Origin of the sequence: Streptomyces sp. LMG1-1-1.1, assembly GCF_040815545.1 — a bacterium.
In the GTDB taxonomy this organism is placed as follows: domain Bacteria; phylum Actinomycetota; class Actinomycetes; order Streptomycetales; family Streptomycetaceae; genus Streptomyces.
In genome coordinates, this window is sequence record NZ_JBFPNH010000012.1 from 55,877 (window position 1) to 220,186 (window position 164,310).

The following is a 164,310-nucleotide window of genomic DNA, read 5'->3' on the forward strand; positions in this document are numbered from 1 at the left end:
GGCGGGCGCGGTCGGCTACCTCCTGAAGAACCTGCCCGCGGCCCGACTCGCCGAGGCCGTCCGGCTCGCGCACGCCGGCGTCGCCCAGTTCGACCAGACGGTCCTCGCCGCGCTCACGGCCGGCGCCCCCGGCCCGGACCCGCTGACGCCCCGCGAGACGGAGGTGCTCCGCCTCATCTCCGCCGGCGCCACGAACAAGGAGATCGCCGCCCGGCTCTACCTGAGCGAAGGCACCGTCAAGAACCACATCTCCCGGGTGCTGAGCCGGCTCGGCCTGCGCGACCGCACCCAAGCCGCCCTGTACGCCAGGGACAACGGGCTGATCTGAACCGACCCCTCCGATCTTGCGAAAGATGATGAAAGAAATTACAGAAAGGGGTTGACCGTCTCTTCGCCCGAACGAGAGGGTCGTCCCATGCCCGCACACGTACCGCCGGTCGCCGACGAGCGCGACGGCCTCCTCGCCTACCTCACCCAGCAGCGCCAGGCCCTGCGCGCCACCGCGCACGGCCTGACGGACGAGCAGGCCAGGCTCACCCCCACCGCCGGCGAACTCAGCATCGGCGGGCTGATCAAGCACGCCGCCCGCTGCGAGGCCGGATGGACCGATCTCATCCTCCAGCGGCAGCGGGGTCCGCAGCGCGCGGCGGACGAGAGCGACGCCGACGAGTTCCGACTCGCCCCGCGCGAGACCCTGGCGGGCGTGCTCGACCAGTACGAGGCCGCGACCCGCGAGACCGACGAGGTCATCGCCGGCATCACCGACCTCGGCCGGCCCGTCCCCGTCCCGCAGGGCCTGCCGTGGTTCCCCGCCGACGTGCCCGCCTGGTCGGTCCGCTGGGTACTGCTCCACCTCATCGAGGAGACCGCCCGCCACGGCGGCCACGCCGACATCATCCGCGAGTCCATCGACGGCGCGACCCTCTTCCCGCTGATGGCCGCCGCCGAGCAGTGGCCCGACCCGTGGTTCCAGCCGTGGGAGGCCCCGGCCGGCTGACCGGTCGAGCGGCCGAGCGGTCCGTGGCCGACCGGTTGGCCGGCTGCGTGGCCGACGGGTCGGCCGGCTTCGCGGCGGCGTCAGGGGGCGCGCCGACCACCGGTCGAGCGGCGGCGATCAGCGGGGCGCCGACTGCCGCGCGCGCGGGGGAACTTCGCCGAGTGTCGTCAGGAGTCCGGCGATCAACGGGTTCCCGTCGTCGAGGCGCCAGGCGACGGCGACACGCGTGCGCGGGGTGCCGGGCTCGATCCTTCGGAAGGCCACGCCCTTGAGGCGGATGCGGCGGATGCTCTCCGGAGCCAGGGACACCCCCAGGCCGGTCTCCACCAGGGCGCAGACCGTCTGCCACTCCACGGCGTGCTGGACCACCTCGGGTGAGAAGCCCGCCGCGGTGCACAGGCCGGTGATCCGGTCGTACAGCCGGGGGCCGACGGCCCGGGGCAGGAGGACGAACGGCGAGTCCGCCAACTCCTCGACGCGGACCGACCGCCGGGCGGCGAGGGGGTGCGCGGACGGCAGGACCGCCACGAACGGCTCCGTCAGGACGGTCTCGAAGCCGAGGTCGGGATCGTCGGCGGGCGGCTCGCGGAGCAGTCCGATGTCGATCGTCCCCTCGCGCAGCGCGGCCAGTTGCGGAGTGGTGGTCATCTCGTGGATGTCCAGACGCACGGCGGGGAACCGCTCCCGGTGGGTCCGCAACAGGCCGGGCAGCACGGTCAGGGCCAGCGACGCGGCGAAGCCGATCCGCAGGCGCCCCGCCCTGCCGTCACCCGCCTCGCGGGCCGCCGCCAGACCGTCCGCGAGACCGGCGAGGGCGCCCCGGGCGGCGGGAAGCAGCTCCCGGCCCGCCGGCGTGAGGGTCACGCGCCCCGGCTCGCGCCGGAACAGCGGATGGCCGACCTTGTCCTCCAGGCGCCGGATCTGCTGGCTCAGCGGCGGCTGGGCGATGCCCAGTCGGGCCGCGGCGTGCCCGAAGTGGAGCTCATCGGCGAGGACGACGAAGGCGTGCAGCTGCGCGAGGGGAAGTTCGGGTCGCTCCATACGCCCATGGATATCACGCGGCACCCGAAGCAGTATTAGACGTATCCATGCCGCCCGCCTAGCGTTCGGCGCATGACAGAGCGACGTTCCCTTCTCAGCGGCTCCACGTTCGAGGAACAGATCGGCTACGCGCGCGCCGTCGTCGACGGAGACTGGGTGCACGTGTCGGGCACCACCGGTTTCGACTACTCCACCATGACCATCTCCGACGACGTGGTCGAACAGGCCGAGCAGGTCCTCCGCAACATCGCCACGGCCCTCGCCGAGGCCGAGTGCACCTTCGCCGACGTCGTCCGCGTGCGCTACCTGCTGCCCGACCGGGCCGACTTCGAGCCCTGCTGGCCCGCCCTGCGCCGCGCCTTCGGCGAGGTCAGGCCGGCCGCCACCATGCTCGTGTGCGGCCTCGCCGACCCCCGTATGAAGATCGAGATCGAGGTGTACGCACGACGGGCCGTCGCGCCCTGAGGGAAGGCCGGGCTCCGGGGAAGGTCGACGCTCCCGGAAGAGCCGGGCTCCGGGGGAGGTCGACGCTCCTGGAAGAGCCGGGCTCCGCGGAAGGGCCAAGCTCCCCGAGAACGGCCGTCACCGCCCGGGATTCACCGCGGCCCGGGCTTTACCTCGGCCCCGGGATTCACCGCGGCCCGGAATCCACCTCGGCCCCGGCTTCACCGCGGCCCGGGGCCCCGCGGCGCGCGCCACGACGAGGAGGAACAGGCCGCAGGCCGACACGAGCAGCCAGCCCGGACGGCTCGCGGCGGCCAGATCGGCGGGCCCGGCGCCCGCGACGAGACCGCCCGCCACGGCGATGCCGACCGCCGCGCCGACCTGGCGCGCCGAGGACGTGATCGCGCCCGCCACCCCGGCGCGCGACGACGGCAGACCGCTCACCGCGGTGTTGGTCAGCGGGGCGTTCGCGAAACCGAAGCCGATGCCGATCAGCAGGAGGGCGCAGAGGATCAGCGGCACGGCGGTGTCCTCGTCGAGGCCCACCAGGCACAGACCGCCTGCCGCGATGAACGCGCCCGCGAGGACCAGCGGACGGCGGGGCCCGAGCCGGCCGACCAGACTCCCGGCCCACGGGGCGCACACGGTCGCGCCGAGCGCCATGGGCAGCGTCGCGGCGCCCGTCGCGAGCGGCGTCCACCCGCGCGTGTGCTGGAGGTAGAGGGTGTCGAGCAGCAGGGTCGTGTTCAGCGCGACGAACACCGCCGTCGCGCCGAGCACCGCCGTGGCGAACGACGGCCGCCGGAACAGGCCCAGGTCCATCAGGGGTTCGTCGCACCGCAGTTCGGCCCGAACGAAGCCGGCCGTGGCCGCCGCGGTCAGCACGTAACCGCCGACGGCCAGGGACGACGTCCAGCCGATCCGGGGGCCTTCGATGAGCAGCCCGACGGAGAGGCAGAGCACCGCGGTCAGCAGCGCCTGGCCCGGCAGGTCGAGGCGGCGGGCGCGCTCCGCGCGCGACTCCGGCACGAACACGGTGACCAGGACGAGAGCCGCGACCACCACCGGCGCGTTGATCCAGAACACCGAGCGCCAGCCGAACGAGGCGATCAGGGCCCCGCCGGTGACCGGACCCGCCGCCATGCTCAGCCCGAAGACCGACGCCCACACCCCGATCGCCCGGGCCCGCTCCCGCGGATCGGGCATCGCGTTCACCACGATCGCCAGGGCCACCGGACTCAGCATCGAGGCGCCGACCCCCTGCACCGCCCGGGCCGCGACGAGGACGCCCGGGGACGGGGCAACGGCGCACACGAGGGACGCCAGGCCGAAGACGAGCAGTCCGCACCGGAAGACGCGGCGGCGCCCGTAGCGGTCCGCGAGGGCGCCCGACACGATGAGCAGGCTGGCCATCACGACGGTGTAGACGTCGACGACCCACTCGAGCTCCCGGGTGCCCACGCCGAGGCCCCGCCCGATCTCGGGCAGCCCCACGTTGACGATGGTGGTGTCCACCCCCACCAGGAACATGCTGAGCGCGCAGACCGCCAGCACCGTCCAGCGTCCGCGCGCGCTCAGCGGGGCGGGTGGCGTGGCCAAGGACGTGGTGAGCACGAGAGCTCCCCCTTCGACGGGTCCCTTCGGCGGGACCGGACGCCGCCCAGGTTCGGACCGGGGAAGGGCCGGTGGCCAGCAACTTTGCGAAGACCGCAAGACGGTCGCGCCGATCCCCGGCCCCCGACCGCACAATGCCCCCATGGACGCCGAACTCGCCGCACTCATCGACAGCATCGGACCACGGCTCCGCGCCCTGCGGCGCGACCGCGGCCTCACCCTCGAAACCCTCGCGGCGGACACCGGGATCTCCGTCAGCACCATGTCCCGCCTGGAAGCGGGCCTCCGGCGACCGACCCTCGACCTCCTCATCCCGCTCGCCCGCGCCCACCGCGTCGCCCTCGACCAGCTGGTGGCCGCCCCCGCCACCGGCGACCCCCGCGTCCACCTCACCCCCCGCAGCCGCGCACCCGGCAGCGTCCTCGTCCCCCTCACCCAGTACCCCGGCCGCGTCCAGGTCTTCAAACAGGTCCTCGCCCACCGCGCACCGCGACTCGTCACCCACTCCGGCTACGAATGGCTCTACGTCCTCGCCGGCGACCTCCGCCTCATCCTCGGCGAACGCGACGTCACCCTCCGCCCCGGCGAAGTCGCCGAGTTCGACACGACCGAACCCCACTGGTTCGGCCCCGCGGGCCCCGAAACCGTCGAAATCCTCCACCTCTTCGGACCCCACGGCGACCAGGCCGTCGTCCGCACCGCCCCCGACGACGAGCGCCCGGGCGGGTGATCGCGTCGGTCATCCGGCGCATCCCGGGCGGCCGGGCCCGCGTCCCCCGCGCGCGGACGACCACAGTGAGCGGCGTGGATGTCGACAAGGTCACCGACGAGCTGTACGCACTCAAGCCCGCCGAGTTCGTCCCGGCACGGGACCGGCACGTGGCCCAGGCCCGCGAAGCCGGGGACGCCGCCGCGGCGAAGGCCATCGCCGCCCTCCGCCGCCCGTCCCTCGCGGCCTGGGCGGCCAACCTCCTCGCCCGTAAACGACTCCGGGAGGCACAGGACTTCCTCACGCTCGGCGAAACCCTCCGCGAGGCCCACCGCACCCTCGACGCCGAGCGGCTGCGCGCCGCCGGCAGCCGACAGCACCAGCTCGTGACCATGCTCGCCCGCGAGGCCGCGGACCTGGCCCGCGAAGCCGGACAACCCCTCAGCGACACGGTGTCGTACGAGGTCGAGCAGACCCTCCACGCCGTCCTCGCCGACCCGGACGTCGCGGCGCAGTGGTCGAAGGCCCGGCTCGTGAAACCGCCCTCGGCCGCCGTCGGCTTCCCGGCCGCCGCTCCGGAGGCGGTGGCCGCCCGCTCGTCCGAGGCGCACCCGACGCCACCGCCGGGGAAGGCCGGGCGCGCGTCGCGGGGAACGGCCGGGCGCACGGCTTCGGAGGAGGCCGGTCGTGCGGATTCGGGGAACGCGGGGCATGAGGCCTCCGGGAGGGCCGGACGTACGGCCTCGGGGAAAGCCGGACGTACGGCTCCGGCCGAGGCCCGGACCGCGACGTCGGAGCCGTCGCGCGAGCTCGCACAGGCGCGGGTGACGGCCGAGGAGGCGGTCGCGGCGGCCGGGCTGCGCGAGCGGGACCTCCACGAGGCGCGGGACGCGCGGCGGGCCACCGCCGGGCAGGCCGAGGAGGCGGCCGACCGGGTGCGGCACCTGGAGCAGGAGCTGCGGGCGGCCCGGCGCACCGCCCGCGACGCCGCCGCGGCCGACGCCGAGGCCGGTACGGCGGTGACGGCGGCCGAACTGGCCTTGCGGGACGCGCGCGGGGCCGCCACACGGGCCGCCCGCGAGGTCGAGCGCCTGGAGCGGTAGACGGCCCCCGGGTCCCGGATCCGACGGCCCGGCATGTCACATCCGCGCCGGCTGTCTCGTCCTCCTGCCGAGAGGCCGCCGTCCCCGCAGCCGGGAGCCGGCGAACGGACAGGCCAGAGGGCACGGACCAGAGGAGAGACCCATGTCGGCAGCCGTGGCAGAACGCAACATCGCGACCCTCCACCGGTTCCACACCGCCGTGAACAGCGGCGATCCGGACACCATCGCGAAGGCCTTCGACGAGTACCTCGCACCGGACCTGGTGTTCCACGCCCCCGTGGCCGTCGGTACGACCGGACCCGAGGCGCTCAAGCGCGTGTGGGAGGTCCTCCTGGGAGCGTTCCCCGACCTGCGCGTCGTCGTCGAGGAGACGATCGCCGAGGGCGACAAGGTCGTCTCCAGGAACACGGTCACGGGAACGCACCGGGGCGACTACCAGGGCCTGGCGCCCACCGGGAGGACCGTCACCTACGGCGAGATCTTCATTCTCCGCTTCGTGGACGGCCGCATCGCGGAGATCCGGGGCGTCGTCGACGTCCTCTCCCAGCTGCGCCAGCTCGGCGCCGTCCCGTCCTGACGCCGACGCCGGGGCCGACGCCGGGGCCCAGCGGCCGGGTCCTCACATGTGGGGGTGACCGTAATAGTGGGCGAACTGTTCGAGGTAGCTGGGCTCGTCGGCGTACTTCGCCTCGTCGAACTCGGGGGCTTCCTTGATCCGGTCCTTCGTGCGATCGACGTACACCTTCTCCTCGGCCGCGTCGATCCGCGTGATCGTCCCGGCCGGGAGCAGCACCCGCCGGCCGAAGATCCAGGTGCCGGTGTCGACGACCAGGTACGAGGAGCCCACGTCCGCGGAGTGCTTGTCGACCTTCCCGATCGCCCCGTCCACCGCCTCGACCTTGTAGCCGATGAGATCGATCCCCAGCTCGTATCCGGTCCTCGGATCATGGTTCCAGATGCCGGACTCGCTCATGACGACACCTCTTCTCTGCCTCCATGGTCTCTCTCGCGGGCCGGGGGCGCACGCACATCGTCACCCGCGGTGGCCCGAACGGGTGGGGAGCGCGGCCGGTCGGCCTCGCGGCCCGCGCCGCGGCCGCCGGGACGTGCAGGGTGGGAGCGTGAGAGTATCCCTGCTCCTCGGAGTGACGGCGGCCTTGGCCGCCTTGTCCGCGTGCGGCGCCCCCCAGGCACGTCAGGACGGAGCGACCACGGCGGGCCGGGCCTTCGAGGTGGCACTCGCCGCCGGCGACTTCCGTACGGCGTGCGAATTGCTCGCCCCGGGGAGCCGCGAGCAGCTCGTGGAGGACGAGCGGAAGCCGTGCGAGCGCGCGCTGCCGTCGCAGGGGCTCCCGCGGGGCGGTGGCGTGCGGAGCGTGGACGTGTACGGCAGGCAGGCGCTGCTCAGATTCAGTGGCGAGACCCTCTTCCTGTCGGAGTTCGACGAGGGGTGGCGGGTCACCGCCGCCGGATGCGTGCCGGAACCGGGCGACGAGCCGTACGACTGCGTCCTGAAGGGGGCATAACGTGAGATCCCTGTTCGTGGTGTGCGTGACGACCATCGTGGGCGGCCTCGCCTACTTCACCGCGATCGGGGTGATGCACCGGTGACGGCCGCCCGGCGCCCGGCGCGGGGGTTCTTGCGGTCGAACAGCCTCACCCTCGGTTTCGGACTGGCCTTCCTGGTCGTCCTGGCGGCCCAGGCCGTGGCCGGGCGCGCCGAGTTCAACGAACAGCTCGCCATCGAGGGGCTCCAGCAGGTCGGACTCGGCGACTACCTCATGTCGTCGGACTTCGCCGTCGACGTCACGGAGAACTGGCAGTCCGAGTTCCTGCAGTTCTTCCTCTACATCTTCGGCACCGTCTACCTGCTCCAACGCGGCTCACCGGAGTCCAAGGAGCTGCACAAGGCGGGTACGGAGAGCGAACGCGAGCAGCGCGTGGGCGACCACGCGCGAGCGGACTCGCCCCGCTGGGCCGCCACCAAGGACTGGCGGCAGGCCGTCTACTCCCGTTCGCTCGGTCTCGTCATGGCCGGCTTCTTCGTGCTGTCCTGGCTGGCCCAGTCGATCTCCGGCGCCGCCGCCTTCAACGACCTGCGCCTGCGGCAGCTCCAGGCGCCCGTCACCTGGCTCTCCTACGTCGGTTCCGCCGACTTCTGGAACCGGTCGCTGCAGAACTGGCAGTCGGAACTGCTGGCCGTGGCGGCCATGGCCATCCTCTCCGTCTACCTGCGCCAGCGCGGCTCACCCGAGTCCAAGCCGGTCGGGGCCCCGCACGCGGCCACCGGCGTCGAAGGCTGACGCGTCCTTACCGTGGCCGAAGTCGCCCGGCGTGACGGGTGATCAAAGGCGGCGGGCCTGGGTACGGATGGGAAGCCGCTTCCCGTAGACCACGCCGATCGCAGCAGAGGAAGTTCTCATGGACCTGTCTTCCCACCGTGACTCGGCGGACGTGATCGTCGTCGGCGCGGGACCCGCCGGCTGCGCCGCCGCCTACCACCTGGCGCGGGCGGGGCACGACGTCCTGCTGATCGAGAAGGCGACGTTCCCGCGGGACAAGATCTGTGGGGACGGGCTGACGCCGCGGGCGGTGAAGGAACTGGTCGGCATGGGGGTGGACGTCGACGGGGACGGGTGGGTGAGGACGCGGGGCCTGCGGGCCCACGGGTCGGGCACCACGGTGGAGATGCCGTGGCCCAGTGTGGCGTCGTTCCCGGACTTCGGGCTGGTGCGCAGCCGGATGGACCTCGACGAGCTGCTCGCCCGCAAGGCGGTGGCCGCCGGTGCGCGGCTGCTGGAGGGGACCAAGGTGACGGCGCCGGTCATCGATCCGAGGACCGGGCACGTCAGCGGGGTGACCGCGCAGCGGGACGGAGGTCCGCGGACCTACCGGGCGCCGCTGGTGGTGGCCGCGGACGGGGCGTCGAGCCGACTGGCCGTGGCGCTGGGGCTGCACCAGCGGGCGGACCGGCCGATGGGGGTGGCGGTGCGCCGGTACTACACGGTGCCGCACAGGGACGAGGACCACCTGGAGGCCTGGCTCGACCTGGAGACCCGGGACGGCCGGGGCCGGACGTACATGCCGTTCGGCTACGGATGGGTCTTCCCGGTGGGGAACGGCACGTTCAACGTCGGGCTGGGGACGTTCCACGTCGGGCGCAAGCCCGAGGTGGACCACCGGAAGATGTTCAGGGAGTGGACCGCGCGGCTGTCCCCGGAGCGGGCGTTCGACGACGACCACGCCGCCGGTCCGCTGCGCGGAGCGCCCCTGCCCGCCGGCCTCAACCGTCGGCCCCAGTACACCCGGGGGCTGCTGCTGACCGGTGACGCCGGGGGAATGATCAACCCGTTGAGCGGGGAGGGCATCGACTACGCGCTGGAGTCCGGCCGTCTCGCGGCCGGCACCGTCACCCGCGCGCTCGGGCGGCCCACCGCACACGCGCGGGAGGAGGCGCTGCTCGCCTACCCGGATGCGGTCCGCGCCGCCTACGGCCGCTACTTCACCGTGGGCCGCCTGGTCGTCCAGGCGCTCAACCAGCCCCGCGTCATGAAGCTCGTCGCCACGAGGAGCCTCCGGAAGCCCGTCATGCAGCGCTTCATGTTCAAACTCTGGGCGAACCTCACCGACCCGCACAGCAAGGACGCCCTGGACCGCGTCCTCACCGCCATCCAGCGGGCGGTCCCGGCCGCCTGACCCTCCGTCCGCCGCCCGTCCGCAGCCCTCACACCGGCTGTCCGCCGCTCCTGCGCCGCCCTCCCGACGCCCGTCCACCGGCTGTCCGCCCCTCCGGCGACGTCGGGGCGGGCGTTGTCAGTGACCCTGGATAGTCTCCCCGCATACCGCAGCTCCGGGGCTACGACCCCGTGGTTCGAGCTGCGCGGAAACCGACAGGACAGGCGGAGGGGCGCGGCTGATGGCGTGGCTGACAGCGGGTGAGGGGTACGAGATCACCCTTGAGGACGGGCGCGTGGTGGCACGGCGCGCCGGGGGACGGCAGCTGAAGACGCTGCCGAAGGCGTTGCGCGACGAACCCGAGGTCGACCGGCTGCGGCGGCTCGCAGAGTGGCTCGACCGGCACGCGGCCGCGTGCGTGGCGCAGGTCGACACCTGGATGGTGTCGTCGCTTCCGGTGCCGACCGAGCTGATCGCCCGCGTGTGGCCGGACGAGGCGTGGCAGTCCGCGCTGCGCGACATGGCCCTGGTCGGCGACGACCCGGACGAGGTCGGCTTCCTGCGGGACGTCACGGCCGACGGCGAGCTGAAGGTGGTCGACCTCGACGGCGAGACCGTACGGCTCTCCCCGCGCACCGTCACCCTCCCGCACCCCGTGCTGCTGCCCGACCTGGACGACGTACGGGACTTCGCGGCCGAACTCGGCATCACCCAGCGGGTGGAGCAGATCCACCGCGCCACCTGGGCCGGGCCGGGCACCGGGCATCCGGAGACGGCGACGGAGGTACGGGACTACGCGGGCGGCAAGTACGCCTCGCGCTTCGGCCTCGCGGCCCGGGCCACCGGCCTCGGCTACCGGGTGTCCGGCGGCTACGCCACCTGCAAGGTCCGCGACGGCGGCCGCGGCACCGAGGCCTCGGTGTGGATCGGCGAACCGTACTGGGACGGGGAGTCGGAGACCGGCGCGCTGACCTGGCACGACGACGAGGGCCGCGCGGTACGGCTGAACGAGGTCGGACCGGTCGCCTGGTCCGAGGGGATGCGCATGGCCGCGGCGCTGTACGCCGGCCGCAGGATCGAAGAGGGTGGGGACGCGTGACCAGCACGACCGCTTCCGACAACACGGAGCTGCTCAAGGCCGGAGCGGTGCTCCCGGCCGACGCCGAAGGCGCGGGAGCCTCGGCTGTCGACATGACCGCGCGGGCCTACCGCCACCCGGTGCTCGGGGACGAGCGGGTCGTCGTCCGGCTGACCGCGGCCGAGCTGGGCCCCGCCGAGGACCTCGCCGCCGGCTTCCTCGGACTCGCGCCCCACGGCGAACCGGCCCTGGTGGGCCTCGGCCGGCGCAAGGAACTGGGCTTCCCCGAATGGGTGCTCGTGCACCACCCGGAGGACGGCCACCACGCGCTCGCGGTCGTGCCCGAGCTCGACCGGCTGGCCCGGCAGGCCAAGACCAAGCCCAAGGCCGCCCTCGACGCCTGCCAGGAACTGGCCGGGCGGCTCGCCTCGGCCGTCCCGCACTTCCTCCCCGTCTTCTACGAGCAGTCCGCGCGGGTCTTCCTCGGCGTCGAGAACCCGACGTACGCGGGCCAGCTCTTCGGCCGCGCCCGCACCAGCGAGGCCCAGCACGGCCTCACCGTCGACGAGGACCGGCTCGACGCCGTCTTCCTCGAATTCGCCCTGGCCGGGGCCCTGCCGGTGAAGGTGCTCGCCGGCTACGGCAAGGAACTCGCGACCCGGCTCGCCCCCGCCGAGGCGTACGAACGCTTCCGCCGCCTGTGCGTCCGCCGGACCGCCGGCGGCCTCGCCCCGTCCGCCCAGGCGGCCGCGGAACTGCGGCGCCTCGCCCGCGCCGCGGGACTCTCCGCCGGCGAGGCGGAGCAGGACTACCTCGCCGAACTCCTGCCGCTGCCCGCCACGCTGCGGGCCGCGAGCGGCTGGTGGAAGGCCCACCGCACCGCGCTGATCGCGCTGGCGCGCCGCGTCCCCGACGTGCGGGGCACGCTGCTGTCGATGACACCGCCCGGCGGCGAGGCCGAACTGAGCGACCTGTGGCTGGAGATCCTCGCCGAGTCCGGGGCGGACGCGGGACTCACCGACGCGGACGTGCCGCCGTCGGCGCGCTGCGCCGACGGCGCGGCTGGCTGGCTGGAACGCTTCCACACCGCCCGGCACCGCGGCTGGGGCAACCGGCCGACGCCGCCCGCCCTCCTCGACCTCGTGGAGCGGGCCGAGGGGCGGCTGCGCGCCGACCTGGCGGCGCGGCCCGACGGCGAGGGGTACCTGAGGATCGGCCCCGAGGACGTGAACCTCCTCGACCTGCTGCTCACCCTGGACATCCCGGTGGCCGACCCCCGCGAGGACGGCCCCAACCGGCGCGGCGACACCCTGAACCTGTCGGACTGGGCGCGCGGGGAGCAGCCCCGGGACCTGGCCGCGGTCGCCGCCGACCCGCGCTTCCGCCCCGCCTTCCGGCGCGCCGCGTACACGTACAACAGCGCGTCGACCGGCGAGGACGTGATGCGCCGGCTGGCCGCCTCGGCCGGTGGCCGCCCGATGCTCGCCGAATGGATGCGCGAGGTCGCCCGCACGTCGGTCGCCGCCGGGCTGCCCGGTCTGCCGCAGGCCATCGCACGCCTGTCGTGGCTGCCGGCCGAAGCCCTGGCGCTCGCGCCCGACGAGGTCGCGGCCGCGGCCGGAGTCGACCTCGGCGTGACGCTCGCGCGCACCCTGCGCGGCGGGCTCTGGGAGGAACTCCGCTGGCCGGCGTGGGAGGAGGCGCTCGCGGAGCTGTCGCCGACCCAGGACAAGCGCGACGGCCTCACCGTCGTCGAGGCCTGGCCCCACCTGATCGTGGCGAGCACGGCACAGGTGCGGGTCATCGACGCCGACTCCACCGTGCTCACGCACGACCTGCGCGTGCCCACCGGCCACTCGTACCGGTACGGCTTCCACTACGTGGACGGCGCCCTCCTCGTCTTCTGGAGCACCTACGGCCGCGACAGGGAGATCCAGGGCTACTGGCACACCGCCCCCGACACGGTGTTCACCCTGGAGGGCGACGCCGACCACTGGAACCTCCGCTCGCAGAACCTCAGCCTGCCGCTGCCCGGCGGCGGCCGCACCACCGGCGGCGGAGTCCTGCACCACGGCGACACGAAGCTGCCCCGCGAACGCCCGCTGCTCTCCGACGGCACCTCGCACTGGGTGTGGGCGGAGGCCCGCGAGGGGCACGACGACGCCGGCTGGGCCGAATACGACCCCGCCGAAGGCGCCCTCGGCCGACGCTCCCTGCCCGGCTTCCTCGCCGACGCGCTCCGCGCCCACGCCACGGGCGCCGAACTCGCCGATCGCTCCTCGTGGCTCCGGCCCGCACCCGCGGTCCCGGGCTCCGCCCTGGGCACCCCCGCGGACGGCCTCCTCGGCTGGCGCGTCGTCCGGCTCCCCGGCCACGGCTGGCACGCCGAGGACACCGCCGGGCGCGCCGTCACCCTGCCGGCGGAATCCGACATGCCGCTCGCCGCCGTGTCGTTCCCCGGCGACGACCGGCCCAGGGCCCTCACCCAGCAGTGGCGCAAACTGTCCCTCACCGACCCGGACGGCGTCGTCACCTCGACGACCGACGGCGACCGGAGCGAGCTGTACGGCACCGCGAGCGTCACCCTGCCCCCGCTGTCCCACCTGTACGCGCTCCGCGCCCGGGACGCGGAAGGCTCGGCGGCGCTGCGCACCGCCGACGCGGAGACCGCGGGCACCCTGCTGAAGGCGGCCGCCGCCGCGGAACGCGCCGCGGACCTCCCGGCACTGGTCACCGCCGCGCTGCCGGCCGTCACCGCGCCCGAGCTGGTCGCCGGCGTGGTGCGGGTGCTCCGCTTCGCGCTGCGGCAGCGGAAGGCGCTCGACTCCGTCGCCGCACGGCTCGACCCGGGCGCCGAGCCCGTGCGGGCCCGCGTCGAGGGACCGACCGACCGCCTGCTCGGCGAGGCGCTGAACGGCGTCGCCGGCACCGGCTACTACCGGTCGGGCAGCGACGAGGACGTGGCCCACCGCTTCCTCGCCGACCTCGCGGCGGTACGCGCCGACACCGCCGCCACGGCCAAGCCGGGCCGGCTGCACTTCGACCTGCCGTCGCTGCCGTACTCCTCGCTGCCCTTCACCACCCTCCTCGACGAACCGGCCGCCCTCGCCTACCGGGCCGTCGCACCCGGCAGCGGCGACCGGCACCGGACCGCGCTGCTCGGCCTGCTCGGCCAGGTCGACGCCCTGGGACTCGCCTCGGCGGCGGGCTCGGCCGGCCTCTGGCGCCGGGTCCAGGTCCATCTCGGAACCCCGCACCTGCACACCCCCGACGGCCTGCTGCGCGGCTCCTGGCACCACTGCGTGCTCCCGCTCGGCGGCGGAGCGGCGCTCGGCATCACCGAGCACCACGCGGACGTCGACGGCGGACGGGAGTTCGGGGCGCTGCTCCACGACCCCAGCGGCCGCTTCGGCGTGCCCGGGCCCTACACCGTGCGCGGCGACGCACCGGTGGGCGACCGCACGCGCGGCGCCGACTGGCTGACCGCGTTCCTGCGGGAGGCGGCCGCCCGCGGGGAGGCACCCTTCCACCCGGAGGCGGCCGAGGAGTTCGGCCGGCTCACCGGCGCCTCCGGGGCGCTGGCCCGGCTCGTCCTCGTCGGCATGCCCGACATCGACAGCTGGGAGAACAACTTCCTGCCGGCGGACCTCCGCAAGACCCTCGGCCTGAAGGTGGCCGAGGCGGCGCAGGCCCGCGACGTGCTGCGCGCCCTCCCCATCGAGGTGCGGCGGTCCGTCGTGGCCGCGCTCCTGCCCGCCGACCCGGCACGCCTGTGGACCGAAGGACCCGACGTGGCGGCTGCTGCGGCCGAGTGGAACACGCGGGTGGGACGCCGCACCCAGGTGCCCGACTGGCTCGCCGCGGAGGCCGCACGGGCCGCCCGCAGCGGGTGGCCCGTGCACCAGGCGCTCCCGGCGCTCCTCGACCCGGCGTCGTCACCGGAACTGAGCACCGACGTGCCCTGGCACATCGAGCGCGACCGGCCCGCGACCGTCACCCCCGCCGAGGCGCCCTTCACGACGTCGGTGCTCACGGGCGCGATGAGCCTGACGGCCTGGCTCGCCCACCGGCTGCCCGCCGGCGATCCCCTGCGGGCCCGGCTCCCCGAGGCCCTCGACGCCGTGCGGCAGCGCCTCGCCTCGCCCGAACTGCTCCTTTCCATCGGCCACTTCACCTCCCTGCCGGAGTTCCGCAAGGTGGCCGGCACGCCGACCGAGACCGCACCGGACCACGAGCGGTACGGCGCGGTGCTCATGGCCACGCACGACGACCAGCCCCAGCCGGCGCTGCGGACCGCCCTCCTCGACTCCACCGGCTCCGACCCCTACCTGGCTGCCCTGCGCGGCCCGGACCAGCTGCCCGGCGCCGTCGAGTCGGCCCTGCGGCGCGCGCACGACCCGGCGTTCGCACGGCTCCTCGCCGACCCGGGCGCGCCCGCGGCCGGCGACACCGATCCGGACGGCACCTGGTGGCCGCAGGACCCGTCGCGCTCGGTGCCCGCGCTCGTGGACGAGGTCGCCCGAACCCACGGCCTGGGAGTCGACGCGGCGACGCTCTACCTGATGCTCCTCGCCCTGCCCGACCCCACCGACCGCAACACCGCCCGTTGGACCGGCTGGAAGCCGGCCCGCCTCAAGGCCGCGCGCGCCGAACTCGCCGCGGGCGAACTCGTGGTCTCCGCCGTACGCGCCCGGGCCGGACGCTCCCTCTTCCTGCCCGGCGCCTGGGCCGAGCAGTCGGCACCCGTACCGCCGGTCGAGCAGTGGAAGCTGCCGATGTACGGCCCCGTGGCGGGCACCCGGCCGGTCCTCGGCGCCCTGGTGCCGACCGAGCCCGTCGCGGAGCTCTTCGCCCGGGCGTGGCGGCGCATCCTCGACGGCGACGTCCCGCGATTCGAGGAGCTGAAGGTGCGGCGCACCAGACGCCGCCGCTGAGAGGGGGCGGCGGCAGCGGAGCCCGCTGCCGCCGCCCGGTTCGCCGTTCGGTGCCGCGCACCCCACCCGGGGGCGCCGCACCCCGCCCCGCCATTCCCCGCACCCGTGTTCCCCCGGAGGAATCCCCGCATGACCGTCACCGAGAAGACCGCCCCCGCCCGGCAGGTACAGCCGGCCGAGGAGCGGTACGCCGCCGAACTCGCCTTCCTCGCCGCGCAGGACCCCGGCCCGCGCCCGCCCGGCTGGGCCCTGACGCCGCGCGCGGTGGTCACGTTCGTCTGCGGGAGCGACGGCGTGGAACTGGCACTGCCCGGGCGCCGGGCGGGTCTGCCGTCGAAGCTGGGGATCGCGCCCAAGTTCGTCGGCGAACGCGCACTCGTCGAGCGCTGCGTGGTCACCCTGGCGGGAGAGCGCGGACTGCTGCTCACCGGTGAGCCCGGTACCGCCAAGTCGATGCTGTCGGAGCTGCTCGCGGCCGCCGTGAGCGGGACCAGCGCACTGACCGTGCAGGGCACCGCGGGCACGACCGAGGACGCCTTCCGCTACGGCTGGAACTACGCCCTGCTGCTCGCCCAGGGACCCACCCCGCAGGCCCTGGTCGACTCGCCCGTGCTCGCCGCCATGCGCACCGGACGGGTGGTCAGGGTGGAGGAGATCACCCGCTGCCTACCCGAGGTGCAGGACGCCCTGGTGTCCATCCTGTCCGACCGCCGGATCACCGTGCCGGAGCTGACGTCCACGGAGGACGCGGTGGTCGGCGCGGCACCCGGCTTCACCGTCATCGCCACCGCCAACCTGCGCGACCGGGGCGTCTCCGAGATGTCCGCCGCGCTGAAGCGCCGGTTCAACTTCGAGACGGTGGACCCGATCGCGGACGCCGACGCCGAGGCCGTCCTGATCCGCCGCCAGGCCGTCGCGGCCGTACAGCGGGCGGGTGCGGCCTTCGGCGTCGACGACGCCGTCCTCGACGCCCTCGTCACCGTCTTCCGCGACCTGCGCTCCGGACGTTCCACCGAGGGCTGGGACGTCGAGCGGCCGGGCACGGTCATGTCCACGGCCGAGGCCGTACAGGTGGCCGCGTCACTCGGGGTCGCCGCCGCGTACCTGCCCGGCGGGGACGTGCTCGACCTGCTGCCCGGCCATCTCCTGGGCGTCGTCCGCAAGGACGACCCGGCCGACCACGCGCGCCTCCTCGGCTACTGGGACGGCCCCGTCCGCCGCCGGGCCGAGAACGGCTCCGCGATGTGGCGGCGGCTCTGGGACCTGCGCGGGAGCCTGCGTTGACGACCCTCGACCCCCGGTCGGCCGTCGACGCCCTCGCCGCGTCGCGCGCCCCGTACCTCCTCGGGGTACGCCACCACAGCCCCGCGCTCGCCGCGGTGGTGCCCGCACTCCTCGACGCCGCGCGCGCCCAGGTGGTCTGCGTGGAACTGCCGGCCGACTTCCGGCCCTGGCTGGAACACCTGGCCGACCCCGAGACCGTCGCCCCCGTCGCCCTGGCCGGCGCCGGCGACGGCGGACGCCTCTCCTTCTACCCCTTCGCCGACTTCTCCCCGGAGCTCGCCGCGGTGAGATGGGCCCGGGCCAACGGAGCGGAGGTCGTGTGCTGCGACCTCCCCCTGTCCGACCCCGGGTGGTCCCTGTCCGGCACGGGACCGGACGGGGGACGGGACGCGGGCTCGGAACCGCGCTCTGACGGGGGCCCGGACGCGGGCTCGGAACCGTGCTCTGACGGGGGCCCGGACGGGGGCCTGGACGAGGGACCGTCCAGGCGTTCGGACGGGGGCCTGGAGGCGCGCCCTGACGAGGGTGGTGCGGACGGGGGCTTCGGCGAGCGGGCGGACCACGGGGCGGAGGAACGCGCCGGGAAGGGGCGCCCTTCCTTCGCCGGCGCGCTCGCCGCGGCCGGTACCGGCCGCGCCGGTGACGACCTGTGGGACCGCGCCGTGGAGGTGCTGGCACCCGGCTGCTCGCCGGAGGCCGTGCGCCGCGCGGCCCTGGGCGTCGGCTGGGCCCTGCGTGCCGACGCCGCCGTGCCCGCCACCGACCTCGCGCGCGAGGCCCGGATGCGGCAGGTCGTGGCGGCGGCCGCCGCCGACGGGCGCCGGGTCGCCGCCGTGATCGGCGCCTTCCACGCGCCCGCGCTGCTCGCGGAGGCGGACACGGACACAAGGGCGGACGCGGTCCCGGGGACGGAGGCCGGAGACGCCCGCCCGACCGGGGCACGAGACGACGTGTCCGGCGCGGGCACGGACGGCTCCGGCGCGACGCGCCGCGGCCGGGCACCGGCGGCTCCGGAGGAGGCGGTGACCTCGTTCGTCCCCTACTCCTTCGACCTGCTCGACTCCCGGTCCGGGTATCCCGCCGGAATCCGGGACCCGCTGTGGCAGCAGGCCGTGCTCACGGCGGCCGGCGACCCGGACAGGATCCGGGACGCGGCCGCCGCCGCGGTGACCGGGCTGTGCAGGGAGCTGCGCCGCGCCGGCCACACCGCGGGCACCGGAGAGGCGGCCGAGACGCTGCGGCTGGCGTGCGACCTGGCGGCGCTGCGCGGGCTGCCCGCGCCGGGACGGGGGGAGCTGCTCGAAGCCGTGACCACCGTGATGGGGCAGGGCGAACCCCTGGGCCGGGGCCGGGCGCTGGCCCGCGCCCTGGAGGCCGTGTTCGTCGGCACCGCGCGCGGCCGGATCAGCCCGCACGCGCCCCGCTCGGGACTCGGCCCCTCCGTGGAGGACGAACTCGCCGCGCTGCGGCTGCCGCGCCCGGAGGAGCCGGAACCCCGCGAGGTGCGCCTCGACCCGCTCCGCTCCGCGCTGGACGGCCGTCGCGAAGTGCTGCTGCAACGCCTGCTGGTCATCGGCGCCTCCTACGGGGAACCCGTCGCGGTGGCGAGCACCGGCGACGGCACCGCGCTCGGCACCAAGTGGCGCCTGACGTGGACGCCGTCCGTACCCGCGCGGCTCGACCTCGCGGGCGTACGCGGAGTCACCGCGGCCCAGGCCGCCGCCGGCACGCTCGCCGAGACCGCCCGCCGCGAGGCCGCCGACGGCGGACCCACCCCCGCCCAGATCCTGACCGGGCTGACCGCCGCCGCCCGCTGCGACCTGCCCGAGCTGGTCGACGCGAGGCTGAGGGAGGCGTCCCTCGTCCTGCCCGACACCGCTGACCTGCCCGAACTGCTCGCGGCCCTCGACCTCTTGGAAGGCATCCGCCGCGGCCACTACCCCGGCACCCCGGACGACGCCCGCACCTTCGCCGGCGCACTCGCCGGCGACCTGCTCGAGGCCGCCGTCCGATCCCTCCCCGGGCTGGCCGGCAGCGACACCCCGGCGGACGCCGGGGCCCTCGTCGCCCTCGCGGACCGGACGGCCGCCCGGCACCTGGGCCTCCGGCTCGACCAGGCCCTCGCCGAACTCGCCTCCGACGCCTCGCCGCTGATGCAGGGCGCCGCCCTCGCCGTGCGCGTCATGCTCGACCTCGATCCCGCCGGCGGGCTCGGCGAGCGCACGGCCGGCTGGATCGACGGGGCGACCACCCCCGACACCCGACGCGCCCTGACGAAGCGCCTCGCCGGCGTCCTCACCGCCGCCGGCCCGCTGCTCCAGGCCTCCCCGGAGGCACTCACCCCCCTCCTCGACCGCGTGGACGACCTCGCCGACCAGGACTTCCTCGACCGGCTCCCCGCGCTGCGCGGAGGATTCGACGCCCTCGCCCCCGCCGCCCGCGACCGCCTCCTCACCACGGTCACCGACCGTCTCGACGACCGCCTCGACCTCTCCCTCGACGCCCCACCCGAGCTGCTCGCCCTGTGGACGGCCGCCGACGCCGCCGGTCTCGCGGCCCTGAAGGCCCTGTCCCTGACCGGCCCGGACGCCTTCGGCACACCGGACGGCGCACTCGACGGCGCACTCGACACCCCCGCGTCCACCGCCGGCGAGGCGCCACCCGCCTCGTCCATCGAGATCGCCGCCCCCGCCTCGCACGCCCAGACGGCGGCCCCCGCCGACCGGACGGCCACGGGCGCGGCTCCGGCCGCCCCGGCGGACACGGCGCTGGCCACGGCCCCCGCCGCCCCGGCGGACACCGCCTCGGCCGGGTCACCCGACCGGCGCCTCGGGCCCGCCGACCGGTGGCGGCTGCTCCTGGGCCGGCACAAGGACCGGCTCGGCGCCGACGCGCGCCGGTACGCCCGGGCCTTGGACGAGCTGTACGGGAGCGGGCGCGGCGAGGGTGCCGACGACGCGGACGGCGGCGCACCCGGACAGGGCGGGGGACAGGACGCGTCCTTCCCGACGGCACGGGAGTGGTCGCAGGAGCTGGAGGCCCTCTTCGGGGCGGAGGTGCGCGAGGAGGTGCTCGCGGAGGCGGCCGACGCCGGGCGTTCCGACGTGCTCACGCAGTTGGACCCGGCGGCGGTCCGTCCGTCGGTGGAGCTGCTGCGGTCGGTGCTGTCCCTGGCCGGAGGCATGCCCGAGGCGCGACTGGCCAGGCTGCGGCCGCTGGTGAAGAGGCTCGTCGACGAGCTCGCCAGGGAGCTGGCCACCCGGCTGCGCCCGGCGCTCTCGGGACTGGCCACCCCGCGCCCCACCCGCCGCCCGGGCGGTCGCCTGGACCTCGCCCGTACGCTGCGCGCCAACCTCGTCCACAGCCGGCGCACGGACGACGGCCGGATCGTGGTCGTCCCGGAGCGGCCGGTGTTCAGCACGCGGGCAAGCAGGGAGGCGGACTGGCGGCTGATCCTGGTGGTCGACGTCTCCGGCTCGATGGAGGCGTCGGTGATCTGGTCGGCGCTGACCGCCGCCGTCCTGGGCGGCGTCCCGACGCTGTCCACGCACTTCCTGGCGTTCTCCACACAGGTGGTGGACCTCACCGACCGGGTCGAGGACCCCCTCTCGCTCCTCCTGGAGGTTCGGGTCGGCGGCGGTACGCACATCGCGGCGGGGCTCGCCCACGCCCGGTCCCTGATCACCGTGCCGAGCCGCACGCTCGTCGTCGTGGTCAGCGACTTCGAGGAGGGCGCGCCGCTCGCCGGACTCCTCGGGGAGGTACGGGCGCTCGCCTCCTCCGGTGCCCACCTGCTCGGCTGCGCCGCGCTCGACGACTCCGGCGCGCCCCGCTACTCGGTGCCCGTGGCGCGTCGGCTCGTCGCCGCCGGGATGCCGGTCGCCGCCCTCAGTCCGCTCGCCCTCGCCCGCTGGGTGGGCGACCGCCTCCGTGGAGAACCCCGTTGACCCCCGAAGACCTGCCGCCCGTCGCCCCCGACGTCCTCGCCGATGCGGTGGAGCAACTCACCGCACGCCTGCGGAAGAAGCTCGACGCCGCCATCGCCGCCTGCGCCGAGCGGGCCACCCCCGCCCCGGACGGCTCCGTCACCGTCCCCTTCGGCGAGGACGCGCTCGTCACCCTCCGGCCCGGCCCGGCCGGCGCCGTCACCCGTGCCGAACAGGCCGTCTGCACCTGCCTGCTGGCCCCCCGCTGCCTCCACAGGGCGGCGGCGCTCGGCGCGGCCCCGATCGCGGACCCGGAGCCGCCCGCCATCGCGGAGGCGGCGGACGGCGGCCCGGGGTCGGCCACCCGGGCCGACGGCGGGGTGCCGGAGACCGCGGGCGGCGCCCTGCCCGCCACGCAGCCGGGCCTCGTGCCCGCCCCACGGCCCGAAGCAGTGCCCGCCACGCCGTCGGGTGCTGTCGCGGCGAGGATCGACGGGAGTGCGCCCTCCGACTCGGCCGGCGCCCACCCCGGCGCGGGGACGGAAGCCGAGGCGCCCGCCGTGGCCGCGCTCACCGCCGCACAGGTGCGGGCCGCGACCGGGTTGTGGGAGGCGGCGGCCGAGGCATTGGCGGCCGGCGTCACGGCCGGTGGTGCGGTGGTCCAGGCCGAGCTGCTGCGCGCGGCCCACACCGCGCGGCTGGCCGGGCTGCCCCGTGGCGAGGCCGCCGCGCTGCGGGTCGTACGGGGGCTCCGTGCCGCGCGGCAGCGGGGCGAGGGGCAGCGGCTCGGCGACCTGGCGGCCGCGTTCCGCGAGTTGCTGGCGGGGGCGGCCCTCGCGGCCTCGGGGGCGGCGGGACCCGGGGTGGTCGGCACCACGCGGCGGACGTACGAACAGGGCGGCAGCCTGCGGGTGTCGGGGCTGTGCCGCGAGCCCGTGCTGTCCGCGACGGGGTACGGAGGCGTGGTCACCCACCTCGTGGGTGGGGACGGCTCCTGCTACACGGTGTCCGACGTACGCCCGGGCGGTCTGGCCCGTGCCAGAGGCGCGGGCACCGCCTCCGTGGCGCTCGGCGGGGCGGTGCTCGACCACGCCGGGCTCGCCCGCGGAGGTCTGCGGATCGTCGGCGCCACCGTCTCCCCGGACGGGCGGCTCGGCGCGGGCCGGGGGGTCAGCGCGACGCCGCTGCGGGGGGTGGAGTGGTCGCAGGAGCCCGCGGCGGCGCTGTTCGCCCGCCCGCTCCACGAGGCGGTGTCCGCCGCGCTGGAGGGACTCGCGCAGGAGGAAGGGGATCGCGAGGCGGGGCTGCTCGGCTGCGACGTGGAGGTGCTCGGCGCGGCGGGGGAGTACCTCGTGGCCCGCGTCGCCGGCGGCGGCCCCCTGCTGCGGCTCCACCCGGCCCACCCGCACCCGGAGCTCCCGCATGCCGCGAACCTCCGCAGGATCGCCCGGCACCCGGGGCTCGCCCTGCGGGTCCTCGGCCGTCCCGACCCGGACCGGGCCGCGACGCTCCGCGCCCTGGCGGTCGGCCCGGTGCCGGGTGCCCCGTACACGCTGAGACTGCCCGAGGAGTGGCTGGGTCGGGCCGACCTGGGGTACGACCGGCTCCAGGGCAGCCACTTCCCGCGCGAGGCGCCGGAGTCCGTACGGCTCGGGCCGGTGACCGCCGGCCCGGACCCGCTGGCGGACGCGCCCCTGTGGCGGGTGCGCCGCCTCCTGGAGACCGGCGTCGCCGGAGGGCGCCGCGCACTGGCCGAGGCCGGTCGGGGCGCGGACGCGGCGGGACTCCTCGTACCCCTGCGGCGTGCGGGTCTCGGGGGAGCCGCCCACCTGGCGGCGGCGCTCACCGCGGAAGCGGACCGCCGTCCCCGCGACTCCTTCGGTCGGCTCACGGACGCCTCGCCCGACGGCTATGCCCGTGCCTGGTTGGCCTCGGCCGTCCATCTGGCCGCCGCCGAGCGCGCGTTGGTGCTGGCGTCCTGGTCCTGACACCTCCGACGCGGCGCCCACCGTCCGGCCCGGCGTGCCTCAGGGGGATCCGCCGCCTCCCTTCCGGGCGCGGAACGCGGCCGCCTTCGTGCGGTTCTGGCACGCCGTCGAGCAGAACTGGCGGGCGGCGTTGCGGGAGGTGTCGACGTAGACGCGGTCGCAGCGGTCGGCGTGGCAGACGCCGAGGCGTCCGGCGAGGCTGCCGCCCACGGCGAGGGCGAGGGCGGTGGCGCAGCCGGCGCTGTGTCCGGCGGCGAAGGAGTCGTCGGGGCCGTGGAAGTGCAGCTGCCAGGCGCTGCCGCCGCCGTCCCGGCCCGGGTCCGGGGCGCGGTCGAGGCGGGGGCGGGCGCCGCTGTCGTGGAGGAGGCCGTTGACGGTGGTGGCGGCGTCGTCGAGATCGCCGTCGTGCATGGCCTGGAAGACCCGGCGCATGGCGCGGGCGGCGGTGGCCAGGTACTCGGCCTGGGGGGCGTCGATGATGCGCGGCAGCGAGCCCGCGGTGTCCGACACGGCGTCCTCGACGGCGCGGGGGAGGTCGGCGCCGCGGGGTACGGCGTAGGGGCGGCCGCGCGCCTCCCCGTCGGTCAGGGTGTTCACGAGCGATACGGCGTGTTCCAGCAGTACCGCGACGTGACTGTCGAACATCACTTGACCAGTCACTCCCTCGATGGCTAGCGTTCGTGACTGACATTACTCGATTCGACAGTCACGCGAAGGGGCGGTGGCATGCCGCGGACCGTATGGCTCCTGGTGGCGGCGCGGGCGGTCAACCGGCTTGGGGCCTTCTCGCTGCCCTTCCTGACCGTCCTGATCAGCACGGAGTTCGGGGCCGGCGTCACCACCGCGGGCCTGCTCTCGGCGGGCTTCGGGCTCGCGACGATCCCGTCGCGACTGGCCGGGGCCCGCCTCGCGCGCGGCATCGGGCGACGCCGCACCATCGTGCTCGGCCTCACCGGATGCGCCGTCGCGCAACTCGGGATCGCGGCGTCCGGGTCGCTGGTCGCGGTGGCGGTCTTCGCGGTGCTCCTCGGCCTGGCCTTCGAGCTGTACGAACCGCCGAGCCAGGCACTGATCGCGGACGCGGTCGGCCCCTCCGAACGGGTCCGCGCCTACAGCCTCTTCAACGCCGCCCTCGCGGCGGGCGGCACCGGCGCGGGCCTCATCGCGGCGGCCCTGGGCCGCTGGGACCTGCGCTGGCTCTTCGTCGTGGACGCGGCCACCTGCCTGCTCTCCGCGCTGATCCTGCGCATCGCCCTGCCCGCCGACCACGCCGGGCCCGCGGACCGTACCGACCATCCCGACCGCGCCGACCATGCCGAGCCCGTACGGCCCTGGCGGGACCGGGCGCTCAGGGCCGTGTTCCTGTCGGGGACGCTGTTCGCGCTCGTCACCACGACGATCACGATGGGGCTGCCCCTGACGCTCGCGCGCCGCGGCCTCGAACCCGCGGACGCGGGGCTGCTGTTCACCGCGTCGGCGGTGACGGTGGTCGCCGCGCAGCCGGCCCTGCGGCTGCGCCGCCTCGCGTCGCTGTCGGACTCCGGGGCCATCGCGTTCGGCCACGTGCTGCTCGCGGTCGGCCTGGCGGGGTACGCCGTGGCGTCGACCCTGCCGGCGTTCCTGGCGGCCACGGTGCTGTGGAGCCTCGGTGACGTGCTCGTCCTCGGGCGGGTCCTGACCGTGGTGGCGGACCTGGCGCCGCGCGGCGGCGCTGACGGCTATCTGGCCGCGTACGGCATCAGCTGGGGCATCGCCACGGTCGCGGCGCCGGTCACCTCGACCCAGCTGCTCGCACACGTCGGGGCCGGGGCGCTGTGGACCGGCGCCGCGGTCCTGTGCCTCGCCCTGGCGGCGGCGCAGCGGCTCGTGGTCGGGCCGCTCGTCAGTGCCCCTGGGCGCCGTCCGACGGAGCGGCGTCGAGGTCGAGCGGGCGCAGGAAGCGGCGCTCGTAGCGCTTGATGCAGCGGGTGGTGCGGGCCAGTTCGAAGGCCTCCTGGCACTCCGCGTCGGTGGCGCTGGCCTTCCGGTAGACCTCGTACTCGGCGAGTCCGGGGAAGGAGAACAGGGCGTAGGCGATGTCGCTGTCGCCCTCGCTCGGCAGGAAGTAGCCGTGGTGGGTACCGCCGAAGCGGTTGACGAGGGTGACCCAGCGGCGGCCGTACTCCTCGAAGTCGTCGAGCTTGTCGGGGTCGATCTCGTACTTCAGATGAATGGTGATCATGCCCTCAGTGTCGCCGACCCGCGCCGGGGGACCGCCAGGGGCACCCCTTCACCCGCGGTCGGCCGCTTCGGTCCGCACCGGCCTGCGGAGCAGGTAGGCGGCGGCGGAGGCGACGAGGAGCAGCATGCAGGCGGTGAAGACCAGGCCCGCCCGTTCGAGGCCGAGGGGATCGGAGAGGAGGCCGACGCCGATCACCGGGATGGAGATGCCGGTGTACGCGACGACGAAGAGGGTCGAGATCACCGCCGCGCGGCGGTCCGGCGGCGCGGCGCCCGCGACGGCGGAGAGCGCGGCGCGGAAGGACAGGCCCTGTCCGGCGCCGCCGACGACGGCGGCCAGGACCACGAGCGCCAGGAGCTCGGTGGCGAGGGCGCCGGCGAGGAACGACAGGCCGGCGAAGAGGACGGCGCAGCCCAGCGGGAGGGAGCGGGCCACTCCGACGCGTCCGACGGCGAGTTGTCCCGCCGTGGACGCGAAGAAGGCGAGTGCGACGATCAGGCCGCTCACGGCGTGGTCGTCCACGTGGAGGTAGCGGGCGAGGAACGCCGGGCTGACCGAGGTGAACACTCCGAACAGGGCGAAACCCACGAACGCGGCGATGGCCGCCGGCACGAACACGGGGCGGACGCGTGCGGGAAGCGCCGGCTTCTGCGGCCGTACGGCGGTCAGGGGCCGGAGCTCCCGCACGGTCTCCGGCAGCCGCAGCAGGACGACGGCCGACACGGCGACCAGGGCGAGGTGGACGGCGAACGGCAGCAGCAGGGGCTCGGGCGCGTACTCCGCGAGCACCCCGGCGAGCAGGGGGCCGCAGCCGAGGCCGCCCATGTTGGCGGCCGTCGCGACCAGCGTCGCCCGGGACGCGCCGCCCGGCGGGGCCAGGTCCATGACGTACGCGGTGGCGGCGCCGGTGAACAGTCCGGCCGAAAGACCCGACAGGAGCCGGCCCGCGTACAGCCAGCCGAGGCCTTGCGCGCACAGGAAGCAGACGGCGCTCACCGCCGCGAAACCGAGACCCCACAGCAGCGTCGGCCGCCTGCCGATCGTGTCCGACGCGTTGCCCGCGAGGAGCAGCACGCCGATCACCCCGAAGGCGTACACGGCGTACACCACGGTCACGGTCAGCTCGGAGAACCCGAACTCCTCCTGGTACAGGGGATACAGCGGCGTCGGCAGCGTCGTGCCGGTCATCCCCACCACGAACACGGCCCCGGCGAGCAGACACCGGAGCCACCCCTGACGATCACCGACCATGCCGCCGACCGTAACCCCGCCGACGGCTCCCGTCGTGGTGACGCGACCCCGCGATCGGGTTCATCGCGGGCCGGGGGCCGATCAGTGGCCCAGGGACCGCTTCAGCTCGTCCTTGTTCATGGAGGAGCGGCCGTGCAGGTTGCGGCGCTGGGCCTCGGCGTACAGCTGGTCGTACGTCGGGCCCTGCGAGCCGCTGTGCGAGCGCAGGCCGCCGCGGCGCGAGGAGGACATATCCTCGATCGAGCTCTTGCTGGCCGTCTTCGACTCGCCCGCCCGGGCCCGCTCCTTGTTGACCGTGCGTGCCGCGATCTCCTCGGCGTGCTCCTCGCTCTCGCCGCGGTCCAGGACGCTCTCCTTGATGTGCTCGTACTGGCGCTCGCGCTTGGCGTTCGATCCGCGGGGCATGGCCCTCTCCTCTCCGGCCCGGAAGCCCCCGGGCCGCAAGGGGCGGATGCCCCCTTCCTCCCGTAATAGTCGGAGTGAGGGGACTCGCGCGCGTAGAATCCGGAACGCGGGCGCGGGAACGTCCCTGGCGTCCGCGAGGTGGCGGACGGAGGACGTCGTGACCGGTTCCGCGGGGTACCAGGGGTCGCCGCGTGGCGCCCTGGTCGACCCGGGATTCGCCGGGCTCACCGCCGAGAACCGCTGGCTGCGCACCCGGCACGCCCAGCGCCACCTCCTCGACCTCGCCACCGGGGTGCTCGCGGCCCAGATGCGGCTGCCGCCGACCGAGGCGGCGGAGTACCTGGAGTCGCTGGCCGGGGCGACCGGTCTGTCCGCCGAGGACATCGCCGCGGACGTCGTGAACGCGGTGGCCGCGGACGGCGGACCTTTCGTGACCGCCCTCCCCGGGAGCGGCGGCCACGCCGGGGAGCACCTCGCCGAGCGTCGGTGGGTGCGCCGCACCGCCGCGGCGGCGGAGACCTCCGACACGGCGGGCGAGGCCGCGCGGACCCTGCTGGACGGCGGGCTCTCATCGATCGGCGCGGACAGCCTCTGGCTGTGGCGGCACACGGGCCCCGGCTGCCTGCGCCTCGCCGGGCACGCGGGCGTGGGCGCCGCCGAGGCCGTGGCCTGGCAGTGGATTCCCCCGGCGGCTCCGGAACCCTTCCGGACCGTCCTCGCCGGCAACGCCCCCGTGTGGCTGGAGGAGGGGCCGGCCGACGGCGTGCTGCTGCCGGGTCCCGCCCCCGACGCGGCCCGCGCCCTGCTGCCGCTGAGCCGGCGTGACAGGACCGTCGGGGTCGCGCTGGTCGGCTGGCCGGGCCCCGCGGCCCTCGACGCGGCGGCACGGCGGGCCGTCACGGGACTCCTGGAGGTCGCGGGCACCGTACTGGACGCCGAGGACCCCGGCCCGCCGCTGCCCGTACTCGTCGACGTGCTGGACTCCCTCGCGCATCCGGCGGCGCTCCTCCGCACGCGCGGGACGTCCGGGGCGGCGTCCGTGGAGCACCTCAACGACGACGCGGTCACCGCACTCGGCGGCGCCGCCCCCGCCTCCGGTTCCTCCCTCGCCCGCGCCTTCCCCGTGGTCCACGCCGAACTCGCCCGGCTGACCCGGCGGGCCCTCGCCACCACCCGCGTCCAGCGGGCCGCACGACTGCCCGCGGCGCCCCGCACCGGCGAAGCCCCGCCGATGCTCGACGTGCGCGTCCTGCCCGCCGGCGAGGACCACGCCGTGGTGTTGTGGCACACCACGGGCGCACCCGGCCCCGCCACGGCCCGGGCCGTCGCCAGGCTGCAGGGCGTGGCTCCCTTCCAGGACAGCCTCACCGGTGGCGAGACGGTGTGGGCACCGCAGGCGTACGGCATCCTCGGCATGGACCGCGGCGAGACGCCGATCCCCCTGCCCGGCCTGCGCGAGCGCGTCCACCGGGACGACGGCGACGCCCTGACGGAGCTGCTGACCACGCTGACCGAGCGGCAGACGGGCGCCCAGACGGTCCTGCGGATCGTGCTCCCCGACGGGACCGTGCGCCACGTGCGCGTGGCGGCGGAGCCGCTGATAGACGAGGGGGCGGTCGCCGGGATCGCCGGGGTGTACCAGGACGTCTCGGACAGCCGCCGCACCGAGGCCGCGCTGACGGCGACCTTCGACCACCTCACCGCACTCCACGACCAGGCGGAGCTGCGCCACCAGCTGGCGCTCCAGCTCCAGCAGGCGATCGTGCCCGAGGTCCCCGGCATCCAGGAACTGCCCGGCGACCTCGTGGTGGCCGCCCGCTACCGGCCCGCCGCGGAGGAGTACCGGGTCGGCGGCGACTGGTACGACGTCCTCGCCCTGCCCACCGGCAAGATCCTGGTCGCCGTCGGAGACATCGCGGGACACGGCATCGACTCCGTCACCGGCATGGTCGCGCTCCGCAACGCCCAGCGCGCCCTCGCGTTCACCGGCCACTCGGCCCGCCGGCTCATGGGCTGGCTCAACGAGGTCACCCTGCGCACCGGCGGCGGCACCACGGCGACGGCGGTGTGCGCGCTGTACGACCCCGAGGACCACGGCCTCGTCTGGTCGAGCGCCGGCCACCTGCCCATGCTGCTGCTCCGCGAAGGCCGCGCACGGCTCCTCGACCCACCGCAGGACATCCTGCTCGGCGCGGTCCCCGGGTACGCCTACCGGGAGCAGCGGATCGGGCTGCGCCCGGGCGACACGCTTCTCCTGTACACGGACGGGCTGGTGGAGCGCCGCCACGCCGGTCTCGACGAGGGCCTCGCCCTGCTCGCCGCCGACGCCGAGCGCCTCGCGGACCGCGAGCCCGACGAGCTCGTCGACGAACTGCTCAGCACGGCGACGGGGGACACCGACGACGACACCAGCCTCGTCGCCGTGCACGTGCGGGGCAGGCCGTCCGAGCGGTGAGGACCCGCCGGGAATCACCCCCTCGGGCTCGCCGGGAACCACCCCTGTTAACGGCCGCCAGGAACCCCCATACGCCCGCCAGGACCCCCGTACGTCCGCCGGGAACCAACCCCCCTCGCGTCCGCGTCAGCCCGTGAGCCAGGCGCTGATCTTGGCTGCCAGCTCCTCCCCGTCGACCGGCTTGGACACGTAGTCGTCGGCTCCCGCCGCCAGCGCCTCGGCGCGGTCGCCCGGCATGGCCTTCGCGGTGACCGCGATGACGGGGAGACGCGCGCGGCCCGGCATGCTTCTGATGGCCTGGATCGCGGTGTAGCCGTCCATCCCGGCCATCATGACGTCCATCAGCACGAGCCGGACCTCGTCGTGCGCCGCGAGCAGGTCCAGGCCCGCGTGGCCGCTGTCGGCCGTGAGGACGCGCAGGCCGTGCCCTTCGAGGACCTCGGTGAGGGCGAAGACGTTGCGGGCGTCGTCGTCGACGACGAGCACGGTGGTGTGCCCGGCAGGCCAGGTCGTACCGGCGTCGGCTTCGGGGTGGGACGCGGATCCGGTTGCGGACCCGGCCTCGGATCCGGCTTCGGAGGGGGAGCCGGCGCCGGATCCGGCTGTGGGTTCGGTGTCCGGTCCGGCCGCCGGTCCGGCCGCCGGACCGGTGTCCGGGTGCGGCTCCGAAGTCGGGGCCGTCCCGTCGGGGGATGGCCGTGACGCCGGCAGGGAGTGGGACGTGGGCAGGTAGAACGTGAAGGTGCTGCCGTGGCCGGGGCTGCTCGTCGCCTCGATGGTGCCGCCGAGGAGCCCGGCCACCTCGCGGCTGATGGACAGCCCCAGGCCGGTACCTCCGTAGCGCCGGGCGGCGGTGCCGTCGCCCTGTTGGAACGCCTCGAAGACGTGCCGGATCTGCCCGGCGGGGATGCCGATGCCGGTGTCGGTGATGCGGAAGGCGAGGACGGGCGGGCCGTCGAGGAGCGCGGGCGGCGTCTCGTCGGGGGAGGCGTGCTCGACCGTGAGCGCGACCCGGCCCTCGTCGGTGAACTTCAGAGCGTTGGACAGGAGGTTGCGCAGGATCTGGCGGAGTCTCGCCTCGTCGCTGTTCAGCTCGGCGGGCACGTCGTCGGCGACGGTGACCGTGTACGAGAGCCGCCGCTCGTCGGCGACCGGCCCGAAGGTCGCCTCCAGGTACTCCGTGAGCTGGCGGAGGGGGAAGGACTCGTGCCGGATGTCCATCTTCCCCGCCTCGACCTTCGACAGGTCGAGGATGTCGTTGATGAGCTGGAGCAGGTCGGATCCGGCGGAGTGGATGACCTCGGCGTAGTCGACCTGCTTCTCCGTCAGGTTGCCCGCGCCGTTCTGGGCGAGCAGCCGGGCCAGGATCAGCAGGCTGTTGAGCGGGGTGCGCAGTTCGTGGCTCATGTTGGCGAGGAACTCGGACTTGTACAGGGAGGTGCGGGACAGCTGCTGGGCCCGTTCCTCCAGCTCCTGGCGCGCCTGCTCGATGACGAGGTTCTTGGATTCGATGTCCTTGTTGCGCTCGGCGAGGAGGGCGGCTTGCTCTTTCAACTCGGCGTTGGAGAGCTGGAGTTCCTGCTGCCGCGTCTGCAACTCCTTGGAGCGGGAGCGGAGTTCGTCGGCAAGGCGACGGTACTGGCCGAGGAGTTCGTCGGTGCGGAGGTTGGCGACCAGTGAGCTGAGGACGGCTCCCGCACTGTCCACGAACCGGTCGAGGAACTCGCGCCGCACGCCGGTGAAGGGGCGGAGCGAGGCGAACTCGAGCGCTCCGAGGACCTGTTCCTCGACGACGATCGGCAGGACGATCAGTGTGCTCGGCTCGCCGGAACCCGTCCCCGAGGCGATGGTGGCGTAGCCGGCGGGCACCTGCTCGACGACGAGGGCCCGCCGGTCGCGGGCCGCCTGCCCGACCAGGGACTGGCCGAGGAGGAAGCGGCGCGGTGGCGCGTCCGGGGCGTCGGGGGACCCGTAGGCGGCGGTCATGACGAGCTCGGTGCCCCGCTCGCCTTCGCCGGCGAGGAAGAACGCGCCGTACTGGGCGGCGACCAGCGGCGGCACCTCGGCCATGATCAGTTCGGCGATCTCGGGCAGGCCGCGGGTGCCCTGCAGGAGACCGGTGATCCGGGCGAGGTTGGTCTGGAGCCAGTCCTGCTCCTCGTTGGCCCGGGTGGTCGCCCGCAGCGACTCGACCATCGAGTTGATGTTGTCGCGCAGGTCCCTGACCTCGCCGGGCGCGTCGACCGTGATGGAACGGGTCAGGTCGCCCTCGGCGACGGCACTGGTGACCTCGGCGATGGCGCGGACCTGACGCGTCAGGTTCCCGGCGAGTTCGTTGACGTTCTCGGTGAGCCGTTTCCAGGTGCCGGAGACGCCCTCGACCTCGGCCTGGCCGCCGAGTTTGCCCTCGGTGCCGACCTCGCGGGCGACGCGGGTGACCTCGGCGGCGAACGACGACAGCTGGTCGACCATCGTGTTGATGGTGGTCTTGAGTTCGAGGATCTCGCCACGCGCGGAGACGTCGATGCGGCTGGTCAGGTCGCCCTGGGCGACGGCGGTGGTGACCTGGGCGATGTTCCGCACCTGGTTGGTGAGGTTGTCGGCCATGGAGTTGACGTTGTCGGTGAGGTCCTTCCAGGTGCCGGAGACCCCGTGGACGGTGGCCTGGCCGCCGAGTTTGCCCTCCGTGCCCACCTCCCTGGCCACCCGGGTGACCTCCTCGGCGAACGACGAGAGCCGGTCGACCATGGTGTTGATGGTCTCCTTCAGCTCCAGGATCTCGCCGCGCGCGTCCACCCTGATCTTCCGGGTGAGGTCCCCGAGGGCGACCGCGGTGGCCACCTGGGCGATGGACCGCACCTGGGACGTGAGGTTGTCGGCCATCGTGTTGACGCCGGACGTCAGCTCCCGCCACACCCCCCGCGCCCCGGGCTCCCGGATCCGGCCGCCGAGCAGCCCCTGGCCGCCGACCTCGCCGGCGACCCGGGTGACCTCCGAGGTGACCAGGGAGAGCTGCCCGACCATGTCGTTGTAGACGCCGGCGATCTCGCCGTGGATGCCGCCGCCGGCCTCGGGAAGCCGGACCGACAGGTCCCCGTCCCGTACGGCAGTGAGACCGGCGAGCAGTCGGCGCAGGCCGTCCTCGCCCGGCTCCCCGTGCGGCGGCTCCGCGCCGGGGTGTGGTCTGCGCTGTGTCATGGAGGACCTCGCACAGGGCGACGCGGTACGGGCCGGGTGCCGGGTGCACCGCGGTGTCCCGCGTCACCCCTCCACTGTAGGGCGGTGGTGATCCCCGGGCCCGGGCAGCACCACCACCTCGAACCAGACCGCTTTCCCCCCGCCCCGGGGGAACCAGCCCCAGGCGGCCGAGAGGCGCTCCAGGAGATACAGGCCGTGCCCCGAGGAGCGGCCGGCCCGGTGCGGGCCGTGCGGCCGGGGCCGTAGCGGACTCGTGTCGCTGACCCGGACCCACAGCCTTCCGTCGGTCCGGTCCAGGCACAGTTCGTACGGCACGCCCCCGTGGGTGCATGCGTTCGTGACGACCTCGGAGACCAGCAGCAGGGCGTCGTCGACGGCGACCCGCCCGGGCGCGCCGTCCGGACCGAACCACTCGCTCAGTGCCCGCCGGGTGTGCTCACGGCACGCCCGCACCGCTCCGTCCCCGTCCGCCAGCGCGAAGCGGCGGCTCCGGGAGGTCGTGGGCGGTACCTGCGGATGGGTCATGAGCTGCGCTCTTCCTCGGCCCGCGGGCCGCTATGCGGACGACCGTCGATCACGCAGGGCGATCTCGGCGTCCTCGTACACCCGGAAGATCTGCCGCGCGCCGGTGATCTCGAACATCCGGTCCACCGGAGGGCGCAGGCCGGCGAGGTCCACCCGCCCGCCCTCGGCCAGGTGCCGCAGCCGGGCCCTCAGCAGCAGGTTCAGTCCGGTGGAGTCACAGAACCCCAGGCCGGAGCAGTCGACGACCAAGCGTCCGCGCGCGGAGTTCTCCTCCAGGGCGTTCCGCAGCGGCGCGGCCGTGTCGTGGTCGAGCTCCCCGCTCAGGAGCAGGAGCACGGTGCCGGGGCCCGCGTCGCGACGACGCTCCACGGCCAGCCGCCCCGGCGGCGGGGCGTGGCGTGACGATGCGGAAGGACGGAGGGATGCACTCATGGCTCGTTCCTGACGGCTCCTGACTGTCGGTGGGCCACTGCCCACCCCCGGCGCGTGTATGCCCTGCCCCGGCCCACGCCTCCTGGTACGCCTTCCTTCCCTGTCTGAGCGCACCCCGCGGCGCGCCGTCCAGGTGACCGGAATGCATTGAAACCACCCCCTCCGGGAAGGGGGTAAAAAGGGTGAAAGGCGCGATGAGGGTGGTGAGGTCATGCGGGACGAAGGGCCGGCGGAGCCGGCCACCGGGCCCGGGCCCGATCGCTTCGGTGTCGCCGTCCGGCCGGTGCCGGAGACGGACACCGTCGTCCTGGCCCTCGTGGGGGAGCTCGACCGCGACACCGTCCGGCCGCTGTGGCAGGCGGTGGAGGAGTGCCCGCAGAGCGGGAGGATCCTCGTCGACTGCTCCGGACTCGGGTTTTGCGACTCGTCCGGGCTGAACGCGCTGCTCAGGGCCCGACTCCGGGCCCTGGAGGCCGGTGGGTGTGTGGAACTCGCCGGGCTGCGTGCGCCGGTCGACCGGATGTTCGAGATCACCGGCGCCCGTGGAGTGTTCCGTGTGTACGGAAGCATGGCCGAGGCACTGTCCGAGCGCGGCCACGGAAGCGACGGGGCTCATGGCACAGAACGCTGAGGTCCCCCCGGGTCAGGTCCGCAGGCTGGTGCTGAACGGCACCCGGGGCGTGGTGGCCCGCTGCCGGGACTTCACCGCCGAGGCGCTCGCCGACTGGGGGTGGGTCCCGCCGGAGGACGAGGAGGCCGGGCGACGGGTGGAGGACGTCCTGCTCCTGGTCTCGGAGGTCGTCACGAACGCCTGCCTGCACGCCGGCGGCCCGGAGGAGCTGGTGCTGCGCCACGGGCACGGGCGGCTCCGGGTCGAGGTGGCCGATGCCAGCCCCGAGCATCCGCGCGTCCAGGTGCCCCGGTCGCCGGGGCTTCCCGGCGGGCACGGTCTGATGGTGCTCGACCGGCTCGCCGGCGACTGGGGCACCGAGGACAAGGCGCCGGGGCGCATGGGGAAAGTGGTGTGGCTGGAGGTCAGCCGTCCGTCCCGGCCTCCGTGGCGCCGTCCTGGAGCAGGCCTCTCCTGAGCTCACCGAGGATCCGGGTGAGCAGACGCGAGACGTGCATCTGGGAGAGGCCGACCCGGCGGCCTATCTCCGCCTGGGTGAGTTCCTCCCCGAAACGCAGCTCGAGGATGCGCCGGTCGCGGTCGTCGAGCCGGGCGAGCAGCGGTCGCAGCGAGGTCAGCGACTCGATCAGCTCGTAGGACGGCTCGGAGCTGGCCAGGTGCCGTGCGTGGGTCCTGGACGCCGCGTCCTCGTCGCCCACCGGCGTGTCCAGGGAGCGGGCGGCGTAGCCGTGGGCCGCGAGCTGGCCCTCCGCGACCTCCTCCTCCGTCACGTGCAGCCGTGCCGCCAGTTCCGCCTGGCTGGGACGGCGCCCCAGGCCCTGCTCCAGGCCGTCGGCCGCCTTCGCGAGGTCGATCCGCAGCTCCTGGAGGCGACGGGGCACCCGGACCGCCCAACTGGTGTCCCGGAAGAAGCGCTTCATCTCGCCGACGATCGTCGGCAGCGCGAACGCGGAGAAGTCGACCGCGCGGTCGGGGTCGAACCGGTCGATCGCCTTGATCAGGCCGATCGTGCCCACCTGGACGATGTCCTCGGCCGGCTCGGCGCGGTTCCTGAACCTGCGGGCGGCGAACTTCACCAGACTGAGGTTGAGCTCCACCAGGGTGTTGCGGACGTACGCGTACTCCGGCGTTCCCTCCTCAAGGGCCCGCAGACGTGCGAAGAGGGCGACGGACAGGGTCCGCGCGTCGCCCGTGGAGAAGCTGGTCGGACGGACCGGCTCGGGGAGTCCGCCCAGCGCCGCGTGGCGTGTCGCCGCCCCTGCGCCGCCCACGGGTTCCGGGGTGCGCTCGGGAGAGGTGTCGGAGTGTGTTCCGGCGGTGGACATGAGGGCCCCTTCGACGGTGGCGGTGGGCCTGCGCCGCTGTGTCAGAAGGTGCGGCGGGGTCCGTCGGTCGAGCGTCTGGGGGAATGATGCCCGCTATGGCGCGATTCGACACTGTTTCGCGGGGAATCCGTAGAGGTGCGACGCTTATGGCGTCGGCCGACGATGCCGGGCCCCTCACCGAGGGACCGGGATCGGGAGGAGGTGTCCGCGATGGACGAGGCCCGACTCTCGGCGCGTGAGCAACGCGTTCTGGCGGAGATCGAGGAACAGCTCGACCGCGACGAGCCGCTCGCCCGCCACCTTCGCACGATGCGACGCGGCCCCCGGCTGCGCCTGCCCTCGCGCTCCGGTGACCACCATCGGCTCCCCGCGCTCGGAGCCCTCACCCTCACCCTGCTCGTCCTCGCCGTCGCCACCGAGGCCCCGCTGCTGATCTGGCTGTTCGCGGCCTCCTGGGTGCTGACCCTGGTCGCCCTCCTCAGCCTCGTCATCCGCTGGTCGCGCCGCCGGGCGACGACATCCCACCGGACCGAGTGAGGCACCCCGCGGACCAGGTCAGGCCGCCACCGACCCGCCACCTCGAACACCTTGTGCGCGCCCCGGACCAAGTCCGGGGCGCGCACAAGGTGTTCGTATGCGAGTCCGACTCACCAGCGGTACCAGCGGCCGTTGCCGCTCCGCATCAGGAAGCCGAGCAGCCACAGCACGAGCACGGCTATGGCGACGTACCAGAGCACTTCCACGGCGAATCCCGCGCCGAAGAGCACCAGGATCAGAAGGAGTACGAGAAGAAGGGGAACCATGGCGGCACCTCCGCTGCCTCCGAGGCCTGCCGGTCGTCCTCGGCGCGAGGGCACTCGGTACGTCCGCGCGTGCCCCCTATCTCCAGGAACATGCGCGGCGACCGCAACACACCCGAGGACGTTTGAGCATCGGCTGCGGGGTGAGGCGCAGAGGTGGCGGGGGGATTCGACGCCGGAGAGGAACGCACCGTGTCGACCGCAGGAAAGCCCGAGGGGAAGCCCGAAGGAAAGCCCGAAGGAAAGCCGCCCGACGTCCGGTCCGACGCACAGACCGACCGACAGACAGACGAACAGACCGACGCCCAGTCCGGTGGAACGCTCGCCGGAAAGGCCGTACTCGTCCTCACGACGAACTACGGAACGGAGCAGGACGAGCTGCGGAAACCGGTCGTCGCTCTGCGCGAGGCCGGTGCGCGCGTCACGGTCGCGGCGCAGAAGGACGCGGAGATCCGGACCCTGGTCTCGGACCGCAGGCCCGGTGACGTCGTCCGGCCGGACACCACCCTGGCGAAGGCGGCGGCCGACGACTTCGACGCCGTGATCGTGCCGGGCGGCACGCTGAACGCCGACCGGCTGCGTACCGACGACGAGGCACGACGCCTCCTCTCCGCCTTCGCCGACGCCGGCAAACCGGTCGCCGCCATCTGCCACGGACCCTGGATCCTCGTGGAGGCCGGCCTCGCCCGGGGCCGCGAACTCACGTCGTACCCGTCGCTCCGCACCGACCTCGAGAACGCGGGCGGCACGTGGCTTGACCGCGCCGTCGTCGTCGACACCACCGGACGCCACCCCCTGATCACCTCCCGCACGCCGGGCGACCTCGACGCGTTCGCGTCCGCCATCGTCCGGACCCTCGACGAGGGCGGGACCCCGGTCGACCAGAAAGGAACCCACTGATGCGCAAGAGCGACATGGAAAAGGGCAAGGGCAAGATCAAGGAGACCGTGGGCAAGGCCACGGGCAACGAGCGGATGGAGGCCGAGGGCAAGGGCGACCAGATGAAGGGAAAGGTCCAGGAGGTCGCCGACAAGGCGCGTGAACGCGCCGCGAAGTCCCCCGACGAACTGAAGCGACGCACCTCCTAGGCAGAGCCGTACGGGCCCCCGGCGGACACCGCCGGGGGCCCGTACGGCTTCGGGCGCACCGAGCCGCGACGGACGAGCTCACGTGGCGTCGCCCGGGGCCAGCACGTCCATCAGTTCGAGCAGGTACAGGAAGGCGACGGCCATCGGCGCGTCGGCGGTGTCGCGGCGGACCCGTGCCCAGTCGACCCGCTCGCGCAGGCCGCGCGCCACCGGCAGCAGGGCGCCGAAGTCGCAGTGGTGCTCGGAGAGCGCGAGCAGACGGCAGACCATGAGGTCGGTCGGGGCGAGCACCGGCATGTGGACGGAGTCGACCGGCATGGTCGTGGCACGGGCGAGGAGTTCGGTCGTCACGGGCCGGCCGGCGAGGGCGAAGATCAGATCGATCTCCTCGCCGCCCGCACGTGCCTTGACGAGCCAGTCCTCGGGCGGTTCGACGATGCGGATCCCGCGCTCGCGCAGCGACCGGGTGACGAGTTCGGCGTCCTCCCGGCGCACGGCGAAGTCCGTGTCGTGCTGGAGGCGGACGGGGATGCCGTGCGCGTACGCGGCGACACTGCCGACCAGGGCGAACGGGCAGCCGGACGCCTTGAGTACGGCGCCGACCTCCTTCGTCGCCTCCAGGATCGCCTGGGTGTGGTCGGGGGGCAGTGCCCGCGCGGTGACGCGTTCCCCCGCACTCGCCGCCCCGCCTCCGGGAGCCTCCGACGGCTCCGCCGGAACCGGACTGTCGGCGGGCGCGTGGGCCGCACGCCCGTGCGCGGAGCGTGCCGCTCCGTCCGCCGCGCGGTACGGGGCCGGGCCCTCCGTGAGGTTCATGGCCTGCTCCTGTCCTCGTCGCCGGTCACGTCGCCCCCCTTCGGGACCGCCCTGGTCCACCCCGCACGCCCCTCGTCACCGGGCGCCTCTCCCGACCCGCCGGGCCTCGCCGGTGGGTGTCGGCAGGAGGGCGCGGCCGTCGGACGGGGTGCGCAGCGCGGTCTCGCCCCGGGACCAGGCTTCCGTGACGTGGCGGGCGAGGCTGTCCTCCACGAGGCAGGTCGCGGCGATGCCGAAGGCGACGTCGGGGGCGAGGCCGGGGTCGTCGTCGAGGAGGCCGCCGACGACCTCGCGGCGTACCAGCTGCTCGTGGACGGCGTCGGCCTCCACGTGTTCGTCGTAGTACCGCGCGGCGGCGGGACCCGCGCCGGTCCGGCGCATCGCCTCGGCGAGGCGGGCGGCGGCGGGCGGCGACGTCGTCTCCAGGACGGCGAAGTGCCCGACGAGTGCTCCGCGCAGCCTGCGGTGCAGCCCGAGGAACGACATCAGGTTCGAGGCCGCCAGCGTCTCGGCGCCGGCCGCGTCGACGTACCGTCCGTACGACGGGTCGAGGTCCAGGTCGGTCATCAGGTCCGCGTAGAGCTGGGAGTGCATCCGCTCGGCACGCCCGCAGCCGTACTCGTCGTACTCGATCGCGACCATGGCCGCCTTGGCGCGGCCGTTCAGCCGGGGGACGACCCACAGGTGCGGGTCGGCCTCCCTGAGCTGGTGCACGGAGCGCAGCGCCGCGTACTCGCGCAGCGGCCACGCCTCTCCGCCGGAGAGGAGGAAACGGGACACGCCGGTGCCGTCGACCGGCTCCATGAGCAGTGCGGCCAGTGCCTCGTCCGCGGGAGGCGCGTCCCGGCAGTCGTGCCGCAGGGCGCTCTCGAAGCGGTGTTCCAGGAGGGCCCGGACCCTCAGCAGGTCGGGGTCCCATTCGAGGGTGTCGGGGACGCCGGCGAAGCCCCGGTAGTGCAGCTCGTAGCTGAGGTGCAGGGTGAGGTGCAGATCCTCGCCGTACGGGGAGCAGCGCGCGATCTCCGTTTCCCCGGGCAGCTGTCCCGGGCCGCCGAGCAGCCGGTTCCGCACCGCGTCGGACACGGTGCCGCGGGCTTCGGGGATCTCGGGCGCCGTCGTGACGGGCGGATGGACGAGGGTCATGACGGGTCGACCTCCCCGGCCCGCTGCCCGCCGTCGTCTCCCGGTGCGGCGGGTTCCGGCCGCTTCGCGGGGCCGGCGGCCCGCGAGCGGACGCGTCGCCGCAGGTGCGGGCGGTGGCTCGTGTCGCAGAACGGCGCCCGCAGGGTCCGCCGGCAGGTACAGAGCGCGATCACGGGCCGCTCGCAGTGGATCACCGACCCGTCCGGCATGACGATCTCCACGGGCCCCTCGACGAGCATCGGCCCTTCGGGGAGCGGCTGGATGCGGGGAGGCGCCGCGCGGGGCCCGGAGAGGCGGGGGCCGTCCGCGTCCGCCGGGAGCCCTTGCGGGGTCTCGGGGCCGGCCGACTCGCGCACCCTGGTCCGAGGGGCGTTCCCGCCCGGGGAAGAAGACATCGCACACCACCGATCGCATCCGACTGCGCGGACATCGCGCGTGTGCCCGGCTCGCCGGATCCCAATCACGGGCGGAAGGCCCGGATGACCACCAAGTCCTCGGTACGTGTGCCCGGAGCCACCAGTCCCCGGTCCGCGAACCAGTCCGCCCGGGCCGACATCACCGGCCCGAACGGCTGCGTGACGCGCTCCACGACACGAGCGCGCAGCCCGCCGCGTCCGAGCGCGTCCAGGGTGCCGGCGATGCCGGAGAGCGATGACTGGACGAGGAGCAGGACTCCGGAGCGCGTCAGGAGGCGGGGCACCCGGGCGCAGACACGATCGAGGAGCAGCCGCCCGTCCGGCCCCGCGTCCCAGCTCCTGCGGGGGCCTCCGGACGGCGCCTCGGCGTCCTCGCTCGGCACGTACGGCGGGTTCACGGTGATCAGGTCGAAGCGCTCGTGCCGCACCGGAACGTCCAGGTCGCCGCGGAGCGCGCGGATCCGGCAGCCGTGCAGCAGCGCGTTGAGCCGCGCGCTGGCGACCGCGGCGAGCGACACGTCCACGGCGGTCGCCCGCGCGCCGCGCAGCGCGGCCACGACGGCGAGGACGCCGGTACCCGTGCACAGGTCGAGGGAGCGGACTCCCGGGCCCAGTTCCTCGCGCCGCAGCTGCTCCATCAGGAGCCCGGTGTCGCCCTGGGGCGCGTACACCCCGGGCAGTCGGCACACCCGCGGGGCGTACGGCCTCGGCGGACGGGTCGCTCCGGCGCGGACGGCCGGTCGCTCGAACGGGGCGGTACGCATGTGGCTCAGCGCCCCACCGTCGAACCGCGCGGCACGCATGTGATCAGCGCCCCACCGTGGCCGCGGCCAGCGAGTCCACCACCGCGCTGAGGCGGCCGAGCCGGTGGAAGACGGCACGCTGACGTGCCGCGCCGCCGCCGTCCGTACCGATCCGCTCCCACTGGTCGCGCACCCACGCGAGGTCGCCGGTGGCCTCCAGCCCCTGCCTGGCGAAGTCGATCAGCCCGTCCACGAGGGCCACGGCGGGCCGCTCCCGGCCGTCCGACGGGTCGAGGCCCGTCCCGGCGAGCCCCTGGGCGGCGGCGAGCCGGTGGGCGCGGAGCAGGCTCGCGCGGGGGACCCGGGGCGGCGGAACCGAGGCGTCGACGCGCGGCAGCAGGGTCGCGGCCAGCCCCCGGACCAGAATCGCGAGCAGGACCACCGTGTCGAGGTCCGCGTTGGCGTCCGCGACCCTCACCTCGAGCGTCGGCACGTGTTCCGACGGCCGGGCGTGCCAGTACACCATGCGGTTGTCGAGCAGTGTGCCGTCCTCGACGAGCCGCGACACATGGGCCAGGTACTGCGCCTCGTCGAGAACCGGCGTCGGGCCGACGGTCGGCCACCGCGCGTGTTCCACGGCGCGCCAGCTCTCGTATCCCGTGTCACGGCGGCCGGCGAACGGCGAGTTCCCGGCCAGCGCCTGCAGGACGGGCAGCCATGGCCGCAGGTGCTGTGCCAGGGCCAGGGCGCGCTCCCGGTCCAGCGTCCCGATGTGGACGTGGCATCCGCAGACCAGCCCGTCGTCACGGGCCGTCCCGTCCCCCCTGGTCACCAGCGGAGCGAAGCGCCGGGCCATCAGCCGGTAACGGTCGGTGTCCGTGACCGTCAGCGGAACCTCCGGAGGCAGTACGGGAGTGCCGCACGCGACGGGCATGCAGCGCTCCTGCCGCGCCGCCTTCCCCACCACCGTCCGCAGCCAGGAGAGTTCGTCCCGCAGGTCGCCCCGGCTTGCGGTGGGCTCGGTGCAGATCTCGATCTGCGCGGTGAACAACTCCGCCTGCACCTGTTCACCGAGCTGGCGCGCGGCACGCCGGATCACCGCCGGCGCCCGGTTCGCGGGCGCCCGCGTCATCCGGTCCACCAGCACGAACTCTTCCTCGACGCCCATCGTCAGGATCTTCATCGCGCGCTCCTCGCCTCGGCCCCGCGACTACCCGCCGCCGGTGACCTCATGCCGTTTCGCCCCCGCCTCCGCGGGCAGCCGCCGGCCGGGTGACACCCGGCACCGCGGCACAGCTCGCCGAGTCCGCGGGACCGGGTTCGGGCGCCGCCGCACCGGGTAGTCGCGGGTGCGGACCGCACCGGCCGACCGGCCGCGCGTCGAGGCGAGAAAGGGTTCGTGATGGACGGGATCGTGTTGCTCCGCGAGGACCACAAGAACGTGGAAAAGCTGTTCAAGGAATTCGAACGGGCAGGTGACGACGCGCTGTCGGAGAAGGGCGACATCGCCCGGCAGGTCGTCCGGGAACTCACCACCCACGCCTGGATCGAGGAGAAGGTCTTCTACCCGGCGGCCCGCGAGGCCGCCCCCGAGACCACCGACCACGTCCTCGAAAGCGTGGAGGAGCACCACGCCGTGCTCTGGATGCTCTCCGAACTGGACGGGCTCGACCCCTCGGACGAGCGCTTCGACGCGAAGATGACCGTCCTGATGGAGAACGTGCGCCACCACGTCGAGGAGGAGGAGCAGGACTGGTTCCCCGACGTGCGCAAGGCCATGGGGCGCAACCGCCTCCGCGAACTCGGCGAGCGCATGGAAGCGGCCCGGAAGGACGCGCCGGAGAGCCCGCTGGACGTTCCGAGCGCCGACGCCTGAGGGCGGTGGGAGAACACGCCGCTTCGTCGTCTATTCGGCGCCGCGGCGGGTAGTCGGCCTCGTGAGCACAGGACCGTGAGGAGGCCCCGAGATGAGAGGGAACGCCGACGGAAGGACGGCAGGCGAGCGGCGCGCGCTCAGCGACGAGCAGTTCCTGAGGCTGATGCGGGAGGCACGTGCCGAGGCACGCCGCGGGTTCCTCGGCGAACCTCCCCGGGGGGAAGCGGACTTCGCGCTGCGGACGCAGCACGCCGAGTTCGGTGCCGCCGCCCACTGACCGGGTGGGATGACGAGTCCGCCAGGCGCCCCCGCGAGGGGCGCCTCGCTCCGTCCGGGGCGGGCGGAGCGCCCCGGACGCATCCCTCATGTATGAGCCCGATGACGCCGGGTACGCGCCGAGGGAGCCCGCAGAGTGCGTGACGGCACGAGGAGGCAAGGACATGAGCAAGGTCGAGCAGACCATCGACGTGGACGTTCCGGTGCGGAGCGCGTACGACCAGTGGACGCAGTTCGAGGATTTCCCGCGCTTCATGGAGGGCGTCGAGGAAGTCCGGCAGCTCGACGACCGGCACTGCCACTGGCAGACGAAGGTCGCCGGCGTGCGGCGCGAGTTCGACACCGAGATCGTCGACCAGCTCCCCGACGAGCGGATCGCCTGGCGCAGCACGGGCGAAGGGATACGGCAGAAGGGCGTCGTCAGCTTCCAGTCGCTGGACGCCGACCACACCCGCGTCCGCCTGGCCATGGACGTGGAGCCCGACGGCATGGCGGAGAAGGCCGCGAACGCCCTCGGCATGCTGGACCGGCGTGTGAAGGGCGACCTCAAGCGGTTCAAGGGGTTCATCGAGGACCACGAACAGGCGACCGGCGGCTGGCGCGGCCGCATCCGCCCGCAGGACGCCGACGTGCCCACCTCGACCGGGGTGCCGATGGGCGAGGAACCCGGCCCCATGGGGGACGAGACCGTCGACCCGATGGGTGGTGAGGGACCCGGTCCGATGCGGGAGGAGCCCGGATCGACGGGCGACCCCGACCGGACGCGCCGATCCCCGGGCATGGAGTCATGGCCGCTCCCGCCCGGCCCCGGCGACCCGGGAACGCGCTGACCAGGGAGGGAGCTCCGCGCCCCTGGTTTCCGACTGTCCTCGGGGCGCGGCGCTTCCGGTGCCGACCGCCGGGTCCTTCCTGCCGGCCGCTGACGACCGCCCCGGGCGCACCGCCCGGGGCGGCGCGGCGCGCGAGACGCCGTATCGCGTGCGCGAGGGCCGGGAGGGGCAGGGGCCGGGATCGCGTCCTGCCGTCCGCGCGCTCCGGCGGACGCGCTGGACCGGGGCGGGTGACCGGAAGCTGTCGGCGCGGATCCCCCACCAGCGCGTCGGGGCCCGTTTCAGGACCCCCGGTCGTGGCAAGTCGCCGGGCATGATGCGCATCGGGTACACCATGATGACCGAGCAGGCAGGCCCGCGTGAGCTGGTGGAGCACGTGGTCGAGGCGGAGCGGGTGGGGTTCGACTTCTCCGTGATCTCGGACCACTCGTTTCCGTGGCTGGAGTCGCTGGGGCACGCCCCGTACGCGTGGAGCGTCCTCGGGGCGGCGGCGCAGGCGACGTCCACGATTCCGCTGATGAGCTTCGTGACCTGCCCGACCTTCCGCTACCACCCCGCGGTGATCGCGCAGAAGGCGGCGACCGTCCAGCAGCTGTCCGAGGGCCGCTTCCGGCTCGGCCTGGGGTCGGGCGAGAACCTGAACGAGCACGTCGTGGGCGCGGGCTGGCCCTCGGCACGGGTCCGGCTGGCCATGCTGGACGAGGCTGTCGAGATCATCCGCGCCCTGTTCACCGGCGCGTACGTGACCCGGAACGGCCGGTACTTCCAGGTCGCGGACGCGCGCCTGTGGGACGTGCCCGACGATCCGCCGCCCCTCGGCATCGCGGCGTCGGGCCCGCGCTCGTGCGCGCTCGCCGGACGCCACGGCGACCTGCTGATCGCGACGGAGCCGAAGCGCGAACTGGTGGACGCCTTCGACGCCCAGGGCGGCGCGGGCAAGCCGCGTGTCGGTCAGCTGCCCATCTGCTACGACACCGACCGGGAGGCCGCCGTGGCCCGTGCGCACGAGCAGTTCCGGTGGGCCCTGGGCGGCTGGCGGCTCAACGCGGAACTGCCGCTGCCTGTGGGCTTCGCGCAGGCTTCCGAGCACACCCGCCCGGAGGACGTGGCGAAGAGCATCCCGTGCGGGGACGACGTCGGTGCGGTCGCCGACGCGGTCCGGCCCTTCGCGGAGGCCGGGTTCACCGAGCTCGCCCTCCTCCAGATCGGCGGAGACCGGCAACTGCCGTTCCTGCACTGGGCGGAGACGACCCTGCTGCCCGCCCTCCGTGACCTCTAGGGAGCAGGCCATGACCCGCGCCGCGCTCTTCGACGTCGACGGGACCCTCGTCGACTCCAACCACCTGCACGTCGTGGCCTGGTGGGAGGCCCTGCGGCAGGGCGGCCACCAGGTGTCCACCCACGCCGTACACCGGGCGATCGGACTGCCGGGGGAGCAGCTCCTCGACCACCTGCTCGGCCGGGACCGCGACCGCTCGCACGACGACCGTCTCAGCGGCGCCCACGACACCCTCTACGGAACGTTCTTCGAACGACTCCAGGCCTTCGACCGGGCCGCGGACCTGCTGCGCGCGCTCGCGGACGACGGATGGCGGATCGTCCTGGTGACCTCGGCCAAGGACCGGGAACTGACGGCCCTGCGCCGGGCTCTCGACGCCGACGACGTCGTCACGGCCACCGCCACCGCCGACGACGTCGAGCGGGGCAAGCCGGCCCCCGACCCGATCGAGCACGCCCTCTCACTCGTCGACGTCGACCCCGACCGGGCCGTGTTCGTCGGGGACAGCGTCTGGGACATGAAGGCCGCGCGCCACGCCGGCGTGGTCCGCGCCGGACTGCTCTGCGGCGGTATCCCGCGCGCCGATCTGACCGAGGCCGGCGCGGCCGCCGTCTACGACGACCCCGGCGACCTCCTCGACCACCTGGCCACCAGCCCCTTCGCCGGTGCGCGGGTGCCGGAGGCCGTACGGACGGATGGACGGACGGACGGAGGGACACGATGACCGCCCACGAGAGCGAATACCGGATAGCGCGGTTCAGGGACCGGCTGGCACGCGGGGAGGTGGCCGAGCTCGGGGTGCGGGTCGAGGTGCGGGGCGAGGCCGTACTGCTGACGGGGACGGTGCCGACCGCGGACCGCCGTGACGAGATCGTGCGGATCGCGGTCGTGGAGCTGGACGGCATTCCGGTCCGGCAGGACCTGCTGGTCGCCTGTGCCGACCCTCCCGACCGGCCCGAGGAGCTGCTGTGACCGCGCACGGAGAACCGAGCGGAGCGATGGTGCGGGTGGCGGCGGTGGGGGACATCCATCTCAGTTCGGACTGCCGGGGGTTGCTCCGTCCTTCGTTCGAGACGCTGCCGCTCTGCGCGGACGTCCTGCTGCTCGCCGGTGACCTCACCCGGCACGGCACGGTGCCCGAGGCCGAGGTGGTCGCGGGGGAGGTCCGCGACCTGGGGGTGCCGGTGGTGGCCGTCCTGGGCAACCACGACTACCACGGGGAGCGCGAAGCGGACGTCACGCGGGTCCTCACCGACGCGGGGGTGACCGTCCTGGAGGGCGAGAGCGTGATCCTGCCGGTGGACGGGGGGAAGGTGGGCGTCGCGGGCGTGAAGGGTTTCTGCGGCGGGTTCGCCGGCCGCAGCGCCGGGGAGTTCGGCGAACGCGAGATGAAGGAGTTCGTCCGTACCTCGCGCCGGGGTGCCGAGGGTCTGCACCGGGCCCTGACCGGGCTGTCGGCGGGCGACTGCGGGGCGAGGATCGCCCTCACCCACTTCGCGCCGGTGCCCGACACCCTGGCGGGGGAACCGATCGAGATCTACCCGTTCCTGGGGAGCTACCTCCTCGCGGAGGCCATCGACGAGGCCGGCGCCGATCTCGCGGTGCACGGCCATGCCCACCTGGGCACCGAGCACGGGATGACGGCCGGCGGGATCCGCGTGCGCAACGTCGCCCAGCCCGTCATCGGCGCGGCGTTCGCGCTGTACCACCTTCCGATGGTCCGCCCGGGCGGGCGCCGGGAGGAGTCGCGCGGGACCGTGGTCCGGGCGCCCGCCTGACCTGCTGGGCGATAGGTCAGCTCACCGCCTGCTTCACGAGGGCGCCGATGCGCTCCTCGACCTCGGGGGTGACTTCGGTGAGGGCGAAGCCGGCGGCCCACATGGTGCCGTCGTCGAGCTTGGCCTGGTCGCTGAAGCCGAGGGTGGCGTAGCGGGCCTTGAACTTCTCGGCGCTCTGGAAGAAGCAGACGACCTTGCCGTCGAGGGCGTAGGAGGGCATGCCGTACCAGAGCTTGGGCGCGAGGACGGGGGCGTGGGTGGTGACGACGGCGTGGACGCGCTCGGCGAGGACGCGGTCGGAGTCCTGCATTTCGGCGATCTTGGCGAGTACGTCTCGTTCGGCCTCGGCGGCCTTGTCGGCGCGGGAGCTTCGGCGGGCGGCCGACTTCTGCTCCTTGGCGTGGTCCTTCATCGCGGCCCGCTCCTCGGCCGAGAACCCCTCGTACGTGCCGCTTTCGGTCTTGCCCATGGCGGAGTGCCCCCTTGAGGGTAGTGGCGAACGGGATCTTGAGACGGGACTGTAGCCCGGGGGATCGTCGTTTCACCGTCATAACGCGCTGGTTCCACCATAGTTGTCGTATCTCCTGCCGAATCCTTACGGTTCCGTTCGTCAGGATTCGAGGTGCCCGGCCGTCATCGCCCGCTCTCCGCAAGGCCGTTCAGCGCGGCGGCCTCGCGGAGCAGCGCGGTGCGGTCGATGGCGTCGGTGCCGGTGGCCGGCACGGTGCAGGCGAAGGCGCCGGCGATGGAGCCGTAGAGCGCGCACCGGTCGAGGGGCTCACCGGTGAGGCGGCCGAAGAGGAAGCCGGCGGCGAAGGCGTCGCCCGCGCCGTTGGAGTCGACGACCGGCTCGCGGGGCTCCACGGCGGGCACGTGGACGAGCCCGTCCGCGCTGAGCAGGTACGCGCCTTCGGCGCCCGCCGTGGCGATCACGACCTCGGCCCGGCCCCGCTCCAGGATCCGGTGCATGGTCTTCTCGCGGTCCGCGAGCGCGGTGGTGGATACGAACACGAGGTCGGCGCCGTAGGCGAACGGCTCGTGGTAGGGGTTCTCGCCGTCCCAGTCGTGCAGGTCGGTGGAGATCGTGAGTCCCGCTTCTCTCAGCTGAGGGAGGGCGAAGGCGCACGGGTAGGTGAGGGAGACGTGCGCGTGCCGGCTCACCGCGGCCAGCGAGCCGACGAGCTCCTCGGGCAGCCGGTCCGACTCCTGCGAGCGGCTGTCGTCGTAGAGCGAGAGCCGCCGGCCGTCGGGTCCCACCAGGTTGACCGCCCGCTTGGTGCCGCCGGGCAGCGGCACCTCGGTGAAGGCGATGCCCCGGTCGCGGTGGAAGGCCCGCAGGAGGTCGCCCGGCGGGTCGTCGCCGATCATGTCGAGGTGGTGGGTCCGCAGCCCCAGCGCGCTGAGGCCGAGCGCCACGAAGTCCCCGGTCTGCCCGGCCCGCGTCTCGATTCCCGGCCGGATCATGTAGCTGTCGGCGTAGGGGAGCGGGAGCTCGGGAACGTACACGATCGTGTCGACGCCCGACCCTCCGAGGACGAGGACGTCGTACTCGCTGCTCATCGCTGTTCCTCTCGTACGAGGGAGGAGGCGACCGGCCCCGCGCGCGCGAGGGCGCGTCGGGGACCGGTAACCCCCTCTGATCGCTGGTGAGTCAAGCAGCCGTCGACACCCGTCGGCAAGATCTTGCTGAATGTTTCAGCAAGGGTCGCGACGTGCCGTCCGGCTACGCGTCGACGGCGTCGGTCACGTGCCGCCAGTCGTCCAGGTCCGCGATGCGCGCCTCCAGAGCGGGGCGCATGCCCGCCGTGCTGGAGGTGCCGAGGGCCAGGCGCAGGGGAGGGTTGGGGCTGTCGACCGCGGTCCGGATGCCCGCGGCGATCCGTGCCGCAGCGGAGAACGCGGACGCCGGAAGCTCTCCGATGCCCTTCTGGACCTCGCGGACGGTCCGGTCGTAGTCGCCCAGGCCGGTCGCGACGTCGAGGTTGGCGAGGAAGGGGGTCGCGGTCATCCCGGGCTGGATGATCGTGACCTTGATGCCGAGCGGTGCGACCTCGGCCGCGAGCGCGTCCGAAAGTCCCTCGACCGCGTACTTGGTGGCGGCCAGCAGGCCCACGCCGGGATGGGCGGACTGCCCGTAGACCGACGAACCCTGGAGGACGTGCCCGGACCGCTGGGCGCGGAGCACCGGCAGCGTCGCGCGGAGCACGTTCAGCACGCCGAAGACATTGGTGTCGAACACGGCGCGGGCCTGCGTGTCGGAGGCCTCTTCGACGGCTCCGAACAGTCCGTATCCCGCGTTGTTGGCCACGACGTCGATGCGGCCGAACCGCGCGAGCGTGCCTTCCACCGCGTCCCGGACGGCTCGCTCGTCGCGTACGTCCGCCCGGAGGAGGAGCAGGCGCTCGCGGTGCGCTCGCGCCAGTTCGTCCAGGGAGGAGGTGTCGCGGGCGAGTGCCGAGACGCTGTCGCCGTTCTCCAGTGCCTGGAGCGTCAGTTCGCGGCCGATGCCGGACGTCGCGCCGGTGATCAGCCAGGTGCGGGCAGGGGTCTGGGGGTTCGATGCTTCGTTCATGTTGCGACCGTAAGCCGTTAGCTCGCAACGAGTCAATCGAGATCAACGGCGATGTTGCCCGCTAGTCGGATTAGCACTGCCCGTGCTGATGTACTGTGGAGGGATGATCACTGCGGCATCCGGATCCCCCGAACCCAGCCCACGGACCGTCACGCCGACGGTGGAGACCGTCCTCGCGTTCGTGAACACGCGCGCGGACGGATCGGGGCGCCGAGAGGCGTTCGGAGACGGGGACGCGTTCGCGGAGTGGCTGGCGGAGCACGACGAGTTCGGTGGCGAAACCGTCGCGACCGACGCCGACGCCGCGGTCGCGCGCGAACTGCGTGATGCCCTGGTGACGGTGCTGCTCGCGCACTCGGGCGATGAGGAAAGCCTGGGTGAGCCGCTACTGCGTGCCGAGCGGCACCTGCGACGTGTGGGTTCGCTGTACCCGCTGGCGACGGTGGTCACGGCCGGCGGTGCGGAGCTGGCCTCGCCGCAGGAGGGGGTGCCGCGCGTGTTCGGAACCGTACTGGCCGCGGTGACGACGTTCGCGCAGAGCGGCGACTGGGGGCGCGTCAAGGCGTGCCGGAACCCCCCGTGCCACTTCGGTTTCCTCGACCGCACCCGCAATGGGGGAGGGCTGTACTGCAGCACCGGCTGCGGCTCCCAGGTGTCCATGCGCAAACACCGCCGGCGGCAGCGCGAGGGCGGCGACGGCGGCGGGGGCGCCACCGCCTCCGTTCCTCCGGTTTCTCAGACGCCCGCCACCTCGGGCTCCGGCGTCACGCCGCCGCGGAAGGTCCGGCGGTAGGCGAGCGGGGTGACGCCGATGGCGGCGTGCAGGTGCTGGCGCAGCGAGGTGCCGGTGCCGAACCCCACCTGACCGGCGATGTCGTCGACGGGCAGGTCGGTGGACTCCAGGAGGTCCCGGGCCCGCGCCACCCGCTGCTGGATCAGCCGGCGCCCCGGGCTCATCCCGACCTCCTCGTCGAACCGCCGCGCGAAGGTGCGCAGGCTCATCCGCGCGTGCGCGGCGAGTTCGGTGAGCGTGAGCGGTCCGCGCAGGTTCCCCAGGGCCCACTGCCGGGTCCCCGAGGTGTCGTTCGCCGTGGCCTCGGGCACGGGCTGCTCGATGTACTGCGCCTGTCCGCCGTCGCGCCACGGCGGCACGCACATCCGCGCCACCCGGTTGGCGACGGCGGCGCCGTGGTCCTTGCGGACGAGGTGGAGGCAGACGTCCACCCCCGAGGCCGCGCCCGCCGAGGTCAGCACGGATCCGTCGTCGACGAAGAGGACATCCGGGTCGAGGGCGATCTCCGGGTACCAGGAGCGGAGGTCTCCGCGAGCGCCCAGTGCGTCGTGGCGGGACGGCCGTCGAGCGTGCTTGCGCCGGCGAGGACGAAGGCGCCCGTGCACACCATGCGCGCCATCAGCCAGGACGTCCACGGAGCCCCCGAGGTGCTCAAGGAGACCGTGCTGCCGCGGCCCGAGCCGGGCCTGAACCAGATCCTCGTCGCCGTCCGCGCGGCCGGCGTCAACCCGACCGGCTGGAAGCACCGTTCCGAGGGCCTCTTCCTCGCCGACCGCTTCCCCCTGGTCCTCGGCTGGGACGTCTCCGGCGCCGTCCAGGCCGTCGGCTACGGCGTGACGATGTTCAAGCCCGGCGACGAGGTCTTCGGGATGCTGCCCTACCCGTACGGCGTCGGCTCCCATGCCGAGTACGTGACCGGCCCCGCCCGCGCCTTCGCCCACAAGCCGGCCGGCATCGACCACGTCCAGGCCGCCGCCCTCCCGCTCGCCGCCCTCACCGCCTACCAGGCCTCGTCGACACCGCCCGGGTCGCCCCCGGGCAGCGCGTCCTGATCCACGCCGCCGCCGGCGGAGTCGGCCACCTCGCCGTCCAGATCGCCAAGGAGCGCGGCGCGTACGTCATCGGCACCGCGAGCGCCGCCAAGCACGACTTCGTCCGCTCCCTCGGCGCGGACGAGGTGATCGACTACCGCACCATCGACTTCGCCGAGGCCGTCCGGGACGTCGACATGGTCCTCGACCCCCTCTCCGGCGACACCCGCGTCCGCTCCCTCGACGTCCTGCGCTCCGGCGGCGTCCTCGTCTCGCTACTCCCCGGCACCGACCCGGACGAGCCGGCGAAGGCCGCCGCGCGGGGAGTCCGCGTCGAGACCCTCCTCGTCGAGGCCGACCACGCCGGCATGAACGCCGTCGCCGCCCTCGCGGAGTCCGGCGCCCTGCGCGCCCACGTCGAGGCGTCCTTCCCGCTCGCCGAAGCCGCCAAGGCCCACGCCCTCGGCGAGACGGACCGCACCACCGGCAAGATCGTCCTCGTCGTGTCGGGCGAGGACCGCGGCTGACCCGACGCCGACGCCGCCGCGGCTGCCGGGCCGGGGTGACCCGCCGCCAAGGGGCGCGCTACGTCGCTACGTCGCTAGGTCGTTCGCTGGAGCGCACGCCCGGAGCGCGCCGGGAGGGAGCGCGTCCGGTAGACGCGCAGCTCCGTCACCTCGTACGACATCTCCCGCGTCTCCGGGTCGGGCGCCGGGTGGTAGCGGCCCGCGCAGACCGAAAGGTTCACGATCAGATACGCCCGCCAGGCGCGCCCGACCCCGCGACGGTCGTCGAAGACCCGCACGCCGTTGACCCACCAGACGACCGAGCGGGCGCCGAGCTCCACCCTGAGGTCGACCCACGCACCCGGCCGGACGGCCGGGTCCCGGAAGAAGTGGTAGCGCCCCCTGACCCGGTTCGAGAGTTCGAGGAGGTCCGGGTTGTCGGGGTGGTACTCGAAGACGTCGACCTCCTGTCCGCCGTCGAGCCAGGTCCAGATCGCCGGCCAGGCGCCGGTCTCCACCGGCAGCCGCACCCGCGCCTCCAGGACATCGCCGGCGCGGACGGTGAAGCCCTCCCGGCTGCCCTCCGTCGTGAGCAGCCCGGCGTCCCAGTCGCCGTCCGGGCGGGCGGTCGCCCGGAAGACGCCCGTGCGGCTGTACGCGGGATCCTCCACCAGGTGGTCGAGCTTGTTGTCGCCGTGGTTGGTCGGCCCGCCGTCGGGATAGGCCCACGAGCGGCCGGCGACCCACTGGTCGGTGGAGGAGAAGTCCGCGTCGAGCACGAGGTCCCCCGGGGGCAGGACGGGTGCCGTCCTGTCCGGACCGGAACCGCCGCCGCGTCGCAGGAGCCGGTCGAAGAGGTCGGTCAGCACGGGCCACGCTCCTTTCGCGCGGGCGTCCACAGGCCCGCGGGCGATCCGTCCCACTTTCCGCCGCGCGCACCGTGATTGTCCGCGCTTGGCGAGAAGTCGCCACGGGCACCCTCGAGCTTTTTTCGGATACGCTGTATCCATTAATGACCCGCGTCCCGAGACTCCGGGGACCGACGAGAGGAGCGGAATGAACGAGCACTCCACCACGCACGCCGACACCGAAACCGACACCGAAACCGAAACCGACACCGATTCCCGCACCGGCCCAGGCGCCGGCACCGATTCCCGCACCGACACCGACACCGACACCGACACCGACGTGATCGTCGTCGGCGCCGGACCCGTCGGGCTCGCCCTCACCCTCGACCTGGCCCGCCGCGGCGTCGCGGTCCGGCTCCTGGAGCGCGACGCGACGAGGTTCGAAGGCTCGCGCGCCAAGGGCGTCCAGCCCCGCACCCTCGAAGTGCTCGACGACCTCGGCCTGGTCGGCGCCGCCCTCGCGGCGGGGAGCGCGTACCCCCCGATGGGACTCCACCTCGGCCCCTACACCAAGACATGGCGGATGCACGCCACCGCCCCGGAGGGCGCGGGCACCCCGTACCCGGACGTCCTCCTGCTCCCGCAGTACGCCACGGCCGACCTGCTCCGCGCCGCCGTCGAACGGCTCGGCGTCCGTGTCGAGTTCGGCGCGCGGGCCGTCGGGATCACTCAGGACGACGACGCCTGCGCGGTACGCCTGGCCGACGGCCGACTCGTCACCGCCCGGTACGTCGTCGGCGCCGACGGCGGCGCCAGCGCCGTGCGGAAGGCGGCGGGCATCGCGTTCGAGGGCACCACCGACGAGGCCGACCGGATGATCCTCGTGGACGGCGCCGTCGACGGCCTCACCCGCGACCGCTGGCACGTCTGGCCCCGCGCCCGGGGACGCAGCGTCGCGGCCTGCCCGCTGCCCGGCGGCGACCGCTTCCAGATCATGATCAGGACCCGGCCGGGCGAGGCCGCCGACGCCCGGGACCTCACCGACGGCGCCCTCGCCGCGCTCTTCCGCCGCCGGGTCGGCCGCTCCCTCACCCTGCGCGACATCAGCTGGTCCTCGGTCTTCCGGCCCAACATCCGCCTCGCCGAGGGCTACCGCGAACGCCGGCTCCTGCTGTGCGGCGACGCCGCCCACGTCCACACCCCCGCCGGCGCGCAGGGCCTCAACACCGGCGTCCAGGACGCCCACAACCTCGGCTGGAAACTCCAGCAGGTCCTCGCCGGCGCGGACGACGCGCTCCTCGACACCTACGAGGGCGAGCGCCGTCCCGTCGCCGCCCAGGTCCTCGGCCGCTCCACCGAACTGTACGAAGGCCTGCGCCGCCCCCGCCCGGGCAAGCTCACCCGGGGCCAGGACGAACACCAGCTCGGCATCTCCTACTTCGGCGGCCCGCTCGCCCCCGCCGACGCACCCGGCACCACGACCCTCCGCCCCGGCGACCGCGCCCCCGACGCCCCCCTGCCCCACCCCACGCCCACCGCGCGCACCCTCTTCGACCTCTACCGCGGCCCGCACTTCACCGCCCTCGCCTTCGGCGCCCGCGCGGCCGCGGCCCTGGACCGCCTCCCGTGGCCGACCGTCGGCGCCCCGCTGCGCCGCCACGCCCTGCTCACCCGAACCACCGCCCGAACACCGGACGAAGCGGCCCTGCTCACTCCCTACGGCATCACCGGGGACACCGTCCTGATCGTCCGCCCGGACGGCCACGTCGGCGCCGTCGCCCCCGTGGACGAGGCCGGCGACGTGCGGCTCCCCACCGCCTTCGGTCCGCGCGCCACCGGCGGGTACGGTGTCCAGCGCACCACTGACGGCCGCCGCTAGGGCGGGTCCGCACCGCGAGAGAGAGCCCCACCCATGGCCGCCACCCCACCACCCCCCGGCAGCCCCGCGTGGTGGGCCGCGCGCCCCGCGCCCGCTCCCGTGCCGGAGCGCCGGCGCGGCCGGCCCGCGCTCGACACCGCGCACATCGTCGGCGTCGCCCTGCGCCTCGTCGACGAGCACGGCACCCAGGCTTTCTCCCTGCGCCTGCTCGCCGAGGCCCTCGGCTCCGGAACCGCCACCCTCTACCGGCACTTCGAGGGCAAGGACGAGATCCTCGCGTACGTCGTCGACCGCGTCCTCGGCGAGACCGTCCTCGGCGACCTCGCCGACCTCGCCGACTGGCGGGAGGCCCTCACGGTCACCGCCCACCGCTTCCACGACACCCTGCGCCGCCACCCCCACGTCCTGCCGCCGCTCATGGCGCAGGTGCCCGTCGGCCCCCACGGACTCGCCCAGCGCGAACGGGTCCTGGCCGCGCTCCTCGCCCACGGCCTCCCGGCGGACCTCGCCGCCCGGGCCTTCACCGCCGTCACGCACTACGTCATCGGCTTCACCGCCCAGCAGTACGGCCCCGCGGCCGCCCCCGACGACGGCCCCCGGCTCGCCGCCTTCTACCGCGAGCTCGACCCGGCCGCGTACCCCGCGCTCCACCAGGCGGCCCGGACCCTCACCTCGGTTCCCGTGGAAGAGGAGTTCGCGTTCGGGCTCGGCCTCCTCGTCCACGGACTCGCCCACCTCCACCCCTGAGCCCTCGCGGGGAGCCGCCGGCGCAACGGTCGCCGCCCGGCCTCGTTGATCACGCCATGAACCATGTCATCGCCCGGCGGCGCCTCCGCCTCCTCAGCACCACCGTGGCCGCCCTGATGCTGTCGGTCGCGGGCGCGCAGAGCACGTACGCGCACTCCGACGCGCGCGACTGCCCGGCTGCGGAGATCTTCGCCACCGACAACGCCGCGATCATCACGGACCCCGACGACCCCCGGCTCGACACCCGTCTGGTGCGCTTCGGCCGCGAGGTGCGCGAGATCGTCCGGGCCCACGGCGCCCGGCCCGGCCGCTCGGAGCTCCTGGACGGCGTCTTCTGGTCCGGCGAGCTGAAGCAGGCCACGTACGAGCGCTCGCGCGAGTTCGACGTGAACAGGGTGGGCCGCGACGGGCTGCACCACATCGCCGGAGTCATCGCCAAGCGGTACGAGCAGGAGGCCGTACTCACCTTCCGCTGCCTGCCCCGGACGTCGCCCGAGACCGACGCCGTGGAGATCGAGGTCCCCGGCGTCACCCCGAGGGCCCTGCGCGAGGCGCTCGTCGCCGACCCGGAGGCCCGTGAACGGCTCGGCGGCGGATCGGTCACCCTCGACGGCCGGCTGATCCTCGTCGCCCCCGTCGCGGACCTGCCCCTCGCCCGTGCCTTCACCGCCGAGCTCGGCGCGGACTGGGAGCGGGCCGAAGTGCGTTACGGGGACCGGGAGTTCGTCAGCTGATCCGTCCGGCGGCAGGAAAGGGCCCGCCGGGCCCGGGGAATCCCGGACCCGGCGGGCCCCGTCGCTCGCGGGGCTGTCAGGCGTACGTCTCGAACTCGGCCACCTGGGGTGTGCCGGTCGAACCGGTGATCTCGAAGGTGATCTTGCTGAGGGTGGTACGGCCGAAGGTGATGACCCCGGCTCCGCTGCCGGAGGTCAGGACGGCGCCCGTGTCGGCGTCGAGGACGCGCCAGGAACCGATGCGGCCCGCGGCGCCCGCGGTCTCCTTGACGGCGATCGTGGAAACGGACGTGGGGGAGCCCCACTTGATCGAGACGGATCCGGTCGAGCCGGCCGGCGACCAGTAGGTGCTCAGGCTGCCGTCCCGTACGTTCCCGTAACTCGTCCCGTCGGCCTTGCTGGAGCCGTCGGACCCGGCGCCGATGCTGAGGTTGGTCCCGCTGGGCGGGCTCGTGGTCGGCGGTGTGGTGGGCGTCGTCGCCGTGGGTGTCGGGGTCGTGGGGGTCGGAGTGGGGGTCGGTGTCGGCGTTGGGGTCTGCGGCGAGCAGGCGCCGTCCGACACGAGCAGGCCCTTGCCGGCGCCCGCCGTCCGGCTGACGATGCCCGGTACGCAGCCCGCCGGGTCCGGGGTGAAGGCGTACGGGATGGCGACGGTGGTGTTGGACTGCGGGTCGGGACCGGCCGGGTTGTTCTCGCTCCCGCGGCTCGACCAGGTGACGTTGTCGTAGATGTTGCCGCTGACCTGCCAGTACCCGGCGGCGTCGGTGTAGAAGGTGCCCAGGACGTCCTTGGAGTCCTCGAAGTAGTTGGCGTCGACCCTGGCGCGGGCACCCGCCCGCGAGTTGATGCCGGATTCGTTGAGGCTCAGGTAGTGGTTGTTGTACATGTGGGCGGTGCCGCCGCGCAGCAGGGGAGCCCGGGAGTCGATGTTCTCGTACAGGTTGTGGTGGTAGGTGATGAAGCTGTTCGACAGGTCGGTCTCACTGGAGCCGACGAGGCCACCGCGGCCGGAATTACGCAGAATGCTGTAGGACAGGGTCACGTACTGGGTGTTGTCCTTCATGTCGAAGAGGCCGTCGAAGCCCTCGGACTCGCCGCCCGAGGCCTCCAGGGTGGTGTGGTCGACCCAGACGTTGCGGACGGTGCTCTCCATGCCGATGGCGTCGCCGCCGTTGGAGACGGGCGAGCCCGACTTCTTGACGTTCCGGACGGTCACGTTCTGGATGACGATGTTGCTGGCGTCGCGCAGGTGGATGCCCAGCTGGTCGAAGACGGCGCCGCTGCCGACCCCGACGAGGGTGACGTTGCTGATCTGCTTGAGTTCGATCACGCCTGCGGCGGTGTTGCAGCTGGCGCCCGACACCTTGGCGGTGTTCGCGTGGTTGATCGTTCCTTCCACCTCGATGGTGATCGGCGTGCTGCTGGTGGCCCGGCCGCACAGGGCCGCGTGGATCGCGGTCCCCGTGGTGGCCCGCACGGTCTGCCCGCCCGCGCCGCCCGTCGTGCCGCCGTTCTGGGTCGCGTACCCGGTGACGCCGCCGGTCGCCGCCGACGCCTCGGGCATCGTCAGCACCACCCCGGTCACGGCCGCCAGGGCCATCGTCGCCAGCGCCGCGTGGAGTCGCGGTGCGACTGGTCGTCTCATCCCTCGCCTTCCTTTTCGTCAGTGTTCACCTGAAGGGAGAAAGCGCTTTCTGTCCGCGACGATAGGGTGCCCTCCGGGGGCTGGCAAGGCTCCGCGTTGTGGCGGAATCGTGTCGAAGATCGACGGGCCGCGTCCGGCGGCCGCTACTCCGCGCAGGGGTGCCGGGGGTCAGCGGCGTCCCGCCGGGGCGGGTCAGCCGCCGCGGCGGATCCGCGCGGCCTGACGGGCCTCGGCGGTCTTGCGGGCCTCGGCGGCACGGCGCGACTCGTTCTTGGCGCGGCCGGGCCGGCCCGGGACGGTGCCCATGCCGCGGAAGGCCGCGCCACCGCGCTTGGTGCCCTCCTGTGAGGGCGCGGCGCCGTCGACGGGCACGCCGGACGGCGTCCGGGCTCCGGTGATGCGGCTCAGTTCGGCCTCGCCCGAGCGGACCTGGGTGACCTGCGGGCGGATGCCCGCGTCCGCCATGAGGCGGGCCACGTCCTTGCGCTGCTCGGGGGTGACCAGGGTGACGACGAGACCGGACTCACCGGCACGCGCGGTCCGGCCGCCGCGGTGCAGGTAGTCCTTGTGGTCGGCCGGCGGGTCGACGTTGACGACCAGGTCGAGCTCGTCGACGTGGATGCCGCGGGCCGCCACGTTCGTGGCGACCAGGACCGGGACCTCGCCGCTCTTGAAGCGCGCGAGCGTGCGGGTCCGCAGCGGCTGCGACTTGTCGCCGTGCAGCGCGGCCGCCTGTACGCCGCTGCCGAGCAGGTGACGGGTGAAGCGGTCGACGGAGGCCTTGGTGTGCAGGAACATGATCACGCGCCCGTCGCGGGCCGCGATCTCCGTGGCGGTGGCGAACTTGTCGGCGCCGTGCACGTGCAGCACGTGGTGCTCCATGGTGGAGACGGTGGCGGCCGACGGGTCGACGGAGTGGACGACCGGGTCCCGGAGGTAGCGCTCGACGACGAGGTCGACGTTGCGGTCGAGAGTGGCCGAGAACAGCATCCGCTGGCCGTCGGCGTTCACCCGGTCGAGCACCTCGGTGACCTGCGGCATGAACCCCAGGTCGGCCATCTGGTCGGCCTCGTCCAGGACCGTGACGGTCACCCGCTCCAGACGGCAGTCCTTGCGCTCCACCAGGTCCATCAGCCGGCCGGGCGTCGCCACGACGACCTCGGCGCCGTCGCGCAGCGCGGTGGCCTGCCGGCCGATCGACATGCCGCCCACCACGGTGGCCGTGCGCACCTTCAGGGCGCGGGCGTACGGGTCGAGCGCGTCCGTGACCTGCTGGGCCAGCTCGCGGGTGGGCACCAGGACCAGGGCGAGCGGCTTGCGGGCCTCGGCACGGCGCCCCGCGGTGCGCGCCAGCAGCGCCAGGCCGAAGGCGAGGGTCTTGCCGGAGCCGGTCCGGCCGCGGCCGAGGACGTCGCGGCCCGCGAGGGCGTCGGGCAGGGTCGCGGCCTGGATCGGGAACGGCGTCGTGACGCCCTCGCGGGCCAGCACGTCGAGGACCGCGGCCGGCAGGTCGAGGTCGGTGAACGCGGCGACGGCGGGGAGCGCCGGGGTGACGGTGGACGGTGACGCGAATTCGTCCTTCGGCGTGGAGCCGCGGCGCGTCCTGTCCGTACGGGGGGTGGTGTTCATGGGGGACCTTCCTCGAAACGGTGCGCTTCGAGGAAATTCGCGACGGGCCGCGGCCCATGAATCACCAGAACGTACCGAACGCCGATTGCGTACGGATCCGGCCACGCCGACGGGGTGGAGAACGGCGTCCGGTCCGTGAAAAGCCGGGAAAAAACAACGAGCCGGGGCCCTCACCTCGAAGGTGAGGGCCCCGGCTGCGTCGGACGTGTCAACGTCAGGCGGGGAGGATGTTCTCCGCCTGGGGGCCCTTCTGGCCCTGCGTGACGTCGAAGGTCACCTTCTGGCCTTCCTGGAGCTCACGGAAGCCGGAGGTGGCGATGTTGGAGTAGTGGGCGAACACGTCCGGGCCGCCACCCTCCTGCTCGATGAAGCCGAAGCCCTTTTCGCTGTTGAACCACTTCACGGTGCCAGTAGCCATGTCAAATCTCCTTCGGGGCGTAACCCGGAATACCGCACTGTGCGGATCCCGGCGTCGCCGTGATGATTGCCCCGTCCGGAAAACTGCACCGAAAACACATAAAGTGCCTGACGATGTCTCCATCGTCGAAGGCACTCATAAGTTCTTTGGGAACCACAACTGCAACTGCTGTCGACTGTAGCACGTCGTCCGCCCGGGTGCCACGAACACCCTTGCGGACGGGAATTGCCTATTCGCGGGCCGGGGCCGACGCGAGGAGGTTTCCGGCTCGGTGCGCCGTCAGGACGAAGGTGACCGTGGTGAGGAGGGCCCAGGCGCCGAACTTGGCGAGGGACACCGGCTGCCAGCCGTCCAGTTGGTCCGGGTAGCTCCAGGCGCCGACGTACGTGGCCGCGTTCTCCGCGACCCAGAGGAAGAAGCCGATCAGGACGAACGACAGGGCCAGCGGCATCCGGTGGTCGTGCGGACCCACCCGGAACCTCACCCAGGTGCCCGCCGTCGCCGCGAGCAGCAGCGCGGCGAGGAGCCAGCGGACGTCGGGCAGCCAGTGGTGGCTGAGGAAGTTCACGTACACGGCGCCCGCGAGGAGAGCCGTCAGCCGCGGCCGGTAGCCCGTGATCCGCAGGTCGAACAGGCGCCAGGCCCGGCAGACGTAACTGCCCAGCGCCGCGTAGAGGAACCCGCCGTAGAGCGGGACGCCCCCGAACTTGGTCAGCGCGTCCTCCGGATAGCTCCACGAGCCCATCCGCACCTTGATCAGCTCGAAGAGCAGGCCGACGGCGTGGCAGCCGGCGATCACCGCGACGTCCCGGCCGGTGTCCCAGCCGACCCGCCACGCCACGACGGTGAGCCCGATCCCGTACACCAGGAGCAGGTCGTAGCGGGCGACGGGAAGGTCGGGCAGCAGCGTGGACGCGGCGATGCCGCCGACGAGCGCGACGGCGAAGGCGCAGCAGCGCACTTCGAGGACCGTGAAGCGCAGGAGCTGGCGCATCCCGTTCGTGAGCGTGTTCATGGCGGGAGGGACGCCGGAGCGGCCCTGGTCGGTTCGCCGCGCGGGCGTCCCGAGGCTGTCGCCGTGCGGCCGGGCGCGGGGACGCGCGCCCGGCGCCCGCCCGGAGGCGTTCGCCGTCCGGGCCGTCCCGGAAGACGCCCCGGAACACGCCGGAGCGCCGCACCCCCGTCCGGGGGTGCGGCGCTCCGGCGTGCTGTGGTTCCGTGGTGCGGGGATCAGACCGCCGGGACCGGGAAGGTCGGGTACTCCACGCCGGAGACGTGCTGGACGACCCGGATGACCTGGCACGAGTAGCCGAACTCGTTGTCGTACCAGAGGTAGAGGATCGCGTTGTCGCCGTCGACCTTGGTCGCGCCGGCGTCGACGATCGACGCGTGGCGCGAGCCGACGAAGTCCATCGAGACGGCGTCGGGGGCCGTGGTGAAGTCGATCTGGCGCTTCAGCGGCGAGTGCAGCGAGACGTCGCGGAGGTACTCGAGGACCTCTTCGCGGGTGGTCTCGCGGCCCAGGCGCAGGCTCAGGATCGCGATCGAGACGTCCGGGACGGGGACGCGGATCGAGCTGCCGGTGATCGGGGCCTTCAGGTCCGGCAGGGCCTTCGCGACGGCCGAGGCGGCACCGGTCTCGGTGATCACCATGTTGAGCGGCGCGGAACGGCCGCGGCGGTCGGCCTTGTGGTAGTTGTCCAGGAGGTTCTGGTCGTTCGTGAACGAGTGGACCGTCTCCACGTGGCCGCGCAGCACGCCGTACTCGTCGTCCATGGCCTTCAGCGGCGGGACGATCGCGTTGGTGGTGCAGGAGGCGCAGGACAGGATCTGCTCGTCCGGCTTGATCGTGTCGTGGTTCACACCGTGCACGATGTTCGGCACGTCGCCCTTGCCGGGCGCGGTGAGGACGACCTTGTCGATGCCGGGGCGCAGGTGCTTGGAGAGGCCCTCGCGGTCCCGCCACTTGCCGGTGTTGTCGATGAGGATGGCGTTCTCGATGCCGTACGCCGTGTAGTCGACCTCGGAGGGGTCGTTGGCGTAGATCACCTTGATGGTGTTGCCGTTGGCGACGATGGTGCTGTTCGCCTCGTCGACCGTGATGGTGCCCTGGAACTGGCCGTGGATGGAGTCGCGGCGCAGCAGCGAGGCGCGCTTCACGAGGTCCTGGTCGCCGCCGCCGCGGACGACGATCGCGCGCAGGCGCAGACCGTTGCCGGAGCCGGCCTTCTCGATGAGGAGGCGGGCGACGAGGCGGCCGATGCGGCCGAAGCCGTAGAGGACGACGTCGCGTCCGTCGCGGCGCTCGATCTTGTTCTCACCGATGGCGCCGGCGACGGCCTCGGCGGTGAACTCGGCCACGGTGAGACCGCGGTCGTCGGTCTTGTAGTCCGCGGCGAGCACGCCGATGTCGATCTGGCACGGGCCCAGGTCGAGGGTCGTGAGCGTCTGGAGGAAGGGCAGCGTCTCGGTGACCGAGAGCTCCTCGCCGTCGATCTGCCGGGCGAAGCGGTGGGTCTTGAGGATGCTGACCACCGACTTGTTCACCAGGGAGCGGCTGTGGACCAGGACGGTGACGTCCTGCTCCCGGTGCAGCTTCCCGATGATCGGGATCATCGACTCCGCGATCTCCTCGCGGTTCTTCCAACTGGTGAACGAGTCGTCATTGACAGTCACAAGATTATCTTTCGAGCTAGGCGGCGCTCATATGGTAACCCCCGGCCGGTTTGATCAATCAAGGGGTGCCGAACCGTACGATGGGACGCGTCGGGATCCGCCGCAGTCAGGCGGCTCGCCTACTGATGCGGGGGCACGGTGGTCGTGAAGTTCGGGGTGCTGGGATCGCTCGTCGTCCACGACGGGACGGAGGCGCGACCGGTGAGCGGCCCGAAGGTCCGCGTCCTGCTCGCCGCCCTGCTGCTCCAGGCAAACCGCACGGTGTCCCGTGACGCCCTCAAGGAGGCGCTCTGGGGCGCGGCCGTGCCCGCCAGCGCCGACGCCGCCCTCGCCAACCACCTCACCCGGCTCCGCAGGGTCCTGTCCGCCGCGGACGGCGGCGCCGAGGAGCGCCTGCAGACGGTGGCGCCCGGCTACCGGCTGCTCGTCCACGACGGCGAGCTGGACGCCGACGTCTTCGAGGAGCGGGTCAGGGCCGTGCACGACGCGCACCGGCGGGAGGACTGGGAGGAGGTCCGGCGGCAGACCGCGCTCGCCCTTCCGCTGTGGCGCGGCACGCCCCTGGCGGACCTGGCGCCCTTCTCCGGCGCGGAGGCGCCCGTCCTCCGGATCCACCGGCTCGCGGAGGCGCGCCTCCAGGCCCTGGAGTGGAACTTCGACGCCGAACTCCGCCTCGGTCTGCACCACGAGGCCGTCGGCCCGCTCACCACCCTGGCGGCCGAGCACCCGCTGCGGGAGGAGTTCCACGGACTGCTCATACAGGCCTTGCACCGGTCCGGCCGCCAGGCCGAGGCCTTCTCCACGTTCCAGCGGCTGCGCCGGAGCCTGGTCGACGAGCTCGGCACGGAACCGGGCGCCGTCGTCCAGCAGGCCCACCGGGAACTCCTGGCGGGAGAGCCGGCGCCCCGCCCCGAAACCGGGCCGGCCCCGTCGGCGGCCGCCGAACCGCCCCGACCACCGTTCCAACTTCCCTGCGAGGGAGGAGCGTTCACCGGCCGGGAGGCCGAGGTGGCCCTCGTCCGGTCGCTGCTCGGCGTGGACGACACCAGGGGCCGCGAACCGTCCGCGAGCCCTGCGGAGAACGGGAACGGCGAGGCCGCCCGCGGCGCTGGCTCGCCCGCGATCGGTGGGGCGCCGCGGAGCCCCGTACCGACCGCGGTCCCGATACCCCGCCAGGGACACCCGTCCCGGCCCGTGTACGTCCGACCCGTCGTGATCTCCGGCATGGGCGGCGTCGGCAAGACTGCCCTCGCCGTCCACGTGGCGTACCGGCTCCGCGAGGAGTTCCCGGACGGCGCCCTCTACGCCGACCTGCGGGGGTACTGCAGCCACGGCGCCCGCACGGCCCACGAGCTGCTCGCCCGCTTCCTCTCCGACCTGGGCGTGCGCCACGAGGCACTGCCCGACGACACCGACGACCGGGCCCTGCTGTTCCGGACGGCCCTCGCCGAGCGCCGCGTCCTCCTGGTCCTCGACAACGCGCGCGACGCCGCCCACGTGGCACCGCTCCTCCCGGCCGGCGGACCGAGCGCCGCGCTGATCACCAGCCGCCAGCTCCTCGCCGACCTGCCGGACTCCGTCAGCGTCCCGCTGTCCCCGCTGTCACCGGCCGACCAGCACGCGCTGCTCGCCAAGCTGGCCGGCGCCGACCGGGTACGCAGCGAGCCCGAGGCCCTGGCCGACATCATGGCCGCCTGCGGAGGCCTGCCGCTCGCCCTGCACATCGTCGGCGGCCGGCTCGCCTCCCGGCCCCACTGGCCCCTCGCGCTCCTGGCCCGCCGGCTGACCCCCCACCAGGGGCGCCTGGAAACCCTCTCCATGGGGACCTTCGACGTCCAGCGGACCTTCGCCATGAGCTACGTGGCCATGCGCGACAGCCACCGCCCGCTGGAGCGCGAGGCCGCCCGCGCCTTCCGGATCCTGGGCCGGGTGTGGTCGGCGCACCCCGTCACCCCGCAGTCCGCCGCGGCCCTGCTCGACCTCACCGAGGCCCGGGCCGCCGCCGTCCTCGACGTCCTGGCCGACGCCCACCTCGTCCTCAACCCGGAGCCCGACCGGTACGTGCTCCACGACCTCCTCGGCGAGTACGCGTCCCAGCGCGGCGACGAGGAGGACCCGGAGGACGAACGCACCGCGGCCGTCCTGCGGCTGATCGCCTGGTACGTCGCGGCCCTCGCCGAGGCGACCCGCACGGCCACCAGGGAGACGCAGTCCCCGCCGCCGCTCGACGGCGAGGCCGGCACGCCCCTGTCGCTGCCCGTGTTCGCCGACGACGACGAGGCCATCCGCTGGGCCGCGAGGGAACTCCCGGCCATCCGGGACGCCCTCGACCACGCCGGGGAGGCCGGCCGCTCCGACATGGCCTGGCGGCTCGCCGTGGGGCTGTTCGGCTACGCCAGTACCCACTGGTGGACCAGGGAGTGGGACGCCTGCCTCGCCCAGGCGATGGACATCGCCCGCGCCCACGACGACACGCTCGGCCAGGCCTGGCTGCACCGGCGGATGGCCGTCGCCCACGGCATGGCCTTCCGCAACGACGCCTGCCTGGAGCACCTGCGCATCGCCCTGGAGCTCTTCACGGCCCGCGGCGACCGGGACGCCCAGGCGTCCATCCTCGGCAACATCGCCTCGCTGTACATCCAGATCGAGGACGCCGAGCAGGCACTCGTGCACGCCGAACTCTCCCGCGACCTCTACCACGCCACCGGCAACACGCGCGGGGAGGCGCTGCTGCTCAGCAGGATCGCCGACGTCCGCAAACTGCGCGGCGAGGTCGACCTGGCGGCCGCCGACTACCGGCGGGTCATCGAGCTGCTGAGGGGCACCGGCCACTGGGTGTTCCTGGCCACCGCCCTGACGAACCACGCGGACGTCCTCCGCGCCCTCGGGCGCCGCGACGAGGCGTTCACGGCCCTCGCCGAGGCGCTCGGCATCCGGCACCGCATGAAGGACCTCGGCGGCACGGCCGACTGCCTCGTCTTCACCGCCCGGGCCCACCACCACTTCGGCGAATGGGCCGCCGCCCGCGACACCTGGGAAACCTGCCTCGAACTCGCCCGCAAGCACCACCTGACCCGACGGATCGAAGAGTGCCTCGCCGGCCTCTCCGCCCTCCCCGAGACGATCCACGCCCTACAGGCCACCCGCCCCGGCCCCGCCGTACCCGACACGCCCTGCACCTCGGGGACGTCGGGCGGACGCCGCCTCTAGGCGGCGTGCGGTGCGACGCGGCAGCGGTCGAGGCCAGGGCCGTCCGCGCGCACCCCGGCCGCAGGCTCAGCGGGGCCCGGTCGCCCGGCAGGCGGTGTTCATCGCGTTCCCGACGAGGCGGCCCGCGCCACCGCGGCGGTGAGGACGGTGCCGATCAGCATTCCGGCCGCCGAGGCCAGGGCGAGCGTGCGGAGGTCCGCGGGGGCGAGCCGGGTGGGCGGTGCCGTCCGGGGGAACGGAGCGTGCTCGGGGGCGTGTTCCGGTGCGGTGGAGGTCGGGGAGCAGGGGCCGCAGGGTCCGGGGTCCAGCAGGCACAGGTCCAGCTGGGCGAGGAGGGGTTCGGGGTCGTGTCCGGCGGCGCGGGCGAACTGCTCGATGACCAGGCGGGTCGGCTGCTGCTTCTGGTTGAGGAACCGCTCCCACGAGGAGCGGCTGTAGTGGGTGCGCTGCGCCAGGCCCGCGTAGCTGAGCTCGGAGTTCTCCTTGATCCGCCGCATGTCCTCGGCCAGCCGGTCCCACGGGTTCCGCTCGCCGGCCCTGCGCTGCGTGTCGCTGTCCGTCTTCATGGCCTGCTCCTCCGGTTGTGCGTCGAACTCGCCTCCGACGATTGTCGAACCGGGCTCCAACCGCGGATCAACGGATCGCCAACGAGCCTCCAACAGCCGTCCCGGAGCACGCGGGACGCCCCGGGACGCTCGGGTCGCGCCCGCCCGGGTGGCCCGGCGGTCCGTCCCGGGCGGTGTCCCGGGCCGTCAGGCCGGGTCGGGGACGGCTGCCGCCGCACGGCGTTCCCGGATGTCGGCGAGACGGCGCTCCAGGGCGGCGCGGCGGTCGGGCCACTCCTCCGTGATGATCGAGAAGACGGCGGAGTCGCGCAGTCGGCCGTCCTCGCCCGGGGCCCACGAGCGGGCCGAGTTCCGCAGGACGCCCTCGAAGGTCGCGCCGACGCTCTCGATGGCGGCGCGCGAGCGGGCGTTGCGGGCGTCGGTCTTGAGGTCCACCCGGGCCACTCGCCAGGTCTCGAACGCGTGCCGGAACAGCAGGTACTTGGCCTCGGCGTTGATGCCGGTGCCCTGGGCGGAGGCGGCGAGCCAGGTGAAGCCGACCTCGATCGCGCAGAGCCCCTCTCCGTCGGGCCACGGGCGCGGCTCCCAGAACGAGGTGGCGCCGACGACCCGGCCGGTCGCCACGTCCACCTGGACGTAGGGGGCGAGCCTGTTGTCGGCGGCGCGGCCGAGCTGCGTGTCGATGTACGCCCCGACCTCCTGCCGACGCGGCACCCACGTGAAGCCGTACGAGTCGCGCTCCTCCTCCGCGGCGTCGGCGAGTCCCGCGGCGTGGTGGTGCCCCAGCGGCTCCAGGCGCACGAACGCGCCTTCCAGAACCGGCCCTTCCAAGGTGAATCGCATCGATGTGCACTCCGTACGCGTCGAACCCGTCAAAGATCGTCCAGCCGGGGTGCAGCGTGGCAGAGCGGCGTGCGCGCGAGCACCTCATTTCCCGGCGGGGACGGGGGTGGGGCGGGGGAGGGGCGGTCAGGGGAAGGCGAGGCCCCGGAAGACGTCCCGGACCCGGGCCAGCGGGCCCGGGTCGCGGGTGAGGTAGAGGCGGTTGGTGAGCAGGACGGCCCAGCGGCCCCGGGTCGGCGACACCCACAGGGCCGTACCCGTGAAGCCGAAGTGGGCCCAGACGTCGTCCTCGGGTTCCGTGCCAGGCGCCGGATGCCAGAAGAGCCCGCGCGGCGGGACGAGCGGGCCCGTGCGGACGCGCAGTGAGGCGGCCGTCCAGTCGGCGGAGAAGACGCCGGGCACCGGGGTGAGCAGATGGCGCAGGAACCGGCCGATGTCGGCGGTGGTCGTGAAGACCCCCGCGATCCCGCAGGCGCCGCCGAGGAGCCGGGCCGAGAAGTCGTGGACGGTGCCCTTCAGCCGGGTGCCGCTCTCCTCGTCGTACTCGGTGGGCGCGCACCGCTCCCGCGCCGCGGCGTCCAGCGGCCCGAACCGGGTCTCCGCCATGGCGAGCGGGTCCCAGATCCGCTTCCGCGCGAGCCGGGGGAGCGGCTGCCGGGTGAGGTGCTCGGCGAGGTAGCCGAGGATCAGCGCGGCCCGGTCCGTGTAGGCGACGGCCTCGCCCGGCCGGTGCCGCAGCGGTTCGGCGAGGACGCCGTCCCGGACGTCCTGCGGGTCGGAGCCGTACAGGTGGCGGAGGTTGGCGCGCAGCGGCAGGCCCGCGGTGTGGGTGAGCAGGTCGTGCGCCGTGACCCCGGCGGCGGGCCGGCCGGCGGCCTCGGGCCAGTACGAGCCGAGCGGGGCGGACAGGTCCAGCTTCCCGGCGTCGACGAGGGTGCCGGTGACGGCCCACACCGCGAGGATCTTGGTGAGGCTCGCCACGTCGAAGAGGGTGTCGGCGCGCATCGGTTCACCCGGGTGCGCCGGGTCGAGCAGCCCGACCGCCCCGTACGACCGGGTGGTGAGGGCGTCGCCCGCGGCCCAGGCCGCGCCGGGGGTGACGCCCGCGCGCACGGCGTCGTCGAGGAGCCGTTCGAAGGGGTCGCTGCGCTGTGCCAAGGCCTGCCTCCGACGGGTCGCACGGGGCGGGTCCGTCGGAAGGGGCTGACGGGCCGCTCCGAAGTGATGCCCCGGCGCTGCGGGAAGACACCCTTCCGGAGGTGCGCGTCCCGGGCCGGCGGCGGCTCCGTCCGGGCGTCACCCGGGCTTTCCGCCGACGTCCCCGGGCGGTCAGTCCTTGGTCACCTCGCACGTGACCTCGTCGCGCGGGGTGTAGTGGGTCTTGAACGTCTCGCGCTTCACCTCGGTGCCGCCGTTCTTGAAGACCCGGTCCACCGAGATGTCGAACCCTTCGAGCGGCGGCTGCGGCACGCAGGCCTCGCCGGTGCCCTCGCGCTTCGTGGGCTCCGTGAGGTTGGTGCGCGGTCCGGCGACCGCCTCCACGGAGTCGTACTTCTTCGTCCCGAGGAAGCTCACGGTGACCGAGGAGTCCGTCGCGCCGGCCTGGATGTAGATCGGCTTGCCCGTGTCGTTGCGGAACTTCAGGTCCAGGCTGCCCCAGGCGACCGTGGCCTCGCGGCCGGCCGGGTAGCGCTCGATGTAGAAGGAGTGGGCGCCGTACTCGACGGGCTTCACCCCGGCGAAGAACATGGCGTTGAAGACGGTGGTGGCCATGGCCGACACACCGCCGCCGGGGGCCGACCGGTACTGGCCGTCGAGGATCATCGTGCCGTCGACGAAGCCGTTGTCCGGGGTGCGCTCGCCGACGGTCTTGTTGAAGCTCCACACCTCGCCGGGCTGCACGAGCGAACCGTTGATGAGCTCGGCCGCGCGGCCGATGTTCGTCGTCCGGTAGGGAGCCGCGGGGAAGTTCACGGTGAACGTCGACATCTGCTCGGTGATGCCGAGTCGGGCCAGCGAATCCGCGGTCAGCTCGGGCTGGGTGACCGTGGTGGCCACCGGAGCCGTACGGGCCGCCGCGCCGCTCTTGGCGAGCAGCGGGCGGACGGCGTCGCCGAGGGCCTTCGCGGTCACCTCGTGGCCCGGCCGGCCCTCCGACTCGACGACGACCCTGCCGTCCCGCACCCCGAGGGTGGCCTCCACCGGCGCGCCCGTCAGCGCGGCGAGCGGCCGCGCCACGTCGGGATCGCGCAGCAGCGCCTCCGGGTCGAGGTCGGCGGTGAGCCGGCCGCCCTCGTTCCGCACGGTGAGGTGGTCGCCGAGCGTGGCGGGGGAGATGCGGAGCCGCTCGGCACCCGCGGTGAGCGTCACCGGACCGGACACGGCGGGCTTCGCGTACGTGTCGAGGAAGCGCGACACCTCGGCGGCGGGGAGCTTCGGCTCGGTCACGGAGACGGGCAGGTTCACCGCGGAGGCGCCCGTCGCGGCGGGGTAGGCCGCGCGCAGGGTCTCCACGGCGCGGCCGGTGTCGATCTTCTGCCCCGTCACCGACGGGGTCGCGACGGCCTTGCCGTCGCGGAAGGCGACCGATCCCTCGCGGACCTGCCGGTCGTTCTTCTTCGCGATCTCGGCCACGGCGGCCTTCGCCTTGCCCTCGTCGTAGGCGAGGACGGGGCGGATGTCCCGCTCGCCTGAGGAGAACAGCCGGCCGATCACGGTGATCGGGTCCCTGGCCGGGTCGGCGGCCAGGTCGGCGGTCTTCGCCACGTCCACGGTCAGCCCCGCGGTGGCGGGCGCGACCGTGGACGCGCTGTCGCCGACCTTGACGGGTATCGGCGCGGTCCACGAGGCCGGCGCCTGGTCCGCGAGCCTGGCCCGCGCCTCTGCGCGGCTCATGCCGCCGATGTCGACGCCGCCGACCCGGGTGCCGGCGGATATGTCGTCCCCGGCGGCGACGAGTCCCGCCACGTACAGGCCTCCCGCGGCGACGGCGACCACACCCGCCGCGATCGCCGCCGTGCGGAGGCGGGGGCTGCGCCCCTGGTGGGGCGTCGGGACATGGTCGTTCCTGGAGCGGGGCACACGCTCTCCCGTGGCGTCGAGGAAGGGGGATCTCCACGACGGTACGCCGAAAGGGTGTTTTATGCATATAAGCTCCCTCTGATCCGTGGCGATACGGAGCGGGTCGACGCGCGTGCGGAGCGTCGCCGATCCCCGCTGGACGGGCCGCCGCCGACGAGCCTGCCGCCACTGACGCGACCTGCGCCGACGAGCCTGCCGCCACCCGCGCGACCTGCGCCGACGAGTCCGCGGCCACCCACCGGACCGGCACCGCCGAGCCCGCCGCCGAGCTGTCCGCCGCCACCCGCCCGACGGCGTCGACGTGTCCGACGACACCCACCCGACCGCCGACGACGTGTCCGACACCACACACCCGCCCCCCCTCGAACGAGACACCCGACCCGACCCCCTCGACGAGAGACCCGCCCCGACCTCCGTCGAACGAGACACCCGACCCGACCCCCGTCAGCGAGACACCCGGCCCTCCGTCGACGAGCCCGCCGCCGCCCGACCGGCAACGCCTAAGCTGGGGCGATGGCCGTCACCCCGAGCCCCAGCCAGGGGCCCCAGTCCGTCGACCGCGCCCTCGCCGTCCTCGACGCGGTCGCCGACGCGGACCGGCCCGTGGCGGCGAAGGCGCTGGCGCGGCGCCTCGGCTGCGCCCTCTCGACCGTCTACCACCTCACCGGGCCGCTGCTCGCCCGCGGCTACCTCGTCCGGACCGCCGAGGGGTACGCCCCCGGGCCCCGCGTCCCGGCCCTGTACCGCTCCCACCAGCGGCACCACGGGCTCGGCGCGGGCACCGGCGAACTGCTCGGCCGGCTGCGGCGGGCCACCGGCGCGGAGGCGTACCACACGGCCTACCGCGACGGACGGATCACCGTCGTCGACACCACCGCACCCATCACCGATGTGACCCACCCCTTCGTGCCGGGTCCCGAGGACCGCGCGCACGCCACCGCCCACGGCAAGGCGCTGCTCGCCGCGCTGCCGCGCCCGCTGCGCCGCCGCTATCTGGCGGAGCACGGCATGGCCCGTTTCACCGAGCGGACGATCACCAGCGCCGAACGCTTCGAGGCCGAGGCCGCCCGGGTGCGCGACCAGGGCTTCGCCGTGTCGGTGGGCGAGGCGGACCCGGCGTACACCTGTCTCGCCGTGGCGCTGCCGGAGCGCGGCGACGGAATCGTGCACGCCCTGTCGGTGTCCCTGCCCACCGCCGACTTCGGGCGCCGGCAGGCCGACCTGAGGGCCGCGCTCGTACGGGCCGTGCCCGGCTTTCCGGCCCTGCCGGAATCCTGACCCGCCCGGGCTGCCGAGCCGGCCGGGCTCCCGCAGAGTGGACGCATGATCTTCATCGCCGTGCGTTTCACCGCCCGCCCCGACCACGCCGACCGCTGGCTCGACCTGGTCGCCGACTTCACCCGCGCCACCCGCGAGGAGCCCGGCAACCTCTTCTTCGACTGGTCCCGCAGCGTCGACGACCCGAACGTCTACGTCCTCCTCGAAGCCTTCGCCGACGCCGAGGCGGGCGCCGCGCACGTCGCCTCCGCGCACTTCACGGCCGGTCTCGCCGCCATGGCGGGAGCCATCGCCACCACCCCCGAGATCATCAACGTCGAGGTGCCGCAGCAGGGCTGGGGCGCCATGGCCGAGCTGGCTCCGACCGGCGCCTGAGCCGTTTCCCGGCCGTCCGGGCCCGTGCCGCCCCGCCTGATAGGTTCGCGTGCACACGCAGGCGGGGCGGCGGCCCGAGGGGAGAAGCGGCACATGGCGGCGAGCGGACGGCAGACCGGCAGGCCCACCCTGGAGGAGGTCGCGGCCAGGGCCGGAGTCGGCCGCGGCACGGTCTCCCGGGTCATCAACGGCTCGCCGAAGGTGAGCGAACAGGCCAAGGCCGCCGTCGAGCAGGCCGTCGCCGAACTCGGCTACGTCCCCAACCGGGCCGCCCGGGCACTCGCCGGCAGCCGGACCGACGCCGTCGCCCTCGTCATCCCCGAGACCGAGGCCCGGCTGTTCGCGGAGCCGTACTTCCTCGACATCATCCGCGGGGTCAGCAGCGAACTCGCCGACGCCGACAAGCAGTTGCTCCTCACCCTGATCCGCAGCGAGCAGGAGCGGCAGCGCTTCGAGCAGTACCTCGCCGCGCAGCGCGTCGACGGCGTCCTCCTCGTCTCCGTGCACGCCGCCGACCCGCTGCCCGACCAGGTCAGGGCCCTCGGCCTGCCCGCCGTGCTCAACGGCCGCCGCACCGAGGACGAGCGCGTCGCCTTCGTCGACTCCGACAACACCGGCGCCGGCCGGACCGCCGTCGGCCACCTGGCCGCCCGCGGCCGGCGCGCCATCGCCACCATCACCGGACCCCTCGACATGTACGTGGCCCGCTGCCGCCTCGACGGCTACCACGAGGGCCTGACCGAGGCCGGGCTCACCCCCGACGCCGGCCTCGTCGCCACCGGCGACTTCACCGAGGAGGGCGGCCGCCGCGCCATGCGCCGACTCCTGGACCGCAGGCCGGACCTGGACGCCGTCTTCGCCGCCTCCGACGTGATGGCCGCCGGCGCACGGGCCGTCCTGCGCGAGGCCGGCCGCCGCGTCCCCGAGGACGTCGCCCTCGTCGGCGTCGACGACTCCGCCGTCGCCCGGCACATGGACCCGCCGCTGACCAGCGTCCGCCAGCCCATCGAGGAGATGGGCCGCGCCATGGCCCGCGTACTCCTCCAGGAGATCACCGACCCCAGCGGCCCCGACGAGCAACCCCGCCGGATGCTCCCCACCGAACTCGTGGTCCGCGCCTCCTCGTAAGGGGGTCCCCGCCGGTGCCGCCCGGCCGCCGAGATGCAGGGGCCCCCGGGGCCCCGGAGAATGGACACCGTACGGGGTCCGTATCCGCGACCAGGGCGCTCTCGACGCGTCCGACCCGACAAGGGGGCGGTCGACGTGCCGCTGGGTCAGCCCGACCGGCCTCCCATCAAGGCCGGGGCGCTGCGCAGATGGACCCTGCTGTACCTGCTGGCCGTGGCGATCCTGACCGTCGCGTACCTGGAGTTCCCCGAACGGCACACCGTGCTGTGGGCGCTCATCGGGCTGAGCGGGGTCGCGGCGATGCTCGTCGGGGTCCGTGTGCACCAACCCGCCCGCCGCTGGCCCTGGCTGGTGCTCGCCGGCGCCAACCTCGCGTTCGTGGGCGGCGACACCGCCTACAACGCCCTGGAGGCGTTCTTCGGGCAGACCAGACCCTTTCCGTCCATCGCCGACGCGCTGTACCTGGTCACCTACCCGCTGTTCGCCGTCGGCCTGTTCGGTTTCATCCGCTACCGGGCCGTCGGACGCGACCTCGGCGTCGTCCTCGACGCGCTGATCCTCACGTCGGGCCTCGCGCTGCTCTCCTGGGTCAACCTCATCACCCCGCTCGCCAGGAGCGAGGACATGAGCTGGACGGAGAAGGCGATCTCCATCGCCTATCCGCTCGGTGACGTGCTGATGCTCGCGATGCTGGCCCGGCTGCTCGTTCCGGGCGGTTTCCGTTCCCGGTCCGTGCAACTCCTCACCCTGGGCACCTGCGGCATCCTCGCCTCCGACGTCATCTACGGCACGCTCCAGCTCAAGGGCACCTGGCAGGTCGGCACCGCCTGGGACCTGGGCTGGGTCGTCTTCTTCACCGCCTGGGGCCTCGCCGCCCTCCACCCCTCGATGACCGGCCTCACCGAACGCGCCCCGGAACCGGCCCCGCGGATGGCCGAGCGACGGCTCGCGCTGCTCGCCGGAGCCTCCCTCGTCGCCCCCGCCCTGCTCCTCCTCCAGTCGCTGCGCCACGACCGGGACCAGGACATCGCCGTCATCGCGATCTTCTCGGCGTTCATGTTCCTGCTGGTCCTCACCCGGCTCTGGGGCATGATGAACGACCACGACCGATCCGAGGCGCGCGAACGCAGCCTCAGGACCGCCGCCGCGTCCCTCGTCGCCGCCCTGAGCCCCCGTGAGGTCGCCGGCGCCGTGGAGACGGCGTCCGCGACGCTCTTCGGCCCGGGCACCGACCACCGGGTCCTGCTCTTCACCCGGGACGGCAAGGGCGGTCTCAACGCCGTCGCCACCGTCAGCCACCCCTGGAGCTGCCGCACCGAGGAGCTCACCCGGCAGCCCGGCACGGCCTGGCCCGACCTCATCTCCGACGGCGCCCGGCTCCTGCCCGTGACCCGCCTCGACCCCGCCGTCGCCGCCGAGGTGGCGCCCGAGACGCACGCCCTGCTCTGCCCCCTGGAGCTCCAGACCCCGGCCGAACGCGAACCGCTGCTCGGCGTGCTGCTGCTCGCCGGACCCGAGAAGAAGCTCGCCGAGATCGCGGCATCCGCCCAGTCCCTCGCCTCCCAGGCCGCCCTCGCCCTGGAACGCTTCGGACTCAGCGAGGAGGTCAACCGCCGCACCAGCGAGGCGTACTTCCGCACCCTCGTGCACAACACCTCGGACGTCATCCTCATCGTCGACGACGACGACACCGTCCGGTACGCGAGCCCCTCCGCCGAGTCCATGTTCGGCCATTCCCTCCTGCCGGGCACCCCCCTCACCGACCTGCTCGCCCCCACCGACGTCGCCAGTGCCCTGCGCGTCCTCGCCGACGCCCGCACCCGCGACACCGTCGACGCCCGCGACGACTGGAAACTCCTGCACGGCGACGCCTCCGACCTGGAGGTCGAGGTCCGGTGCAGCAACCTGCGCGAGGAGCGCACCGTGCACGGACTCGTCCTCACCCTGCGGGACGTCACCGAACAGCGGAAACTCGAACGGGAGCTGACCCACCGGGCCTTCCACGACTCGCTCACCGGACTGCCCAACCGGGTCCTGCTCCTCGAACGGATCGAGCGCGCCCTGCTCCGCGGCCGCCGCGAGTCCACCCTCACCTGCATGCTCTTCGTCGACCTCGACGACTTCAAGGTCGTCAACGACACCATGGGGCACTCCGTCGGCGACGAACTCCTCGTCGCCGTCGCCCGCCGTCTCACCGCCGTCCTGCGGCTGACCGACACCGCGGCCCGGCTCGGCGGCGACGAGTTCGCCGTCCTCATCGAGGGCGCCCGCGAACCCCGCGACGCCGAAGCCCTGGCGGCCGAGATCGTGCACACCCTGAGCCAGCCCTTCCACCTCACCGACGGAGCCGTGTCCGTCTCCACGAGCGTCGGCATCGCCACCGTCCTCGACAGCGCCCACGCCGAGGAACTGCTCGGCCACGCCGACCTCGCCCTGTACGCGGCGAAGGCGGCCGGCAAGAAGCGCTGGCGGCTCTTCCACCCCGAGCTGCACTCCCGGCTCGTCGCCCGCCACGAGCTCCAGGCGGGCATGGACACCGCCATCGCCGACCACGCCTTCGCCCTGCGCTACCAGCCGATCGTCGAGGTCGACGGCGGCGCCCCGGCCGGCCTCGAAGCGCTCATCCGGTGGCCGCACGCCCGGCGCGGCATGGTGCCGCCGGACCAGTTCATCACCCTGGCCGAGGAGAGCGGCCACATCATGCCGCTGGGCGCCTGGGTCCTCGAACACGCGGCGCTCGACATCGCCCGCTGGCAGCGCAACCACCCCCGGCCGGCGCCGCTCTACGCCAACGTCAACGTCTCCGCCCGCCAGTTCCGCGACCCGGGCTTCCTCGACGAGGTGCGGCGCACCCTCCACTCGTCCGGGCTCGCGCCCGGCTCGCTCGTCCTCGAACTCACCGAGACCGTCCTGATGCGGCAGGACGCCCAGATCCGGACGACCATGGCCGCACTCAAGGAGATGGGCGTCTCCATCGCCATCGACGACTTCGGCACCGGGTTCTCCTCGCTCAGCTACCTCCGCGAGTTCCCCATCGACGTCCTGAAGGTCGACAAGTCGTTCATCGACGACATCACCACCGACCCGCAGCAGGTGGCGCTCGTCGAGGGGATCGTGCGCATCGCCGACGTCCTCGGCCTGCAGGTCGTCGCCGAGGGCATCGAACACGAGGAACAGAGGGCGCTCCTCGCCCAGATGGGCTGCCGGTTCGGTCAGGGCTACCTCTTCGCCCGCCCGATGACCGCGCACCAGGCCGAGTCGTACCTGCACCGCGCCCAGCGCTCCGGCGCGCGCCCGGTCGCCCGGATCGGGGACCGCGCCCTCCCCGGCCCGGCCGCCCGGATCACCGGACGCACCGCCGCCTCCGGCACGGCGGCGGGGACCGGACGGCCCCCGCGCCCGTCCCGCTGGCGGGACCTGGAACACCTCAAGCGGACCAGCCGCATGTGCGACGCCGTCATCGACGAGGTCGACGGCCGGCGCATCCGGGTCGGCGACGAGTGGCTCGTGGACTTCGCCTCCTGCAACTACCTCGGCCTCGACCTCGACCCCACCGTCATCGACGCGATCGAACCGCAGGTCAGACGGTGGGGTACCCATCCCAGTTGGTCGCGGCTCATCGGCAGCCCCCGGCTCTACCCCCGGATCGAGGAGCGGCTCACCGAACTCCTCGGGGCCTCCGACACCCTCCTGCTGCCGACCATCACGCTCATCCACCAGTCGGTCATCCCGCTGCTCGCCGGCACCGGCCAGGTCTTCGTCGAGGCACAGGCCCACCGCACCGTGTACGACGGCTGCGTCGCCGCCCGCGGCCAGGGCGCCGAGATCCACCGCTTCCGCTCCGAACGGCCCGAGGACCTGGACGCCCTGCTGCGCGGCGCGCCCGCCGACGCCGCCCGGCTCGTCTGCATGGACGGCGTCAACAGCATGACCGGCAACTTCCCCGACCTGTCCGCGCTGGCCCGGATCTGCCGCGAGAACGGCGCCCTGCTGTACATCGACGACGCCCACGGCTTCGGCGTCATCGGGGAACGGGCCCCCGACGAGACCAGCCCGTACGGCTCGCGCGGCAACAGCATCGTCCGCCACCTCGGCGAGACGTACGACGACCTCGTCCTGGTCGGCGGCTTCTCCAAGGCGTTCTCCTCGCTGCTCGCCTTCCTCGCCGTACCGAAGTGGCTCAAGGACCACCTCAAGGTGGCGGCGGCCCCGTACCTCTACTCCGGGCCCTCGCCGACGGCCTCGCTCGCCACCGCCCTCGCCGGACTCGACGTCAACGACGAGCGCGGGGACGAGATCAGGGCCGACCTGTACCGCAAGACGGCCCGCGTCCTCGACCACGTCCGCGGCCTCGGGATCGCCACCCCCAACACCGACGGACTGCCCATCATCGAGATCCCCCTCGCCGACGCCGCCGACCTCGACGCCGTCGCCGTCTTCCTCTGGGACCACGGCATCTACGTGACCCTCGCCTCCTACCCGCTCGTCCCGCGCGACCGGGTCGGCTTCCGCATCCAGGTCACCGCGGCCAACACCGACGAGGAGATCGGCGAACTGTGCGCGGCCCTCACCGAGCTCGCCGGCCGCTTCTCCCTCCAGACCCCCGCCACCGGACCCGTCGCGGCCGGCCGGCCGCCGGAGAAGTGATGGACCGGATCGAGCCGCCACCGCCGGCGGAGACGAGAACGCGTCGCAACCAGGACGCGGACTGGAACGCCTGGCCCGTCGCCGACTACCTCGCCGAGAACTACCGCATGCTCCACCCCTGCGACATCGGCGTCATCCACCACCACTCCGCCGTCTACCGGCGCTACGCCCCCGCGGGCCTGGCCCGCACCCTGGAACTGGGCGCGGGCCCCAACCTCTACCCGCTGATGTTGGCGGCCGCCGCGAGCCGCCGCGTCGACGCCCTGGAACCCAGCGCCGCCAACGTCCGCTACCTCCGCCACCAGCTCGTCCACGGCGCCGACGCCAGCTGGCGGCCCTTCTACGACCTGTGCCGCGCCCTCGACCCGGCACTCCCGGAGAGCAGCGCCGAGGCGCTCTCCCGGGTACGGGTCGTGCCCGGCACCGCCGCCGACCTGACCCCGGGCCGCTACGACCTCGCGTCGATGAACTTCGTCGCCGAGAGCGTCACCGAGGACTTCGACGAGTTCACCGCACTCTGCGCCGCGTTCGTCCGGGCGGTCCGCCCCGGCGGCCGGCTCCTCGCCTCCTTCATGGAACGCATGCCGAGCTACCGCATCGGCACGGGACCGGTCTGGCCCGCCTGCCCCGTCGACGAACCCGCCCTGCGCGGTGTGTTCGCCCCGCGTACCAACGGCCTGCGGATCGTCCGGCTGGCGAAGGACCGTACCCTGCCCGAGTACGGGGACACCGGCGTCCTGCTCCTCACGGCGGTACGGCCCGGAGCGGCGGCTCAGGACAGCAACTCCCGGTAGAGGGCCGCGTACCGGGCGGCGAACCGCTCCGGGCCGAAGTGGTCCTCGACCAGCGACCGGCCCCGGTCGGCCAGCATGTCCCAGGAGCGCGGCCGGTCGAGCAGCCACGCCAGCTGCTGGCCCGTGCGGCGCGCGTCGCCGGCGGGGGCCCGGAGGACGGCGGGCCCGAAGTCGGCGAACTGGGGCAGGTCGCTGAGGATGGCCGGCCGGCCCGTGGCCAGGGCGTGGAGCACGGTGAACGGGATGTCCGCCCGGCCGCCGAGCGCGACCGGCGGGAACAGCAGCACATGGACCGACGCGAGGAGCGCCCGCATGTCCTCGACGTAACCGCGCACCTCCACGTCGACGAGACCCGCCGCTCCCGCCCGCTCCCGCAGGGCCTCGTTCAGCGCCTCGGGGTCCTGCCCCGGCCGGCCGCGCATCGCGAGCACGAGACGGAAGTCGCTGCCCGCCCGCCGGGCCTCCGCCGCCGCGTCGATCGACACCTCCGCCCCGCCGTGCGGATCGTGGTGGCCCGCGAACAGGACCGTGGGGAGACCCCCCGGCCGCGGCAGGTACGGCCACTCGTCCAGGGCCACCATGGGCGGCACGACGCGCACGTCCCCGAAGTCGGCGGCCCGCAGCCGTCGCGCCATCGACTCGGACAGCGCGACCGTCGTCCCCAGCGGCCGTACGCGCGCCAGGAGCCCGGTGTCCAGCACACCGGGCACGGTGTGCACCACCGGCCGCCCGCCGAGCAGCAGCGGGCGCAGCCACGAGAACACGGGGAAGACGCGGCCGACGGACAGGAAGGCGTGCACCAGATCGACCCGGCGGGCGAACACCGCCCCGCCGAGCGTCGCCTGGACGCGCTCGGGGAGGCGCGGCATCCCGCCACGGGAGACGATCCGGACGGGGCGTCCGCCCCGCGGCGTGTCCCGCCGGGGGTGCGGCCACTGGGTGAACCAGAAGAAGTCCACGTCGGGCAGCGACTGGAGGACGGACGTGGCGAGCCGCACGTCGCAGCCCGCCACCCCGTCCAGCGGGCCGCCGGTCAGGAGGAGCACGCGGGGACGCCGCTCAGCGCCGGGCATCACGCACCTCCGGCGGCGCCGTCACCTCGGCCGGGCCGCGGGACGGCACACGTCCGGCGGCCCGGGCCCCGCGGGCGGGTTCAAGGCCGCGCACCGGGCGCGTCGCCACGGTACGGGTGCCGCCATCGGCCTCGGTGCCCGTCCAGGCGTTGGTGTCGGCTTCGGGCAGCAGGTACACCTCGGGCGCGCGCGGGATGCGGCCGTCGGGGAAGAGGGCGTCGGCCTGCGTCCGGTAGCCGCGGATCAGCTCCGCCTTCCGGTCGAGGTCCCGCTCCCACACCCGGGGCACCAGGCGGTGCCGGTCCGTGAAGCGCGCGTCGGCCGCCGCCCGCTGGTCGTACGGGAAGTCGCTGTAGTACACGATCCGGCGCCCGCTCCGCTCGGCGGCCGTGCGGACCAGGACGTGGTCCGCGTGACCGCCGACCGCCAGCGGAGCGAGTACGAGACCGCCGGACGAGCCGGGCAGCAGCGCGGCGACGGTCTCCTCGACCGTGCGCAGGGTCTCCGCGTCGTGTGCCGAGACGCTGCCCCGCGACAGGTGCAGCCGGTTCGTCGGATACACGTGGTCCGCCTCGGGCAGCAGCCGTGCCGGCCGTCGCATGCCCGTGCGGGTCCGCGGCAACCGCCGGAACAGCCCGTCGACCAGGCCGACGTGGAGCGGTTCGACGCCGAGCGTCCCGAGCACCCGCCGGTCCTCGGCGCGCCGCTCGGCGAACAACGCGGCGGCGTCGTCGGCGTGGGTCCGCTTCAGGTACCGCCGGGCGGCCAGGGTGTACGGCGGCGGCCCGGCCTCCGTGAACAGGGTGGCGACCGTCACCGGGGCCCGCCGCCCCACCCAGCCGAGCAGCGCCCCGCAGGACAGGACGGCGTCGTCCAGGTGCGGCGAAAGCACGAGCACGGGGACCTCGGAGCCGAGGAGGGTCCGGACGAAGCCCGTCAGCGGGTCGTCTGCCATGACGCAGTCCTCTTCCTCGGCCGCCGGGGGAAGGCGGGTGTGTCCAGGAGCCGGTGTGCCAGGGCCAGATAGAGGCCCGTCGTCTCGTCCCACGTGTAGTGCCGCGCCGCCGGCGCCGCCCGCCGCCCGAGCCGCCCGCGGAGCGCCGCGTCGCCGGCCAGCTCGGCCATCCGCTCCCCGAACGCCGCCACGTCGAACGGCGCCACGGCCACGCCCCCGCCGTCGCGCAGCCAGCGCAGGGCGGGCAGGCCGAAGTGGAGCACGGGCTTGCCGTACGCCATGCCGTCGAGGGCCACGACGCCGAACGTCTCGTGGCGGGACGGCAGGACCAGGAAGGCGCAGTCGCGCAGGAGCCGGCGCCTGCGTTCCTCGCCGACGGGCCCCACCCGGTGGATCCGGGACCGCGCGGCGGAGGACCGGGCGGCGACCAGTGCGGCGAGCCGTCGTTCCTCGGCCGGGGCGCCGCTCCCCGCGAGCAGCAGGTCGAGCGGGGGCCGTGACCGGTCGTACGCGTCGAGCAGCAGATCGAGGCCGGAGACCCAGCCGTCGATCCGGCCCAGGAACAGGACGAAGCGTCCGGTCCCCGGCACGACGTCGTCGAGGTCCCGCTGGGCGGAGCGGTGGGCGATCACCTGCACCTCGGCCCGGGGACTCAGCCGCCGGACCACCGCGCCGTCCGCCGTGTCCGCCACCACGATGCGCCGGTAGCAGCGCAGCACGAGCCGCTCCACCAGGAGCAACGGGGCATGGCGCCTGCGCGGCGCCCCGCTCTGGCGGCCCTGGGCGATGCCGACGACGGGGGCGGCCGTGGCCAGCGGCAGGAAACCGGTCGCGTAGGGGGGAGCGAAGATCTCCAGCCACAGGTCGTGGCGGATGCGGCGGGCGACGAACGGCAGCAGCGCCGGGAACAGCAGCCGTCCGGCGCGCGGACCCGCCCGGCAGACCGGCAGCCGCACGTACCGGATGCCGTCGCGCTCCGCCGCGCCGCCGTGTCGGCCCGCCGACACGACCGTCACCCGGAAGTCCTCGGCCAGCCGCCGGGCCACCTTGCCGGCCACCAGGGCTCCGCCGCCCCGGTGACCGGGACCGTCGTACACCGACACCACCACGTGCCGCCGCCCCATGTGGTGCGGGGCCGGGTCACCGACCCGGCCCCGCACGGCACGGGGCCGTGGGCGCCCTGGGGTCGCTTCGCGCTCCCGTACCGCGTCGAGGATCCGCTCCGCGGCGGTGGCCGCGACCAGGGACGGAGCCCGCCGACCGTCGAGCCGGGCGACCCGGGGCAGCTGCCGCGACCAGCGGCGGTAGGGGGGCCAGGAGGACGCCGGACGACCGGTGGCCTCCTCCCGGTCGCGCCCCCGAGGGGTGTCGGGTCCGGTGTCCACGAGCAGCGTCAGACCGTAGCGGCCGGCGATCCGGCGGAAGGCTTCCGCCGCCCAGGAGGCGGCCGGCGGGTCGAACGCCACCAGGCCGTCCAGCGGCCCCCGGTCGGTCAGGACCACCGCCGGTCCGCCGCGCGCCCGCTTCCGTGCCAGGGTCCGGGCCACCGCGAGACGGGCCGCGAGCTCGGAGGCGTGCAGGAACGCGTGGACACGGTGCGGCCAGGATCCCCGGCGCTCGGGATCCATGGCGCGCCGTGCCCACCCGTCCCCGCGCGGTTCCCCCGCGTCCCTCACCAGGGGCGGGACCGGGAACCCACGGCACAGGAAACAGCCGTGACCGCGCACGGCGACGACGGTCAGGCCGCGTTGACGGAGCAGTGTCCCGACCCTGCCGACCAGCGCCGACCGGTCGGAGCCCGCGGGCCCGGACACGGAGACAAGGAGGGCGCCCCGGGCGGCCGCCGTCACGACGACTCGCCCCCTCGGGGCAGGCCGTGGGCCGTGCGGCGCGCGGGCACGCGCAGGAGCGGTCCGGCCGGGCCGTCGGGAGCTGGGCCGTCAGGGCCGTCCGAGCAGCCTGGGCCGCGTGAACCGCGCCGCCGTGCCGCGTGCGTGCGGACCGAACGGGCGCGCCGGCGACGGGCCGCGCCACGCGGCCTGCACGCCCGGCTCAGGGGCGGAGCGGCGGCCGCACGGATCCGGTCGGAACCCCGGCGGGCAGGATGCGGGGTCGGCCGGTGGGGGGACGGGCAGAGCGCACGGCGTCGGGCCTCGGCCAGGGGCCAGTCGGTCACCCGCCGCAGGGGATGCGGTGCGGGTGCCGCCGGCGTTCGGCTGATGGGGAGGAAGGTCACGACGAGCCTCTTCCGGCAACCGACCCTACCGAGGGCCTGACGAGGGCTGAGCTGATTCGTCCTGGAAGATCTGTCCTGGAAGATCTGTCCTGAGGCGCTGATCCGTAAAGAGTGTTCTCTCCACCCTTAGCTTCCCCGGGGTGATTCGTCAACCGGAGGAGCCGCGGAAGCGGCCGTGGGCGAGGCGCGACAGCGCGTTGTGCGGTCGTTCGTCGAGGAGCGTGCCGAGGATGCGGGCGCCGTCACGGAGGGTGCGGAGGCGCGAAGCACCGTGGCGGCACGGCAGTTCGCGGCTCGGGACCTCGGCCACGCGCAGGCCGTAGTGCAGTGCGTGCGCGACGAGTTCCGCCCCGAGTTCGACACCGTCCTCGCGGAGGTCGAGGAGATCGACGAACGAGCGGCGGAATGCGCAGAACCCGTACCAGAGATCGGTCAGTCGCTGACCGTAGAGCCGGCGCGCGACGCGCAGCAGTGCGCGGTGCCCGAGGCGCCGGACCAGCGAAGAGGCCGCGACGTCCCCGCCCGCGATAAAACGCGATCCCTTGACGAAGTCGTAGCCGTTCTCCAGATAGTGCAGGAAATGCGGGATCTCGTCCGGCGACATGCTGCCGTCGGCGTTCATCAGCACGATCAGGTCCCCGGTGGCGGCGAGCAGCCCCGCGTGCGGGGTGTCGCCCTTCTCGAAGTCCCAGGCACCCACGCTCCGCACGGTGAGACCCGGGCGCGCGTGCCGGTCGTCGGCGGGGGCGCCGACCAGCACCACCTCCCGCACGCTGGACGGCACCTGGCCGAGGAGCGCGTCGAGGGCCGGTCCGGGATCTCCGTGGCCGGGGCGGATCGTGAGGACCAGGCTCACCGTGCTCACACCGGCCCCGGGCGCCCGGTCGGTCGACCGGCGCAGGGGGTGCGAATCGCTACTCATCGGTACGGCCTTCCGCGCGGCGGACCCGCGACTTCCAGAATCCTGCGCGGAGGGCGAAGGCGTCAAGAAAAGCGGAAGAACATGCGGCCGGCCGTGAAGGAATAACCCCGGCGGAAAACCTCTTAAAGCGCGGGCGCTTTCCCCCTGTGGTAACCGTTCGTTTAGGCAAGCGCACCTTTGCGGGCATACAATCCGGTCATGGCAGGGCGAATTGAGGACTACGCCCTCGTCGGTGACCTGGAGACGGCCGCGCTCATCGGGACCGACGGGTCCGTCGACTGGTGGTGCGCACCCCGCTTCGACTCGCCCGCCTGCCTCGCGGCCCTCCTCGGGGACCCCGGACACGGCCGGTGGCTCCTCGCCCCCGTCGGCGAGACCCGCTGCACGCGCAGGAGTTACCGGGGGGACACGCTCGTCCTCGACACCGTCTGGGAATCCCTGTCCGGATCGGTCCGGGTCACGGACTTCATGCCGCCGCGCTCCCTCGACGAAGGCACGCCGACGATCGTCCGCGTCGTCGAGGGGCTCACCGGACGGGTCGTCATGCGCGGCGAGTCGAGCGTCCGCTTCCACCACGGCAGCATCGTGCCCTGGACCCGCTCCGTGAACCGCCGCACCGTCGCCTCCGTCGCGGGACCCGACGCCGCCTACCTCACCTGCGGCCCCGGCGTCGAACCCGTCATCGCCGACGACCGCACCACCTTCGACTTCACCGTCACGGCCGGGAGCCGCGTCGCGTTCACCCTCGGCTGGCGCCCCTCGCACGCGCCGGTACCCGCCACCACCCCGCCCGCCGCGGTCGACGCCGCTCTCGCCCGCACCCTCGCCTTCTGGAACGACTGGGCCGCCACGCTCCGTTACGACGGACCCGCCAGGGAAGCCGTCATCCGCTCCCTGCTCACCCTCAAGGCGCTCACCTACGCCCCCACCGGCGGCGTCGTCGCGGCGGCCACCGCCTCGCTCCCCGAGTCCATCGGCGGCCGACGCAACTGGGACTACCGCTTCTGCTGGCTGCGCGACTCCACCTTCACCCTCTCGTGCCTGCTGCGCGGCGGATACCGCAGGGAGGCGCTGGCCTGGACGGAGTGGCTGCTCCGCGCCGTCGCGGGCGACCCCGCCGACCTCCAGCCGCTGTACGGGGTCGCGGGGCAGCGCCGGCTGCCCGAGACGCACGCCGACTGGCTCCCCGGCTACGAGGGTTCACGACCCGTCAGATTCGGCAACGCCGCCGTCGGCCAGTTCCAGCTCGACATCTACGGCGAGGTGCTCAACACCGTCTACTCGGCCGTCCGGGCCGGCGTCGTCCTCGACCCCCCGGCCTGGGCCCTGGTCGCCGCGCTCCTCGAGTACCTCGGCGAACGCTGGCGGGAACCCGACGAGGGCATCTGGGAAGTCAGGGGCCCGCGCCGCCACTTCGTCCACTCCAAGGTGATGGCCTGGGTCGCCGCCGACCGGGCCGTCCGCCTCGCGCGCGTCGCCGGACTGCGCGGCTCCGTGCACCGCTGGCAGGCGCTGCGCCAGGAGCTGCACGCGGAGATCTGCGCCCGGGGCTGGAGCGAGGACCAGGGGTCCTTCACCCAGTCCTACGGAAGCCACCAGGTCGACGCCACCGCCCTGTTGATCCCCCGGCTCGGCTTCCTCCCCGCCGGGGACCCGCGGGTCATCGGCACCGTGCGCGCGATGGAACGACTCGACGACCACGGGTTCCTGCGCCGGTACGGGGACGTGCGCGACGGCGGCACGCACGACCTCGACGACCTCGGCGGCACCGAAGGGGCCTTCGTCGCCTGCACGTTCTGGTACGCCGACGCCCTCGCCATGACCGGCCGCCCCGACGAGGCCCGCGCCGTCTTCAAACGGGTCCTCGACGTCCGCAACGACGTCGGCCTGCTCGCCGAGGAATGGGACCCGGTCGCCGGCCGACAGCTCGGCAACATGCCCCAGGCCCTCAGCCATGTGGCCCTGGTGAACACGGCGTTCACCCTGTACGGCACCCGCCGGCACGACCGGGACCGCGCCCGCCATCTCGCTGTGGCATGATCGCGCCGACCCCGGCAGCGGCACGGGGGACCAGGGGGGTCGGAATGGACTGGCATGTCGTCGTACCGGGTGCCTTCGCGCTCGTCTTCACCGCCAGCGGCGTCGCCGCGATCCGCACCGGCTGGATCTGGCCCTGGCTGCGTTCCCGGGTCTACCGGAAGGGCCTCCACGGCCGGGGCCAGCTGCTCATGGCCGCCGCCTTCGCCGTCCAGGCGCTCACCCCCTTCGCCGACGACCGGGGCGTGAGCTCCGCCCTCGGCGTCGCGAGCGTGCTGGCCGTCCTGGCCGGCGTCGCCCTGCTCGTCCTCGGCGAGCGCCCGCCCCGGGAGCGCTGACGCGGGCGGTTCCCGCCGTCGGCGTGTCGTTCGGGTGAGTCCAGCGGGCGGCCCGGGCGCGCGTGGGTTCGAATCGGGGCATGGCTCCCTACGACAGGCTCCGCGCCGGCGGTTCCCCGAGGCCGCTGGAGACCGGTGACACCTGGTGGTACGCCGCCGTGGCCGGCGAGACCGCCGGCTCCTTCAGCACCCGGGTCCGCACCCGGACCCGGCGTGCCTGCCTCGGGGCGGTCCTCCTCCTCACGGTCGTCTACGCGGGCCTCGTGCTCACCGCGACCGGCCGGCGCTGGGGCGACGCCGCCGTGACCGGCCGGCGCGCCGACACCGCCGCCGTCACCCTGCTGCGCGAGCACCCCTCGCTGGCCGGCCTCACCACCTTCTCGCTGGCCGCCGGATGCGCCCTGCTGCTCGCCGTGGGCCTCATACGCAAGCGGTACGCGCTCACCGGGGCCGCGGTGGGCGCACTCGCCACCGCCCTCGCCGTCACCGGCCTGCTCCAGCGGTTCGCGCCCCGCCCCCGCCTCCTCGACACCGCGGGGGCCCTCGTCCCCAGCGGCTTCCCCAGCGTCCAGACCACGCTCGCCGTGGGCATCGCCCTCGGCCTCGTCCTCGTCGTCCCCTACCGGCTCCGGGCCCTCGCCGTCGGCGCCGGAACCCTCTGGGCCACCGCGGTCGGCGCGTACACCATCGCCTCCGGGCGGCACCGGCCCGGCGACGTCATCGCCGCCGCCCTCGTCGTCCTCGCCGTCGACTGCGGGCTGCTCGCCTTCCTCGCCCGCAAGGGCAAGGTCCGCCCCGGCCCCCTGCGCGGGCCCCTCCTGCCCGGCCTCCCGGCGACCGTCCCGCTCGCCTTGCTCGCCGCGGCCGGCCTCGGCACCGGCCTCTGGCTGCTCGGCGACACCCTCGCCCTGCCCGCCACCGCCCCCTACGACCCCGCCGAGCTCCGGCTCGCCCACCGCTGCGGCCAGGCCCTCGCCGCGGGTGTGACGGCCGCCACCGGCCTCGTCCTGCTCGTCCTGCTCCGCCGCGTCGACGTGGACGGGGCCCCCACCCCGTACCGGCTCGGCGGACCCTTCGTGGAGGCCGCGGGGGTCCAGCGCGAGAGCGAGCTCATGGGGCCCTTTACCGAGGACCTCGATCACGAGATATCTTGATGTCGAGCAATCTCGCATACGCAGACGTGGAGCGGAGCACCCGGTGACTGACTCGACCATCATCTACACCCACACTGACGAGGCGCCTGCCCTGGCGACGTACTCGTTCCTGCCCGTGATCCAGGCGTATGCCTCGCAGGCCGGCGTCACGGTCGAGACGCGGGACATCTCCCTCGCCGGCCGCATCATCGCCGCCTTCCCCGAGTTCCTGGAGGAGGGCCAGCGCATCGCCGACGCCCTCGCGGAGCTCGGCGACCTGGCCAAGACGCCGGGCGCCAACATCATCAAGCTGCCGAACGTCTCGGCGTCCATCCCGCAGCTCAAGGCCGCCGTCGCCGAGCTCCAGGCGCAGGGCTACGCCCTCCCGGACTACCCGGACGACCCGCAGACGGACCAGGACAAGGACGTCCGCGCCCGCTACGACAAGATCAAGGGCTCGGCCGTCAACCCGGTCCTGCGCGAGGGCAACTCCGACCGCCGCGCGCCCGGCTCGGTCAAGAACTACGCCAAGAACCACCCGCACCGCATGGGCGCCTGGACCCCCGAGTCCAAGACGAACGTCGCCACGATGAGCGAGAACGACTTCGCCTCCACGGAGAAGTCGGTCGTCGTCACCAAGGACGACACCCTGCGCTTCGAGTTCACGACCGCCGACGGCACCACCAGCGAGCTCCGCGCCCCGCTGAAGGTCATCGCCGGCGAGGTCGTCGACGCCGCCGTCATGCGCGCCGCCGCGCTCCGCACCTTCCTGAGCGAGCAGGTCGCCCGCGCCAAGGCCGACGACGTGCTCTTCTCCGTGCACCTCAAGGCCACCATGATGAAGGTCTCCGACCCGATCGTCTTCGGCCACGTGGTCCGCGCCTTCTTCCCGGCGACCTTCGCCAAGTACGGCGAGGCCCTCGCCGCCGCCGGCCTGTCCCCGAACGACGGCCTCGGCACCGTCCTGGGCGGCCTCGACGCCCTCCCGAACGGCCTCGGCGCCGAGATCAAGGCCTCCTTCGACGCCGAGCTCGCAGCCGGCCCGGCCCTCGCCATGGTCGACTCCGACAAGGGCATCACCAACCTGCACGTGCCGTCCGACGTCATCGTCGACGCCTCGATGCCGGCCATGATCCGCACCTCCGGCCACATGTGGGGCCCGGACGGCCAGGAGGCCGACACCCTCGCCGTCCTCCCGGACCACAGCTACTCGGGCGTCTACCAGGCCGTCATCGAGGACTGCCGCGCCCACGGCGCCTTCGACCCGTCGACCATGGGCTCCGTCCCGAACGTCGGCCTCATGGCGCAGAAGGCCGAGGAGTACGGCTCCCACGACAAGACCTTCGAGATCGCCCAGGCCGGCACCGTCCGCCTCGTCGACTCCGAGGGCAACGTCGTCCTGGAGCAGGAGGTCGCCGAGGGCGACATCTTCCGCGCCTGCCAGACCAAGGACCTGCCCATCCAGGACTGGGTCAAGCTCGCCGTCACCCGCGCCCGCGCCACCGGCGCCCCGGCCGTCTTCTGGCTGGACGAGAACCGCGCCCACGACGCGCAGCTGATCGCCAAGGTCAACGAGTACCTCCCGCAGCACGACACCGAGGGCCTGGACATCAAGGTCCTGTCCCCGGTCGAGGCGACGAAGTTCTCCCTGGAGCGCATCCGCCGCGGCGAGGACACCATCTCCGTCACCGGCAACGTGCTGCGCGACTACCTGACCGACCTCTTCCCGATCCTGGAGCTGGGCACCAGCGCCAAGATGCTGTCGGTCGTCCCGCTGATGGCGGGCGGCGGCCTCTTCGAGACCGGCGCCGGCGGCTCCGCCCCGAAGCACGTCCAGCAGCTCGTCAAGGAGAACTACCTCCGCTGGGACAGCCTCGGCGAGTTCTTCGCCCTGGCCGCCTCCTTCGAGCACCTCGCGACCACCACGGGCAACGCCCGCGCCCAGGTCCTCGCCGACACCCTCGACCGCGCCACCGGCACCTTCCTCAACGAGGACAAGTCGCCGACCCGTCGCCTCGGTGGTATCGACAACCGCGGCAGCCACTTCTACCTGGCCTTCTACTGGGCCCAGGAGCTGGCCGCCCAGACCGAGGACGCGGAGCTGGCCAAGGCCTTCGCCCCGCTCGCCGAGACGCTGGCCGCCAACGAGCAGAAGATCGTCGACGAGCTCGTCGCCGTCCAGGGCTCCCCGGCCGAGATCGGCGGCTACTACCAGCCCGACCCGGCCAAGGCCGCGGCCGTGATGCGCCCGTCCGCCACGTTCAACGAGGCCGTCGCGTCCCTCGCCTGACCCGCGCGCGCCCGTACCGCCCCGGCCGGAAACTCCTCCGGCCGGGGCGGTCCCGTCGGTGGCGCATCTCACCGCCTGGTGTGAACCTGGATGGATGAGCTGGGCATCTTGGACGACCGCCGGTGTGTACACCGGGCGAGGTGGGGTGCTGACCGTCGAGGGCGGCGTCGTCACGGGCGATCTGACCGTGCACACGACGTGGGCCGAGCGCGAGGCACGTGTGGCCGTGCAGTACAGCGGCGCGTCCGACTGGTTCACCATGTCGGGCAGTCCCGTTCCGTGCGAGACGGAGGAGGAGAGCCGCGACCTGCACGACGCCGTCGTCGCGGCCGTGCGGGAAGGCCACGGGGCGACGGTCCCGACCCTGCCCGCGGCACCACCGGTGTAAGGTCCCCGCACACCACCGGAAGAAGTGTTATCCCTCCCGCTCCCACGGGTCTCCGAACGACGGGGGACTCGGACGAGGGATGAGGGAGCAGATCCATGCACAGCGACGAGCGCCGCACCACCGCCCTGGTGGAAGCGGCCAGGGCCGGTGACGCGCACGCCAGGGACGCACTCGTGCGCGCCTACCTGCCCCTCGTCCACAACATCGTCGGCCGCGCCCTCGACGGCCACGCCGACACCGACGACATCGTCCAGGAGACGATGGTCCGCGCCCTCGACGGCCTCACCGGCCTCCGCGATCCCGACCGCTTCCGCTCCTGGCTCGTCGCCATCGCCATGAACGGGATACGGCGCCGCTGGCGCGAACGCCAGCAGGCGCCCGTGCCCGGCCTCGACCGGGCCGTGGACCTCGCCGACCCGGCCGGCGACTTCACCGAGCTCACCATCCTCAGGCTCGGCCTCTCCGGGCAGCGCCGCGACGTCGCCCGCGCCACCCGCTGGCTCGACGAGGACGATCGCGAACTCCTCTCCCTGTGGTGGCTGGAGGCCGCCGGAGAGCTGACCCGCGCCGAGGTCGCCGAGGGCCTCGGCGGCATCTCCCCGCAGCACGCGGCCGTCCGCATCCAGCGCATGAAGGAACGCCTGGAGACCGGCCGGGCCGTGGTGCGCGCCCTGGACGCCGTGCCGCCCTGCCCGGAACTCGCGGACACCCTCACCGCATGGGACGGCCGCCCCTCCCCGCTCTGGCGCAAACGCGTCGCCCGCCACCTGCGCACCTGCGACGCCTGCACGGGCCGCGCGACCGGCCGCCGCGGACTCGCCCCGGTCGAGGGCCTGCTCGTCGGCATCGGCCTCGTGCCCCCGCTCGCCGCCGGAGCCCTGCGGGGCACGGAGCCGCTGGCCACCGAGCCCGTCGCGTTCGAGGCGGCATCCCGGTGGACACCGCTCACGCGCGCCTGCGTCGCCGGGGCCGCCGCCGTCGCCGTCCTCGGTGCCGTCGCCCTCCTCGTACCCCGGCAGCCCGATCCCCGGCCGGCACCCGCGGCGCCCGTCGCCGCGCCCCCGCCCGCCACGACGACCTCCCCCGCCCCGGTGGCGACCGTCGCCGTCCCGGCACCGACGACCCGCCCGCCGAAACCCCGCAGGACCACGCCGCCCCCGGCGCCCCGGCCCACCGCCGAGCAGCGGCTGACCGCCGAGGTCAACCGGCTCCGGGCGGCGGCGGGTTGCGCGCCGCTCCACACCGACCCGCGGCTGGTCGCCGCGGCCCGCGCCTACGCCCGGGACATGGTCGCGCGCGGCTACTACGGGCACAGCAGCCCGGAGGGCGACTTCGCCGACGTGCGGATCACCGCCGCCGGGTACGACTGGAGCGCCTGGGCCGAGAACCTGGCGCGCGGTCCGTCCGACCCGGCGGCCGTCGTCGACGACTGGACCGACGGGGCGATGCACGAGGAGAACATGCTCGACTGCCGGTACCGGGACACCGGAGTGGCGTCGGCGCCCGGTCCCCGCGGCACGGTCTGGGTGCAGAAGCTGGCCACCCCCGCGTCCTGACGCCCGCCCGTCCCTCGGACGCGCCCGAGCGCTACGGCGCGCCGGGCCCCTCCTCAGCGTCTGGCGCCGAAGTCCTGTACCCACCAGGGGCCGTTGGCGGTGAGGGTCACGCCGACCCCGATGTCCCTGAAGGCGCAGTTGAGGATGTTCGCCCGATGGCTCGGACTCTCCATCCAGTCCTCCATCGCGCGGGCCGGGGTCTGCGGCCCGCGGTGGATGTTCTCCCCCCAGGTCGACCACGCGTACCCGGCCCCCGTGATCCGGTCGCCCGCGTCACGACCCTCCGGGGTGTCGTGCCGGTAGTAGTCACGGGCCGCCATGTCGTCGGCGTGCCCCTGCGCGGCCGTCCGCAGATGGCCCTCCGCGCGCAGCGGCCCGCAACCGGACCTCTCCCGCTCGGCGTTGGCGAGCGCGACGACCTCCTGGACGTACCGCCCGACCTCGGCCCCGGCCGCCACGGGCGCGACGGCCGGGGAGGCGGCCGGTGAGACCGCGGGCGCCGGCGCGGCCACGTACATCCCGGTCACCACCGTGAGCAGCGCCGCGGCGGCTCCGGTGAGGGTGACGGTGGTGCGGAAGGACGGGCGGCGCGCTGCCCGGCGCCCCGTCCCGCCGCCGCTCCTCCGGTGCCGGCCGCTCGCGCGCGGCGACACGTCCGCGCCGAGGACCCGGGCCCGGTCGGGGCCGTCGGACCCGTCCGGACAACCGGGACGGTCGTGGTGGTCGTGGGGGTCCGGACGGCCGGGACGGTCGTGCTGGTCCGGACGTCCGGGGCGGTCGGGATGGTCGTGGCGGTCGGGACGGTCGTGGTGGCCGGGACGGTCGTGGTGCCGCATGGAGCTCCGCTCTCTCGCCGAGGTCGCCGGAGGGTCCGGTGCTGGGGGAGCCACCGGGGCGACGGCGGTAACACTTTCCGGACCGGGCCGCCCCGACACTCTCCGTCAACACGACACGTCAATCCACGTCCGAGTTTTTCAGCCCTGCGGGATCACCGCCACCGGGCAGGGGGCGAGGTGGAGCGCCGCGTGGGCCACGGAACCGATGCGCGGGCCGATCGCGCCGCGCCGGGCCCGGCGGCCGACCACCAGGAGCTGGGCGGCGCCCGAAGCGGAGAGCAACACCTGGCCCGCGCTGCCCAGTTCGACGTGCTCGGTGACCGGCACGTCCGGGTACCGCTCCCGCCAGGGGGCCAGTGCCTCGCGCAGTGCCTTCTCCTCGTACGGCACGAGCCCGCCGGCCTCGTCGGCGAGCCGCATCGAGGCCGGGCTGTACGCGTAGAGGGAGGGCAGGCTCCACGCGCGGACGGCCCGCACCGCCGCCCCGCGCGCCGCGGCGGTCTCGAAGGCGAAGCGCAGGGCGGCGGCGCTGTCCTCCGCGTCGCCGTGCTGGCCGACCAGCACGTATCCGGTGGGCGGTTCGGCCCGCTCGCCGTCGCGGGTGCGGACGGCCACCACGGGACACGCGGCGGCGGCGATGATCTGCTGACCGTACGAGCCGAGCAGGAACCCGGCCACGGCGCCGTGGCCGCGCGAACCGATGACGAGCATCTCGGCCCCCTCCTCGGCGCCGAGGAGCGCGGCGACCGGGGTGTCGGGGAGCAGCTCGGCCGAGAGCGCGACCTCCGGGTGGCGCTCCGCGATCGTCGCCTCGGCCTCGCGCAGCACGGCGTAGGCGGCGCGCTGCTGGGTCTCGGGGTCCTGGATCAGCGGGATGTCGAGGGGCTCCCAGCGCCAGGCGTGCGCGAGTCGTAGCGGGAGCCCCCGGTGGAGGGCCTCGCGGGCGGCCCAGTCGGCCGCGGCGAGGCTCTCCGGGGAGCCGTCCACTCCTGCGACGATCTCACGACTCATCAGGCTTCCTCCGTCGGTGCGGTGACGGGCCCCGCCGGGCGGCCGGACCCTGTTGTCTCCAGCTTGGGCCCATCGGCCGCTTGACGGGAGGGTCGGACGTCCCGACATGCCGGACCGTCGGTCCCCTCCCGCGGGCCTTCGCCCGCCCGCGAACGGCGGGCTCAGGCCCGGAGGGTGAGCCGCGCGTGGGTGCCGTTGAGGTAGTGGTCCCCGATGTCGCGGAGCCGGTGGGCGGCCTGGGTGGGCGCGGTGAGGGCGCGGGCGTTGCGCCAGAAGCGGTCGAAGCCGGGCCCGCCGCCCCGGGCGTCGGCGCCCGCCGGGGTGTCGACGACTTCGAGGATGCGGGTGGTGATGTGGACGGCCGCGCGCCCGGTGACCGTCTCGGCCGCCGCCACCAGGACGGCGATGTCGGCCCGTTCCTCCGGGCCGAGCGACCATCCGGCGAGCAGACCGCGCGCCAGGGCGTCCGTCGCCCGTTCCACCACCGCGGCGGCGGCGTGCGCGGCCGTCGCCAGCTCCCCGTACGCGAGGAGGAGGTACGGGTCGTCCCCGGCCCCCGCCGGGGCGGCGCCGTCATCGTCGGCCGGGCCGCCCGTCCCGTCGGCCCGTGCCGGTCCGGCCTGTCCGGCGCGGCTGATGTCCCGGGCCTCGGCGAGCGCGCCCTCGGCGATGCCGAGTCCGACGTGCACGAGCAGCAGCCGCAGGGCGAGCGGCGCGAGGGTGGTGAAGGGCGCGACGGCGTGCTCGTCGTGGGGGAGCGCGCCGATGACGTGTTCGGGCTCCACTGGCACGTGGTCGAAGGTGACGGTCCCGGCTCCTGCCAGCCGCTGCCCGACCCGGTCCGTCCCCGCGTCCGTGAACACCCCGGGATGCGCCGGGTCCACGAGGACGACCAGGAGGTCGCCGGTGCCACCGGGGCGGGCGCCGACGACGAGCCGGTCGGCCACGGTCACGCCGGAGGCGAACGAGCGGCGCCCGTCCAGGACCCAGCCGCCTCCGGTGCCTTCGGCGGGCGTGAGCGTGAGCCCCTGGCCGGTCGCGCCGTGCGGCGGTTCGACGCCGCCGGCGAGCAGCCAGCGCTCCTCGGACGTACAGACGTCGAGGGCGAGGGGGGTCCGGGCGGTCCGCGGCGCATCGGCCGTCCGCCCGGTGCGGGGTGCGCGCGGGGTCGCGGTCCTCGGGCCGCCGCCGTCCTCGTCGGGGCCCGCGCCGGGCGCGGGTTCCCCGGCCGGTGGCGGGCCGAAGAAGCGGCTGCTCCAGGAGAGCGCGTAGTGGTGGGCGAGGAGTTCGCCCACCGAACCGTCGGCGGCGGCTATCTCGCGCACGACGGCGCACGCGGCGCGCCAGTCGGCGCCGCGCCGGGTCGGCCCGGGGGCCGTGAGCAGGGCGGGGAGTCCCGCTTCCTGGAGGCGGGCGACCTCGTCGAAGGGCGCCTTGCCGGCGCGGTCCCTGGCAAGCGCGTCGACGGCGAGGTCGTCGGCGAGTTCGCGGGTGACGCGGGGCCAGATCTCGTCGTCCGCGGGGCGGTCGACGAGCCTGACGGCCGGTGCGGAGGTGGTGCGTCGGGCGGGTCTCTTCGGCGATTTCCTCGGCGTGCTCACGTCACCTCACCTGATCTCTCGTATTCCCACTGGAACACTAGGGATAGTGGCAGAGGGGAAGGCCCTGCCCCAAGAGGCGTCCGTAAGTTGGACAAGGGCGTCTTGATCAGTGAGACCGTGTCAAGTCGGCGCAGGTCGGCGTGGGTTCGCCTTCGCCCGTCAGGGGTTGGTCCAGGCCTCGGGGTCGTCGGCGAGCGCGAGGACACCGGCCGGCAGCTTCGCCGCCGCCACCTCGGCGAGCGAGACCCCGAGGACCTCGCGGACACCGGCCCGGAGGGCGATCCACAGCGTGAGCAGCGACTCGGCCGGCCCCGTGTACGACAGGTCCGGCGGCCGCTCCCCGCGGACGGAGACCAGCGGACCGTCCACGCAGCGGATGACGTCCGCGACCGAGATCGCCTCCGCGGGCCTGGCGAGCCAGTACCCGCCGTTGCCGCCGCGCTGGCTCTCCACGAGACCCCCCTTGCGCATGTCGCCGAGGATCCCCTCCAGGAACTTGTGCGAGATGCCCTGGCCCTCGGCGATGGCCTCGGCCTTCAGCGGCCCCGAATCCTGGGAGGCGGCGAGCTGGAGGGCTGCCCGCACCGCGTAGTCGGCTCTGGCTGAAATGCGCATGCGCGCATTATTCCGTACGGCCGCGAGCGGACGCCCGCACACCCGGCCGACGCGCTGTGGGGGGCGCGGAGGCGCGCGAACTCCGGCCGCCGGCGCCGCGTACGGCTGCCGGACCGGGGCGAGGGGCCGGCGGCCCGGGGCAGGGGCCGGCCGGTCGGAGTCGCGTACGGCACCGGCGCGACCGGCTTCGGCCGATCGGGGCGGTAGGCCCGGCAGCCGGGCCGTACCGCACCCTTGACGCCGCCGGTGGGCGGTCGGACACTCGGGAAACGGGAAAACCGAGCGAACGGGTAGGGAACCATGGGACGCAGCGGTCGGCGGGACACGTCACACGCCGCGCCCCTCCCGCGCTCCCTGCCCCTCACGTCCCGCCGCCACATCGATCTGCTGCGGGTCTGCAGCGCCGCCTAGCCCGGCCTGCCCGGCAGTACTCCGCCACGTCGCGCCCAGCCGGGGCCACCGTTCCGTCACGTCCCGCCCGCGCCGCCCGGAGCCTCCCGGGCACCGGGGCAGGTGGGACGGGTGGCCACTCCACCGGTACGGCGCCGAGCCGCGGTCCGCCCGCACCCCCTTCCCGTACCTCTGCCGCCTCCGGTCACCGCGCAGGTGCCGTTCGCCGTGCCCGGCGACCGGTGCCTCCGGGCGCCGCCCGGACCCGGCACCGAGCACCCCCAAGGGAGAAGCATGTCCGTCGTCCCGTCCTCGCTGCTGCCCGCCTCCGCCGTGCCCGCCTTCCGCGGCAGGATCGGCCGCGACGCGGCCAGCGGCCACTACGCCGTCCCGCACCGCTACCGCCTCCACGTGGCACCCTCGGGCCCCGGCTGTCTGAGGATCGCCGTGACCCACGCCCTGCTCGGACTCGACGACACGCTCCCGCTCACCGTGCTGCCCGAGACCCCCGACACGCCCACCGGCGGATACGCCGCCCTCCGCCCGCTGTACGAGGCCAGCGCCCACCTCTACGACGGCCCCGCCGCCGCCCCCGTCCTGAGCGACGGCTGGACCGGACGGATCGTCAGCACCCACGTCCCCGACATCCTCCGCGACCTCGCCCTCCGCTTCCGCGGCGACGGCCCCGACCTGCTGCCCGGCGACCGGCGCCGCGAGATCGACGCCGTCTCCGACCTGTGCGAGCGGAGCATCGACCGGGCCGCCCAGCGGGCCGGTGAACTCGGCATCGACGGCGCTGCCGCCCACCGCGACCCCCTGACCGTCCTCTTCGCCGCGCTCGGCCGCCTCGAACGCCGGCTTACCCGCTCGCCGTACGTGCTGGGCGACGTGCCGACCGCCGCCGACGTGCACGTCTGGGTCACCCTCGTCCAGCTCGACACCGTCCACCGCTGGCACCTGGACGCCGCCGCCATGGACCGCGTCGCGGACCACCCGGCCCTCTGGGCCTACGCCCGACGTCTCGCCGCACGGCCCGAGTTCGCCCGCCGGCTCGACGTCGACGCCGTCCTCCGCCGCCACCACGCCCACTGCCGGGGCCGCGAGGCCGCCGGCGCGGGCATCAGGATCGTCGACTGGCCGACGGGTCCTCGCTGACGGGTCCCCGCCCCGCGCGCCGGGTCAGCCGATCCGGTGACCCGCCAGCGGGGCCGTGTCGTCGCCCGTGCCCGCCCGGACCCCGCGCAGGAACGCCGCCAGGGCCTCCTCGGCCGTCGCTGCCGGCTCCCATTCCAGCTCCCGGCGCGCCCGCTCGGTGGCGAGCAGCGGAAGCTGCCTGAGCGCCTCGAACAGCCCGGGGGAGGCCGGGACGAGACGCATCCGCCAGGCCGCCGACAGCGCGCCGCGCACCGCGCCGGCGGGCACCTTCACGGGCCGCGCGTGCAGCAGTCGGCCCAGCGCCGCCGCGTCGAGCACCGGCTCGGCGGCGAGGTTGAACGCGCCCCGGACGTCCCGCAGGAGCGCCCTGCGATAGGCGTCCGCGGCGTCGTCCGTGTGCAGGACCTGGAACCGCAGCCCGTCGAACTCCGGTACCAGCGGCAGCAGATCGGGCCGCATCAGCTGACCGGGGAAGAACCGCCCCGCGAAGATCCGCCGCTGACCGCTCGCCGACTCCTCCTTGAAGAGGAACGCCGGGCGCATCCGCACCACCCGGGTCGTCGGATGGTCGCGCTCGAAGGTGTCGAGGACCCGCTCCAGATAGGCCTTCTCCCGGGTGTACGCGGCGCCGGGCCAGCCGTGCGTCGGCCACGCCTCCGACACCGGCGCGCCGCCCGTGGGACCGGGGGAGTACGCCCCCACAGAGGAGGCGTGGACCAGCACCGGCACCCGCGCCGCCGCGACCGCGTCGAACACCCGCACCGCGCCGAGCACGTTGGTCCGCCAGGTCTCCACCGGATCGTGCGTCGGCCCGAACCGCCAGGCGAGGTGGACCACCGCGTCCGCGTCCGCCACGTACTGCGCGAGCCTGGGCTCGTCACCGTCCCGGGAGAGGTCCACCTCGGCCCACTCCACGCCCGGCAGCTCCAGGCCCGGCCGGCGCCGGGCCAGCCCGAGGACCGATCCGACCCGCGGGTCGGCCGCCAGGATTCGTACCAGACTCGTGCCCACATTGCCGGTGGCGCCGGTGACGACCACCCGCTGCATCGTGCTCGGGTTCATGTTCTCGACCCTCCGCCATGGGCGGCGCGAGCGCACCCTGAGCGCCCGGCCGACCGGCCCCGTCACTCAGCGTGTCCATGTCGGTCGCGGGGGTGGCCGACGACCGTGACTATGGAGCGACGCAGGAGACAGGAGAACGCGATGCTGCTGCCCGACATAAACACGGTCGACCGGCTGCTCCGGCACTACCGCGCCCAGGAGCAAACCGTGCTGGCCAGCCCGTGCGACCCGTCGGCGCGCCGCCGCTTCGAGGACACGGCGTACACCCTGTGCGTCCTGATGGGAGAGCGCACCGCCCACGAGGCCGTGCACGCCGCCGAGCGCTACGTCACCCGGCTCCGGCCCACCGCGCCGCGGCCCACCGCGCCCCGGCCCACCGCGCCCCGGTACCCCTGGCGCAGCGGCTGACCCGCCCGGCCCGGCGTCGACAAGCGCGGCCCCCGGGCCGCGGTTAGCGTGGCGGGGTGCGTCGCGCGCCATCCGGTGCCGGGTGCGGCGGGGCGCGCCGGCGCACGTATCGGCCCGCCCGGCGGATGGAGACACGATGACCAAGGCCCGCAGGACGGACACCACGAGGACGGGCACTGCGAAGGCGGGCACCGCCAGGCCGGCGACCGCGAAGACCGCCGCGGCGAAGTCGGCGAAGTCCGCGACCGGGAAGACCACCGCGGCGAAGACCACCACCGCGAGGTCAGGCACCGCGAGGGCCGGCACGGCAAAGTCCGCTACCGCGAAGACGGCCGCGAAGAGCACGACCGCGAAGTCCGGCGCCGCGAAGGCCACCGCCGCGAAGGCCGTCAGGGAGCCGGTCGCGCCGCACGCCGCGGACCGGCAGAACCTGATCCGGGTGCACGGGGCGCGGGTGAACAACCTCAAGGACGTCAGCATCGAGATCCCGAAGCGCCGGCTCACCGTCTTCACCGGCGTCTCGGGCTCGGGCAAGAGCTCCCTCGTGTTCGACACGATCGCCGCCGAGTCCCAGCGGCTGATCAACGAGACGTACAGCGCGTTCGTCCAGGGCTTCATGCCCACGCTCGCGCGTCCCGAGGTCGACGTCCTCGAAGGACTGACCACCGCGATCATCGTCGACCAGCAGCGGCTCGGCGCCGACCCCCGCTCCACCGTCGGCACCGCCACCGACGCCAACGCGATGCTCCGCATCCTCTTCAGCCGCCTCGGGAAGCCGCACATCGGCCCGCCGAGCGCGTACGCCTTCAACGTCCCCTCGGTCCGGGCCAGCGGCGCGATCACCGTCGAACGCGGCGACAAGAAGGCCGTCAAGGCGACGTTCAGCCGCACCGGCGGCATGTGCCCGCGCTGCGAGGGCCGCGGCACCGTCTCCGACATCGACCTCACGCAGCTCTACGACGACTCCGCGTCGCTCGCCGACGGCGCGCTCACCATCCCCGGCTACACCCCGGGCGGCTGGAACTACCGCCTCTACAGCGAGTCGGGCTTCGTCGACCCGGACAAGCCGATCCGCAGGTACACCAAGCGGGAACTGCACGACTTCCTGCACCACGAGCCGGTCAGGATGAAGATCGCGGGCATCAACATGACCTACGAGGGGCTGATCCCGCGGATCCAGAAGTCGTTCCTGGCCAAGGACAAGGAGGGCATGCAGCCGCACATCCGGGCGTTCGTCGAGCGCGCCGTCACCTTCACCGCCTGCCCCGCGTGCGACGGCACCCGCCTCGCCGAGGGCGCCAGGTCGTCGAAGATCAGGCGGAAGAGCATCGCCGACGTCTGCGCGATGCAGATCAGCGACCTCGCCGACTGGGTCCGCGACCTCGACGAGCCCTCGGTGGCACCGCTGCTCACCGCACTCCGGGAGACCCTCGACTCGTTCGTCGAGATCGGCCTCGGCTACCTCTCCCTCGACCGGCCGTCGGGCACCCTGTCGGGCGGCGAGGCGCAGCGCGTCAAGATGATCCGGCACCTCGGCTCCTCGCTCACCGACGTCACCTACGTCTTCGACGAGCCCACCACCGGCCTCCACCCGCATGACATCAACCGCATGAACGACCTGCTCCTGCGCCTGCGCGACAAGGGCAACACGGTGCTCGTCGTGGAGCACAAGCCCCAGACGATCGCCATCGCCGACCACGTCGTCGACCTCGGGCCGGGCGCCGGCACCGCGGGCGGCTCCGTCTGCTTCGAGGGCACCGTCGAGGGGCTGCGGGCAGGCGACACCGTCACCGGCCGCCACTTCGGCGACCGCGCCGCGCTCAAGGAGACCGTGCGGGAGCCCACCGGCGCCCTGGAGATCCGCGGCGCGACCGCCCACAACCTGCGGAAGGTCGACGTCGACGTCCCGCTCGGCGTGCTCTGCGTGGTCACCGGCGTCGCCGGCTCCGGCAAGAGCTCGCTCGTGCACGGGTCGATCCCGGCCGGTGAGGACGTCGTGTCGGTCGACCAGGGCGCGATCCGCGGCTCGCGCCGCAGCAACCCGGCGACGTACACGGGACTGCTCGACCCGATCCGCAAGGCGTTCGCCAAGGCCAACGGCGTGAAGCCGGCCCTGTTCAGCGCCAACTCGGAGGGCGCCTGCCCCACCTGCAACGGCGCCGGCGTCATCTACACCGACCTGGCGCTGATGGCGGGCGTCGCCACCACCTGCGAGGACTGCGAGGGAAAGCGGTTCCAGGCCTCGGTGCTCGAATACCGGCTTGGTGGCCGCGACATCAGCGAGGTCCTCGCCATGCCCGTCGACGAGGCCGAGGAGTTCTTCGGCGCCGGCGAGGCCCGCACCCCGGCCGCGCAGCGCGTCCTGGAGCGGCTCTCCGACGTCGGGCTCGGTTACGTCTCCCTCGGCCAGCCGCTCACGACGCTCTCCGGCGGCGAACGGCAACGGCTCAAGCTGGCCACGCACATGGCGGAGAAGGGCGGCGTCTACGTCCTCGACGAGCCGACCACCGGCCTCCACTTCGCCGACGTGGAGCAGCTCCTCGGCCTGCTCGACCGCCTCGTCGACACCGGCAAGTCCGTCGTCGTCGTCGAGCACCACCCGGCGGTCATGGCCCACGCCGACTGGATCATCGACCTCGGCCCCGGCGCCGGCCACGACGGCGGCCGGATCGTCTACCAGGGCCCACCCGCCGCCCTCGTCGCCCGCCGCTCGACCCTCACCGGCGAGCACCTCGCCCAGTACGTCGGCGCCTGACCGCCAGCCACCGGCACGCGCGCACGTGAGCGCGCCTACCGGGCTCGGACGTCACGGCCGCCCGGCGCGCGGCCGGGTGCAGCCGCCCCCCGCCCCCTCAGCCCCGGTGGGCCGCCCTGCGCCGCCACCCCCACAGGATGATCGCGGCCGCGCAGGCCGAGGCCACCAGAGCCAGCGGCAGGCCGGCCGACGGCGACTCCTCCTCCTCGGTCGCCGCCGGAGCGGCAGCGGCAGCGGCAGGGGCGCGCGCCGGGCCGGCCGCGGGTGAGCCCCGGTCGGCGCCGGACACCGCGACGGCCCGGGCGGCGGGCTCGGCCGCGGTCTTCGTCGGCGCCGGCAGCAGCGAGCCCACCGGCCGGACCCGGCCGGCGGCCTCGAAGCCCCAGTCGAGCAGCGAACGGGCCTCCTCGTACACGGCGAGCCCGCCGCCGTCCTGCGGGTTCATCACCGAGACGACGAGGGTCCGTTCGCCCCGCTTGGCCGCGGAGATCAGCGTGTTGCCCGCGTTGCTGGTGTAGCCGTTCTTGATCCCGAGGAGGCCCGGGTAGCGCGCCACCCCGTCCGCGCCCGTCAGGAGCCGGTTGGTGTTGGCGATGCCGTACGACCAGGAGCCCGCGGGGAAGTCCGCGTAGGGCGTCGAGCAGTACCGGGTGAACTCCGGGTCCTGGAGCCCGGTCCGGCCGAAGAGCGCCAGGTCGTACGCGGAGGACACCTGCTCCGGGGCGTCGTAGCCGTCCGGGGAGACCACGTGGGTGTCCCGGGCCCCGAGGGACCGGGCCTTGTCCTGCATCTGGCGGGCCATCGAGTCCCAGCCGCCGTTCATCGCGGCCAGGACGTGCACGGCGTCGTTGCCCGAGCTGAGGAAGACCCCGTTCCACAGGTCCGAGACCTTGTACGTGTACCCCTCCTTCACGCCGACCAGGCTGCTGCCCGCCCCGATCCCGGTCAGCTCGGCGTCGGCCACGGTGTGCCGCTCGGAGGGGTCGTGGTGGGGGAGCGCGGTGAGGGCGAACAGCGTCTTGAGGGTGCTGGCGGGGGGCAGCCTCCGGTGCGCGTTCCGCGCGGCGAGCACCTCGCCCGACGAGGCGTCCGCGACCACCCACGAGAGCGCCGACAGCGAGGGCACCTTGGGCGCGCCCGGCAGCGGCTGCACCTGGGTGCCCTGCCGGTCGAGCCGGGCGGGGTCGACGTACTGCCGGGCGGGCGGCGTGGGCTCCCCGACCGTGTCGGCCGAGGCGACGGCCGCCGGAACCGGCAGGACGAACAACAGGGCCGCGGTACCGGCGGCAGCACGACGGACAGCTGACGTGACGATCATTCGGTCACCGTAGGAACGCGGTGCCGACCGCGCAGATCGAAGTGCGCCGACCGGCGTAGCGAACGTGCCGTACGGTGGCGCGTCGTGCCGCCGCCCGGGTGGTGGACGGCCGCCTCCTCCGCTGTCGGTGGCGCAGGGCATCCTTGTGACGTGCCCTCACACCCGCCCCAGCGCAACGCCGTTCCGATCGACAGCGCGGCGCCCGCCCTGCCCGCCCCGGCCGCCGGATCCCTCCCCGGGCCCGCCCGGCCCACCGGCGCGCCCGCATTCCGGACGGACCGTCAGGACCGTGCGGCACTCGCCGGGCACATGATCGTGTGCGGCGACGACGCCCTCGCCCACCGCCTCGCGCGTGAGCTCCACGAGGTGTACGGAGAGCGGGTCACCCTCCTGGTGCCGGCGCCGCCCGCCGCGCCCGTGACGCCCGCCGGCCGCACCGGCCGGGCGCTGGCCCTGTTCGGGCGGGTGACCGCCGCCGTCACCCGCACCACCGGGGTCGGCGCGGCGGCCGGAACCGCCGACGGCGCCGGCGAACCGGCCGGCACCCTGCGGGTCGTCGAGTCCGCGGAGGCGGACGACCGGGCCCTGACGGACGCCGGCGTCGAGCGGGCCGCCGCGCTCGCCCTGGTCCACGAGGACGACGAGGCCAACATCCGGGCCGCGCTCACCGCCCGCCGGCTCAACCCCCGGCTGCGGCTCGTCATCCGGCTCTACAACCGCAAGCTGGGGCAGCACCTCGAAACCCTCCTCGACCAGGCCGCCGCCGTCGCCGAACCCGGTCTCGACCCCGAGAAGGCCGACGCCGCCACCACCGTCCTCTCCGACGCCGACACCGCTGCCCCGGGGCTCGCCGCGGCCGCCGTCGCGGGCACGAGCAAGGTCGTGCAGGCCGGTGGCCTGCTGTTCCACGCGGTCGACCGGCCGCCCCGCGAGGGGCAGGCGCCCGACCCCGGCCTGTGCACGCTCGCGCTGCTCTCGGCCACGGCGGGCGACCCGGCGGGCTGCGAGGGTTCGGAGCGCAGCGGCGACGCCGGCCCCCGGCTCCTCCCCGACGACCGGACGGTGGCCGCCGCGACCGGCCGCGCCGCCGTCACCCTCGAAGCGGTCACGGCGGCCGGCCCGGCCCTCCCGGCGGCCCGCCTGGCCGCCTCGGCGCTGCCCGTCGGCTCCCTCTTCTCCCGCCGGCTGCGCTGGTCGTTCGGCGGCGCCGCCGCGGCCGTCCTCGCGCTCGCCCTCGCCCTCGCGTTCACCACCGGCGACCACCCGCTGCACGCCGCCTATCTGACGCTGCTCGACGTCTTCGCCATCGGTGACCCGGCCGTCGGCGAGCCGGCCGGCCGTCAGCTGCTCCAGATCCTCGCCGGGTTCGTCGGTCTGCTCCTGCTGCCGGTGATCGTCGCCGCCCTCCTCGAAGGGCTGGGCACCTTCCGTACGGCCACCGCCCTGCGGCGGCCACCGCGCGGCCTCTCCGGGCACGTGGTCCTCCTCGGTCTCGGCAAGGTCGGCACCCGGGTCCTGGCCCGGCTCCGCCGGCTCGGCATCCCCGTGGTCTGCGTCGAGTCCGACCCGGAGGCCCGCGGCATCGCCGTCGCCCGTCGGCTGCGCGTCCCCACCGTCGTCGGCGACGTCACCGAGGAAGGCGTCCTGGAGGCCGCCCGGATCCACCGCGCCCACGCCCTCCTCGCCCTGACCAGCGTCGACATCACCAATCTCGAAGCCGCGCTTTCCGCCCGCGCGGTCACGCCCGACCTGCGGGTCGTCCTGCGCCTGTACGACGACGACTTCGCCACCGCCGTCTTCCGCACCCTGCGCACCGCCCACCCCACGGCCGTCACCCGCAGCCGCAGCGTCTCCCACCTCGCCGCCCCCGCGTTCGCCGGCGCCATGATGGGCCGCCAGGTCCTGGGCGCCGTGCCCGTCGAGCGCCGGGTGCTGCTCTTCGCCGCCGTGGACGTGGCGGCCCATCCCCTCCTGGACGGCCGGACGGTCGCCGACGCGTTCGTCCCCGGCGCCTGGCGGGTCATCGCCCTCGACGGCACCGCCGGGGCCGCGCCCCGCGCCGGCGCCGCTGACCGGGAGAGGGGCTGGCGGCTCCGGCCCGAGCGGGTCCTCGTCCCCGGTGACCGGGTCGTCGTGGCCGCCACCCGCCGCGGCCTGGCCGAACTCCTGGGCAGGGGCGCCCGCAACGGCCCGCTGGACGGGGGCGACGGGGCGGCGGGCGGGGGCGACGGGGTGGACAACTCCGTACGAACGGAAGCGGGTTGACCGTAGGATCTGACCGCTCGCGTGCCGTACCGGCCCGCATCCGCAGTCAGGAGTCCCTGCCGTGAACACACCGCACAGCGCCGGCGCGGGCCGCGCCCCGTACCGCATGGACACATCGGGCGGCTGCCCGCACGCGGCGAACGCCCGGCTGCTCGCCGAGGGCGCCGTGACCCCGGTGATCCTGCCCGGTGGGATCGAGGGCATGGCGGTGCTCGGCCACGACGCCCTGCGGGACTTCCTCACCCACCCCGACGTGGCCAAGGCGCCCCACCACTTCAGCGCGCTCGCCGAGGGCCGCATACCCGAAGGCTGGCCGCTGCTCACGTTCGCCACCGTGCCGGGCATGACCACCGCCGACGGGGCCGACCACCGCCGGCTGCGGACCCTGGTCAGCAGCGCCTTCACGGCACGCAGGGTCGAGGAGCTCCGCCCGCGCGTGAAGGAGGTCACCGCAGGACTGCTCGACGGACTCGCCGAGGCCGCCCGCGCCGCCGGCGGCGTCGCGGACCTGCGCCGCCACTACGCGCTCCCGCTGCCGCTCGGCGTCATCTGCGAACTCCTCGGCGTCGACCCGGTCCACCAGGACCGGCTGCACCACCTCTCCAGCCTGGTCGTCGCCACCGACACCGGGCCCGAGCAGGCCGTCGCCACCAACCGCGAACTCGCCGAGCTCCTGGGCTCCATCGCCGCCGCCAAGGCCGCCGCCCCCGGCGACGACCTCATCAGCGCCCTCATCGCCGCCCGGGACGAGGGCGGCGACCGGCTGAGCCAGTCCGAGCTCATCGGCACCCTGGTCCTGATGATCATCGCGGGCCACGAGACCACCCTGAACCTCGTGACCAACGCGGTCCGGGCCCTCTGCGCCCACCGCGACCAGCTCGCCCTCGTCCTCGAAGGCCGCGCCGGGTGGGCGGACGTGGTGGAGGAGACCCTCCGCTGGGACAGTCCGGTCAGCGCCTTCCCGTTCCGCTACCCCACCCGTGACGTCACCGTCGACGGCACCGTCATCCCCCGGGGCACCCCGGTGCTCGCCGGGTACTCGGCGGCCGGCCGCGACACGAAGGCACACGGCCCGGACGCCGACCGCTTCGACACCACCCGCACGTCGACCGTGAAGCACCTCTCGCTCGGCCACGGCCCCCACTACTGCCTGGGCGCCCCGCTCGCCCGCATGGAGGCCGAAATCGCCCTGGAAGCGCTGTTCACCCGCTTCCCTGACCTCGACCTGGCCCTCCCGGAGGAGGAGCTGACCCGCCACGCGGGCTTCGTCGGCAACAGCGTCCGCGCCCTCCCGGTCCGCCCGAACGCCTGACGACCCACGGCCGACCGCCGGACATACGGCCACCCTCCCCCCGCCGGGCATGCGGCCACCCTCCACCCCCGCCGGGCGTGCGGCCACCCCCTGCCGGGGGTGGCTCGCGGCCCTCACCGCGACCGCGGGCGCACCGGTTCAGCCGCTGCGCCCCCACGTGGTCACGGGCGAGGCCCGCAGGGAGGAGACGAGGCGCAGCAGGCGGGCCTCGTTCCCGGACAGACCGGCGGCGCGGAGCGCCTCGTCCGCCTCCGCCATGGGATGGGTGAGCATCAGTCCCGCGTACGGGGCGAGCTGCGGGTCGGTCAGCACGGCCTGGGTGGACTCGAGCAGCCGCAGGTACGCCTGGGCCGCCGCGCGCTCGGTTGCGGTGAACGTGGTCATGTCGGGCTCCCTCTCGACAGTTCGGCGCTCACCACCCTCTCGCACGGGTCTGACAATCGGGCTCAGCCCCGCCCGCCGAGGTGGCCGCGGAGCCGTTCCAGGAAGACCCGCTGACCCGTCACGAGCAGGGGAGCGGCGGCCTCGGGGGCGAACCAGCCCACCCGGTCGATCTCCGGGAACTCGGCCGTGACTCCGGACCGGGGCGGCCACTCCATGGTGAAGGTGCCCGGCACGACCCGCGCGGGGTCGAGATCGCCCTCTACGGCCCAGACGGTGACGATCTTTCCGTTGCGCTGCCGGGCCTCCCCGAGCGGGATCCACGCGCCGTCCGGGGCGGCGAGCCCCAGCTCCTCCCGGAACTCCCGCCGCGCGGCGTCCTCGGCGGTCTCGTCCGGCCCGTACTGCCCCTTCGGAATCGACCAGGCCGCCTCCTCGCGGGACTCCCAGAAGGGCCCGCCCATGTGACCGATGAGTACCTCGACGCCCTCGCCCTCCGTACGGCGGAAGACCAGGAGACCCGCGCTGCGCAGTGTGTCCGGCATGGGCCCAGTGTGGCCGAACACCCCCGGTGGCGCGCCCACGTCCGCCGTTCCCGCCCCTCGGGCGGGAACGGTCCCACTCCCCTGGGGCGGTCACGGTCTCACTCCTCGGCGGCCACCACCACGGGACCGCCCGTCCGGTCGACCCCGCCGGTCCACCGGGGACCGAGCCGCACCGAGCGCCAGGGGACGAGCGTCCCCGCCATCCGCTCCCGCCGCAGGGGAACCCCGTCCTGGTGGACGGTCAGGACCGGCCGCACGAGCCGCCGCTCCGGCCGTACGAGCAGGGGGACGGCCTCCGGACCGAGGAGTCCGGGCGTCACCCACCGCAGGGGCCCCGCCGTCACCACGGGCACCCCGCCGGTCGGCCAGGGCCCGCCGGCGAGCCGGGCGAGGACGGCGCCGGTCACGGCACGGCCCTCGGCGGCGGCCCGCTGGGCCGGCTCCCCGCCGTGGAGGAGGTTGCCGACGGCGAACACGCCGGGTTCGGCGGTACGGAGGCCGCCGTCGGTCAGGGCGCCCCGGGTGTCCGGGGCGAGCGGCAGTCCGAGGAACCGGACCAGTTCGTGGTCGGGGATCCAGTCGCCGGTGAACACCACGGTGTCGCAGCGCAGCACGGCCGTCCGCCCGTCCTCTCCTCGGACCGCGACACCGGTCAGCCGGCCGCGTCCGAGCAGTTCGGTCACGACCGCGCCGGCGAGCACGGGCACGGCGGTCCCGAAGTCCCCGGCACTCCCCGGCGGCGCGCCGACCACCGCCGCCACGGTGACGCCCGCCTCCCGCAGCGCACGGACCGCGTGCCGGGCCACCGGGTCGCCGCCGACCACGATCGCCCGCCGCCCGACGTGTCCGCCCCGTGCGCCGAACCGGGCGAGCGTCCGCTGGAGCTCACCGGTGGTCATGACCCCGGCGGGCCGCGACCCGGGCACCAGTCGGGCGCTGCGCGGTCGTTCGCGGGCCCCCGTCGCCAGGACGACCGCGCGGGCCCGGATCCGCTCCGGACCGGTCGGGGCGGTGACGTCCAGGGTCAGCGGTCCGGCCCAACCGGTGGCCGAGACGCCCGTGCGAACGGTGGCACCGGCTCGCAGGGCCGCCCGCGCCGCGCGTCGCGCGTACGCGGGGCCGTCCAGGGGGCGGCCGAGGGCGTCCGCGCCGAACCCCGGCCGGGCGCAGTGCCGCGGGACCCCGCCCGCGGCCGGCTCCCGCTCCAGGACCTCGACCCGGCCGGCGCCCGCCGCCGCGAGTCCGGCGGCCGCGGCGAGTCCGGCGGGTCCCGCGCCCACCACGAGCACGTCGACGGTACGGGTCACCCGGCACCCTCCTCGTATTCCTGGCTCAGCGCACGCAGCTCAGCGCCGCAGAAGTCGCCCTGGCAGCGCCCGCCGCGGGCCCGGGTCCTGCGGCGTAGTCCGTCCGGCCCCGCCGGGGGGATGGTGGAGGTGAACGCGGCCCGCACCTCGCCGCGGGTCACCCGCTCGCAGTGGCACACGATCGCCCCGAACTCCGGGTCGCGGGCGATGAGTCCGGCGTCGCGGTACGGCCGGGGGAAGGCCTCGCCTATGTTCGGCATGCGGACCGGGGCGAGGGGCCGCTCGGGCCCCGGGTCGAGCCCGCAGTCGGCGAGGAGCCCGAGCACGTGGTCGGCGATGGCGAGGGACGCGGTGAGTCCGGTGGAGCGGATCCCGCCCACCGTGACGTACCGCAGCGCGGGGTGGGCGGCGATCCGGTAGTCCTCCTGGCCGGTGGCCGCCCGCAGGCCCGCGTAGACGGCCGTGACCTCTTCGTCGAGGAGCGCGGGGAGGATCCGGCCGCCCTGCTCGCGCAGCCCGGCGAGTCCCTCGGCCGTCGTGCCGGTGGCGGTCTTGTCGTCCAGGTCCTCGGCGGTGGGTCCGAGCATCACGTTCCCGTACACGGTCGGCGAGACGAGCACGCCCTTGCCGAGGGGGCCGGGGACCGGGAGCAGGATGTGCCGGACGAGGTCGCGGGCGAACTTGTCGAAGACGAGGAGCTGTCCCCTGCGCGGGGTGACCGTGAAGTCGGCGCGCCCGAGCAGCGCGTCGAAGCCGTCGGCGTGCAGCCCGCAGGCGTTGACGAGGTGGCGGGTGCGGAGCACTCCCCGCCTGGTGACGAGCCGGTGGTGGGCGTCGCCCGGACGCACCTTCTCCACCCGGCAGTTCAGATGCAGGTCCACCCCGGAGCGGACGGCCTGCGTCGCGTACGCCAGGGTCGTCGTCCACGGGCAGATGACGGACTCGCCGGGCACTTCGAGCGCGGCGAGCGCACCGGCGCCCAGATGCGGCTCCCGTAAGGCGAGCTCCGCCGCCGACAGGAGCCGGGTCGTGCGGTGGCCGTTGAGTTCCGCCTTCTCCGCGAGGCGGGGGAGGGTGGCGCGCTGCTGCTCGTCCCAGGCGACGAGCAGCGCGCCCAGCGGCTCCACGGGGATGCCCGCCTCCCGCGCGTACGCGTCGAGCAGCCGGTGACCCTCGCGGACGAGCCGCGCCTCCAGGGTGCCGGGTGCCGCGTCGAAACCGGTGTGCAGGATGGCGGTGTTGGCCTTCGACGTACCGTCCCCGACGTCGTTCGCGGCCTCCACCAGCGCCACCCGCAGCGGATGGCGGGCGAGCGCGCGGGCGACGGCGCAGCCGACGACCCCGGCGCCGACGACCACGACGTCGTACTCCGCGGCCGGGCCGGTCGGCAGAGGCCCCGTGCGCGTGACGCCCATCAGGCCGCACCCGGGGCGTCGCCGCCTCCGGAACGCGCGACCAGCGCCGACACCTCCGTACGGAACCGGGCGAGCCGCGCGACCGCCTCGTCGCCCGAGATCCGCGGCTCGTACACGGCCGACGGCTTCCACTCCGGCACGGCCTCGCGGAGGGTGAGACCCGGGTGGCGCCCGAGCCTGGCGACCGCGCCCACTCCGAGGGCCGTGGCGTCGGGTGACGAGGAGACCTCGACGGGGAGTTGCAGCAGATCGGCCTGGGTCTGCATCAGTAGCGCGGACCGGGTCAGGCCCCCGTCGGCGCGCAGCGCGGACGGCGGCGCGCCCCGCTCCGCGGCGGTCGCCGAGGCCAGCTCCACGACCTGGGCGGCGATCCCCTCGCACAGCGCCCGGACCAGATGGCCGGGCCCGGTGTCGAGGCCGAGTCCGGTGAGCGAGCCGCGCACGTCACCGCGCCACCAGGGCGCGGCGAGCCCCGCGAACGCGGGCACGAAGGTGACGCCGCCGGCGTCCGGCACGGCGCCGCCGATCGCGTCGAGCTCCGCGGCGCCGGCGATCACGCCGAGGTCGGTGAGCCAGCGGACGGCCGAGGCGACCGTGTACACCTGTCCGTCCAGGCAGTGGGTCACCCGGCCGCCGAGCCGCCAGGCGACACAGCCGACCAGGCCGGAGGAGGGCCGTCGGGGCAGGGGCCCGGTCTGCGCGAGCAGGAAGGCCCCGGTCCCGTAGGTGCACTTGGCGGCGGCCGGGTCGTCGGCGCTCTGGGCGAGCAGGGCCGCCTGCTGGTCCACCAGGAGCCCGGTGAGGGGCAGCGGCGGACCGAACGCCGTCGTGGTGCCGACCGGGGTGTCGCAGTCCACGACCCGGGGCAGCCGCTCGCCGCCGAGCCCGTACAGGTCGAGAGCGGTGTCCGACCAGGCGACGGTGTCGAGATCGAGGAGTCCGGTCCGGCCCGCGGTCGCCGCGTCGGTGACGAACGCGCCCGTGAGACGGTGCACGAGCCAGGCGTCGCTGGTGGTGACGACGCCCGCGCCGGTGGCGTGGCGGCGGATCCAGGCCATCTTCGGCGCGGCGAAGTAGGGGTCCACCGGGAGGCCCGTCAGATGCCGCAACCGCTCGGCGTGCGCGTCGAGTCCGGCGCAGACCTCGACGGCCCTGCGGTCCTGCCACACCAGCGCGTCGGTGAGCGGTGCGCCGGTGGCGGGGTCCCAGGCGAGCACGGTCTCGCCCTGGTTGGCGAGGCCCACCGCATCGACGGGGGTGCCCGCCTCGGCGAGCGCCGTCCGTCCGGCGGCGACCACCGAGTCGTACAGCTCACGGGGGTCGACCTCGACGAGGCCGCCCGGCAGGTAGCGGGGCCTGACGGGCGCCGTGCCGCTGCCGATGACGCCGCGCTCGGGGCAGAGGACGAGGGCCTTCGTGCCCGACGTCCCCTGGTCGACGGCGAGTACCGGGCCGCCTGTCATCGTGCTGCTCCCGTCCCTTGACCGCACGGTGATCATCCGATCACCGAAAGGGGTCAGGGTGTCGTCGTGCGGGTCCGGCGTCAAGCCTCGGAGGCCGTTCCCGTCAGGTCCGACGATCTACCTGACAGTAAGTCAAATTCGGTCGTTGGCCTGATAGTTACTGTCGAGAAAGAAAGTGGACCGGTCGCATCCATCGCCCTCTATAGTGATCGCCGATCAACGGCCGGGACACCCGCCGGGGGACTGACCACCCCCTCCAGCCACCGAGGACCCATGTCATCCACACCACGCCCCACCCCCTGATGGCCGCGCACGGCTTCCGGCCCGTCTACCACCCCGCGGGCCACGACCACGCCCTGCGCAACGCCGTCCAGGACTTACGCACCGGCCGCTGGGTGGCCATGGCCCGGCTACTCGACGAGACCAGCGGCTGGGACGGCTGGACCCGCCGCACCCAGGTCCTCGCCGCCGTCGCCGCCGGCACCGACGTCGTCCACACCTGGCGCGCCGAACAGCCCGAGAGCACCGCCGCCGCCGTGATGCACAGCCGCGTCACCGTCGAGCGGGCCGTCCGCGCCCACCGCGCCGGCCACGCCCGCACCAGGGAACTCTGGCAGGAGGCCTGGACCGCCTGCCGCGACGCCGCCGAACGGTCCCCCGCCGACCCCGTGCCCTGGGTGGGCCTCATCGCCCTCGCCGCCCTCGACGAGCGCCAGCGCATGGCCGAACACCGGCTCACCCCGCCCGCCCCCATGCTGCCGCCCGGCCCCTGGGGCCTGCTCGCCGAAGCCGAGAAGCGCGACCCGTACAACCGCGAAGCCCACCACCGCATGCTCCAGTTCGTCTACGCCCGCCGCTCCGGACCGCTCTCCGAGGCCGTCAACTACTCCCACTGGGCCGCGTCGGCCGCCCCCGTCGGCTCGGCCCTCCACGCGCTCCCGCTCTACGTGCGCGTCGAGCGCTACCGCCGCGAGCGCGGCCACGAGCGCGCCCTCGACCTCCACTGGGTCGCCGAGGACGCCGTACGCGACGCCCGCCGCGCGCTCGACGACTGGTTCCTCTTCTGCGCCACCGACGAGGCCTCGCTGCTCGACCTCAACCACCTGGCCCACGCCCTCTTCGGCGCCCTGCGCTTCCCCGACGCGGCCCGGGTCTTCGAGGCGCTCGGCCCGTACTACACCACGCTTCCCTGGGCCTACCGGACAGCCCGGCCGGACGACCGCGACCTGGCCGAAGAGGTCTTCCTGCGCGCCCGCTCCCGCTGTCTCGCCGGCTGAACCCCCGGCCCGGCGCCCACCGCGTACGCCCCACCCCGCTCACCGCCCGTCCCCCTCCGGAGGTACCCATGTCCCGCACCGCAGCCCCCGCCGACGCGATACAGGAGCCACTCCCCGTCCACGACGAGGAGGCGCGGCTGAGAGAACTCGGCTACCAGCCCGTCCTCGCCCGCCGGATGGGCGGCTTCGGCAACTTCGCGATCAGCTTCTCCGTCATCTCGGTCCTCTCCGGCTGCATGACCCTCTACGGCTTCGGCATGGGCACCGGCGGCCCCGCCGTCATGCTCTGGGGCTGGGTCGGCGTCGGCCTGTTCGTGCTGTGCGTGGGCCTCGCCCTCGCCGAGGTGACCAGCGCCTACCCGACCTCGGGCGCGCTCTACTACATGGCCGACCGGCTCGGCGGCCGCCGCTGGGGTTGGTACACCGGCTGGCTGAACCTGCTCGGCCTCCTCGGGGCCATCGCCGGCATCGACTACGGCGCGGCCCTCTTCACCGGCGCCTTCCTCAACCTCCAGTGGGGCTTCGAACCCACCGCCGGGTCCACCTTCCTCATCTTCCTCGGGATCCTGCTGCTGCACGCCGTCCTGAACCTGTTCGGCGTCCGCCTCGTCAGCGTGCTCAACTCGGTCAGCGTGTGGTGGCACCTCGCCGGTGTGGCGCTCATCGTCGGCGCCCTCGCGTTCGTCCCCGACCGCCACCAGTCCGTCGACTTCGTCTTCACCGAGTTCGTCAACGACACCGGCTGGGCCAACCCCTTCTACGTCGCCGCCGTCGGCCTGCTCCTCGCCCAGTACACCTTCTCCGGCTACGACGCCTCGGCCCACCTCTCCGAGGAGACGTCCAACGCCTCCGTCACCGCCGCCAAGGGCATCGTGCGGGCCATCTGGGTCTCCTGGATCGCCGGCTTCGCGCTCCTCGCCGGACTGAGCTTCGCCATCCAGGACTACGCCGCCACCCAGGCCAGCGACACCGGCGTCCCGCCCGCCCAGATCCTCCTCGACGCCCTCGGATCCGGCGCCGCCACCGCCCTGCTGCTCGTCGTCATCGTCGCCCAGCTCTTCTGCGGCAACGCCGAGGTCGCCGCGGCCAGCCGCATGGTCTTCGCCTTCAGCCGCGACAACGCCCTCCCCGGCTCGGCGCTCTGGCGGAAGGTCAGCGGCCGCACCCAGACCCCGGTCCCCGCCGTCTGGCTCGCCGTCGCCGTGGCCGCGCTGCTCGCCGTCCCCTCGCTCTACTCCGCCACCGCGTACGGCGCCGTCACCGCCATCAACGTCATCGGCATCACGCCCGCCTACGCCATCCCGATCTACCTGCGGCTGCGCGCCGGTGACCGGTTCACCCCCGGGCCCTGGAGCCTGGGCCGCTGGAGCAAGCCGATCGGCTGGACCGCCGTCGTCTGGGTCGCCGTCGTGACCGTCCTCTTCTGCCTCCCGCAGAAGTCCCCGGTCACCGTCGACAGCATGAACTACGCCGTGATCGCGCTCGCCGTCGTCCTCGTCCTGGCCAGCGTCTGGTGGTACGTGGCCCGCCGCTCGTACGGCACGCCGACGGCGTACGGGACGGCCCGCGAGGAGGCCGAGATCGCGGAGGGCATCGTCTAGGGGGCGTCCGGAACATCCCGCCTGGCCCACTGGCCCACTGGCGCGCCCGTGCCCCGTGACCCGCCGACGCGGATCACGGGGCACGCGCGGTGCGGGATCAGGCGCTGAACTCGTAGGTCCAGGCCGCCGACTGGGCCGAGAAGTCGATGTCCGTGATCTCCAGGGCGTGGCCGTGCTGGTCGCTGACCACCCGGTGGACGAGCAGCCGGGCCGCGCCGCCGGCCGCCGTCGTGGTGGGACCCGGCGGTACGCCGACCGACTCCCGGTGGGTGATCCGCAGCCCCGCCTGGTGCATCCAGTGGTAGAGCAGGCGCAGATCGGGCTGCCGGTGGCAGTCCCGGCCCCGTCGGTAGCGGGCCAGTTGGGGGATCTCGGTGAGGGCCGGCCGCGAGAACCACGACACCGCGCGCTGGAGGGCCGACCCCTGCGGTCCGAGCACCTGGTGCCGGTGGACGAGGGTCGGCTCGCCGGGGGCGAGGAGCAGGCGGGACGCCAGCGGGGTGGGCGGCGGCTCCCAGGTCAGCGAGGCCCGCACCAGCGCCTCGGCCGCGCGGGGGCCGCCCGGGAAGGTCGGCCGACGGGCCGTCAGGGCGGGCCCCGCCGGCTCGGCGGCGGTCGGGTCGCCAGGGCCGGCGGCGAACGTCCCGCGCCGGTCGGTGACCACGAGCCGCTCGTCCCTGAGGAGCTGGAGCGCGCTGCGCACCGTCTGCCGGTTGACGTGGTAGCGCTGGGACAGGGAACGCTCCGACGGGAGCCGGCTGCCGGGGGAGATGTGCCGTTGGGCGAGATCCTCGCGCAGGGCGGCGGCGACCCGGAGATAGAGCGGCGGTTCCGCTACCGCCTCGGATTCGGGCTCGGCCATGTTCAACCCTCTCTTCGCTCAGCGTGACCGCATGGGCCGTGTGGGTGATCAATTCCTATCATTGGTCTAAACCATTTTGCTAGGGCGGCCTCGCAGAGTGGCCGAAAGGAGCACCGCGTCTTGTAATGGGGAAGCAGGTGACAGGCACGAGACCGCCGCGGCGGAAGAAGGGGGTGGGGCCGGATGACTACACCGTCGGAGCGTGCCGCACTGGGCAAGGCGGCCCGCAAGCGGGTGTCCCGCTCGTCCCACGGCCGCTGGATACCCAGCTCACAGCGCCCCGACCCCATGCACCTCCTGGAGCGCGAGGCCGTGGACCGGCTGACGGACCTCGCCCCCCTCCGGTACGGCAGGATGGCCGCCTCCCCCTTCGCCTTCCTCCGAGGCGCCGCCTCCGTCATGGCTGCCGACCTCGGCGCCCAGCGCCACACCGGACTCACCGTCCAGCTGTGCGGCGACGCCCACCTCCTCAACTTCGGCGTCTACGCCTCACCCGAACGGACGCTGCTCTTCGACGTGAACGACTTCGACGAGACCCTCCCCGGCCCCTTCGAATGGGACGTCAAGAGGCTCGCCGCCAGCGTCACCGTCGCCGCCCTCCAGAACGGCAGCGCCAAGCCGAAGGCCCACAGGGCCGCCCTCGTGGCCGTCGAGTCCTACCGCACGACCATGCGCCACCTCGCCGGCCTCGGCGAACTCCCCGTCTGGTACGAGCGGATCGCCGCCGACGACGTGCTGTCCCTGGTCCGCCACGGCGAACGCGCCCGCGTCACCCACGGCCTGGCCCGCGCCCGCCGCCGCACCAGCCTCCAGGCCCTCGACAAACTCACCGAGACGGACGACTCCGGCACCCGGCGCTTCATCGAGGACCCGCCCCTCCTCGAACGCGTCACGGACATCGACCGGGTGACCCTCGGCAAGATCTTCAGCGACTACCGCAGCAGCCTCGCCGAGGACCGGCGCGTCCTCCTCGACCGCTTCCGCTACGTCGACGCGGCCCGCAAGGTCGTCGGCGTCGGCAGCGTCGGCACGCGCTGCTTCGTCCTCCTCCTCGAAGGACGCGACGCCTCGGACCCGCTCGTCCTCCAGATCAAGGAGGCGGGCACCTCCGTCCTGGAGCCGTACCTCGCACCCTCCGTGTACGACCACCAGGGCCACCGCGTCGTCTCGGGACAGCGCCTCATCCAGGCCGCCAGTGACATCTTCCTCGGCTGGATGACCGGACCCCAGGAACGCCACTTCTACTGGCGCCAGCTGCGGGACATGAAGGGCTCGGCCGAGGTCGAGACCATGACCCCGGGCACCCTGCGGGACTACGCGCGGCTCTGCGGCCGGGCCCTCGCCCGCGCCCACGCCCGCTCCGGCGACCGCATCGCCATCGCCTCCTACCTCGGCTCCACCGACGTCTTCGACCGCGCCGTCGCCGACTTCTCCCTCGCCTACTCCGGCCAGAACGCCGACGACTACGCGAGCCTCGGCGCCGCCATCGCCGCCGGCGTGATCACAGCGGCCCCGGGAGCCTGACCGTCCGCGACTGGCGTGAGGGGCCCCGCGCCACGGCAGGTCCGCGTCGGGCATGAAGGACCCCTGCGCCACGGCAGGTCCGCGACCGGCATGAGGGACCCCCGCGTCACGGCAGGTCCGCGAGCGACGTGAGGTACCCCCGCGTCACCGGAGGCGGGGGCCCCACCCGAGCGGCGCCGCCCTACGCGTCGCGGCGCAGCGGCGGCTCCGCCGGGGTCTCCCGGACCGGCCCGAACAGCACCGCCCGTGCCACCGCCGGCGCGAACAGGGCCGTCAGCGGGGCGGTCAGCGTGAGGGCCGCGCGGAACGGCGCCCCCACGACCGGGTCGCCCGCCGCCCGCTCCTGGACCCGGCGCAGGTACCAGCCGACCGCCTTGTCCGCCGGACCCGGGCGCGCCGCGTCGCCGGTGGCGCCGGGCATCTTCTTGTCGGCACCCGCGGAGATGTCCCAGGCCTGCTTCGAGGCGTCGAACAGCGCGCGCTGCACCTGGTGGGTGGTCGCCGTGCGCTTCGGATCGGTCAGCGCCCGGCGCAGTGCCACCGCGCTCATCGCGGCGACGGCCATGCCCTGACCGTAGATCGGGTTGAACGCGCACAGGGCGTCACCGGTGGCCAGGAAACCGGCCGGCCGGCGGCCCGGACGGTCGTACCGGCGACGGATGTTGGCGGTCTTGCGGAAGCCGTACACCGGCGACTCCGGCTCGGCCCGCGCCAGCCAGTCGCTGACCACCGGATGCGGCAGGCGCTTCGCGTACTCCTCGAACGCGCCCTCCTCGGTGGGCGGTTCGTCGCCGCGAAGTCCGGAGAGCGTCACCAGGTGCCGGCCGTCGCCGAGTGGCAGCACGACACCGCCGTACACCTGCGCGGGGTTGGGCACCAGGTAGTAGCCGACCGCGTCCGTGCCCGGGGCGTCGACGGGGGAGCGGTAGACCCGGGTGGCGTACGCGAGACCGGTGTCGAGGGTCTCCTCGTGCGGGGCCTCCGCGCCGATCCCCGCCAGCCAGTCGGCGGCCTTCGTGGACCGCCCCGACGCGTCCACCACGAGATCGGCCTCCAGGACGCGGGACTCCTTGTCCGCCCCCGCGCCGCGCTCGCGCAGCCGTACGCCCGTCACGCGGGAGGAGCCACCGGTCAGCCCGACCGTCTCGGTGCCCTCGACCAGCTCGATCCGCGGATCGGCGAGCACCCGCTGCCGCACCAGCCACTCCAGCTGGGGCCGCGGACCGGTGTAGAAGTGCGCCGTCGCGGGCGTCCGGCGGAACCACTGGCCGTTCTGCCACTGCACCATGTCCTCGGGCACGCCCACCTTCGGCGCCCCGAGCTCCCCCAGCTCCGCCATGAACCCGGGCAGCAGCTCGTCGAGCGCCCGCTGCCCGCCCGCGATCAGCACGTGCAGATGCCGTCCCTGCGGCACCCCCGCCCGCGCCTCCTGCCCCTCCGGGTACCGGTCGCGCTCCACGACCGTCACCCGCTCCGCGTGCTCCGCCAGCACCCGCGCGGCGAGCAGCCCAGCGAGACTTCCCCCGATGACCACCGCATGACGTGTCACGCGGTGCCCCAAGTCGTCGGCCATACCCGCCCTTTCCTCTCGTGGACCCAGAACTCCCCAGTATCCACGCCCCTCCGCCCCGCGTCGCCCCTGCCCGGTCCGGCCACTGCCCGCGCGGGAACACACCGGACCCCGGCCCGAGGCGGTCCGCCGGGCCGTGGACCTGCACACCTGCCCCTCCCCGCGCCCAACCCTCAGGCCCGATCACGCGCCCGGCCCCCGTGCCGTCACTCCGTGTCGAGCTCCGTGAGGGAGCTGGTGAGCCACTGGACCCAGAAGCGTTCCATGTCGATGCCGCCGCGTAGGACGAGATGGCGGAGGCGGTCGGGTTCGGTGAGGCGGCGGTCGGTGGGGAAGTCGCGGGCTTCGATGGCGAGGTACTCGTCCAACTGCTCGCGGTGCAGGGCGAGGTGGCGCCGGAGTTCGGTGCGGAGCCCGGGGGCGCCGACGACGGCGGCGGCGCGCATGCGGAGGAGGAGGGCGGCCCGCAGGGGCTTGGGGTCCTCCGCGCGGGCGACCCAGGTGCCGAGTTCGGCCCGGCCCGCGGGGAGCACCTCGTACTCCTTCTTCTGCCCCCGCGCGGGCACCGGGGCGGGTAGGGCGCGGATGTGCCCCGCCTGCTCCAGTTTGCCGAGCTCGCGGTAGATCTGCTGGTGCGTGGCCGACCAGAAGTAGCCGATCGACTTGTCGAAGCGGCGCGTCAGTTCGAGGCCGGAGGACGGCTTTTCGAGCAGCGCGGTGAGGATCGCGTGCGGGAGGGACATGCTCGCATCCTAGGTTCGGCCGGCCACGGTGATCAGCGAGCGGGCGTCACAGGGTGGCCGCGAGGCGGGTGCCCTGGTCGATGGCGCGCTTCGCGTCCAGCTCGGCGGCCACGTCGGCGCCGCCGATCAGGTGCGGGGCGCGGCCCGCCGCGACCAGAGCGTCGTACAGGTCCCGCTTCGGCTCCTGCCCGGAGCAGAGGACGACGGTGTCGACGGGCAGGAGCTGCTGCTCGCCGTCGACGGTGAGGTGCAGGCCCTCGTCGTCGATCCGGTCGTAGGAGACGCCCGCGACCATGGTGACGCCCCGGTGCTTGAGTTCGGTGCGGTGGATCCAGCCGGTCGTCTTGCCGAGTCCCGCGCCGACCTTCGAGGCCTTGCGCTGGAGGAGGTGCACCTGGCGGGGCGGGGCGTTGCGCTCGGGCGTGCGCAGGCCGCCGCGGTTCTCGTAGGAGGTGTCGACGCCCCACTGGCGGAAGTACGTCTCGGGGTCCTGGCTCGCGCCTTCGCCGCCGTCCGTGAGGAACTCGGCGACGTCGAAGCCGATGCCGCCCGCGCCGATGATGGCGACCCGGTCGCCGACGGGCGCGCCGTCGCGCAGCACGTCGAGGTAGCTGACGACGCTGGGGTGGTCGACGCCCGCGATGGCGGGCGTGCGGGGGGAGACGCCGGTGGCGACGACGACCTCGTCGTAGCCGTCCAGGTCGCCCGCGGTGACCAGGGTGTTCAGCCGGACGTCGACGCCGCGCTCGGCGAGCTGGACGCGGAAGTAGCGGAGCGTCTCGTCGAACTCCTCCTTGCCGGGCACCTGCTTGGCGACGTTCAGCTGGCCGCCGATCCGGGCGGAGGCGTCGAAGAGGGTGACGGCGTGGCCGCGTTCGGCCGCCGACACGGCGCAGGCGAGACCGGCCGGGCCGGCGCCGACGACCGCGACGCGCTTGGCGAGGCGGGTGGGGGAGAGGACGAGCTCGGTCTCGTGGCAGGCGCGCGGGTTGACCAGGCAGGACGTGATCTTCAGGTTGAAGGTGTGGTCCAGGCAGGCCTGGTTGCAGCCGATGCAGGTGTTGATGGTGTCGGCGCGGCCTGCCGAGGCCTTCGCGACGAAGGCGGGGTCGGCGAGGAACGGCCGGGCGAGCGACACGAGGTCGGCGCGGCCGTCGGCGAGGATCTCCTCGGCGACCTCGGGCGTGTTGATGCGGTTGCTGGTGACGAGCGGCACGGAGACCGCGCCCATCAGCTTCTTCGTCACCCAGGTGTACGCGCCGCGCGGCACCGATGTGGCGATGGTGGGGATGCGCGCCTCGTGCCAGCCGATGCCCGTGTTGATGATGGTCGCGCCCGCCGCCTCGATCTCCTTGGCGAGCTGGACGACCTCTTCGAGGGTGGAGCCGCCGGGGACGAGGTCCAGCATGGACAGGCGGTAGACGAGGATGAAGTCCTCGCCGACCCGCTCGCGGATCCGGCGGACGATCTCCAGGGGGAAGCGGACGCGGTTCTCGTAGCCGCCGCCCCAGCGGTCGGTGCGCTGGTTGGTGGCGGCCGCGATGAACTCGTTGATCAGGTAGCCCTCGGAGCCCATCACCTCGACGCCGTCGTAGCCGGCCTCCTTGGCCAGCTCGGCGCAGCGGGCGTAGTCCTCGACGGTCTGCTCGACCTCGTCGTCGGTCAGCTCGTTCGGTACGAAGGGGCTGATCGGCGCCTTGATCGCGCTGGGGCCGACCAGGCCAGGGTGGTACGCGTACCGGCCGAAGTGCAGGATCTGCATCGCGATCCGGCCGCCCTCGGCGTGCACGGCGTCGGTGATCAGCCGGTGCTCGGCGACCTCCTCGGCGGTGGTCAGCTTGGCCCCGCCGTCCCACGGCCGTCCGGCCTCGTTGGGTGCGATGCCGCCGGTGACGATCAGGCCGGCGCCACCCTTGGCCCGCTCCGCGTAGAAGGCGGCCATGCGCTCGAAGCCGTGCTCAGTCTCCTCGAGGCCGACGTGCATCGAGCCCATGATCACCCGGTTGGGCAGGGTCGTGAACCCCAGGTCGAGCGGGCTCAGCAGGTGCGGGTACGGGGTCATGGGGCGCCTCCTCGGGCAGGATCGTCGACCTCAGTTCTAGGGGACCCCCTGTGGTTGTGCAACTAGTTGCAGAAGATTGGGGACGTGACATCTACTACTCGGTACCCACGGACGCCACCGCTCAGGACGGGCCGCCGACCCCCGTCGCGTGCGTCCCCGCCACCTGCGGCTCGACCGCCTGTGCCCTGACGGTCTGCGCCCTGACCGCCTACGCCCCGGCCACCTGCGCCCCGGCCCCCTGTGGCCCGGCCCAGGCGTCCAGGTCCTCGGGTGTCCGGGGCTCCCGCGCGTCCGGGGTGAGCAGGCCCTGTGCGCGCAGAAGGCGGGCCACGGTGGTGCCCCAGGGCCGGCGGAGCCGGGCGGCGGCGAGGAGGGCGTCGTCGGCGAGGAGCTCCGCGACCGGCCCCGTGCGAAGACCCGAGGGCGAGAGGACCGCCGCCTCGTCGGCCCAGCGCAGCGCCAGGTCCACGTCGTGCGTCGCCATCACCACCGTGGTGCCCGACGCGCGGAGCCGCCCGAGGGCGTCGAGGAGCATCTCCTGGCCGTGCGGGTCGAGGCCGGCCGTCGGCTCGTCCATGATCAGGACCCGGGGCCGCATCGCCACGGCGCCGGCGATGGCGGCCCGCTTGCGCTGACCGTACGACAACAGGTGCGTCGGCCGGTCCGCGAGCGCCACGATGTCCAGCGCCTCGAGCGCCTCGCGCACCCGGAGCCGCACCTCGTCCTCGGGCAGCCCCAGGTTCATCGGCCCGAACGACACGTCCTGGCCGACCGAGGCCGCGAACAGCTGGTCGTCCGGGTCCTGCACCACGAGCTGCACGGTGGTCCGCAGCCGGGTCAGGCCCCGGCGGTCGTACGTCACCTCCGCACCGTCCAGGAGCAGCGAACCGCCCCCGCACCGCAGCCCGCCGCTCAGCAGCCGCAGCAGCGTCGTCTTGCCGCTGCCGTTGCGGCCGAGGAGCGCGACGGCACGCCCCTCCGCCACCGCGAAGTCCACGCCCGACAGGACGGCGGGCCCGTCCTCGTAGGCGAACCCCGCCCCCACCAGCTCCACGACCGGCGTCGAGCCCCGGGGCGTCGTCGCGTTCTGAGGCGTCACGGAAGGAACCTTTCCAGTACGAGGGTGAGGGCGACGAGCCCCCCGAGCAGCACGGCCGTCGCCGCGAGGAACCGGCGGGAGATCCCGCACGCGGGCACGAGCACCCGCAGCGTCCCGTCGTACCCCCGCCCGGCGAGCCCCGACTGCAGGCGCTGCGCCCGGTCGAAGGCCCGGACGAACGTGGTCGCGCCGAGCCCCGCGAGCGAACGCCAGGTCGCGGCCCGGGTGGTGTGCCCCAGACGCGCCGCCTGGGCCTGCCGGATCCGGGACAGCGAGTCGAGCAGCAGGAAGATGATCCGGTACATCACGAGCGCCACGTCCACCACCGGCGCCGGCACGCCCGCCCGGACCAGCCGGGGCAGCACGTCGGACATCGGCGTCGTGAACGCGAACAGCAGCACCCCGAGCGAAGCCGACGCGGTCCGCAGCAACAGCCCGCCCGCGTGCGCCGGGCCACCGGGCGCCAGCGCCACGACTCCCCGCGCCCCACCCACCTCGAACAGCAGCGGGACCGCGCCCGTGACACAGAACCCGAGCGGAACGCGAAACGCCCGCCACAGCTGGCGGCCCGGCACGCCGGCCGGCCCGAGCAGCACCCCGAGCGTCACCGCCGCCACGAGCACCGCGCCCGGCCACGGCGGCAGACCCACCGCGCACAGCGTCAGACCGAAACCGAGCACCGCCTTCTCGGCGGGATGGCGGGAGCGCCAGCGACTGCTGTGCGCCGCCGCGTCGATGGGCAGCATCGGCGACTACACGTCCCGCCCGTCGACGGGCCGGGCAGCGGCCCCCGTGTCGCCCTCGTCCCCTGCCGCACCGTCCGCCTCGGCCCTCGCCGCCGCGGCCCGCGCCTCCCCCTGCCGGCGGCCGCGCCGCAGGCCGAAGTAGTACGCCAGGACGCCGGCGCCCAGGGCCGCCTGGAGCGCGAAGAGCGCCGACTCGATCTCGCCGGACGGCGGCTCGTACAGGGGGCTGAACCAGGGCTCGTAGTCGGGAGCGAGTTCGGAGACGGCCGTCTCCGCCTCCCCGTCGGACCCGGTGAACGGCTGCTCCTTGTGGTCGCCGAGACCCAGCGCCAGCGGCAGCACCGCGAGCGCGACGACGACCAGCAGCAGCAGTCCGTTGATCTTCGCGTTTCGGCTGATCCTGACGCTCATCGCGCGGCCGCCTCCTTGTCGAGCGCGGTCCGCGGCCGGGGGAGGACACCCAGCCGGGTCAGCTCGCCCTTGCTCGACTGGGTGAGGAGCCGCATCACGAGCACGGTGAGCAGGCCCTCGCTCACCGCCAGCGGAATCTGCGTCACCGCGAAGATCCCGCCGAACTTGGCCAGCGCGCCCGCCACCCCCGTCCCGGCGTCCGGGAACGCCAGCGCCAGCTGCACGCTGGTGACGCAGTACGTGGAGAGGTCGGCGACAAACGCGCCGAAGAAGACGGCCACCATCAGCGGCGTACCGAACCGGCGCAGCAGCCGGTACGTCCCGTACCCCGCCCAGGGCCCGACGATCGCCATCGAGAAGGCGTTGGCGCCGAGCGTGGTCAGGCCGCCATGGGCGAGCAGCAGCGCCTGGAACAGCAGGGTGATCGTGCCGAGGACCGCCATGATCGGCGGCCGGAACAGGATCGCGCCCAGCCCCGTACCGGTCGGATGAGAGCAACTACCCGTCACCGACGGAAGCTTGAGCGCGGACAGGACGAACGTGAAGGCGCCGGACGCGCCCAGCAGCAGCGTGGACTCGGGGTTGGACCGCACCTCTCGGGTCAGCGCGCGGACCCCGTGGACGACGAACGGGGCGGCCGCGACGCCCCAGGCGGCGGCGTGAGCGGGGGGCAGATACCCCTCGGCTATATGCATGGTCGGGAGACCCTCTCCAGCACCTCGTGGATGGACAACGCACCCTGGCCGGTCTCCTGGCTGACGGTCATGCCGTCCGACTCCGCCTTCCCACACCGCGGCGGTCTCCCGTCGCGGTCCAGTGGCTTCCCCGAGGGTGTTCCCCGCGGGGGTGGAGCCGGACCTCCCGATCACAGTGGCGAGGGCCGCACCGGTACTGCACCGGTTTCCCGTACACCAAGGCCCTGCGACATTAGTGGGTTGACCTGCTGCATCACAACACGGTCGCCACCCGGCGCGCCCCCTCCGTCACTCCGCGCACTCGCCGCGCAGCCTCATTCCTTCCGGTACGCGTACGCCTCCGAGGCCGCCGCCGCCACCGCGTCGAGGTCCCCGCCCGCGCTCGCCGTCACCAGCGCCGCGACCGCGCCCTCGACGAACGGAGCGTCCACCAACCGCGAACCCGCGGGCAGTTCGTCCCCCTCGGCCAGCAGCGCCTTCACCGTGAGCACCGCGCTCCCCAGATCGACCAGGAGCGCCACCCCGGCACCCCGGTCCACCGCCCTCGCCGCCTCGGCGATCAGCTCCGAACTCGTCCCCAGCCCCCCGTCCGGCGTCCCACCCGCCGCCGCCACCGGCGCGAGCCCACCCCCGCCCGCAAGCCCCCGCGCCAGCTCGACCACGGCCGCCGCGACCGCCGCACTGTGCGACACGAGCACGATGCCGACGGAGGCGGAGGGGGAGGGGGAGGGGGAGGCGGACGCGGACGCGGACACGGACGCGCCCGACGTCGACGAGACGGATGTCGGAGCGCCGGGTGTCGGAGCGTCGGGTGTCGAAGCGTCGGGAGTCGAAGCGTCGGATGCCGAAGCTCCGGACGTCGAAGGGCCGGGAGTCGACCCGTCAGTCGCCGTGTTCAAGACACCCCCTCGGTGCGCGCGGTCTCGGCGAGCGTCGAGAACAGCAGGGCCGACGACGTCGCCCCCGGATCCTGGTGCCCGACCGACCGTTCGCCGAGGTAGCTCGCCCGACCCTTGCGCGCCCGCAGGGGTACGGTCCCGAGGGCGCCCTCCTCGGCGGCGGCGCGGGCCGCGTCGAACGAGGTCCGCAGGCCCTCCACGGCCGGCACCAGCGCGTCCAGCATCGTCTTGTCGCCCACCTGCGCTCCGCCGAGCTGGGACACGGCGGCGACGCCCGCACCCAGTGCCTCCGCGAGCTGCGCGCGGTTGATCCGCTCGTCGTCGCCGAGGGTCTTGCCGGTGCGGCGCAGCAGCGTCCCGTACAGGGGCCCCGACGCGCCGCCGACGGTGGAGATGAGCTGCCGTCCTGCGGTGCCCAGCACGGCGCCGGGGGTCGTCGGCGGTTCCTTGGCCAGCGTCTCGGCGACGGCGGCGAATCCGCGCTTGAGGTTGGCGCCGTGGTCGGCGTCGCCGATGGCCGAGTCCAGCTCGGTCAGCCGGTCCGCCTCGCGCTCCACGACCTCGGCGACCGCGGCCAGCCAGCGCACCAGGAACTCCGCGCCGAACGTCTCCGTCATGCCCTCTCCCTCGCCCGTTCCCTCGTCCGCCGGTGTCCTCACGGCCCGGCTCACCGGCCCCAGCGCAGCGCGGGCGTCTGCACCGGCGCGTCCCACAGCCGCAGCAGTTCCTCGTCCACCTGGCACAGCGAGACCGAGCAGCCCGCCATGTCGAGCGAGGTCACGTAGTTCCCGACCAGTGTCCGCGCCACCGGCACGCCCCGCTCGGCGAGCACCCGCTGCACCTCCGCGTTGAAGCCGTACAGCTCAAGGAGCGGAGTCCCGCCCATGCCGTTGACCAGCACGAGCACCGGACCGGTGGGGCGCAGGTCCTCGATGACGGCGTCCACGGCGAAGTCGGCGATCTCCCGCGACGTCATCATGGCCCGGCGCTCGCGGCCCGGCTCGCCATGGATCCCGACGCCCAACTCCAGCTCCCCGTCCGGGAGGTCGAAGGTGGGGCTGCCCTTCGCGGGCGTCGTGCACGCGCTCAGTGCCACCCCGAAGGACCGCGACCGCTCGTTCACCCGGCGCGCGACCGACTCCACCCGCTCCAGCGGCGCCCCCTCCTCGGCCGCCGCCCCCGCGATCTTCTCCACGAACAGCGTGCCACCCGTGCCGCGCCGCCCCGCCGTGTACAGGCTGTCCGTCACCGCCACGTCGTCGTCGACCAGGACCTTCGCGACCTGGATGCCCTCGTCCTCCGCGAGCTCCGCAGCCATCTCGAAGTTCAGTACGTCCCCCGTGTAGTTCTTCACGACGAACAGCACCCCGGCCCCGCTGTCCACCGCCGCCGCGGCCCGCACCATCTGATCGGGCACCGGCGACGTGAACACCTCCCCAGGACACGCCGCCGCCAACATCCCCGGCCCCACGAACCCCCCGTGCAACGGCTCATGCCCGGACCCACCCCCGGACACCAACGCCACCTTCCCCGCCACGGGCGCGTCCCTCCGCACCACGACCCGCCGCTCCACGTCCACGGTCAACTCGGGATGTGCCGCCGCCATCCCCCGCAGCGCGTCAGCGACGACGGTCTCCGGGACGTTGATCAACATTCTCATACGTGACTCCTAGCAGGTAGCGGGTGTGGCCCTGACCGGTGTCTTGCTGACTTAGGTGACGGCGTGTCAGGTGCCGACTCGATGTGCGGTGGTTTGCAGGTGCAGAGGATGGTCCCTTCAGCAGTATCGTCGGCTGCCGGCGACGATCACAGACCGCCTTGACCGGTGTGTTGCTTGGACACGTGGCGGCGTCGACGCTGCCTAAGCAGGTTGACGGACGCTCGCGCCGTGTCTCGCTGCCGTGTGGGCGCCTACTCATCGTCGGCCCGGGCTCTGCGTCTTCCGGGCCGCCGCAGGGGGGGCGTTGGCAGATTCTTCGTCTACCAGCGGTTCACGGGTTCCGACGTGCTGGCCAGGGGGAATGTTCTCGCTGACGGTCCTCGTGAGCGAGATGGCCCGGGAATGGTCCGGATCTTGGGGCTTGATGGCGCTTGGCGTTGGAGACTTCGGTGCCCTCGGAGGTCAGGAAGAACACGACGGCCGCCACGGCGAACATGAGGATGCCGCCGATGAGTCCGGCGCCCTGGAGGGAGTGCGTGAAGGCGTCGGTGTGCGCCGGCGGAGCAGGGCGGCGACCATGGAGAACATCGTGCCGAGCGCGGCCGGATCGTTTTGCCGGCGGGACTCGCCTGCGTGGGCGGAGCGGCCCGGGCCCGGATCGCCGGCGGCACGGACGTGCCGAGCGGCCTGGCGGGCCTCGGACGCGGGGCGGAACTGCTGGCGCGGGAGAAGCTCTCGGCGTTCGGCTGAGCCGCCGCAGCGGTCACCGCGCCGCCGGTGACCTGGCGGGAACACCGCCGCGCCCTGCGGGCCGGCTGACCGTAGGAGGCGAACTGCCCGGCCCCCGGCAGTTCTGGCGTGCGGGGCTTTCGGATCAGGGCCGTCGGATCAGACGTCGCGCCACTTCGCCTGGCCGAAGGAGAAGATCCCGAAGAGGACGAGTCCGACGGCCACGGCGACCAGCAGCCACGGCCCGGCGGGGGTCTGCGCGAACGAGCGGATCGCGTCGTCCATGCCCTTGGCCTCGTCCGGGTCGAACTGGATCGCCGCCTTCAGCCCGAAGAAGCCGATCGCGGCGAAGACCAGCCCGCGTCCCACACCGCCGGCGATGCCGGTCACGTCCATGAAGCGCCGCTGCTTCTCGGACATCGTGGCCCACGTCAGGTGCTTGCGGTACTTCCGCATCACGGCCCGGGCGCCCATCCACAGGCCCGCGCCGAGGAAGCCCACGGCCGCAGCGGCGACCAGCCACTGCCCCGCCGGCAGGTCGAGGAGGCGGCCGGTGATGTCGTGGCTCTGGCGGTCGGTCGAGCCGGCGCCGCTGTCCCGGTTCCCCGTCGCGAAGGACAGGACGAAGAAGGCCGAGACGGCGTAGAAGACGGCCCGGGCGCCGGACACGGCCCGCTTGGCCGACTTGTCGCCCTTCGGGCCCGCGCTGCCGAACAGGGCCTCCGAGAGCCGCCACAGCGCCATCCCGACGAGTCCGATGCCGAGGGCCCAGAGCATCACGGCTCCGAACGGCGTCCCGGCGACCTGGGCGAGGGCGCCGCCCTTGTCGGCCTGTTCGCCGGTGCCCGTCAGGCCGATGCGTACGGCCAGGATCCCGATGAACAGGTACAGCACCCCCCGTGCGACGAAGCCCGTCCGGGCGCCCGCTCGTACTACGTCCCCACGGGCCGCTCTTCTCGCGACGGCCGTGGTCGACCCCCCTGCGCTCATGCCCATTCACCCCTCTCGGATCGGAAGGACCGGGTGCCCCGTCTTCCGCGTTCGAACCCCCGCGGCGCGTTCGAACCCTGAACGGCATGCGCCGCACGAGCCGGCGCGGGCCACCGTTTGCGGCCCTCCGGGGCCCGGCGGAGACTGGGCGGGGCAGGGGGCCGATCCGGAGAGGGCCTGGGACGATGGGCGCTTACGCTGACCTTCCTGGGGTCAGGACCTGGTACGAGACCGAGGGCGACGGTGACCCGCTGGTCCTGCTGCACGGCGGTTTCTGCACCAATGAGACGTGGGGCGCCCAGCGCTCCGACCTCGCCGGCGAGTACCGCCTCTTCCTGCCTGAGCGGCGCGCCCACGGGCACACCCCCGACGTGCCGGGGCCGCTGTCGTACCAGGACATGGCGGACGACACGGTGGCGTTCCTGGAGCGGGTGGTCGGGGGTCCGGCGCATCTGGTCGGGTGGAGCGACGGCGGTGTGGTCGCGCTGCTCGTCGCCGCCGCCCGGCCCGATCTGGTCGGCGGGGTCGTGGCGATCGGGGCGAACTTCCGCCCCGGGCCCGAGTGCTTCGTCGATCCGGCGATGCTCGACGGGATGACGCCCGACAGCCCGGACATGGAGTTCTTCCGCGAGATGTACGCGGCGGTCACGCCGGACGGCGCCGACCACTGGCCGGTGGTGGCGGCCAAGATGATCGAGATGTGGCGGACCCAGCCGGTACTCGTTCCCGACGACCTGGGGCGCGTACGGGCGTCCACCCTGGTCGTGGTCGGCGACGACGACCTGATGACGCTCGAACACACCGCCACCCTGTACCGCGCGATACCGGGAGCCCTGCTGGCCGTGGTGCCCGGGGCGTCCCACCTGGTGCCGCTGGAACAGCCGGCCGTGGTCAACCGGATGATCCTCGACCATCTGGCGCGGGGCGCCGCCGTCGAGACGATGATGCCGGTCCTGCGCGCGGCGCCCGGTGCCCCGGGCGGGACCCCCGGCTGATCCTGGGCGATCGACGTCCGGCCAAGGCTTTGGTAGACCCTAGAGGCGTACGACGTCGACGGCGGCGTGGCGATCCTCCACCTCAGGTGAGACAACGATTGCGGCTACTCCTGCCAGGTCATCCGCGTGGTCCAGTAGGTCTCGGGCGTCGAGTGCCCGACCTACCCCCGTGCCCGGTGGTCTCCACCGGACCACGCCGCGCCGCGCAGCGCCCAGGTGACGGCCCCGCCCTCGCTCCAGGGAGCGGGCAGTTTCCGCGCCCTGGAGCGAGCCTCTACCTTGGACTCCGGCGGCCATCGCAAGTAGCCGCATGGGCAAGGGGGTTGGGCCAATGGTGACAGGTCCGGCGGATGCGGCATCCGTCAGCGGGGTGGGGTTCGGGGACTACTACCGGGCGCATGTGGGGCCGCTCGTCGCCCTGTCGCTGCTGCGGGGCGCGGACCTGGTGGAGGCGGCGCGGCTCGCCCAGGACGCGATGACGGTGGCCCGGCGGTGGATGGACCTGCTGGGCGCGAACGCGGCCGGGGCCGCGAAGGACACCAGGTCCCCCGTGGTCACCGCGCAGGCGCTGCGGGCCTGGACGTGCCGGATGACCGTCGGGGGCGGCTGCGGAGTGCTCCGCCCAGCGCACGGGACGGCGCCCGCCCTCATGGGGAAGGGCAGCACGGACGCCCTCGTGCAGGTCCGGACGGTGGGGGCGCTCGCCCCGCTGAGAGAGTTGAACGAGCGCCAACTCAACGTCATCGCCTGTCGGTTAGCCGGCTGTGCGCCGGGAGCGATCGGGTACGAGCTGGGCCTGTCGATGCCGAAGGTGCACCGCACCCTGCGCCACGTCGGCATGCTGCTCGGAGCGGAGACGGGGGCAGGGCAGGCCGGAGGTGCCGAGGCGCAGGGGGAGGTCGAGGGGCCCGGGACGGCCGAGGGGTGCGCGGAGGCAGACGTCAGGTTCGCGGAACTGCTGGGCGAGCTGGTCGCCGCACTGGATCCCGTACTCGACCTGCGGGCCGGGCTGGACGAGGTGAGCGGCTCCCTTGGGGCGGCACGCACCACCGCCCGCCGCGCCCCCGTACCGCCGCTGTGGAACCTCGGCCCCCCGCTCCCCGTGCCGCCCTTCGGCGCACCCGTGCTGCACTCGTTCGCCGAGTCCGCGCACTCCGGGGTACGGGTGTACGCGAGCGGCCTCGCCCGGTGTGACGCGCCGGGACGCGAGGCCGTGCTCGGCGGGTTTCCCGCGGTCGTACTGGCGGCCGTACGGCTCGGAGCGGTGCTCGCCCTCCAGGTGGAGCGGTTCCGGCGGGAGGCCGAGAGGTCCGGGACACGGGCCACCAGGGACGAGTTCCGGAGGGAGGACGCCCTGGCGTTCGCGGTCGCACTGGCACAGGACGCCGCGCTCGCCGCGCCGATGTTCGACGCGGTGAAGGACCTGGACGTCCCGCGCCGCGTCGGCTTCCTGGCGTCGGGCCTCGCCCATGACGACCCCTGGACCAACGAGGTCTCCTACGACGGGATCGAAGCCTCCCTCGCCCTGGCCGAGTTCCGGCGCGCGGCGGTGCGGGCGGCGCTGCGCGCGTCGCACCGGGCCGGTGCGGACGCCTCCCTTCAGCCCGGCGGCCGGCTCGCCGAGGCCCTCACGCAGTCCCTGAGCGACACCCACCGGATGATCCGGCAGCTCGACGAACTGAACAGCGACCTCTCGCGTGCCGAGTCGACCCTCCCGGACGGCTACTACGTCGACATGACCCGGGACTTCGACCTCCACGAGAGCTTCCACGCGGACCTGGCCTTCGGCATCGACGCCCTCCGGAAGGCCCTGGCGCAGCCCTAAGGACCGTCTCCTGGATCCGCCGTGAGATCCCCGCCCTCGTGTGCCCGAGGCCGGTAGCGCGGGAGTCTGGGCACGGCCTGAGCGGGGGCAAGAGGTACGGGAGGCTCCACGGGGTCAGGATCGACGCTCGGGTCCGGGACGGCTCGGCGTGCGCGGCCTTGCGAAGGAGTGGGTGGACCGTCCCATCGGTGTTCACCTCATGATTCAGCCGCTTCGGGTGCGGGCAGTACCGTGACCCTGAGGCCGAAGTAGGTTCCGGGGTCGACGTCCGTGATCTTGATCAGGCCGATCGCCCCGGTGGTCGAGATGACACAGATGCGGTCGCCCTTGACCATCAAGTATTCGTTGAGGGTGTCCTCGAATCTTGTGGCCTCCTTGCAGTCGGCAAGGGACGTCGACCCGTCCTTGATCAGCTTGGCGCCCTGCCCCGCCATGAGTTCGTTAGAGAAGTCGTCCCAATAGACTTCCAGCCCCTGGCCTTGCCCCAAAGACCGGTCGAGCGGACTTCACATATGGGACGCACCGCGGTCTACCCTGAGTTCCCACGGCTTGCACGGAATCGACCTGAACCACCCCGGGGGCGGCAGGTTCCCGCTGACGGGCGCGGTGGAGACCGCCTACCGCTGCGAGGACCGCGGAGCGACGGGTCGTCCGGGGGTCAGAACAGCGAGTTGTCACCCCGCAGCCGGCGTCGCAGGAACGTGGCGAAGGTCTGGTCCTCCAGGCAGGTGAGGGCCGAGGCGTCCGGCTCGATGTAGGCGACGCGCCACTCCTCGGGGGCGCCCTTGGCGGTGAGCCAGCCGAACGCCCGGCCCCCGACCTCTCCCCACTGCAGGAACAGCCCGTCCTCGTCCAGTCGGCGCAGTCCCGGCGTCCCCGGACCGCCCGAGACGGGGAAGACCCGTACGCCGGCGACGGCGCCGCCGGGGAACTCCCTCATGATCGCCAGGTAGTCCTCCGGGAGAGCGCCGAATGACCCTCCCGCCCGGTCGAGCAGCTCCTCCGCGTACTGCCGGACGCCGGGAACGCCGATGCTCCGCACGCGGGTGACGATCTCCTCGACCGCTTCGATGTCACGGTTCGCCAGCACCGTGGCCGTCGCACGCTTGTCGTCGGCGACCTTCCAGAAGGTGCCCGCCTCGTACTCCTGGTACGTCTCGAAAGCGGGCGTTCCCTCGGAACGCCCCGTGACGGCCCGAGTGACGAACTCCGAGGCGGAGAAGGGAAGGTCCAGCCAGAACTGGAAGTCGGTGTCCGTGAGGACGGTCGTCCAGTCCGCGGTGTCGGCGGAGGTGGTGTCCCACAGCAGCACGCCGTCGTTGGCGGTGCGCCCCCAGGGCACCATGCCGTGGGGCCGTGGGTGCAGCGGCAGCCAGAGCTCCTGCTCGCGGCTTTCCAGGGCCTCCCTCATGTCCGAGACGCGCAGCGCGGTGTCCCGGGTGAAGTCGTCCAGGGAGCGCACAGGGACATCGGTCCCGCCGAGCAGCACGGAAGCCGCGATCACCCCCTGCGGCAGGGCCTGGACCAGCAGCTCGAAGTCCTCGGGGACGACCTGGCCGTACCCCTCTCCCTCCGGCCGCACCGGGGCGTCGAGACCCAGCAGCCGGACGACGTCGAGATGATTCATGTGTTCCTTCCTTGACGGCAGCGGCGGTGGGGCGGCGGCCGCGACGCCGCTCACCCCACCGCCTCTTCTGCGCCGGATCAGTCCCTCGGGGGACTCACGGCTTCAGTGGTTCCAGGGCCCGTCAGTCGTGGACCCCGGAGGGTATCAGCCGGGAGAACGCCCCCGATGAGCTGGAGACGTACATGTGCACGCCGATCGGGTTCACATAGCCCGGGGCGTACACCGGAACGGACTGGTAGTAGACCTTCTCGCCGAGCTTGAGACGCCTTTCGATCTCGTACTCGACGGTCCGCATGCCCTCCTTCTGGTTCTGGTACATGGTCGTCGGGACGATGTTCTCCCGGTAGTGGCTGCCGCCGAACTCACGGGCGATGAGGTGGGCCCGGTTCCAGTCGTCGGACTCGTCCTGGAGGTCCCAGCCGCGCGGGTTCTGCGGACCCGTGTTGTCGAGGCCGGCCGGCTGGGAGGGGTCCAGACAGGCGAACCCGCCGGTGGCCCGGCCCTGCGTGTCCACCGGGGTGTTCCACACGAGGCTCGGTCCGGACGAGTTCTGGCACTTCCGGTTCTCCTCACCGGCGCCGTCGATCGCCTTGCGCTGGGGAGAGTTGTCCTCCTCGGCCGAGGGCGCCAGACGCGCGAACAGCCGGACCAGGTCGGAGACCGCCTTCCCGGTGTGGAAGCCCTGCGGGCCGCTGCCGGGCGGCGTGGGAGCCGATCCCGGCGAGGGGGACGGCGTGGGCGCCGTACTGGTCCCGCTGGACGCGCTGGACGAGGTCGCCTCGTCCGCCGTCGGCATCATCTGGCTGATCGCCGTGGCCGCGTCCGACAGGTTCTTCTGACCCTCCGGCGTGGCCGCGTACAGGGCCGTGACCAGAGCCGCGCCCGCCCACCAGAGGGCCGGGATCGCGAAGGCGAAGTGGCCGTCCAGCTCGACGAAGCTGGTCGGGTTGCCGCCGGCGAACGAGTAGCGGTTGCCGGTGAACGGGTCCGCGCCCAGGTTCATGTCGGCCAGGGCGCCGTTGTACATGTCCCGGGTGGTGAAGCGGTTGAGCCCCGGGCTGTAGTCCCGGAAGCCCATGTCGTACGTACCCGACTGGGCGTCCCAGCGCTTCGCGTTGAAGCGGTAGGGGTTGTACGCCTGCTTCGTCGGGTCCCCGGCATCCGGCTTGTCGATGCCCGTGAACTCCGACTGGTCGTCGGAGCCGTAGGCGGTGTAGCCGTACGTCGCCTTGGTGTCGCCGTCCTTGTCGGTCAGCGTCTCGACGTCACTGTGCGCGTTGTAGCCGTAGAAGCCGTCCTCGCCGGTGCCGTCGGTGTTGTGCTTGACCTGGGACAGACGCTCGCCCCACGGGCTGTACTGGTACGACTTGGTGAGCTGGCCGGCGACCTCTTCGCTCAGCACCTCACCGGACAGGCCGAGGTAGTTGAAGTCGGTCTTCTTGCCGTCGGCCGTCTTGGAGGCGGTGCGGTCGAGGGGGTCGAAGGTGTACGTCGTCGACTTCATCGCGCCGGTCCCGTCCCGCTTCTGGGACTCCACGACGTGGTCGAAGCCGTCGTACACGCTCCTCTCGATGACCTGGCCGCCGGCGGTGACGGACTCCTGCCGCCCGAACGGGTCGTAGCTGTAGGTGGCCGCCGAGCCCCCGGTGGTGGCCCGGAGCAGGCGGTTGCGGTCGTACTCGTAGGCGGTGGTGACGTTCTTGACCGTCTGCGAGACGACGTTGGCGTTGTCGTCGTGGACGTACTTCTCGGTGCCCGCGCCGGTGCCGGTCTTGACGGACTCGGTGAGCCGGCCCGCCGGGTCGTAGGTGTAGTCGGTGGTGGAGCCGAGGTACGCCGCGTGGTCGTCGGCGTTCATCTTCTTCGCGACGTCCTGCGCCTTGCTGCCGTTCAGGTCGTAGGCGTAGGTGTGCGAGGAGACGAGCGTCCCGGAGCCCTTCTTCTCCGTGGTCGACCTCAGATCACCGCCGAGGAGGTAGGTGTAGTCGACGGTGTTGCCGTTGGCCTTGGTCTCGGTGAGCCGCTGGCCGCGGTCGTTGAACGTGAACGACGTGACCTTCGGCGACGCGTCCGCGGCGGACTTGCCGACCGAGATCGACTTGACCAGCTCGCGCAGGTCGTAGGCGTACTTCGAGAACTGGTCGGGGTGCGTGACCGTATCGGCCTGACCGTTGGCGTCGTACGTGTACGACGTGACCTTCTTCTCCTGGCCCGCGAGGGCCTCGGTCACCTTCTGGACCTTGTTCAGGCCGGTGTAGGCGATCGTGTAGGCGTCGATCCCGGCGCCGGAAGAGGTGTCGTCGATCGACGTCACGTTGCCGTTGACGTCGTAGCCGTAGGTGAAGGTCCGCTTCTCGGAGTCCGTCTCGCCGGACGTGTCCCTGACCAGCTTGACCGCGTCGGCGACCACGATGCCCGAGCTGCCCTGCTCCAGCTTCAGCTTGGCGTCGTTGCCCTGCTTCAGGCTGTAGGAGCCCAGCGTCACCCAGGTGCCGGTGCCGGCCGTCTGGTCCTTGTTGACCGACGGGTGGGTCGTCGTCCCCTGCGACAGCGTGTACTTGGCCGCCGTGGCCGCGCCCGTGACCCGCGGGTACTTGACGTACGCGGTGTACGTGCCGTCCTTCGGGACGTTGAGCGTCCAGGTGAAGGCGTCGGTGCCCGTGCCGGCCGCGTGGGTGCGGTGGTTGTAGCCCTGCTGACCGGCGATGTCGCCGGTCGCCCAGGTACCGGTGACGGAGGTGTGCTGGGTGTCGGAGTTGTCGACGAGCACGACCGACTTGCCGACCGGCACGCCGTCGTCCGACTTGGACTTCAGCTTGCCGTCGGGGTAGTACGACTGCGTCATGGTGCGGTCCGAGGAACCGCCCGCCGACGTGAGCGTACGGGCCTTCTGCAGCCCGAGCTCGGTGTAGTCGTACGTGGTGGTGATGTCCCACGGGTCGGTGGACTTCTTCGTCCAGCCGTTGTCGAAGTACTCCATGACGGTGTCGTTGCGGACCGTCTGGCCCTGCGACGGCGGCAGCGACTGCCGCTCCACCCGGCCCACCGCGTCGTACACGGTCTGCGTGTAGACGTTCGGGTCGTTGTTCTCGGGGTCGTTCGGGTCGTAGGGCTGGTACTGCTTGACCGGACGGTTCAGCGCGTCGTACTCGGTGCGCGAGGTGAAGTCGTCCGCGGTGGCCGTCGCCGTGCCCTTGGGCGTGATCACCTTGGTGCCGTTGCCGGCCTGGTCGTACTCGTACTTGCTGGTGCGGAACGTGGTCGCGTCGTACGGGACCTTGACCTCGGTCTGCTTGCCCCGCTCGTCGTACGTGTAGGTCGTGGTGCTGTTCCCCGGGTCCGTGGACGTGAGGACCAGGGAGTCCTTGTCGTAGGTGCGGGAACTGACCTTGCCCGCCGGGTCCGTGGAGCTGGTGAGCCGGTGGTTCAGGTCGTACGCCATCTTGGACGTGTAGTCCGTGGCGTCCGGGGTCGCGTTCTTCTTCGGGTCGACGACCGTGACGGCGTTGCCGACGTTGTCGAACTCGTAGGAGATCTTGTCACCGGCCGCGTTGACCGCCGAGGTGAGCTGGTAGATCTCGTCGTAGTGGTGGGTGGTGACGTAGTCGGTGGCGTCCGACGTCGTCAGCGAACCCTTCGGCTCGGTGACGGTCTTGAGGTTGCCGACCTTGTCGTAGGTGTAGGACGTCTTCCGGTCGGGCGACGTCGGCGTGTCCTTGGGGGCCGTGGCCGAGACGAGCTGGTCCGCGACGTCGTACACCGCGGTCGAGACCGCCCCGTTTGGCGCCGTCGACGTGGTGACGTTGTCGTTGGCGTCGTAGACCGGCGCGGGGTGGGTGATGAACACGCCCGCGCTCTGGTCCTTCGGGACCGTGTTCTCCTTCGGACGTCCGAAGGCGTCGTAGGTCTGCGTGGTCTTCTTGCCGAGCGCGTCGGTGACCTCGGTGACCTGACCTCGCACGTCGTAGACGAAGGACGTCGTCTTGCCCAGGGCGTCGGTGATCTTCGCCGGGTAGCCCGTGGGACCGAAGTCGCTCGTCGTCGACGGGTTGCCGTTGGGGTCGGTGGCCTTGGTGAGCTGGCCGTAGGCGTTGTACTCGTACGAGGTGGTGTAGTCACCGGCCGTGGGGGTGGCGACGCCCTTCGGGTCGGTGACCGTCTTCAGGTTGCCGAAGGAGTCGTACCCGAACTGCCACTTGCGGCCCTCCGGAGAGGTCTTGGTGGCCAGGTCGGCCGCGTAGCCGTCCAGACGGGTCAGGTACGTGTACCGGGCCGAGTTCGCCGGGTACGTGCCGGGGGCGCAGTCGCCCGGAGGCGGGACGCCGGACTTGTTGCTCTCAGCGTCGCGCTTCCAGAGCGGGTAGCCCGTCTTCCGGTCGTAGCAGTAGGCGGTCTTGGCCCCGTTGGCCTCCTCCAGGTACGTGACGTTGTTGTCCGCGTCCCAGCTCATCTTGGTGGTCTGGGACTTGGCGTTCGTGGTCTGGACCGGGCGGCCGAAGTCGTCCGACACGTAGTCGGTGGCGTGCGACAGAGCGTCGGTCACCTTGGTGTCGACGAACTTGGGGTTCCCGGCGTCGACCCCGTAGCCGAAGGTGGTGACACCCTGCAGACGCTCGGTGATCGTCTTCGTCCACCAGTGGTACTTCGGGTCGTCACCGGCCTGCGGCGAGAAGTACGTCATGGTGGTGGCGTTGCCACGCGGGTCGGTGGTCTTGACCAGCTTGACGTTCTTGTTGCCCTGGGTGGCGTCGTACTCGAAGCCGAAGACCTTCGGCTGGCTGGAACCGGCACCATCGGTGATCTTGGTGAGCAGGCCCTTGTCGGAGTACTCGAAGGTGAACGTGCGACCCGAGATCTCGGTCATCGACTTGATGTGGTCGATGATCTTCGGGTTGTTGCTGTCCGCCTTGGAGTAGTACTCGATCGTCAGCGACTGCCGGCCGACCGGGTCGGTGATGTACTTGAGGAACTTGGTCGGCTTGTTGTTCGACTTCCGCTCTTCGTAGGTGTACGTCTGGGTGTTGCCGTTCTTCTCGACCAGCGACGTCAGGTAGCCGTCGCAGCCGAACAGGAACCGCGAGCCGTCAGGACGGGTCATCGTCCAGGCGTCCGGGACCGGGTCCTTCAGCGGGGTGCAGTCCAGACCGGTCTTGGCCGCCAGCTTGTAGTGGACGCCGGCCGGCGCCTTCCACGCGTTGGCGGTCGAGTCCCAGCGGAACACGTGGGTGGTGCCGTCGCCGTCCGGGAGACGGATCTCGGTCGGGTTTGGCTTGGGGTGGAACTCCAGCGGCGCGCCGAGCCGGATCGGGCCCGAGGCCTGGAAGGACCAGCCGGAGCCGGAGACGGTGTCGGAGGTGTCCTGGCTGTTGTACGCGAAGCGGGCGAAGGTGGTGACACCGCGGCCCGGATTGGTGAACGCGTTGTACTGCCAGACGCTGTTGCCGGACGCCAGGTTGTTCATGACCGTGGAACCGGCGCCGGTGTTCTTGCCCGTGTAGGAGTAGAACTTCTCCATGCCGAGCTGGTTGGAGGTCGGGTCCTCGACCGCGACGTTCTGGCTCAGGCCCGGGATGCCGGAGGTGCCCGAGGCCCACGTGCCGGTCGTCTTGTCGTAGACGTCCCAGGTCAGCACGTAGTCGGTGCGCTTGTTGCCGTTGTCCGAGTTGATCGGTGTCTTCACCTGCGCCTGCAGGCTGACCGAGCCGCCCGGGACGACGTTCGCCGGGAGCGCCGTGTGGACCTGGTTGCCGCCGGTGGTCGCGTCCGTGCCGTCGGGCAGGGTCCACTTGTAGCTCAGGACGTGATCGGCCGACGTCCAGCTGGAGGCGGTCGTGTTGGTGAGGGTGAAGTCGACCGTGTAGTCGGAGTTCGGGGTCATGCGCGCGGGGGTCTGCGGCGCGTAGTACGTCGACTCGGTGGTGGAGTCGATGTACGTGACCACGATCCTGGGCGCGAGCCTCGGCTCGGTGCCCTCGGACGACAGGAACAGGGTGCGCTCCTGCGAGGCGGCCTCGTCGGCCATCTTGAGGACGACGCCCTTCTGGGAGGCCGGGGTGGTCACCCAGGACTGCGCCAGCGAGGTGACGTTCCAGTCGTGCCGGGCCGGGTCGTTCGTCATCGCCCCGGTGTCGGCCGCGACGGCGCCGAAGTCGCCGCCCTGCGTGGTCCAGTTCGCGCTCGCGTCGGCCTTGACCCACGTGGCGGTGGCCTCGTCGAAGTCACGCGTCAGCGGCCGCAGTTCGTAGAGGGCGCCCGTGGTGTCCTGGGCGGTCTGGTGGGACCAGAGGCGGACGTTCGCGTCCAGGACCCGGGCCGTGGCGGGGATGCCGAGGGCCGGGAACTTGAGCAGGGCGCGGGTGTCGCCGTACGTGGCGGAGTTGTTGCCGACCGACAGCCAGTTCTTCGGACCACTGTCGTCGATGGTGTCGTGCGGTGTCGTCGTCCGGACCGAGGACAAGGTGGAGTCCTGCGCCGCCGCGAACACCTTCGTCGTGCGGCCGGCCTTCGGCAGGCGCACGAGCTGGGTGGGGGCGGCGACGACCTGCCCGTCCTTCGTCCTGACCGCGACCATGTAGTAGTAGGCGCGGCCGTACGGGTCGGTGTCGTCGGCCTTCGTCGGCGTCGCGGAGGTGTCCGTGAACGACGTCGTCCCGGGCGGGACCGGGGCCACCAGGGTGGCCGCCGAGGGGGTGAAGGTCTGGCTGATCGAGCGGTGGACCTGGTACTCGACCAGGTCGTCACCGGTGGCGACGGGGTCCTTGTCCTGGTACGCGGACCAGGACAGCTCCGCGCCGGTGTGGTGGATCGTGGTCGGGGCGGCCAGCTCGACACCCTGACGGCCGAAGGTCAGCACGAGACGCGGGTAGTTGGCGGTCTCACCGCCGTACCCGAACTCGCTGCCCTCGTAGCGCGGACCGCCCTTGGGGCCGTTCGCGGACTCGTCACCGGCCTTGATCACGAAGCCGTTGTTGACGTTCGTGCCGTCGATCCAGGACTGGACGGTCTTGGTGACGGGGAAGGAGTGCCAGGTGTTCAGCTCACCGGGCTGCTTGGTGACCACGCCGCCCTTGGTGAACCGCACCGCGTCCGCGATCACGGACGTGGTCGTCGACGCGGGGCCGTCGCCGAGGACGATCTTGCCGAGCGTGCCGGCCTTGAAGGGGTGCGAGCCGAGCGTCTTCCACACACCGGCCGTGCCGGCCTGCTGGTTGACGGTGTACGCCTTCGTCCCACCGTCGTAGGTCACGGTGAACGGAGCGTTCGCGGCCCGGTCCGACGCGGGTATGTTGTGCGTCTCGACCTGGTAGGTGCCGTCCTCGGGAAGGCTCGGCTGCCAGGTGTACGTGTCACCCGCGACCGAATCCTTGTTGTACATGTACGTCTGGTTCACCGCGTACTGCGTGTACGCCGTGTTCCCCGATGCCGGCCACGCACCCACAGCCGCCGTACGCCCGGCCTCACCGTTGTCCACCACCACGGAGGTGCCGGACAGCTCACCGGTGATCGCGTTCGCACTGTTCCAGGTCGCCGTGGACTCCGACCACGCCTGCGTGGCCCGGTGCGCCTCCAGCTGCACCTCGGTGTCACCCGCGGTGTGCGTCTGGTCGAACCACAGCTTCAGATCCGCGGAATCGAGCTTCGTGCCCGCCGGGATGCTGCCGACCGGGAACCGGATCAACGCACGCGACGCACCCGTACTCGTGTTGCCGACCGACAGACGCCAGTTGTCGTCGTAGTTCGTCGCCGGACCGTCCGACGAGATCATCACGTCCTGCGCCGTCGTCGGCGTCGGGGCGATCGAGATCGTCGGATCGATCGTGACCGGATACCGCCGCTCCGGCGCCGCCAGCCACTTCGCGTCCGGCGTGACGACCAGGCTCCAGCCCTTGTCGGCCCTCGTGAGCCTCTGGGTGACGTTCCCGCTGTAGGCGGAGCCGTACGCGGCCTTCGCGTCCTTCTTCGCGTCCGTCATGAACGCGGCGGGGATGACGAGGACCGGGTCCGCGCCCTCACCGTAGAAGGAGACCGAGCCGTCCTTGTTCTGCTTCGGCGTCAGCCCGCCCGCGTCCAGCGTGAACGTGAAGGACACCGGCCCGGACGGCTTCGCGTCCAGGACGATGTTCTCCTTCACCCGCCCCGGACCGACCACGTACGACAGGTCCGCACCGGACACCGCGTTCTTGTACGTGACCGTGTCACCCTCGGCCGCCGGCGCGAGCTTCCCCGCACCCTTCAGACCGAGGGTCACCGTGTGACCGTCGGCCTGGAAGCGCAGCAGCCGCTCCGCGTCCGAGCCGAACCAACTGCTCGCCGCGTTCGTCGTGTTGGCGAAGGGGAAGCCCTTGGCATCGGACGGGACGACCGTGGGGTCGATGTCCTTCCAGGACCTGCCCGCGCGGTACCCGGTCGGCACGGCCGACACCTCGGTCTGCACCCGCCCGTCGGACAGCTGCCAGTACCGGGCGTTCGCCGTCCGCTTCCCGGTCAGCTCGGCGACACGCTTCGGCTTCGCCGCCGCCGTGCCCTTCGGCAGCTTCTCCCGACTCGGCAGCACCGGATTTCCGCCGGTCTGCGGGGCCTCGGATTCGTCGCCGTCCTCGGAATCCGAGAACCAGCCGTCGAAGAAGCCGCCTTTACCCTCTCTTTCCCTGCCTGAAACCGGCGCCGCATAAGCAGCTTGTGGCAACATGGTTCCGGCCATAGCCGAAACCACGAGGCAGGCTATTGCCCGCCCGTATTTCACTTTCACGCCATCCCCTTCATCTGCGCCCGTCCCGCATGAGGCGGAACAGGCGCACCGACACACCGGCACGGGGCACTCCGCCGCCGGTCGCGTCTCCGACCTCGACCAGAGCACCTCAGGGCATGTCGAATCAGACCGCCTTCCGGGCAGGGGAAAGCGGCCTCGCCAGAGGTGCGCCGATCATGACGGGGGGATTCTTCAACATGCAGTTGATGCCACGTCAACTGCGCACGCATTTGGAACATTTCACCGTACGGGCAGATGGAGAAATACTGCTCGAAAGGGCCATCCCAAGGCCCGGTATGCAGCTGAGGGCAAACACGGGCACACAGCGAAAAATGGCTCGGACCGCGTGCCGGCCTCGGCGAAGTCGACGGCAAGCCGCACCACTTCCGCATAGCCGAGGTCGGTCCGTCCGGTGCGCGTGCGCCGCCCATGCGGGCTCGGCTCGGAACGTCTGTTCGTTTGCTCGTCGTTCCGTGCGAGTGGATCCCTCGTGCGGGTGGTGTGGTGGGCGAGGGGCACGTCACGGGTGCCTGGGTGGGGGGTTGCTCGCGATCATGCCGGAGTGATCATTTCCGTACCTCCACGAGATCTCGACCGCGCGGTTCCGCGGCGCACTTCGCGTCGCCGCTGCCTGCTCGTCGCAGCGCTGTGCCTGCTGCCGGCCGCCGTCGCCGCCCCGGCGAACCCGGCGAGTGCCGCGCCGGGTGCGCCTGGCGGGCCAGGGGCCGCGCCGCGGCCCGTGTCGACGGCGGGCGAGGTGGTGGCCTCGGCGCGGCTCGCCTCGATCCGAGACGAACCGGCCGCGCTGCAAGCCTTCTTCCGGGCTCTGCCCAAGGGCGGGGAGCTGCACAACCACCTGTCCGGCGCGGTGAGTACCGAGTACCTGATCAGGCTCGCCGCCGAGGACGGGCTGTGCGTCGACACCGCGACGATGACGGCCGTCGTGCCGCCGTGCGGGGCGGGCACCAGGCCGGCGGCTGACGCGAACACCGACCGTGCCTTTCGGGACGCCCTCGTGCGAGCGTGGTCGATGCAGGACTTTCCGCCCGGCGGCAACGGGCACGACCACTTCTTCGACACGTTCGGCAAGTTCGGCGAGGTGACCTGGCGGCACCGGGGCAAGCTCCTTGCCGAGTTCGCCGACACCGTGGTGGAGCAGAACCAGTTCTATCTGGAGACCATGATCAGCCCGGCCTCCGAGAGTGCGAAGAAGCTCGCGAACGAGGTCGGATGGGATGCCGACCTGGCCAGGATGCACGCCAGGCTCGTCGCGGACGGCAAGCTCGACAAGGTCGTCGCCGAGGCCCGCAAGGAGGCCGACGACGGCGACGCGGAGTTCCGTAGCGAGGCCCGGTGCGCCACCGAGGCGCCGCGCCCCGGCTGTGGGCTGACCGTGCGCTGGATCTCCCAGGTGAGCCGCGGCAGCACCAACGAGCGGGTCTTCACCCAGATGGCGCTCGGCATGCGCCTCGCGGAGGCCGACCCGCGCTTCGTCGCCGTCAACCTGGTGCAGCCCGAGGACTGGGACACCTCCCTGGCCAACTACAGCACCCAGATGCGGATGCTGAAGTACCTGCGCGGCGTGTACCCGAAGGCCCACCTGACCCTCCACGCGGGCGAGCTGTGGCCGGGTCTCGTCAAGCCCGAGGACCTGACCTTCCACATCGGCGAGGCCGTGGACGTGGCCGGAGCCGACCGCATCGGGCACGGCGTCGACCTCGTCCACGAGAACGACTGGCGGCGGGTGGCCGACACGATGGCCGCGCGGCGCGTCGCCGTCGAGGTGCCGTTCACCAGCAACGCCCAGATCCTCGGCGTCGAGGGCGCCGACCACCCCTTCGAGACGTACCGCGCCCACGGCGTCCCGGTCGTCCTCGCCACCGACGACCCGGGCGTCTCCCGGATCGACGTCACTCATGAGTACCGGTACGCCGCCGAGACGTACGGGCTGACCTACCGCGAGCTGAAGGACCTGGCCCGCGCCTCCCTGGAGTACGCCTTCCTGCCGGGCGCGAGCCTGTGGCACGGCAACCCGACCCGTGACGGCTACCGCCTCGCCGGCGCCTGCCGCCCCGACGAGCCCGGCTCCGACCGCCTCCGCCCCGTCTGCCGCCGCCTCCTCGACGCCAGCCCCAAGGCCGCCGTCGAATGGCGCCAGGAGGCCGCGTTCCGCGCCTTCGAGCGCCACCTCGTCACGGGCCCCGTGGCCGGCTGACCCGCCGAACCACACCCCGCCGTCCGCCCTCCCAGGGCGGGCGGCGGGGTCGTTGCGCTCCCGCAGCCCCGCAGCCCCTGGGGTCTGGGGGACGCCGTCTCCCCTCCACGGCCCCGCAGCCAGCCTGATGTAACGGCTGCTACATTTTTGTCTGTGTCGAACACTGAAGCGGACGTGCGCTGGCTCGTCCTCGTCCTCAAGATCCCTGCCGAGCCCTCCCGTCACCGGGTGGCGGTCTGGCGTGAGCTGCGGCGAATCGGGGCGCTGTCCCTCGGTCAAGGGGTGTGGGCGGTGCCGGACGTACCGGTGTTCGCCGACGGCACCGCACGGGCCCTGGAGCTGACGGGCAAGGCCGGTGGTCAGGCGCTGACGCTCAACGCCACGGGCCGCGGCCCTGAGGACGCGGCCCGCTTCCGGGCTCTGTTCACGGCGGCCCGGTCGGCGGACTGGGTGGAGTTCCTCGCGGACTGCGGAAAGTTCGAGGAGGAGATCGCCAAGGAGATCCGGATCGGCAAGTTCACCCTGGCCGAGCTGGAGGAGGAGGAGCAGTCGCTGGAGCGGCTGCGTCGCTGGCACCGCGACCTGACCGCCCGTGACGTCTTCGGCGCGCCCGAGGCTCCCGAGGCCGCGGTCCGTCTGAAGGTCTGTGCGGCCGTGTGCGAGGACTACGCCGAGCGCGTCTTCGCCGTCCTGCACGAGGCGGCGGGGGGCGACGACCGATGAGTACCCAGGCCTCCGTACCGCCGGCGGCTCGCGTGGCCGGGATGTGGCCGCTGTACGCGGCGGGGTTCACCACGGCCTTCGGGGCCCACGGCATCGCCGCCAACCTCGGTGGCTTCTCCGAGGACGCCGTCACCTCCCTGCTCGTCCTCGGCGGGCTCCTCGCCCTCTACGACGGCGCCGAGGTGCTCCTGAAGCCGGTCTTCGGCAGCCTGGCCGACCGCATCGGCGCCAAGCCCCTCCTCGTGGGCGGGCTCATGGCCTTCGCCGCCGCCTCCGCGCTCTACGCGACAGCCGACAGCCCCGGGTGGCTCTGGGCGGCCCGCCTCGGGCAGGGTGCCGCCGCCTCGGCGTTCTCCCCGGCCGCGTCCGCGCTCGTCGCCCGTCTCAATCCCGCGGCCAAGCGCGGTCGCGCTTTCGGGAGTTACGGCTTCTACAAGTCGATCGGCTACACCCTCGGCCCCCTCCTCGGCGGCCTGCTGGTCTGGGCCGGGGGCCTGCGGCTGCTCTTCACCGTGCTCGCCATGCTCGGTGCAGCGGTCGCCCTGTGGGCCGTGCTCGCCGTGCCGGCCGTACCGCCGCTGCCCAAGCGGCGCCAGACCGTCCTCGACCTGGCGCGCCGCCTGGTCGATCCCGTGTTCCTCGGCCCCACCGGGGCGCTGGCCGCCGCGACCGCCGCCCTCTCCGTCGGCGTCGGCTTCCTGCCCGTCTCCGGGGCCGCCGCGGGGCTCGGCACCATCGCCACCGGCGCCGCCGTCTCCGTCCTCGCCGCCACCGCCGCCGTCGTCCAGCCCTACGCCGGGCGAGCACACGACGACGGGCGCCTCACCACCCGGACCGGCCTCGCCGCCGGCCTGGCCGTCACCGCCGCGGGGCTCGGCTGCGCCATGCTGCCCGGTCTGGCGGGCGTACTCCTGGCGGCGGCCCTCATCGGCGCCGGAACCGGCCTGATCACTCCGCTCGGCTTCACCGCCCTGGCCACCTCGACGCCCGAGGAACGCATGGGCCAGACCATGGGCGCCGCCGAACTCGGCCGCGAACTCGGCGACGCCGGAGGCCCGCTCCTCGTGGCGGGCGTCGCGACCCTGGCGACGCTCACCTACGGATACGCCGCCCTGGCCCTTCTCGTCGCCGCGGGCGCCGTTGTCGCGCTTCTGCGGCGGGCTGCCGTGAGCGCGTCGTAGTCCGGGCGAGGACCCGCCCCACCCTCTGCATGATGTGCACAGGTGGCATGTTTTGCCATCTGCCCTCGGTGGGGCGGTTTCCGGCCATGCCGTGTTCATGGGACGTTCGCCGCAGCCGCCCAGTGTCACGGACATGAACAAGGCAACGCTTTCCGCGACCGTCCTCGTCGCGGCACTCGCCCTCGGCCTGCCCTTCGCGCCGGTCGCCACCGCCACCGAGCGGCACCTGCCCCGCCCCGCCGACCAGCACCGCTCCGGCCAGGCCATCCCGTTCACGGAGGCCACCGTCACCGCGGGCGCCGACGGGTCGTTCTCCCTCGCGTGGAAGGCGGAGGGCGTCAAGCGCGTCGAGATCCACGCGAACGGCCGGATCGTCGCGAGAGGCGGCGCCACCGGCCGGGCCGTGGTCACCGGCCTTCCCCCGGCCGACCGCCAGTGGTTCCGGTTCCAGGCGGACCGCGGCCAGGGCCTGCGGCTCGCCGACCGACTCGTCCGGCTCTCCGGGACCGTCAACCTCCGCGACGCGGGCGGCTACCGCACCGAGAACGGCCAGTGGGTCAGGATGGGCGAGGTCTACCGCTCGGACGCCCTCGACCGCCTGACCGCCGAGGACCAGGCCAAGCTCCGGCGCCTGGGCGTGCAGACCGTCTTCGACCTGCGCACGGCCGACGAGCGGTCCAAGAACCCCGACAACGTCCCCGCCGGCGCCGACTACGTCGTGGCGGACGTCTTCGCGGGCTCGGGTGCCTTCCAGGTCATGCCGAAGACCCCCGCCGAGGCCGAGCGCATGATGATCGACGCCGAGAAGGCCATGGTCAGCGGCGACGGCGGCAAGAAGGCCTACGGCCAGGTGCTCGCCGGCATACGCGCGGACGACGCGCGCTCCGTGCTCTTCCACTGCACCGCCGGCAAGGACCGCACCGGATGGTCCAACGCCGCCCTCCTGACCGCCCTCGGCGTGCCGAAGGACACCGTCATGGCCGACTACCTCGCCAGCAACACCTACCGCAAGGCCGCCAACGACGCCCTCCTCGGCCACCTCCCGCCCCAGCAGGCCGCCGTCTACAAGCCCCTCCTCGACGTCCGCCCCGAGTACCTCGCCTCCGGCTACGCCGAAGTCGACGCGAAGTACGGCTCCTTCGACCGCTACCTCGACGACGCCCTCGGCCTCGACCACCGCGACCTCAAGCGCCTGAAGAAGGACCTCCTCATCGGCTGACCGGACGGCCGGGAGCCCCGGGAGCCCCGCCGGAACGCGGCGCGGGCTCCCGACGCGGTCGCCCCCGGCTCCCCGCGCGAGGCGCGACCTGTTCCGAAGGACACCGCGACGACAGGATCAGGCGGGACTGCCCGGACGGGACCTAGGGACGCCGGGCCATCACATGGGCGTCGAGGAAACCCCGTTCGGACGCCGGGTCGTGGAGGAGGCGGGTGAACGGGGTGAGGCCGGCATCGGCCAGGAGGGCGGCGAAGCGGTCCGGAGGCCAGCTGTAGGCGAGGGTCACCTTGTGGTCGAAGGGGACCGGCTCCGGTCCTTCGGTGCCGAAGAACGAGACCAGGATCAGACCTCCCGGAGCCAGGGCGCGTGCCTGCTCGGCGAGGAGGGAGGGCAGTTCGGCGGGCGGGGTGTGGATCATCGAGTAGTGGGCCAGTACGCCGCCGAGCGCACCGTCCTGGACGGGCAGGGACTCCATGCGTGCCTCGTCGAAGCGGAGGGCCGGGTGGGCCCGCCGGGCGTGGTCGACCATGGCGGGGGAGAGGTCGAGGCCGAAGGCGTCGAGGCCCAAGTCGTGGAGCATGGCCGTCAGGTGCCCGGGCCCGCACCCCACGTCCGCCGTCAGGAGGTTCCCCGTGTCGCGGACCAGCTCGGCGAAGGTGCCGAGCATGGCCCGGGTGAACGGCCGGGTCTCCAGCCGGTCGGCGAAGAGCGACGCGTACAGGTCGACGACCCCGTCGTAGGCCGTCCTTGTCTGGTCCTGGTGCTTCGGCATGGGGAGGAAGTTAACAGCTGACACCCGCGGGGAGGGGTGGCTCCGTACCGACGCCCGCGCCGGCGCCCGCGCCGGTTGCCGGTCGGGCACGGGCACGGGGACAGGCACAGGCACCGGGGCAGGAACGGGCACAGGCCCAAGCATGAGCACCGGCTACGGCACTGGCCCGCTGCCGGTGGCGTCAACTCCGGCGCGTCGCCGTCGCCGTGAAGAACGGGACGGCGAGGAAGAAGTGGTCCGACGCGACGCGGTCGTGCTGGTCGCCGGGCACCCGCCGCCCGGCCGACGGGTGCCCGGCGCCAACCCGAAGAGTTCGTACGAGCGGTGGCGGAGCGCGACGGCGTCGACGATGACCATCGGCGAACCCGCAGGCCGTTTCGGCCTGGCCACGCACGTACTGCGGCACGGGGAGCCGACCGGGCTGATCGATCCCGTACGGGACCGCAACGGCCGCCGCCGGTACTACGCCGGGCGCATGACCCGGGTCGACCGCAACGGTCGCCGCCGGTACTACGCCGGGCGCATGACCCGGGTCGCCGTCGTCCTGCGGGCCGAGCAGGCGGGCCTCGCGCTCGACGACATTCGCGAACTGCTGGAGGCGGGCGACCTCGGGGACCGGCGCCGGCGCCTCGCCGCGCACCGCGAGGCGCTCCGGCGCCGCATGGCCGAGACCCAGGCTTGCCTCGACCTCATCGAAGGCGCGCTGGACTGCGGCCACGCCGACCTCACCACCTGCCCGCGGTTCCGCGAGATCGTTGCCGACGCGACAGGTACCACCTGAGCTACTCGCTGGTACGGTCCCTGACCTACCGGTACTCCAGGGGGAGCCGCCGGGACCGAGGGAGGGGCGGATCCGTGACGGGACGAACGGGCGGGGTGCTCCCCGGCGGGCTGGCCGAGGCGATACGCGGGACGGCCGAGGACGTCGCCGCCGTCCTGCGTACGGCGGAGGGCGCGGGATCGCGGGGCGACGGCCCGGCGGGCAGGGACGCCGGTGGCGGCGCCCCGGGAGGGAGCGCCACCGGTCACGGCGGCGGGCTGCCGGTGCCCCGCTCCACCTGGACGGTGGGCGAGGCCGCCGCACACCTCGCCCAGGCGAACGCGCTGATGGCGGACCTGGCCGCGGGGCACCGGCGGCCCTACGGCGACGGCACCCCCGGCAGCCTCGCCGAGGCCAACGAACGCGCCCTCGCGGGGTTCGCGGAGCGGGCGCCCGGTCCGCTCGCGGAGATGATCACGGCCCAGGCCCTGGCCTTCCTCGACTCCGTCGAGGAGCGCGACCCGGACGAGCCGGTCACCACCCCGCTCGGCGTGATGACCCCGGCCGTCCTCGGCTCGTACCTCCTGACCCACATGCTCGGCCACGGCTACGACCTCGCCCTCGCCCTGCGCCGCCCGCACATGGTCGACGCGCACCGGGTACGGCTCACCATGCCCTTCATGATCCAGGCGATGCCGCAGGTCGCGGACCCGGTCGCCGTCGCCGGCCTCACCGCGAGCTTCGCGGTACGACTCCGGGGCGGCCCCGGCTTCGGCGTCACGATCACCGGCGGCCGGGTCGGGGTCGCCCACGAGCCGCCCGCGCGACCGGACTGCACGATCCTCACCGAGCCGGTCACCTTCCTCCTCCTGGCCCTCGGCCGGATCGACCCCTGGCCCGCGATCGCCCGCGGCAGGGCGCTCGGCTGGGGCCGCAAGCCCTGGCTCGCCCCACGCTTCCCCACCCTCTTCCGCGCCCCCTGAGGCGCACCTGAGCCGTCTCGGGGCAGACCCGGGACTCGACCCGGAACTCGGACCCGGGACTCGACCCGGAACTCGGACCCGGGACTCGGGCCCGGGACCGAGTCGGCCGTACGACATGAGCAGCCTCGCCCGTACGACCCGGGCGGGTTCCGTCGGGGCAGGCCCCGTCCCCGTGCGCCGCGGCCCCCGCCGGTGGATCCTGGAGGTATCGGAAGGGGCCGTGCCTCGGTTCCGCGCGGCCCGACGGTGCGAGGAGGCAGACCATGAGCCGCACTCTGGAGTGGACGGTCGGCGTGGAAGTGGTGGAGGACGGCGGCAGGACCAAGGCCGAGGCCCGACTCAGCACCGGCACCACGACCCTGACGGGCCACGGCTCCGCCCGGTGCAACCCGGCGGACGTGGACGTACCGGCGATCGGCGACGAGCTCGCCGCGAGCCGAGCGATGAAGGACCTCGCGGGCAAGCTGATGCAGGAGGCCAACCGGGACATGGAGGCCGTGGGCGCCGGGACCGTACCCCAGCGCACCGGCCCCGGCTACGGCTGGCCGGAGGCGGTGTCCTGACGGGACCGCCGGCCGGGCCGGGACCCCGGTCGGACGCGGAGTCCGGCCGGGAGCCGGCCATTTCGTGCTGCCCTGACGTACGCTTCCAAGGTCGGGCGCCGGCCTGAAGCGCGAGTCCGGTCGGGCGCAGGCCTCATCGCGTAGCCCTGATGTACGAAGTCCGGCCGAGAGCCGAAAGGCTCGCGCTCCCCTGACGCGCGAGCCGGCCAGGAGTGCCGGCCGGTGCGTCGGCCGGGCGCGCCGGGCGGCGGCTCCCGCCCCCCTCACGTGATCCCAACACCCTCACGTGATCCCACCGGAAGTCACCCCCCGCTGCCCTCCCGCTCGTAGCCTTCCCCCTCGCCGCCCTCCCGGCCGAAGCCTTCCCCTTCGCCCTCCTCCCCTTCTTCGCCCTCCCGGTCGTCGCCGTTCCGTCGCTCGCCCCGTGCCGCCGCGTCGGCGTCCTCGTACCCCAGCCGGTCCACGACCTCGACGACGCCGTCCACCGTCTCGCAGAGGCGCACCAGGATCGGGCCGAGCCCGCGCCGCTCCAGCGTGCCGCTGAGGGTGACGCGGCCCTCGTCGACGTCGATGTGTACGGCGGAGGGGGAGAGGCGCATGATCCGGACGAGGACGTCCTCGCGGATCTCCTCCTGGATCGACCGGTCGCGGCGCAGGAAGAGCTGGAGGAGGTCGCTGCGGCTCAGTACTCCGATCAGCCGGCCCTCCGCGTCGACGACGGGCAGTCGTTTGATCCGGTGCCTCTCCATCAGGCGGGCCGCCTCGACGGCGGTCCAGGAGGGGCGGGCGGTGACGACGGGGCTCGACATCATGGCCTCGGCCGTGCTCGGTCCGTTCTTGGCGGCGTGTCGCCGTAGCAGGTCGGCCTCCGAGACGACGCCCACCGGCCGGCTGTCGTCGTCGACCACGGGGACGGCCGTGATGCCGTACTCGTCGAGGAGCCGTGCGATCTCCTTGAACGAGGTCCCGCGCTGTACCGCGACCGCGGCCGGCGTCATCAGGTCCGCGACACTGCGGTGCCTCATCGTCCGTTCCGTCCCTTCTGCGTTCCGGATTCCATGGTCCCGCACCGTGACCCGACCCCGCACGAGGGGGGCGGGAGAGGTGGCTCGAAGGGGGGCGTGACAGGGGCTTGTGGGCGTGGCGCGCGCGTGGTTACCTCCGGTAAGTCATCGTCGCGCCACGGAAGAAGGACCCCCCATGCCCTCTCCCCGTACGTCCGGGACCCGTCGCCTCCTCGGGGCCGTCGCAGCCTCCCTGGCCCTCGTCACCGCGTCCGCGGGCGCAGGTTCCGCATCCGCTCCGGAAGCGGCCGCCGCCCCGGGGGCGACCACCTCGGGGGCCACCGCCCCGGCCGGGCTGCGCGAGGTGATGTTCGTCGGCAACAACTGGGACGGCACCGCCGATGTCATCGCCTCCCGGGGCGACTTCCAGCGCGTCGGCCGCGTGAACGTCATCCCCGACAAGGAACAGCGGCTGCGCGAGATCTACCTCAACCCCGTCCGGCTCGCCTACTTCCTCGGCGTCCGCAGCGGACCGGGCGAGGGTCACGACCAGTTCGTCGACGACATGTACGCCACCCCCGACGGATCCGCCATGGTCGTCTCCCGGCCCAGCTTCGCCGACGTCGTCTCGCTCGACCTGCGCACCGGCACGATCAACTGGCGTTTCCCGGTGGCCGGTTACCGGGCGGACCACATGGCCGTCTCGCCCGACGGGAGCCGGGTCGCGGTCTCCGCGTCGACGGCGAACACCGTGCACGTCCTCGACATCGCCACCGGCCGCCAACTCGGCTCGTTCAAGACGGGCGACAAGCCGCACGAGAACGTCTTCACCTCCGACGGCCTCCTGTGGAACATGTCCATCGGCGAGGTCACCACCGCCCTCGACGCCCCCTGGCTCGACTGGTCCAAGGGGGACCGGAAGATCACCGTCGTCGACGCCCGGACCTTCGAGACCGTCCGCGTCATCGACATGCGCACCCGCCTCGACGCCTTCGGGCGCGGAGACCTCTCCGACGCCGTCCGCCCGCTCGTCTTCACGCCGGACGAGAAGAAGGTCTACTTCCAGGTCTCGTTCCTCAACGGCCTCCTGGAGTACGACGTCGACTCCGACCGCATCACCCGCCTCAAGAACCTCCCGGCGAACCCGGCGACCGACCCCGACCGCACCACCTGGGTCAACGACTCGCGCCACCACGGCCTTTCGATCAGCCCGGACGGTGCCAAGCTCTGCGTCGCCGGGACGATGGACGACTACGTCACGGTCGTCGACCGGGAGACCCTCACGGAGGGTCCGCTCGTCCAGGCCTCCAAGCCGTACTGGGCGACCGTGAGCGGCGACGGCCGCTCCTGCGTCATCTCCGAGAGCGGGGCCGACCGGGTCACCGCGATCGACTTCGCCACCGGGCAGCGGGTGGCCTCCGTGGCCGTCGGGGACCACCCCCAGCGGGTACGGCTCGCCCGCGTGCCCGCCGACTGGACCAGCCCCACGGCCGGCTGACCCACCTTTCTCACCCGCTCACCCACCCTCCTCGCTCACACCCACCCTTCTCACCCGCACCCACCCCCCTCACCCGCACCCCCACCCTCGAAGGACATCGTGAAGAGAACACTCCTGGGGGCCGCGCTCGCCGCGGCCCTCCTGGCTGCCGGGACGACGGCGGCCCCCGCCGCCCCCGCACCGGCGGCCCCCGCTCCCGTGACGGCCCCCACCGCGCTCGCCGAAAGCTGGCAGCCTCCGCTCAGCACCCGGGGGCGCTACGTCGTCGACGCGACCGGCGGCCGGTTCAAGCTCAGGTCCGCCAACTGGCACGGCGCTCAGGGCTCGTGGACCGGATCGGGCGACAAGTCCGACCCCGCCAACCACAACGCCGGTGAGAAGTCCGACCAGTTGCCCCTCGGGCTCGACCGCACGCCGGTCGCGAGGATCCTCGCCGACTTCCACGCCCTCGGCATCAACAGCATCCGCCTGCCGTTCTCCAACGAGATGCTCCACGACCAGCGGCCCGTCTCCGACGCGGCCGTCGCCGCCAACCCGGAGCTGCGCGGGAAGACCCCGCTCCAGGTCTTCGACGCGGTGATCGCCGCGACGACGGCCGAGGGGTTCGCCGTGGTCCTGAACAACCACACCAACACGTCCCGCTGGTGCTGCGGCCTCGACGGCAATGAGCGGTGGAACACCAGCCAGTCCACCGCCCAGTGGGAGAACGACTGGCTCTTCATGGCCAGGCGCTACAAGGACGACAAGCGGGTCGTCGGCGCCGACCTCTACAACGAGGTGCGCCGCACCATCACCGACGACGCCAACTGGGGCTGGGGCGACGACCACGACTGGTGGGCGGCCACCCAGCGCCTCGGCGACCGCCTCCTCACCGAGGCGAACCCCGACCTCCTCGTCATCGTCGAGGGCATCAACTGGCAGGGCATCCCCGCCGACGGGTTCTCCCACTGGCGCCCCACCCTCGAACCGGCCAGGACCCTCTCGCACACCCTCGTCGCCTCGGACAAGCTCGTGTACTCCGCGCACTTCTACGGCTACACGGGCCCGAACCACACCGGGGCGACCGGCACCGGCGAGACCCACGACTGGCGCTACCAGGAACTCTCCCGCGACGACCTCTTCGCGACCCTAGCCCGCCAGGCCTTCTACGTCGCCGCCGACACCGGCAAGCACTACACCGCACCCCTGTGGATCAGCGAGTTCGGCATCGGCGCCGACGAGACCGACCCGAAGGCCCGCGCCTGGTTCGGGAACTTCGTCGACTACCTCGTCGCGAACGACACCGACTTCGCCTACTGGCCGCTCGTCGGCTTCACCGGCCACGGACGCTGGAAGCTCCTCGACTACGACACCGAGGGCCGCCGCTCGGGCATCCTCGACGGCACCGACTGGCGCGCCGCCGACTGGCGCCGACTCGTCACCGCCCCGGGCCTGACCGGTCCCGTGCCGGCCACCGACACCTGGCACATGCTGAACCTCGACCACGCCGACGCGGTGCAGTCCCTCCGCGTCCGGGCCCGGGGCGACTGGGACAGCGGCGCCCGCAAGGGCGTCTGCCCCGACGGACTGCGGCTCGTCGGGCTCGCGCACCGCGACGGCCGCGGCCTCTGCACGGACACGGGGGCCACCCGACTCGCCGATCCGGCGGGAGGGTTCACCGTCGTGACCGACGAACGGTACGTCAGGGAAGGCGACTGGGCCGGCGGCTACACCAAACTCCAGTGCCCCCGCGACCAGTTCATGACCGGCTACAGCGTCCGCGGCCAGGCCGTCTCTGCGGTCCTGTGCGCCGCCGCCGTCCGCGCCCTGCCGGTCACAGGCCGCACGCTCTGGTTCGACCGCGGCGACAACCGCCCCGCCGGCGGGCCGGGCGGCGAGTTCGCCCAGGGCAACTACAAGGGCCAGTGCGCCGCCGGCGAGTACGCGGCCGGCGTCGCCTTCACCGGAGCCTGGGCCAAGGGAAAGACGCCCGACGCCCTGCTCTGCCGGACCCTGTAGGCCTGTCCGGCACGTACGGGTACGAAGGAGGGGCCTGCCGGATCCGCGATCCGGCAGGCCCCTCCGGCCTAACGCACGCTCAGGTCCGGTTCACCGACACCTCGATGAGCGAGTAGCCCCAGCCCGTCGCCCGTCGCACGCCGTGGATCCGGACGTACCGGGCCGACTGCGAGGCGAACTCGGCGGTGTCGTACCCGCCGTCGCCCGCCTGGGTGGACCAGGCGGTCCGCCAGGTGCTGCCGTCGTCGGACAGCTCGATCCGGTACTCGCGGGCGTACGCCTGCTCCCAGTCGAGCGTGACCTTCCCGACCCGGCGCACCGACCCGAGGTCCACCTGCCACCACTGGTCGTCGGACCACTCGCTGGCCCAGCGCGACCCCGTGTCGCCGTCGACCGCGCGGCCCGGCGCGAAGCTGACGAAGGGGTTCCACCACTCCGAGGTACTGGCGGCCGTCGGCCGGCCGGAGGCGAGGTTCACCGCCGGCTCGTGGTCCTCGGTCCGCTTCCACGTCGTCAGGTACGACTCCGCGCCCCGCGACAGCTCGTCGACGACGGCCGGACCGCCGTTGCTGAGCCGGATCTGCTCGATCCAGTCCGGCACGAGGCCGTTGTGCGCGGCGCCGTCCGTGTTGAGGTCCCAGGTGCGCTCGCCGGTGACCTGGCGGTCGAGCACCGCACCGCCGTCGAAGCTGCGGAAGGGGTACTTCACGGAGTTCGGCGCGTCGGTGCCGACCGGGCCGGGCCAGCCGCCGACCCCGTTCATGTCCGTGCCGTAGCCGAACCCGACCCCGTACTTCTTGCGCAGCGCCGCCTTCTGCGAGGCCTCGCCGACGAATCCCTCGGCACCGTGCATGTACGAGGCCGCGAAACCGCCGAGGCGGTAGAGCCGCTCGGTCCAGTCCAGGTCCATCCAGCTGTGGCTGGAGAGGACGCCGGGGTACTCCTCGGCCTCCAGGATGTCGAGCGCGCGGCCGGCGGCCTTGACGCTCATGTGGTCGAGCTCCAGCATCATGCCGCGCTGGATCATGCCCTTCAGGGCGTACTCGCCGAGCCTCGTCAGACCGCGGGTGTTGCACTTGGCGTCCGAGGCGTACGAGGGCACGCTCACTCCGGCCGGCAGCTTCTCGGCCATCGCGGCCGGGGCGGCGGCGAGCCCGATCGGGTTGTCGTGCTGCGCGCCCGCGCACTTCTCGGTGGTCCAGAAGGTGCCCGTGGACAGGAACTGGCCGATGTTGACCGCCACCCCGGTCGTGCCGCTGTCGAACCGCACGCCGCACAGCGCGTTGTCGAACTTGTGGCAGAGGAACATGCTGCGCACGCCGAGCGCGTACAGCTCGTCGAGGCCCTTGTCGATGTCCGCCTGGCCGCACTGCGCGATGTCGAGGATCTGCTTGCAGCCGAACGGCTCCGACGTCTCCACGCCGAGGACGACCGCGAGCTTGCCCTGCTCGATCACCGAGCGGGCCTGCTCGGCGCTGGTCACGATCCGGAACCAGCCCTTGCCGGGGCCGCCGTACATCCCGTCGACGTAGTCCTGCAGCTCGTACGTCCTGCGGGCCTCGAGACGGATCGCGGTCATCTCGTCGCAGCTGCGGTCCCGGGGCAGCAGCGAGCAGATCAGGCCGTTGGTCACCAGGTCGTTGACGAGCACCCGCTGGCCGCCGCGCCAGGCGCGCTCGACCCAGGCGTAGTAGTTCTGCTGGTGGCTGAGGGAGTTGTTGGCGGGCCAGTCCTTGAACGTCGGCCAGCCGACCGGGTCGTGCTTCCCGTTGTCGCCGCCCGTGAGGTGCTCGAAGAGGGCGCCCGAGCCGTCGGGGTAGTGCTCGGGACAGTCCTTCAGCGCGTCGGCGATGCCCGCGGCCGAGAAGGTCTGGCCGCAGATCATCCGGCCACCGAAGCCCTCGTTGGACATCAGGTGGTTGTGCGCGTCGACGAAGCCGCGCACCTTCCCCTGCGCGTCCGTGCCCGTGAACGGCGCTCCGGTGACGTTGATCTGCGAATCGGCCGCGGGCCGTGAGGTGGGCTCCCACCAGGTGCCGCCGGCGTCCGCGGCGGGCACCGGAGCGGAGCCGAAGAGCACGGCGGCCAGGGCGAGGAAGAGCGCGAGGAGGGCGGATCTGCCGCCGGTCCCGCGCGTGATGGGTCGAGTCATGATCAGCGATGCCTCCGGACGGTGGGGGTGTACCGGGCGCCCCGAGGATCGCGGTGCGAAGGGAGTGAGTCAAGAGTCCGGGTCAAATGACCTGTTGGTGTTTGCGGAATCTCCTCCGATCGATCAACCCTCGATCAGGGAAACGAGTTGATCCGCCGTCAGATCCAGGTGTCCGTCCGCCACCCGCGCGTCGCCGAGCACCAGGAACTGCAGCGTCAACCCGTCGATCGCCGCCGCCAGATACCGCGCCAGCACCTCGACCGGAACGCTCGGCTCGACCCCCCGCGCCTCGCCGACCTGACCGATCAGCGCCGCCGCCGACGCCACGTACTGGTCGTACTGCGCCCGCGCCAGATGCTCGAACCCCGGTTCCCGCAAGGCGTACTGGGTCAGGTCGTACGTCAGCATGTGCTCGCCGGGATGCGCCGTCACATGGTCCCAGTACGTCTGCAGCGCTCCGCGCACGGTTTCCCGCAGCGTCGCCCCCGGCTCGACGGCGGACATCACCCGCGCCACGTAGTTGCCCGTGATCGTCTCGATCGCGGCTTCGAGGAGCGCCTGCTTCGACTCGAAGCAGTAGTGGAACACGCTCAGCGAGACGCCCGCCTCGGCGCAGATCGACCGCGTCGTCGTCCGCGCCACCCCGTCCCTGGTCATCGCCCTGATCGCTGCCTCGACCAGCTGCCTGCGTCGTTCGGCCGACGGCATCCGCGCCATGGTTCCTCCTCGCGTCCGGCGCAAGGGTAACCGCAGCCCCTGTGCCCTTCCCCCCGGCCGGTCCCGTGCGCGACGGGACCGGTGGAGCGCGGTGTCAGGGGGCGTACGGGGCGTCGCTGTGGTCGAGTTCGGTCATGGTGGGCTCCGTCACGCGGTACACGGCGGTACGCCGGATCGTCACGATGGCCGCCGGGTCGGAGTCGCCGCGCGTGAGGTACACGACGGTGGCCTGACGCGGCGCCGGCGACGAGACGACGATCGACTCCACGGGCGTACGGTCGCCCAGCGAGGCCGCGGCGACGGGCACCGGGGTGCCGGAGTCGTTCCGCCAGGTCACGAGGCCGTAGAACTTGCCCGTACCGCCGGTGGTGACCTTGACGGCGGCCACCGCGTCCTGGGCCGGGTCGCCCGTCATGTCCCCGATGCCGCACTGCGGCTGGAGCTCGATCACCACCCCGTCGCCCTCCCACCGGCCGTCGGTGAAGGCCACGGTGCCCGCCGGGGCGTCCGGGAAGCGGAAGGTCGACGTCTGCAACTCGGCGCTGCGCAACCCGTCACACGTCAGCGCGCCCGCCGAGGTGTCCTTGCCCGGCTTCGTCGGCTTCGTCGGCTTCTTCGTCGGCTTCTTCGACGCGGACGGCGACGGCTTGGCCGATTCCGTTCCCTCGCCCCCACCCGGAGCCTTCGACGAGGTCGCGGACTTCCCGGGCTTGGGATTCGCACCCCCGCCGCCTCCCGTGTCCTGGCAACCCACCGTGACCGATGCCAGCGCCAGTGCCGTGACCAGCCACGTTCCCCGCGCCTGCCACGTTCTCTTCCCGTTCACCCCAGGACCCCCTTTGTCTCCGTCCGCGCCGTCCGCCCACCGTCCGGCAGGGCCGAAGACGCGCCGTTCCGCCCCGCGGTTGCGGGTGCGGGACAGCGAGGCGAGCAGAGGCACCCTGGCCGGTACTCGCCCTCGCGGCTCGCGATGATAGGACTTCCCGTTCAAGCGAGCGACCCGGAGCGCCGGGCCCTCGCCGTCCTGCGACGCGAGTCGATCGAACGCACCCTGCGCGGCCCGCGCCTGACCGCGAGCCAGGTCAACGGCATCGGCATCGGACTCGTCAGCGACCTCGCCGCACTGGGCATCACGTCGGCCGCCGACTTCCGGCGGGTCGGCTGGGCAAAGTACCCAACGGCCGGGGCGGCCAAGTCCGCTACATCCACCGCACCGAAGGCGGCAAGGCCCACGTCAACGGCAACGGCGAACATCGCGGCCGGCCCTTGACGGAGTGGCGGCGAGCCGCCACTCCGCCTGCGCCGAGGCCCGTGCTCCCCAGGAACCGCCGGCGGACGAACGACACCGCGTCGAGGAGATCATCGAGAACGAGCGGGCCCGCCTCCGGGATGAGCTCGCGCAGGTCCCGCGGACCGCGGAGTCCGCCCGGGCCGAAGCCCAGGAACTCCACGCGGAGCGACTGGCCGCGCTCACGGACGCCGAACGCGAGGCGCGGGCCGAGGCCGACCTGCGACGGGCCGCGTTCGACGAGACGGCGGAGCGGCTCCTCGCCCTCCGGGCCGAGTCGGCCGCCCATGTCGACGCCCACGGCGACCTCGGCCTCATGGAGCGCCGGACCCGCTCCCGTGCCCTGCGCCCGCTCCCGGCCGGCCCGGCGGCGATCCCGCCCCGCTCCCCTGCGGCCGCGCCGAAGACACCCGAGCGCTCGCACGGCGCCGAGCGCCCCCACGAGGGCGTGCGCGCCGACGGTGACCCGGCGGTGCCCGGCATCCGGGCCGGGCTCGGATGGCTCGTACCGGTCGCCCAGTTCGGCGCGACGGCGGTGCTGGGCGCGGGGGAGACGGACGTGACGCCCCTGTGGTTCTCCGTCGCGTCCCGCGTCGTCTCGCCGGCCGTGATCGTGGACCTGCTGCGGCTCTGGGTGCCGCGCAGGAGTCGGCGGACGCCGGGGGCCATGCCCGCAGGGACCGGCGTCGTGGCCTCCGGCGCGTTCCTCGGGCTCGCCGCCGCGAGCATGCTCGCCGACCCGCGGCGCACCCGGGGCGGTGCGCCGTGGGCGGTGGCGGTCGTGGCGGCGGTCCTCGTCGCGGCCGGGGCGGCGCGGCGGGTGCGCGGCGAAGGGACGGAGGCGACCACGGAGTGACTCCCCGAGGGGCGCCCGCCGGGTGGCCATACCGGCGGGTGATCCCGGCCGTGCGACGCGGCCCGACCTGGGCGTGCCCCGCGGCTCAGTCCCGGTCCGGGGACTGGTGAGTGTCCAGGACCTCGCGGAGTGCAGCGACCGCGTGGGCCCGGTGTGCGTCGAGGTGGTGGACGACGGTGTCGGCGTCGGCGCGGCGGAGGGCGGAGAGGACGGCGCGGTGCTCGTGGACGGCCTGCTCGCGGTGGGGGGTGTCGGTGTAGTACAGGGAGCGGTACGCGTCGGTGGAGTCCCACAGGGTGGTGATGAGGCGGACGAGGCGGGGCATGCCGGAGGCCTCGATGAGGGCGAAGTGGAAGCGGCGGTTGGCCGCGGCCATGCCGGGGACGTCACCGGCGTCGGCGGCGCGTTCCACCTCGTCCTGGGCGAGTTCGAGCGCGGCGAGGGTGCCGTCGGGCATCCGGCGCACGGCGCTGCGTACCGCCTCGGTCTCCAGGAGTTCGCGGATCCGGTAGATCTCCTCCAGGTCGGCGAGCGAGAGTTCGGCGACGAAGTAGCCCCGGTGTATGTGGTGGACGACGAGGCCCTCGGCCTCCAGTGCCTTCAGGGCCTCGCGCAGGGGGACGCGGCTCACCTCGAAGCGGGCCGCGAGGGCGTCCTGGACGATCTGGTCGCCGGGCCTGAGCTCTCCGGTGGTGATGGCGCGCCGCAGTTCCGCCAGGACGAACTGCTGGGCGGTCTGCGGCCGCCGCTTCTGCACCGCGCTGCTCATGGCCTGTGACCTTCCGTTCCTTCGTGTCGCCACCGGCGGAGCCCGCCGCCGGTGGCGCCCATCTTGCTATGGATCAGGGTGTGCGCGCGGGCCGTCCCAGCGTGGCGAGCAGGTCGGCGGTGTGCTCGCCGAGGCGTGGGGGAGCGGCGCGGTAGGACGGCGGGGTGGCGTCGAGCCGGATGGGGTTGACGACCTGTCCGGGGCCGGCCGCGGACTCCGGCACGCGCGGGGCGAGTCCCAGGCGGTCGGCGAGGTCGAAGGCGGCGGCGAGGTCGTTGATGGGGCCGCAGGGCACGCCGGCCGCGGCGAGTTCCTCGAACCAGTCGTCGGCGGTACGGGTGGCGAGCGGCCCGGCCAGGGCCGTGACCAGGTCCTCGCGGTGGGCGACCCGGGCCGTGTTGCCGGCGAAACGGGGATCGTCGGCCAGCTCCGGCCTGCCGATCCGGTCGCACAGGTTTCGGAACTGCCGGTCGTTGCCCACGGCGAGGACCAGCGGCCGGTCCCGGGCCTCGAAGACCTCGTACGGGGCGATGCTCGGGTGACGGTTGCCCATCGCGCGCGGCACGACGCCGGCCGCGAGGTGGGCGGCGGCCTGGTTGGTGAGCGCGGACAGGAGGGAGGTGAGCAGGGAGACCTCGACCCGCTGCCCCTGGCCGGTGCGGTCCCGGTGGCGGAGGGCGGCGAGGACGCCGAGGCCCGCGTGGAGGCCGGTGACGACGTCGACGAGGGCGACGCCCGTCTTGGTGCCGGGGCCGTCCGGTTCGCCGGTCACACTCATGAGGCCGCCCATCGCCTGCACGAGCAGGTCGTAGCCGGGCAGCCGGGCGCCTTCGTCGGTGCCGAAGCCCGTCACCGAGCAGTACACGAGCCCGGGGTTGGACTTCCGTACGTCCTCGTATCCGAGGCCCAGCTTCTCCATCGTGCCGGGGCGGAAGTTCTCCACCAGGACGTCCGCGCGGTCCACGATCGCGCGGGCCGCCGCGAGGTCCTCGGGGTCGGTCAGGTCGAGGGAGACGGAGCGCTTGTTCCGGTTCACCCCGAGGAAGTACGTGGCCTCGCCGTCGGCGAACGGCGGCCCCCACGCACGGGTGTCGTCGCCGGAGCCCGGCCGCTCGATCTTGATCACGTCCGCGCCCAGGTCGGCGAGGAGCATCGTCATGTACGGCCCGGCGAGCACGCGGCCGAAGTCGGCGACGACGATCCCGGACAGGGCGCCGCCCTCCACCGTCCCCAAGGTGCCCGGCTGGTCTGCGCGCATGCGGCGTTCCCTCGCTCTCACTGGTGACGCGATGTCGGTCCGGAGATTGGATCCAATCGGGAACGTACGGGTCCGATGGCGGGTTTTCAATACTGGATCCAATATCCGATCGGGCGCTACGCTTCGGCTCGCCGAGTTGCCACAGTCGCCAGGAGGCCGTCCGTGAAGTCGCCGTCCACCCCCGTCCACCCCTTCGACCTGCTCGCCGTCGACGGACTCCTGACGGACGAGGAGCGCGAGATCCGCCGTACCGTCCGCGCCGTCGCCGACCGGGAGTTGCGGCCGCACGTCGCCGGCTGGTTCGAGAAGGGCGAGATCCCCGCCCGCGAGCTCGCCCGCACCCTCGGCGCCACCGGGGTGCTCGGCATGCACCTGGAGGGATACGGCTGCGCGGGCACCAACTCCGTGGCGTACGGCCTCGCCTGCCTGGAACTGGAGGCCGTCGACTCCGGCCTGCGCTCCCTGGTCTCCGTCCAGGGCTCCCTCGCCATGTACGCCATCTGGAAGTACGGCTCCGAGGAGCAGAAGCAGCAGTGGCTGCCGAAGATGGCGGCCGGCGAGTACATCGGCTGCTTCGGCCTCACCGAGCCCGACGCGGGCTCCGACCCGGGCGCGATGCGGACCAACGCCAAGCGGGACGGCTCCGACTGGGTCCTCAACGGCACCAAGATGTGGATCACCAACGGTTCCGTCGCCGACGTCGCCGTCGTCTGGGCCCGCACCGAGGACGGCGTCCGGGGCTTCCTCGTCCCCGCCGGCACCCCCGGCTTCAGCGCCCCCGAGATCAAGATGAAGCTCTCCCTGCGCGCCAGCGTCACCAGCGAACTCGTCTTCGAGGACGTGCGCCTGCCCGCCGACGCGATGCTGCCGGAGGCCCGCGGCCTCTCCGGCCCGCTCGGCTGCCTCAACGAGGCCCGCTTCGGCATCGTCTTCGGCGCGCTCGGCGCCGCCCGCGACTGCCTGGAGACCGCGATCTCCTACGCCCGTGACCGGGTCGTCTTCTCCCGCTCCCTCGCCTCGTACCAGCTGACGCAGCAGAAGCTCGCGGACATGTCCGTCGAACTCGGCAAGGGCATGCTCCTCGCCCTCCACCTGGGCCGGCTGAAGGACGCGGGCACGCTCACCGCCGAGCAGGTCAGCGTCGGCAAGCTCAACAACGTCCGCGAGGCCATCGCCATCGCCCGCGAGTGCCGCACGATCCTGGGCGCCAACGGCATCACCCTGGAGTACCCGGTGCTGCGCCACGCCAACAACCTGGAGTCGGTGCTCACCTACGAGGGCACGAGCGAGGTCCACTCCCTGGTCATCGGCAAGGCGCTCACCGGCGAGCAGGCCTTCCGCTGACCTTCAGCCTTCCGCTGACCTTCAGCCGTCCGGTGGCCTTCAGCCGTCCGGTGGCGGTCAGCCGTCCGGTGACCTTCCGCCGTCCGGTGACGGTCAGCCGGCCGTCACCCGGTTGACGAACGCGTCCAGGTTGCCCGTCAGACGGGCGACCTGCTCGTCGACGCTGAGGGACTCCTCGTGGCGCCGGCCGCGCAGCTTCGGCTGCCGCCGGCCGCGGACGTAGAGCGAGCAGGCCAGGTCGGCGCAGAGGTAGATGCCGACCGTGTTCCCCTCGCGGCCGCGGCTGCCGGCCAGCGGCGCCACGAGGAGCGTCACGCCCGACGACGCGTGCCCCGTCAGGCATACCTGGCACATGCTCGACTTCACGGCGCTGGTCCGGCCGGTGGCGGGCACCCGCAGGGTCACGCCGAGCGGACCATCCTCGCGGGGGAGCACCAGGTGCGCGCGGAGCGGCGCGCCCGGGTCCACCCAGCCCAGGAAGTCCAGGTCCTCCCAAGGGAGTTCGGCGAAGTCGAGCGGCAGCTTGAGGCGGGCCGCCTCGCCCTTGGTGCAGTTCACGAAGGACGCGCGGATCTCTTTGTCGGTGAGTGGTTCCACTCGGTGGACCGTACACGGACCCGCTCCGACGGGCACCTGAATAAGGCGCGGCACGGACCGGCGGCGGCGCGGCACGGACCCGGCAGTCGCCCGGTGGGAACGGGTCCGCCCAGCGGACCCACCGTCGGCTCAGGCGACCCAGTCCGGGAGGGCCGGGTCGGCGAAGGTCCCCGGCGCCCCGTCGAGGGCGGCCGCGAGGCGTTCGGCCGCCGGTTCGTACACGTCCTCCGGCAGTGTGTACGGGATGCGCAGCCGGTGCTCGTGCGTGCCGGGGTCGACGCCGAACCGGGCGCCGCCCTCGACCCGGACGCCGTGCCGCAGGGCCCGGGCGGCGAGCGAGGAGGAGACCGGGCGGCCGAGGTCGATCCAGAGGCACATGCCGCCGGGCGGCATCGTCCAGCGCCACTCCGGCACGTGCCGGGCGAGCGCCGCGGTCAGCGCGGAGCGTCGCCGCCGCAGCTCCTCGACGCGCTGCGGGAGGATCACTTCGAGGCGGTCGATGAGGGCGACGGCCACCAGTTGGTCCAGGACGGAGCCGGACAGGTCGGCGGTGATCCTCACCCGGGCCAGCTCGGTCACGACCCGGGCCGAGGCCCTCACCCAGCCGACCCGCAGCCCGCCCCAGCAGCTCTTGCTGAGCGAGCCGACGGAGACGATCTGTTCCCCGTCGCCCCCGCCGGCCGTCGCGGCGAACGGCGCCGGGGCGGGCACGTCCAGGGCCATGTCCGTGAGTGTCTCGTCGACCACGAGCCAGGTCCCGGTGGCCCGCGCGGCCCGCGCCAGCTCCCGGCGCTGCTCCTGCGGCATCAGGTGCCCGGTCGGGTTGTGGAAGTCGGGGATCAGATAGGCCAGGCGCGGCGCGGTCTGCCGGAGCGCCGCGTCGACGAGCCCGGTGTCCCAGCCGCTCTCGGTCACCGGCACCGGGGTCACCCGCAGCATGCGGCCCCGCATGGCGTCGAGGGCGTTCGTGTACGAGGGGTTCTCGGCCAGCACCCGGTCCCCGGCCCGGCCGAGCAGCGTGAGGACGAGCGACAGCGCCTGCTGCGCGCCCGTGGTGACGAGGATCTGCTCGGGGCGGGTCGGCAGGCCGCGGGCGGTGTAGCGCTGGGCGACGGCCGCGCGCAGGGCGGGCAGCCCGTACGGGTGGTAGCCCTGGGAGCAGGCGTAGCGGGGCAGTTCGAGGGCGGCGGCCGTCAGCGCGGCGGCCAGTTCCTCCGCGGGGGCCTGCGGCGCGGCGAGGGCGAGGTCGATGGTCGAGCCGGTCTCGTCGTGGAAGGCGCCGAGCGCGGTGGGTGCCTGCCCGTCGGGCATCGCGGTCCAGGTGCCTGCGCCCCGGCGGCTGTGCGCGTACCCGCTCTCCCGGAGCAGGTCGTACGCCCCCGTCACGGTCGTCCGGCTCACCTGAAGCACCGCCGCGAGTTCCCGCTCGGCCGGCAGCCGCAGGCGGAGCGCTACCCGCCCGTCGAGGAGCGCTTCGCGCACGGCCCGCGCGAGCTCCCGGTACCCGAACCGCCCCTCGGGAGGCGGGGTGAGGAGCGACGCGAGCTGGCGGCCCGTCAGAGTCCGGTCCGCTGTGTGGACCACGCGTGCCACTGCCATGCCAATCACTCCTTATTGGCTCTGCTATCCAGGCCAATAAGACTACAGACTCCTGTCCAGTGGCCTGGTGGCCACGTCCTCAAGGGAAAGGAGACGACCGATGTCCGGACACTTCACCGACCGCGACGAGCGGATGTGGCAGCTGCGAGCGGAGGAGCGGGCGACCCGGCCCCTGCCCGTCGGGGCCTGGCTCCGGAGCCTGCGCACCTCCGTGGCGCGGGGCGCGGCGGGCCGGACCCCCGTGGCGCGCGGCGCGGCGGGACGCGCCGACGTGGCGCGGGGCGCGGAGGGACGCGCCGACG

General features: G+C 73.6%; 136 protein-coding genes, 2 pseudogenes and 1 riboswitch (1 of these 139 running past the window's edge). Of the genes and pseudogenes, 68 read left to right on the forward strand and 70 right to left on the reverse strand.

Translation table 11 applies throughout. The features are described 5' to 3' along the window. Both MRBLMG1_RS04085 and MRBLMG1_RS04090 read left to right on the forward strand, forming a co-directional pair. A protein-coding gene (locus tag MRBLMG1_RS04085) for a response regulator (protein ID WP_367820789.1) crosses the window boundary here: on the forward strand, positions 1 to 328 show its 3' portion. Its footprint begins 317 nt before the window's first position; only the last 328 of its 645 coding nucleotides appear in the window; its start codon lies off the left edge, out of view; the stop codon is at positions 326 to 328. An 87-nt stretch (positions 329 to 415) separates the two neighbouring features. Further along, positions 416 to 997, forward strand: a complete 582-nt coding sequence (locus MRBLMG1_RS04090; protein WP_367820791.1) for a DinB family protein — start codon at positions 416 to 418, stop codon at positions 995 to 997. 117 nt (positions 998 to 1,114) lie between these two features. On the opposite strand, the gene MRBLMG1_RS04095 is transcribed toward MRBLMG1_RS04090, so the two are convergent. After that, positions 1,115 to 2,038: a LysR family transcriptional regulator gene (locus MRBLMG1_RS04095; protein ID WP_367820793.1), complete on the reverse strand. Its 924-nt coding sequence runs from the start codon at positions 2,036 to 2,038 to the stop codon at positions 1,115 to 1,117. 72 nt (positions 2,039 to 2,110) lie between these two features. Between MRBLMG1_RS04095 and MRBLMG1_RS04100 the strand changes: the two genes are divergently transcribed. Next, complete coding sequence (locus MRBLMG1_RS04100; RefSeq protein ID WP_367820795.1) at positions 2,111 to 2,503, forward strand: RidA family protein; 393 nt, start codon at positions 2,111 to 2,113, stop codon at positions 2,501 to 2,503. Between the two features lie 117 nt (positions 2,504 to 2,620). Here the strand turns inward: MRBLMG1_RS04100 and MRBLMG1_RS04105 are convergent, their stop codons facing one another. After that, positions 2,621 to 4,096: an MFS transporter gene (locus tag MRBLMG1_RS04105; RefSeq protein ID WP_367820797.1), complete on the reverse strand. Its 1,476-nt coding sequence runs from the start codon at positions 4,094 to 4,096 to the stop codon at positions 2,621 to 2,623. A gap of 142 nt (positions 4,097 to 4,238) precedes the next feature. Here MRBLMG1_RS04105 and MRBLMG1_RS04110 point away from each other — a divergent pair, with 142 nt between their 5' ends. The 3 genes from MRBLMG1_RS04110 to MRBLMG1_RS04120 all read left to right on the forward strand — a co-directional run bounded on the left by MRBLMG1_RS04110 (position 4,239) and on the right by MRBLMG1_RS04120 (position 6,485). Next, positions 4,239 to 4,826, forward strand: coding sequence for a helix-turn-helix domain-containing protein (locus tag MRBLMG1_RS04110; RefSeq protein ID WP_367820799.1), 588 nt, complete (start codon positions 4,239 to 4,241; stop codon positions 4,824 to 4,826). A 74-nt stretch (positions 4,827 to 4,900) separates the two neighbouring features. Further along, positions 4,901 to 5,908 carry a hypothetical protein gene (locus MRBLMG1_RS04115; RefSeq protein ID WP_367820801.1) on the forward strand — a complete coding sequence of 336 codons (1,008 nt, stop codon included), beginning with the start codon at positions 4,901 to 4,903 and terminating at the stop codon, positions 5,906 to 5,908. A 142-nt stretch (positions 5,909 to 6,050) separates the two neighbouring features. Next, positions 6,051 to 6,485: an ester cyclase gene (locus MRBLMG1_RS04120; protein ID WP_367820803.1), complete on the forward strand. Its 435-nt coding sequence runs from the start codon at positions 6,051 to 6,053 to the stop codon at positions 6,483 to 6,485. Positions 6,486 to 6,527: 42 nt separating this feature from the next. Here MRBLMG1_RS04120 and MRBLMG1_RS04125 read toward each other — a convergent pair whose 3' ends face one another. Next, the gene (locus MRBLMG1_RS04125; protein ID WP_367820804.1) at positions 6,528 to 6,881 is read right to left on the reverse strand and encodes a PRC-barrel domain-containing protein; all 354 of its coding nucleotides are present in this window, start codon (positions 6,879 to 6,881) and stop codon (positions 6,528 to 6,530) included. A gap of 148 nt (positions 6,882 to 7,029) precedes the next feature. Between MRBLMG1_RS04125 and MRBLMG1_RS04130 the strand changes: the two genes are divergently transcribed. The 8 genes from MRBLMG1_RS04130 to MRBLMG1_RS04165 all read left to right on the forward strand — a co-directional run bounded on the left by MRBLMG1_RS04130 (position 7,030) and on the right by MRBLMG1_RS04165 (position 22,793). Continuing rightward, positions 7,030 to 7,434: a hypothetical protein gene (locus MRBLMG1_RS04130; protein ID WP_367820806.1), complete on the forward strand. Its 405-nt coding sequence runs from the start codon at positions 7,030 to 7,032 to the stop codon at positions 7,432 to 7,434. A 114-nt stretch (positions 7,435 to 7,548) separates the two neighbouring features. Next, positions 7,549 to 8,211: a DUF6766 family protein gene (locus tag MRBLMG1_RS04135; RefSeq protein WP_367820807.1), complete on the forward strand. Its 663-nt coding sequence runs from the start codon at positions 7,549 to 7,551 to the stop codon at positions 8,209 to 8,211. A 118-nt stretch (positions 8,212 to 8,329) separates the two neighbouring features. Beyond that, entirely contained in the window at positions 8,330 to 9,604 is a 1,275-nt protein-coding gene (locus MRBLMG1_RS04140) for a geranylgeranyl reductase family protein (RefSeq protein ID WP_367820809.1), read from the forward strand. 220 nt (positions 9,605 to 9,824) lie between these two features. Next, on the forward strand, positions 9,825 to 10,682 hold the full coding sequence (locus tag MRBLMG1_RS04145) for a DUF4132 domain-containing protein (RefSeq protein ID WP_367820810.1): 858 nt from the start codon (positions 9,825 to 9,827) through the stop codon (positions 10,680 to 10,682). Further along, a complete protein-coding gene (locus tag MRBLMG1_RS04150) occupies positions 10,679 to 15,595 on the forward strand; it encodes a DNA-binding protein (RefSeq protein ID WP_367820812.1) in 4,917 nt (1,638 codons plus the stop codon). Before MRBLMG1_RS04145 ends, MRBLMG1_RS04150 begins: the two co-directional genes overlap by 4 nt. Positions 15,596 to 15,724: 129 nt before the next feature. Continuing rightward, positions 15,725 to 16,879, forward strand: a complete 1,155-nt coding sequence (locus MRBLMG1_RS04155) for an ATP-binding protein (RefSeq protein ID WP_367820814.1) — start codon at positions 15,725 to 15,727, stop codon at positions 16,877 to 16,879. Further along, positions 16,876 to 20,826, forward strand: coding sequence for a vWA domain-containing protein (locus tag MRBLMG1_RS04160; RefSeq protein ID WP_367820816.1), 3,951 nt, complete (start codon positions 16,876 to 16,878; stop codon positions 20,824 to 20,826). Before MRBLMG1_RS04155 ends, MRBLMG1_RS04160 begins: the two co-directional genes overlap by 4 nt. Then, a complete protein-coding gene (locus MRBLMG1_RS04165; RefSeq protein WP_367820818.1) occupies positions 20,823 to 22,793 on the forward strand; it encodes a hypothetical protein in 1,971 nt (656 codons plus the stop codon). Before MRBLMG1_RS04160 ends, MRBLMG1_RS04165 begins: the two co-directional genes overlap by 4 nt. A 39-nt stretch (positions 22,794 to 22,832) precedes the next feature. Here the strand turns inward: MRBLMG1_RS04165 and MRBLMG1_RS04170 are convergent, their stop codons facing one another. Continuing rightward, positions 22,833 to 23,438, reverse strand: a complete 606-nt coding sequence (locus MRBLMG1_RS04170) for a CGNR zinc finger domain-containing protein (RefSeq protein ID WP_367820819.1) — start codon at positions 23,436 to 23,438, stop codon at positions 22,833 to 22,835. An 81-nt stretch (positions 23,439 to 23,519) separates the two neighbouring features. Here MRBLMG1_RS04170 and MRBLMG1_RS04175 point away from each other — a divergent pair, with 81 nt between their 5' ends. After that, the gene (locus tag MRBLMG1_RS04175; RefSeq protein WP_367820820.1) at positions 23,520 to 24,752 is read left to right on the forward strand and encodes an MFS transporter; all 1,233 of its coding nucleotides are present in this window, start codon (positions 23,520 to 23,522) and stop codon (positions 24,750 to 24,752) included. On the opposite strand, the gene MRBLMG1_RS04180 is transcribed toward MRBLMG1_RS04175, so the two are convergent. From MRBLMG1_RS04180 to MRBLMG1_RS04190, 3 genes are all read right to left on the reverse strand, one after another. Continuing rightward, positions 24,676 to 25,014, reverse strand: a complete 339-nt coding sequence (locus MRBLMG1_RS04180; RefSeq protein ID WP_367820822.1) for an NIPSNAP family protein — start codon at positions 25,012 to 25,014, stop codon at positions 24,676 to 24,678. The genes MRBLMG1_RS04175 and MRBLMG1_RS04180 overlap by 77 nt on opposite strands. A 48-nt stretch (positions 25,015 to 25,062) precedes the next feature. After that, a complete protein-coding gene (locus MRBLMG1_RS04185; protein WP_367820824.1) occupies positions 25,063 to 26,265 on the reverse strand; it encodes an MFS transporter in 1,203 nt (400 codons plus the stop codon). A gap of 81 nt (positions 26,266 to 26,346) precedes the next feature. After that, the gene (locus MRBLMG1_RS04190; protein ID WP_367820826.1) at positions 26,347 to 26,670 is read right to left on the reverse strand and encodes a plasmid stabilization protein; all 324 of its coding nucleotides are present in this window, start codon (positions 26,668 to 26,670) and stop codon (positions 26,347 to 26,349) included. 157 nt (positions 26,671 to 26,827) lie between these two features. Here MRBLMG1_RS04190 and MRBLMG1_RS04195 point away from each other — a divergent pair, with 157 nt between their 5' ends. Further along, positions 26,828 to 29,125 (forward strand): SpoIIE family protein phosphatase, encoded by a 2,298-nt coding sequence (locus MRBLMG1_RS04195; protein WP_367820828.1) that lies wholly within the window; start codon positions 26,828 to 26,830, stop codon positions 29,123 to 29,125. Positions 29,126 to 29,251: 126 nt separating this feature from the next. On the opposite strand, the gene MRBLMG1_RS04200 is transcribed toward MRBLMG1_RS04195, so the two are convergent. The 3 genes from MRBLMG1_RS04200 to MRBLMG1_RS04210 form a co-directional block, all read right to left on the reverse strand. Then, on the reverse strand, positions 29,252 to 32,323 hold the full coding sequence (locus MRBLMG1_RS04200; protein ID WP_367820829.1) for a hybrid sensor histidine kinase/response regulator: 3,072 nt from the start codon (positions 32,321 to 32,323) through the stop codon (positions 29,252 to 29,254). 63 nt (positions 32,324 to 32,386) lie between these two features. Further along, positions 32,387 to 32,848 carry an ATP-binding protein gene (locus MRBLMG1_RS04205; protein WP_367820831.1) on the reverse strand — a complete coding sequence of 154 codons (462 nt, stop codon included), beginning with the start codon at positions 32,846 to 32,848 and terminating at the stop codon, positions 32,387 to 32,389. 30 nt (positions 32,849 to 32,878) lie between these two features. Beyond that, entirely contained in the window at positions 32,879 to 33,280 is a 402-nt protein-coding gene (locus MRBLMG1_RS04210) for an STAS domain-containing protein (protein ID WP_367820833.1), read from the reverse strand. 211 nt (positions 33,281 to 33,491) lie between these two features. On the opposite strand from MRBLMG1_RS04210, the gene MRBLMG1_RS04215 reads away from it, so the two are divergent. Continuing rightward, the gene (locus MRBLMG1_RS04215; RefSeq protein WP_367820835.1) at positions 33,492 to 33,911 is read left to right on the forward strand and encodes an STAS domain-containing protein; all 420 of its coding nucleotides are present in this window, start codon (positions 33,492 to 33,494) and stop codon (positions 33,909 to 33,911) included. Continuing rightward, the gene (locus MRBLMG1_RS04220) at positions 33,895 to 34,368 is read left to right on the forward strand and encodes an ATP-binding protein (RefSeq protein ID WP_367820837.1); all 474 of its coding nucleotides are present in this window, start codon (positions 33,895 to 33,897) and stop codon (positions 34,366 to 34,368) included. Before MRBLMG1_RS04215 ends, MRBLMG1_RS04220 begins: the two co-directional genes overlap by 17 nt. Here MRBLMG1_RS04220 and MRBLMG1_RS04225 read toward each other — a convergent pair. Then, positions 34,316 to 35,236 carry a SigB/SigF/SigG family RNA polymerase sigma factor gene (locus MRBLMG1_RS04225; protein WP_367820839.1) on the reverse strand — a complete coding sequence of 307 codons (921 nt, stop codon included), beginning with the start codon at positions 35,234 to 35,236 and terminating at the stop codon, positions 34,316 to 34,318. The two genes, MRBLMG1_RS04220 and MRBLMG1_RS04225, sit on opposite strands and share 53 nt — an antisense overlap. Before the next feature lie 210 nt (positions 35,237 to 35,446). On the opposite strand from MRBLMG1_RS04225, the gene MRBLMG1_RS04230 reads away from it, so the two are divergent. Continuing rightward, on the forward strand, positions 35,447 to 35,773 hold the full coding sequence (locus MRBLMG1_RS04230) for a DUF3040 domain-containing protein (protein ID WP_367820841.1): 327 nt from the start codon (positions 35,447 to 35,449) through the stop codon (positions 35,771 to 35,773). 110 nt (positions 35,774 to 35,883) lie between these two features. On the opposite strand, the gene MRBLMG1_RS04235 is transcribed toward MRBLMG1_RS04230, so the two are convergent. Continuing rightward, entirely contained in the window at positions 35,884 to 36,039 is a 156-nt protein-coding gene (locus MRBLMG1_RS04235) for a hydrophobic protein (RefSeq protein WP_367820843.1), read from the reverse strand. Between the two features lie 189 nt (positions 36,040 to 36,228). On the opposite strand from MRBLMG1_RS04235, the gene MRBLMG1_RS04240 reads away from it, so the two are divergent. Together MRBLMG1_RS04240 and MRBLMG1_RS04245 are read left to right on the forward strand one after the other, a co-directional pair. Continuing rightward, positions 36,229 to 36,936 (forward strand): type 1 glutamine amidotransferase domain-containing protein, encoded by a 708-nt coding sequence (locus MRBLMG1_RS04240; protein ID WP_367820845.1) that lies wholly within the window; start codon positions 36,229 to 36,231, stop codon positions 36,934 to 36,936. Beyond that, the gene (locus tag MRBLMG1_RS04245; protein ID WP_367820847.1) at positions 36,936 to 37,124 is read left to right on the forward strand and encodes a CsbD family protein; all 189 of its coding nucleotides are present in this window, start codon (positions 36,936 to 36,938) and stop codon (positions 37,122 to 37,124) included. The genes MRBLMG1_RS04240 and MRBLMG1_RS04245 overlap by 1 nt, the downstream gene beginning before the upstream one ends. 78 nt (positions 37,125 to 37,202) lie before the next feature. Here MRBLMG1_RS04245 and MRBLMG1_RS04250 read toward each other — a convergent pair whose 3' ends face one another. The 5 genes from MRBLMG1_RS04250 to MRBLMG1_RS04270 all read right to left on the reverse strand — a co-directional run bounded on the left by MRBLMG1_RS04250 (position 37,203) and on the right by MRBLMG1_RS04270 (position 41,425). Then, positions 37,203 to 37,940: a nucleotidyltransferase family protein gene (locus tag MRBLMG1_RS04250; RefSeq protein ID WP_367820849.1), complete on the reverse strand. Its 738-nt coding sequence runs from the start codon at positions 37,938 to 37,940 to the stop codon at positions 37,203 to 37,205. A 75-nt stretch (positions 37,941 to 38,015) separates the two neighbouring features. Then, complete coding sequence (locus MRBLMG1_RS04255) at positions 38,016 to 39,083, reverse strand: iron-containing redox enzyme family protein (protein ID WP_367820851.1); 1,068 nt, start codon at positions 39,081 to 39,083, stop codon at positions 38,016 to 38,018. Next, positions 39,080 to 39,478 (reverse strand): CDGSH iron-sulfur domain-containing protein, encoded by a 399-nt coding sequence (locus tag MRBLMG1_RS04260; protein WP_367820853.1) that lies wholly within the window; start codon positions 39,476 to 39,478, stop codon positions 39,080 to 39,082. Before MRBLMG1_RS04260 ends, MRBLMG1_RS04255 begins: the two co-directional genes overlap by 4 nt. Positions 39,479 to 39,543: 65 nt before the next feature. Next, positions 39,544 to 40,263 carry a HemK2/MTQ2 family protein methyltransferase gene (locus MRBLMG1_RS04265; RefSeq protein WP_367820855.1) on the reverse strand — a complete coding sequence of 240 codons (720 nt, stop codon included), beginning with the start codon at positions 40,261 to 40,263 and terminating at the stop codon, positions 39,544 to 39,546. 43 nt (positions 40,264 to 40,306) lie between these two features. Further along, a complete protein-coding gene (locus tag MRBLMG1_RS04270) occupies positions 40,307 to 41,425 on the reverse strand; it encodes a carboxylate-amine ligase (RefSeq protein ID WP_367820857.1) in 1,119 nt (372 codons plus the stop codon). 219 nt (positions 41,426 to 41,644) lie between these two features. On the opposite strand from MRBLMG1_RS04270, the gene MRBLMG1_RS04275 reads away from it, so the two are divergent. The 7 genes from MRBLMG1_RS04275 to MRBLMG1_RS04305 all read left to right on the forward strand — a co-directional run bounded on the left by MRBLMG1_RS04275 (position 41,645) and on the right by MRBLMG1_RS04305 (position 46,281). Further along, positions 41,645 to 42,118, forward strand: coding sequence for a hemerythrin domain-containing protein (locus MRBLMG1_RS04275; RefSeq protein ID WP_367820859.1), 474 nt, complete (start codon positions 41,645 to 41,647; stop codon positions 42,116 to 42,118). 91 nt (positions 42,119 to 42,209) lie between these two features. Continuing rightward, positions 42,210 to 42,395: a hypothetical protein gene (locus tag MRBLMG1_RS04280; protein ID WP_367820860.1), complete on the forward strand. Its 186-nt coding sequence runs from the start codon at positions 42,210 to 42,212 to the stop codon at positions 42,393 to 42,395. Positions 42,396 to 42,558: 163 nt separating this feature from the next. Then, positions 42,559 to 43,224, forward strand: a complete 666-nt coding sequence (locus MRBLMG1_RS04285; protein ID WP_367820862.1) for an SRPBCC family protein — start codon at positions 42,559 to 42,561, stop codon at positions 43,222 to 43,224. 313 nt (positions 43,225 to 43,537) lie between these two features. Then, positions 43,538 to 44,503, forward strand: a complete 966-nt coding sequence (locus tag MRBLMG1_RS04290) for a TIGR03557 family F420-dependent LLM class oxidoreductase (RefSeq protein ID WP_367820864.1) — start codon at positions 43,538 to 43,540, stop codon at positions 44,501 to 44,503. Positions 44,504 to 44,513: 10 nt separating this feature from the next. After that, positions 44,514 to 45,227, forward strand: a complete 714-nt coding sequence (locus MRBLMG1_RS04295) for an HAD family hydrolase (RefSeq protein WP_367820866.1) — start codon at positions 44,514 to 44,516, stop codon at positions 45,225 to 45,227. Continuing rightward, positions 45,224 to 45,475: a BON domain-containing protein gene (locus tag MRBLMG1_RS04300; protein ID WP_367820867.1), complete on the forward strand. Its 252-nt coding sequence runs from the start codon at positions 45,224 to 45,226 to the stop codon at positions 45,473 to 45,475. Before MRBLMG1_RS04295 ends, MRBLMG1_RS04300 begins: the two co-directional genes overlap by 4 nt. Positions 45,476 to 45,501: 26 nt before the next feature. Then, the gene (locus tag MRBLMG1_RS04305; RefSeq protein WP_367821022.1) at positions 45,502 to 46,281 is read left to right on the forward strand and encodes a metallophosphoesterase family protein; all 780 of its coding nucleotides are present in this window, start codon (positions 45,502 to 45,504) and stop codon (positions 46,279 to 46,281) included. Between the two features lie 16 nt (positions 46,282 to 46,297). Here MRBLMG1_RS04305 and MRBLMG1_RS04310 read toward each other — a convergent pair whose 3' ends face one another. From MRBLMG1_RS04310 to MRBLMG1_RS04320, 3 genes are all read right to left on the reverse strand, one after another. Further along, positions 46,298 to 46,750, reverse strand: coding sequence for an iron chaperone (locus MRBLMG1_RS04310; protein WP_367820868.1), 453 nt, complete (start codon positions 46,748 to 46,750; stop codon positions 46,298 to 46,300). Positions 46,751 to 46,914: 164 nt separating this feature from the next. Continuing rightward, complete coding sequence (locus tag MRBLMG1_RS04315; RefSeq protein ID WP_367820870.1) at positions 46,915 to 47,841, reverse strand: adenosine kinase; 927 nt, start codon at positions 47,839 to 47,841, stop codon at positions 46,915 to 46,917. Positions 47,842 to 48,004: 163 nt separating this feature from the next. Next, positions 48,005 to 48,853: an SDR family NAD(P)-dependent oxidoreductase gene (locus MRBLMG1_RS04320; RefSeq protein WP_367820871.1), complete on the reverse strand. Its 849-nt coding sequence runs from the start codon at positions 48,851 to 48,853 to the stop codon at positions 48,005 to 48,007. Between the two features lie 103 nt (positions 48,854 to 48,956). Between MRBLMG1_RS04320 and MRBLMG1_RS04325 the strand changes: the two genes are divergently transcribed. Beyond that, positions 48,957 to 49,646: a CGNR zinc finger domain-containing protein gene (locus MRBLMG1_RS04325; protein WP_367820872.1), complete on the forward strand. Its 690-nt coding sequence runs from the start codon at positions 48,957 to 48,959 to the stop codon at positions 49,644 to 49,646. Here MRBLMG1_RS04325 and MRBLMG1_RS04330 read toward each other — a convergent pair. Next, positions 49,589 to 50,253: pseudogene (locus tag MRBLMG1_RS04330) on the reverse strand (GlxA family transcriptional regulator); the annotation flags it as partial. The gene MRBLMG1_RS04325 and the pseudogene MRBLMG1_RS04330 sit on opposite strands and share 58 nt — an antisense overlap. A gap of 1 nt (position 50,254) precedes the next feature. On the opposite strand from MRBLMG1_RS04330, the pseudogene MRBLMG1_RS04335 reads away from it, so the two are divergent. Beyond that, positions 50,255 to 51,204, forward strand: a pseudogene (locus MRBLMG1_RS04335) (NADP-dependent oxidoreductase). A gap of 74 nt (positions 51,205 to 51,278) precedes the next feature. Here the strand turns inward: MRBLMG1_RS04335 and MRBLMG1_RS04340 are convergent. Beyond that, on the reverse strand, positions 51,279 to 51,980 hold the full coding sequence (locus MRBLMG1_RS04340) for a beta-glucanase (RefSeq protein ID WP_367821024.1): 702 nt from the start codon (positions 51,978 to 51,980) through the stop codon (positions 51,279 to 51,281). Between the two features lie 259 nt (positions 51,981 to 52,239). On the opposite strand from MRBLMG1_RS04340, the gene MRBLMG1_RS04345 reads away from it, so the two are divergent. Genes MRBLMG1_RS04345 through MRBLMG1_RS04355 form a run of 3 tightly spaced genes read left to right on the forward strand, consistent with a single transcriptional unit; the run spans position 52,240 to position 55,391 of the window. Then, positions 52,240 to 53,910 carry an FAD-dependent monooxygenase gene (locus tag MRBLMG1_RS04345; protein ID WP_367820874.1) on the forward strand — a complete coding sequence of 557 codons (1,671 nt, stop codon included), beginning with the start codon at positions 52,240 to 52,242 and terminating at the stop codon, positions 53,908 to 53,910. A 33-nt stretch (positions 53,911 to 53,943) separates the two neighbouring features. Beyond that, on the forward strand, positions 53,944 to 54,657 hold the full coding sequence (locus tag MRBLMG1_RS04350) for a TetR/AcrR family transcriptional regulator (protein ID WP_367820876.1): 714 nt from the start codon (positions 53,944 to 53,946) through the stop codon (positions 54,655 to 54,657). A 56-nt stretch (positions 54,658 to 54,713) separates the two neighbouring features. Continuing rightward, on the forward strand, positions 54,714 to 55,391 hold the full coding sequence (locus MRBLMG1_RS04355; protein ID WP_367820877.1) for a hypothetical protein: 678 nt from the start codon (positions 54,714 to 54,716) through the stop codon (positions 55,389 to 55,391). Positions 55,392 to 55,467: 76 nt separating this feature from the next. On the opposite strand, the gene MRBLMG1_RS04360 is transcribed toward MRBLMG1_RS04355, so the two are convergent. The 5 genes from MRBLMG1_RS04360 to MRBLMG1_RS04380 form a co-directional block, all read right to left on the reverse strand. Then, positions 55,468 to 57,036 (reverse strand): pectate lyase family protein, encoded by a 1,569-nt coding sequence (locus tag MRBLMG1_RS04360; RefSeq protein ID WP_367820879.1) that lies wholly within the window; start codon positions 57,034 to 57,036, stop codon positions 55,468 to 55,470. 192 nt (positions 57,037 to 57,228) lie between these two features. Further along, positions 57,229 to 58,665 (reverse strand): DEAD/DEAH box helicase, encoded by a 1,437-nt coding sequence (locus MRBLMG1_RS04365; RefSeq protein ID WP_367820880.1) that lies wholly within the window; start codon positions 58,663 to 58,665, stop codon positions 57,229 to 57,231. A 214-nt stretch (positions 58,666 to 58,879) separates the two neighbouring features. Beyond that, complete coding sequence (locus MRBLMG1_RS04370; protein ID WP_033201600.1) at positions 58,880 to 59,083, reverse strand: cold-shock protein; 204 nt, start codon at positions 59,081 to 59,083, stop codon at positions 58,880 to 58,882. 229 nt (positions 59,084 to 59,312) lie between these two features. Further along, a complete protein-coding gene (locus MRBLMG1_RS04375; RefSeq protein WP_367820882.1) occupies positions 59,313 to 60,098 on the reverse strand; it encodes a DUF817 domain-containing protein in 786 nt (261 codons plus the stop codon). A 215-nt stretch (positions 60,099 to 60,313) separates the two neighbouring features. Then, positions 60,314 to 61,759: a glyceraldehyde-3-phosphate dehydrogenase gene (locus MRBLMG1_RS04380; RefSeq protein WP_367820884.1), complete on the reverse strand. Its 1,446-nt coding sequence runs from the start codon at positions 61,757 to 61,759 to the stop codon at positions 60,314 to 60,316. A gap of 144 nt (positions 61,760 to 61,903) precedes the next feature. Between MRBLMG1_RS04380 and MRBLMG1_RS04385 the strand changes: the two genes are divergently transcribed. Then, positions 61,904 to 64,969 carry an AfsR/SARP family transcriptional regulator gene (locus MRBLMG1_RS04385; RefSeq protein WP_367820886.1) on the forward strand — a complete coding sequence of 1,022 codons (3,066 nt, stop codon included), beginning with the start codon at positions 61,904 to 61,906 and terminating at the stop codon, positions 64,967 to 64,969. Between the two features lie 98 nt (positions 64,970 to 65,067). Here MRBLMG1_RS04385 and MRBLMG1_RS04390 read toward each other — a convergent pair whose 3' ends face one another. The 4 genes from MRBLMG1_RS04390 to MRBLMG1_RS04405 all read right to left on the reverse strand — a co-directional run bounded on the left by MRBLMG1_RS04390 (position 65,068) and on the right by MRBLMG1_RS04405 (position 69,459). After that, entirely contained in the window at positions 65,068 to 65,535 is a 468-nt protein-coding gene (locus MRBLMG1_RS04390; protein ID WP_367820888.1) for a helix-turn-helix domain-containing protein, read from the reverse strand. Positions 65,536 to 65,721: 186 nt separating this feature from the next. Then, complete coding sequence (locus MRBLMG1_RS04395) at positions 65,722 to 66,378, reverse strand: GNAT family N-acetyltransferase (RefSeq protein WP_367820890.1); 657 nt, start codon at positions 66,376 to 66,378, stop codon at positions 65,722 to 65,724. Between the two features lie 126 nt (positions 66,379 to 66,504). After that, positions 66,505 to 67,536 carry a serine hydrolase domain-containing protein gene (locus tag MRBLMG1_RS04400; RefSeq protein ID WP_367820891.1) on the reverse strand — a complete coding sequence of 344 codons (1,032 nt, stop codon included), beginning with the start codon at positions 67,534 to 67,536 and terminating at the stop codon, positions 66,505 to 66,507. Positions 67,537 to 67,707: 171 nt separating this feature from the next. Further along, positions 67,708 to 69,459 (reverse strand): VanW family protein, encoded by a 1,752-nt coding sequence (locus MRBLMG1_RS04405; RefSeq protein ID WP_367820893.1) that lies wholly within the window; start codon positions 69,457 to 69,459, stop codon positions 67,708 to 67,710. Between the two features lie 513 nt (positions 69,460 to 69,972). Here MRBLMG1_RS04405 and MRBLMG1_RS04410 point away from each other — a divergent pair. The 5 genes from MRBLMG1_RS04410 to MRBLMG1_RS04430 all read left to right on the forward strand — a co-directional run bounded on the left by MRBLMG1_RS04410 (position 69,973) and on the right by MRBLMG1_RS04430 (position 77,681). Continuing rightward, entirely contained in the window at positions 69,973 to 70,737 is a 765-nt protein-coding gene (locus tag MRBLMG1_RS04410; protein WP_367820895.1) for an IclR family transcriptional regulator, read from the forward strand. A gap of 45 nt (positions 70,738 to 70,782) precedes the next feature. Further along, positions 70,783 to 71,112: a putative quinol monooxygenase gene (locus tag MRBLMG1_RS04415; RefSeq protein WP_367820897.1), complete on the forward strand. Its 330-nt coding sequence runs from the start codon at positions 70,783 to 70,785 to the stop codon at positions 71,110 to 71,112. Between the two features lie 93 nt (positions 71,113 to 71,205). Further along, entirely contained in the window at positions 71,206 to 72,240 is a 1,035-nt protein-coding gene (locus MRBLMG1_RS04420; protein WP_367820899.1) for a LacI family DNA-binding transcriptional regulator, read from the forward strand. A gap of 1,386 nt (positions 72,241 to 73,626) precedes the next feature. Then, entirely contained in the window at positions 73,627 to 76,887 is a 3,261-nt protein-coding gene (locus tag MRBLMG1_RS04425) for an aminotransferase class I/II-fold pyridoxal phosphate-dependent enzyme (RefSeq protein ID WP_414721487.1), read from the forward strand. Continuing rightward, a complete protein-coding gene (locus MRBLMG1_RS04430; protein ID WP_367820903.1) occupies positions 76,887 to 77,681 on the forward strand; it encodes a class I SAM-dependent methyltransferase in 795 nt (264 codons plus the stop codon). Before MRBLMG1_RS04425 ends, MRBLMG1_RS04430 begins: the two co-directional genes overlap by 1 nt. Here the strand turns inward: MRBLMG1_RS04430 and MRBLMG1_RS04435 are convergent. The 4 genes from MRBLMG1_RS04435 to MRBLMG1_RS04450 all read right to left on the reverse strand — a co-directional run bounded on the left by MRBLMG1_RS04435 (position 77,660) and on the right by MRBLMG1_RS04450 (position 82,867). After that, a complete protein-coding gene (locus tag MRBLMG1_RS04435) occupies positions 77,660 to 78,754 on the reverse strand; it encodes a glycosyltransferase family 4 protein (protein WP_367820905.1) in 1,095 nt (364 codons plus the stop codon). The genes MRBLMG1_RS04430 and MRBLMG1_RS04435 overlap by 22 nt on opposite strands. After that, positions 78,741 to 79,709 (reverse strand): PIG-L deacetylase family protein, encoded by a 969-nt coding sequence (locus MRBLMG1_RS04440; RefSeq protein ID WP_367820907.1) that lies wholly within the window; start codon positions 79,707 to 79,709, stop codon positions 78,741 to 78,743. Before MRBLMG1_RS04440 ends, MRBLMG1_RS04435 begins: the two co-directional genes overlap by 14 nt. Next, on the reverse strand, positions 79,691 to 81,337 hold the full coding sequence (locus tag MRBLMG1_RS04445; RefSeq protein WP_367820909.1) for a glycosyltransferase family 4 protein: 1,647 nt from the start codon (positions 81,335 to 81,337) through the stop codon (positions 79,691 to 79,693). The genes MRBLMG1_RS04440 and MRBLMG1_RS04445 overlap by 19 nt, the downstream gene beginning before the upstream one ends. Before the next feature lie 756 nt (positions 81,338 to 82,093). Further along, on the reverse strand, positions 82,094 to 82,867 hold the full coding sequence (locus MRBLMG1_RS04450; protein ID WP_367820911.1) for a glycosyltransferase family 2 protein: 774 nt from the start codon (positions 82,865 to 82,867) through the stop codon (positions 82,094 to 82,096). A gap of 198 nt (positions 82,868 to 83,065) precedes the next feature. Here MRBLMG1_RS04450 and MRBLMG1_RS04455 point away from each other — a divergent pair, with 198 nt between their 5' ends. From MRBLMG1_RS04455 to MRBLMG1_RS04480, 6 genes are all read left to right on the forward strand, one after another. Continuing rightward, a complete protein-coding gene (locus MRBLMG1_RS04455; protein WP_367820913.1) occupies positions 83,066 to 84,907 on the forward strand; it encodes a glycoside hydrolase family 15 protein in 1,842 nt (613 codons plus the stop codon). Between the two features lie 44 nt (positions 84,908 to 84,951). Beyond that, positions 84,952 to 85,242: a hypothetical protein gene (locus tag MRBLMG1_RS04460; protein WP_367820915.1), complete on the forward strand. Its 291-nt coding sequence runs from the start codon at positions 84,952 to 84,954 to the stop codon at positions 85,240 to 85,242. Positions 85,243 to 85,322: 80 nt separating this feature from the next. Then, a complete protein-coding gene (locus MRBLMG1_RS04465; protein WP_367820917.1) occupies positions 85,323 to 86,396 on the forward strand; it encodes a phosphatase PAP2 family protein in 1,074 nt (357 codons plus the stop codon). Positions 86,397 to 86,439: 43 nt separating this feature from the next. Next, positions 86,440 to 88,665 (forward strand): NADP-dependent isocitrate dehydrogenase, encoded by a 2,226-nt coding sequence (locus MRBLMG1_RS04470; protein ID WP_367820918.1) that lies wholly within the window; start codon positions 86,440 to 86,442, stop codon positions 88,663 to 88,665. Between the two features lie 94 nt (positions 88,666 to 88,759). Continuing rightward, positions 88,760 to 89,053 carry a hypothetical protein gene (locus MRBLMG1_RS04475; RefSeq protein ID WP_367820920.1) on the forward strand — a complete coding sequence of 98 codons (294 nt, stop codon included), beginning with the start codon at positions 88,760 to 88,762 and terminating at the stop codon, positions 89,051 to 89,053. Between the two features lie 95 nt (positions 89,054 to 89,148). Further along, positions 89,149 to 90,609 carry a sigma-70 family RNA polymerase sigma factor gene (locus tag MRBLMG1_RS04480; protein ID WP_367820922.1) on the forward strand — a complete coding sequence of 487 codons (1,461 nt, stop codon included), beginning with the start codon at positions 89,149 to 89,151 and terminating at the stop codon, positions 90,607 to 90,609. A 53-nt stretch (positions 90,610 to 90,662) separates the two neighbouring features. Here the strand turns inward: MRBLMG1_RS04480 and MRBLMG1_RS04485 are convergent, their stop codons facing one another. The 4 genes from MRBLMG1_RS04485 to MRBLMG1_RS04500 all read right to left on the reverse strand — a co-directional run bounded on the left by MRBLMG1_RS04485 (position 90,663) and on the right by MRBLMG1_RS04500 (position 94,672). Then, positions 90,663 to 91,445, reverse strand: coding sequence for a CAP domain-containing protein (locus tag MRBLMG1_RS04485; RefSeq protein ID WP_367820924.1), 783 nt, complete (start codon positions 91,443 to 91,445; stop codon positions 90,663 to 90,665). Positions 91,446 to 91,583: 138 nt separating this feature from the next. After that, a complete protein-coding gene (locus tag MRBLMG1_RS04490; RefSeq protein ID WP_367820926.1) occupies positions 91,584 to 92,456 on the reverse strand; it encodes a universal stress protein in 873 nt (290 codons plus the stop codon). A gap of 161 nt (positions 92,457 to 92,617) precedes the next feature. Then, positions 92,618 to 94,057, reverse strand: coding sequence for an acyl-CoA dehydrogenase (locus MRBLMG1_RS04495; RefSeq protein ID WP_367820927.1), 1,440 nt, complete (start codon positions 94,055 to 94,057; stop codon positions 92,618 to 92,620). Between the two features lie 159 nt (positions 94,058 to 94,216). Continuing rightward, the gene (locus MRBLMG1_RS04500) at positions 94,217 to 94,672 is read right to left on the reverse strand and encodes an RrF2 family transcriptional regulator (RefSeq protein ID WP_367820929.1); all 456 of its coding nucleotides are present in this window, start codon (positions 94,670 to 94,672) and stop codon (positions 94,217 to 94,219) included. 684 nt (positions 94,673 to 95,356) lie between these two features. Here MRBLMG1_RS04500 and MRBLMG1_RS04505 point away from each other — a divergent pair. Further along, the gene (locus tag MRBLMG1_RS04505) at positions 95,357 to 96,217 is read left to right on the forward strand and encodes a glutathione S-transferase C-terminal domain-containing protein (RefSeq protein ID WP_367820930.1); all 861 of its coding nucleotides are present in this window, start codon (positions 95,357 to 95,359) and stop codon (positions 96,215 to 96,217) included. Positions 96,218 to 96,241: 24 nt separating this feature from the next. Here the strand turns inward: MRBLMG1_RS04505 and MRBLMG1_RS04510 are convergent, their stop codons facing one another. Then, entirely contained in the window at positions 96,242 to 97,279 is a 1,038-nt protein-coding gene (locus tag MRBLMG1_RS04510) for an NAD-dependent epimerase/dehydratase family protein (protein WP_367820932.1), read from the reverse strand. Between the two features lie 141 nt (positions 97,280 to 97,420). Between MRBLMG1_RS04510 and MRBLMG1_RS04515 the strand changes: the two genes are divergently transcribed. Continuing rightward, on the forward strand, positions 97,421 to 97,687 hold the full coding sequence (locus tag MRBLMG1_RS04515; protein ID WP_367820934.1) for a DUF5133 domain-containing protein: 267 nt from the start codon (positions 97,421 to 97,423) through the stop codon (positions 97,685 to 97,687). Between the two features lie 136 nt (positions 97,688 to 97,823). Next, complete coding sequence (locus tag MRBLMG1_RS04520) at positions 97,824 to 100,442, forward strand: ATP-binding cassette domain-containing protein (protein ID WP_367820936.1); 2,619 nt, start codon at positions 97,824 to 97,826, stop codon at positions 100,440 to 100,442. Between the two features lie 97 nt (positions 100,443 to 100,539). Here MRBLMG1_RS04520 and MRBLMG1_RS04525 read toward each other — a convergent pair whose 3' ends face one another. Then, positions 100,540 to 101,760, reverse strand: a complete 1,221-nt coding sequence (locus MRBLMG1_RS04525) for a D-alanyl-D-alanine carboxypeptidase family protein (protein WP_367820937.1) — start codon at positions 101,758 to 101,760, stop codon at positions 100,540 to 100,542. A 309-nt stretch (positions 101,761 to 102,069) separates the two neighbouring features. Here MRBLMG1_RS04525 and MRBLMG1_RS04530 point away from each other — a divergent pair, with 309 nt between their 5' ends. Both MRBLMG1_RS04530 and MRBLMG1_RS04535 read left to right on the forward strand, forming a co-directional pair. Next, positions 102,070 to 104,025 (forward strand): NAD-binding protein, encoded by a 1,956-nt coding sequence (locus MRBLMG1_RS04530; RefSeq protein ID WP_367821026.1) that lies wholly within the window; start codon positions 102,070 to 102,072, stop codon positions 104,023 to 104,025. 106 nt (positions 104,026 to 104,131) lie between these two features. Then, entirely contained in the window at positions 104,132 to 105,337 is a 1,206-nt protein-coding gene (locus MRBLMG1_RS04535) for a cytochrome P450 family protein (protein WP_367821028.1), read from the forward strand. Positions 105,338 to 105,475: 138 nt separating this feature from the next. On the opposite strand, the gene MRBLMG1_RS04540 is transcribed toward MRBLMG1_RS04535, so the two are convergent. From MRBLMG1_RS04540 to MRBLMG1_RS04560, 5 genes are all read right to left on the reverse strand, one after another. Next, entirely contained in the window at positions 105,476 to 105,721 is a 246-nt protein-coding gene (locus MRBLMG1_RS04540) for a hypothetical protein (RefSeq protein WP_367820938.1), read from the reverse strand. A gap of 62 nt (positions 105,722 to 105,783) precedes the next feature. Beyond that, positions 105,784 to 106,263 carry an NUDIX domain-containing protein gene (locus MRBLMG1_RS04545; protein WP_367820940.1) on the reverse strand — a complete coding sequence of 160 codons (480 nt, stop codon included), beginning with the start codon at positions 106,261 to 106,263 and terminating at the stop codon, positions 105,784 to 105,786. Between the two features lie 98 nt (positions 106,264 to 106,361). Further along, positions 106,362 to 107,570: an FAD-dependent oxidoreductase gene (locus MRBLMG1_RS04550; protein WP_367820942.1), complete on the reverse strand. Its 1,209-nt coding sequence runs from the start codon at positions 107,568 to 107,570 to the stop codon at positions 106,362 to 106,364. Then, positions 107,567 to 108,985 (reverse strand): FAD-dependent oxidoreductase, encoded by a 1,419-nt coding sequence (locus MRBLMG1_RS04555; protein ID WP_367820944.1) that lies wholly within the window; start codon positions 108,983 to 108,985, stop codon positions 107,567 to 107,569. Before MRBLMG1_RS04555 ends, MRBLMG1_RS04550 begins: the two co-directional genes overlap by 4 nt. Then, a complete protein-coding gene (locus tag MRBLMG1_RS04560; RefSeq protein ID WP_367820946.1) occupies positions 108,985 to 110,448 on the reverse strand; it encodes an FGGY family carbohydrate kinase in 1,464 nt (487 codons plus the stop codon). The genes MRBLMG1_RS04555 and MRBLMG1_RS04560 overlap by 1 nt, the downstream gene beginning before the upstream one ends. A gap of 302 nt (positions 110,449 to 110,750) precedes the next feature. Here MRBLMG1_RS04560 and MRBLMG1_RS04565 point away from each other — a divergent pair, with 302 nt between their 5' ends. Next, complete coding sequence (locus MRBLMG1_RS04565; protein ID WP_367820948.1) at positions 110,751 to 111,725, forward strand: hypothetical protein; 975 nt, start codon at positions 110,751 to 110,753, stop codon at positions 111,723 to 111,725. A 68-nt stretch (positions 111,726 to 111,793) separates the two neighbouring features. Next, positions 111,794 to 113,326 carry an amino acid permease gene (locus tag MRBLMG1_RS04570; protein WP_367820950.1) on the forward strand — a complete coding sequence of 511 codons (1,533 nt, stop codon included), beginning with the start codon at positions 111,794 to 111,796 and terminating at the stop codon, positions 113,324 to 113,326. 97 nt (positions 113,327 to 113,423) lie between these two features. On the opposite strand, the gene MRBLMG1_RS04575 is transcribed toward MRBLMG1_RS04570, so the two are convergent. Further along, positions 113,424 to 114,188: a GntR family transcriptional regulator gene (locus tag MRBLMG1_RS04575; RefSeq protein ID WP_367820952.1), complete on the reverse strand. Its 765-nt coding sequence runs from the start codon at positions 114,186 to 114,188 to the stop codon at positions 113,424 to 113,426. A gap of 183 nt (positions 114,189 to 114,371) precedes the next feature. Between MRBLMG1_RS04575 and MRBLMG1_RS04580 the strand changes: the two genes are divergently transcribed. Further along, complete coding sequence (locus tag MRBLMG1_RS04580; protein WP_367820953.1) at positions 114,372 to 115,712, forward strand: DUF2252 domain-containing protein; 1,341 nt, start codon at positions 114,372 to 114,374, stop codon at positions 115,710 to 115,712. Between the two features lie 181 nt (positions 115,713 to 115,893). Here the strand turns inward: MRBLMG1_RS04580 and MRBLMG1_RS04585 are convergent, their stop codons facing one another. The 11 genes from MRBLMG1_RS04585 to MRBLMG1_RS04635 all read right to left on the reverse strand — a co-directional run bounded on the left by MRBLMG1_RS04585 (position 115,894) and on the right by MRBLMG1_RS04635 (position 127,316). Continuing rightward, positions 115,894 to 117,285: an FAD-dependent oxidoreductase gene (locus tag MRBLMG1_RS04585; protein WP_367820954.1), complete on the reverse strand. Its 1,392-nt coding sequence runs from the start codon at positions 117,283 to 117,285 to the stop codon at positions 115,894 to 115,896. A 203-nt stretch (positions 117,286 to 117,488) separates the two neighbouring features. Beyond that, the gene (locus tag MRBLMG1_RS04590; protein WP_367820956.1) at positions 117,489 to 118,025 is read right to left on the reverse strand and encodes a PadR family transcriptional regulator; all 537 of its coding nucleotides are present in this window, start codon (positions 118,023 to 118,025) and stop codon (positions 117,489 to 117,491) included. A 46-nt stretch (positions 118,026 to 118,071) separates the two neighbouring features. After that, the gene (locus tag MRBLMG1_RS04595; protein ID WP_367820957.1) at positions 118,072 to 120,087 is read right to left on the reverse strand and encodes an FAD-dependent oxidoreductase; all 2,016 of its coding nucleotides are present in this window, start codon (positions 120,085 to 120,087) and stop codon (positions 118,072 to 118,074) included. Positions 120,088 to 120,295: 208 nt separating this feature from the next. Further along, complete coding sequence (locus MRBLMG1_RS04600; RefSeq protein ID WP_367820959.1) at positions 120,296 to 121,186, reverse strand: ATP-binding cassette domain-containing protein; 891 nt, start codon at positions 121,184 to 121,186, stop codon at positions 120,296 to 120,298. Further along, positions 121,183 to 121,932, reverse strand: coding sequence for a cobalt ECF transporter T component CbiQ (gene cbiQ / locus MRBLMG1_RS04605; protein WP_367820961.1), 750 nt, complete (start codon positions 121,930 to 121,932; stop codon positions 121,183 to 121,185). Before cbiQ ends, MRBLMG1_RS04600 begins: the two co-directional genes overlap by 4 nt. Positions 121,933 to 121,938: 6 nt before the next feature. Further along, positions 121,939 to 122,331 carry an energy-coupling factor ABC transporter substrate-binding protein gene (locus MRBLMG1_RS04610; protein ID WP_367821030.1) on the reverse strand — a complete coding sequence of 131 codons (393 nt, stop codon included), beginning with the start codon at positions 122,329 to 122,331 and terminating at the stop codon, positions 121,939 to 121,941. 8 nt (positions 122,332 to 122,339) lie between these two features. Then, a complete protein-coding gene (locus tag MRBLMG1_RS04615; RefSeq protein ID WP_367820963.1) occupies positions 122,340 to 123,038 on the reverse strand; it encodes an energy-coupling factor ABC transporter permease in 699 nt (232 codons plus the stop codon). A 29-nt stretch (positions 123,039 to 123,067) separates the two neighbouring features. Next, positions 123,068 to 123,274, reverse strand: a riboswitch (cobalamin riboswitch). 78 nt (positions 123,275 to 123,352) lie between these two features. Then, positions 123,353 to 123,793: a PTS-dependent dihydroxyacetone kinase phosphotransferase subunit DhaM gene (locus tag MRBLMG1_RS04620; RefSeq protein WP_367820965.1), complete on the reverse strand. Its 441-nt coding sequence runs from the start codon at positions 123,791 to 123,793 to the stop codon at positions 123,353 to 123,355. A 140-nt stretch (positions 123,794 to 123,933) separates the two neighbouring features. After that, positions 123,934 to 124,554, reverse strand: a complete 621-nt coding sequence (dhaL, locus tag MRBLMG1_RS04625) for a dihydroxyacetone kinase subunit DhaL (RefSeq protein ID WP_367820967.1) — start codon at positions 124,552 to 124,554, stop codon at positions 123,934 to 123,936. 50 nt (positions 124,555 to 124,604) lie between these two features. Further along, positions 124,605 to 125,597, reverse strand: a complete 993-nt coding sequence (gene dhaK / locus MRBLMG1_RS04630) for a dihydroxyacetone kinase subunit DhaK (RefSeq protein ID WP_367820968.1) — start codon at positions 125,595 to 125,597, stop codon at positions 124,605 to 124,607. Positions 125,598 to 126,485: 888 nt separating this feature from the next. Next, positions 126,486 to 127,316, reverse strand: a complete 831-nt coding sequence (locus MRBLMG1_RS04635) for a DUF1206 domain-containing protein (protein WP_367820970.1) — start codon at positions 127,314 to 127,316, stop codon at positions 126,486 to 126,488. 185 nt (positions 127,317 to 127,501) lie between these two features. On the opposite strand from MRBLMG1_RS04635, the gene MRBLMG1_RS04640 reads away from it, so the two are divergent. Both MRBLMG1_RS04640 and MRBLMG1_RS04645 read left to right on the forward strand, forming a co-directional pair. Beyond that, positions 127,502 to 128,311 carry an alpha/beta fold hydrolase gene (locus MRBLMG1_RS04640; protein WP_367820972.1) on the forward strand — a complete coding sequence of 270 codons (810 nt, stop codon included), beginning with the start codon at positions 127,502 to 127,504 and terminating at the stop codon, positions 128,309 to 128,311. 331 nt (positions 128,312 to 128,642) lie between these two features. Next, on the forward strand, positions 128,643 to 130,136 hold the full coding sequence (locus tag MRBLMG1_RS04645; protein WP_367820974.1) for a hypothetical protein: 1,494 nt from the start codon (positions 128,643 to 128,645) through the stop codon (positions 130,134 to 130,136). A 197-nt stretch (positions 130,137 to 130,333) separates the two neighbouring features. On the opposite strand, the gene MRBLMG1_RS04650 is transcribed toward MRBLMG1_RS04645, so the two are convergent. The 3 genes from MRBLMG1_RS04650 to MRBLMG1_RS04660 form a co-directional block, all read right to left on the reverse strand. Then, a complete protein-coding gene (locus MRBLMG1_RS04650) occupies positions 130,334 to 130,570 on the reverse strand; it encodes a hypothetical protein (protein ID WP_367820976.1) in 237 nt (78 codons plus the stop codon). Between the two features lie 224 nt (positions 130,571 to 130,794). Further along, positions 130,795 to 131,763 carry a hypothetical protein gene (locus tag MRBLMG1_RS04655; protein WP_367820977.1) on the reverse strand — a complete coding sequence of 323 codons (969 nt, stop codon included), beginning with the start codon at positions 131,761 to 131,763 and terminating at the stop codon, positions 130,795 to 130,797. 121 nt (positions 131,764 to 131,884) lie between these two features. Next, positions 131,885 to 140,452, reverse strand: a complete 8,568-nt coding sequence (locus tag MRBLMG1_RS04660; RefSeq protein WP_367820979.1) for a DNRLRE domain-containing protein — start codon at positions 140,450 to 140,452, stop codon at positions 131,885 to 131,887. 691 nt (positions 140,453 to 141,143) lie between these two features. On the opposite strand from MRBLMG1_RS04660, the gene MRBLMG1_RS04665 reads away from it, so the two are divergent. From MRBLMG1_RS04665 to MRBLMG1_RS04680, 4 genes are all read left to right on the forward strand, one after another. Beyond that, entirely contained in the window at positions 141,144 to 142,727 is a 1,584-nt protein-coding gene (locus tag MRBLMG1_RS04665; RefSeq protein WP_367821031.1) for an adenosine deaminase family protein, read from the forward strand. Positions 142,728 to 142,874: 147 nt separating this feature from the next. Beyond that, positions 142,875 to 143,450, forward strand: a complete 576-nt coding sequence (locus MRBLMG1_RS04670) for a Chromate resistance protein ChrB (protein ID WP_414721486.1) — start codon at positions 142,875 to 142,877, stop codon at positions 143,448 to 143,450. A gap of 41 nt (positions 143,451 to 143,491) precedes the next feature. Continuing rightward, positions 143,492 to 144,631, forward strand: a complete 1,140-nt coding sequence (locus tag MRBLMG1_RS04675; protein ID WP_367821033.1) for an MFS transporter — start codon at positions 143,492 to 143,494, stop codon at positions 144,629 to 144,631. A gap of 133 nt (positions 144,632 to 144,764) precedes the next feature. Continuing rightward, positions 144,765 to 145,850, forward strand: coding sequence for a tyrosine-protein phosphatase (locus MRBLMG1_RS04680; protein WP_367820983.1), 1,086 nt, complete (start codon positions 144,765 to 144,767; stop codon positions 145,848 to 145,850). Between the two features lie 142 nt (positions 145,851 to 145,992). On the opposite strand, the gene MRBLMG1_RS04685 is transcribed toward MRBLMG1_RS04680, so the two are convergent. After that, on the reverse strand, positions 145,993 to 146,622 hold the full coding sequence (locus tag MRBLMG1_RS04685) for a class I SAM-dependent methyltransferase (RefSeq protein WP_367820985.1): 630 nt from the start codon (positions 146,620 to 146,622) through the stop codon (positions 145,993 to 145,995). Positions 146,623 to 146,764: 142 nt separating this feature from the next. Here MRBLMG1_RS04685 and MRBLMG1_RS04690 point away from each other — a divergent pair, with 142 nt between their 5' ends. The 3 genes from MRBLMG1_RS04690 (at position 146,765) to MRBLMG1_RS04700 (ending at position 148,928) form a co-directional block, all read left to right on the forward strand. Beyond that, the gene (locus tag MRBLMG1_RS04690) at positions 146,765 to 147,403 is read left to right on the forward strand and encodes a MerR family transcriptional regulator (protein ID WP_367820987.1); all 639 of its coding nucleotides are present in this window, start codon (positions 146,765 to 146,767) and stop codon (positions 147,401 to 147,403) included. Positions 147,404 to 147,477: 74 nt separating this feature from the next. Then, complete coding sequence (locus tag MRBLMG1_RS04695) at positions 147,478 to 148,365, forward strand: maleylpyruvate isomerase family mycothiol-dependent enzyme (RefSeq protein ID WP_367820989.1); 888 nt, start codon at positions 147,478 to 147,480, stop codon at positions 148,363 to 148,365. 263 nt (positions 148,366 to 148,628) lie between these two features. Next, positions 148,629 to 148,928: a dsRBD fold-containing protein gene (locus tag MRBLMG1_RS04700; RefSeq protein WP_367820990.1), complete on the forward strand. Its 300-nt coding sequence runs from the start codon at positions 148,629 to 148,631 to the stop codon at positions 148,926 to 148,928. Between the two features lie 302 nt (positions 148,929 to 149,230). Here MRBLMG1_RS04700 and MRBLMG1_RS04705 read toward each other — a convergent pair whose 3' ends face one another. Further along, on the reverse strand, positions 149,231 to 149,953 hold the full coding sequence (locus tag MRBLMG1_RS04705) for a CBS domain-containing protein (protein WP_367820992.1): 723 nt from the start codon (positions 149,951 to 149,953) through the stop codon (positions 149,231 to 149,233). A gap of 175 nt (positions 149,954 to 150,128) precedes the next feature. Here MRBLMG1_RS04705 and MRBLMG1_RS04710 point away from each other — a divergent pair, with 175 nt between their 5' ends. Continuing rightward, a complete protein-coding gene (locus MRBLMG1_RS04710; RefSeq protein WP_367820994.1) occupies positions 150,129 to 151,430 on the forward strand; it encodes a YncE family protein in 1,302 nt (433 codons plus the stop codon). 99 nt (positions 151,431 to 151,529) lie between these two features. Next, positions 151,530 to 153,428 carry a glycoside hydrolase family 5 protein gene (locus tag MRBLMG1_RS04715; protein ID WP_367820996.1) on the forward strand — a complete coding sequence of 633 codons (1,899 nt, stop codon included), beginning with the start codon at positions 151,530 to 151,532 and terminating at the stop codon, positions 153,426 to 153,428. Between the two features lie 79 nt (positions 153,429 to 153,507). Here MRBLMG1_RS04715 and MRBLMG1_RS04720 read toward each other — a convergent pair whose 3' ends face one another. The 3 genes from MRBLMG1_RS04720 to MRBLMG1_RS04730 form a co-directional block, all read right to left on the reverse strand. After that, complete coding sequence (locus tag MRBLMG1_RS04720) at positions 153,508 to 155,580, reverse strand: discoidin domain-containing protein (protein ID WP_367820998.1); 2,073 nt, start codon at positions 155,578 to 155,580, stop codon at positions 153,508 to 153,510. A 123-nt stretch (positions 155,581 to 155,703) separates the two neighbouring features. Further along, entirely contained in the window at positions 155,704 to 156,297 is a 594-nt protein-coding gene (locus MRBLMG1_RS04725) for a TetR/AcrR family transcriptional regulator (RefSeq protein WP_367820999.1), read from the reverse strand. Between the two features lie 94 nt (positions 156,298 to 156,391). Next, positions 156,392 to 157,123, reverse strand: coding sequence for a hypothetical protein (locus MRBLMG1_RS04730; RefSeq protein WP_367821001.1), 732 nt, complete (start codon positions 157,121 to 157,123; stop codon positions 156,392 to 156,394). Positions 157,124 to 157,267: 144 nt separating this feature from the next. On the opposite strand from MRBLMG1_RS04730, the gene MRBLMG1_RS04735 reads away from it, so the two are divergent. Together MRBLMG1_RS04735 and MRBLMG1_RS04740 are read left to right on the forward strand one after the other, a co-directional pair. Beyond that, a complete protein-coding gene (locus MRBLMG1_RS04735; RefSeq protein ID WP_367821003.1) occupies positions 157,268 to 157,567 on the forward strand; it encodes a hypothetical protein in 300 nt (99 codons plus the stop codon). A 4-nt stretch (positions 157,568 to 157,571) separates the two neighbouring features. Next, entirely contained in the window at positions 157,572 to 158,441 is an 870-nt protein-coding gene (locus MRBLMG1_RS04740; RefSeq protein WP_367821005.1) for a hypothetical protein, read from the forward strand. Between the two features lie 85 nt (positions 158,442 to 158,526). Here MRBLMG1_RS04740 and MRBLMG1_RS04745 read toward each other — a convergent pair whose 3' ends face one another. Together MRBLMG1_RS04745 and MRBLMG1_RS04750 are read right to left on the reverse strand one after the other, a co-directional pair. Next, a complete protein-coding gene (locus MRBLMG1_RS04745; RefSeq protein WP_367821007.1) occupies positions 158,527 to 159,210 on the reverse strand; it encodes a GntR family transcriptional regulator in 684 nt (227 codons plus the stop codon). A gap of 73 nt (positions 159,211 to 159,283) precedes the next feature. Further along, entirely contained in the window at positions 159,284 to 160,468 is a 1,185-nt protein-coding gene (locus MRBLMG1_RS04750) for a CaiB/BaiF CoA transferase family protein (RefSeq protein WP_367821009.1), read from the reverse strand. Positions 160,469 to 160,630: 162 nt separating this feature from the next. Between MRBLMG1_RS04750 and MRBLMG1_RS04755 the strand changes: the two genes are divergently transcribed. Continuing rightward, positions 160,631 to 161,812: an acyl-CoA dehydrogenase family protein gene (locus MRBLMG1_RS04755; protein ID WP_367821011.1), complete on the forward strand. Its 1,182-nt coding sequence runs from the start codon at positions 160,631 to 160,633 to the stop codon at positions 161,810 to 161,812. A 93-nt stretch (positions 161,813 to 161,905) separates the two neighbouring features. Here MRBLMG1_RS04755 and MRBLMG1_RS04760 read toward each other — a convergent pair whose 3' ends face one another. Both MRBLMG1_RS04760 and MRBLMG1_RS04765 read right to left on the reverse strand, forming a co-directional pair. Further along, positions 161,906 to 162,409 (reverse strand): FBP domain-containing protein, encoded by a 504-nt coding sequence (locus MRBLMG1_RS04760; RefSeq protein ID WP_367821013.1) that lies wholly within the window; start codon positions 162,407 to 162,409, stop codon positions 161,906 to 161,908. Between the two features lie 129 nt (positions 162,410 to 162,538). Then, a complete protein-coding gene (locus MRBLMG1_RS04765; RefSeq protein ID WP_367821015.1) occupies positions 162,539 to 164,008 on the reverse strand; it encodes a PLP-dependent aminotransferase family protein in 1,470 nt (489 codons plus the stop codon). 100 nt (positions 164,009 to 164,108) lie between these two features. Here MRBLMG1_RS04765 and MRBLMG1_RS04770 point away from each other — a divergent pair. Continuing rightward, positions 164,109 to 164,310: hypothetical protein (locus tag MRBLMG1_RS04770; RefSeq protein WP_367821017.1), on the forward strand; the 202-nt coding region annotated here is incomplete at its 3' end.

Bases quoted from the DNA above. Each gene is read 5' to 3' on its own strand.
- MRBLMG1_RS04650 (WP_367820976.1), bottom strand. From the start codon at position 130,570: ATGGCGGGGCAGGGCGCCAAGCTGATCAAGGACGGGTCGACGTCCCTT.
- MRBLMG1_RS04535 (WP_367821028.1), top strand. From the start codon at position 104,132: ATGGACACATCGGGCGGCTGCCCGCACGCGGCGAACGCCCGGCTGCTC.
- MRBLMG1_RS04710 (WP_367820994.1), top strand. From the start codon at position 150,129: ATGCCCTCTCCCCGTACGTCCGGGACCCGTCGCCTCCTCGGGGCCGTC.
- MRBLMG1_RS04125 (WP_367820804.1), bottom strand. From the start codon at position 6,881: ATGAGCGAGTCCGGCATCTGGAACCATGATCCGAGGACCGGATACGAG.
- MRBLMG1_RS04320 (WP_367820871.1), bottom strand. From the start codon at position 48,853: ATGAACGAAGCATCGAACCCCCAGACCCCTGCCCGCACCTGGCTGATC.
- MRBLMG1_RS04720 (WP_367820998.1), bottom strand. From the start codon at position 155,580: ATGACTCGACCCATCACGCGCGGGACCGGCGGCAGATCCGCCCTCCTC.
- MRBLMG1_RS04480 (WP_367820922.1), top strand. From the start codon at position 89,149: ATGCACAGCGACGAGCGCCGCACCACCGCCCTGGTGGAAGCGGCCAGG.
- MRBLMG1_RS04565 (WP_367820948.1), top strand. From the start codon at position 110,751: ATGGCCGCGCACGGCTTCCGGCCCGTCTACCACCCCGCGGGCCACGAC.
- MRBLMG1_RS04310 (WP_367820868.1), bottom strand. From the start codon at position 46,750: ATGGGCAAGACCGAAAGCGGCACGTACGAGGGGTTCTCGGCCGAGGAG.
- MRBLMG1_RS04145 (WP_367820810.1), top strand. From the start codon at position 9,825: ATGGCGTGGCTGACAGCGGGTGAGGGGTACGAGATCACCCTTGAGGAC.
- MRBLMG1_RS04750 (WP_367821009.1), bottom strand. From the start codon at position 160,468: ATGCGCGCAGACCAGCCGGGCACCTTGGGGACGGTGGAGGGCGGCGCC.
- MRBLMG1_RS04590 (WP_367820956.1), bottom strand. From the start codon at position 118,025: ATGTCCCTCCCGCACGCGATCCTCACCGCGCTGCTCGAAAAGCCGTCC.
- MRBLMG1_RS04450 (WP_367820911.1), bottom strand. From the start codon at position 82,867: ATGAGTAGCGATTCGCACCCCCTGCGCCGGTCGACCGACCGGGCGCCC.
- MRBLMG1_RS04520 (WP_367820936.1), top strand. From the start codon at position 97,824: ATGACCAAGGCCCGCAGGACGGACACCACGAGGACGGGCACTGCGAAG.
- MRBLMG1_RS04225 (WP_367820839.1), bottom strand. From the start codon at position 35,236: ATGTCCACCGCCGGAACACACTCCGACACCTCTCCCGAGCGCACCCCG.
- MRBLMG1_RS04510 (WP_367820932.1), bottom strand. From the start codon at position 97,279: ATGAACCCGAGCACGATGCAGCGGGTGGTCGTCACCGGCGCCACCGGC.
- MRBLMG1_RS04390 (WP_367820888.1), bottom strand. From the start codon at position 65,535: ATGAAGACGGACAGCGACACGCAGCGCAGGGCCGGCGAGCGGAACCCG.
- MRBLMG1_RS04435 (WP_367820905.1), bottom strand. From the start codon at position 78,754: ATGCCCGGCGCTGAGCGGCGTCCCCGCGTGCTCCTCCTGACCGGCGGC.
- MRBLMG1_RS04295 (WP_367820866.1), top strand. From the start codon at position 44,514: ATGACCCGCGCCGCGCTCTTCGACGTCGACGGGACCCTCGTCGACTCC.
- MRBLMG1_RS04345 (WP_367820874.1), top strand. From the start codon at position 52,240: ATGAACGAGCACTCCACCACGCACGCCGACACCGAAACCGACACCGAA.
- MRBLMG1_RS04290 (WP_367820864.1), top strand. From the start codon at position 43,538: ATGATGCGCATCGGGTACACCATGATGACCGAGCAGGCAGGCCCGCGT.
- MRBLMG1_RS04275 (WP_367820859.1), top strand. From the start codon at position 41,645: ATGGACGGGATCGTGTTGCTCCGCGAGGACCACAAGAACGTGGAAAAG.
- MRBLMG1_RS04090 (WP_367820791.1), top strand. From the start codon at position 416: ATGCCCGCACACGTACCGCCGGTCGCCGACGAGCGCGACGGCCTCCTC.
- MRBLMG1_RS04545 (WP_367820940.1), bottom strand. From the start codon at position 106,263: ATGCCGGACACACTGCGCAGCGCGGGTCTCCTGGTCTTCCGCCGTACG.
- MRBLMG1_RS04415 (WP_367820897.1), top strand. From the start codon at position 70,783: ATGATCTTCATCGCCGTGCGTTTCACCGCCCGCCCCGACCACGCCGAC.
- MRBLMG1_RS04525 (WP_367820937.1), bottom strand. From the start codon at position 101,760: ATGATCGTCACGTCAGCTGTCCGTCGTGCTGCCGCCGGTACCGCGGCC.
- MRBLMG1_RS04645 (WP_367820974.1), top strand. From the start codon at position 128,643: ATGGTGACAGGTCCGGCGGATGCGGCATCCGTCAGCGGGGTGGGGTTC.
- MRBLMG1_RS04455 (WP_367820913.1), top strand. From the start codon at position 83,066: ATGGCAGGGCGAATTGAGGACTACGCCCTCGTCGGTGACCTGGAGACG.
- MRBLMG1_RS04555 (WP_367820944.1), bottom strand. From the start codon at position 108,985: ATGGGCGTCACGCGCACGGGGCCTCTGCCGACCGGCCCGGCCGCGGAG.
- MRBLMG1_RS04685 (WP_367820985.1), bottom strand. From the start codon at position 146,622: ATGCCGAAGCACCAGGACCAGACAAGGACGGCCTACGACGGGGTCGTC.
- MRBLMG1_RS04410 (WP_367820895.1), top strand. From the start codon at position 69,973: ATGGCCGTCACCCCGAGCCCCAGCCAGGGGCCCCAGTCCGTCGACCGC.
- MRBLMG1_RS04660 (WP_367820979.1), bottom strand. From the start codon at position 140,452: ATGTTGCCACAAGCTGCTTATGCGGCGCCGGTTTCAGGCAGGGAAAGA.
- MRBLMG1_RS04155 (WP_367820814.1), top strand. From the start codon at position 15,725: ATGACCGTCACCGAGAAGACCGCCCCCGCCCGGCAGGTACAGCCGGCC.
- MRBLMG1_RS04190 (WP_367820826.1), bottom strand. From the start codon at position 26,670: ATGCCCCGCGGATCGAACGCCAAGCGCGAGCGCCAGTACGAGCACATC.
- MRBLMG1_RS04395 (WP_367820890.1), bottom strand. From the start codon at position 66,378: ATGCGATTCACCTTGGAAGGGCCGGTTCTGGAAGGCGCGTTCGTGCGC.
- MRBLMG1_RS04705 (WP_367820992.1), bottom strand. From the start codon at position 149,953: ATGAGGCACCGCAGTGTCGCGGACCTGATGACGCCGGCCGCGGTCGCG.
- MRBLMG1_RS04595 (WP_367820957.1), bottom strand. From the start codon at position 120,087: ATGACCCCGTACCCGCACCTGCTGAGCCCGCTCGACCTGGGGTTCACG.
- MRBLMG1_RS04440 (WP_367820907.1), bottom strand. From the start codon at position 79,709: ATGGCAGACGACCCGCTGACGGGCTTCGTCCGGACCCTCCTCGGCTCC.
- cbiQ (WP_367820961.1), bottom strand. From the start codon at position 121,932: ATGCTGCCCATCGACGCGGCGGCGCACAGCAGTCGCTGGCGCTCCCGC.
- MRBLMG1_RS04460 (WP_367820915.1), top strand. From the start codon at position 84,952: ATGGACTGGCATGTCGTCGTACCGGGTGCCTTCGCGCTCGTCTTCACC.
- MRBLMG1_RS04360 (WP_367820879.1), bottom strand. From the start codon at position 57,036: ATGAGACGACCAGTCGCACCGCGACTCCACGCGGCGCTGGCGACGATG.
- MRBLMG1_RS04490 (WP_367820926.1), bottom strand. From the start codon at position 92,456: ATGAGTCGTGAGATCGTCGCAGGAGTGGACGGCTCCCCGGAGAGCCTC.
- MRBLMG1_RS04500 (WP_367820929.1), bottom strand. From the start codon at position 94,672: ATGCGCATTTCAGCCAGAGCCGACTACGCGGTGCGGGCAGCCCTCCAG.
- MRBLMG1_RS04585 (WP_367820954.1), bottom strand. From the start codon at position 117,285: ATGGCCGACGACTTGGGGCACCGCGTGACACGTCATGCGGTGGTCATC.
- MRBLMG1_RS04110 (WP_367820799.1), top strand. From the start codon at position 4,239: ATGGACGCCGAACTCGCCGCACTCATCGACAGCATCGGACCACGGCTC.
- MRBLMG1_RS04635 (WP_367820970.1), bottom strand. From the start codon at position 127,316: ATGAGCGCAGGGGGGTCGACCACGGCCGTCGCGAGAAGAGCGGCCCGT.
- MRBLMG1_RS04370 (WP_033201600.1), bottom strand. From the start codon at position 59,083: ATGGCTACTGGCACCGTGAAGTGGTTCAACAGCGAAAAGGGCTTCGGC.
- MRBLMG1_RS04745 (WP_367821007.1), bottom strand. From the start codon at position 159,210: ATGAGCAGCGCGGTGCAGAAGCGGCGGCCGCAGACCGCCCAGCAGTTC.
- MRBLMG1_RS04365 (WP_367820880.1), bottom strand. From the start codon at position 58,665: ATGAACACCACCCCCCGTACGGACAGGACGCGCCGCGGCTCCACGCCG.
- MRBLMG1_RS04465 (WP_367820917.1), top strand. From the start codon at position 85,323: ATGGCTCCCTACGACAGGCTCCGCGCCGGCGGTTCCCCGAGGCCGCTG.
- MRBLMG1_RS04270 (WP_367820857.1), bottom strand. From the start codon at position 41,425: ATGAAGATCCTGACGATGGGCGTCGAGGAAGAGTTCGTGCTGGTGGAC.
- MRBLMG1_RS04700 (WP_367820990.1), top strand. From the start codon at position 148,629: ATGAGCCGCACTCTGGAGTGGACGGTCGGCGTGGAAGTGGTGGAGGAC.
- MRBLMG1_RS04230 (WP_367820841.1), top strand. From the start codon at position 35,447: ATGGACGAGGCCCGACTCTCGGCGCGTGAGCAACGCGTTCTGGCGGAG.
- MRBLMG1_RS04260 (WP_367820853.1), bottom strand. From the start codon at position 39,478: ATGTCTTCTTCCCCGGGCGGGAACGCCCCTCGGACCAGGGTGCGCGAG.
- MRBLMG1_RS04210 (WP_367820833.1), bottom strand. From the start codon at position 33,280: ATGAGTGCATCCCTCCGTCCTTCCGCATCGTCACGCCACGCCCCGCCG.
- MRBLMG1_RS04200 (WP_367820829.1), bottom strand. From the start codon at position 32,323: ATGACACAGCGCAGACCACACCCCGGCGCGGAGCCGCCGCACGGGGAG.
- MRBLMG1_RS04285 (WP_367820862.1), top strand. From the start codon at position 42,559: ATGAGCAAGGTCGAGCAGACCATCGACGTGGACGTTCCGGTGCGGAGC.
- MRBLMG1_RS04420 (WP_367820899.1), top strand. From the start codon at position 71,206: ATGGCGGCGAGCGGACGGCAGACCGGCAGGCCCACCCTGGAGGAGGTC.
- MRBLMG1_RS04485 (WP_367820924.1), bottom strand. From the start codon at position 91,445: ATGCGGCACCACGACCGTCCCGGCCACCACGACCGTCCCGACCGCCAC.
- MRBLMG1_RS04250 (WP_367820849.1), bottom strand. From the start codon at position 37,940: ATGAACCTCACGGAGGGCCCGGCCCCGTACCGCGCGGCGGACGGAGCG.
- MRBLMG1_RS04255 (WP_367820851.1), bottom strand. From the start codon at position 39,083: ATGACCCTCGTCCATCCGCCCGTCACGACGGCGCCCGAGATCCCCGAA.
- MRBLMG1_RS04540 (WP_367820938.1), bottom strand. From the start codon at position 105,721: ATGACCACGTTCACCGCAACCGAGCGCGCGGCGGCCCAGGCGTACCTG.
- MRBLMG1_RS04175 (WP_367820820.1), top strand. From the start codon at position 23,520: ATGCCGCGGACCGTATGGCTCCTGGTGGCGGCGCGGGCGGTCAACCGG.
- MRBLMG1_RS04765 (WP_367821015.1), bottom strand. From the start codon at position 164,008: ATGGCAGTGGCACGCGTGGTCCACACAGCGGACCGGACTCTGACGGGC.
- MRBLMG1_RS04120 (WP_367820803.1), top strand. From the start codon at position 6,051: ATGTCGGCAGCCGTGGCAGAACGCAACATCGCGACCCTCCACCGGTTC.
- MRBLMG1_RS04375 (WP_367820882.1), bottom strand. From the start codon at position 60,098: ATGAACACGCTCACGAACGGGATGCGCCAGCTCCTGCGCTTCACGGTC.
- MRBLMG1_RS04170 (WP_367820819.1), bottom strand. From the start codon at position 23,438: ATGTTCGACAGTCACGTCGCGGTACTGCTGGAACACGCCGTATCGCTC.
- MRBLMG1_RS04215 (WP_367820835.1), top strand. From the start codon at position 33,492: ATGCGGGACGAAGGGCCGGCGGAGCCGGCCACCGGGCCCGGGCCCGAT.
- MRBLMG1_RS04575 (WP_367820952.1), bottom strand. From the start codon at position 114,188: ATGGCCGAGCCCGAATCCGAGGCGGTAGCGGAACCGCCGCTCTATCTC.
- MRBLMG1_RS04300 (WP_367820867.1), top strand. From the start codon at position 45,224: ATGACCGCCCACGAGAGCGAATACCGGATAGCGCGGTTCAGGGACCGG.
- MRBLMG1_RS04690 (WP_367820987.1), top strand. From the start codon at position 146,765: ATGAGCACCGGCTACGGCACTGGCCCGCTGCCGGTGGCGTCAACTCCG.
- MRBLMG1_RS04350 (WP_367820876.1), top strand. From the start codon at position 53,944: ATGGCCGCCACCCCACCACCCCCCGGCAGCCCCGCGTGGTGGGCCGCG.
- MRBLMG1_RS04580 (WP_367820953.1), top strand. From the start codon at position 114,372: ATGACTACACCGTCGGAGCGTGCCGCACTGGGCAAGGCGGCCCGCAAG.
- MRBLMG1_RS04640 (WP_367820972.1), top strand. From the start codon at position 127,502: ATGGGCGCTTACGCTGACCTTCCTGGGGTCAGGACCTGGTACGAGACC.
- MRBLMG1_RS04680 (WP_367820983.1), top strand. From the start codon at position 144,765: ATGAACAAGGCAACGCTTTCCGCGACCGTCCTCGTCGCGGCACTCGCC.
- MRBLMG1_RS04315 (WP_367820870.1), bottom strand. From the start codon at position 47,841: ATGAGCAGCGAGTACGACGTCCTCGTCCTCGGAGGGTCGGGCGTCGAC.
- MRBLMG1_RS04445 (WP_367820909.1), bottom strand. From the start codon at position 81,337: ATGGATCCCGAGCGCCGGGGATCCTGGCCGCACCGTGTCCACGCGTTC.
- MRBLMG1_RS04265 (WP_367820855.1), bottom strand. From the start codon at position 40,263: ATGCGTACCGCCCCGTTCGAGCGACCGGCCGTCCGCGCCGGAGCGACC.
- MRBLMG1_RS04560 (WP_367820946.1), bottom strand. From the start codon at position 110,448: ATGACAGGCGGCCCGGTACTCGCCGTCGACCAGGGGACGTCGGGCACG.
- MRBLMG1_RS04570 (WP_367820950.1), top strand. From the start codon at position 111,794: ATGTCCCGCACCGCAGCCCCCGCCGACGCGATACAGGAGCCACTCCCC.
- MRBLMG1_RS04615 (WP_367820963.1), bottom strand. From the start codon at position 123,038: ATGCATATAGCCGAGGGGTATCTGCCCCCCGCTCACGCCGCCGCCTGG.
- MRBLMG1_RS04355 (WP_367820877.1), top strand. From the start codon at position 54,714: ATGAACCATGTCATCGCCCGGCGGCGCCTCCGCCTCCTCAGCACCACC.
- MRBLMG1_RS04475 (WP_367820920.1), top strand. From the start codon at position 88,760: ATGAGCTGGGCATCTTGGACGACCGCCGGTGTGTACACCGGGCGAGGT.
- MRBLMG1_RS04515 (WP_367820934.1), top strand. From the start codon at position 97,421: ATGCTGCTGCCCGACATAAACACGGTCGACCGGCTGCTCCGGCACTAC.
- MRBLMG1_RS04095 (WP_367820793.1), bottom strand. From the start codon at position 2,038: ATGGAGCGACCCGAACTTCCCCTCGCGCAGCTGCACGCCTTCGTCGTC.
- MRBLMG1_RS04430 (WP_367820903.1), top strand. From the start codon at position 76,887: ATGGACCGGATCGAGCCGCCACCGCCGGCGGAGACGAGAACGCGTCGC.
- MRBLMG1_RS04100 (WP_367820795.1), top strand. From the start codon at position 2,111: ATGACAGAGCGACGTTCCCTTCTCAGCGGCTCCACGTTCGAGGAACAG.
- MRBLMG1_RS04245 (WP_367820847.1), top strand. From the start codon at position 36,936: ATGCGCAAGAGCGACATGGAAAAGGGCAAGGGCAAGATCAAGGAGACC.
- MRBLMG1_RS04675 (WP_367821033.1), top strand. From the start codon at position 143,492: ATGTGGCCGCTGTACGCGGCGGGGTTCACCACGGCCTTCGGGGCCCAC.
- MRBLMG1_RS04220 (WP_367820837.1), top strand. From the start codon at position 33,895: ATGGCACAGAACGCTGAGGTCCCCCCGGGTCAGGTCCGCAGGCTGGTG.
- MRBLMG1_RS04280 (WP_367820860.1), top strand. From the start codon at position 42,210: ATGAGAGGGAACGCCGACGGAAGGACGGCAGGCGAGCGGCGCGCGCTC.
- MRBLMG1_RS04305 (WP_367821022.1), top strand. From the start codon at position 45,502: ATGGTGCGGGTGGCGGCGGTGGGGGACATCCATCTCAGTTCGGACTGC.
- MRBLMG1_RS04655 (WP_367820977.1), bottom strand. From the start codon at position 131,763: ATGAATCATCTCGACGTCGTCCGGCTGCTGGGTCTCGACGCCCCGGTG.
- dhaL (WP_367820967.1), bottom strand. From the start codon at position 124,554: ATGACGGAGACGTTCGGCGCGGAGTTCCTGGTGCGCTGGCTGGCCGCG.
- MRBLMG1_RS04185 (WP_367820824.1), bottom strand. From the start codon at position 26,265: ATGGTCGGTGATCGTCAGGGGTGGCTCCGGTGTCTGCTCGCCGGGGCC.
- MRBLMG1_RS04205 (WP_367820831.1), bottom strand. From the start codon at position 32,848: ATGACCCATCCGCAGGTACCGCCCACGACCTCCCGGAGCCGCCGCTTC.
- MRBLMG1_RS04735 (WP_367821003.1), top strand. From the start codon at position 157,268: ATGATAGGACTTCCCGTTCAAGCGAGCGACCCGGAGCGCCGGGCCCTC.
- dhaK (WP_367820968.1), bottom strand. From the start codon at position 125,597: ATGAGAATGTTGATCAACGTCCCGGAGACCGTCGTCGCTGACGCGCTG.
- MRBLMG1_RS04725 (WP_367820999.1), bottom strand. From the start codon at position 156,297: ATGGCGCGGATGCCGTCGGCCGAACGACGCAGGCAGCTGGTCGAGGCA.
- MRBLMG1_RS04235 (WP_367820843.1), bottom strand. From the start codon at position 36,039: ATGGTTCCCCTTCTTCTCGTACTCCTTCTGATCCTGGTGCTCTTCGGC.
- MRBLMG1_RS04140 (WP_367820809.1), top strand. From the start codon at position 8,330: ATGGACCTGTCTTCCCACCGTGACTCGGCGGACGTGATCGTCGTCGGC.
- MRBLMG1_RS04505 (WP_367820930.1), top strand. From the start codon at position 95,357: ATGTCCGTCGTCCCGTCCTCGCTGCTGCCCGCCTCCGCCGTGCCCGCC.
- MRBLMG1_RS04180 (WP_367820822.1), bottom strand. From the start codon at position 25,014: ATGATCACCATTCATCTGAAGTACGAGATCGACCCCGACAAGCTCGAC.
- MRBLMG1_RS04325 (WP_367820872.1), top strand. From the start codon at position 48,957: ATGATCACTGCGGCATCCGGATCCCCCGAACCCAGCCCACGGACCGTC.
- MRBLMG1_RS04530 (WP_367821026.1), top strand. From the start codon at position 102,070: ATGATCGTGTGCGGCGACGACGCCCTCGCCCACCGCCTCGCGCGTGAG.